Source organism: bacterium (genome assembly GCA_026708055.1).
Classification (GTDB): domain Bacteria; phylum Actinomycetota; class Acidimicrobiia; order Acidimicrobiales; family CATQHL01; genus VXNF01.
The window spans coordinates 1-165500 of record JAPOVS010000026.1; the positions used below are offsets into that span (position 1 = coordinate 1).

158 protein-coding genes, 2 tRNA genes, 2 pseudogenes and 1 CRISPR repeat array are annotated in these 165500 nt (G+C 70.4%); of the genes and pseudogenes, 42 read left to right on the plus strand and 120 right to left on the minus strand.

Annotated elements, in window-relative coordinates:
* The first annotated feature begins 63 nt into the window (after window positions 1-63).
* A CRISPR array of direct repeats spans window positions 64-458; the repeat unit is 28 nt; unit sequence GTGGTCCCCGCCCATGCGGGGGTGAGCC.
* Window positions 459-587: 129 nt separating this feature from the next.
* Window positions 588-1598 (plus strand): nucleotidyltransferase domain-containing protein, encoded by a 1011-nt coding sequence (locus OXG55_04530; GenBank protein MCY4102522.1) that lies wholly within the window; start codon window positions 588-590, stop codon window positions 1596-1598.
* Window positions 1599-1838: 240 nt separating this feature from the next.
* On the opposite strand, the gene OXG55_04535 is transcribed toward OXG55_04530, so the two are convergent.
* The 16 genes from OXG55_04535 to OXG55_04610 all read right to left on the minus strand — a co-directional run bounded on the left by OXG55_04535 (window position 1839) and on the right by OXG55_04610 (window position 15679).
* Window positions 1839-2099 carry a hypothetical protein gene (locus OXG55_04535; GenBank protein MCY4102523.1) on the minus strand — a complete coding sequence of 87 codons (261 nt, stop codon included), beginning with the start codon at window positions 2097-2099 and terminating at the stop codon, window positions 1839-1841.
* 295 nt (window positions 2100-2394) lie between these two features.
* Complete coding sequence (locus tag OXG55_04540) at window positions 2395-3189, minus strand: SDR family oxidoreductase (protein MCY4102524.1); 795 nt, start codon at window positions 3187-3189, stop codon at window positions 2395-2397.
* A gap of 228 nt (window positions 3190-3417) precedes the next feature.
* On the minus strand, window positions 3418-3816 hold the full coding sequence (gene atpC, locus OXG55_04545; protein MCY4102525.1) for an ATP synthase F1 subunit epsilon: 399 nt from the start codon (window positions 3814-3816) through the stop codon (window positions 3418-3420).
* A 1-nt stretch (window position 3817) separates the two neighbouring features.
* Entirely contained in the window at window positions 3818-5245 is a 1428-nt protein-coding gene (gene atpD / locus OXG55_04550; GenBank protein ID MCY4102526.1) for a F0F1 ATP synthase subunit beta, read from the minus strand.
* A gap of 60 nt (window positions 5246-5305) precedes the next feature.
* On the minus strand, window positions 5306-6205 hold the full coding sequence (locus OXG55_04555) for a F0F1 ATP synthase subunit gamma (protein ID MCY4102527.1): 900 nt from the start codon (window positions 6203-6205) through the stop codon (window positions 5306-5308).
* A 126-nt stretch (window positions 6206-6331) separates the two neighbouring features.
* Entirely contained in the window at window positions 6332-7963 is a 1632-nt protein-coding gene (atpA, locus tag OXG55_04560; protein ID MCY4102528.1) for a F0F1 ATP synthase subunit alpha, read from the minus strand.
* Between the two features lie 7 nt (window positions 7964-7970).
* Window positions 7971-8498, minus strand: coding sequence for an ATP synthase F1 subunit delta (gene atpH / locus OXG55_04565; protein ID MCY4102529.1), 528 nt, complete (start codon window positions 8496-8498; stop codon window positions 7971-7973).
* A gap of 34 nt (window positions 8499-8532) precedes the next feature.
* Window positions 8533-9327, minus strand: coding sequence for a F0F1 ATP synthase subunit B (atpF, locus tag OXG55_04570; GenBank protein MCY4102530.1), 795 nt, complete (start codon window positions 9325-9327; stop codon window positions 8533-8535).
* Window positions 9328-9344: 17 nt separating this feature from the next.
* Entirely contained in the window at window positions 9345-9554 is a 210-nt protein-coding gene (atpE, locus tag OXG55_04575) for an ATP synthase F0 subunit C (protein MCY4102531.1), read from the minus strand.
* Window positions 9555-9683: 129 nt separating this feature from the next.
* A complete protein-coding gene (gene atpB / locus OXG55_04580) occupies window positions 9684-10448 on the minus strand; it encodes a F0F1 ATP synthase subunit A (GenBank protein MCY4102532.1) in 765 nt (254 codons plus the stop codon).
* Window positions 10445-10984, minus strand: a complete 540-nt coding sequence (locus OXG55_04585) for an ATP synthase subunit I (protein MCY4102533.1) — start codon at window positions 10982-10984, stop codon at window positions 10445-10447. The genes atpB and OXG55_04585 overlap by 4 nt, the downstream gene beginning before the upstream one ends.
* Window positions 10977-11282, minus strand: coding sequence for an AtpZ/AtpI family protein (locus OXG55_04590; GenBank protein ID MCY4102534.1), 306 nt, complete (start codon window positions 11280-11282; stop codon window positions 10977-10979). The genes OXG55_04585 and OXG55_04590 overlap by 8 nt, the downstream gene beginning before the upstream one ends.
* 204 nt (window positions 11283-11486) lie before the next feature.
* The gene (locus OXG55_04595) at window positions 11487-12011 is read right to left on the minus strand and encodes an RCC1 domain-containing protein (protein MCY4102535.1); all 525 of its coding nucleotides are present in this window, start codon (window positions 12009-12011) and stop codon (window positions 11487-11489) included.
* Window positions 11996-13207 (minus strand): RCC1 domain-containing protein, encoded by a 1212-nt coding sequence (locus OXG55_04600; GenBank protein MCY4102536.1) that lies wholly within the window; start codon window positions 13205-13207, stop codon window positions 11996-11998. Before OXG55_04600 ends, OXG55_04595 begins: the two co-directional genes overlap by 16 nt.
* Before the next feature lie 395 nt (window positions 13208-13602).
* Window positions 13603-14841: a serine hydroxymethyltransferase gene (locus OXG55_04605; protein ID MCY4102537.1), complete on the minus strand. Its 1239-nt coding sequence runs from the start codon at window positions 14839-14841 to the stop codon at window positions 13603-13605.
* Between the two features lie 88 nt (window positions 14842-14929).
* Window positions 14930-15679, minus strand: a complete 750-nt coding sequence (locus OXG55_04610) for an SDR family oxidoreductase (protein ID MCY4102538.1) — start codon at window positions 15677-15679, stop codon at window positions 14930-14932.
* 274 nt (window positions 15680-15953) lie between these two features.
* On the opposite strand from OXG55_04610, the gene OXG55_04615 reads away from it, so the two are divergent.
* Window positions 15954-17414: an amidohydrolase family protein gene (locus OXG55_04615; GenBank protein ID MCY4102539.1), complete on the plus strand. Its 1461-nt coding sequence runs from the start codon at window positions 15954-15956 to the stop codon at window positions 17412-17414.
* A 177-nt stretch (window positions 17415-17591) separates the two neighbouring features.
* On the opposite strand, the gene OXG55_04620 is transcribed toward OXG55_04615, so the two are convergent.
* The 6 genes from OXG55_04620 to OXG55_04645 all read right to left on the minus strand — a co-directional run bounded on the left by OXG55_04620 (window position 17592) and on the right by OXG55_04645 (window position 23816).
* The gene (locus OXG55_04620) at window positions 17592-18560 is read right to left on the minus strand and encodes a DM13 domain-containing protein (GenBank protein MCY4102540.1); all 969 of its coding nucleotides are present in this window, start codon (window positions 18558-18560) and stop codon (window positions 17592-17594) included.
* 345 nt (window positions 18561-18905) lie between these two features.
* Complete coding sequence (locus OXG55_04625) at window positions 18906-20135, minus strand: pyridoxal-phosphate dependent enzyme (GenBank protein ID MCY4102541.1); 1230 nt, start codon at window positions 20133-20135, stop codon at window positions 18906-18908.
* A gap of 81 nt (window positions 20136-20216) precedes the next feature.
* Window positions 20217-21734, minus strand: coding sequence for a pyridoxal-phosphate dependent enzyme (locus OXG55_04630; protein MCY4102542.1), 1518 nt, complete (start codon window positions 21732-21734; stop codon window positions 20217-20219).
* A gap of 12 nt (window positions 21735-21746) precedes the next feature.
* On the minus strand, window positions 21747-22256 hold the full coding sequence (locus OXG55_04635) for a PQQ-binding-like beta-propeller repeat protein (GenBank protein ID MCY4102543.1): 510 nt from the start codon (window positions 22254-22256) through the stop codon (window positions 21747-21749).
* Window positions 22172-23392, minus strand: a complete 1221-nt coding sequence (locus OXG55_04640; GenBank protein ID MCY4102544.1) for a hypothetical protein — start codon at window positions 23390-23392, stop codon at window positions 22172-22174. Before OXG55_04640 ends, OXG55_04635 begins: the two co-directional genes overlap by 85 nt.
* Before the next feature lie 34 nt (window positions 23393-23426).
* Window positions 23427-23816, minus strand: a complete 390-nt coding sequence (locus OXG55_04645) for a hypothetical protein (GenBank protein MCY4102545.1) — start codon at window positions 23814-23816, stop codon at window positions 23427-23429.
* A gap of 151 nt (window positions 23817-23967) precedes the next feature.
* On the opposite strand from OXG55_04645, the gene OXG55_04650 reads away from it, so the two are divergent.
* From OXG55_04650 to OXG55_04665, 4 genes are all read left to right on the plus strand, one after another.
* Window positions 23968-24417: a LysM domain-containing protein gene (locus OXG55_04650; GenBank protein ID MCY4102546.1), complete on the plus strand. Its 450-nt coding sequence runs from the start codon at window positions 23968-23970 to the stop codon at window positions 24415-24417.
* Window positions 24418-24520: 103 nt separating this feature from the next.
* Window positions 24521-24943 carry a LysM domain-containing protein gene (locus OXG55_04655; GenBank protein ID MCY4102547.1) on the plus strand — a complete coding sequence of 141 codons (423 nt, stop codon included), beginning with the start codon at window positions 24521-24523 and terminating at the stop codon, window positions 24941-24943.
* A 79-nt stretch (window positions 24944-25022) separates the two neighbouring features.
* Window positions 25023-25214 carry a hypothetical protein gene (locus OXG55_04660; protein MCY4102548.1) on the plus strand — a complete coding sequence of 64 codons (192 nt, stop codon included), beginning with the start codon at window positions 25023-25025 and terminating at the stop codon, window positions 25212-25214.
* A gap of 62 nt (window positions 25215-25276) precedes the next feature.
* Window positions 25277-25789, plus strand: coding sequence for a hypothetical protein (locus tag OXG55_04665; protein MCY4102549.1), 513 nt, complete (start codon window positions 25277-25279; stop codon window positions 25787-25789).
* A gap of 9 nt (window positions 25790-25798) precedes the next feature.
* Here OXG55_04665 and OXG55_04670 read toward each other — a convergent pair whose 3' ends face one another.
* Window positions 25799-27046, minus strand: coding sequence for a GDSL-type esterase/lipase family protein (locus OXG55_04670; protein ID MCY4102550.1), 1248 nt, complete (start codon window positions 27044-27046; stop codon window positions 25799-25801).
* A 139-nt stretch (window positions 27047-27185) separates the two neighbouring features.
* Between OXG55_04670 and OXG55_04675 the strand changes: the two genes are divergently transcribed.
* The 7 genes from OXG55_04675 to OXG55_04705 all read left to right on the plus strand — a co-directional run bounded on the left by OXG55_04675 (window position 27186) and on the right by OXG55_04705 (window position 37638).
* Entirely contained in the window at window positions 27186-27821 is a 636-nt protein-coding gene (locus OXG55_04675; protein ID MCY4102551.1) for a peroxiredoxin, read from the plus strand.
* A 283-nt stretch (window positions 27822-28104) separates the two neighbouring features.
* Window positions 28105-28845: an ABC transporter ATP-binding protein gene (locus OXG55_04680; GenBank protein ID MCY4102552.1), complete on the plus strand. Its 741-nt coding sequence runs from the start codon at window positions 28105-28107 to the stop codon at window positions 28843-28845.
* Between the two features lie 60 nt (window positions 28846-28905).
* A complete protein-coding gene (locus tag OXG55_04685; GenBank protein MCY4102553.1) occupies window positions 28906-31623 on the plus strand; it encodes an FtsX-like permease family protein in 2718 nt (905 codons plus the stop codon).
* A 75-nt stretch (window positions 31624-31698) separates the two neighbouring features.
* On the plus strand, window positions 31699-32148 hold the full coding sequence (locus OXG55_04690) for a hypothetical protein (protein ID MCY4102554.1): 450 nt from the start codon (window positions 31699-31701) through the stop codon (window positions 32146-32148).
* A gap of 257 nt (window positions 32149-32405) precedes the next feature.
* Entirely contained in the window at window positions 32406-33092 is a 687-nt protein-coding gene (locus OXG55_04695) for a hypothetical protein (protein ID MCY4102555.1), read from the plus strand.
* Complete coding sequence (locus OXG55_04700; GenBank protein ID MCY4102556.1) at window positions 33089-36211, plus strand: DEAD/DEAH box helicase; 3123 nt, start codon at window positions 33089-33091, stop codon at window positions 36209-36211. Before OXG55_04695 ends, OXG55_04700 begins: the two co-directional genes overlap by 4 nt.
* A gap of 224 nt (window positions 36212-36435) precedes the next feature.
* Complete coding sequence (locus OXG55_04705) at window positions 36436-37638, plus strand: ATP-binding protein (protein MCY4102557.1); 1203 nt, start codon at window positions 36436-36438, stop codon at window positions 37636-37638.
* Window positions 37639-37795: 157 nt separating this feature from the next.
* Here the strand turns inward: OXG55_04705 and OXG55_04710 are convergent, their stop codons facing one another.
* The gene (locus tag OXG55_04710; GenBank protein MCY4102558.1) at window positions 37796-40072 is read right to left on the minus strand and encodes a UvrD-helicase domain-containing protein; all 2277 of its coding nucleotides are present in this window, start codon (window positions 40070-40072) and stop codon (window positions 37796-37798) included.
* A 57-nt stretch (window positions 40073-40129) separates the two neighbouring features.
* Here OXG55_04710 and OXG55_04715 point away from each other — a divergent pair, with 57 nt between their 5' ends.
* On the plus strand, window positions 40130-41845 hold the full coding sequence (locus OXG55_04715; GenBank protein ID MCY4102559.1) for a S1 RNA-binding domain-containing protein: 1716 nt from the start codon (window positions 40130-40132) through the stop codon (window positions 41843-41845).
* Between the two features lie 21 nt (window positions 41846-41866).
* Here OXG55_04715 and guaA read toward each other — a convergent pair whose 3' ends face one another.
* The 42 genes and pseudogenes from guaA to rplC all read right to left on the minus strand — a co-directional run bounded on the left by guaA (window position 41867) and on the right by rplC (window position 72035).
* Window positions 41867-43414 carry a glutamine-hydrolyzing GMP synthase gene (guaA, locus tag OXG55_04720; protein ID MCY4102560.1) on the minus strand — a complete coding sequence of 516 codons (1548 nt, stop codon included), beginning with the start codon at window positions 43412-43414 and terminating at the stop codon, window positions 41867-41869.
* Entirely contained in the window at window positions 43411-44574 is a 1164-nt protein-coding gene (locus OXG55_04725; GenBank protein ID MCY4102561.1) for a GuaB3 family IMP dehydrogenase-related protein, read from the minus strand. Before OXG55_04725 ends, guaA begins: the two co-directional genes overlap by 4 nt.
* A gap of 57 nt (window positions 44575-44631) precedes the next feature.
* Complete coding sequence (locus OXG55_04730) at window positions 44632-46092, minus strand: pyridoxal-dependent decarboxylase (protein ID MCY4102562.1); 1461 nt, start codon at window positions 46090-46092, stop codon at window positions 44632-44634.
* A complete protein-coding gene (locus OXG55_04735; GenBank protein ID MCY4102563.1) occupies window positions 46089-46682 on the minus strand; it encodes a CoA pyrophosphatase in 594 nt (197 codons plus the stop codon). Before OXG55_04735 ends, OXG55_04730 begins: the two co-directional genes overlap by 4 nt.
* Window positions 46683-46786: 104 nt before the next feature.
* Window positions 46787-47710 carry a P1 family peptidase gene (locus tag OXG55_04740; protein MCY4102564.1) on the minus strand — a complete coding sequence of 308 codons (924 nt, stop codon included), beginning with the start codon at window positions 47708-47710 and terminating at the stop codon, window positions 46787-46789.
* Window positions 47711-47722: 12 nt separating this feature from the next.
* The gene (gene alr, locus OXG55_04745) at window positions 47723-48883 is read right to left on the minus strand and encodes an alanine racemase (GenBank protein MCY4102565.1); all 1161 of its coding nucleotides are present in this window, start codon (window positions 48881-48883) and stop codon (window positions 47723-47725) included.
* On the minus strand, window positions 48883-50331 hold the full coding sequence (locus OXG55_04750; protein ID MCY4102566.1) for an NAD(P)H-hydrate dehydratase: 1449 nt from the start codon (window positions 50329-50331) through the stop codon (window positions 48883-48885). Before OXG55_04750 ends, alr begins: the two co-directional genes overlap by 1 nt.
* 67 nt (window positions 50332-50398) lie before the next feature.
* A complete protein-coding gene (locus OXG55_04755; protein MCY4102567.1) occupies window positions 50399-50809 on the minus strand; it encodes a holo-ACP synthase in 411 nt (136 codons plus the stop codon).
* Window positions 50806-54054, minus strand: coding sequence for an SIS domain-containing protein (locus OXG55_04760; protein MCY4102568.1), 3249 nt, complete (start codon window positions 54052-54054; stop codon window positions 50806-50808). Before OXG55_04760 ends, OXG55_04755 begins: the two co-directional genes overlap by 4 nt.
* Entirely contained in the window at window positions 54054-55340 is a 1287-nt protein-coding gene (locus OXG55_04765; protein ID MCY4102569.1) for a phosphoglucosamine mutase, read from the minus strand. Before OXG55_04765 ends, OXG55_04760 begins: the two co-directional genes overlap by 1 nt.
* Window positions 55341-55387: 47 nt before the next feature.
* Window positions 55388-55780, minus strand: a complete 393-nt coding sequence (gene rpsI, locus OXG55_04770) for a 30S ribosomal protein S9 (GenBank protein MCY4102570.1) — start codon at window positions 55778-55780, stop codon at window positions 55388-55390.
* Entirely contained in the window at window positions 55777-56220 is a 444-nt protein-coding gene (gene rplM / locus OXG55_04775; GenBank protein MCY4102571.1) for a 50S ribosomal protein L13, read from the minus strand. Before rplM ends, rpsI begins: the two co-directional genes overlap by 4 nt.
* Before the next feature lie 62 nt (window positions 56221-56282).
* A complete protein-coding gene (truA, locus tag OXG55_04780; GenBank protein ID MCY4102572.1) occupies window positions 56283-57056 on the minus strand; it encodes a tRNA pseudouridine(38-40) synthase TruA in 774 nt (257 codons plus the stop codon).
* 14 nt (window positions 57057-57070) lie between these two features.
* Window positions 57071-57424, minus strand: coding sequence for a 50S ribosomal protein L17 (gene rplQ, locus OXG55_04785; GenBank protein MCY4102573.1), 354 nt, complete (start codon window positions 57422-57424; stop codon window positions 57071-57073).
* Window positions 57425-57437: 13 nt separating this feature from the next.
* Complete coding sequence (locus OXG55_04790; protein MCY4102574.1) at window positions 57438-58367, minus strand: DNA-directed RNA polymerase subunit alpha; 930 nt, start codon at window positions 58365-58367, stop codon at window positions 57438-57440.
* Between the two features lie 16 nt (window positions 58368-58383).
* Complete coding sequence (gene rpsD, locus OXG55_04795) at window positions 58384-59001, minus strand: 30S ribosomal protein S4 (protein MCY4102575.1); 618 nt, start codon at window positions 58999-59001, stop codon at window positions 58384-58386.
* The gene (rpsK, locus tag OXG55_04800; protein MCY4102576.1) at window positions 59001-59393 is read right to left on the minus strand and encodes a 30S ribosomal protein S11; all 393 of its coding nucleotides are present in this window, start codon (window positions 59391-59393) and stop codon (window positions 59001-59003) included. Before rpsK ends, rpsD begins: the two co-directional genes overlap by 1 nt.
* Before the next feature lie 103 nt (window positions 59394-59496).
* A complete protein-coding gene (gene rpsM, locus OXG55_04805) occupies window positions 59497-59880 on the minus strand; it encodes a 30S ribosomal protein S13 (GenBank protein MCY4102577.1) in 384 nt (127 codons plus the stop codon).
* Between the two features lies 1 nt (window position 59881).
* Window positions 59882-59995 carry a 50S ribosomal protein L36 gene (gene rpmJ, locus OXG55_04810; GenBank protein MCY4102578.1) on the minus strand — a complete coding sequence of 38 codons (114 nt, stop codon included), beginning with the start codon at window positions 59993-59995 and terminating at the stop codon, window positions 59882-59884.
* Between the two features lie 74 nt (window positions 59996-60069).
* Entirely contained in the window at window positions 60070-60294 is a 225-nt protein-coding gene (infA, locus tag OXG55_04815) for a translation initiation factor IF-1 (GenBank protein MCY4102579.1), read from the minus strand.
* 34 nt (window positions 60295-60328) lie between these two features.
* Window positions 60329-60910, minus strand: a complete 582-nt coding sequence (locus OXG55_04820) for an adenylate kinase (protein MCY4102580.1) — start codon at window positions 60908-60910, stop codon at window positions 60329-60331.
* A 177-nt stretch (window positions 60911-61087) separates the two neighbouring features.
* Window positions 61088-62407: a preprotein translocase subunit SecY gene (gene secY, locus OXG55_04825; protein ID MCY4102581.1), complete on the minus strand. Its 1320-nt coding sequence runs from the start codon at window positions 62405-62407 to the stop codon at window positions 61088-61090.
* A 39-nt stretch (window positions 62408-62446) separates the two neighbouring features.
* On the minus strand, window positions 62447-62935 hold the full coding sequence (gene rplO / locus OXG55_04830) for a 50S ribosomal protein L15 (GenBank protein MCY4102582.1): 489 nt from the start codon (window positions 62933-62935) through the stop codon (window positions 62447-62449).
* Window positions 62932-63117, minus strand: a complete 186-nt coding sequence (rpmD, locus tag OXG55_04835) for a 50S ribosomal protein L30 (protein ID MCY4102583.1) — start codon at window positions 63115-63117, stop codon at window positions 62932-62934. Before rpmD ends, rplO begins: the two co-directional genes overlap by 4 nt.
* Window position 63118: 1 nt before the next feature.
* Window positions 63119-63697 carry a 30S ribosomal protein S5 gene (gene rpsE / locus OXG55_04840; protein ID MCY4102584.1) on the minus strand — a complete coding sequence of 193 codons (579 nt, stop codon included), beginning with the start codon at window positions 63695-63697 and terminating at the stop codon, window positions 63119-63121.
* Complete coding sequence (rplR, locus tag OXG55_04845; GenBank protein ID MCY4102585.1) at window positions 63697-64062, minus strand: 50S ribosomal protein L18; 366 nt, start codon at window positions 64060-64062, stop codon at window positions 63697-63699. Before rplR ends, rpsE begins: the two co-directional genes overlap by 1 nt.
* Before the next feature lie 28 nt (window positions 64063-64090).
* Window positions 64091-64630, minus strand: coding sequence for a 50S ribosomal protein L6 (gene rplF / locus OXG55_04850; GenBank protein ID MCY4102586.1), 540 nt, complete (start codon window positions 64628-64630; stop codon window positions 64091-64093).
* Between the two features lie 7 nt (window positions 64631-64637).
* The gene (rpsH, locus tag OXG55_04855; GenBank protein ID MCY4102587.1) at window positions 64638-65039 is read right to left on the minus strand and encodes a 30S ribosomal protein S8; all 402 of its coding nucleotides are present in this window, start codon (window positions 65037-65039) and stop codon (window positions 64638-64640) included.
* A gap of 14 nt (window positions 65040-65053) precedes the next feature.
* The gene (locus OXG55_04860) at window positions 65054-65239 is read right to left on the minus strand and encodes a type Z 30S ribosomal protein S14 (protein ID MCY4102588.1); all 186 of its coding nucleotides are present in this window, start codon (window positions 65237-65239) and stop codon (window positions 65054-65056) included.
* Window positions 65240-65292: 53 nt separating this feature from the next.
* Window positions 65293-65862: a 50S ribosomal protein L5 gene (rplE, locus tag OXG55_04865; protein ID MCY4102589.1), complete on the minus strand. Its 570-nt coding sequence runs from the start codon at window positions 65860-65862 to the stop codon at window positions 65293-65295.
* A complete protein-coding gene (gene rplX / locus OXG55_04870; protein ID MCY4102590.1) occupies window positions 65859-66176 on the minus strand; it encodes a 50S ribosomal protein L24 in 318 nt (105 codons plus the stop codon). Before rplX ends, rplE begins: the two co-directional genes overlap by 4 nt.
* Window positions 66176-66544 carry a 50S ribosomal protein L14 gene (gene rplN, locus OXG55_04875; protein MCY4102591.1) on the minus strand — a complete coding sequence of 123 codons (369 nt, stop codon included), beginning with the start codon at window positions 66542-66544 and terminating at the stop codon, window positions 66176-66178. Before rplN ends, rplX begins: the two co-directional genes overlap by 1 nt.
* Window positions 66545-66557: 13 nt before the next feature.
* Window positions 66558-66806 (minus strand): annotated as a pseudogene (rpsQ, locus tag OXG55_04880) (30S ribosomal protein S17).
* A gap of 73 nt (window positions 66807-66879) precedes the next feature.
* Window positions 66880-67188 carry a 50S ribosomal protein L29 gene (rpmC, locus tag OXG55_04885; protein ID MCY4102592.1) on the minus strand — a complete coding sequence of 103 codons (309 nt, stop codon included), beginning with the start codon at window positions 67186-67188 and terminating at the stop codon, window positions 66880-66882.
* Between the two features lie 2 nt (window positions 67189-67190).
* On the minus strand, window positions 67191-67607 hold the full coding sequence (gene rplP, locus OXG55_04890) for a 50S ribosomal protein L16 (protein ID MCY4102593.1): 417 nt from the start codon (window positions 67605-67607) through the stop codon (window positions 67191-67193).
* 206 nt (window positions 67608-67813) lie between these two features.
* Window positions 67814-68743: a 30S ribosomal protein S3 gene (gene rpsC / locus OXG55_04895; GenBank protein ID MCY4102594.1), complete on the minus strand. Its 930-nt coding sequence runs from the start codon at window positions 68741-68743 to the stop codon at window positions 67814-67816.
* Window positions 68743-69357: a 50S ribosomal protein L22 gene (rplV, locus tag OXG55_04900; GenBank protein MCY4102595.1), complete on the minus strand. Its 615-nt coding sequence runs from the start codon at window positions 69355-69357 to the stop codon at window positions 68743-68745. The genes rpsC and rplV overlap by 1 nt, the downstream gene beginning before the upstream one ends.
* Window positions 69357-69635, minus strand: coding sequence for a 30S ribosomal protein S19 (gene rpsS / locus OXG55_04905; protein MCY4102596.1), 279 nt, complete (start codon window positions 69633-69635; stop codon window positions 69357-69359). Before rpsS ends, rplV begins: the two co-directional genes overlap by 1 nt.
* Window positions 69636-69645: 10 nt before the next feature.
* On the minus strand, window positions 69646-70482 hold the full coding sequence (rplB, locus tag OXG55_04910; GenBank protein MCY4102597.1) for a 50S ribosomal protein L2: 837 nt from the start codon (window positions 70480-70482) through the stop codon (window positions 69646-69648).
* Window positions 70483-70485: 3 nt separating this feature from the next.
* Window positions 70486-70776 carry a 50S ribosomal protein L23 gene (gene rplW / locus OXG55_04915; protein ID MCY4102598.1) on the minus strand — a complete coding sequence of 97 codons (291 nt, stop codon included), beginning with the start codon at window positions 70774-70776 and terminating at the stop codon, window positions 70486-70488.
* Window positions 70773-71390: a 50S ribosomal protein L4 gene (gene rplD / locus OXG55_04920; protein MCY4102599.1), complete on the minus strand. Its 618-nt coding sequence runs from the start codon at window positions 71388-71390 to the stop codon at window positions 70773-70775. The genes rplW and rplD overlap by 4 nt, the downstream gene beginning before the upstream one ends.
* A 6-nt stretch (window positions 71391-71396) precedes the next feature.
* Window positions 71397-72035: a 50S ribosomal protein L3 gene (rplC, locus tag OXG55_04925; GenBank protein ID MCY4102600.1), complete on the minus strand. Its 639-nt coding sequence runs from the start codon at window positions 72033-72035 to the stop codon at window positions 71397-71399.
* Between the two features lie 551 nt (window positions 72036-72586).
* Here rplC and OXG55_04930 point away from each other — a divergent pair.
* On the plus strand, window positions 72587-72805 hold the full coding sequence (locus OXG55_04930; GenBank protein MCY4102601.1) for a hypothetical protein: 219 nt from the start codon (window positions 72587-72589) through the stop codon (window positions 72803-72805).
* Between the two features lie 430 nt (window positions 72806-73235).
* Here OXG55_04930 and OXG55_04935 read toward each other — a convergent pair whose 3' ends face one another.
* Both OXG55_04935 and OXG55_04940 read right to left on the minus strand, forming a co-directional pair.
* Complete coding sequence (locus tag OXG55_04935; protein ID MCY4102602.1) at window positions 73236-74438, minus strand: hypothetical protein; 1203 nt, start codon at window positions 74436-74438, stop codon at window positions 73236-73238.
* A gap of 489 nt (window positions 74439-74927) precedes the next feature.
* Window positions 74928-75998: a molybdopterin-dependent oxidoreductase gene (locus OXG55_04940; GenBank protein MCY4102603.1), complete on the minus strand. Its 1071-nt coding sequence runs from the start codon at window positions 75996-75998 to the stop codon at window positions 74928-74930.
* Between the two features lie 123 nt (window positions 75999-76121).
* On the opposite strand from OXG55_04940, the gene OXG55_04945 reads away from it, so the two are divergent.
* From OXG55_04945 to OXG55_04960, 4 genes are all read left to right on the plus strand, one after another.
* A complete protein-coding gene (locus tag OXG55_04945) occupies window positions 76122-77087 on the plus strand; it encodes a quinone oxidoreductase (GenBank protein ID MCY4102604.1) in 966 nt (321 codons plus the stop codon).
* 340 nt (window positions 77088-77427) lie between these two features.
* Window positions 77428-78741 (plus strand): ATP-binding protein, encoded by a 1314-nt coding sequence (locus OXG55_04950; GenBank protein ID MCY4102605.1) that lies wholly within the window; start codon window positions 77428-77430, stop codon window positions 78739-78741.
* 131 nt (window positions 78742-78872) lie between these two features.
* Window positions 78873-79904, plus strand: coding sequence for an HNH endonuclease family protein (locus tag OXG55_04955; GenBank protein MCY4102606.1), 1032 nt, complete (start codon window positions 78873-78875; stop codon window positions 79902-79904).
* A gap of 214 nt (window positions 79905-80118) precedes the next feature.
* Window positions 80119-81612 carry a Fic family protein gene (locus tag OXG55_04960; GenBank protein ID MCY4102607.1) on the plus strand — a complete coding sequence of 498 codons (1494 nt, stop codon included), beginning with the start codon at window positions 80119-80121 and terminating at the stop codon, window positions 81610-81612.
* 130 nt (window positions 81613-81742) lie between these two features.
* On the opposite strand, the gene OXG55_04965 is transcribed toward OXG55_04960, so the two are convergent.
* The 7 genes from OXG55_04965 to OXG55_04995 form a co-directional block, all read right to left on the minus strand.
* The gene (locus OXG55_04965) at window positions 81743-83314 is read right to left on the minus strand and encodes a S1C family serine protease (protein MCY4102608.1); all 1572 of its coding nucleotides are present in this window, start codon (window positions 83312-83314) and stop codon (window positions 81743-81745) included.
* Window positions 83315-83441: 127 nt separating this feature from the next.
* Complete coding sequence (locus OXG55_04970) at window positions 83442-84239, minus strand: creatininase family protein (protein ID MCY4102609.1); 798 nt, start codon at window positions 84237-84239, stop codon at window positions 83442-83444.
* Window positions 84240-84332: 93 nt separating this feature from the next.
* On the minus strand, window positions 84333-85880 hold the full coding sequence (locus tag OXG55_04975; protein ID MCY4102610.1) for an NAD(P)/FAD-dependent oxidoreductase: 1548 nt from the start codon (window positions 85878-85880) through the stop codon (window positions 84333-84335).
* A gap of 3 nt (window positions 85881-85883) precedes the next feature.
* Entirely contained in the window at window positions 85884-87209 is a 1326-nt protein-coding gene (locus tag OXG55_04980; protein MCY4102611.1) for an amidohydrolase family protein, read from the minus strand.
* A gap of 298 nt (window positions 87210-87507) precedes the next feature.
* Complete coding sequence (locus OXG55_04985; protein ID MCY4102612.1) at window positions 87508-88827, minus strand: amidohydrolase family protein; 1320 nt, start codon at window positions 88825-88827, stop codon at window positions 87508-87510.
* 84 nt (window positions 88828-88911) lie between these two features.
* A complete protein-coding gene (locus OXG55_04990; protein MCY4102613.1) occupies window positions 88912-89985 on the minus strand; it encodes an IMP dehydrogenase in 1074 nt (357 codons plus the stop codon).
* Window positions 89986-90067: 82 nt separating this feature from the next.
* A complete protein-coding gene (locus OXG55_04995) occupies window positions 90068-91087 on the minus strand; it encodes a polyprenyl synthetase family protein (GenBank protein MCY4102614.1) in 1020 nt (339 codons plus the stop codon).
* A gap of 126 nt (window positions 91088-91213) precedes the next feature.
* Between OXG55_04995 and OXG55_05000 the strand changes: the two genes are divergently transcribed.
* Complete coding sequence (locus tag OXG55_05000; protein MCY4102615.1) at window positions 91214-93754, plus strand: ATP-dependent Clp protease ATP-binding subunit; 2541 nt, start codon at window positions 91214-91216, stop codon at window positions 93752-93754.
* 2 nt (window positions 93755-93756) lie between these two features.
* A complete protein-coding gene (locus tag OXG55_05005) occupies window positions 93757-96000 on the plus strand; it encodes a hypothetical protein (GenBank protein MCY4102616.1) in 2244 nt (747 codons plus the stop codon).
* A gap of 78 nt (window positions 96001-96078) precedes the next feature.
* Here OXG55_05005 and OXG55_05010 read toward each other — a convergent pair whose 3' ends face one another.
* A complete protein-coding gene (locus tag OXG55_05010) occupies window positions 96079-96735 on the minus strand; it encodes an NUDIX hydrolase (GenBank protein ID MCY4102617.1) in 657 nt (218 codons plus the stop codon).
* A gap of 1025 nt (window positions 96736-97760) precedes the next feature.
* Between OXG55_05010 and OXG55_05015 the strand changes: the two are divergent.
* Window positions 97761-97940 (plus strand): annotated as a pseudogene (locus tag OXG55_05015) (SNF2-related protein).
* Between the two features lie 590 nt (window positions 97941-98530).
* A complete protein-coding gene (locus OXG55_05020; GenBank protein MCY4102618.1) occupies window positions 98531-99784 on the plus strand; it encodes an ATP-binding protein in 1254 nt (417 codons plus the stop codon).
* 244 nt (window positions 99785-100028) lie between these two features.
* Here OXG55_05020 and OXG55_05025 read toward each other — a convergent pair whose 3' ends face one another.
* Window positions 100029-100349 (minus strand): hypothetical protein, encoded by a 321-nt coding sequence (locus OXG55_05025; GenBank protein ID MCY4102619.1) that lies wholly within the window; start codon window positions 100347-100349, stop codon window positions 100029-100031.
* Here OXG55_05025 and OXG55_05030 point away from each other — a divergent pair.
* Window positions 100348-100716, plus strand: coding sequence for a hypothetical protein (locus OXG55_05030; protein ID MCY4102620.1), 369 nt, complete (start codon window positions 100348-100350; stop codon window positions 100714-100716). The two genes, OXG55_05025 and OXG55_05030, sit on opposite strands and share 2 nt — an antisense overlap.
* Window positions 100717-101002: 286 nt before the next feature.
* Here the strand turns inward: OXG55_05030 and OXG55_05035 are convergent, their stop codons facing one another.
* On the minus strand, window positions 101003-101752 hold the full coding sequence (locus OXG55_05035; protein MCY4102621.1) for a Uma2 family endonuclease: 750 nt from the start codon (window positions 101750-101752) through the stop codon (window positions 101003-101005).
* Window positions 101753-101963: 211 nt separating this feature from the next.
* On the opposite strand from OXG55_05035, the gene OXG55_05040 reads away from it, so the two are divergent.
* From OXG55_05040 to OXG55_05050, 3 genes are all read left to right on the plus strand, one after another.
* Window positions 101964-102704, plus strand: coding sequence for a phospholipase D-like domain-containing protein (locus OXG55_05040; GenBank protein ID MCY4102622.1), 741 nt, complete (start codon window positions 101964-101966; stop codon window positions 102702-102704).
* A 153-nt stretch (window positions 102705-102857) separates the two neighbouring features.
* Window positions 102858-103079: a hypothetical protein gene (locus OXG55_05045; protein ID MCY4102623.1), complete on the plus strand. Its 222-nt coding sequence runs from the start codon at window positions 102858-102860 to the stop codon at window positions 103077-103079.
* Window positions 103066-103380: a type II toxin-antitoxin system PemK/MazF family toxin gene (locus tag OXG55_05050; GenBank protein ID MCY4102624.1), complete on the plus strand. Its 315-nt coding sequence runs from the start codon at window positions 103066-103068 to the stop codon at window positions 103378-103380. Before OXG55_05045 ends, OXG55_05050 begins: the two co-directional genes overlap by 14 nt.
* A 120-nt stretch (window positions 103381-103500) precedes the next feature.
* On the opposite strand, the gene OXG55_05055 is transcribed toward OXG55_05050, so the two are convergent.
* On the minus strand, window positions 103501-104172 hold the full coding sequence (locus OXG55_05055) for a Crp/Fnr family transcriptional regulator (GenBank protein ID MCY4102625.1): 672 nt from the start codon (window positions 104170-104172) through the stop codon (window positions 103501-103503).
* A 10-nt stretch (window positions 104173-104182) separates the two neighbouring features.
* On the opposite strand from OXG55_05055, the gene ispF reads away from it, so the two are divergent.
* Together ispF and OXG55_05065 are read left to right on the plus strand one after the other, a co-directional pair.
* Window positions 104183-105448, plus strand: coding sequence for a 2-C-methyl-D-erythritol 2,4-cyclodiphosphate synthase (ispF, locus tag OXG55_05060; protein MCY4102626.1), 1266 nt, complete (start codon window positions 104183-104185; stop codon window positions 105446-105448).
* A gap of 747 nt (window positions 105449-106195) precedes the next feature.
* Window positions 106196-107128: a hypothetical protein gene (locus tag OXG55_05065; protein MCY4102627.1), complete on the plus strand. Its 933-nt coding sequence runs from the start codon at window positions 106196-106198 to the stop codon at window positions 107126-107128.
* 34 nt (window positions 107129-107162) lie between these two features.
* On the opposite strand, the gene OXG55_05070 is transcribed toward OXG55_05065, so the two are convergent.
* From OXG55_05070 to erpA, 19 genes are all read right to left on the minus strand, one after another.
* Window positions 107163-108317, minus strand: a complete 1155-nt coding sequence (locus tag OXG55_05070; protein MCY4102628.1) for a hypothetical protein — start codon at window positions 108315-108317, stop codon at window positions 107163-107165.
* On the minus strand, window positions 108308-108937 hold the full coding sequence (tmk, locus tag OXG55_05075; protein ID MCY4102629.1) for a dTMP kinase: 630 nt from the start codon (window positions 108935-108937) through the stop codon (window positions 108308-108310). The genes OXG55_05070 and tmk overlap by 10 nt, the downstream gene beginning before the upstream one ends.
* 92 nt (window positions 108938-109029) lie before the next feature.
* Window positions 109030-110487, minus strand: a complete 1458-nt coding sequence (locus tag OXG55_05080; GenBank protein ID MCY4102630.1) for an MFS transporter — start codon at window positions 110485-110487, stop codon at window positions 109030-109032.
* Window positions 110444-113116 (minus strand): type I DNA topoisomerase, encoded by a 2673-nt coding sequence (topA, locus tag OXG55_05085; protein MCY4102631.1) that lies wholly within the window; start codon window positions 113114-113116, stop codon window positions 110444-110446. The genes OXG55_05080 and topA overlap by 44 nt, the downstream gene beginning before the upstream one ends.
* A 17-nt stretch (window positions 113117-113133) precedes the next feature.
* Window positions 113134-114573, minus strand: coding sequence for a Na+/H+ antiporter NhaA (gene nhaA, locus OXG55_05090; GenBank protein ID MCY4102632.1), 1440 nt, complete (start codon window positions 114571-114573; stop codon window positions 113134-113136).
* A 175-nt stretch (window positions 114574-114748) separates the two neighbouring features.
* Window positions 114749-115198, minus strand: coding sequence for an ATP-binding protein (locus tag OXG55_05095; GenBank protein MCY4102633.1), 450 nt, complete (start codon window positions 115196-115198; stop codon window positions 114749-114751).
* Window positions 115199-115295: 97 nt separating this feature from the next.
* Window positions 115296-115634 carry a pilus assembly protein gene (locus tag OXG55_05100; protein ID MCY4102634.1) on the minus strand — a complete coding sequence of 113 codons (339 nt, stop codon included), beginning with the start codon at window positions 115632-115634 and terminating at the stop codon, window positions 115296-115298.
* 53 nt (window positions 115635-115687) lie between these two features.
* The gene (locus OXG55_05105) at window positions 115688-115909 is read right to left on the minus strand and encodes a hypothetical protein (GenBank protein MCY4102635.1); all 222 of its coding nucleotides are present in this window, start codon (window positions 115907-115909) and stop codon (window positions 115688-115690) included.
* A 54-nt stretch (window positions 115910-115963) separates the two neighbouring features.
* Window positions 115964-116740: a type II secretion system F family protein gene (locus OXG55_05110; GenBank protein ID MCY4102636.1), complete on the minus strand. Its 777-nt coding sequence runs from the start codon at window positions 116738-116740 to the stop codon at window positions 115964-115966.
* Window positions 116737-117690 (minus strand): type II secretion system F family protein, encoded by a 954-nt coding sequence (locus OXG55_05115; GenBank protein ID MCY4102637.1) that lies wholly within the window; start codon window positions 117688-117690, stop codon window positions 116737-116739. The genes OXG55_05110 and OXG55_05115 overlap by 4 nt, the downstream gene beginning before the upstream one ends.
* A gap of 13 nt (window positions 117691-117703) precedes the next feature.
* Window positions 117704-118885, minus strand: a complete 1182-nt coding sequence (locus OXG55_05120; protein ID MCY4102638.1) for a CpaF family protein — start codon at window positions 118883-118885, stop codon at window positions 117704-117706.
* Between the two features lie 32 nt (window positions 118886-118917).
* Complete coding sequence (locus OXG55_05125) at window positions 118918-119628, minus strand: hypothetical protein (GenBank protein ID MCY4102639.1); 711 nt, start codon at window positions 119626-119628, stop codon at window positions 118918-118920.
* Window positions 119629-120067: 439 nt separating this feature from the next.
* Window positions 120068-120161 (minus strand) — tRNA-Sec (locus tag OXG55_05130).
* A 65-nt stretch (window positions 120162-120226) separates the two neighbouring features.
* Window positions 120227-121162 carry a sigma-70 family RNA polymerase sigma factor gene (locus OXG55_05135; protein MCY4102640.1) on the minus strand — a complete coding sequence of 312 codons (936 nt, stop codon included), beginning with the start codon at window positions 121160-121162 and terminating at the stop codon, window positions 120227-120229.
* Between the two features lie 118 nt (window positions 121163-121280).
* Complete coding sequence (locus OXG55_05140) at window positions 121281-121790, minus strand: hypothetical protein (protein MCY4102641.1); 510 nt, start codon at window positions 121788-121790, stop codon at window positions 121281-121283.
* A gap of 73 nt (window positions 121791-121863) precedes the next feature.
* On the minus strand, window positions 121864-123567 hold the full coding sequence (locus OXG55_05145) for an NAD+ synthase (protein ID MCY4102642.1): 1704 nt from the start codon (window positions 123565-123567) through the stop codon (window positions 121864-121866).
* Window positions 123568-123617: 50 nt separating this feature from the next.
* Window positions 123618-125045 (minus strand): type I glutamate--ammonia ligase, encoded by a 1428-nt coding sequence (glnA, locus tag OXG55_05150; GenBank protein MCY4102643.1) that lies wholly within the window; start codon window positions 125043-125045, stop codon window positions 123618-123620.
* 132 nt (window positions 125046-125177) lie between these two features.
* Window positions 125178-126725: a 2Fe-2S iron-sulfur cluster-binding protein gene (locus OXG55_05155; protein ID MCY4102644.1), complete on the minus strand. Its 1548-nt coding sequence runs from the start codon at window positions 126723-126725 to the stop codon at window positions 125178-125180.
* Between the two features lie 5 nt (window positions 126726-126730).
* Window positions 126731-127051, minus strand: coding sequence for an iron-sulfur cluster insertion protein ErpA (gene erpA / locus OXG55_05160; GenBank protein ID MCY4102645.1), 321 nt, complete (start codon window positions 127049-127051; stop codon window positions 126731-126733).
* A gap of 152 nt (window positions 127052-127203) precedes the next feature.
* On the opposite strand from erpA, the gene OXG55_05165 reads away from it, so the two are divergent.
* From OXG55_05165 to selB, 4 genes are all read left to right on the plus strand, one after another.
* Complete coding sequence (locus OXG55_05165; protein ID MCY4102646.1) at window positions 127204-128385, plus strand: Mrp/NBP35 family ATP-binding protein; 1182 nt, start codon at window positions 127204-127206, stop codon at window positions 128383-128385.
* Window positions 128382-129545, plus strand: coding sequence for an acyl-CoA/acyl-ACP dehydrogenase (locus OXG55_05170; protein MCY4102647.1), 1164 nt, complete (start codon window positions 128382-128384; stop codon window positions 129543-129545). Before OXG55_05165 ends, OXG55_05170 begins: the two co-directional genes overlap by 4 nt.
* A 21-nt stretch (window positions 129546-129566) precedes the next feature.
* The gene (gene selA / locus OXG55_05175) at window positions 129567-130985 is read left to right on the plus strand and encodes an L-seryl-tRNA(Sec) selenium transferase (GenBank protein MCY4102648.1); all 1419 of its coding nucleotides are present in this window, start codon (window positions 129567-129569) and stop codon (window positions 130983-130985) included.
* A 233-nt stretch (window positions 130986-131218) separates the two neighbouring features.
* The gene (gene selB, locus OXG55_05180) at window positions 131219-132976 is read left to right on the plus strand and encodes a selenocysteine-specific translation elongation factor (GenBank protein MCY4102649.1); all 1758 of its coding nucleotides are present in this window, start codon (window positions 131219-131221) and stop codon (window positions 132974-132976) included.
* A 100-nt stretch (window positions 132977-133076) separates the two neighbouring features.
* Here the strand turns inward: selB and OXG55_05185 are convergent, their stop codons facing one another.
* The 3 genes from OXG55_05185 to OXG55_05195 form a co-directional block, all read right to left on the minus strand.
* Window positions 133077-133829: a hypothetical protein gene (locus tag OXG55_05185; GenBank protein ID MCY4102650.1), complete on the minus strand. Its 753-nt coding sequence runs from the start codon at window positions 133827-133829 to the stop codon at window positions 133077-133079.
* 13 nt (window positions 133830-133842) lie between these two features.
* Window positions 133843-135294, minus strand: coding sequence for a hypothetical protein (locus OXG55_05190; protein MCY4102651.1), 1452 nt, complete (start codon window positions 135292-135294; stop codon window positions 133843-133845).
* A 334-nt stretch (window positions 135295-135628) separates the two neighbouring features.
* Complete coding sequence (locus tag OXG55_05195) at window positions 135629-138703, minus strand: DEAD/DEAH box helicase family protein (GenBank protein ID MCY4102652.1); 3075 nt, start codon at window positions 138701-138703, stop codon at window positions 135629-135631.
* A 22-nt stretch (window positions 138704-138725) separates the two neighbouring features.
* On the opposite strand from OXG55_05195, the gene OXG55_05200 reads away from it, so the two are divergent.
* Window positions 138726-139136 (plus strand): type II toxin-antitoxin system RelE/ParE family toxin, encoded by a 411-nt coding sequence (locus tag OXG55_05200; GenBank protein MCY4102653.1) that lies wholly within the window; start codon window positions 138726-138728, stop codon window positions 139134-139136.
* Window positions 139136-139441: a helix-turn-helix transcriptional regulator gene (locus OXG55_05205; protein MCY4102654.1), complete on the plus strand. Its 306-nt coding sequence runs from the start codon at window positions 139136-139138 to the stop codon at window positions 139439-139441. The genes OXG55_05200 and OXG55_05205 overlap by 1 nt, the downstream gene beginning before the upstream one ends.
* A gap of 404 nt (window positions 139442-139845) precedes the next feature.
* On the opposite strand, the gene OXG55_05210 is transcribed toward OXG55_05205, so the two are convergent.
* The 4 genes from OXG55_05210 to OXG55_05225 form a co-directional block, all read right to left on the minus strand.
* A complete protein-coding gene (locus tag OXG55_05210; protein ID MCY4102655.1) occupies window positions 139846-140994 on the minus strand; it encodes a hypothetical protein in 1149 nt (382 codons plus the stop codon).
* Window positions 140995-141016: 22 nt separating this feature from the next.
* The gene (locus OXG55_05215; GenBank protein ID MCY4102656.1) at window positions 141017-141970 is read right to left on the minus strand and encodes a site-specific DNA-methyltransferase; all 954 of its coding nucleotides are present in this window, start codon (window positions 141968-141970) and stop codon (window positions 141017-141019) included.
* A gap of 358 nt (window positions 141971-142328) precedes the next feature.
* A complete protein-coding gene (locus OXG55_05220) occupies window positions 142329-142646 on the minus strand; it encodes a type II toxin-antitoxin system PemK/MazF family toxin (GenBank protein ID MCY4102657.1) in 318 nt (105 codons plus the stop codon).
* Complete coding sequence (locus OXG55_05225; GenBank protein ID MCY4102658.1) at window positions 142643-142906, minus strand: ribbon-helix-helix domain-containing protein; 264 nt, start codon at window positions 142904-142906, stop codon at window positions 142643-142645. The genes OXG55_05220 and OXG55_05225 overlap by 4 nt, the downstream gene beginning before the upstream one ends.
* A gap of 178 nt (window positions 142907-143084) precedes the next feature.
* On the opposite strand from OXG55_05225, the gene OXG55_05230 reads away from it, so the two are divergent.
* On the plus strand, window positions 143085-143384 hold the full coding sequence (locus OXG55_05230) for a type II toxin-antitoxin system Phd/YefM family antitoxin (GenBank protein ID MCY4102659.1): 300 nt from the start codon (window positions 143085-143087) through the stop codon (window positions 143382-143384).
* A gap of 29 nt (window positions 143385-143413) precedes the next feature.
* On the opposite strand, the gene OXG55_05235 is transcribed toward OXG55_05230, so the two are convergent.
* The 3 genes from OXG55_05235 to OXG55_05245 form a co-directional block, all read right to left on the minus strand.
* Window positions 143414-143629 (minus strand): WhiB family transcriptional regulator, encoded by a 216-nt coding sequence (locus tag OXG55_05235; GenBank protein MCY4102660.1) that lies wholly within the window; start codon window positions 143627-143629, stop codon window positions 143414-143416.
* 128 nt (window positions 143630-143757) lie between these two features.
* Window positions 143758-145203, minus strand: coding sequence for a hypothetical protein (locus tag OXG55_05240; protein MCY4102661.1), 1446 nt, complete (start codon window positions 145201-145203; stop codon window positions 143758-143760).
* A gap of 7 nt (window positions 145204-145210) precedes the next feature.
* A complete protein-coding gene (locus OXG55_05245) occupies window positions 145211-145558 on the minus strand; it encodes an STAS domain-containing protein (GenBank protein ID MCY4102662.1) in 348 nt (115 codons plus the stop codon).
* Between the two features lie 52 nt (window positions 145559-145610).
* On the opposite strand from OXG55_05245, the gene OXG55_05250 reads away from it, so the two are divergent.
* The 5 genes from OXG55_05250 to OXG55_05270 all read left to right on the plus strand — a co-directional run bounded on the left by OXG55_05250 (window position 145611) and on the right by OXG55_05270 (window position 149728).
* Window positions 145611-146003, plus strand: a complete 393-nt coding sequence (locus tag OXG55_05250; protein ID MCY4102663.1) for a response regulator — start codon at window positions 145611-145613, stop codon at window positions 146001-146003.
* A 44-nt stretch (window positions 146004-146047) separates the two neighbouring features.
* Window positions 146048-146124 (plus strand) — tRNA-Pro (locus OXG55_05255).
* Between the two features lie 72 nt (window positions 146125-146196).
* On the plus strand, window positions 146197-147138 hold the full coding sequence (locus OXG55_05260; protein ID MCY4102664.1) for an oxygenase MpaB family protein: 942 nt from the start codon (window positions 146197-146199) through the stop codon (window positions 147136-147138).
* 4 nt (window positions 147139-147142) lie between these two features.
* Entirely contained in the window at window positions 147143-148168 is a 1026-nt protein-coding gene (locus tag OXG55_05265; protein MCY4102665.1) for an aspartate-semialdehyde dehydrogenase, read from the plus strand.
* Window positions 148169-148528: 360 nt separating this feature from the next.
* Window positions 148529-149728 carry a DUF4143 domain-containing protein gene (locus OXG55_05270; GenBank protein MCY4102666.1) on the plus strand — a complete coding sequence of 400 codons (1200 nt, stop codon included), beginning with the start codon at window positions 148529-148531 and terminating at the stop codon, window positions 149726-149728.
* A 112-nt stretch (window positions 149729-149840) separates the two neighbouring features.
* Here OXG55_05270 and OXG55_05275 read toward each other — a convergent pair whose 3' ends face one another.
* The 10 genes from OXG55_05275 to OXG55_05320 all read right to left on the minus strand — a co-directional run bounded on the left by OXG55_05275 (window position 149841) and on the right by OXG55_05320 (window position 161853).
* Window positions 149841-150218: a RidA family protein gene (locus OXG55_05275; protein MCY4102667.1), complete on the minus strand. Its 378-nt coding sequence runs from the start codon at window positions 150216-150218 to the stop codon at window positions 149841-149843.
* 41 nt (window positions 150219-150259) lie between these two features.
* Window positions 150260-152608, minus strand: a complete 2349-nt coding sequence (locus OXG55_05280) for a hypothetical protein (protein MCY4102668.1) — start codon at window positions 152606-152608, stop codon at window positions 150260-150262.
* A 36-nt stretch (window positions 152609-152644) separates the two neighbouring features.
* Window positions 152645-153412 carry a glucose 1-dehydrogenase gene (locus tag OXG55_05285; protein MCY4102669.1) on the minus strand — a complete coding sequence of 256 codons (768 nt, stop codon included), beginning with the start codon at window positions 153410-153412 and terminating at the stop codon, window positions 152645-152647.
* Between the two features lie 105 nt (window positions 153413-153517).
* Window positions 153518-154666, minus strand: coding sequence for an alanine racemase (locus tag OXG55_05290; protein MCY4102670.1), 1149 nt, complete (start codon window positions 154664-154666; stop codon window positions 153518-153520).
* Window positions 154659-155135 (minus strand): RidA family protein, encoded by a 477-nt coding sequence (locus OXG55_05295; protein ID MCY4102671.1) that lies wholly within the window; start codon window positions 155133-155135, stop codon window positions 154659-154661. Before OXG55_05295 ends, OXG55_05290 begins: the two co-directional genes overlap by 8 nt.
* Window positions 155132-156730, minus strand: a complete 1599-nt coding sequence (locus OXG55_05300) for a D-aminoacylase (GenBank protein ID MCY4102672.1) — start codon at window positions 156728-156730, stop codon at window positions 155132-155134. Before OXG55_05300 ends, OXG55_05295 begins: the two co-directional genes overlap by 4 nt.
* 72 nt (window positions 156731-156802) lie before the next feature.
* Window positions 156803-157897, minus strand: coding sequence for an ABC transporter ATP-binding protein (locus tag OXG55_05305; protein ID MCY4102673.1), 1095 nt, complete (start codon window positions 157895-157897; stop codon window positions 156803-156805).
* Window positions 157898-157937: 40 nt separating this feature from the next.
* Entirely contained in the window at window positions 157938-158903 is a 966-nt protein-coding gene (locus tag OXG55_05310; protein MCY4102674.1) for a carbohydrate ABC transporter permease, read from the minus strand.
* Window position 158904: 1 nt separating this feature from the next.
* Window positions 158905-159882 carry a sugar ABC transporter permease gene (locus OXG55_05315; protein MCY4102675.1) on the minus strand — a complete coding sequence of 326 codons (978 nt, stop codon included), beginning with the start codon at window positions 159880-159882 and terminating at the stop codon, window positions 158905-158907.
* 189 nt (window positions 159883-160071) lie between these two features.
* Window positions 160072-161853 carry a sugar ABC transporter substrate-binding protein gene (locus OXG55_05320; protein MCY4102676.1) on the minus strand — a complete coding sequence of 594 codons (1782 nt, stop codon included), beginning with the start codon at window positions 161851-161853 and terminating at the stop codon, window positions 160072-160074.
* 235 nt (window positions 161854-162088) lie between these two features.
* On the opposite strand from OXG55_05320, the gene OXG55_05325 reads away from it, so the two are divergent.
* The gene (locus OXG55_05325; GenBank protein MCY4102677.1) at window positions 162089-162865 is read left to right on the plus strand and encodes an SDR family NAD(P)-dependent oxidoreductase; all 777 of its coding nucleotides are present in this window, start codon (window positions 162089-162091) and stop codon (window positions 162863-162865) included.
* A gap of 21 nt (window positions 162866-162886) precedes the next feature.
* Here the strand turns inward: OXG55_05325 and OXG55_05330 are convergent, their stop codons facing one another.
* Both OXG55_05330 and OXG55_05335 read right to left on the minus strand, forming a co-directional pair.
* The gene (locus tag OXG55_05330) at window positions 162887-164440 is read right to left on the minus strand and encodes an AMP-binding protein (GenBank protein ID MCY4102678.1); all 1554 of its coding nucleotides are present in this window, start codon (window positions 164438-164440) and stop codon (window positions 162887-162889) included.
* Window positions 164437-165348, minus strand: coding sequence for an acetamidase/formamidase family protein (locus OXG55_05335; protein ID MCY4102679.1), 912 nt, complete (start codon window positions 165346-165348; stop codon window positions 164437-164439). The genes OXG55_05330 and OXG55_05335 overlap by 4 nt, the downstream gene beginning before the upstream one ends.
* Window positions 165349-165500: the final 152 nt, after the last annotated feature.

Genomic DNA, 165500 nt, shown 5'->3' on the forward strand with positions numbered 1-165500 from the left:
CCGCCGGCGCCCCAAGCCCCGACACCGACCCCACTTGCTCAGCAGTCTCCTAGCCGAAGCAACGTGGTCCCCGCCCATGCGGGGGTGAGCCCCGGTAAAGGTTTCCGCGGTTGCCGGGAAACGAGTGGTCCCCGCCCATGCGGGGGTGAGCCACGGAAGGCGTAGGCGAAGCGTTGCGGCCGAAGCGTGGTCCCCGCCCATGCGGGGGTGAGCCCTGCCCCAATTGATTGCCGATGCCAAGATCAAGGTGATCCCCGCCCATGCGGGGGTGAGCCCATCTAGACGCCTGCCATCTGGCTGTAGGGACTGTGGTCCCCGCCCATGCGGGGGTGAGCCCCTGTCCAGTGACGCCCGCTGCCTCTGATCCTTGTGGTCCCCGCCCATGCGGGGGTGAGCCCCCGGGGCGCCTACTCGCGCAGCCGCGGCCGCGGTGGTCCCCGCCCATGCGGGTGCCGGCTCACCCGGTGGATGGCGACCCCAGCACCCGGCCCTCGGGCCGCGTGAGCATTGAACTCGCCCGCGATTGGCCCACAACAGCCCCGCTCCCGTCCCTCGCCGCCACGCCTGCCGGAACGTAGGCTGTGGACATGGCCGTTGTTGCGCCAGCGGGTGCGCCGAGTCTGGTTGACGCGGAGGCGGCGGCGGCGGCGCTGATCGAAGCCGGCGTTGCCGAGGTGTTGCTGTTCGGGTCGGTGGCCCGCGGCACCGCCACCGACGACAGCGACATCGACCTAGTGGCGATCTTCGCCGACCTGGATTATGCGGTCCGCGATGTGCGCCGCCGGGAGTTGGAGGCCGTCGCCACCGCCGCGGTGGCATGGCCGGTGCAGGTGCACGTGACGGATCGTCCGGAGTGGCGTGCCCGTATCAAGCGAGTGTCGTCCTCATTCGAGCGCCGCATCGCCGCCGACACGGTCCCCCTCGCCGCCGCGGCGAGCGAGAGTGCAGCGGATTGGGACAAGGAGATGGTGTTGCCGATGAGTAATCCCCAGGAGGCTCTGGGCCAGTTCCGTACGTGGGTGCTGCCCGCCCTGGAAGGCCTCGCCAACGACACCCGCCGGAGTATCACCGAAGAGGACCCCGACGCGACCCCAGAGGACCAGGAGACCGCCCGCCTGAACCGGCTGGTGCGCGTCTGCGCGGCCGCGGCGATGACCGTCGAGACCTCCCTGAAAGCCCTGGCGGTGTTGTACGCCGAGAAGTCCCCGACGAAGCAGGATCTGAAACGAAACGGCCACAAGATCCGGCGAGGCCTCGCCCGCCTCGAGCGGGACGTCCCCGAGCCCGCCCGCTCGGCGGTCAGGGAAGTCCTCGAGCGCTACGGCGTCGACATCGACGTCCTGTCGTCGTGGCGCGAGGAGGGGACCTACCCCGATGATGCGCCCCTGGTTTGGGCCAGGGCGGATCGTCTTGCCGGCTCCTACGCCGTGATGGCCCCGGATGTCGCCGCCGTGCTCGCCGAGCACCTACAGCGCAATATCGACCCAGGCGATCCCAAACTGGCCGCCGCTGCCGCCAGCCGAGATCGCCTGGCAGCCCTCATTGCGGCCCAGGATGTGCGCGCGGGCGTCCCTGCAGTTAGCGGCCTGGACGTCTAGCCGCTTCCCGCGGGCCTTCTCGCCCGCGATGGCCCAATAACACCCCGCAGCCCCTGGCCCTCGGGTCGGATGAGGCTTGGCCGGGAAGATCATGATGGCCAGAATCGCAGTGGCATCGCGCCGGACTGATCAACTGCACAGGTCAAATGAACTCGAACACACCTCGCCGTATCGCGAAGTCGTGGTCCGCCAGATAGTCCATCCCCAGCACTTGGCTAGTCGAGGAGTTGGCCACCTTGCTTACGCGGGCAGGAGTGACATGCCGAGGCAGCCGAGTCGTGTCGGGGGATGACCGATGGGGTGGGTGGAGAATCGGCCGGCGGGGAATCTGTTGAATCCTGCGCGCGAGGCGGTGTAGTCGTCGTCGAAGATGTCGACTACCTGCCCGTCGTGCATCAGCGCGACGCGACCGAGATCGGTGCACTCCAAGTCCCGGCGGTACTTCGCCTCGAAGATCTCCCGGTTGTCCGAGACCTGGCCGTAAATGCCGGACTCTTTCACGGGCCGCCCCCCCCCCGTGCCTTGCGCAACCAGCGACTCTTGAGCCACCGCCAAACGCGAGGGCGACGTGCCAATAGTGGGTTCACGATATATCAACCGCTACAGCGGATAGCGGTTGCGTGGCGGCAGGGTCCCGACAGCGGCACCGACCAGCGGAGACCGGCCCGGCGGTGGACCGACCGCCGGTTGCACGGCGAACGACAGTCTGCCCGGCGCTGCGAATTCCCGGCCGGGGCGGCAGCACCGAGCAGCGGTTGCCCAGCAGTCGGCGGTCGCCCCGACGGACAGGCGACGCTCAGGTCAGGTGGGCTCGGCCCCTGTTGATGATGGCGGCCATGCGGCGGTTGACGGTGCGGGGCATCACCTCGGCGAGGCTCGAGGCGATCCGGTAGCCCAGGCCGGGGACGTAGACGACCTTCCGGCGCGCCGCGGCCCGGAGCGCCAGGTGGGCGACCTGCTCGGCCTCCATCCACAGCCAGCCGGGGGCCTTGCTGATCTGGCGCTGCTGGCCGGCGCGGGCGTGCAGCTCGCTGCGGGTGAGGCCGGGTGCCACCGTAGTGACCGTCACACCGGTGTCGCGGAGTTCCTCGTGGAGTCCCTGCCCGAAATAGGTGACGAATACTTTCGAGGCGGCGTAGACGGCCTCGTAGGGCAGCGGCTGTGACCCGGCGATGGAGGAGACGTTGAGGATGGATCCGCGGCCCTTGGCGACCATCTGGCCGGCGGCGGCCCGGCTGAGCGACACCACGGCCGCCACGTTGAGCGCCACCATCTCCTCGGCCACATCGCCGGCAGGACCGGTGAGGGGGCCGAAACTCCAGATGCCCGCGTTGTTGACGAGCAGGTCGATGGGCTCATCGGCGGCAGCGCAGCGGCGAGCCACGGCATCGAGTTGCGCCGGATCGGTGAGGTCGGCCGGAAGCACCTCGGCCGGGACCTCCAGCGACGCGGCGAGCTTCCCGAGGCGCTCGGCGTTGCGCGCCACGAGGACCAGGTGGGTGCCTCGGCGCGCCAACTCCCCGACCATGGCCTTGCCGATGCCAGCCGATGCCCCCGTCACCAGCGCCCGGCTCCACATGATTCGCTTCATCGGGTGATCTCCTCTGAGGGCACACCGTCCGGAACGGCCGCCCTTGCAACCGTCCGCAGGCTACGCAGTACCGGTCAGAATGCCCCAGCCAGCCGCCCGGCAAGTGAGTTGCTCCCAGGCAGTGCCCCCTTGGACGTGCGCTGCGCGATCCACTGGAGACGCTGATCAGGCCGCTGGCGTGTGGATTCTGGGCTTCGCCGGAATGACGAATCGAGTACGCCGCAGCAGCTAGATCACCGTCCCGGCGGCCACGGCCAGGCGCACCTCGGCTCGCTTGAGAGCCGCCGCCGCCTCGGTGTCGTCGGGCTCCTCAACGAGCGCGGCCCTCGCCCGCTCGGCGGCCGCCGTCGCACGGTCCACATCGATCTCGGCCGCCAGCTCTGCCGCGTCGGACAGGATCGCCACCTTGTCCCCCGAGACCTCCACGAAGCCGCTGTGCACGGCGATCATCCGGGTCTCGCCGTCGGTGGTGTAGATCCGCACCCGCTCGGGCAGCAGCACCCCCACGAACGGAACGTGGCCGGGCTGGAAGGCGATGTCCCCGTCGGTGGTGCGGACCAGCACCATCGAGGCGGTCGCCTCCAGGACGACCTCCTCGGGGGAAACCAACTCGACCCGCAGGGACACGCTACGCCGCCTGCGCCTGCAACTCGGCCGCCTTGCGCTTGGCGTCCTCGGCGCCGCCGACCATGAAGAACGCCTGCTCGGGCAGGTCGTCCAGATCGCCGGAGACCAGCGCCTCGAAGCTCTCCACCGTCTCGGAGACCGACGTGAAAATGCCCGGCATGCCGGTGAAGACCTCGGCCACGAACATGGGCTGGGAGAGGAAGCGCTGCACCTTGCGGGCGCGCGACACGGTCACCTTGTCCTCCTCGGACAACTCGTCGAGACCCAGGATGGCGATGATGTCCTGCAGCTCCTTGTAGCGCTGCAGGATCTCCTGCACGCGCCGAGCCACCCCGTAGTGCCGATCTCCGACCACTTCGGGGGTGAGGATCGTGGAGGTGGAGGCAAGCGGATCCACAGCCGGGTAGATGCCCAGGGCGGCGATGTCGCGGGACAGCTCCGTCGTGCCGTCGAAGTGGGTGAACGACGTGAACGGCGCCGGGTCGGTGTAGTCGTCAGCCGGCACGTACACCGCCTGCAGCGAGGTGATCGAGCGGCCCCTCGTGGTCGTGATCCGCTCCTGCAACTCGCCCATCTCGTCGGCCAAGGTGGGCTGGTAACCCACCGCCGAGGGCATGCGGCCCAGCAGCGTGGACACCTCCGAGCCCGCCTGCACGAAGCGGAAGATGTTGTCGATGAACAGCAGCACGTCCTGATTCTGGACGTCCCGGAAGTACTCCGCCATGGTCACGCCGGCCAGGCCCACGCGCAGGCGCACGCCGGGGGGCTCGTCCATCTGGCCGAACACCAGGGCGGCCTTCTCCAGCACGCCGGACTCGCCCATCTCCAGGAACAGGTCGGTGCCCTCACGGGTGCGCTCTCCCACGCCGGCGAACACCGACACGCCGCCATGCTGCTCGGCCACCCGCCGGATCATCTCGGTGATGAGCACCGTCTTGCCGACGCCCGCCCCGCCGAACAGGCCGATCTTGCCGCCCTGCTTGTAAGGGGTCAGCAGGTCGATGACCTTGATGCCGGTCTCGAACATCTGCGTCGTGGGCTCCAGCTCGTCGAACGGCGGGGCCGGACGGTGGATCTCCCACTCCTCGCCGACGTCGAGGCTGTCGCGGTCGGTGTCCAGGCAGTCGCCGAGCACGTTCCACACGTGACCCAGGGTGACGTCGCCCACCGGCACCGCGATGCCCCGGCCCAGGTTGCGCACCGGCGTGCCGCGGGTCAGCCCGTCGGTGGGGCGAAGCGCGATGGCGCGGACCCGGCCCTCGCCGATCTGCTGGGCGACCTCGGCCAGCACCGTGACGGTCTCCCCGTCAACGGTCACGTCGAAGGACACCGCCGTGTTGATCTCCGGCAGGGCGTCGGGCGGGAACTCCGCGTCGATCACCGGGCCGGCGATGGCCACGACCCGGCCGGCGGGGGTGTTTTCGCTCATCTGTCTCTCCTCGTCACCTTCGTTCTGGTCGGGCGGTGCTCGGCGGCCCCGGCGCGGCGACTAGCCGGCGCTGCGCAGGGCCTCGGCCCCGCCCACGATCTCCATGATCTCGGTCGTGATGGCGTCCTGGCGGGCGCGGTTCATCATGCGGGTCAGCTTCACGATCAGTTCCTCGGCGTTGTCGGTGGCGGCCTTCATGGCCCGCTGCCGGTTGGCGTGCTCGGAGGCGGCGGCGTCCAGCAGGGCCGAGAAGAGCCGGCTCTCCACGTAGCGGGGCAACAGCACTTCCAGCACCCCCGAGGGCGAGGGCTCGAACTCGAAGGCGGCGCGCGCCTCGGCGCTGCCGCCGCCCAGTGCGGCGATCTCCTCGATGGTGGCGAGGGGCAGGAAGCGGCGCACGGCCACCTTCTGCGACCCCAGTGAGATGAACTCCATGTAGACCAGGATCACCTGGTCGACATCTCCTGAGACGAAGCGGCCGGACACCTCTTCGGACAGCCTCCGGGCGTCGGCGTAGCGCGGGGTGTCGCTCATGCCCTCGAACGAGGCGTCTATCCGGTAGTTGCGGAACCTGAAGTAGTCCCGCCCCTTCCGTCCGACCAGGAGCAGGGAGTAGTCCCGACCCTCGCGGGTGCCGGCCATGATCTCCCGCTCGGCGGCCCGGATCACTGAGGAGTTGTAGGGGCCGGCCAGGCCGCGGTCGGAGGTGATGATGACGTAGGCCACCCGGCGGATCTCGTCGCTCTGCCGCAGCAGGGCGTGCTCGGTGGCCGCCCCGGCGGCGGCGAGGTCCTCGATGACGCTCGTGATCCGGTTGGCGTAGGGGCGGGCGGCGTGGGCGCGCTGTTGGGCCTTGACGACCCGCGTGGCGGCGATCAACTCCATCGCCCGCGTGATCTTCTTCGTGGATTGGACCGAAGAGATCCGACGCCGGAGGATCCGTTCCTCGCCGCCCGGCACGACCCGACCCGCCTAGGAGGCCTTCGCAAGAACCGTCCGCAGCCCCAGCCGGGCCGCCGGGCGGTGGATACCGGCCTCCGCCGGAATGACAACAGGGGTGGTCCTCACCATGCCCGAGCCCCCCGCCTATGCGTCGTCGGTTTCGGGGCGGTCGATCTCCTCCTCGGGCAGCGTGCGGTCGGAGTCGACCATGCTGCTCGAGGCGTCGGCCTGCTCGGCGGCCTCCGGCTCGGTCCCGCCCTCGGCGACGCTCGCCTGGAACTGCTCGGCGAACGCCGTCACCACGGCCTCGACGGCAGAGGGGTCGGCGGCGCCCGTCTCGACGATGGTGCGCAGCAGATCGGCGTGCCTGCTGCGGGCGAACTCCAGGAGGCCCGCCTCGAAGCGCGGCACGTCGTCGGTGGGGACGGCGTCCAGGCGGCCGCTGGTGCCGGCGAAGATGGAGATCACCTGCTCCTCGACGGGCATGGGGCTGTTGATGCCCTGCTTCAGCAGTTCGGTCAGCCGGTAGCCGCGCTCCAGCTGGGCCTGCGACACGGCGTCGAGGTCGGAGCCGAAGGCGGCGAACGCCTCCAGTTCACGGAACTGCTGCAGGTCGGCCTTCAGCGTGCCCACGGCGGTCTTCATGGCCTTGATCTGCGCGGCCGAACCCACCCGGGAGACAGAGATGCCCACGTCCACAGCCGGGCGGATGCCCGACTTGAAGAGATCGTCCTGGAGGTAGATCTGACCGTCGGTGATGGAGATGACGTTGGTGGGGATGTAGGCCGACACGTCGCCGGCCTTGGTCTCGATGATCGGCAGCGCCGTCAGCGACCCGGCCCCGCGATCGTCGCTCAGCTTGGCGGCGCGCTCCAGCAGCCGGCTGTGCAGGTAGAAGACATCGCCCGGGTAGGCCTCGCGACCCGGGGGACGCCGCAGCAGCAGCGACATCTGGCGGTAGGCCTCGGCCTGCTTGGAGAGGTCGTCGTAGACCACGAGGGCGTGGCCGCCGTTGTCCATCCAGTGCTGGCCGAGGGCGCAGCCGGCGTAGGGCGCCAGGTACTTGAACGGCGCCGGGTCCGAGGCGGGCGCCACCACGACGACCGTGTATTCGAGAGCCCCGTGCTCGGCGAAGGTGGCCACGGTCTGGGCCACGGTGGAGGCCTTCTGGCCGATGGCCACGTAGATGCAGCGCACGTCCTGGCCGCGCTGGTTCAGGATCGTGTCCACTGCGATGGTGGTCTTGCCCGTCTTGCGGTCGCCGATGATGAGCTCGCGCTGGCCACGGCCGATCGGGATCAGCGAATCGATCGCCTTGATCCCCGTCTGCATCGGCTCGTGAACCGGCTTGCGGCCGGTGATCCCAGGGGCCTGCACCTCCATGCGGCGGGTCTCGACTGCACCGAGGGGGCCCTTGCCGTCGATGGGTTCGCCGAGGGCGTTCACCACCCTGCCCAGCAGCGCGTCGCCCACCGGGATCGAGAGGATGTCGCCGGTGGCCCGCACGGCCTGGCCCTCCTCGATGTCGTCGACTTCGCCGAGCACCACGGCACCGACGGTGTCCTCGTCCAGGTTCAGGGCCAGTCCGACGGTGCCGTCCTCGAACTCGAGCATCTCGTTGACCGCCGCGCCCGGCAGGCCGCTGATGCGGGCGATGCCGTCGCCCACTTCCACGATGCGACCGACCTGGGTCTGGCTGATCTCGGGGGAGAAGCCTTCGAGATTTCGACGGATCGCGGCGGTGATGTCGCCGGTGTCGAGTGTGAAGGTTGCCATGTCTCTCCTAGAACGCTTCACGCAGTTGGTTGATGCGGGTGCGGACGCTGCCGTCGATGACCTCGTCGCCGATGCGGGTGACGAGACCGCCCATGACGTTGGCATCCACGATCACCTTGACCGTGACGTCCTTGCCGGTGGCCCGCCGCAGCGCCTCGGCCAGGCGTTGCTGCTGATCGTCGCTGAGAGCGATCGCCGAGCGGACCTCCGCCACAGCCTTGTTGCGGAGGCCGGCGCTGCGCTCCACGGCCGCCTCGATGATCCGCACGAGGTCGCTGCCGCGCCCGGCACCCACCACCATCGACACGAGCGCCACGGTGGTCTCGGCGGCGTGGCCCCCGAGCAGATCCTCCACGATCTGCTGCCGGCGGGCGGCGGGGATGCGCCGGTCGGCAAGCACCTCTCGCAAATCGTCGGAGTCGGCCAGCGCCCGCGCCACGGCGAACAGTTCGTCCTCGGTGGCGGCCAGGTCTCCCTCGGCCTGCACCACGGCGACCAGCGCCTCGGCGTAGCTGCTGACCTTCTCGGCGGACATCGGGGCCTTCCTGGGTGGCGACCGTTGCGGCGGGCTAGTTACGCGACCCGACGTCGTCGATGTAGCTCTCGATGAGCTCCACCTGCGTGTCGTGGTCGAGGTTCCGTCCGATGACCGTCTCGGCGGCGCCGATGACGATTGCCGAGACCTCACTCTGCATGTCGCTGAGCGCCTGGCGCTTGGCCGCTTCGACGTCCTGGTCCGCGCGCTGCCGCAGTTCGGCGGCCTCCGCCTCGGCGCGGGCGATCAGATCGGCCCGCACACCCTCGGCGTCGCTCCGGGCCGCGTCGATGATGCGGCCGGCCTCGGCGCGAGCGTCGGCCAGTTCGGCCTCGTAGCCCGCCTTGACCTCGAGCGCCTCGGTCCGCGCCGTCTCGGCCGCGTCGAGGTCGTCGCGGATCTTCTCGGCGCGCCGGTCCATGCCCCGCTTGACGGCCGGGAACAGCTTCCACTGCATCAGCGCCAGCAGCACCACGAAGGCGATGCCGCCCCAGATGATCTCGGTCACCTCGGGAATAATCGGGTTCGGAGCGTCGAGGCAACTCTGCAGTTTCTTCTCGAAGGACTTGAACTTCTCCTCGGCGCCCTCGTCGACGCCCCTTGCGGCGGTCTCCTCGAGGAGCGCCAGCGCCTCGCCGCCGTGACGGCCGCCGAACTCGAGGGCTTCGACCTTCTCGACGACGCAGGCTCCGGGCGTCTCGCCCGCGGCGATCACCGGTGAGGTGCCGAGCCCGGTGGCTACGAGGAATATCAGCGCGCCGGCGATCGCTCGCCGTCGCAGCCGCGACGGGCGCCTCGCCCGTCCGCCGTCCTGGATGCGTGCTCTCATGGCGTGGCCCCCGCCGGCTACGGAAGCAGCAGGATGAAGACGACGAAACCGATGAGGGCCAAGGCCTCGGTGAAGGCGATGCCGAGGAACATGGTGGTTCGCACCATGCCGGCCGACTCGGGCTGGCGGGCCATCGCCGTGACGGCGTTGCCGACCACGAGGCCGATGCCGATGCCCGGACCGATGGCCGCCAGGCCGTAGCCGAGTCCGGCGCCGATGGCCTGCAGGCCGTCGAGGAACTCGCCTGCTTCTGTCTGGGCAAGGATGCCGATTGTGGCAAGGAGGTTCACGTTGCTTCTCCTCTTGGTGGGATGCGGTTCTTTCGATCGAGTCCGGTTGGCGGATGGGTTCGGCGGCTAGTGCTCCGGATGCAGGGAGCCGCCGATGTACACGGCGGTGAGGATCGTGAAGATGAAGGCCTGCAGGGCGCTCACGAAGATCTCGAAGGCGGTCAGCAGCACCAGCATGAAGAACGGCAGCAGCCCCGGCACGTAGCCGAAGCCCCAGAGCGCGGCCGACAGCACGGCGAAGGTGACCAGCAGCAGGTGCCCCGCCATCATGTTGGCCCAGAGCCGGATCGCCAGGCTGAGAGGCCGGATCAGGAAAGTCGAGAACAACTCGATGGGGGCCACGATGAGGTACAGCGCCTTGGGCACCCCCGGCGGGAACAGCGAGTTCTTGAGGTAGCCGCCCAGACCCTGGCTGCGGATCCCGATGTAGTTGTAGATCACCCAGACGACGAGGGCCAGCAGCAGCGGAACCGCCATCCGGGAATTGCCCGGGAACTGGATGAACGGGATGACCTCGAAGATGTTGATGAAGAAGATGAAGAAGAACAGCGACGTGAGGAACGGCATGAACCGCCGGCCGTCGGAACCGATGGTCTGCATCACGATGTTCTGCTCGACGAAGTTGATGCCGCCCTCGGCAACGTGTTGTACGCCGCTGGGCACGAGGGCACGCTTCCGGGCGGCCAAGCCGAAGGTGACCACGGTGAGGATCATCCCCGCGAGGTAGATCAGCGACGTCTTGTTGAGCGCCAGGTAGGTGTCGCTGAAGGCGATGTCGGGCCACTCGAAGAGATGGGTGACCGCCGGGAAGTCCAGGGCGAAGATGCTCATGCCGTCACGCTCGCGTCACTTGCCGGAGCGGTCTGGGTGCCCGGATCTGCGCCGCGCCCCCGGCGGGGACGCTTGCGTGCGCCGGTACGGAACAGGCCCGTACCAGGATGCAGGTCGGGGTGCGCCAGCGAGGCCGCCACATGGCGCAACTCCCAGATCAGCAGGCCGATGTGCAGCACCAGCAGCACGATGGCGAACGGCACCGCGTCGAACCACGCCTCATTGCGGATCGGCACGACCACCGCGGTGATGATCCCGAGGCGCAGGAAGTAGCCGACGAGCACGCCGGCCATCAGCACCGTCGGGGAGACGCGGGCGCACAGCCCGATGATGGCCGCCCCCGCCAGGAAGTTGAAAAGCACCAGGCCCAGCGCCAGCAGGGCCGACCAGAGCCCGTCCAGCCCCCAGCCGAGTGCGCAGAACAGCACCAGCGGCGGACCTGCCAGGAGGCCCCTGCGGGCGATGTCGCCGGCGACCCTCCGCTCGGGAGCGTCGGGCGCCGGACCCGCTGCGGGTGTGGGGATCCGCTCAGACATCGGAGCCTCGCCGTCCCGGCAGCCTGCTCTCGAAGGTCTGCATCCGCTGCTCGTAGCGCTTGAACGCCTTCCAGGTGGTGTAGGCCAGCACGATCGACATGAACAGCAGCGTGAAGAGCGGCGTCGTGCCGACGCCCCTGTCGAGCAGCAGACCGAAGAAGGCGAACAGTGCGGGCGTGGCGATCATCTCGAAGGCCGTGGACAGCGCGTCGCCGGCGCCGTGCGGCCTCACGTGCGCGCCGTGCTTGCGGAGGTCGCGCCGGCCCATGCCCGTCTCTTCGCCCAACCTGTCAGCCACCTGCGATGATCCCCACCTGCCGCGCACGGCCCGAGCAGCCGCTTGTGAAACCACGCGCAAGCTACCGGCGACCGGTTCGGCTCACAACCCCCGCCGCCCCGGCCGCTCGTGCCGATCCGCCCTTTGAGCGGTGCAGGCGACCCGCATCGCCCGAGCCCTTGGGAGTAGCGCCCAGGAGTACGCCGACGCCGGCCGTGGGTCATTTCAATAGCTGTACCAGCACTCGACGCGGCCGTCGGGGCGGAGGGCGCAGGTGTGCCATTGGCCGGCGGCGACCTGGGTGTAGGGCCCGGGGGGCGGCGCGGCGGGCGCGCCGGGGGGCGGGGCGTCGTAGAGGGTGTATTCGCCGGCGTAGTGGTCGCCCCAGCATTCCACGTCGCCGTCGGGGCGGAGGCCGCAGGTGTGCCACATCCCGGCGCTGAGCTGCGTGAACGGGCCTGGGGGCGGGTCGGTCTGGCCGTATGTCTTGTCGCCCCAGCAGAGCGCCTCGCCGCGGCGGTCCAGGGCGCAGGTGTGCTTGTATCCGGCGGCGACATCGCCGTAGGGGGCGGCGTCGAGCCACGGAGGCGGGGGCGTCGTCTGGCCGAGAGAGTTGTTTCCCCAGCAGGCGAGGCCGCCGGCGGCGTCGATGGCGCAGGCGTGCTGTCTGGTGGGGTTGCGGCTCCAGGCGTCGATGCTTCTGGGGTCCCGCCAGAGGCGCCCGTAGCCGACGCTCAGCTTCGTGTACACGCCGTCCTGGGGGCTGTCGGCCTCGCGGGGCGGTGTCTCGCCGACCCTGCCCCATCCTGTGTCGTGACCGCAGGCGACGCCGACCCGCTCACCGACACGAACGCGCCGGTCGCCCGGGCGAGCGGCGCCGTCGGCGGCTCGGGCTCCCCTTCCTGGCCGTAGTAATGAGCCTTGGAGTAATCGAAACCGGGGGGGCCGTCAGGGGGGGAATGGACGTAGTGGCGCCTGTGCACCTCCGGTGCCAGGCAAGCCAGCCGCCCGTCGGGGCGCAGCCCGCAGCCGTGCCCGTCGAGGCTCAACGACCCGAAGGCGCCCGTCAGGGCGTGGTCGGAGGCGCGCAGGCCCCAACACTCCGCCGCCCCGCCGGGGCGTATGCCGCAGGCGACCTTCCTCCCGGCGGCCACCGCGCTGAACCGCCCCGGCGGCGGGCTCGCCGCCCACCACGAGTTGTCGCCCCAGCATTCCGCCTCGCCGCCGGGGCGCAGCCCGCAACTCAAGTCCGACCCGGCCGAGACCGCCGCGAACGCCCCGCCGGGCGCCCGCGTCTCCCCCCAGTCGTCCCGCCCCCAACACTCCAGGCCGCCCCCCACGCGCAGCCCGCACGTGAACATCCCCGTGGCGTGGATCTCCGAGAACCGGCCCCCCGGCGGCGACGACTGGCCGAACCGGTCATCCCCCCAACACGCCACCTCCCCGCCTTCGCGCAGCGCGCAACCGTACCGATACCCCAGCACCACCGACACGAAACCCCCGCCGGGCGGCGGCGCGAAATCATGCCGCGGACTCGAATTGCACATCAGCCGGCCCGCGCCGGTGACGAGACACGACGCGAAGCTCTCCACCGCCAGCGCCACCGCAGGCACCCCCACGGTCCACCCGGGCACCCAGGGAGCGTAATCGTCGCGATAATCGCCCGAACACACCACGGTCCCGCCCGCCCGGCGGATACCGCAGACGACGTCCACACCGGCCTCGACCGCGGCCAGTTCCCCCTCCAACACAGCCGTGTACTCCTCGCCATGCCTGCCCCAACACTCCCCCCGGCCGTCGACGCGCAACCCGCACGCCGTGCCCAGAACATCGGTCACCACGTCGACGAACCGGCCCCGCGGCGCGTCGGTCTGGCCGAACTCGTTGTCGCCCCAACACACCACCGACCCATCGGAACGAACCGCACACCCGAACCTGTAACCCACCGCCACAGCCGAAAAACCCGACCCGCCCGAAACGGAACCGCCCATTCCGCCAGCGGGCCCCTCCGACACCGCGACCAAACCCTCAACCGCGACCGGACCCGAGCCCGCGGAGCCGTCCAACGATGTATCCGGCTCCGGTTCCAGGACCTCGGCCAACCCATCACCTGCAGCCACGCCCCCAGAACCACCGACACGCCCCTCAGGCCCTGGTGCCGCCGCGCCGGACAAGCTCTCGCTTCCGGTCACCGAGCCCGCTTGAGAGGTGCGACCAGAACCCGCACAAGACCCCGCCACCAACCACACCACCACCACGACACCGACCAAGCGCCGCCGCCTCACGGCTTCCGACCACAACCGCCCGACCATCCGACAGATGAGGGTCCCGGGCTGTGCCCCTACGGGTAGGGGGTGAAGCGGCCGCAGAGGTCGCGCACCTCGTCGCGCACAGTGGGCGGGACGGATTCGTCGTCGCGGTGGCGCAGGGTGTGGCCGATCAGCGCCGCTATCTGCTCCATCTCGTCGGGCCCCATGCCCTGGGTGGTGACCGCGGCGGTGCCGATGCGCAACCCGCTCGTGACGAACGGGGAACGCTCGTCGCCGGGAATGGTGTTCTTGTTGAGGGTGATCCCGGCCCGGTCCAGGGTGGTCTGCGCCTCGGCACCGGTGAGATCGGCATCGAAGCTGCGCAGATCCACCAGCATCAGGTGGTTGTCGGTCCCGCCGGAGACCAGCCGGAACCCCTCCTGCGCCAGCGCTGCGGCCAGGGCGCGGGCGTTGGCGACGACGCCGGCTGCGTAGGCGGCGAAGGCCGGGGTGGCGGCCTCGGCGAACGCCACCGCCTTGGCGGCGATCACGTGCTCCAGCGGTCCGCCCTGGCTGCCGGGGAACACCGCCCTGTCGACGGCGCGGGCATAGGGCTCCTTGCAGACGATGCAGCCGCCTCGGGGGCCGCGCAGGGTCTTGTGGGTGGTGAACGTGACCACGTCGGCGTGCGGCACTGGATCGGGGTGCGCACCGCCGACGATGAGACCGGCGATGTGCGCCGCATCGAACAGCAGCAGCGCACCCACCTCATCGGCTATGGCGCGCAGCGGCTCGGGGGGAATCAGCCGGGGATAGGCCGTTGCGCCGGCCACGATGAGCCGGGGCCTGTGCTCGAGCGCAACCTCGCGGACCTCGTCGAAGTCGATCCGCTCATCGGCCCCCACCCCGTAGGCCACGAAGCGGTACAGGATCCCGCTGGCGTTGACCGGCGAGCCGTGGGTGAGGTGGCCGCCCTGGTCCAGGGCCATGCCGAGCACCACGTCGCCGGGCTTCAGAAGGGCCTGGTAGACGGCCATGTTGGCGTTGGCGCCCGAGTGGGGCTGCACGTTGGCGTGCTCGGCGCCGAACAGGTCCCGGCAACGGACGCGGGCCAACTCCTCCACTTCGTCGATGACGTTGTTGCCGCCGTAGTAACGCCGGCCCGGATAGCCCTCGGCGTACTTGTTGGTCAGCACCGAGCCGGTGGCCGTCAGCACCGCCGGGGAGGCGAAGTTCTCCGAGGCGATGAGTTGCAGGGTGGTGTTCTGGCGCTCGACCTCGGCGGTGATGTGGCCGAAGAGCACGTCGTCATGGATGTCGGGCCACGGCATCGCCTGCTCCTTATGCATGCTCCGCGGATGTCGGGGGAAGTATGACGCCGGTGTGACCGCAGCGGGTGGCGGGCTTCGATCGAGAGCGCTACTGCAGACCCTGGGCGAGGCCGCCGTCGACGGGGACGGCCGCGCCGGTGACGTAGCCGGCCCACTCCGAGCACAGCAGGGCGGCGACACGCCCGAAGTCGCCAGCGTCGCCGAGCCGGCCGGCCGGCACCCTCCGGGCAACCACCGCCGGGAGATCCTCACCCCACACCGAGCGGAGCCTGGCCGTGTCGTGCAGGCCAGGTTGGATGGAGTTGACGGTGACGCCGTCGGCGGCGAGCTCGGTCGCCAGCGTCTTCAGGAACCCCGTGGCGCCGGCGCGCGCGGTGTTGGAGAGGATCAGGCCGGGCAGGGGGTGGCGCGCCGTGACCGAGGTGATCGCCAGGATCCGACCCCAGCGGCGCGCCCGCATCTCACCGGTGACGGCGTAGCACATGGCCACCACCGACATCAGGTTGAGGTGAACCGCCTCGAGGTAGTCCGTCGGCTCGCAGGACTCGTAGCCGCCGTCGGGCGGGCCGCCCGCGTTCGCCACGAGGATGTCGATCCCCCCGCCGAGAGCGTCGCGGGCGTCCCGCACGAACACCTCGGCCCCGGCTGCGTCGGACACGTCGGCCACGACCGGGACAGCATCGGGAATGCCCTCGACCGCGCGCGCCAAGCGCTCGGGATCCCGCCCGGAGACGACGACGCTGCAACCTTCACCGGCCAGCGCCTCCGCCACGGCCAAGCCCAGCCCGGCTGAGGAAGCGGCGACCGCGGCTCGTCGCCCTCGCAACCCCAGATCCATGCGCCGATAGTACCGAGGTGTGTGCTGAGCAATCCACAGGCAGCGCCAGTCGGGTAGCTGAAGGCTGGATTCCGGCCTGCGCCGGAATGACGCGCGGGTCGAGGCGTCCGCAGCATGGCTCAGCAGGCTCCGAAGGCGCCGGACCGCACAGATTCCCTCGGCACCCGGTCGGGGGGCGGGAGATCGAGGCGGCGCGGGCTGTGACAGGGCACCGGACCGCGCGGGCTCCCGCGGCATCCGGGGCTCGCCGCAGGCTCAACTACCCTGCCAGGGAATGGCGGGTACACCAGAGCCCGACTCCTCGGTGGGGACCGCCCGCACGGATACACCCGCCGAGCGCCCGAGCGGGGAGGCCCTCCCCGCCGCGCTGGCGATCAGCGGCGGTGACGTGGTGACGATGAACGCCCGCCGGGACGTGCTGGTGGGCGGCACCGTCGTGATCGCCGGCGACCGAATCGTGGCGGTCGGCTCAACGGCGGCGCTGCGGTCGGCCTACCCGGATGCTGCCGAGCTGGACGCATCCGGGTGCATCGTGACGCCAGGGCTGATCAACGCGCATCAGCACCTCACCGGCGACCCCCTCGTGCGCAGCTGCATCCCCGACCTGCTGGCACCCGGCGAGTCAATCTTCTCGTGGTCGGTGCCGCTGCATGCCGAGCACACGCCCGACGACGATGAACTGTCGGCCACGCTCACGGCCGCGCAGAGCGCGCTTTGCGGCGTCACCACTCTCGTGGAGGCGGGCACCGTGGCGAACCCCGACCGGGTGTCCGCGGGAATGGCGGCCGTGGGTGTGCGCGGCACCGTGGGCACTTGGGGGTGGGACATCGCCGACGCCCCGTTCGCAGCGCCCGCCGACGAGGTGCTGGACCGCCAGCGGCAGGTCCTGGCGGCGCACCCGGCGGGCGGGCTCGTGGAGGGCTGGGTCACGCTGGTCGGACACGATCTGGCGAGCGACGAACTGCTCGTCGGCGCTGCGGACCTAGCACGCGGCACCGGCTGCGGCATGACCATGCACATCTCGCCCACCTCCGCGGACCCCGAGAGCTACCTGCGCCAGCGCGGTGCCCGGCCCCTCGTGCACTTCGACCGGCTGGGGATCCTGGGCCGTCACCTGCTGCTGGCCCACGGCGTGTGGCTGGACGACGACGAAGTGGAGCTCGTGCTGACCACGGAGACCGCCGTCGCCTACTGCCCGTGGGCCTACCTGCGGTTGGGCCAGGGCGTCACGGTGGCCGGGCGACACCTCGAGTTGGCGCGCCGGGGCGGCCGTCTGGCGCTGGGATGCGATGCGGGCAACGCCGGCGACCTGCCCGATGTGCTGCGGGCCGCCGCGCTGGCGGCCGGACTGGCGCGGGACATGCCGGTGGATCCCGAAGGATTCGGAGCGCACCACGCATTCGAGTTGGCCACCATCCGGGGCGCCGAGGCTATCGGCAAGGGCGCCGAGATCGGTTCGCTGGAGGTGGGCAAGCTGGCCGACGTGGTGATCTTCGACTGCGAGGCGTCGGCCTTGACGCCCCGCGGTGACGTGGCTCTGCAGTTGGTGTGGGGCAGCGACGGGCGCGACGTACGCGACGTGTTCATCGGGGGACGGGCCGTGGTGCGCGACGGCCGCTGCAGCACCGTCGACGCGGCCGAACTCCGCAGCGCCGCTGCCGAGGCTCAGCGGGATCTCTTGCACCGCGCGGGCATCGAGGTGCCGCACACCTGGCCGCAGGTGCCCGCCGGCTGATTGCGGCCGGCCGCGGAGCCGGTGCCGGGGATGCAGCGACGATGAGGCGCCCTGCCGGCAACTGGATCCCGGCCTCCGCCGGGATGCCGAGCGAGAGACCGAGACGACGAGCGAGAGACCGAGACGACGAGCGAGAGACCGAGGCGACGACGGTGAGGCCGACAGGAGCGGAACGGGTCAGGCCAGGGGAGCCGTCCCGAAGGCCACGCTGAAGCGCACGCACCAGACGATCACGGTGGAGTAGTGATCGAGGTCGACGCTGGGTGGGATCTCGTAGTTCTGGGCACCGACGTTGCCCTTCAGGTCGCCGAGATCGACCCAGTCGTTCAGGAAGTCCCCGGCCGGGGCGTCGGGCGGTGCCGAGGACAGCCACACGTTGAGGTCCGGGCCGTTATCGGTGCGGAAGTTCTCGAAGCGCAGGAAACGCTGCTCGGAGCCGTCGTTCAGCACCAGCACCCGGCCCTCGGTGGGGTGGCTGCGGCTCATGAACTCGCCCGAGGCGAGCGTGACGATCTGCGGCGCCACCGGCATGGGCCGCTCCTCGTTCATGACCACCTCGCGGGGCATCGCTCCCGAGGCAATGGCCTCGTTCGTCTCATCGGCCATCTCCGGGGTGATCTCGTCGCCGGGCATTCCCGAGGCCCCCGGGCCGGCCACCAGCTCTCCCTCGGCGGGGGCCGGCGGCGCTGCCGGGGCGGGTTCGGCGGGAGCAGGAGCCGGCGTGGCGGCGGGTGCGTCGGCGGCCGTCTCGCCCGCAGGGGCAGGGGCGGGGACCTCGCCGGCCGGGGGCGCGGCGGCGGGCGCGGAGCCTTCGGCAGGGGCCGGCGCCGCAGACGCCGCCGTCTCCCCATCGGAGGTGGCCGCAGGCGCTTCGGCGGCCGCTGGGGCAGGCGCCGGAGCCGCCGGCTCGGCGGCGGGAGCCGGGGCCGGGGCCTCGGCCGGAGCCGCCGGGGCGCCGAAGGTCGGCAGCGCCTCGTCCACCTCCTCGTCGATGAAGAGCGTCTGCACAGCGAAGAAGAAGAAGATCAGCCAGATCCCCAGGCCGATGGCCGCGGCGAGGGCGATCGTGGTGATGACCCAATGGCGCCGGGCCCAGCCCCACAGGCGCCGGATGAGAGAGTTCGCTGCGTCGGGTGATGCGTCCATGCCTTCACCTCCCTGGTGCGGGATCCGCCCCGCCGGGCGGCCCCGCCAGGAGCGTCGTGCGCTGGCGGCGTTCCTGGCGGTTGCTTCTGCGGTCCAGTCTCACAGACCCGCGCCCCGACCTCCCGGCGCGGCGGGACGAAAGATCCGCTCGATGAATTAGAGCAGTAGCGGATAGGCTCTGACCAGGCGCTTTGCAGTCGACTACAGCGACGCGAATCGCGTCGCCGGAGCCTGGATTCCGGCCTTCGCCGAAATGACGAGAGTTCGCGGATTGGAATCCCAAGTCGGTGGCGGTCGCCTATCCGCTAACGCTCTTAGCCGCTCTCAATGAGTCTGCGGCACTCCTCAGGCGCTGCGGTCGGCCCCCGTGAACAGCACGCCGACGCGCGCTCCGTCGGCCACGAGTCCCGCGCCGCGAGCCGCCAGCAGCCCGGCCAGGCCGGCCGTGCCCGTCGGATCCACCGGCACGTCTGTCCAGCGCCGGGCCAGTGCGTGGGCCTCGGCCACCAGGCGCTCCGGCGCCACCACCACGTCGCCTCCCGTTGCCGCCACGCCCCAGGCGACCGGCAGCCAGTCGTAGGTGACGTCGTCCAGGATGCCCGTGGCGATGCTCTGGGGCGTATCGCCCTCCGGCGGCGCCCACGGCTGCATGAACCGCTCGGGCTGCGCCACGGCGGCCTCGAGGGCCGCTTCCATGCCCAGCTGCTCGCCCAACGACGAGAGCCGCTCCCAGGCCTGCCGCAGCGGCGCGCATCCCTCGGTCTGCACCATGTAGAACGCCGGTAGCCGGCCCACGACACCTGCGTCGGCGGCCTCGACGAAACCCTGCACCACACTGGACGCCAGCGCCCCGCCCCCCACCTGCACGAACAGCGCGTCCAGCTCCCCCGCTCCGGCGAGCGACTCGATCATCTCGAACGCCAGCGTGCGGCCGCCGTCGATGGTCCAGAGATTCTCGACGGCGACGGCGCAGAACGGCAGCGAGCCGGCCGCCGTGGCCTCGCGGAACCGGCTGAAGCAGGGATCGCCGAGCTCACCGGGCCGCCGGGGGCAGACCCCGATGTCGGCGCCCAGAGTCTCGAGGGCACCCACGATGTAGGCGTCGGCCCACGGCGGGATGAACACGTCCAGGGGACGGTCGGCGGCTCGGGCCACGGTGGCCGCCGCCAGGGCCGCATTCCCGCAGGAGGCGATGGCCAGCCGGTGCTGCGGGGCGTCGGCGTCGGCCTCGAGGTGCAGCGCCAGGCCCATGAGATGGCGCGCCTTGTGCGTGCCGGTGACGTTGCCCGTCTCGTCCTTCACCCAGAGCTCCACGCCGAGACGCCTGCTCAACTCCGGTGCGGGCGCGCTGGGCGTCACCCGGAACCCCCGCCCGTCGATCTCGGCGACCCGGCGGTCGAGCCGCTCCACGGCCGCCACGAAGTCGCCGTCGGAGCGGCCCGACTCGGCGAACCGCCGGTGTGCCCACAGCAGGCGTCGATACCGCAGGAAGGGATTGTCACTGCCGTCGTCCACGTCGAAGAATGAACCGGCCGGCGACCCCAACCAGCCGCTCTCAGCCGTGAGACGGTTCATCGGCCGATCCCGCCCCGGACGGACCGCTGAGCCGTGGTCTCGTCGATCAGCACAATGCCATCAACCGGCCGCCACGCGTGCTCAGAGCAGGGCCGCTGCTCCGCTGCGGGCGTTGAACTCGTCGATCATGGCGTCCCAGGCCGGGACCATGGCGTGCAGCCGATCCCAGAACGCCGCCTGCCGGCGCGCCTCGAAGTCCTCCACCGACACACCCTGCTGTTCCACCCAGGTGAAGTAGCCAAGATTGAAGATGCGGCTGCGGCCGACCTCGTCGAGCAGCAGAACGTGCGACGTGTCCGCACCGGCCAGGTGCGCCTCGATCTGCGCCGCTGCCGCGGCGTCGTCGAAGGAACCCCCGAAGCGTGTGCCGGTGAGGCGCGGCCGCTCGCTCTCGTAGAGGGCCGCACCGTCGGTGGCGACGGTCACGATCACGTCATCAGCGCCCAGAGGTGCCGTGCGGGCGTACTTGATGGCGGCGAGCACGTTGCAGATACTCGACAGACCGAAGTGGTCCAGCGACGCCAGCACCCCTGCCGGGATGCCGCGCCCGGCGAGGACCCGCCGCCCTCCCTCGTGGCCGAAGGCCATGAACAGGCCATCGGTGGCCGCGTCGGAGACCGCCACCGCGGCGTCGCTGTTCATGACGTTGTGGACCAGGGGGATGTGTTTGTCGCCGATGCCCTGGATGTTGTGCTCGCCGAACCCGTTGTAGAGCATGGTCGGGCACTCGAGGGCCTCGACCGCCACGATGCGGGTGCCGTGCCGCTCCTTGAGATAGTCGCCGGCGCCAAGCGTTCCCGACGAGCCGGAGGCCGCCACGAAGGCGGCGAGACGAAGGCCCGGCTGGGCCGCGGCGTGGTCGGCGAAGGCGTGCGCCAGGGCCGGCCCGGTCACGGCATAGTGGCCGGCATGGTTGGAGAACTCGGAGAACTGGTTGAAGATCACGTTGCGTTCCTCGACGGCCAGCTCGGCGCAGGCGTCGTAGATCTCCTTGACGTTGCTCTCCGAACCCGGTGTGGCCACGATGTCGCCGGGGTCGGTCACCCAGCGCTCGAGCCACTCGAAGCGCTCGCGGCTCATGTTCTCCGGCAGCACCGCCACCCCGCGGCAACCCATGATCCGGCTGATCGCCACGCCGCCGCGGGCGTAGTTCCCCGTCGACGGCCACACCGCGCGCTGGGCGGTGGGGTCGAAAACGCCGGTGACCAGGCGGGGCACCAGGCAGGCGTAGGCGGCCAGCACCTTGTGGGCGCCGATCATCGGGAACCTGTCCCCGAAGGCCACCAGGATCGGCGACGCCACGCCCGTGAACTCCGGCGGTAGCACCACGTAGGAAGGCACCTCCCGGAGACCCCCCGAAGCGGTGTCGTTGTACCAGTGGACCCGCCACAGGTTGCGGGCGTCGGCCTCGTTGCGACCCACACCGGCCAGACTCGCCAGGGCGGCGGCCGGAATCCGCTGAGGTTCGGCCAGCTGGGCGAAGGTGGGGAGCACGATTCCCTCCTCACCGAATCGCCGCGCCGCCCGCTGAAGCACCTCCACGGATGTGCCCGGTCCCATGCGGGCGTCGCGCGAATACTCGGCTACCGGGGCACTCATAGGCGTCACACGCTACCGGCCGGCGGCATCGCCGACCGCGTACATCGCGCCGCTGCGTCCCCCCAGGTAGATCACGCCGTCCCACATCACCGGCGAGGACTCGAAGCGCCACTCGTTGCCGACGTGCAACTGCCAGATGACCGGTGGCTCCACGGACGTGTCGCTGACGTCGTAGGCGGTGATCCGCCCCGCCCCGTCCGCCAGGATCAACGCCTCGTCGATCACGATCGGGCTGCTCCACAGCAGGTCGTTGAACCGCTTCTCCCAGCGGATCTCGCCCGTCCGGCGGTCGACGCCCCAGAACCTGCCGGTGTGGGTCGTAGCGAACACCATGTCGCGCCACACGACCGGCGTGCTCCACACGCCCCGCTGGGGAAACTCCGAAGGGTCGTGCACCGACCAGACGATGGGATCGTCGGGGAGGGACGGGTCGAGCTTCACGAGCTGGCCCACCTCCCGGGCGCGCGCCGTGTCGCGCTCCTCGTACTCCACGCCCAGGTACAGGTACCCCTCGGTGTCCACGACCGGTGTGGCGTCGATGTCGTCACCCGCCCAGAACCGGAAGACCTGCTCGGGCATGACCCCCCCCCGTCGAGACGCGAGATGTCCCAGCCGGTCACGAGACCACCCGAGTTGGCGAAGTAGAGCGTGTTCTCCCAGATCGCCGGAGAGGACTCGATGGCCACGTTGAAGTGGCCCTCATCGGGCTCGGCCAGATCCGCCAGCAGTTGGTCGTCCCAACCCGCCCAGTGGAACAGCAACTCGGGAGCCACCGTCACGAGACCGTCGGCGTCGTAGCCCCGGTTCAGGCGGACGACGAAGAACCGGCTGTTCTCGCCGCCCAGGAACAGGTGGTCGTCGATCACCAGCGGGCTGGAGTCCCAGTCGTCGTTCCACAGCGTGGGCGATACGTCGTAGGCACCCAGCCGCCACAGCTCCGTCGGCTCGGCCCTGTCGAAGGCCACGATCCGGAAGTAGTTGTCCCGGGACCCGAAGTACGCCAGCGGGAACTCATCGGGATCGATCGTCACCGAGGTCTTGATGAGGTCGCCGGTCTCGAACTGCGGGAGCAGCTGCTGCCCGGTGTCGGCGTCGAGGAAGTGCACGTTGTTGTCGAACGCCCCGAACACCAGCCAGGTGCGCCCGTTGCGTTCGAACACCGCCGTCTGACCGGTCCAACCCGTGCCACACCACCGCACGATCTCACCGTGATAGCTGGACTCGGCGCACATGTCGCTGTGCTGCGGATACCGCCAGAGCAACCGCGGGTCGCGCGGCACGGGGCCGGTCCCGTACCAGCTGCGAGTCGGCGAGCCGCGGAACGTGAGCACCCCCCGCGTCACATCGGCAGGGGGCTGGCCGAACGACGCGCCGTCCACCCAGGGCTCCGGCTCCTCAGCGGCGCCGGTGTCCGGCGGTAGCTCGGGAGACACCGGCGGGGGAGTAGCCGGCGCGGTGGTCGGCAGTTGCGGGGGCGGCACGGGCGGCGGTGCGGGATCCGGTGCCGGCCGCGGGTCGTGCGTCGAGTCGGTGGACACCTCGCCGGCACGCTCGGCGGTGCCGGCGAGCAGGACCGGCAGCACCAGGGCCAACAGCGCGGAGATCCCGAGCAACGTGACGCGCACCGGGACGGCGCGGGCGCGCGAAGAGGTGTTCACCGAGTCAGGAGTGTGCCGCACCTGGGCGGCGGCGTCAGATCGCGGAGTGAGCAGTCGTGCGGAACGCCCGGGTGAGCAGCGGCGTCGGCGCCGGCTCGCGGGCGGGCGCGGGTTCACCGGTTGTCGAATCGTCCTCGGATTCGACAACCGACGCCGCCGGCTCCGAAGCCGGCGAGACCTCGCTGCCGGACCGCTGCCGGCGGCTCGGGCTTCGCTGGTCGGACAGAATCCAGCCGACGGGCGGCCGGAACCGGTTGGCGTGCGCCGCGCACATGGGCAGGCCGCGCCAGGCCTTGCCCTCGAGGTCCACGAGCCAGGCCGCCGTCACGCGGGCGTCGAAGAGGAGCAGCGCCGTTGCGGGCTCAGGACACAGCATGTGGGCGCAGCCGACCGCTTCGGGGCCCCCGTTGCGCGGTGGCGTCACGACATTCCCGGTCGCGATCGCGGCCGCTCCACCTCCGGAGCGCATTCCGTCCATGCAACAAACGTAATGTCACGACACGCCCGACCGGGGGATTTGTCCACCCCTCATTGCATCCCTGAGTTGCCCCGGTGGCGGGTGTAGGCTTCACGCCATGTCTCATGCGCGTCCTCGCAGGCGAATCACACTGATCGCACTCACCGTTGTCATGGCGCTGGTCCTCACCTCATGCTTCGGCGACGATGACCCCGACGAGACGACAACGACGACGACCCAGCAGTCGTCAACTCCACCACCTCCCCCGGAGACGACGCCGACGACGCAGGCAGCCGTCGTTGAACCCCCGACGACCACGGCGGTGATCGTCGTCCCGCCGCCCGAGGAGCCGGAGGTGGTCCCACCGGAGCCGCCGCCAACTCCTCCGGAGGATCCGGTGGTGGATGAGAACGGAATCCTCCTCTACACGGTGCAGGCCGGTGACACCCTGTTCAGCATCGCCCAGCGGTTCGGCGTCAGCTTGGACGACGTCATCGAGGCCAACAACATCAGCAATCCCGACGTCATCTTCGAGGGCGACACGCTGACCATCCCGCCTGCCGGCTGACCGGCGGTCGGGACATGACGCATCGCGGGGACCGGCAGTCTTCGTAGTTGCAGCCGACAGAGTCGGTTCTTCACGTGAGCCCAGATCGACTAAGTTCACCCACATGGCACGCGCCACTCCTCTCGGGCGCATAACCCTGGTCGGCCTTTCGGCCGTGCTGGTCGTCACGCTCACCGCCTGCTTCGACACCAGTGACGACACCGAGGGTCCGACCACCGACACCGGTGGCGCTGGCAGCAACACCGTCGTCACGCTCGCCCCCCCGCCGCCGGTGACCCCGGCGACCGGCGTCGTCCAGCAGCCGCCCCCCGAGCTGCCCTCGCCCCCACCGGCAACGCCGGCGACCACCACGACGACACGGAACATCGGCGACCCGCTCATCTACACGATCAACCCCGGCGACACCCTTTTCGGCATCGCCAGGCAGTTCGGCGTCAGCCTCGACGACCTCGTGGCGTTGAACAACATCGAGAACCCCGACAACATCCGCGCCGGGGATCAACTGTTCATCCCGCCGCCGGAATGAGCGGGTTCCGGCCGTCCGCGCAGCCCGCCGGCCGGACATCCACCACCCCGACAAGGCGCCTGCGTACAATCCCGCGCCGGTGGGCAAAGCGGACGGAGCCGAGGCCGAGACGAGCACCGAGGTCGGGGAAGCCGTCGTCGGTGTCATGGCCTGTGGCGTCTGCGACGTCACGTGGCGCGGCCGGCCCGGCGACAGTTGCTGGGCGTGCGGACACTCGGCGCACACCGTGAAGGCGCCTCCGCTGCAGGTCAAGATCCCGGCGCCGGCCTAGCCGGATCGGGCACCACTCACGGCTCCGGCCCTTTGGCCTGCTCAGTACCCTGATCGGGCGAAGTGAGCAGCGTCTACGTCCGCTACCTCCTGCCAGCACTGGTCGTCGCCGCGTGCGCGGTGGCGGCCCTCGTCGGCCGCCGACGGCGCGGCCGCAATGACGCCGTCCTGGACAACTCCCGTCGCATCGTCGAGTCGAGCCACACGCCGGCGCCCACCGACCCCGCTGCCGAGCAGGCTTGGCACCGACTGCACGGAGGGGTGTTGGCTGGCTGGATGGCGACGCACGAGAACCTTCTGGACCGCGCCAGCGAGGACGATTTCAGCGGCGCCCGAGCCGCCCTCGACCTTGCCAACGAGTCGACCCTCGATCACCTCGACACCGCCGTGGCCGCCCATCCCAGCCCGCAGCGGCGCGCCGAACTCAGCGCCCTGCGGGCTGCCGCCCAGTCCACGCTGGTCGCGCTCGCGCAGGGCGACTACGCACGGGCACGGCAGCATCACCTCGTCTACTGCGACTACCGGGATCTTTGGAGGCGACAGGCCGCGGCCGGAGACGGCCCCCGCGACCCCTGAGCGGCACTCTCAACGCCGCGACGCGCTGAGGGCTGCCGCCACCTCCCCGGCGATGGCGGCCATGCCGTCATCGGTGGGGTGGATGCAGTCGAACGAACTGATCCAGGATCCGCGGGGATCCTCGGTGGAGCAATAGGCCCGGACCTGCACCCCCAGGACGGTCTCGATCGGCCCGCGCAGCCAGCCCGGGCCCAGGGCGTCGCCAGCCTCGTGGCCGTTGAACAGTGCAGCCACATCCACCAGTTGCACTCGCGGGCCGTGACGTGCCGCCGCCTGCGCCAGGACAGCGTTCAGAGCATCGTGCACGACCTCGCTGACCTCCGCGAAGCACGCGCCGCGGCAACCCGCCACTCCGGTGGGGCTCACCGCGGTGGGGTTGTAGTAGTTGGTCAGCGCGATGGCGGCATCGGTCCGATCCACGAGTTCGTCCAGCAGGTATCCCACGCCACCGGCAACCGCCTCCAGCCGGAGCCGGAGTTCAGCGCGATCCAGTTCACCGCGGGCCAGAATCGACAGATCCACGACCCCCACGTCGTTGGCCCCGACCGTGACGGTGACGTAGCCGGGATTCAGGTGGACCGCCCAGTCCAGCTGGCTCCAGCCGGGTTGGCCGAGGCCCGAGGGGGCGCCCGACGGCAACCAGGTCGGGGAATCCCAGACGTCGCGAGTGGAGGTTCCCGAGCAGGCTGCCAGCACGACGGCGGCCTGGCCCCCGGGCACCTCGCCGGCGTCGACGAGGCGATCCATGACGAGCCTCGGGTAGGCGGCTGCGGGCGCCCGCCAGCAGGGATCGCCCAGCAGGACGTCGGTCAGGTCGTGGCCGAAGCCCGCCGCCACCGAGTCGCCCAGACCCACGAGTGTGTGCCGGCGATGCGGGTGGCGGGACACGAACGTGGCCAGCGCGGTGGAGGTGGCGCCCGCGTCGTCGGTGGCGGTCACCTGGACCCGCCAGGTTCCCGGCACCGGCGGGATCCAGGAGAACGTCGGGTCGGCGCCGCCTGGTGAGGTGAATCCCGGCGGCGCGCGGTGCCAGGCGATGCGCGTCACCGTTCCGTCCGGATCGCCGACGGCCAGCCAGCCATCCAGCCGCTCGCCCACCTGCCGCACGAAGCCGTCCACGACGATCTCCGGTGGCCGGTTCGCGGGCTCGGTGGTCGAAGGCGGCGCAGCGGGGGAAATGACGTCCCCCAAGCCTGTGCCGCGATCCTCGGGACAGCCGGTCGCCGCCAGCGAGACCACCGCCAGAGCGACGGTCACCGGAAGCACCAAGCGGCCGCGCGCCGAGTGGGTCCGTGGCCCGGTTGTGTTCCTGCTGAGGGGCGCTAACCTGATTGCCGACAAAATCGGTCTGGAATTACCGGTCACGCGACCACCGACCAAGGGAGGACACAGCAGCATGACTGTGCAACTGGGGGACGTCGCCCCCGACTTTACGGCAGACACCACCGAGGGCACCATCAACTTCCACGAATGGAAGGACGGCAGTTGGGCGGTGCTGTTCTCGCATCCGAAGGACTTCACGCCCGTCTGCACGACCGAACTGGGCTACACCGCCAAGCTCCGTAGCGAGTTCGCGGCGCGCAACGTGAAGGTCATCGGGCTCTCGTGCGACTCGGTGGAGGATCACCGGGTGTGGTCGCAGGACATCCTGGACACCCAGGGCATCTCGCCCAACTTCCCGATGATCGGCGACCCCGACGCCTCGGTGGCCAACCTCTACGGCATGATCCACCCCAACGCCAGCGACACCATGACGGTCCGCTCGGTCTTCGTCATCGGCCCCGACAATCTGGTCAAGCTGATGATCACCTACCCGGCCAGCACCGGGCGCAACTTCGACGAGGTGCTGCGGGTCATCGACTCGCTGCAGCTCACCGCCCACCACAAGGTGGCCACGCCGGTGAACTGGCAGCACGGCGAGGACGTGATCATCGTGCCGGCGCTCAGCAACACCGAGGCCGCCGAGCGCTTCCCCGGCGGCTGGGACGAGCAGAAGCCCTACCTGCGGGTGGTCCCCCAGCCCACCGGCTGAGCCGGATACTCATCGCTCCAACCGTCGCGCCCCCGGGTTCGAGCCCGGGGGCGCGGCGCGTCCCGCGGCGCCGACGACCTCCAGCGCTCGCTGATGAGACAGCGCAGGCGGACCCGCGCGCATCTGAGCCCCCCGGACCGCCGGCGCGACGCGTGACTGAATCCGCGGGCCGACGGGCGGACGTAAGTAAGGCGTAGGTAATTCCCGCGATGGTCGGAAGGGGCCCGAACACCGCGCCGGTAGGATCGCCGGGTCCAGGACAGTCGAGCACGGAGGGCCGACGGTGGCAGGCAACGGACGGGTACCGGCGGCGCGTGCCGTCGGGGCCGTGAAGATCTACGGCCGCGGCGAGACCGAGGTTCGCGCCCTCGACGGTGTCGACGTCACCTTCGACACCGGCCAGTTGACCACGATCATGGGGCCGTCGGGGTCGGGCAAGTCGACGCTCATGCACTGCATGGCGGGCCTCGACGAACTCACCGACGGGCAGATCTTCATCGGCGACACCGAACTCGGCACCCTCAACGAGCGGGAACTGACGCTCCTGCGCCGCCGGCAGGTCGGCTTCATCTTCCAGGCCTACAACCTGCTCCCCACCCTCACCGCGCTGGAGAACATGACGCTGCCCATCGCCCTGGCCGGGGAGGACCCCGACAGCGCCTGGCTCACCGAGGTCGTCGATGCGGTCGGCCTGGGCGACCGTCTCACGCACCGGCCCAACGAACTCTCGGGCGGGCAGCAGCAGCGGGTGGCCGTGGCGCGGGCGCTCGTGAGCCGCCCGCGCATCATCTTCGCCGACGAGCCCACCGGGAATCTGGACTCTCGCACCGGGGCCGAGGTGCTGGAGTTCCTGAGGCGGGCGTCGGACCAACTCGGCCAGACGATCGTGATGGTGACCCACGACGCCGGGGCCGCCAGCTACAGCGACCGGATCGTGTTCCTCAACGACGGTCGGGTCGTGGACGAGATGCGAGATCCGACCGTTGACGGTGTGCTCGACAAGGTGAGGACCATCGGTGCCTGAGCCGGCGAGCCGGATTCGCCTGAACGCCGCCGCGGCACGCCCGAACGTTTGAGCATCGGCATGTTCCTGCTGCGACTCACCCTCAAGAACATCGCCAACAGGAAGTTCTTGTTCCTGGGCACGGCGTTGAGCGTGGTGCTGGGCGTCTCCTTCGTGGTGGGCGTCTTCATCGTCACCGACAGCCTGCGTGCCACATTCGACGACATCGCAGACGACATCGCCGGATCGATCGACCTCCGGGTGCGCAGCGAACTCGAGTTCGGCGACCGGCTGAACGCCCCCGAGGTGGACCCCGCGCTGGCCACCGAGATCGCCGGGGTCGACGGGGTAGCGGCGGTCACCGGCGGTGTGGCCGCCTGGAACGTGGTCATCATCGACCCCGACGGCGAGCCGCTGCAGTCATTGGGTCCGCCCCAGTTCGGGGTGAGTTGGTCCGACGAGGAGGCCCTGACCGAACTGTACCTGGCCGAGGGCAGGCCGCCGGAGGGCCCGAACGAGTTCGCCGCCAACGCCGGAACCGCCGAGTTCGCCGACCTCCGGATCGGCGAGACGTACCGCGTCAGCCTGCCCGAGGGCACGCGCCCCTTCGAGCTGGTGGGCACGGTGAACTGGGCCGACCCCGACGAGGACCAGTCACAGGGCGTTCAGTTCTCGGTCTTCGACCTGGCCACCGCCACCGAACTGCTGAACGGCGGAGGGGGCTGGGACGAGATCCTCGTGGATGTGGACCGGCAGGCCGACATCGCCACCGTCGCCGCCGCGATCAGGCAGGCATTGCCTCCGGACCGCGATCTCGAGGTGCTGACCGTCGAGGAGGTGGCCGAGGAGCAGAGCGCCGAATTCGACACGTTCATCACGATCTTCCAGAACATCCTGCTGGCATTCGCCATCATCACGCTCGTGGTCTCGGCGTTCCTGGTGAACAACGTGTTCTCCATCGTCATCGGCCAGCGCATCCGCGAGCTGGGCCTGCTGCGGGTCGTCGGCGCCACGGGGATCCAGATCCGGCGCTCGGTGCTGGGCGAGGCTGCCACTGTCGGCGTCATCGCCACGGTGCTGGGCGTCGGCGGCGGCATCGGTGTCGCGGCCGCGCTCAAAGCCATCTTCGGCGCGCGCGGCGGCGAACTGCCGATTGATCCGGTGCTGGTGACGGGGCGAACCGTTGGTGTGGCCATCGCCGTGGGGGTGGGCATAACCATGCTGGCCGCGCTCTCACCTGCGCTCAAGGCCCGACGGATCACGCCTGTCGAAGCTCTGCGGGAGGACGCCCGGCTCTCCACCCCGGTCGCCGCCCGGCGGCCCGTGGCGGGCGGCCTGGCCCTGATCGCAGGCCTGGTGCTGCTGGCACTGGGCCTCGCTGCCCCCGACTGGCCGGCGCTCATCCCGCTGGCGCTGCTGGCTGCGATCCTCGCCAACTGGGGGGGCAAGCGGATCGTCTGGTGGGCGGGGAGGCTGGCGGTGGCCGCCGTCGGCCTGGCGCTGCTGCTCACCACGGTGTTCGCGGATCTCGGCACGACGCACCTGCTGGTGACCCTCTCGATGGGCGTGCTGACGGTCTTCGTGGGCATCAACATGACCAGCCCGCTGTTCGCAAGACCGATGGCCCGCGCCCTCGGCGCCCCGCTGGCCCGCATAGACGGCATGCCCGGGCACTTGGCGCGCCAGAACGCGGCCCGCAGCCCGCGCCGCACGTCCTCCACGGCCGCGGCCCTCATGATCGGACTGGCGCTCGTGGTCACCGTGAGCGTCGTGGCCGACTCGTTGAAGAGCAGCTTCGCGAAGGTGCTCGACGAGCAGATCAACGCCGACTGGTTCGTGTGCATCGGCAACTGCGCCGACCAGTTCAGCGGGTTCAGCCCCCGCCTCGGCGAGGACCTCGAAGCGCTGCCGGAAGTGGGCTCGGTTGCGACGTACCGGTGGCTGACCGCAGCGTTCCGCACCCCCGGCGACGGCACCGTGCACGGCCTGATGTCGGTGAACACGCCCGAACTCGACGCCCACGTGGACGTGGATCCCATCGCCGGAGCGGTGAACGACCTGGCCCCCGGCGCCGTGCTCGCCCACGTCGATCAGGCCGCCGAGTACGGGCTCTCGGTCGGCGACAGCCTCGATGTCGAGGTCCTCGGCGGCGAGCGAGTCACCTGGAACGTGGCCGGCATCTACTCCGACGACGCCATCGTCGGCCCGTGGGTCGTGTCGCCGAGCACGTGGCACCGCTACTTCGACACCAACGTGGACCAGTTCCTGTCGGTCCTGAACGCCGACGGGGTGAGCGAGGAGGCGGCGCGGGCGGCCATCACCGCCTCAGCGGCCGATTACCCGCAGGTGACCGTTCGCTCCCGCGCCGAGTTCCGCGACACTGCCGACGATCAGATCGACCAGGCGCTGATCGTGGTGAACGTGTTCCTGGGGCTCTCGCTGGTGATCGCCGTGCTGGGAATCGTCGCGACCCTGGCGCTGTCGGTCGTGGAGCGCACCCGCGAGCTGGGCCTGCTGCGGGCGGTGGGCATGACGCGGGGCCAGATGCGCCGCATGGTCTGCTGGGAGGGCCTCGTCGTGGCTGTCTTCGGCGGGATCCTCGGCGTGGTGCTCGGCGTGGCCTTCGGCGTGCTGGCGGCCGACATCATCCCGGACTCGGTCGTGAGCACGCTGTCCATACCCGGCGGCCAAATCATCGTCTACCTCGTCATCGCGGCGCTCGCGGGGCTGGCCAGCGGGATCCTGCCGGCAATCTGGGCGGGCCGCCTGAAGGTGCTGGAGGCCATCGGCTACGAGTAGCCGGCCGGAGCCCCGGCCCGGAGCGCGCCGGCAGGCCCCATACTTGTCGGCATGCCGGTCGCCCCGAGACGGTCGATGAACCCGAAGCGGGCCATCGTGGTGGGCCTCGTGGGCGTCACCGCGGGGATCGCCCTGGTCTGGGGGATGAGCCGCCTGGCCAGCACCGGTGATGTGACGGTGCGGCTCGGCGACGACACTTTCGAAGCGGGCGACCCAACCGAGATGAGCCGCCTCATCGCCCACGACGGGCCGATCCTCTACGCCGACGCCGCCAGCGGCAACCGCGACATCTGGCTGCAGCACCTCGGCGGCGACCCGGCGGCCGGCTGGTACGCCTTCGACGCCCACCGCGCCGGCGCCGGACGCGACTGCACCCTCCAATGGCAACAAGCCGCCGCGGTCTTCACCGACCCCTGCGACGGCACGGTCGTCGAGGCGCACGGCGAGGGGCTGCCCGCCTACGACGTGCGCATCGAAGAGGGCGAGCTGATCGTCGACCTCAACGCCATCAGCGAGGGCGGCTAGGAGGTTCCGGCGGGAGACGCCCCGACAACAGCCGCGCTCTCCCAGCCGAGTGCTCCGAGCTTGCTCTGAAAACGACACTACTTTACATTTATTGGACTAACTTGATAATATGGCAAAATGTGGGAGAAACTCGGGCGGACTTGAAGGCTCAACAACTCATCGGACGCTGAGGGGCCATGCCAACTACGGTCTTCACGGGATCACAGGCCACCTGCCGATGGACGGGCAGGACGTGGACCGAGGACGAGGTCGTGGCTATGTCGGCTGGCATCACCGAGCGAGCGCTTGATGCAGGATTCGAGAGTGGCATTGCCGAGAGACTCCGGGATCTGGCTTCGACAGGCGCATCGGCCGAGTGGCTCACGCGCTTCCTCGAAGAAGCGGCCTCGCGCGAAATCCGCCCCTGGCAGGTCGGCGAGGCGATCGCCGAGGCAGTCCTCGAGAGCTCTCACGGCGTTGTCCTACCGTGGAACCCCAGGCGCGATGAACGCAATCCGCGGGCAAGCCTCCAAGGTGCCGATCTCGTCGGGATCAGCAACGAGGCCCGTGGGCACCGGCTTGTCTTCGGCGAGGTGAAGTCCTCCTCCGACGCGAATGCGCCGCCCAGCGTCCTTGCCGGGCGGACCGGGATGGTCCAGCAGCTCGAGCAGCTGATCGACGACGAGATGCTCCGGTTCACGCTGATCAAGTGGCTCTCGGCCCGAGTCGACGAGGGAGTGTCAGGGGATATGTTCGACAAAGCCCTCGCCGCGTTCGTCTCGACCTGCGGGGCTGCCGTGCGCTTCGTCGGGATGCTGGTACGCGATACCCCGGCCGACGAGAGGGATGTCAGCGGCCGGGGACGACAGCTCGGTGCGAGAGTCTCCGAACCTGGATCGGTCGAACTACACGTCTTGTACATGCCCAGGCCGATGGCTCGATGGATCGACTGGGTGGCCGCATGACCGACCTCCTTCTGAGCGCCATCGACGCGGAGTCCGTCCGGTCCGCATCGCGGGACGCGGACAGCTTGGCTGCGTTGGCCATTCTCGGCGAAGAGGGTGCGCTCCGCGATCCTGACGCCGTCACGTTCTCCGCGCACACAGTCGAGGTGGCCGCACTCCGCCTTGCGCTCGCCGGGGATGACGGAGCGACGAGGGCGTGCCGAGAGGCGTTCGAGTTACTGCGCGCGGTCCTTGAGGACGATGGATCGCGATCAAGACTCTCGGCACTGGAGGTCCAGCGGATCCGCACGAGGGCCGCGGCGTTCGGCGCACTAGGCGGACATCGCTCGCAGACAAGGCAGTTGCTCAACGGACTCCCAGGAGAGACCCTCGAGTCCACCAGATGGGACACCACAGCGGAACTGGCCGTGCTCGACGTGTGGCAGTTGCTCATCCGGAAGGACGGTTGGGGAGATCTTGACCGGCTGCACCGGATCATCGGGCAAGTCCGAGACCGGCAGGCGGCAAACGAGCCTCGGTATCTCGAGCGTGAAGCCGAGCCCCGTGACGCGTGGAAGCTCGTTGCCGGGTACCACCTGCTGAGGGCAGCCGAGATCGTGGCCGAGTACACCGAGCAGGGTTCGACCGATGGTCTATTCGACCCCGTCGAGCAAGCCGAACTTCACTTCGACCGGGCGCGTGACGCTGCACAAGAGGCCGGCGACGCCGAGATGTCGTTCCTCGTCAGCTTGCTGGACCTCGCCGCTCGATCACTGGTCGAGAGAAGCATCTGGAGAATCGCGCGCGGTGCCGGAACCAGAACGACCGACTTCGTCCGACAACTCGCGAGCCGCGAGAACGAGGAGCCGTTCCTCGAACTGCTGCCGCCGCAGAAGAAGGCGCTCGTGGATGAAGGGCTGATCGGGACCGGCAGACGATCGGTCGTCATCTCCCTGCCCACATCTGCCGGCAAGACGCTCGTCGCGGAGTTCCGGATCCTGCAGGCTCTCGACAGCTACGAGCCTCAACGGGGCTGGGTGGCCTATACCGCCCCGACCCGCGCGTTGGTCAACCAGCTGACGGCACGTCTGCGAAGGGACTTCGCTCCGCTCGGCATACGGGTCGAGCGCTTCTCAGCGGCCCTCGAGGTCGACTCCGTAGAGGCCGAGATTCTGGCGGCCGCGGACAAACCGTTCCGCGTCGTCGTTACCACTCCCGAAAAGCTGGATCTCCTGCTTCGAGGCGGCTGGGTGTCGGACCTGGGGAGACCTCTCAGCCTGGTCGTCGTCGACGAGGCCCACAACCTCGGCGCGAAGGGTCGAGGGCTCAAACTTGAACTGCTCCTCGCGACGATAAACCGTGAGGCGAGAGACGCCGGCTTTCTGCTGATGACACCGTTCATTCCGAACGCCTCTGAGATTGCCTCATGGCTTGATCCTTCGAATAACCAAGCAGTCGAGCTCGGCCTTGAGTGGCTACCCAACGACCGAGTGGTTGGGCTGGCGAAACTGGAGAGGACGGCCCAGCGAGGGAGTTCCCGCGTAGTCGCAGAGACCACCCTCGCTTCCGCCCCGTCGCTGCAGACCGAGCAGGCGGTCGCGTTGGCCGAAGGCCGGCCGCTAGGGCTCCCCTACTCGAGCCTCAAGGCCCCGACCGCGCTGGCGACCGCAGCAGCGCAAGCGCTGAGCCAACGCGGGCTGTCCGTCACGCTCGTCGGCCAACCCGGATATTCGTGGTCTGCGGCCGAGCGCCTCGCCGCCACTGGGGGCTCCGAGGTGCGAGACGACCTCGTCGAGTCGATCGGCGATCTGATCGAGGACGAATACGGGCAGGACTACCCGCTCGCACGACTTCTCAGACGAGGGATAGCGGTCCACCACGCTGGGCTCTCCGACGACGTCCGCCTGATGATCGAGGCGCTCGCCGAGCGCGGCAAGCTCCGCCACGTCGTCGCCACCACAACGTTGGCCCAAGGCATCAATTTCCCGATAAGCAACGTCGTGCTCGGCAGCTACCAGTACCCGTACGGCGCAACGATGCCGACCGAGGACTTCTGGAACATCGCGGGCCGGGCGGGTCGCGCCAACCATGGCAGGCCAGGCGTGGTTCTCTTGGCAGCGCACAACGCCGAGCGGGAAGCCGCGCTTCGGGAGTACCTCAACTCCGCCGCAGTGGAGTTGAGCTCAACCCTGATTGCCATGGTCGAGGAAGCTCTGACCAAGGCCGGTGACCTCGATCTGGCAAAGCTCAGCTTCATGGGCAGCTGGTCGAGCTTCGTCCAGTTCGTCACGCATACGTACCGGGTCGTGGGCGCCGAGGAGTTCGCGGTCCGTGTTGAGCAAGTCCTGCGCGGCACCCTCGGGTTCAGGGAGCTGCGTTCGCGTCGGCCAGAGTTGGCCGACACGCTCGTCCAGAGCGTTCAGGCCTACACGTCCCGACTCTCCGGGAAACCGATCTCGCTTGTTGACTCAACCGGTTTCTCGTGGGAGAGCGTGAACGCGACACTGGCCAGGATGACCGATCGCGGTCTCAACGATCGACTCCTCGGCGATGAGCTGTTCGCTGAGCGTTCGAGGGTTCTAAGCGACGCCATCGGAGTGCTCCTGCAAGTGCCCGAACTCCGCGAGCAGCTAGTCGAGCGGTTGGATCCTGCTGAATCCGAAGGCGACTTCCTGTCCCGGGTGGTCAAGGACTGGGTCGGAGGTATGTCGTTGGGCGACCTCGCAGACAACTACTTCGCGACAGCCTCCAACGGGGGGCCGCGCGACCTTACGAAGGCGCTCACGCACTGTTGTCAACGGCTGTTCGGCTCGATCTTGCCAACCGTCTCGTGGGGCCTGTCTGCGCTGCAAGCACTCGCGATGGCCGGACGAGCCGATGAGGAGACAGCAACGCCTCCACGGGATATGCCCTCATACGTCTACTACGGAGTCGACACGCGCGAGGCGGTCGCATTTCGCCTGTTCGGTGTTCCCAGAGCAGCTTCGCTCGCACTGGCTCGGACGGTGGGCGAGGGCCGAGGGATAGAAGAACTCAGACGCTTTCTTGCAAACAGCTCGCCAAGTGACTGGACCGGCGCCCTCGGGAAGATCGGAGCGTCCTACTACAAAGCCTGGCGGTTGGTTGAGCCTGTCGTGTGAGCGAGGTGGCGCGTCGATCGGTGCGGGGGTCACCCTGGTGTGAGGGATGAGCCGCCTGGCCAGCACCGGCGATGTGACGGTGCGCCTCGGCGAAGACACCGTTCGAGGAGGGTGACCCGAACGAAACCGCGGACCTGATGAGTGCGAGAGTCGGATCGCGCTGATTCAAGATGTGATTTTGAATTAGCGTGAATTCTGACGATGCCAAGGTTAGGATCGGCGCGATGATCGTTGAGCGGGACCTTGCTCCGAGGGTGCTGCAATCGGCGCGGGACATGCCGGTCGTGACCATCACCGGTCCGCGCCAGAGCGGCAAGACGACCCTTTGCAGGGCGACGTTCCCCGAGCACCCCTACGTCAGCCTCGAGACGCCCGATGTTCGCTCGTTCGCTCGGGAGGACCCCCGCACGTTCCTGGCGCGGTTCCCGAGCGGGGCCATCCTCGACGAGATCCAGCGCGTTCCCGACCTGCTCTCGTACCTGCAGGTCGCCGTCGATGAGAATCCCGAGCCCGGCCAGTGGATCCTCACCGGGTCGCACAACCTGTCGTTGCTCGAATCGGTCGGCCAGTCGCTGGCAGGACGGACCGCTGTGCTGCATCTGTTGCCGCTGGGCCGCGGCGAGGTGCTCCGATTCGACAACCCGCCGCGGCATCTCGACGAGACGCTACTGACCGGCGGCTACCCGCGAGTGCTCGACCGCGGTCTGGACCCGTCCGACTGGCACGGGTGGTACACGGCCACATACCTCGAGCGGGACGTGAGGACCATCGGCAATGTGGGCGACCTCGGCATGTTCCACAGGTTCATGCAGCTGTGCGCCGGGCGGACGGCCCAGCTGCTGAACTACTCCGCGCTGGCCGGCGACTGCGGCATCTCCCAACCCACGGCCAAGGCCTGGCTCAGCGTCCTCGAGACGGGATTCCTCACATTCCGGCTCCCGGCATTCCATTCGAACCTGCGCAAGCGGCTGGTGAAGATGCCCAAGCTCCACTTCTACGACACCGGCCTCGTCTGCCACCTGCTCGGCGTGACCGGCACCGACCAACTGGCGTCGCACCCGCTGCGCGGCCACATCTTCGAAACGTGGGTCGCCTCGGAGATCGTCAAGCGGCGCACGAACCGCCGCGCCGCCGGCGCGCTGTCGTTCTACCGGGATCGAGGCGGCGCCGAGGTGGACATCGTGATCGGCGGTCCCCACCGCCTGTCGCTCGTCGAGACGAAGGCAGCCGCAACCCCGTCAAGCGCACTTCTCCGGCCCGCCCGCAGGGTGCGCGACCAACTCGAAGGCGGCGACTGCACGGTGTACTGCGTCTACGGCGGCGACGATCTTCAGCAGCGTCACGGTGACACCCTCCTGCCGTGGGCCCGCCTTCACGAGACCGACCTCGAACCGACTCGAGAAGGGAGAGATCCGGCGGACGGGTGACGCCTGCGGCCGATCGCAACCCGGACCCGCACCTCCCTCCGGCTCGAAGCAGAGCTGCAGCCCGGCGATGACCGCCGTCAGGCGGGTGCCCTCCGCGGACCCGCCCCCCCGCCGGCAGCGGAGTCGCAGCCCGATCCGGGGAATACTCCGCGCCCTCTCAGGGCGCGGCCCGCTCCAGCGGCGCCCACGCGACCAGCAGACGCTTCTCCCCCACATCAGGGAAACGAACGGTCACTTCGGCGTCGTCGCCCGTGCCGGAGGCGTCGACGACCACGCCGGTTCCCCAGGCAGGATGCTTGACGTCGGCGCCCACCGGAAGCTCCGAGGCTCCTACACCGCGCGCCGGGTCCGGCGATTGCCCGGACCTGCCGCCCAGTGCCTGTTCGACCTGCGCCTCCCGCCTCGCTGCGCGGCGCTCGCCGAATCGGGCCGTGCTGTCGAACCGGTCCGAACCGCCGGACCGACCAGCGTGATCCTGGCGCGGGAGGCGCTCGCGGCGACCCGACACCTCGGTCAGCAACTCGGCAGGTATCTCCTTGAGGAACCGGCTCGGCCGTTGGTACTGCCCGATCCCCCAGATGGTGCGGCGCTCGGCGTCGCTGAGGTAGAGGCGCTCGCGGGCCCGGGTGATGCCGACGTAGGCCAGGCGGCGCTCCTCGGCCAACTCCTCGGGATCGTCCAGAGCCTGCGTCGGTGGGAACACCTCCTCCTCTAGGCCGGTGAGGAACACCACCGGGAACTCCAGACCCTTGGCAGTGTGTACTGTCAGCAACACCACCTTGGACTCATCGCTGTCCAGATCGTCGGTCGGTGACACCAGGGCGGTCTGTTCCAGGAACTCGCCCACCTGCTCATGCTCGGACGCGCCCTCGATCAGCGTCGACAGGTTCTCGAGGCGCCCCTCGGCCTCCACGCTGCCATCCTCAGACTCCTCGTAGAGTTCCTCCAGGTAGCCGCTGCGGGTCAGCAGGAACTCGAGCACCGCCTTCGGGCCCGCGACGAGCCGGCCGGCGGCCTCATCCAGCAGGGTCGTGAAGCTCTCGATGCCCGCCAACGCGGTGCCGGACACACCCGCCTCGGCCGGCTGGCGCAGCGCCTCGTTGAATGGCAGCCCGGTGCTCGCTGCCCAGGCGTCGAGGCGTTCGACGGAGCGGTCGCCGATGCCTCGGCGGGGCACGTTCAGCACCCGCTTGAGGCTCACCTCGTCGGCGGGGTTCACCACGGCGCGCAGGTAGGCCAAGGCGTCGCGCACCTCCCGCCGGTCGTAGAAGGCTGTGGCGCCGATGACCGCATAGGGCAGGTCCTCGGCGTTGAGCGCGGTCTCCAGCGCCCGGCTCTGGGCGTTGATCCGGTACATCACGGCGAAGTCGCTGAGCGCGTGGCCGTCGACCGCCAACCGCTGGATCTCCGCCACCACCCAGCGGGCCTCGTCGTCCTCGTCGGCGGCCCGGTACCAGATGATCCGCTCGCCCCGCTCGGCGTCGGTCCAGAGCCTCTTGGGGTGACGGCCGAGGTTGTTGGCGATCACGGCGTTGGCGGCGTCCAGCACGGTCTGCGTGGAGCGGTAGTTCTGCTCCAACAGGATCACCGCGGCGTCCTCGAAAGCGCTCTCGAACTCCACGATGTTGCGCACGGTGGCGCCGCGGAAGCGGTAGATGGACTGGTCGGCGTCGCCCACCACGAAGACGTTGCGGTGGCGGGCGCCGAGCATCAGCACGATCTCGTTCTGCGCCCGGTTGGTGTCCTGATACTCGTCCACGAGGACGTGCTGGAAGCGCTCCTGGTAGGAGGCCAGCACGTCGGGGTGCTCGCGGAACAGGCGCACCACCAGCGTGAGCAGGTCGTCGAAGTCCATGGCGCCGGCGCGCTGGAGGCGGCGCTGGTACTCGGCGTACACCTGCGCCGTGCGGCGTCGGATCGGATCCGAGCCCATCCCCGCATCCAGGTACGACTCGGGGCTGAGCAGGTCGCCTTTGGCGGCGCTGATGCGGCCGTGGACCGCTCCGGGCGTGCTGCGCCGGGTGTCCATGCCCAGGTCGACCATGACGTAGCGCGTCAGCCGCACCGAGTCGGACTGGTCGTAGATGCTGAAGCCCGCCGGATACCCCATCCGCTCGGCCTCGCGGCGCAGGATCCGGGCACAGGCCGAGTGGAAGGTGCGCACCCACATCCGCTCCGCCACCGGTCCGACGAGATCCACGACGCGGGCGCGCATCTCGTCGGCCGCCTTGTTGGTGAACGTGATGGCCAGGATGGCGAACGGCGAGACGACGCGGTCCGAAATGAGGTGGGCGATCCGGTGCGTGAGCACCCGCGTCTTGCCCGACCCGGCCCCTGCGCTGACCAGGAGCGGGCCCCGCTCGTGCAGAACCGCGTCGTACTGCGCTGGATTGAGTTGCACGGTGTCGTGCTGCGCAGGGTTGGGTTGCGCCATCGTCGGCACCCTACCGGTGGCGCGTGACAGCGCCCCGCCGCCGGATGGGACGGCGCGATGCAGGGAGCGCCAGAGGTCGGCGGTACCATCGGCGCCGTGACGGAACAAGCCGACCAGCCTGTAGCAGCGGACGAAACGGCCACCGAAGTTCCGGCACCGGAGGCTGCCGCTGAAGACGCGGCGACGCCGGATGACGGTGCGACCGCCTCCGAACAACCCGAGCCGGCCCCAACCGCAACCGACGAGCCGCCCGCCACGATCGATGAACAGCAGGCACCGCCGGCAGAGGACGAACCGGCCGTCACGGTCGACGAAGAGCCGGCACCGCCCCCAACCGACGAGCCGCCCGCCGCGATCGATGAACAGCAGGCACCGCTGGCAGAGGACGAACCGCCGGCCAGCGAGCAGCCCGAGGTGCCCGCAACTGAGGACGAGCCGCCGCCCGTGGAACAGTCCGCGGCGCAGGACGAACCGGCCGCGGAGGCCCAACCGACGAACACGGACGAACCGGCCGCGGATGAACCGAACACGGACGAACCGGCCGCGGATGAACCGGCCGCCGAGAGCCCGGCCGCCGAGAGCCCGGCCGCCGAGGAACCCGCCGTAGAGGAACCCGCCGCGGAGAGCCCGGCGGAGGTGATCGAAACGCAGCCGGCGGCCGAGGGCGCGCCGGGAGACGGTCAGACGGCGGTCCCGGCGACGGGCGGCGATGCCCGGGCGGCCGGAATCGGCACCCCGATCCGCTCGGTTGCAACCACTGGAGGCCTCAACAGCGGCGACATCGTCTCCGGCGTCGTCACTTCCGTCGAGCGCCGCGAGCTCGAGTTGGACATCGGGTCGGGGCGCATCGGCGTGATCGGGAGCCGGCATTGGGCGGCAGGCCTCGACGTCGATCTCACGGCCGAGGCGAAGACCGGTGACACCGTGGAGGCGGCGGTCCTCGTGCGCGAGGACCACAAGCAGCGCATCGTCCTTTCTCGCAGCTGGGGGCGCCAGCAGCGGGCCTGGGAGTCGGCCGAGAGCGCCCGCAAGACGGGCGAGATCGTCTCCGGGGTGGTCACCGATGCGGTTGCGGCGGGCCTCACGGTGGACATCGGTGTCCGGGCATTCGTCCCGGCCTCGATGGCGGGCGATGACGATCTCGAGTCTCTGGTCGGCAGCACGGTGGAGTGCAAGGTCACCGAGGTGAACCGGCTCAAGGGCCGCTGCATCCTGTCCCGCAAGGCCGCGCTGCGAACCCGCGGGCGGCAGGCCGCCCGCAAGCGACTCTCCGAGCTGTCCCCGGGTACGAAGCTGCGCGCCCGGGTCACGAAGGTCGAGGACTTCGGGGCTCTGGTGATGGCCGAGGGAGACCTCCGGGGCCGCATCCGCCGCAGCGAGCTGAGCTGGTTCCGGGTGCGCCGACCCAGCGACGTGGTGGCGGTCGGAGACGAGGTGGAGGCCGTTGTCCTGCACACCGCTCCGGCCAAGATGAACCTCGACCTGTCGCTGCGGATCGGCGACGATCCCCTCAAGGCGATTCGTCCCGGCGAGCGCCACGAGGCCACCGTCGTCTCGCTCGCCCCATTCGGAGCGTTCGTGACCGTCGGCGACGGGATCAAGGGTCTGGTGCCGACCGCAGAACTCGCCGAGCATCCCATCCGCCATCCCCGCGAGGTGGTGGTGCCCGGGGACAGCGTGCTGGCCGAGGTCACCAAAGTGGACCGACAGCGCCGCGATCTGGAGTTCTCGGTGAATCTGGCAGTGCTGGTGCGCCCCGCCGATCAGGAGTGACTCAAGCCACTCCGGGGCGACTCACTCCCACTCGATCGTGCCGGGGGGCTTCGACGTGATGTCGTAGGCGACCCTGTTGACCCCGGGAACCTCGGCCACGATCCGACTCGCCATGATCTCCAGCACGTCGTAGGGCAGGCGTGCAAAGTCGGCGGTCATGGCGTCCGCGCTGGTCACGGCCCGGATCACGATCGGGTGACCGTAGGTACGCTCGTCGCCCATGACACCCACCGAGCGCACCTCCAGCAGCACGGCCAGCACCTGCCACACCTCCCGGTCCAAACCGGCGCGGCGGATCTCGGCACGCACGATGGCGTCCGCGGCGCGCACCGTCTCGACCCGCTCGGGCGTGACCTCCCCGACGATGCGCACGGCCAACCCGGGACCGGGGAACGGATGACGCCAGACCACCTCGGGAGGCAGACCCAACTGCTCGCCGACCAGCCGCACCTCGTCCTTGAACAGGTCCCGCAGGGGCTCCACGAGCTCCAGCTGCATGTCGGCGGGGAGCCCGCCGACGTTGTGGTGGCTCTTGATACGGGCCGCCACGTCGCCGCCGGACTCGATGACGTCGGGGTACAGCGTCCCCTGCACAAGGAAGTCCGCGTCACCGAGGGCTCGGGCCTCCGCCTCGAAGATGCGCACGAACAACTCGCCGATGATGCGCCGCTTCGCCTCCGGGTCGGCGACGCCGGCGAGCGCCGCCAGGAACCGGTCGGCGGAATCCACGAACACGAACCCGTCGCCGCCGAACACGTCGCGCACCTGATCGCTCTCGCCGGCGCGCATGAGCCCCGTGTCGACGAACACGCAGGTGAGTCGGTCGCCGATGGCCCGGCGCACCAGTGCCGCGGCGACCGCCGAGTCGACGCCGCCGGAGAGTCCGCAGACCGCACGACCGGTGCCCACCTGAGCCCGGATCGCCGCGACGGAGGTCTCGACGATGCAGTCCGCCGTCCACGCCGGGGCGCAGCCGCACGCCTCGTACAGGAAGTTCTCCAGCATGCGCTGTCCATGGGGGGTGTGCGCCACCTCGGGATGGAACTGGACGCCGAAGAGGCCGGCGGGATGCTCGAATGCGGCAGCGGGCGAGTCGGCGGTGACGGCCGTCACCGCCGCGCCTTCGGGCGGCCGCACGACGGCGTCACGGTGGCTCATCCAGACCTGCTGGTCGGCGGGCAGATCGGCGGAGACGACCGTCCCCGGCCCGGTCACGTGGAGTTCCACCCTCCCGTACTCCGCCAAGCCGCTGCGGTCCACCTTGCCGCCCAGTTCGTGGGCCAGGAGTTGCGCCCCGTAACAGATGCCCAGCACCGGAATCCCCAACGACAGGATCTCGGGGTCGAGACGCGGGGCGCCGGCGGTGTGCACCGACTCCGGTCCGCCGCTGAGGATCAACCCGGCCGGTTGGCGCCGGCGGACCCCTGTCGCGCTGATGTCGTGCGGGACGATCTCGCTGTAGACGCTGGCCTCGCGCACCCGGCGGGCGATCAACTGGGCGTACTGGGCGCCGAAGTCCACCACCAGCACGCCGCCGCGCCTCACGGCGGCCTCCGCCGTGGCCGTCACAGCCCCATGCCGACGCCCTGGTGGCGCTGCAGAGCCTTCCCTTCGGTGGCGATCGACGGTGCCACCATCACGTCGGCCTTCTGCAGCTCCTTGAGCGTGGCGTAGCCGCTGGCCGCCATCGTGGTCGACAGGGCACCGAACAGGTTGCTGCGCCCGTCGGCCTCACGGGCCGGTCCCAAGAGGATCTCCTCCAGCGACCCCCGCCGGCCCACGTGCACACGGGCCCCGCGGGGCAACGCCGCATGCGGTGTGGCCATCCCCCAGTGGTAGCCGCCGCCGGGGGCTTCGACGGCCGCCGCCAGCGGCGATCCCAGCATCACCGCGTCGGCACCGCAGGCGACCGCCTTGGCGATGTCGCCGCCGGTGGCCATACCGCCGTCGGCGATGAGGTGCACGTAGACGCCGGTCTCGTCGAGATGGCGCATGCGGGCGGCCCGCACATCGGCGATGGCGGTGGCCTGCGGGACACCGATGCCCAGAACGCCGCGGGAGGTGCAGGCGGCGCCGGGTCCGACGCCGACCAGTACCCCGGAGGCTCCGGTGCGCATGAGGTGCAGCCCCGCCTCGTAGCTGGCACAACCGCCCACGACGACCGGCATGGGAAGCTCGCGCACGACCTTCTTGAGGTTCAGCGGCTTGCGGGCCTTGGACTTGTGCTCGGCTGTCACCACCGTGCCCTGGATCACCAGCAGGTCGACCTCGGCGGCGGCGAGGTGGTCCAGCAGCTTCCTCGCCCGCTGCGGCGTCACGGCAGCGCTGACGAGGGGGGCGTACTCCCTGATCCGGCGCACCCGCTCGCCGATCAGCTCCGGGATGAGCGGCGCCGCGTAGACCTCCTGCATGCGGGCCGTGGCCTCGTCAGCGGGCGCGTTCCGGATCGCCTCGAAGGCCGGGGCCGGATCCTCGTAGCGGGTCCAGAGGCCCTCGACGTTCAGCACGCCGATGCCCCCCAGCTTCCCGATGAGCCCCGCCGTCTCAGGCGAGGTCACGCTGTCCATGGCCGAGGCCAGCAGCGGCAGCGGCAGGCGGTAGGCGTCGATCTCCCAGGAGATGTCCACGTCGTCGGGGTCGCGGGTGCGCCGGGCGGGCACGATGGTGATCTCGTCGAGCCCGTAGGCCCGCCGACCGCTCTTCCCGAAACCGATCTCGATGTCCGCCACGCTCGCACCTCCCCTTGCAGGGAGCATAGGCAGCGCCGCCCCGACCGGCAGGAATTCTCAGAGCCGGGCGGCTGCTTCGGTGATGGCCTCCCAGGCGGCCTCGACGTGGTGGGCGCGGGTTGCGACGGTCCCCACCGAGAGGCGCAGCGTGTACTGGCCGTCGAGGACGGTGTGGGTGATGTAGAAGCGCCCCGCCTCGTTCACCGCGTCGAGGATGCGGCGGTTGGACTCGTCGCCGCCCCGGTGGCGGAAGCAGACCAGATTGAGCGGCGCCGGTGCGGCCAGGGAGAAGTCGGGATGCTCGCGTACCCAGCCGGCGAACTGCTGGGCCCAGGACACCCCTGACCGGATATGGGCCTGCAGGCCCTCCGCCCCGTACCAGCGCAGCACCAACCAGAGCTTCAGCGACCGGAAGCGGCGCCCCAACGGCACCTGCCAGTCGCGGTAGTCGATCACCGTCCCCTTCTCGCTCTCGGGGTTGCGCAGATACTCCGGCGTGACGCTGAGGGCGCCGGTGAGGGCCTCTCGGTCGGCAACCCACATGGCCGTGCAGTCCAGGTTGGTGAGCAGCCACTTGTGCGGGTTGAAGCAGTAGCTGTCGGTGGCGGCGAGGCCCCGGTTCACGAAGCGGAACTCGGGACAGACCGCGGCGGCGCCGGCCAGGGCGCCGTCGACGTGGGTCCACATGCCCTCGGACCCGGCGATGGCGGCCAGGCGCGCAACCGGGTCGAAGGCCAGTGAGGAGGTCGTCCCGACGGTCGCAACCACCGCGCACGGCACCAAGCCCGCATCGCGGTCGGCAATGACGGCAGCGGCAAGGGCCTCCGGGCTCATGGCGTGGGTGGGGTCGCCACCGACGTAGCGGACGCGGTCGGCGCCGAAACCGGCGATGCGGGCGCTCTTGTAGATGGAGGAGTGGGCGTGCTGCGACGTGTACACAACCAGGTCGTCGATGGTCGCGCCGGCTGCGGTGTTCAGCGCACGCTCCCTGGCGGCGACCAGGGCGCACAGTGCCGCGCTGGAGGCTGAGTCCTGGATCACCCCGCCGCCGGATCCGTCGCTTCGAAACCGCTGTGGGAGGCCGCACAACTCCACCAGCCAGTCCAACACCCGGCTTTCGAGCTCGGTGCAGGCCGGGCTGCTGGCCCACAGCATGCCCTGCACCCCCAACCCCGAGGACAGCAGGTCGCCCAGGATGGCGGGACCGGTGGCCGGCGTCGGGAAGAAGGCGAAGAACCCCGGAGACTGCCAGTGGGTGAGGCCCGGCACGATGACCCGTTCGAGGTCGTCGAGCACGGCGTCGAAGCCCTCCGGCTCGGCGGGCGGTGACTGCGGCAGCCCGTCCGCCACCTCACCGGGTCGCACCTGCGAGAGGACGGGGAAGCTCTCGATCCGCTCGTGGTAGCCGGCCACCCAGTCCAGGAACCGCTCACCCCACAGACGCAACTCGTCGGGCGTCATGTGCGGCGCCGCCGGAGTCGCCGCTCCTTGGTCGGCCTCGTGCTCCTGAGGGTTCATGGGGCCGATGTCCAGCGCGCCGCGAGGCCCACGGCGATCACGAGGAGTTGCCGGAGGATCGCCGCGGTGGCTCCCCAGATGGTGTCGCCGGGGATCTCGAAGAAGTTGATCGGCCGCATCGTCCCGTCCCGGGGCCAGAGTTCCTGGTGGTAGACGTCGGGTGCCAGGAGTTCGCTCAGCGGCACGTGGAGGATCTTCTCCACCTCGGAGGGATCGGGCCGCAACCCTGCGGGACGGCCGGCGGACAATTCGGCGACGTAGGAGTGCACGAGCGAGTCGCTGCCCACGGTGAAGAACGGATCCAGCTCGCCGATGCGGGTCGCGGTGGCCGGATCCAGTCCGATCTCCTCGTGGGTCTCCCGCAGGGCCGTCTCCCAGAGGTCCGCATCACCGGGTTCCTGGCCTCCGCCCGGAAACGCCACCTCCCGGCTGTGGGTGCGCAGGTGCGCCGCCCGGCGGGTGAGGATCACGTGCGGTTCGCCCCGGTGCACGTAGAGCGGGACGAGCACGGCCGAGAGCCGCTCGAAGGCGTCGCCGCCCGACTTCGGCCGACGCTCCCCGAGCACCTCCCGCAGAGCACCAAGATCCACCCGACGCGCCCGCAGCGGCAGGTCGGCCCACGGCGCCGCGGCGCCCGGCCGGAAACCTGCCGGTCGCGGGATGTGCTGAGGGCCTCCTCGGGCGCCGGGCGGCATCAGCCGGTGGCTTGCCGGCCCGATTCGACCGCGGCCCGCACCGCGTCGTCGACGGCGACGGTTGCGGCGACGCGCACAGCGTCGAGGGAGGCATCCAGGGTGCCGACGGAGGCGGCGATCAACGCGTCGCCGTCGAAGCGGGTGTGCGCCGGCATGAGCGCGCGCGCCAGACCGTCGTGGCCACTCTGGGCAACCAGCAGACACTGGGTCTTGCTGAGTCGCACGTTCGTACAGATCACGCCGATCGTCGTGCCGGTCCCCAGCGGGGGCTTGGCGGGCGGGCGGAAGTCGCCGCGGCGCAGGGCACCGGCCACCGAGCCGTCGTCGAGATCCCCGGCGGCGTTGACGGCCAGCAGCGCCACCACGACCGCCGCCTCGCCTCCTCCGGCGTCGAAGGACAGTTGCGCCGATCCCAACCCGGCGGGACTGCGGTCCGAACCCCAGGCGCCGACCGTGGCGCGCGCGCCCGCACCGATCCGACCTACCGGCCAGCCGCCGGCGGGACCGCAGCCATCGGGCGGGACCGCTGCCCGTGCCGCCTCGTAGCCGGCGTCGGCACCGGGCCAGAGCGGCGCCTCACCGGGGCGCAGGTCGTACAGCGACAGGCCGGCGACGACGGGAACCGGGCCGGCGGGCGTCGGGAAGCCTCGACCCGCCTCGCTGCAGAAGCGCACGACGCCGTCGGCGGACGCCAGGCCGAACGCCGAGCCGCCCGAGAGCACGACCGCGTCCGCACCTTCGACCAGCCGCTCCGGCGCCAGCAGATCCAACTCCCGGCTGGCCGGTGCGCCGCCGCGCACCTCCACCGACGCCACCGTCCCGGTGGGGAGCAGCACAACGGTGCAGCCGGTGCGGCCGCTGGGATGGGTCCAGTGGCCGACGCTGACTCCCGGCAGGGACGGCGCCTCGACGCCTGAGTTCACCGGGTGCCCATCTCAGCGGTAGTGGCGGCGCACTCGCCGGCCGATGTCACAGACCACCTCGTAGGGAATCGTGCCGAGACGATCCGCCACCTCTTCGGCAACGATGCTCTCGTCGCCCTGGCTGCCGATCAGGACGACCTCGTCGCCGGCCACCACCCCCTCCCCCGAGGCACCCTCGTCAGGACCGCAGTCGACCATGAGCTGATCCATCGTGACCGTCCCCACGACGGACCGGCGCCGCCCGCGGATGAGCACCTGCCCGCCGCGCAGGCCGTAGTCACGGCGCGCTCCGTCCGCGTAGCCGATGGGCACCGTCGCCACTTGGCGATCAGAGTCGAACCGGTGGGCGAGTCCGTAGGAGACCGCCTCGCCGGCTCGAACGGTCTTGACGTAGGCCACCTCGGTCCGGAGTCCCATCACCGGCCGCAGCCCGGCGATGTCCCCCACCAGATCGGCCCCGGGCGACAGGCCGTAGAGGGCGATGCCGGCCCGGACCATGTCGTAGCGCCCCCGGCGCCGGATCGGCGAGGCGTCCGGGCGGCACCCGGACAGCAGCAGTGCCGAATTGGCCGCGTGTCGCCGCAACGGACCCGGCACTCCGTCTCGGGCGGCCAGCAGTCCCAGTACGTGCTCGTAGCGCTCCAGCTGCGCCTCGGTGAACGGGTTGTCCAACTCGTCGGCGACCGCGCAGTGAGTCCACACGCCCTCCAGTTGCAGGTCGGACTTGGCGGCAATGGCACGCGCCAGCAGCGGGGCGTCGGCGGGACGGGCACCCACCCGGTTCATGCCCGTGTCGATCTTGAGGTGCACCGGCAGGTGACGGCCGGCGGTAGCGGCCGCCGCGGCCGCCGCGGCCAGACCCTCCGGGCTGTACACCGAGGGGCGCAGGTCATGCGCCACCACCTCCACCATCTCGTTGGGCCGCGGCTCGGACAGCAGCAGGACCGGCGCCGTCACGCCCGCCTGGCGCAACTCCACGCCCTCCTCCACGAGAGCCACCCCCAACCAGGTGGCGCCACCGGCCAGCGCGGCCCGGCCCACGGCCACGGAACCGTGCCCGTAGCCGTCGGCCTTGACCACCGCGCACAGCTCGGCGGGGGCTGCCCGGCGGACGAGCTCGGCGGCATTGGCGGTGACGGCCGCCAGGTCCACGACCGCCGAGGTGGGCCGCATCAACGGCTCCCGGCCCCGCCGCCGAACCCTTGGGGCGCCGGATCCAGCGCGCCGGCCAGCACGGCGGGGATGGCTCCGAGCAGGTCGCCGGCAATGAGGCCGACCGGCGGGCCCAGCGCTCCGGCCATCCCGTGCACCTGAGCCGCCAGTGCAGCCGCGTCGAGGGCTGTCAGACCCTGCGCCAGCAGGGCGCCGATCATCCCGGCCAGCACGTCACCCGTGCCGGCGGTGGCCAACCGAGCATCCCCGGAGGTCACGAATCGGGCGGCGCCGTCCGGTGCGGCGACGACGGTGGCGGATCCCTTGAGCAGCACGGTGGCGCCCGTCGCGGCCAGCGCCCGCGCCGCCGCCAGACGATCCGCACCAGGCCGCTGCCCCGCCAGCAACTCGTACTCCCCGTCGTGCGGTGTGAGCACCACCGGCGCGCGCGCCGCCGCCAGCGCAGTCGCCGCGTCGCCGCCGAGCGCCGCCAGGGCGTCGCCGTCCAGCACCAGGGGCACAGTCGCTCGCGTCACCAGCGCACGCACCGCGCTGGCGGTCTGCGGATCTCTTCCCAGGCCGGGACCGACCACCAGCGATGCGAACCGGGAGGTGTCCATCCGCTCGTGCCAGTCCGCGGCCGGCAGCCGGCCGAAGACCACCTCGGTCGGGACCGACGCGTCGGGCTCGCCGCCCGGCACCGAGAGGCGCACGTATCCCGCCCCCGACCGCAGCGCCGCCAGCGAGGCGAGCGACGCCGCCCCGCGCATCGGTGGCGAGCCGGCCACCACCCAGCAGGCGGAGCGCCACTTGTGGGCATCGACTTCTCGCCGGGGCCAGAGGTCGGCCACATCGGCCTCCGTGAGCAGCTGCACGGTCGCCGAGGCGACATCCAGACCGATGTCGGCGACGCTGACCGACCCGGCCAGCATGCGACCCGGCTGCAGCAGCAGACCCGGCTTGAGCGCGGCGAACGTCACGGTGCGCGCCGCCGCCGGGGCGCCGCCACGCACCTGCCCCGTGAGGCCGTCCACGCCGGAGGGGATGTCCACAGCCAGAACGCTGCCGGCGCCCTCGATGCCTGCAGGCGGGGTCCAGGACCGGTTCAGCCCGGTGCCGTAGGCCGCGTCGATCAGCAGGTCGCAGGGTGGGGCATCGGCGTCGTCGGGGGCGATGATCCGGCACTCGGCGCCGGCCCGCTGCAGGTGACGGGACGCGGCCCGGCCGTCGGCCCCGTTGTTTCCCCGACCGGCGATGACGACCACCCGGCGCCCCGCCAGCGCCTTGCGGCGAGCAGAGGAGGGTCGTCCCGCCTCGAGCACCGCCGCGGCGCCCTCGGTGGTCCCGGTCAGCATCTCCGCCGCCGCCACGGCCACCGCCGCGCCGGCCCGCTCCACCAGCACGTCGGCGCCCTCCGGTGCGGCCGCATCGACAGCCGCCATCTCGGCGGGGGTGACGACGGGGATCACGATGGGTCGCCCCAGGAAGCTAGATCCCGGCCTCCGCCGGGATGACGATTCGGGGTGACGACGGGGATCACGACACCTCCCCGCTCCCCGACTCGTGGTGCGGGGCGATCCCGCCGGTGCCCACGGCCACCGCCACCGCCACCGCGGAGGTGGCCGTGTGGGACAGGCTCAGGTGCCATCCCGTCACGCCGGCGCGCCGGGCGCGGTCCGCGGCACGGCCGTGCAGGACCACCTCGGGTCGGCCGCCGGGAGCGCGCACGACCTCCATCTCCCTGAACGCCACATCCCCGAAGCCCGCACCGAGCGCCTTCATCACGGCTTCCTTGGCGGCGAAACGCGCCGCCAGCCGCTCAGTGGGATCGGCGCGGGACTGGGCGTAGGCCCGCTCGGCGGGAGTGAAGAGTCGCTCGGCAACCCGCGGGCGGCGCGCCAGCAGGGCGCGAAACCGCGGCACGTCCACGATGTCGATGCCGATCACGGCGACGCCCCGCGCCAGCGTGCCGCCACGGCAGCAAGATCTCCGACCAATAGGTCCTCGGTCGGCACCTCGGCGAGAAGCGCCTCGTCGAAGGAGGCCTCGGTCTCGGTGACCGCGTAGCGCAGGCGGCTGAGACGATCGCGGTAGCGCCCCAGGACGTCGGCCGCCACGGCGGGCTCCAGCCGCTCGTGCAAATCGACGTGCAGTAGCACCAGGCCGACCGTGTCGCCGCCCTTGATCTCGGGGACGAGCAGGATGAGGCGCCCGTCGCGCAGTCCCCGTGTCAGCAGCAGCCGACGCTCGCGGCTGACCTGGCGCTTGGTGCCCCGCAAGGTGGGATCGCGGCCCACCCGCGACTCGAACCTCGCCGCCAGCCCTGAAAGATCGGCGATCTCGATCCGCTCACCGTGGATGGCATAGCGGATGTGGCCGGTGACTCGCGAGACCGCCCGATCCAACCCGGCCAGAGCCGAGAGCGTGTCGTAGCTGAGGCGTTCGGCCTCGGCGCCGGCGGCCTGGACAGCCTCGGTGAGCGGCACCCGCAGCAACGCCTCCTCGCTGCGGGAGATTCCCACGGTGACCGTCTTGGCCTGGTGGCGGATGGCGTCGACCGGCCGGGTCAACTCCTCGATGGCCTCGCTGAGCCCCGCCAGCAGCCGCTCCAGGACGCCCGCCGGCGTGCCCATCTCGCCGAAGTCGAGTTCGAACGCGGCCAGCGGCAGAACCCCGAGCGCGTAGCGGAACAGCGCGTCGAGCCGCAGGGCGGTCGCCGCGGGAAGGTGCCCGTCATAGCCACCGTCTCGCAAGCGGCGCCCGAATTGCTCGGCGCCGGCGGTGATCTCGGGCGCCAGGGAGGCGAGCGTCGCCTCGGCGTCGACGACGGCACCGTCGGGCTCGGCGTCCAGCGCCGCCTCGATCGCGCCCCGGGTGTGCCGCAGCGGCTCGGCGCAGGCGTCGATGGCGAGAGCCGCCTCGTAGCCGAAGAGGTGGCCGGCCATCGTCGCCAGCACGAAGGCGACGTCGGGGTGGACCGCCGGCAGCAGCACCGCCTCCCCGGCCCCGCGGGCCAGCTCGGCGTCATCGGTGAAGGTCACCGGCGCACCGCGGTGCGCCGCGTAGATCGCCACCTCCTTGGCGACGTCATCGGCGGTGGAGCGGTCCAGGCCCGCCGCGCAGACCAGGGTGAGAGGCTCCGCCGACAGGTCGACGTGCTTCTTGTCCTCGGTGATGTCACAGGCCACCGACCGGTAGCACAACTCCGAGAGCTTGATCCGCACCTCCTCGGCGGCCAGCCGGTTGCGGCCGTTTCCGACGGTGGCCCAGTGCCGCCGCGACGGGGCGAGCCGCTGCGCGATGTCGGCGATCCGGGGGCGAGCCGCCAGCACCTCGGCCATGGCCTCGGGCAACCGCTCGAGTGCCCCGAGGAACTCCGAGCGGCGCGCCGGATCCGCCGCCACGCCGTACAGGTCGGCAATGGCGCAGGCCAGCAGGAATCCCGCCGCCACCTGGGCATAGAAGGCCTTCGTGGAGGCGACGCTCATCTCCACGTCCCGCCCGTCGGAGGTGTACAGCACCCCGTCGGCACGGGCCGCCAGATCGCTCTCGCGGCGGTTCACGACTCCGGTCACCCAGGCGCCCCGTGCCTGGACCAACGAGACGGTGCGGTTGGTGTCGGTGGTGGTGCCGGACTGGCTGATCGCCACCACCAGGTGATCGGACATGTCGTCGCGCAGGTCGAAGCCCGACAGTTCGCTGGCGAGCCGGCTCACCACCTCCACGCCGGTGCCGGCCAACTCGGCGCCGATGATCTCGGCGACGGCCCGCGCCGCCACCGCCGCGGTGCCCTGGCCGATGACCACGATCCGGCGCGGCAGCTCCCGGCCGGTCGGCAGGACGCCGTCCAGGACGACGCTGCGGTTGCCCGGGTCCCCGGCGAGCCGACCCGCCAGCGTCTTGGCGAACGATTCGGGCGATTCGCTGATCTCCTTCAGAAGGAAATGGGGGTAGCCCCTGCGATCGATGTCGCGTGTGGTGATCTCCGCCCGCGTCGCCGCCGGCAGTGGCAGTTCGGCGCCGTCGTAGGACCAGCGTGCGACTCCGGACCTCTCGCCGGCCGCGGCGGCCTCCAACCGGACGATCTCGCCGTTGCTGCTGCCTGCGGCGTCGGCGCCGTCGAAGCGCAGGTAGTCGCCAGTCTGCTCCACGAGCCCGTACGGCTCCGATGCCACCACGAAGGCATCGGGAGCGAGTCCCACGTAGAGCGCCTGGCCGCTGCCCCTGCGGGCCAGCAGCAGGTTGCCGGGGTTGTCGCTGCTGAGCGAGACGATGGCATGGGATCCTTCGAAGCTCGCCACGGCCTCGGCGAACGCCGCCCGATCGGATCGCCCCGAGAACCTCAACCGGCGCGCCAGACCCGGCGCCACCCTGGCGTCGGTCGTGACAGCCGCGGGGTAGCTCAGGTCGAAGCGACCCACGATCGCGCCGTAGTTGTCGATGTCGCCGTTCACAGCCGCCAGGACCCAGGGTTCCCCGTCAGCCGACAGCGAGGCCACGGGGTGGGCGTTGGGCTCGGTGATGAGGCCCACGCTGGCCCAGCGGGTGTGCGCCAGGACCGCACAGCGCGCTCCCGGACGCGCCAGCGTCGCCCGCAGGGCGTCGTCGCCGGCCAGCGCCGCCCGCAGCACCCGCGTGTTGTCGCCCAGTTCGCCGACCTCCACCGCCGTCTTGTGGAGGTGCACCGTCGCCCCGGCGTCTCGCCAGCGGCTGCCGGAGCGGCCCAGCGGGTCGCTGGCTCCACGGGGCCCGTCCGGCGGGTCCGTCGATGTCACCATCACGGCGACTCCCGCCGAGTCCCGCCCGCGCACCTCGAGGCGGTCCAGCGCCGAGAGCGCCACCTGGATCGCCCACCACCCCGCCACGACCTCCTCGGTTGCCTCCGGTGCGTCGGCACCGAGGAGCTCCGCCACCGCTGCGGCGGTGGCCAGCCGATCCTCGCGGATGCTCCAGATCGCGTCGGTGAGAGCGGCGTCGCCGGCGCCGAGCCGCCCGGCGGCCGCCACAACCTCGGCCCGCAGCCCCGCGTCCCGTACCAGGCTGGTCAGGCCGGCCGGGCCGGCGAGCCGGCTCACCACCTGCCGGGCGGCGTCAGCCCCTGCAGCGTCGCCGGCGAGCAGCCCCAGGATCTCGGAGGGCGACGGGGCCCGCCGGCTGGGCGGGCGGCTCAGCACCGCCACGATGCCGCACATCAGCCGGACCTGCGGGCCACTTCGGCCGCCAGGCTCTCGGCCACTGCGCCGGCCTCCGCCTCCTCGGTGGCCTCGACCATCACCCGGATCAGCGGCTCGGTGCCCGAGCAGCGGACCAGGACACGACCTGTCTCTCCCAACGCCTGCCGCGCCCGCGCCACGGCAGGCTCGATCGCCGCCAGCACGTCGGCGGCAACGCCGGACACCCTCACGTTCCGCAGCACCTGGGGGTGGCGGGTCATGGCCGCCGCCGCCAGGTCGCCGAGGGGGGCGCCGCGCCGGACCGCCGCGTCGAGCAACTGCACGGCTGTCAGCAGACCGTCACCGGTGGTAGCCAGATCCCGGAACACCACATGCCCGGACTGCTCACCGCCCAACTCCCAGCCGCCGGCCTCGAGCGCTTCGAGCACATGCCGGTCCCCCACCGGCACCGTCACGACATCGATCCCCGCTGCTGCCATGGCGCGGTGCAGTCCGATGTTGCTCATGACCGTCACCACGACCGTCGAACCCGCCAAGCGGCCACGCTCGTGGCGGTCGATCCCGCACAGGGCGATGATGCGGTCACCGTCGATCAGCCCCCGATCGTAGGCCACGACCCGGTCCCCATCGCCATCGAACGCCAGGCCGACCTCTCCGGGGCGTGTCCGGGCGGCGATCAGCGCCGGCGCGGCGGCCCCGCAGCCGTCATTGATGTTCCGCCCGTTCGGCTCGCAGGCCACGGTTCGCACCGCGGCCCCCAGGCGCCGGAGCAGCGCCGGCGCCAGCGCCGAAGTCGCCCCGTTGGCGCCGTCCACCAGGACGTGCAGCCCGTCGAAGGCGTCCGGCCGGACGGTGGACGCCACGGCGTCGAGATAGGACTCCAACCGGTCGGAGGCGTCGCCGGCGGAGGCGAGGGCTCCTGTCGCCTCGCCGCCGGACCGCAGGGCGGCGGCCACGCACTCCTGCTCGTCGTCGCTGAGCTTGCGTCCCCCCGGGCCGAAGATCTTCACACCGTTGTCCTGGTACGGGTTGTGCGAGGCCGACACGACGATCCCCGGCACCCCGTCAGCGGCGCTGCAGAACGCCACCGCAGGCGTCGGAGCCACACCGAGCAGGTCCACCTCGATGCCGCCCAAACCCCGCAGCAGGCCCTGAACCAAGTCGCCCGCGGAGGATCGCGGATCGTGTCCCAGGACAACTCGCGCGCAGTCGAACATCTCGACGACTGCCGCGCCGATGCGGGCGGCGACCTCCGGGGTCACGTCCCGGTAGGCCCGCCCTCGGATCCCGTCGGTGCCGAACACGATCGAGCCGCGGCGACGGCCGGCGGCGCCGCGAGGTGCAGGCGCTGCTACCTCTTGGAGTACTGCGGAGCCTTCCGAGCCTTCTTCAACCCGTACTTCTTGGACTCCTTCTTGCGCGGATCCCGGGTCAGCAGGCCGGCACGCTTGAGTTTCTCGCGGGAATCGGCGTCGAGACTCTCCAGCGACCGGGCAATGCCCAGACGCAGGGCTCCCGCCTGCCCGGTGAGGCCCCCGCCGGAGATCGTGGCATCCACGTCGTAGACCGATCCGGTGTCGGTCACGCTGAGGGCCTCGGTGGCGTGGGAGCGATGCGCGGGCGACGGGAAGTAGTCCTCGATCTCTCGCCCGTTGATGGTGACGCGCCCCTGGCCCGGCCGGACGCGGACGCGGGCGACGGCGCGCTTGCGACGACCGGTGGCCTGCACGAGCGGCGGTGTCATGGTGCTCTCCTGGGAAGCGGCAGTGGCTGTGGCCTCTGGGCCTCGTGGGGATGGACGGGTCCGGCGTAGACCTTCAGCTTCCGCAGCATCTGCCGGCCCAACCGGGTGTGCGGCAGCATCCCGCGCACGCTGCGCCGTACGACCTCGGCGGGGCGCCGCCGCATCGCTTCGCCGAGGGTCTCCGAGCGAAGGCCCCCGGGATAGCCGGAGTGCCTGTAGAGGATCTTCCGGTCGGACTTGTTGGCGGTCGTGACGACCTTGTCGGCGTTCACGATGATGACGTGGTCGCCGCAGTCCAGGTGCGGCGTGTAGGTCGGCTTGTGCTTGCCGCGCAGGACGGTTGCCACCTCGCTCGCAAGGCGCCCGAGCACCTGGCCGTCGGCATCGACGACCCACCAGGCGCGGTCGGTCTCTGAAGCCTTCGGGCTGTAGGTGCGCACGGCACAAGGATACGGGCTCGCCGCCGAAATCGGCCCCCCGCCGGTGGTCGGCAACGGGCACCTCAGAGGTAGGCCACCGACTCCAGGCACAGGCCGTGCGGCGGCGCCACGCCGCCGGCGGCCGCCCTGTCGCGAGTCTCCAGGACGCGGGGGATGTCGCCGGCGGGACGGCGGCCCCGCCCGACCTCGGTGAGCGTGCCGACGATCGAACGCACCATCTGCCGGCAGAACGAGTTCGCCTCGATGTCGAACAGCAGCAGCCCCGGCTGGGGTCGACTCCAGCCGGCGCGCAGCACCCGCCTCACCGTCGGCGCCACGCGCACCTCACCATCGACGACCTGCTCGGACCGGGAGCAGAAGGAGGCGAAGTCGTGCTCGCCGACCAGCAAGTCGGCGGCGTCGCCCATGGCAGCCATGTCGAGGCGCTCGGGCACGTGCCAGGCGTAGGAGCGGCGGAACACGTCGGGCTCGGCGGCGTTCCAGATCGTGTAGCGGTACGCCCGGGCCAGCGCCGAGAAACGGGCGTCGAAGTCCGCCGGCGCCGGGGTGGCCGCCAGGACCGCCACGTCGGGCCCGCACATGCGGTTGAGGCCGCTGCGCAGGGACTCGAGCCGCTCAGTGGAGGCGTCCTCGTCGGCCACGTCCAGGCTCACGACCTGGCCGCGGGCATGCACCCCCGCATCGGTGCGGCCGGCACAGGTCAACTGCACCGGGTAGCCGAGGCGCCGCTCGAGGGCATCGGCGAGCACGCCGGCCACGGTGCGCACGCCGGGGTTGGGGGCGAAGCCGCGGAACTCCCCGCCGTCGTAGGCAACCAGGAGGCGCAGGCGGGCCACGCCGCGGCGCGCCGCTAGACGAGTTCGATGCGGACCATGGGGGCGTTGTCGCCGTAGCGAGGACCGACCCGCAGGATCCGCGTGCAACCGCCGGCGCGGTTGGCGTAGCGAGGGCCGATGTCGGAGATCAGCTTGTCGGCGATCTCCCGATCGTTGAGGAACGCCACGATCTGCCGGTGGTTGTGCAGACCGCCCTTGCGCGCCTTGGTGATCAGCTTCTCGGCGACGGGCTGCATCGCCTTGGCCTTGGCCTCGGTCGTGACGATCGACTCCGCCGCCACGAGGGACGCCACGAGGTTGGCCAGCATCGAGCGCTGGTGTGCGGCGCTGCCGCCGAGGCGGCGGCTCTTGGCGGGTCGGCCGGGCATGGCTGCGGCTCCCTCAGTCCTCGGAGGCCAGGGCGAGTCCCAACTCGTCGAGACGGGCCGTCACCTCGTCCAGGGACTTCTCACCGAAATTGGGGATCGCCAGCAGTTCCAGCGCCGTCCGCTCCAGGAGCGCGCCGACGGTCGTGACCTGGGCCCTCTTCAGGCAGTTCCGGGGCCGCTCCGACAACCCCAGCTCGTCGATGGGGCGGAGCAGGTCCGACGATGTCTCCGTGGCCGCCGCGGGGTCCAGACTGTCGGGCAACGACACCTCGGCGAGGTTCTCCACGAGTTGCGTCAGCCGCCGCAGGATGCCACCGGCAGTGGCCATCGCCTCCGACGGCGTGACCGTGCCGTCGGTCAGCACGTCCACGATGAGTTCGTCGGCTGCCACGTCCTCTCCGGTGGTCGCCTCCACCTCGTAGGAGACGCGCCGCACCGGCGAGAAGAGGGCGTCCACCGGGACGTCGCCGATCGTGCCGCTCGACGGTCGGCTCTCCGCCCCGCTGTAGCCGATGCCCTGCTCGACGGTGACGTCGGCGGCGAACCGCGCCTGACCGTTGAGCGAGGCGACGTGCAGGTCGGGGTTAAGCACCTCCACGTCGGGGTTGACATCGAAGTGTGCGCCCGTCACCTCGCCCGGCCCGAGGACGTCGATGCGCAGCTGCACCGGCTCGGGGCTGTGGCTCCGCAGCACCAGGTCCTTGAGGTTCAGGATGACGTCGGAGATGTCCTCGACCACGCCTTGCAGGGTGTCGAACTCGTGCAGCGCCTCGTCGAACCGGACGTGGGTCACCGCCGCGCCCGGGATGGACGACAGCAGCGTGCGCCGGAGCGCGTTGCCGATCGTGTGGCCGAATCCCGGGTCGAGCGGTCCGATGACGAACTTCTGACGGTTGACCTCGGCGACGGCCGCGGAGACCGCGGGGTGTTTGATCTCAAGCATGTGCAACCTCGCTCCGCTACTTGCTGTAGAGCTCGACAATCAACTGCTCACGAATCGGCACGTCGATCTGGTCGCGGGTGGGAGCCGACAGCACGTTCGCCGCCAACCCCTCCTCGACGACCTCGAGCCAGACGGGCGGCACCCGGTCGAGCACATCCACGTTCCACTGCAGCGGCGCCATCGCCCGGGACTTCTCCCTCACGGCGACCTCGTCACCTGCCGAGACGCGGTAGCTGGGGATGCTGACACGCCGGCCGTTCACCGACATATGGCCGTGCAGCACGAACTGCCGGGCCTGCGGGCGGGTCGCCGCCCAACCGGCGCGGTAAACCACGTTGTCGAGCCGCAGTTCGAGGTAGGTGAGCATGTTCTCACCGGTGACTCCGGTGCGGCGGCCGGCCTCGGCGTACAGATTGCGGAACTGCCGCTCCGTGAGCCCGTAGGTGAAGCGGGCCTTCTGCTTCTCCTGGAGCTGGAGCAGATACTCCGAGGCCGTGGTGCGTCGCCGCGAGCGGCCGTGCTCGCCGGGCGGGTAGGGACGCTTGTCGAGCGCCACCGTCTCGCCCTTGGTGCCGAAGATGTTCGTCCCCAGCCGGCGCGACACCCGCGCCTTCGGTCCGGTGTAGCGGGACATCAGACGCGCCGCCTCTTGGGCGGCCGGCACCCGTTGTGGGGCACCGGGGTCACGTCCTTGATGCCGGTGACCTCCAGCCCCAGGTTCTGCAGCGAGCGGATCGCCGTCTCGCGCCCCGAACCCGGGCCGCGCACCTGCACGTCGACCTTGCGAACGCCGAACTCCATGGCCCGGCGCGCCACCTCTTCCGCCGCCATCTGCGCGGCGTACGGGGTCGACTTGCGCGAACCCTTGAACCCCACGTTCCCCGCCGACGCCCAAGCGACGACGTTGCCCCGCAGATCGGTGACCGTGATGATGGTGTTGTTGAAGGAACTCTTGATGTGCACGACGCCGTGCGCGATGTTCCTGCGTTCGCGCCGACGTGGTCGCCGTGCCTGTCTCTCTGCCATAACCCCTCGGTGCGTCTCGTGAGCGGTGCGATGCTGCGCCACCGGGCGCGGCTACCGGTCGTGGTGGCGGGGCGCCCCGATCGGCGCCCGGGCCACCGCTGCCTTACTTCCTCTTCATGACGGTCTTCTTGCCCGCCACCGTTTTGCGCGGACCCTTGCGCGTCCGTGCGTTCGTGTGGGTGCGCTGGCCCCGGACCGGCAGGCCTCTGCGATGCCGGATCCCCTGGTAGCACCCGATCTCCAGCTTGCGACTGATGTTCTGACTGATCTGGCGGCGGAGGTCGCCCTCGACCTTCAGGTTGCGCTCGACATGGGCCCGCAGCCGGGCCACCTCCTGGTCGGTCAGATCCTTGATCCGCACGTCGGGGCCGATGCCGACCGCCTCGCAGGTCTGCGCCGCGATCGTGGGACCGATGCCGAAGATGTAGGTGAGCGACACCACGGCGCGCTTGTTGCGCGGGATGTCCACACCGGCGATGCGTGCCATGTCAGCCCTGCCGCTGGCGGTGACGCGGGTTGTCGCAGATCACCCGCACGCGACCATGGCGCCGGATGACCCGGCACCGCTCACACATGGCCTTCACGCTGGGGCGCACTTTCATGTCCGCATCCGCCTCGTCTCGTCGTCTGCTCATCCGCCGGGCAGGCCAAGGGCTCCCACTCGGTCCGGACGCTGCTATTTGTACCGGTACGTGATCCGCCCGCGCTGCAGGTCGTAGGGCGTGAACTCCACCTGCACGCGATCGCCGGGAAGGATGCGGATGTAGTGCATCCTCATCTTCCCCGAGATGTGCGCCAGCACCTGGTGGCCGTTCTCGAACTCGACCCTGAACATGGCATTGGGGAGGGACTCCAGGACCTTCCCCTCCATGAGGATCGCATCTTGCTTCGATTTCGCCAGAGTCCTACTCCCGCCTCGAACGCGACCCACCAGCCTACCGAGACAACCTCAGTGGCACCAACCCGCCGATAGCGGCGGTGAGCCGGTCGAACACCTCCGCCGGCGTCCCGGTCCCGTCGATCCTCCAGAGCATTCCCCGCTCGGTGAACCAGTCCACCAGGGGAGCCGTCTGCGTCTCGTAGAGCTCGAGGCGCCGGGCGATGCCCGCGGCGGTGTCGTCGTGGCGACCGCGGGCCAGCATCCGTTCGGAGACCTCCTGCACGTCGACCTCCAGGAGCAGGGCGCCGAGGAGTCCGTCGGGAACGGTCATCTTCGCAAGGGACGCGGCCTGCGCCGGGGTCCGCGGGAAGCCGTCGAGCAGCACCGTGACCCCCGAATCGAGGAGCGGGCCCGTTCTCTCGGCGACGACGTCGCACATCACGTCGTCGGGCACCAAGTCCCCGGCGGCCATGATGACTTCGGCCCGCCTGCCTAGCGCGGTGCCCGAGGCCGCCGCGTCGCGCAGCATGTCACCGGTGGAGACGTGGGCGACCCCGTCGTAGTGCTGCTGCAGCAGAGCGCACTGCGTCCCCTTGCCCGAACCCTGGCGTCCGAGAACGACGATCACGCCGCTCATGGGTGGAACGCCTCAACGCAGGCGCGGAACACCGGAACGATCGCGCTCGGGGCGGCGCTCGCCGCGGGAACACGAACTCGCACGCACTTCAGGAAGCCCCCGGTGGATTCGGCGCAGCATCGACTGGCCCTTACTTCAGGAATCCCCCGGCGGTTGGGGCGGAGCATCAACTGGCCCTTACTTCAGGAATCCCTCGTAATTGCGGAGCATCAACTGGCTGTCGATCTGCTTCATGGTCTCGAGGGCGACGCCCACGGCGATCAGGATCGAGATCCCGGTGAAGCTGAAGATGCCCTGGGTACTGGTGGGCACGATGTTCCCGATCACGACCGCGGGCGTCAGGGCGATGAGGGCCAGGAAGAGCGATCCCGGCAGGGTGATGCGCGACAGGATGTGCGCCAGGTAGCGCTCGGTGGGCCGACCCGGCCGGATGCCGGGCACGAAGCCGCCCTGCTTGCGGATGTTGTCGGCCTGCTTGACCGGATCGAAGCTGATGGCCGTGTAGAAGTAGGCGAAGCCGATTATCAGCAGACCGAAGAAGACCAGGTAGAACGGGTCGTCGTAGCGCAGCAAGTGGTCGTTCACCCAGGTGCGGGTCGCCTCACCCCAGCCGCCGGAGGGCAGCACCACGACGATCAGCTGCGGCAGGTACAGCACCGAACTTGCGAAGATGATGGGGATCACGCCCGACTGGTTCACCTTCAGCGGGATGTAGGTGCTCCCTCCGGTTGTCATCCGGCGACCGACGACGCGCTTGGCGAATTGCACCGGGATGCGGCGCTGGCCCTGCTCCACGAACACGATGACCACGAGCAGCACCAGGTACATCGCCAGAACCTCGAACACCCCCGGCCAGCCCGAGTTCCCCTTCACCAACGAGAACTGGTTGGGCAGCGAGCTGACCACCGCCGCGAAGATGATGATGGACATGCCGTTGCCGATGCCCTTCTGGGTGATCAACTCACCCATCCACATCAGCAGGGCCGTCCCGGCGGTGAGCGTCAGCACGACCAGGCCCACCCGCGGGGCGGTGAACTCCGGTAGCAGGTCGGGGATGCCGGTGCTGCCGGCCAGGCCGCCGCCCTGGTTGTGGAACAGGAAGGCGAACCCCGTGGACTGGATGAGGGCAATGCCGATCGTCAGGTAGCGCGTCCACTGGTTGATCTTGCGCTGGCCGACCGCCCCCTGCTGCTGCCACTGCTCGATACGCGGCACCACCACGCCCATCACCTGCATGATGATCGACGCCGTGATGTAGGGGAATATCCCCAGCGAGAAGATGGCGAACTGCGTGAGCGCTCCGCCGGAGAAGAGCTGCAGGAAGTTGAGGATGCCGCCGTCCTCGGCCGCCTCCTGGAGCGGGCGGATGGCCTCGAGATTGATGCCGGGTGCGGGGATGAACGCTCCCAGCCGGTACACCACCAGCATGCCCAGGGTGAAGAGGATCTTGCTGCGCAGATCCTCGATGCGGAAGATGTTGGCGATGTTCTGCAGGATCCGGCCCACTGGAGTTCTCCCTCCGGCGTCGGCTGCGGTCTAGCGGTTCGTCAGGGCGTTGCCCCGTGCCGGTGGCCGGCGGTCGCCCCACGGCTTGGGCAGGACTTCGATTGTGGCGCCGGCGGCCTCCAGAGCGGCGCGGGCCGCCTCGGAGAAGGCGTGCGCCCGCACGGTGACCGAGCGGGTCACCTCGCCGCGGGCGAGCACCTTGACCAGAGCGCCCTTGCTCACCAGGCCGCCGGCGTAGAGCGTCTCGGGGGTGATCTCGTCGAGCCCTGAGGCTTCGATCACATCCAGGTTGACCGGCTGGTAGCTCACCCGGAAGGGATTGTTGAAGCCGCGCAGCTTGGGGATCCGGCGCTGGAGGGGCATCTGGCCTCCCTCGAAACCGACCGGCACGGTGCCCCGCGCCCTCTGCCCCTTGGTGCCGCGGCCTGCGGTCTTCCCACCCTTGCCTCCGATTCCCCGGCCGACGCGCGTGCGCGGCGTCCGGCTTCCCGGAGCACCCTTGAGGTCGTGGACTTTCACGATTCCGGCACCTCCTCCACTTCCACTAGGTGCGAGACAGCCGCCAGCATGCCGCGCACGTCGGGGCGATCGCTCAGGATCCGGGACTTGCCGATGCGCCCCAGACCGAGGGCGCGCAGCGTGCCCCGCTGGGGAGGCTTGCGCCCGATGCCGGACCGGACCTGCGTCACACGCAACGCCACGTCATTCCTCCTCGCCGCGTAGCGCCAACCGCCGGCTCCGCTCCGTCTCGTTGTAGGCCGCCAGCAGACCCGGGGGAACGAACTCGCTGGGGTCGAGACCGCGCAGGCGCGCCACGTGGTCGGGGCGCATGAGCGATTGCAGGCCGGCAATCGTGGCCCGGGCCACGTTGATGTGGTTGGCGGACCCCAGCGACTTGCAGAGCACGTCGCCGATGCCCGCCTCCTCGAGGATGGCGCGGGCCGCGCCGCCGGCGATGACGCCGGTTCCGGGGGCGGCGGGCTTCAGCAGCACCCTGCCTGCGCCCCATTCCCCGAGCACCGGATGCACGATGGTGGTCCCTGCCAGAGGGACGGCGAAAAGCGAGTTTCGGGCCTCCTCGGTGCCTTTCTGGATGGCCAGCGGCACCTCCTTGGCCTTGCCGTAGCCGAGCCCGACGTGACCGGCACCGTCGCCGACCACCACGAGCGCCGAGAACGAGAAGCGCCGCCCGCCCTTGACCACCTTGGCCACCCGGTTGATGTGGATCACGCGGGAGTCGCGCAGTTGCAGGCGCGACGCCAGCGCTCCGGTGGCCGCCATCAGAGTCTCATCCCGGCTTCGCGGGCGGCGTCCGCGACCGCAGCCACGCGCCCGTGGTAGCGGTAACCGCCCCGATCGAACACAACTGTCGTGATGCCGCTGCCGGCGGCACGCTCGGCAACCAGGCGCCCCACCGCGGCGGCGGCGCTGACACCGGTGGTCTCACTGCTGCGCAAGTCGGGCTCCAGCGTGGAGGCGGCGACCAGGGTGCGCCCGCTGGTGTCGTCGATGATCTGCACCGCCGTGTGGCGGTTGGAACGGTAGACGGCCAGGCGCGGTCGCTCGGCCGTGCCGACGATCTTCTTGCGCACCCTGCGGTGGCGCCGGAGCCGGCTCCGGCGGCGTTCCGCTGAGGTGTTCGTCATAGGTCTGCTCCCTGCTTCGGTGCCGGACTCACTTGGCGGCCTTGCCCGCCTTGCGGCGGACGTACTCACCGGCGTAGCGGATTCCCTTGCCCTTGTACGGTTCGGGCTTGCGCAGCGCCCGGATCCGGGCGGCCACCTGCCCCACGGCCTGCTTGTCGATTCCGAGCACCCGGATGGCAGTCTGCGACGGCACCTCGAAGGTGACTCCCTCCGGCGCCTGCACCGACACCGGATGGCTGAAGCCAAGCTGCAGTTCGAGGCTGGCGGGCCCCTTGGCGGTGGCCCGGTAGCCGACGCCCACGATCTCCAGGTCCTTGCGGTAGCCCTCGTGGACGCCGATGACCATGTTGTTGAGGAGCGCCCGGGTCAACCCGTGCAACGCCCGCGACTCTCGCTCGTCGTCGGCCCGGGTGACCACCAGCGCGTCGCCCTCCTGCCGCACGGCGATCACCTGCGGCAGGCGATGCTGCAGCGAGCCCCGGGGGCCCGACACGGTGACCTCGCCGCACGCCACGCTGACCGAGACGCCCGCCGGCAGCGGGATGGGCGACTTACCGACGCGAGACACGGCGCACCTACCAGACGTAACAGAGGATCTCGCCGCCGAGACGCCGCCGGCGAGCCTCCTGATCGGTCATGAGACCCTTGCTGGTGGACAGCACCGCCATGCCGAGACCGCCCTGCACCCGCGGCACGCCGTCGGCCTTGGTATACACCCGCAGGCCCGCCTTTGAGACCCGCCGGAGGCCGCGGATGACCCGCTCGCGATCAGGCGAGTACTTCATGTCGATGGCCAGGATGCGCCCCGGACCGTCATGGTCGACCACCTCGTAGCCACCGATGTAGCCCTCGCGCCGCAGCACCTCCGCCAGGGCCTCCTTGAGCTTCGAGGAGGGCATGCGCACCTCCTCGTGCATGGCCACGTTGGCGTTGCGGATGCGGGTGAGCATGTCGGCGATGGGATCGGTCATGGTCATGCTGCGACAACCCCCTACCAGCTGGCCTTGGTCAGACCGGGGATCTCCCCGGCATGGGCGAGTTCACGTAGACAGATGCGGCACAGTCCGAACCGCCGGTACACCGAGCGCGGCCGGCCGCACCGTTGGCAGCGGGTATAGGCGCGCACACGGTATTTCGGCGTTCGCTTCTGCTTGTTGATCAGTGCCGTCTTTGCCATGTCGTCACTTTCGCCGGTTCGTGTGTTGGATTCTCGGAGTGCGCACGGATCGCTCAGCCCTGGTCCCGCCGGAGCGGGAAACCGAACGCCTCCAGCAACGCCCGCGCCGTCTCATCGTCGGGCGCCGTCGTGACAAGGGTGATGTCCATGCCGCGGATGGTGTCGATCTTGTCGTAGTCGATCTCGGGGAAGATCAACTGCTCGGAAACGCCGAAGGAGTAGTTGCCGTTGCCGTCGAAGGAGTTGATGGACAGCCCGCGGAAGTCACGAATGCGCGGGATGGCCAGGTTGATCAGCCGGTCGAAGAACTCCCACATGCGGTCTCCCCGCAGTGTGACCTTCACTCCCACGGCGTTCCCCTCGCGCAGCCGGAAGCCGGCGATGGAGCGCTTCGCCCGGGTGGTCACCGGCCGCTGCCCGGCGATGGTCGTCATGTCGGCGATGGCCCCCTCGAGCAGGCGAGCCTGACGCGACGCCTCACCGACGCCCATGTTCAGGACGATCTTCTCCAGGCGGGGCACCTGCATCACGTTGTCGAGGCCGAGCGATTCCCGAAGCCGGTCGCGCAGTTCGTCGCGGTACAGCTGCTTGAGGCGCGGCGCGGCGACCGCCGTGGCACTCACGGGATGTCCGCCCCGGTGCGGCGGCAGATGCGCACCTTCTCACCGTCGGGCGTTGTCCGGTAGCCCACCCGAGTGGGCTTGCCGTCCTCGGGGCTGATGATCGCGATCCGGGAGATGGGGATGGGCATGTCCTTGTCGATGATCCCGCCCTGCATGACGCCCGCCTGGTTCGGCTTGCGGTGCTTGCGGACGACGTTCACACCGTCCACCAGCAGGGTGCCCTTGGTAGGGAAGACGGCCGAGACGACTCCCTCCCGGCCCCGGTCCTTGCCCGACAGCACGACGACGCGATCACCCTTGCGGATCTTGGCCATCACAACACCTCCGGTGCGAGTGACACGATCCGCATGAATCGCTTCTCGCGCAGTTCCCGGCCCACAGGACCGAAGATCCGTGTCCCCCGGGGCTGGTTGTTCTCGTCGAGCACCACCGCGGCGTTCTCGTCGAAACGGATGTAGCTGCCGTCGGGACGGCGCTTCTCCTTGCGAGTACGCACCACGACACAGCGCACCACGTCACCCTTGCGGACCTTGGCGCCGGGGATGGCGTCCTTGACCGTCGCCACGAACACGTCGCCGATCGAGGCGTAACGGCGCCGGGAGCCGCCGAGCACCTTGATGCAGAGAACCTCGCGGGCGCCGGAGTTGTCCGCCACCCGGAGGCGCGTCTCCTGCTGGATCACCGCTGCACCTCCCTCAGCGCGCCCGCTCGAGGACCTTCACGAGCCGCCAGCGCTTCAGCTTGGACAGCGGGCGGGTCTCGGCGATCCGGACACGGTCCCCGACGCGTAGATCGTTGTCCTCGTCGTGAACGTAGAGGCGCTTGTGGCGCCGAACGGTCTTGTTGTAGCGACGGTGACGCACCTGCTCGGTGATCACGACGACGGCGGTCCGGTCCATGGACGCCGACGCCACAATCCCCTCACGCGTCTTGCGACGGTTGCGCCCGGAGGCCTGGGCCGCCGCGGCAGTGCTCGCCGGCGTCGGCTCCGGCGCCTGGTCGGTCGTCGGTGCTTGCTCAGCCATCGCGGCGGCGCCTCCTCTTGAACACCCGTGCGGGCTCCTCCGGGGAGGCCTCGCCATCGGTGAGCTCCTCGACCTCGTCGACCTGGCGCGCCATGGCCACCTCGGCGGCGTCGATCTCCCGGGCGCGCAGCTCGGTGAGTAGGCGCGCCACCTGCCTGCGGGAGTGTGCCAGCAGGTTCATGTTGTCGAGCTGCCCGGTGACGTGCTGGAAGCGCAGGTTCGTGGCCTCGTCCTTCGCCTCGTCCAGCATGCCCAGCAGTTCGACGTCGCTCAGTCCTGTCAGCGAGCCGGATCGGGCCATGGCTACACCGCCTGGTGACGGGTCACGAAGCGCGCCCGCACGGGCAGCTTCTGGATGGCACGCTCGATCGCCTCGCGCGCCACGACGGGGTCGGCGTAGGAGAGCTCGAACAGCACCCGGCCGGGACGCACCACCGCCACCCAGCGCTCGGGGTTGCCCTTGCCGGAACCCATCCTGGTCTCCGCCGGCTTCTGCGTCACGGGCTTGTCCGGGAACACGTTGATCCACACTTTGCCACCGCGCCGGACGTGGCGGGTCATGGCCACACGAGCGGCCTCGATCTGCGGCGCGGTGATCCATCCAGGCTCGAGCGCCTGGATGCCGTAGTCGCCGAAGCTGACCGTGGTCCCGCCCTTGGCGACCCCCTTGGTGCGGCCGCGATGGTGCTTGCGGTGTCGGACCTTCTTGGGCATCAACATGACTCACCGCACCCTTCGCTCGGCCGCGATGGTGCTTGCGGTGTCGCAGCTCCCTCGGGCATCAACATGACTCACCGCACCCTTCGCTCGGCCGCGATGGTGCTTGCGGTGTCGCAGCTCCCTCGGGCATCAACATGACTCACCGCACCCTTCGCTCGGCCGCGATGGTGCTTGCGGTGTCGCAGCTCCCTCGGGCATCAACATGATCAGTCGGCATCCCCCGGTCGGAAGTGGGGCGTCTCGTGTTGCTCGCGGGAGGCGCGCTCAATCTCCTCCTCCTGCTCGAGGAGGCGCTCGAACTCGGCGTCGGCCTCGGCCACCAGCGGCTGCAATTCCTCCAACTCGGTGGGGAACTCCTGCTCGTCGGTGTCGGTGGCAGGGGTCGGAGTGGCCCCTCGCCGGCGTGCCGCCGAGGACACCACCTTGCGCGAGCGGGCGGGGCCGGCGGTCTCGCCGACCGCCATCGCCGCCTCGCGATTGATCCGCTCGTCGGTGTCGAGGCGGTACGGGAGGATGTCACCCTTGTAGGTCCACACCTTCACGCCGATACGGCCGTAGGTGGTGTGCGCCTCCCGGAACCCGTAGTCGATGTCGGCACGCAGCGTGTGCAGGGGGACGCGGCCCTCGCGGTACCACTCGGTACGCGCCATCTCCGAGCCGCCGAGCCGGCCCGAGCACTGCACGCGGATTCCCTGGGCGCCCGCTTTCTGCGCGTTCTGGACGGCACGCTTCATGGCCCGGCGGAAAGCCACCCGCCCGGTCAGCTGGTCGGCAATCCCCTGGGCGATCAGCGCCGCGTCCAGTTCGGGCTGCTTGATCTCCTGCACGTTGAGCTGCACCCGGTTGTTGCCGGTGATCTTGGCGAGGCCCGCCCGCAGCCGGTCGGCCTCGGAGCCCTTGCGCCCGATCACGATGCCGGGGCGGGCGGTGTGCACGTCGATGCGAAGCCGGTCCCTCGTGCGCTCCACCTCGATGCGGCTGATGGCGGCATGCGGCAACTGCTCCATCAGGTAGTCGCGGATTTCCGAGTCCTCGATGACGAACTTCCGGTAGTCCTCGCGCGTGGCGAACCACCGCGACTTCCAGTCGGTCGTGATCCCGAGACGGAACCCGTACGGATTGACCTTCTGACCCATCAGATCTCCTTGTCGCCGTCGGCGGGCTCCGCGGCGGCGTCCTGCTCGGCGCCGTCGCCGGCGTCACTGTCATCGGCGGCGGCGTCCTGCTCGACGGCGGCTTCGGCGTCGACGAGCTCGTCCGCCTCGTCGACGTCGCTGGGCGCCTCCTCCTCGTCCTGGGTGGCGGCGGCCCGGCTGGCCTCCACGCGACGGCGCCGGACCTCGGCCGCGGCGCCACCGGCGAGGCCGCGCTCGGCGCGTGCTTCGCGCTCGGCGAGCGAGTAGCGCGCCAGCACGATCGTGATGTGGCAGGTCCGCTTCATGATCGGCGTGGCCCGCCCCCGCGCCCGCGGCCGCCAGCGCTTCAGCGTCGGTCCCTCATCGGCGTAGCAGGCCACCACATAGAGCTCGGTGACCGGCAGGTTGGCGTTGTGCTCCGCGTTGGCGATGGCGGAGTCCATGCAGCGGGCGACCGTCCTGGCGATCCGGCGTTCGGAGAACTGCAGGATCTCGTCAGCGCGCTCGCAGGACTCGCCCCTGATCAGATCCAGGACGGGGCGCACCTTGGAGGCGGAACTGCGCACGTAGCGCGCCGAGGCGCGGGCCGCAGGTGTCGCCACAGCGGTTGCCATCAGCGCCTGCCTCCTCGCTCCTGACCGGCGTGGAACCGGAATGTGCGCGTGGGGGCGAACTCGCCGAGCTTGTGGCCCACCATGGACTCGGTGATGTACACCGGCACGTGCTTGCGCCCGTCGTGCACCGCGATCGTGTGGCCGACCATGTCGGGGATGATCGTGGAACGGCGCGACCAGGTGCGGATGACCCGCCGCTCACCGGAGTCGTTCAGCTCGTCCACCTTGGCGAGGAGATGATGATCAACGAACGGGCCCTTCTTCAGGCTTCTGGGCATGGTGGGCCTCCTAGCGCCGGCGCCCGCGCGTGCGCCTGCGGCGCACGATCATCTGCGACGACTGCTTCTTCGGGTTGCGCGTGCGACCCTCGGGCTTCCCCCACGGCGAGACCGGGTGGCGGCCGCCGGAACTCTTGCCCTCGCCGCCGCCGAGCGGGTGGTCCACCGGGTTCATGGCCACGCCGCGAGTCTGCGGGCGCACACCCTTGTGACGGTTGCGCCCGGCCTTCCCGATCTGCACCAACTCGTGCTCGGCGTTGCCGACGGCGCCGACGGTGGCGCGGCAGTCGATGGGAACCCGGCGCATCTCGGTGCTGGGCAAGCGCACCGTGGCGTGGGGGCCCTCCTTGGCCACGAGTTGGATGCGAGCGCCCGCTGCCCGCCCCATGCGCCCGCCCGCACCCGGCTTGAGTTCCACGTTGTGCACGACGGTCCCCACCGGGATGTACCGCAACGGCAGGGCGTTGCCCGGGCGGATCTCCACGCCGGTCCCCGATTCCAGCACGTCCCCGACCGCGATGCCGTCGGGCGCCAGGATGTAGGTCTTCGCGCCGTCGTAGTAGTGCAGCAGCGCGATCCGGCAGGTCCGGTTCGGGTCGTACTCGATGGTGGCCACCTTCGCCGGGACGCCGTCCTTGTTGCGCTGGAAGTCGATGATCCGGTAACGGCGCTTGTGACCGCCGCCGCGATGGCGCGCCGTCTTGCGGCCGGCGTTGTTGCGGCCGCCCGTGGAGGGGCGCGGGGCCAGGAGGGCCTTCTCCGGCGTGCTGCGGGTGATCTCGGAGAAGTCGTGCGCGGTCTGGAAGCGGCGACCGGGGCTGGTGGGTTTGCGGCGCCGGATGCTCATGCTCTACACCTCGAAGAGTTCGATCGAGTCGCCCTCGGCCAGGGTGACCATGGCTCGCTTGGTGTCGGGCCGGCGACCGTAGGTGAGCCGGCGCCGGTTGCGGATGCGCTTTCCCTTGCGCCGCAGCGTGTTCACGTTCAGCACCTGCACGTCGAAGATCTCCTCGACGGCCTTGGCGATCTCGGGCTTGCTGCTCGAGGGGTGCACCTTGAAGGTGTAGACGTTCTGCTCCAGCAGCGAGAAGGCCTTCTCGCTGATCACCGGCTCGAGGATCACGTCACGGACGTCCTTCATGACCGGTTCACCTCCGCCAGCGCCGCAGCGGTGAAGACGATCACGTCGCTCACCAGCACGTCGTAGGTATTGAGTTGGTCGGCCGGCAGGGTGTGCACGCGAGGCAGGTTGCGGAAGCTCTTCAGCGCCGTCACGTCTTCGCGCTCCAGCACCGCCAGCACGCGCCCGCCGGCACCGAGCGCCTCCAGCTTCGCCACGGCGGACTTCGTCGACGGAGCGTCGAAGCCCCAGTCGTCCACGATGATGATCCTGCCTTCGGCGGCGCGGTCCGACAGCGCCGACCGCAGCGCCAGGCGCTTCATCTTCTTGGGGGTGGACTGCGCGTAGTTGCGGGGCTGGGGTCCGTGCGCGATGCCTCCGCCTCGCCAAAGCGGCGAGCGGATGGAGCCGTGCCGGGCACGCCCGGTGCCCTTCTGGCGCCACGGCTTGCCGCCGCCGCCACGCACCTCCGAGCGGGTCTTGGTCTTGTGCGTGCCACTGCGGCGGGCCGCCAGTTGCGCCGTCACGACCTGATGCATCACCGCCACGTTGGGGTCGATGCCGAAGACGTCCGCGGTGAGCTCGACCGTGCCACACTCGGCGCCGCTGGTGTCTCGGACGGGGACGGAGACCATGATCGACTACGCCTTCTTGACGGCGTTGCGGATGACGACCTGCCCGCCCCGGGGGCCGGGCACCGAGCCCTTCACCAGCAGCAGGTTGCGTTCGCTGTCGGCCTTGACAACCCTGAGGTTCAGCGTGGTGGTCCTGCGGGCGCCGTGATGGCCGGGCATCTTGCGCCCCCTGAAGATGCGCGACGGGGTGGCGCACTGACCGACCGCGCCGGGTGCCCGGTGGATCTTGTGGGCACCGTGGCTGGCCTTCTGGCCACTGAAGCCGTGACGCTTCATCACACCCGTGAAGCCCTTCCCCTTGCTGACGGCGGTCACGTCCACCAACTCGCCGTCGGCGAGAATGTCCACGGTGATCTCCTGACCGACGGCGTAGTCGCTCACGTCGTCGAGACGGAGTTCCACCAGCGTCCGGCCCGGTTCGCCGCCGTGGCGCTCGAAGTGGCCCCGCTCGGGGCTGTTCAGCTTGGCTGCGTCCGTGAAACCGCTGGTGACCTGCAGCGCCGAATAGCCGTCGGCCTCCGGCGTCTTGAGTTGCACGACCCGGCACGGCTCGACGCGCAGCACCGTCACCGGGACGACGCGGTCGCCGTCGTCCCAGACCTGGGTCATGCCCACTTTCTCGCCGATGATCGCCTTGGTCGCCATGTCCGGGTGTTGCCGCTCCACAGATTCGTGCCCGGGCGTGCCGGCGCCCTGACGCGAACGCTCCGCACGGGCCGGCCCGGCGGAGCGATTCTCGGTTTGCTGCGTGGTTCCTGCGGCCGGCGCCCGTGGCGCGTGACAGGCCTTCGCAGACGTCGATTGGTCCCCGGAGGTCGTTTCCGGGAAGCGACGCACTATACCGGCCAGGGCCGCGGATCCCCACGCACGGCCACTTGGCCCGGCGGCAACGACCTCGGCCTGCTCGGGTCAACCCCGAACGGACCGGCACCCGGACCGGCCAAGGCCGGGCATTCGACTCAGGGATGGCAGCTCGTGGGTTGGCAAGCGGTGTTGGGTGTGGTGGTGCAGGTGGTGGGGTCGGGGTCGGTGGGCTGACTCCCGGCGGTGGCCCTTTGGGGGGTGTGGTGGGCTGCGGGGCGAAGAACCGATTGACGGCGACGTGGTCGGGGATGTTGTCGGCGTCGAAGGTGAAGCCACCGACGACGTGGCATTCGTAGCGGTCCACGTTGTAGAAGTGGGTCGCGCAGCCGCTGATGCCGACGGTGACGGCGCCGTGGGTGATGCGCAGCGGTTTGAACGCTGCGGCGGCGAAGGGACTGTCGGCGAATCCGTTGGGCCCCCACGGTCGGGCGTGGCTGACGACGATGTCACCGGGGCGCAGCGTGACCGGCCCGCCGTGGCTGACGCGCAGCCCGGTGATGGTTCTGCCCCAGAACGCGAACCGCCAGTCGCCGCCGGCGGTGCCGCCGTAGTTGACCCAGCCGAACATGTCGGGTTCCACCGGGTGGGCGCCCGCCAGTGGTGAGGCCACGGCGGTGGATTCCGAGCCCAGCCCCCACGGCCGCCGGGGGTCGCGGGGCAGAGTCAGCGAACTGTGTTCGACGCCGAGGCCCACGCCGGGTGTTCCCCGGAGACGCAGGTGGTCGCCGCGGGTCATGCCCGCCACGGTGAACTCGACTCCGGCCACGTCCGCGATGGGCGGCATCACATGGCGTCGCAGGTTCGGGGCTCGGTGGTTGAGGTAATGCCAAGACGCTGGCGGCGCTGTGAGCGCCCCGGTCGCCGGGTCCCTTGTGAACGTGGAACGTACGAGCACTGCCATCCAGGTGCTGTTGTATGAGACGGGAAACGCGGCGGAGTCGTCCCAGCGCAACTGCCAGCGACCCAGGGCATCGTCGAGGGTCAGATTCTGCACCGCCGGCGGGTGATAGAGAGAACGGTCAATACGTTCCCGGTCACGCGAGGGGGCTCTCCAATGACGTTGGGGAGAGCGGTACCGGTCCATCCCGCGGATGCCGCGCATTTCGCGGCGTTGTTGGCGTGGCAGGCGCGAGTATCGAAGACCCGGACGTAGCTGGTGTCGGTGTCCTCGAGTCCCGCCGGGCCGGCGGGACTCGCCGTGTCGAACGCGAACGGGGCGTAGCCGAGGCCCTTCCGCTCCGACGGGTCGGGATCGGCGTGGTCGGGCGCGAGCAGGTCATTCCAATCGCCGGCCGCGGTCATTATCGCCGGCACGAGCAGGCCGTCGCGGGCGCCGCCCTCGACACACACCGAGATCGCGTCGCCGACCAGCAGCGACGGATGCACCCCCACAGGTGTGTCGCAGGGGATCCCGTGCAGGTTCAAAGGGTTCGGGGCGTGCAGGTTCAGAGGATTCGCGGGAACATCGCCGTAGGGAAGCCAACGGCCGGGTTCGATGGCCATGAGCACACGGCCCCTGCTGAGGCACATCGGCGGCGACCCCGAGAATTGGCCCCCCTCGGGGTTAGGGGGTAAAGGGGCCGGGGGCTCGTTCCGGGGGTCGCCTTCGGGGAACGGGGTGGTGCGGATGTTGGCCAGGAACCGGTCCCACATCTCGTTCTCGGCGTCGGTCAGCGGTGCCCGGAAATCGCAGCTCGTAATGCCCCCGCCCTCGTTGACGCGGCAAACCCGACGGCCGAGCGGGGAAGGTGCCTCCTCGCCGGTCCCAGACACGATGAGCAGGATCGTGGCTCGGGATGGATCGCGGAACGCGTAGAAGCTCTGAAGTTGGGTCGGCAGGTCTTGAGGCGCTCCCGGCTCCGGGGTTACCGACACACTGCCGCCGTAGCTGATGCGGGCTCCTTCGGGGATCTCGACGAAGAGCGGCCAATGCCTGTAGATGTGTCCGGGCCGGAGAGTGTCACCCTTGTGCCAGCTGCCGGCGCTGTCGGTGTCTTCGATGATCTCGATGCTGACGGTGCGGGTGGCGGTGTTGCCGGCGGCGTCGCTGGCGGAGACGATGAAGGTCTTGGGGCCCGACTCGACGACGTTGGCGTCGGGGTCGGAGAGGTCGGCGCCCTCGGTGGCGCACGAGACGTCGGCCACGCCCGCGGCGCCCTGGTACGTGCCGCCGAGGAAGCCCACGGTGTACGGACCGGCGCCAACGAATCCCCCCAGCGCACCGCCAGTGAATCCAACGACGCCGACACCAACACCAGCCCACCGGCGGCCGCCTCCGCCGCGCCCGCCGCCACCATCTCCCCCACCGGCACATCCCCCACCGCCACCACCTCAAAAACAGGCACCATCTGCTCGCCCGCCGAGCCGTCCACCGCAACCGAACCCGACCCACCAGCAGGCGCGCACGCCCCCACAATCACCGACAAACCCACGAACACGCCACAAACCCTGCGCCGCACCCCGATCTCCCCCTGGGCAACTCCCAGCACCCAAGCTAATCATCTCGGGGTTCATTCTGAGGTCGGCCTTCCAACAGTTCAGCGCTTACTCGCTGAGCGTTGTCCCAATGCCGCGCAACTCCCGTCGTGGGAGAGCAAGCCGGCGCCACCGGGTCAGCCTGGGGGACCGAAGGCGATCCTCGTTCACTCCCTCCCCGGATGGTCGATAAGCCGGTCAGGTGAACGGGATCGGCGTCTGGACCCACCAGGGCCGGTCGCTGGTGCGGATCTCCGTCACCCACTTCACCCACCACAGCCCACGGCGCCCGGGCGCCACGAGGCGGGCCGGGAAGCCGTGGCCCCGTGACAGGGGCTCGCCGCCGACGGAGTGGGCGAGGATCATGTGGCGTGCGTCGCTGAGCGGGAAGCGCCGTGCGTAGCCCGTGGCCGAGCGGACCTCGAGGCTGCGGCCCGACGTCTCCGGACCGAGCAGGGCGGTCAGCGGAACGCCCGTCCACGTCTGGGTGCTGTACCAGCCGCTGGTGCAGTCCAGCGTGGCCTCGGTCGTGCGGCTGTGGGCGACCAGCTCCCGGTAGCCCACGTCCCGGTTCACCGAGCCCCGCAGGCGCAGCACCCAGTCCTCGGGGCCGATCGTCGGCGGGGAGTCGTCGAGCCACTGCACCACGGGCATCCGCCGCGGGTCGCCCGAGCCCACCTCGTGGCTGCCGGTGAAGCGTCGCTCGGCGGCGAAGAACCGCTCGAAGCCCCCTCGCGCCAGCAGCGCCACGCCCGCCACGGCCAGCGCCTGCAGCGCGGTGCGCCGGGACAGGTCCACCGGGCGGACCCGCTGGGGCCGGCCCACGACGTGCCACACCGCCAGCGGCACCGCCGCGAAGGCGAAGATCAGGTGCAGGCCGATCGCCGACCACACGCCGATCGCCTGCCAGAACCCGAGCGCGTGCACGACCCCGGTGGCGAACGCCCCGGTGACGCAGACACCCAGCGCCATCGAGGCGTAGCGGCTGGGGCGCCGCCGGCGCAGGCCCCGGCGCACGACGGGGATCTTCGGGCGGGCCAGCACCAGCACCGTGAAGCCCACGACGCCGTGCATGACCACGATCCAGGCGGTCGAGGTGCCTCCCAGCAGGAACGAACTGCCACCGGTCACCCACGCCAGCACCAGCATCACCAGCAGCGCCAGATTGGTCTTGCGGCTGCGCGTCCCGGCCCGTTCGGGGCCGGGCAGCCGGAGGCGGGACCATCGGCGAACCGGCAGTTCAGAGGTGGGCCGATCGGCTGCGTGCACTCGCCGTCGAGACTACCGACCGGTCCCGCAGCGCGGGTGGCGACGAACGGGCGACCCCGGCCCGCAGCGCCTACGGTGGGCGGACCAGACGAGACCATGCACCGAAGCACCCAAGGAGGCACCGTGCGCGCCATCCGAATCTCAGAACACGGCGGCCCCGAGGTCCTCTCCCTCGCCGAGCTGCCCGAACCCGCCCCGGGCGCCGATCAGGTGGTCGTCGAGGTCGCCGCGGCGGGGGTGAACTTCGTGGACACCTACCAGCGCAGTGGACTGTATCCCATCGACCCGCCTTTCACTGCCGGCCTCGAGGGGGCCGGGGCGGTGACCGCCGTCGGCGAGGGTGTCTCCGACGTGGCGGTGGGCGACCGTGTGGCGTGGTGCGGCGGCCAGGGCTCCTACGCCGAGAGCTGCGCGCTGGACGCCGCCGGGGTGGTGCCGGTCCCCGAGGACGTCTCAGCTGACACCGCGGCGGCGACGATGCTGCAGGGCCTGACAGCGCACTACCTGGCGGTCGACACGTTCCCGCTGGCGGCCGGGCACCGCTGCCTCATCCACGCCGGCGCAGGCGGGACGGGCCTGCTGCTGATCCAGATGGCCAAGCGCCTCGGCGCCGAGGTGTTCACGACCGTCGGCACGCCGGCCAAAGGCGAGTTGGCCACCGCAGCGGGCGCCGACCATGTGATCCTCTACAACGACGTGGACTTCGCCGAGGCGATCGTCGACATCGCCGGGCCGCGGCCGCTCGACGTGGTCTACGACGGGGTCGGGGCGGCCGTGTTCGACGCCAGCCTGGGTCTGCTGCGGCGCCGCGGCACGATGGCCACCTTCGGCAACGCCTCCGGGCCGGTGCCGCCGATCGCCCCGCTGCGGCTCTCCCAGGAGGGATCGCTCTTCCTCACCCGCCCCACCCTGTGGGACCACGTCGCCGAGCGCGCCGACCTGCTCGCCCGCTCCGGGGACCTGTTCGACTGGATCCGCGACGGAATGGACGTCCGCATCGGCCTGGAACTCCCCCTCGCCGACGCCGCCGAGGCCCACCGCCGCCTCGAAGGCCGCGCCACCACCGGAAAGATCCTGCTGAGGCCGTAGCGCCGCAATACGAGAGACAACAACGGCCCCGTCCGTCTCGCCGGGTGCTTCCGGGCCGCGTGCCTCGTCGGTGATCCGGTCGAGTTCTCGGCGCGTCCGGCGAGGACGCCGTGCGGACCCTCGTTCGACAGCCACACCAGCCCCGACAGCGCAGTCCTGGCTCTGTTCGACGAATGGAACAGGCGCCGCGTAGCGGGCACCGACCTGATCGCACACGACTGACCCTCCAAGTCGCTCTAGTTACGTGTGACAGATCGCGCAACTAATCCTCTCCAGAACGCGCAGGAAGTAGGCTCTGAACTGTGCAGGCGGCGTTCCTCAGCCCCGGTGGCCGGTGGATGTGAGCGATCCGGCACTGGGGCCGGACAGCAGCCTCAGGCTCTCCGACGAGTTGCCGGTGCTCACCTCGGCGGCGCCGGGCGGGACCGACGCGTACATCCCGCGGTTCGTAGATGCCCGCATGCGGCGGGCTCTGGCGCGGTCGGGCGCGGTCGAGCTGCGCGGCCCGCGCGGCGTCGGCAAGACCACCACCGCCCTGCAGGTGGCGCGCACGGTGTTCGCCTGCCAGAACCCCGACACCGCGGCCGCCGTGCGCGGCGACCCGCGCTCGGCTCTGCTGGGGCAGCGGGCGCCTGTACTGATCGACGAGTGGCAAGAGGTTCCCGAGGTGCTCTGGGCGGTGAAGGAGCACCTCGACACGTCGAACGTTCCGGGGCGGTTCATCATCACGGGGTCAGTCCGCGGCCACGAAGGGGAACAGTCACCGCTGACGGGACGGGCCGAGGCCATCGACCTGTTCCCGTTATGCGTGGCGGAACGGCGCGGACTCGCCACCGTGCCGCTCGTCGAGAGATTGTTCGCCGGCCGCGACATCGAGGCCGCCGACACCGACCTCGGCGTCAACGACTACATAGACATCGCCTTGGAGAGCGGCTACCCCAACACGATGAGCGAGTCCGACGCGGCGGCGCGGGCCGCCCGGCTGCGCAACCGGATCGACGGCACCGTCAACGTGAACGGACTCGTCGGGCGGCACGACCGCTCCAAGTTGGCGGACTTCGTCGCCGCCTACGCAATGCACTCCGGCGGGGTCGTGCCCCTGCAGAGGCTCTGCGACGACGTGGGCATCTCGTCCAACACCGGTCGGGCGTACCTGGGTCTTCTGTCGCGGACCTACCTCGTGGCAGACGCCCCGTCGTTCCACCACAATCGCATCAGCCACCTGCGGCGGTCGCCCAAACGCCTGATGGTCGACGCCGGACTGCTGGCGGCGGCCTGGGGCACCGGCGCCGAGGTCATAGCCCGCAGCGCCGACCTGCGCGGGCGGCTGCTCGAGACGTTCGTCGCGGCGCAGCTGCGTGCCGGGATGCTCGCCTCCGCTGTGCCCTACAAGCTCCGACACCTGCGCCGGAATGACCGGGAAGTGGGCTTCGTCCTAGACGGGGGCATCCATGGAGCGGTCGCGCTGGAGGTCAAGGCGGGCGTGTACGGCGGGCGCCCCGAGGCGCGGCATCTCTTCTGGCTCCGGGAGCAACTCGGGGAGTCCTTCACCGCCGGCGCGGTGCTGCACACCGGCCGCCGGCCGCCGCAACCGCTCGACGACGCACCGAGGGGCCGCATCTGGTCTGCGCCGATCTCGGCACTCTGGAGCTGAACCTCTGCCGGTGGCCGCCCCACGGCTAGCCCGTCGCAATTACCGGGGGAGTCAGCCGCCGGAATACTCTGGATCTCGTGGTGGCAAGATTGCCGCGCGGCCTTTGGCCGCGGCGGCCTCTATTGCGCGTCGTGCTGCTTCTGGCAGTGGCGTTCGTGGCAATCGTTGTGGCCGCGGTCGTGTTCGCAGGACCGCGCGCGGGCACCGAACCAGCGGCCGTTGCCGCCGGCGTCTCCGACACACCCACAACCGAGGCCGACGACGCGACCCCTCCGCAGCCCGCCCCCGCGGCGGCGCAGAACACAGCCCCGCCGGCCGCGGCCGCAACGCCGCCTCCTGCCGCCGCTACGAGCGCCGCCGGCGTCTCGTCGGATCCGGGCGGCGTCAACGAGCTCATCGCGCAGCTGCGGCCGCTGGTGGCCGAGCCCGCTGCGGCGATCCCTGACTACGACCGCGACCATTTCGCCGGCTGGCTGGACCGCGACGGCGACTGCGTGAACACGCGCCACGAGGTGCTGCAATCCGAGGCCGCGAGGTTCTCCATGGCACCGTCGGGCTGCTCGGTGGCCTCCGGGCAGTGGTTCGATCCTTACACCGACCGCACCTACACGAATCCCCGCGACCTCGACGTGGACCACGTCGTGGCTCTCGCCGACGCCTGGGTCTCGGGCGCCTGGGCGTGGGCCGACGAGCTGTTGGACCGGTTCAGCAACGACCTCGGCAACCTCAACGCCATCGCCGCCGGCGAGAACCGCTCCAAGTCCGCCCGCGGGCCCGCCGACTACAGCCCCAGCGCCGCGGGCGCACGCTGCGAATACCTGGTGCAGTACGCCACGGTGAAGATCCGCTGGCAGCTCTCGATCACTCCCGCGGATTTCGCGGCGACCGAACGAGGACTCGCCGGCTGCGACCTGGAGGCGGGCGCGGCGGGCGGCATCGACCCGGTGGCCCCCAAGACCGCGGCCGCCCCGAGAGCGACGACGACCACCACGGCGCTGCCCGGCTGCCACCCGGACTACGAGCCGTGCCTGCCGAACCTCCCCGGCGACGCCCTGAACTGCGGCGACCTGACCCGCGAGCAGAGGCCCGTCACGGTCCTGGTGCCCGGCGAAGATCCCTACCGGCTGGACCGCGACGGCGACGGCAGGGGCTGTACGAGCTGACCCGACATCCCAGCGGACGGGTCTTCAAGAGCCGGCTGCGCAACGCACTCGATGACCACCTCTGCATTCCCCGAAGCCCGAATCCAGTGCGCAGCGGCCCGCTTGCCCCCGCCGACGGACCACTCAGCACTCTCCTGGTCAGGAACTCGCCGTGCGGGGCGAAGCGCCACCCCCCATGAACCGACCCGACTAGCGCCGGAGGTAGCGTCAGAGCATGGCCGAGCAGCCGGTTCACCACATGTGGTCGCCGATCACCGACCTCAGCGACGACGACCTCGCGAGAGTAAGCGGCGAACTCCCGGCCCTCATGGCGGTGTGGGCCGAGGCACGTGGGGAACTCGACGAACGCCAGGTGGAGGAGTTCAACGACCGTCTCAACCGGGAGTGGGCGATCGAGACCGGCATCATCGAGCGCATCTACACCCTGGACGAGGGAACGACGCGCCTGCTCATCGAACAGGGCATCGACGCGTCGTTCATCGCCCACGACGACAGCAACGGAGGCTCCCCCGAACTCATCGCCGGGATCATTCGCGACCACCAGGAGGCGGTCGAGTGGTTGTTCGAGATCGTCCGCCAGAAGCGGCCCCTCACCACCTCGTTCACCAAGGAACTCCACCACCTGATGACCCGCAAGCAGACGCCCGCCGACGGTGTCGACATGTTCGGGCGCGCCACCAGGATCGAGCTGCGCCACGGCGAATACAAGAAGCGACCCAACAACCCGACCCGCTCCGACGGGGCGACGCACGAGTACTGCCCCCCCGAACACGTCGCTGCCGAGATGGATCGGCTGATCAAGATCCACAACGAGCACATCGTCCTGGAGGTGCCGCCCGACCTCGCGGCGGCGTGGCTGCACCACCGGTTCATCCAGATACACCCGTTCCAGGACGGCAACGGCCGCGTGGCCCGCGCGATCGCGTCCCTTGTCCTGCTCCGCGCCGGCTGGTTCCCGCTGGTTGTCCGCGCCAAGGAGCGAAGCAGCTACATCAACACCCTCGAAGCCGCCGACACCGGCGACATCGGCCCGCTCACCGAACTCGTCGGAACCATTCAGAAGCGGGCCTGCCGGGCCGCCCTGAGCATCCTGGGCGAGGTTGAACGAGAGGAGGCCCGTCTCGAACAGATGATCGACGCCATCGGAGAATCATTCGACTCCCGCGACCGGGGACTCAGGGCTGAGACGGCACAGGCCAAGGAGACCGCCGGCCACCTCCACGAGATCGCAATCGCCAAGTTCGAAGATGTCTGCGACGGGCTCGCGTCTCGAATCGGCCGGGAGGCAGCCGACCGTGACTTCTTCGTGATCGACGGACGGGACGAGGATCCCGAGCGGCGCACCTGGTTTCGCCACCAGGTCGTCGACACAGCTCGACAACTCGATTATTTCGCGAACCTTCGCGACTACCACGCCTGGGCGCGGCTCACATTCAAGACCGAGTCCGGGCATTCGGACATCCTGCTCTCGTTCCACACCGTCGGACGGGACTTCCGAGGCGTGGTCGGCGCCTCGATGTGCTTCTACCGCCGTCAGGCCTCCGGCGGCGAGGAAGCCGCCCGGCAGGTGGTCGAACTGCCGACTGTCTCCGAAGACCTCTTCCAGATCAACTACAAGGAAGACCTCGACGAGGCAGAACGGCGGTTCGGCCCCTGGCTGGAGCGCGCCCTCGTCAAGGGTCTCGACCAGTGGCGCCGCGGCGAATAGGACCTCTCCGTACTCACCGGCCCGTGGCAACTCGACCGGCGGGCGACCTCGGGCAGCGACTCCCGGCGAGGGCCTTCGCCGACACCACGGCCGCCGCCGAGCGGAGTCACTCGACCGATCGGGGGACTCGTCAGTAGCAGGGGACCCCTCGCAGTCCGGCTTCGAGTCCGGCGAGTTGGAACACGGCGCCTCCGACGGACTCGCCGTCGAAGTTCTCGACCCGGATCGTCAACTCGTCGGCGCGAAGGGCCGATCCCACGAACGACCGCGGCGAGCGCGCGAACGCCGCTGCGAACGAGACGGACCCGTACCAGCCTTCGCTGACCCAGCCTCCGTCGTCGAACCGGTACGCGGCGGCGATCTCACCGGTGCGGAGGTTCGCGGCGAGGAAGGAGTCCCACCACACGAAGACCGCCAACTCACCGGCGCGACAGGTGATCACCAGAGCAGGCGGAGCCTCGGCCCCCGAAGCGTCCTCGTACTCGTAGTGCTCGGAGGCGTTGATCAGATGCGGCTCACTCCGGCCGGCCCCTGCGTCGAGTCGCCAGGCCCCAAGCTCTGCGGGAGTCGCCGCCCGGAGACCTTGACGGCGGGCACGGGGCATGACCTCTTGAACCGTGGCCTCCGTGACGGCGAAGACCACTCCCTCCACGTCGACCCTCGCCACCTTCCACGAGACAAGGCCGATCACCTCGCCGCAGGTGCTGATGAGCGGGCCGCCGCTGTTGCCGGGATTCGCGGCCGCGTCGGTCTGCAGGTACGTGATGTGCTCGTGGTCGTTGTCGCGCCACTTCGCGGACAGGAGGCCGCTGACGATCGACGCTGCGCCGTCGGTCTCGAACAGCGGATAGCCGACGACGGCGACAGTGGCACCGCGCCCGAGCAACGACACGTCGCCGAAGCGCATGGCCGGGACGCCGGCGCCGTCGGCACGCAGGATCGCCAGGTCGCTGGGCGTGTCGACTCCCGCGACCTGCACCTGCTGGAAGGTCCGTTCGTGGTTCTGCAGACGGATCGTCCGGGCGCCCGCGACCACGTGCGCGGCGGTCAGGAACTCGTCGTCGCCGACGTAGAAGGCCGTGCCGGCACCGGTGCCGCTCCTCGTCGTCACGACGACCTGGAACACCGACGGGAGGATCTGCGACATGGTGCGTTCGAACGTGCAGGACGAGGCGTCCGGCGGTGCGGTCGTGCCGGTTGCCGGTGGTGAGGCGGCATCGAGCGGTGTCGTCGAGTCGCCGACGGTGTAGGTGGATGCGTACAGCCAGCGGCCGACGGTGGCGGTGTCGTACGGGAAGTTGCGCGCAGCGGGCAGCCACTGCCGGTCGGCACCGACCTGCAGGGCGAACTCCACCTTGCCGTTGGCGAGTTTGCGGGCCCTGACACGCACGTCGTTGCCGTCGCTCATGCCGTACGGCGAGGCCCGGAGCCAGCGGCCGACGTCGACGGTGGCGTAGGCGAAGAACCGGGCCGGCGGCAGCCAGATTTCGCCGCCGGCCACCTGGAGTCCGAACTCGATGTTCCCGTTGTCGAGCTTGCGGGCCGCGATGCGCACGCTCGAGGCCGCGTCCGCGCTGTCGCTGACGGTCTGAGCGTCGGCGGAGCCCAGGCCGACGGCCACCAGCACAGCGCCCAGCAGGCAGACCAGCAGCACGGCGGCGACGAGTCGCCGGCTGGTGACCCGTCTCGTGGCCTTCCTCATCGCGGGCTCCAGCGGTCGATGCTCCGGGACAGATCATCGCACATCGCAGTGACAGCCCCCCGAACGCGCCCGCCGCGCCGCGACAGCCGCGAGCCGCACTCGGGGCCGCAAGGCCCGCCTGCGGCGATCAGCGCCCGAAGTCGAAGGTGCTGATCTCGACGAGTTGGTCAGCGACGAGGCCGACGGCTGCTTCGAACAGGTCCTTGCCCGCCTCGGCGGTCGCGCCGGTGGGGTCGCCGATGTGGCCGTCGGGGCCGAAGTCGTCGGACAGCCAGCCGAACGTCGCGAGGCCGCCGAAGCGCACGTGCGTCTGGTCGGCCAGCGCCTCGGGCACCCGCCGGACGGCGCGGTCCATGTGCACGAGTTCGGGGTGCAGGTGCAGCATCACCGAGGTCTCGTCGTGGCCGCCGTGGATGCCCATTCCCAGCTCGTTCGCAGAGCTGGGGCGCCCCCCGTGGTCGGGCGGCACGAATGGATGCACCAGGAACGTACGGAGACCGAAGCGACGGCGCAGTTCCCGGCAGGCCACGGCCAGCAGTGCCGTGTTGCCGCCGTGGGCGTTCAGGAACACGAGCCGCTCGGCTCGCGTCGCCGCGACCGACCGTCCCACGTCGGCGGCAACCGCCAGCAGCGTCTCGGCGGACAGCCACAACGAGCCCGGCGACCAGGCGTGCTCGTCGGACTTGGAGACGGACAGCGTCGGCAGCAACCAGGCATCGGCCTCCTCACCGCAGCGGGCGACCGCGGCGCGCCCCGCCTCGTCGGCGACCACATGGTCGACCGACAGCGGAAGGTGCGGCCCGTGCTGCTCGACGGCGCCGATCGGCCACACCAGCACGGAGCCGGCACCGATGCGCTCGGCGATCTCGGGTGCGGTGAGGTTCTCCAGCCGACGCGGCGCGCTCGGGTCCGTGCCGGTGCCCATCGCGGTCACGCTACCGGCAGCGCGCGGGGCTGCCCTCGGTCGGCTCCCCTGCCAGGCCGACTCGATGTCTGCGGGGTGGGATCCCCGCACCCGTCACAGCGACCGGGTGACGACCGAGGCGACGTTGCGGCCCGAGGCGCCCCAGACGCCCGCGCCGGGGAAGGTGGCCGCGCCGGCGCAGAACAGGCCGCGGATCGGCGTGGTGTAGCGGGTGAGGTGCCGGGGACGGCCGAGCAGCGCCGACAGGGGCGAACCCGTGAACGACGCGGCGTGGCCCCGCGGCATGCCGAACTGCTGCTCGTAGCTCAGCGGCGTCATCACCCGACGGTCGAGGATGGACTCGACGAACCCCGGCTGCACCCACTCGCCGAACCGCTCCAGCCAGCGTTCGGGCTCGGCGCTGTCACTCCAGCCGCCGGCTAGTTCGTACGGCGTGTAGAGAATCTCGAGGCTGAACACCTCTCCGCCCCCGGGCGGGCGCATTTCGGCGTCGAGCACCGACGGGACGTTGGCGAGGAACACCGGATCCGTCGCCACACGCCCCGCCGCCGATGAGTTCAGTGCCGCTCGCAGACCGGCCAGGCCCGGCATGACGAAGGTCGTGGGTATCAGCGCCGCGTCGGCGTCGAGCCCGTCGACCGGCGCCCGGTAGACCGGGGTCCTCGCCAGCGTGGCGTCCACCTTCGACTCGTAGCCGTCCTTGCCGGCCGGTCCCCAGATCTGCTCGAAGCGCTCCGGGAGTCCGGCGCCTTCCAGCGCCACCGCCGCGGGGTCGCAGGCGACCACCACCGATGCAGACTCGATCACCTCGCCGTCGGCCAGACGCACCCCCGCCACCCGGGCGCGCCTGCCCGCGTCGGCGGTCACGAGCACGCTTCGCACCGGCGCTCCGCAGCGGACCTGCCCGCCCGCCGCACCGAAGCAGCGGTTGACGGAATCGGTGAGTCCGCCGCTGCCACCGACCGGACGCCCCATGGCCACCAGGTGGCGGACCGCGCAGCCCATGACCCCCAGCCCGGTCCCAGGCGTGGAGCCGTCGAGGCCCCATACGACGGGGCCGGTCGCCAGCACCGGGAGCATCAGCGCTTCGTGGCCGAAGAAGTCGGCCAACAGGGACTGCGCCGAGCGTTTCGACCATGCCCACAGCCGGGACGCGGCGACCGCGTGCCGGCTCAGCACGTCGACCAGGGTGGACCGACCCGGCGTCTGCTGGGCGAGTTCGATGAGCAATTCGGCCACCGGGCGGGCGGCCCGGAAGAAACGGCGGTAGCCGTCGACTTCATCCGGGTAGATGCGACGCAGCCCCTCGAGGGTGGCCTCCAGGTCATGCCAGGTCACCCAGGGCGTGTGCCCGTCCCAGAAGCGGTACGCACCGACAGGGTCGACATCCAGGTAGCGCAGGCCGAAGCTCGCGAGATCCAGTTCCTCCGCGATGGGCATCGCCCGTACGAGGACGTGGTCACAGTTGCAGATGTTCACCCGGGCGCCCACCGCCTCCACGGTGGATGCGCACCCGCCCACAGTGGACCGGGCCTCCAAGAGCAGCGTCCGCAGGCCCGAGCGGGCCATGTAGGCGGCGGCAATGAGCCCGTTGTGACCCCCGCCGACCACGGTGACATCGACGGATCCGTTGAGGGACATTGCTCAGCAGTCTTCCAGGCGCCGCCGCATCATGCTGCCGAGTCGCTCGGCGAGCAGCGGCACCTCGGCGGTCTGCAGTTCGCCGTCCCGGACCACGACTTTGCCCGCGACGACGACATGACGGGGTCGCCGGCCCGGGTTGGCCCAGAGCAGGCCCGCCAACCGATCGCCGACGCCGGCGTCGGCCACGCCGGTCACGTCGAAGCAGCACAGGTCGGCGGCGGCGCCCTCCTCCAGATGGCCGAGTTCGGGCCGGCCGAGTCCGGCCGCCGATCCGGCGGTGGCCATGGCGAGGATTTCCCGTGCCGTGGGTGGCCGCGAGGTCAACCCCCCCACCTGCAGAGCCAGGCGGGCGTCGGCCAGCAGGTGGCCGGCGTCGTTGCTTCCGCCACCACTGGTGCCCAGACCCACCGCCACGCCGGCGTCCAGCAGGGATCCCACCTCCGCCACGCCCCAGCCCATCGGCACGTCGCAGCCGGGGGCGTGCGTGGCACGGGCGCCGGAGGCGGCGAATCGAGCCCGCTCGGCCGCGGTGATCTCGCAGAGGTGTGCCACGGTCACGTCGTCGGCCAGCCAACCCCACTCGTCAAGGAGGTCGAGCGGGCGCCGCCCCCAGCGCGCCGCGGCGCGCTCGGTGTCCACCTGCTCGTTGGCCTGCGTGCGGCGGCGGAGACGGTGCCGCGCCGCCACGCCGGCCAGCGCGGCGAACGTCTCCGGGCCATCGGAGTGCACGCCCGCGGGGCCGCAGGCGATCTGCAGCATCCCGTAGGGCTCGCCGGCACCGTAGCGATCGACGAGCGCCTCGACCGAGGTCGCCGCCACCTCGGGGTCGTCACCCGCCGTGCCCCGGACGAACACGAGGCGGGAACCCAACCTCTCGGCGGCGTCGATGGTGGCTGCGGCCAACTCGGTGGGATCCCGATCGGCGGGCCACGTGAGGTGATGATCGGCCACCGTCGTGACCCCGGCGAGCAGCCCCTCGGCGATGCCCACCGTGGCCGCGGCCGCGGCCAGATCCGGGTCGACGCCGGCGCGCCGGTAGTAGCCGCCCATCGTGGCCAACCAGCGGTCCATGCGCACGTGCCGGGTGCCCTCCAGCGTGCGGAAGGCGGACTGCAGCAGGTGGTGGTGGGCGTTGACGAGACCCGGGATGACAACGCACCCGGAGGCGTCGAGCGTCTCGCGCCCCGCCGGATCGCCGGGCGAGGACCGGCTCGCAGCACCGCTCCCGACACCGGCGACCACGCCGTCCTGGCAGACCACCTCCGCCCCGGCCAGCTCGCGGCGCCCCGTCCACACCAGTTCGGCACCGCACACCACCAACTCCATGCGGCGATGGTACGGCGCTCGGCGGCGCCGTGCCCGAATCAGGGTGCAGCCCTCGAGCGGACGCTCGGGAGGTTGCGCCATGAGAGTACTTGGCAGTAACGTGACAGTTGTCGGTCGTGAACGATCGAAGTTGAGAAGGGCCGAGACCAGGCCGGTTGAAGGACTTCATAACTGGTCTCGGCCCTTCCCTATTCGGAGGCGCGCCTCCAGGTGCCGAGTGTAACGAGTCTCTGAACTATCTGATATATCAATATGTTTCGTTCGCTCAGCGCCGGCCCTTGGGCGGGCGGCGCGAGTCTCAGGCGGCGTCGTGCAGGCGGGCGGCTCGGCGGGCCAGTTCCCGGTGCGCCGCCGCCAGGTCCACGCCCAGAAGTTCGCCGTCGGCGACCGTGTGCCGGCCCCCGACGAAGAGGTGCCGCACCCGCCGGTCGGGACCCAGCACCAGCGCCGTGACCGGGTCGGCGATGTCGGCCAGGTCGTCGGCCGGCCACACGGCGATGTCGGCGGCCATGCCCACCTCGAGCCGTCCCAGTTCGGCGCCGCGGCCCAGGCAGGCGGCCCCACCGGCGGCGGCCATCTCCAGCACGTCGGGGGGCATGAGCGCATCGGCCCGCGCCTCGCGCTGGCGGGCCGTGTAGAGAGCCTGGCGCAATTCCGGGAACAGGCCGCCCACCTCGTTGGAAGCCACCCCGTCCACGCCGAGGCCCACCGGCGATCCGGCGGTGCGCAGCCCCACGACCGGGCACATCCCGGCCGCCAGGCGGGCATTGGAGGAGGGGCAGTGGGCCACACCCACGCCCGCCGCGCCGAGGCGGCTGATCTCGGAGTCGTCGAGGTGGATGCCGTGCGCCAGCCACACGTCCTCGCCCATCCAGCCCCAACCCTCCAGCACCTCCACCGGCCGGCGCCCGAAACGCGCAAGGCAGTGCTGCTGCTCCTCCAGGGTCTCGACGAGGTGGGTGTGCAGGCGCAGTCCCAGGCGGCGGGCCAGTTCGGCGGCCTCGACCATCAACTCGGTGCTGACCGAGAAGGGGCTGCAAGGGGCGACGGTGATCGAGATCCACTCGCCGTCGTGGTACTGCGCCGCGAGGCGTTCGGTGGAGGTCCCGATGTCGTCGCGGTTCTCCACAAGATGATCCGGCGGCAGCCCACCGTGGCTCTCACCCAGGTCCATGGACCCGCGGGACAGCGCCAGGCGCACGCCCACCTCTCCCGCAGCCTCCACGATGGCGTCGAACACGGAGTCGTCGCCGCGGGGGACCACGTAGTGGTGGTCGAAGACCGTGGTGGCGCCGCTGAGGGCCAACTCGGCCAGGCCCACCCGTGCAGCAGCCCCCACGTCGGCGGCATCCAACTGCCCCCAGATGGGGTACAGCGTCACCAGCCAGCTGAACAGATCGCAGCCGTCGGCACGACCACGCGTCATCCACTGGTAGAGGTGGTGGTGGGTGTTCACGAAGCCCGCGGTGATGATGTCGCCGTCGCAGCGGATCACCACCTCGCCCGCCTCGGGGGCCACGTCCCCGACCGCCACGATGCGACCGGCCTCGATGGCCAGGTCGCCGGGCCAGCGCCCGCCCCGCAGCACGAGCCGTCCAGGGTTCTGCGTGCCGTTCATCGGTCCATCATGGCACCGCCGGCGCGGTGGAGACGCCGCGACGGACTAGGGCCGGAGCCGCAGAGCGGCCGGTCCCCGGGGTGCTCAGAAGGTGCCGCCTCCCGTGGCGGCGTGGGGATGGTTCTCGGTGAGGCCCGCAGAGGTCACCCGCACGAAGGCGGCATTGCGCCGGAACTCCTCGAGATCGGTGGCGTCGAGGTAGCTCATCGCGCTCTTCACGCCCCCGAGCAACTGGTGCAGCACCTTGGCGACCTCGCCCTGGTAGGGCACGAGACCCTCGACGCCCTCCGGGGCGCGGTGCTCGAAGTACTCGTCGTCCAGTTCGTCGCCGTGCCGCTCGGCCCGACTCTCCACGGCCTCCCGCGAGGCCATCCCCCTGATTCGCTTGACGAGGCCCTTCGCGGAGTGCTCCACCTCGCCGGGGCTCTCCTTGGTGCCGGCGAAGAGGCTGCCGATCATCACGGTGTCGGCACCGGCGGCCAAGGCCTTGGCGATGTCCCCGGAGGTCCTGATTCCGCCGTCGGCGATGACCGGGACGCCGCCGGCGCCCTCGACCGCGTCACCCAGGGCGGTCAGCTGCGGCACCCCCACCCCGGCGACCAGACGTGTCGTGCACACACCGCCCGGACCGACACCCACCTTGATGGCGTCGGCGCCGGCGCCGGCCAGGTCGGCGGCCCCGGCCGCCGTGGCCACGTTGCCGGCCACGAGGTCGACGTCTGCGAAGGTCTCCTTCAGCCGCTTGACGCCCTCGATGGCGTGGGTGGCGTGACCGTGGGCGATGTCCAGCACCAGCACGTCGGCGCCGGCGGCGACGCAACTCTTGGCTCGCTCCATCATGTCGTGGTCGGTGCCCACGGCCACCCCGACCAGCAGATCCTCCCCCGTCGCCTTGACCTTCTCGACCTCGAGGGCGTGGGCGTACGTGGGCAGGAACCGGTGGATGATCCCGATCCCGCCGAGGCGCGCCAAGGCGATCGCCATCTCCGACTCGCAGACGGTGTCCATGTTCGCCGCGATGATGGGCAGGCGCAGGTCGATGTGCCGGGACAGCCGGGTGTTGAGGTTCACCTGGCGCCGCGAGCGCACCCGTGAGCGGCGGGGCACCAGCAGCACGTCGTCATAGGTGAGCCCGATACGCACATCGTCCAGCGGCATGCGGGCACCTCCGAGACTACGGTCGGCAGACATTCAGCGGCGTGACCGGCACGCTCCCGATCGCACCGGCGAGAGGACGCCCTCAGTCTGCCACAGCACCGGTGCGGTCCGAGACGTCCGGCGAGCCGACGCGGGCCAAGAGGTGCTCGGCGGCCGCCCGCAGCGCGCCGGCGGCGGGCGTGTCGGGGAGCTCGGTCAGCGCCGCGGCCGCCCGGTCCGCCCACACCGAGGCCGCGGCGAACGCCTCCGGCACTCCCGACCCGGCGCGAATGATCCGGCGCGCCAGAGCGCTCCCCTCGGCGCTCAAGCCGGGCCCCAGGATCGAGCGCAGCTGCTGACCTGCTGGAGATTGGACGGCAAGCAGCACCGGCAGCGTGTAGTTCCCCTCGCGGAGGTCGTGGCCCGCCGGCTTGCCGAGCTCGTCGTCGCTGGAGATCACGTCGAGGATGTCATCGACGATCTGGAACGCCATCCCGTAGCTGTGCCCGAATTCCGAGAGCGCCTCGGTGAGCGGGGCCGGCAGCTCCGCCACGATCGCCCCCACCCGGCACGAGGCTGCGAGCAGCGACGCCGTCTTGCCGCCGATCGACAGCTCGTAGTCCTGCACCGTCCGGTCGCAGTTGTAGGCGTCCTGGTACTCGCGAATCTGCCCCTCGCAGAGCTTCCCGATCGTGGCCGCCAGCAGTTCGGCAACCTCGGTCCCGAGCGAGGCGGCGATCTGGCTGGCGCGGGCCAGCAGGAAATCTCCCACCAGGATCGCCGTGGCGTTGCCCCAGGTGGCGTTGACGCTCGCCACGTTGCGCCGCGTGATGGCACCGTCGATCACGTCGTCGTGATACAGCGACCCCATGTGCACCAGCTCGACCGCGACCGCTCCGGCGATGACACCGTCGCTACAGCTGCGGCCCTGCGGATCGGTTGTCCCGGCCGAAGCGATCGCCAGGCCCGGCCGGATGCGCTTGCCGCCGGCGCCGATGAGGTGGCGCGCCACCGTGGACAGGAAATCCAGGTCGGAGCGCACCTCGGCTCGGAGATGCAGCTCCGCCCGCGCCAGATCCTTGCCCAGGCTGGGAAGCACGAGGACAGGGTCGATCGCCGTCACGCTGCGAGGATAAGGCTGGATACCCCGCGAGAGACCTCACCTGTACACTTGGAATGCCCGCGGCAGCCGCGTTGTTGTAGTCAGGCAAGCGGCGCGGCGCGGACGTTTTGACAGTTGGAGGAGCCGATGTTCGAGAGATTCACAGATCGTGCTCGCCGGGTGGTCGTGCTGGCCCAGGAGGAAGCGCGGCTGCTGAACCACAACTACATCGGCACCGAACACATCCTGCTGGGCCTGATCCACGAGGGTGAGGGCGTGGCGGCGCGGGCGCTGGAGTCCCTCGGCATCTCCCTCGAGCGGGTCCGTGAACAGGTCGAAGAGATCATCGGCAAGGGCGGCACGCTGCCCAGCGGCCACATCCCGTTCACGCCCCGCGCCAAGAAGGTCCTGGAACTGTCGCTCCGCGAGGCCCTGCAGTTGGGCCACAACTACATCGGCACCGAACACATCCTGCTGGGGCTGATCCGCGAGGGCGAAGGGGTTGCCGCCCAGGTGCTCTCCAAGCTGGGTGCCGACCTGGCCAAGGTCCGCCAGCACGTGATCCAGTTGCTGTCGGGTTACGGCAGCAGCGGCGGGCGCGGCGAGAAGACCCCCGCGGGCGGCGGGCGCGGCAAATCCTCGGGAACCTCCCACGTGCTGGACCAGTTCGGCCGCAACCTCACCCAGTTGGCGAAGGACAACAAGCTCGACCCGGTGGTCGGGCGCATGCGCGAGACCGAACGGGTGATGCAGGTGCTGTCGCGGCGCACCAAGAACAACCCGGTGCTGGTCGGCGAGCCGGGTGTCGGCAAGACCGCCATCGTGGAGGGCCTCGCCCAGCGCATCGCGGCCGACAACGTGCCCGGCACCATCGAGAACAAGCAGCTCTACACGCTGGACCTCGGCGCCCTCGTGGCGGGGAGCCGCTACCGCGGCGACTTCGAGGAGCGCCTCAAGAAGGTCCTCAAGGAGATCAAGGGCCGCGGCGACATCATCCTGTTCATCGACGAACTGCACACCCTGGTGGGTGCGGGGGCGGCCGAGGGCGCCATCGACGCGGCCTCGATCCTCAAGCCCATGCTGGCGCGCGGCGAGTTGCAGACCATCGGGGCCACCACCCTCGACGAGTACCGCAAGCACCTCGAGAAGGACTCGGCCCTCGAGCGCCGCTTCCAGCCCATCAAGGTCGCCGAACCCAGTGTCGGCGACACCATCGAGATCCTCAAGGGGCTGCGCGATCGCTACGAGGCCCACCACCGGGTCACGATCACCGATCAGGCCCTGGTGGCCGCGGCGAACCTGGCCGACCGGTACATCTCGGACCGGCACCTGCCGGACAAAGCCATCGACCTGATCGACGAGGCCGGCTCGCGCCTGCACCTCAAGCGCATGGACATCCCCACGAACCTGCTGGAGATCGACGCCGAGATCGGTGTCGTGGCGACCCGCAAGCAGCAAGCCGTCGAGGAGCAGGACTTCGAGGAGGCCAGCCGCCTGCGCGACCGGGAGAAGGAACTGCTGACCCAGCGCGAGACGGCCGAGGCCGAGACGCGCAGCTCCGGCGTGGACCTGTTCGACGAGGTCGACGAGGAGGGCATCGCCGAAGTGCTGTCGGTGTGGACCGGCATCCCGGTCTACAAGCTCACCGAGGAGGAGACCGTCAAGCTGCTCCGCATGGAGGAGGAACTGCACAAGCGGGTCGTCGGCCAGAACAACGCCATCGGATCGGTCAGCCAGGCGATCCGCCGCACGCGTGCCGGGCTGAAGGATCCCAAGCGGCCCTCCGGCTCGTTCATCTTCCTGGGGCCGTCGGGCGTGGGCAAGACCGAGTTGGCCAAGACCCTCGCCGAGTTCCTCTTCGGCGACGACAACGCGCTCATCAGCCTCGACATGTCGGAGTACATGGAGAAGCACGCCGTCAGCAGGCTGATAGGGGCTCCCCCCGGCTACGTGGGCTACGACGAGGGCGGGCAACTCACCGAGGCGGTGCGCCGCAAGCCCTTCTCGGTGGTGCTGTTCGACGAGATCGAGAAGGCCCACCCGGACGTGTTCAACTCACTCCTGCAGATCCTGGAGGAGGGGCGACTCACCGACAGCCAGGGGCGCTCGGTGGACTTCAAGAACACCGTTCTGATCATGACCTCGAACCTGGGCACGCAGGACCTGCGCAAGGCCACGCTGGGTTTCGCCCGCGCCGACAAGACGGTGTCCTACGAGGCCATGAAGGAGAAGGTCACCGACGCCCTGAAGAAGCACTTCCGGCCCGAGTTCCTGAACCGCGTGGACGAGGTCATCGTGTTCCACGAGCTGAGCCCCGAGGAGGTCACCCGGATCGTGGACCTCATGGTGCGGCGAGTAGCCGACCAGTTGGCAGGCCAGGGCATGGGCCTCGAGATCACCCCGGAGGCCAAGGTGCTGCTCGCCGAGGAGGGCTACGACCCCACGCTCGGCGCGCGACCGCTGCGCCGGGCCATCCAGCGGCTCGTGGAGGATCCACTCTCGGAACAGCTGCTGCACCGTGAGTTCCGGGCCGGGCAGATCGTCATCGTGGACGCCACCGACGAGCCTCCCGAAGAGGACACCGGGGATGCCACGAACCCCGACGGCTCACCGAAGCGACGCATCGTCTTCAAGGCCGTCGAAGGCTTCGAACCCCCGCCCGCCGTCGAGGAGATGGTCGCCCACTGACCGTGCGACGCCGGCACGGGCCGGCCGGCGACGCCGGCGGCCTGCACGCTCGCCCGCCAGCCCGCGGTGCCCGCGGGGGAGACCGCGGCGCACGGCGGCTGCTGCTCGGGGTCACCCTGGCGGGGGCCCTGCTGGCGGCGTCCGCCTGCGAGGTGGGCGTGGGAGTGGACGTCGACGTGGCCGAGAACGGCTCGGGCACCGTGGCGGTGGGGGTGAGCCTCGACCGAGCCGCTTCCGACGCGCTCGGCGATCTCGCTTCCCAGCTGGACCTGCAGGATCTGGCGCTCGCCGGCTGGGACGTCGCCGGACCGGCCCGGGAGGCCGACAACCTGCTGTGGGTTCGGGCCACGAAGCGCTTCGGGAGCGCCGAGGAACTCCCGTCGGTGCTGGCCGAGATCGCCGGACCGGACGTCTTCGAGGGCTTCCAGCTGCGTCGCCGGACCGAGTTCGCCGAGCAGACCTGGGAGGTGGCCGGCCAGGTGGATCCCTACGCGGCGCTGCCGGAGCTGTTCGACACTCTGGCGTTCAACGAGGGATTGCGGGAACGGATTCGCGGGGCCACCGGTGACTTCGGCGACGACGTGCCGCTGTACGGGCTGACCATCAGCCTGAACATCGATCTGCCGGGCGACCTGCGCAGTGGCGGCGGCGACTTCACCTGGACCGCTCTCACCGCGGACTCATCGGCGGAGACGGCGACCGCGGTGCGCATGACCGCCCACCAGGAGAACACGACTGCCAAGACGCTGCGGCTCGTGGGGCTAGCGGCGGCGGCGCTGTTCGTGCTGGCACTGCTCCTGAACGTGCTGGGATGGTGGTACATCAGGCGCTACCGCAAGCGCCGGGCGAGCGCCCTCATGGCCAAGGCCGACAGCGAGCAGATTCCAGCCGTAGTTGCCGGGGCCGTCGGTGCCCCGCCCGGCGACGCGGCCGGGACGGGAGTCGGCGCAGTCTCGAGCGCCGGAGGCCCGCTCGAGGCGGAGATCCAATGGGGACCGGCCGAGAGTGACGCGACCGAGACCGTCGGTGACGATATCGACTGGGACGAATTGGCCGATGCGGAGTTCGAGGACCTGGCGGGCGACATCGAGGATCTGACCACTGACGGGACCGCCGCGGGTGACTGGACCGCCGCGGGTGACTGGACCGCATCGCGCGAGGAGAGCCCCGGCGTCCGGGCGGAGACCGGTGCCATGACCGCCGACCCGGAGGAGTTCGAGGCGACGATCTCGGTGCCGGACGAACCGTCCGAGGGGTCCGAGCCGATCGCCGGTTGGGTGTCCGCAGAGCGGCCGCTGGCGTTCGACCAGCCAGCGGAAACGACCGAACCCGAAAGCGACGAGCCGGAGGAGCCCGCCGAAGCCGACGAGCCAGCCGAGGTCGAGAGCGACGAACCCGAGGAGGCCGACGAACCCGAGGAGGCCGACGAGCCGGCAGAGCCCGACGAGGCCGAACAGCCTGACGAGGCCGAGAGCGACGAACCGGACGCGGCGGACCAGACCGAAACCGAGAGCGAACCGGACGCCGAGGACGAACCGGGCACCGACAACGAACCCCACGAGGACGGCGAACCGGACGTGGCGGTCGCGCTGGAAGCCACAGAGGCGGCGACCCCCGCCCCGCCGTCCCGCACGCTCAGGCTTGTGGTGATCGGGGGCTGGGGCGTGCTGTTCCAGCCGGCCGACCCCGCCGGCGAGTTGCTGGTTCCGTATCTACAGCAGGCAGGTGCCACCGCCTCTCCCGCGGAGATCCGTGAGTCGTACCGTCTGGCCACTCTCGGTCGCCTCACCCCTGACGAGTTGTGGGAGTCCTGTGGTCTGATCGGCGAGCCGACCTGGACCCATGGCCCGTACACCGGCCGCATGTCTGTGAGTGCCGGCGCGGCCGAGTTCGTCCGCTCGCTCCTGCGGCGGCGCATCGGGGTGGCCTGTGTCACCAACGACGTGTCCGACTGGTCGTGGCGGCTGCGGGCGTGGACGGGTTTCGAGGCGCTGTCGCCGTGGGTCGTGAGCAGCGACATCGGCATCCGCAAGCCGGACCCGGGAGTGTTCGAGATGCTTCGCAGGGTTGCGGAGATCCCCTTCGCCAGCTGCCTGGTCATCGACAACGATGTCCGCACGCTCGATGCGGCGCGCTCGCTGGGCGCCTCGACCGGCCTGTTCGGCGCACCGCCGACGGGAGCCTCCCCCGCCGGGAGCACTCACCCCGCCGTCGGCGACTTCACGGACCTCCTGCGCCGGACCTGACCGCGCCGCGGCCGCCCTCTCCAGTCATCCCGGCGAAGGCCGGGATCCACAGCCCGGCGCTCACCTGGCCGGATCGGGTCAGTCCCCGGCGGGCGGCTGGCTGCAGTCGGGGTCGGACCACAGCCTCGACACGGCGTCCTCCACGATTTGCCGGTGATCGAACGCCAGCGTCACCCGGCCGCTCCGCACCTCCGCCATCGGCACCAACCCGGCGTGGGCGGCATCGTCGCCACCTTGGGGCGTCTGAGCGAGTTGCGCCACGACCGCCCGGTAGGCCACGGTCACCACCCGCATCCGCGGGTCTCGGTCCGGATGCCCGTAGGCGCCGACCTGCTGCAAGCTGTCGGCCGCCACGCCGATGCCCGTCTCCTCGAGCAACTCGCGGGCAGCCGCCTCGGGCAGATCCTCATCAGGTTCGACGAACCCTCCCGGCAGGGCCCACGCCCCCTCGTAGGGCGGCTTCCCCCGCCGGACCAGCAGCACCTCGAGCGACCGCTTCACCACAGTCAGCAACACGATGTCGACGGTCACGGCGAAATCGCGGCGACGTCCTCTGCGCAGCGCCTCAGGACTGATGAGATCGCCGTAGATCAGCCAATCGTCCCGGCAGTCGCCATCGATCAAGGTGCCGGCCCGTCCTTCGGCCACGAACTCCTCCAAGGTCAGCCCTGCCCGCCGCGCGGTCTCAGTGACTCTCGCAACGACTTCTTCCTCGGTGATGACCTTGAAGTCCATTTCGAAACCCTCCCGCGCCAGGTCCGCTCCGGGTGCGTGCGATCGGCGAAGCCTCGTTCCGCTGTACGACTCGACAGTACCGCCGGCCCCCTCAGGTCGCCCGGACATCACGCGGAATCGCACACGCCCGCTGAGTGTCTTCCGCAGCCGCGGCCTCGAGCCGGCCCGGCCGTGCTCACGGTGCCGCGCGCGCGGCTCAACCCTCGCGGCGACAGAATGCTGTCGTGAATTCAAGCGAACACGGATTCGAGTACCACCCGGTGCTGGCGGACGCCTCGGCGTTCCTGGGCCGCGCCGGAGCCGCTCGATTCCTGCTGGTGGGCAGACCGCTCGACAACGGCGACGGTCTGCCTGAAGGCTTCGAGACGGTACCCGACTGCCGCCACGCCAGCCCCGAGGCCGCCGCGGTCCTGCCGCGAGGGAATTACAGGTTCGAGAGCCCCGAGGGCGGCGCCGTGATGCTCGTCACCGACGGTGCCGCCCCCTGCGGTCCCGAGAGCGGCCAGTTCGACCCGGTTGATGACTCGTTCCGCGGCGGCACCTTCGCCTGGTTCCAGCACTACTGGGGCACCGCCGACCTGATCCCCAAGCCCCGATTCGCACTGCACAACGACGTTGTGACCGTCCCCGGCGGCCGCGAGACGACGGTCAGGGGTCGCGGCTACGTCGGCGCCGAGTGGCGTTACCGAATCCGCCTCGACGGTGTCCAGCAGTGGGTGTGGGAGGGCGGCATCGCCCACGCGGAACTCGACGAAGGCTCCGAGGGCTGGGTGCAGAAGCCGCCGGGCGACCTCCGGCAGGTGGCAGCCACGCTCACGCGGGCCAAGCTGCGCGAGAACCTCACCGACACCGTCTACTCCTTCGGTGCCACCCGCACCATGTTCCGCGCCTACCAGTTCATCCCTGTGATGAGACTGCTGCAGACCGCGGGGCACAGCCTGACGGTGCGGCGGGCGGAAACGGGCACCGCCGGAACCGGGCGGACGGCGGGTCGAGGCACCCGCCCGTTCGCCGAACGCTCGGCGATGCTCATCGCCGACGAGGTGGGCCTCGGCAAGACCATCGAGGCTGGCCTCGTCTGGACCGAACTGGACGCCCGCGGCGCGGCCGACCGGGTGCTCGTGGTGTGTCCGTCCTCGCTGGTGAGCAAGTGGCGCGACGAGATGCGCCAGCGGTTCGGCTATGAGACCGAAGAGTTGGACGCCGCCCGACTGAAAGAGTTACAGGAGCGGCTCGAGAGGGGTGATGTGCCGGCCCGCTGGCGGCGCCCCGGCGGCGCTGGGCGCGCAGCTCGATCACCCTGGCGCGCACCCCCGGGGGTGTGCGCGCCGGGCTGGTGTGGGGCCGGCTGGAGCGATCCGCCAGACCGTCGGCGCCTTCAGCGAGGTAGCGGTCCCGCCACTTGCGCGCCGTCTTGGCGTCCACCTGGAACCGCTCGGCGGCCGCCGCGACGCTCCAGTCCTCCTCGAGCATCAACCTGGCCATCGCCCGCCGCGCCGCCAGCGTCAGCTTGGCGTTGCGGTGCTGTGTGATCTGTGCCATGAGCCCTCCTTGGGAGCCGTGGACTGTTACAGACCCACAGCATCGCCCGGAGGGCTCACCCCAACGGGGACCCCTCGATCCCCTCAACCCAGGGACCACCTCTCAGGTTGTCACACCTAACTGACCGCCGAGTTCAGCCGGAGGCACCCGCGGCGGGGCGGGGCGGGGTGTCGGACAGATATGTGGCAAGGAGGACGTAAAAACTATGGTTAGCGGGGCGTAAAAACTGCGGTTTGCCTGTAGGGTCTCGCCGGTGCCCTACGTTCGACGCCACCTCGAGGCAGCGCTGGACCGCTCGCTCGACGCCGCTCGAGTGGTCGTGCTGCACGGCGCGCGGCAGTCAGGCAAGACGACGTTGGCGCGCCGGATCGCGCGTCAGCGGGGTGGCTCGTACGTGACGCTCGACGACGACGCCTCGCGGCGGGCCGCGCTCGACGACCCGATGGCGTACCTGTCCGCGCTGAGGAAGCCTGCGGTGATCGACGAAGTGCAGCTTGGCGGCGACCGGGTTGTGCGGGCCGTGAAGCGCATCGTGGACGAGTCCGAGGCGCGGGGCGGGTTCCTGCTGACCGGTTCCACGGATTTCCTGTCGGTGCCGACGATCAGCGAGTCGCTCGCGGGCCGGGCGCGGATACTGCGGCTGCACCCGTTCTCGGAGGCCGAGCTTGCGGGACGCCGACAGCTCGATCTCGACGAGTGGCTCGATGCCTGCTCGGTCGAGCCGCCCCCGCAGGCCGCTGATCGTGCTGGCTACATGGGCCGCGTGTGCCGCGGCGGCTTCCCCGAAGCCGTCGCTCAAGCGCCGTCCGAGCGCCCCCTATGGCATCGCAGCTACCTCGAGACCGTCGTGCAGCGCGACATCACCGAACTCGGCGACATCCGGCGAGGCGAAGCGCTCATCGAACTGGTCCGCTGGCTGGCGGCGAACTCGGCCGGCGAGCTCAACGTCCAAGCGGTGTGCCAACAACTCGGCGTCGACCGGTCCACCTTCAACCGCTATCTGGCGTGGCTCCGCACCGTGTTCATGATCCGCACCGTGCCTGCATGGTCCCGCAAGCACGCCGCCCGCATCACCAGGCGACCCAAGCTGTATTTCGCCGACACCGGCATGGCCGCCGCGCTGCTGGGAATCGACGCCGATGCGCTGGCGTCGCCGACGTCGACTGTCAGCGGACCGCTGCTGGAGACCTTCGTGCTCAATGAACTGGCGCGGCAGGCGATCGAGACCGTTGACGTTCGCCTTCACCATTTGCGCCACTACGACGGCCACGAGGTGGACATTGTGGCCGAACGCGCCGACGGGGCCGTCGCCGCCATCGAGGTCAAGGCCACGGGAAGTCCTGGCGACAGCCACCTGAAGCCGCTGCGAACGCTGCGGGACCGCCTCGACCGGTCAGCTCCGGGCACCTTCCGCATCGGCGTGCTGCTGCACACCGGCCCGTACTGCCACCGCATCGGCGACCGCCTCTGGCTGGCCCCCATCAACGTACTTTGGTCCGCCGACTGAACAGCGAGCCATCGACGAAGTCGATCGAGTTTCGTCTTGGAGCTCGCGAAAATCAGTGGCCATTCGTTCAGCGATGATTCAGATCGGGGGACCTCTGCCCTCGCTCTACTAGCACGAACGGATGCGCCAGCAGAACAGCAAACCTTTCTTCGGCGCAAATCACGGCTGGCCGTACTTTGTTGTACCTGCATTTGGGATCAGCGACGAAACCGAAGAGCCGGACGCCGCGCATTGAGCGCCGAGTTCAGCCAGAGTCGCCCCCGGTCGGCTCCGTCACGCTGTAGCCGAGCGCTTCGAGCGCGCCGACGGCTTCCTCGGGAAACTGCCGCACCGTCGCTCGGGCTTGCAGGCGCTCCCACGCCTCAAGCGACCGGATCAACTTCGGTTTCCAGCCGTCCTTCCAATCGTTGAAGAGGTTCTCCCGATCCAGGAACAGCAGAAACTCCTCCAGCGTCGGCCGGAAGCGCCGCCCGCCGGCGGGGAAGTGAAGCGCGTGGAACGAGCCGAACCGGCATGCCGCCACCCGGTTGGTGCTGGCCGCCCTACCGGAACTCGACTCCGACATGCCGGGGCTGCGCAACGTGGGACTGCTGGCGACACAGGAACTGCGGGCCGGCGTGCCCGAGCTGCCTGCCTGGGAGGCAGCGGTCCGTCGGGCCAGGCCGCTGCTGGGGCTTCGAGGGCGGCCCCTCGTGGAGCGGCTCGGGTTCGGCGTTCAGGTGCTGTCCACCAACACGTCGCTGCTCACCGTCGACGGGCGCAACCGGGCCATCGCCGTGTTCTGCGACGAGGACGAGCCGTTCGACGCCCCGGCGCGACGCTTCGACGGGACCTCGCCGGTGTCTCGCGGTCAGACGAGGCGTACGTGCTGGGAGTGCTTTGCTCCATGCCGCTGGACTGGCAGGCCAGACGGACCGTCGAGTTGCACATGACCTTCGAACAACTCAATCAGCTCACCATCCCGGACCCCGGCGAAGGGCACGCGATACGAGACAGGGTGGTGGAGATCGCGGGCCGGCTGGCGGCGGGCGACGAACGGTACGCCGAGTGGGCGGCAGAGGTAGGAGTGCCGGTGGGGTCGGTGCGCGACGAGGCCACCAAGCAGGACCTCATCTGCGAGTTGGACGCCTGCGTGGCGCATCTGCACGGCCTCGACGATGGCGACCTGGCCGTCGTCTACGAGACCTTCCACGAATCCGCCGACGACCTTCCGGGCGCTTACTGCGGGCGCAGCCTCCGCATGGCGTCCAGTTCCGCCTCGAGGGCGCGCCGGGCGGATTCGGCTTGCTCGGCACGGGCCTCGGCGTCGAGAGCGCGGCCCTCGGCGTCGAGAGCGCGGCCTTCGGCTTCTACGCGAGCGAGGTTCTGATCGTCGTAGTCGCGCAGCCAGCGCCCGGTCGCGACGTCGAACAGGCGCAGCTTCGGCGGCTGCCAGCAGAGGTCCAGCCCGAGCGCCTCCGAACGGCCCCGCAGCCCGCCGTCGCCCTCCTCGCTGACCTCGATCGACCGCCACCGGCCCGACCTGCGAGCGTCGCCCTGCAACGGCGGCCGGAAATAATCCCCGCCGGTGGGATCCAGCCGCCAGTACTCCTCCACGCCCAACGCCGCAGGCTTGGCCCGGAGATCACGCTTGAAGGTGGTATGGGAGGCGATCTCCAGAGCGAACACCGGCACCGCTCCAGCCTCCCAGACCTTGTAGGTGCTGCGGTTCTCCACCGCTTCGACGTCCACCCCGAACGCCACCGCCACGTCCGGTGCCACGACGACCCTCGGATCTCCCTCCTCGAAGTAGATGTTGATGTCGGTGCACACCCACGCCGACTCCCCGCCGGGACGACCCGCCAACCAGTCGCGCAACGCCGACACCAACTCCATGCGCCTGCGCGTCTGCAGGTCCCCCTCCGGCACTCGCGGCCCCTCCGGGTACTCGACCGCCGCTCCGGGCGGGACGACGCTCACCGAACTCACCGGAGCACACCCCCGATCACGCCGGCCACTCTAGCGACCCCAAACCAGCGGCACAACTCCAACTATCACGAAATTACATATGATAACTAATCTGAGTAAGGTCGCAGAGCCGAAGCCGGAGTTGGCCACCAACCGGGCCGGGCGGACGGTGGCGGAGGCGCTGAGCGGGTACATCACGCATGCAGCTACGGCGTTTGTGGGTGGGGCTCGCTTGGACATCGCGAGCGCCTATTTCAACGTCGGCGGGTACTCGCTGCTGGCCGACTCGCTGGATCACCTGACCGGGGCTCGGCTGTTGCTGGGGGCGGAACCGACGCCGCCGGAGAACCGGCCGCGGACGTTGGGCGACGAGTCGGCGCGGCCGGAGCGGGCAGCGGCCGCCCGTTTGCGGCGGGCGCTGGAGGGGCATGAACGCAACCTGACAACCGACCGGAATCTGCTCGGGTTCTCGGCGGAGATCGACACGGCTGTGAAGCGTCTCGTGGGCTGGCTGCACTCGGGCAAGGTGCAGGTGCGGCGGTTGGAGGGGCGTTTCCTGCATGGCAAGGCATTCGTGGTGGCTGATCGGTCGCATGGCGTGGTGGCCGGGTCGTCGAACTTCACCCACGCCGGGCTGGCCACCAACCTGGAACTCAACCTCGGCAACTATTCGCCACACGTCGTCGGGCAGGTGCAGGAGTGGTTCGAGGAGCTGTGGGCCGAGGCCGTCGAATACGACTTGGCTGCTCTGTTCGAGGGTCGTTTCGAGCCGCATCCGCCGCAGATCATCTACCTGCGGATGCTCCGGCAACTGTACGGCGACGACATCGACACAGCCGCCGACGGCAAACGCACCCTCCGCCACGCCGCCCGCCACCGCCCCCCGAACACCGGCCACCGCCACCGCGACGACACCATGCACAGCCGCCGCGGCAGCGCGGACTCCACCGACAACCAGCCACTCCGGCTCTGACGCCAGCACAGACCCCCAGTGAATGACGGCCCGCCACGGCGTTCCATCGAGGCGTCGGTGGGTCGTGGGCCGGCGACGGGCTTGCGGTGCCCGACCCGCGATCAGGGTTCGGAGAATCTCGGCGTCGATTTTCCCTCGGGTATACTGTCAGATATGCCTGATTCGACTACCATCAAGGTCTCGGTCCGGACGCGGGATGCCTTGCGGCAGCTTGCCGATCGTGAGGGGCTCACGTTCGACGCGCAGCTGGAGAAGCTGATCCGGCGGGAACGTCGACGCATCATCGGGGCTCAGATCGCGAGCGCCCCACTCGAGGCCGACGAGCAGGCCGTGCTGGATGCGTCAGCAGGCGACGTGGCCGATGCGAGCGGGTGACGTCGTCCGCTGCGATTTCGGGACGCCGACGCGGGGCGAGCCGGGGTTCGTCCGACCGGCGATCGTCGTCACCTCCGACGACGTGCTCGAATTCCGGCAGCACGCAGTCCTGGTCGTACCCTGCACCACGACGCGGCGTGGATGGTTGAGCGAGGTCGACATCGGTGAGTTCGGCGTCGCCGCGGCCCATCTGCCGACGACCGTCAGCGTCGACCGCATCGTCGAGACGGCCGGCGCGAACGTCGGGCCCGTCGCGCTGGGTCAGATTCGAGAACTCATCGCCGATCTGCTCGGGCTCTGAGCCGAATCCGCTCACCGCCGCCGACATCAGAGTTCTACTTCCCCGAGCGCATACTTCTATCCGGTCGGGAGTCTCCGCGCCGGTGGCCGACGGGGCGCCTGCTCGCACCGCCGGGCAGATCTAGCGGCTGCGCAGGTTCAACTGTGCTCGGTCGAGAATGATGTAGTGGTTCCCCGAGCGGCCCAGCCAGCCGAGACGCACGAACTGCGATATGGCCTTGTTGACCCGCTCCCGCGACGCCCCGACCATAGCCGCCAACTCCTCCTGCGTGACCGGCAGGGTGAAGTTGTCCTCGTCACCCGCGAAGTTCAGCAACCGCTTTGCGGTGCGACCCACCACGTCCAGGAACACCGCATCGGTCAGGGCCGTGCCGGCGGCCCGCAGGCGTCGCACAAGCATGGACACGACCCGCCACAGATGGTCGGGGTTGTCGTGGTACAGGCGACCCACCGGGCCGTACGGCACCGCCAGCACTTCGCTGGCCTCGAGGGCGCGGGCGCTGGCCGAGCGGCCGCGGCCGTCGAACAGGCCCATCTCGCCGAACAGGTCGCCCTCCTCCATCAGCGAGATCACCGAGTCCCGGCCGTCTGGTGCCGTGGTGACGATGGCGATCCGTCCCGAGAGCACGACGTACATCGCGTCGGGGCGGTCGGCCGTCGCAAAAAGGGTGTCCCCACGCTCCAGCGTGCGGCACACCGAGTAGTCCGCAATGGAGGCCAGCAGCCCCTCGTCGAGGCCCTCGAAGATCTCCGTCTGCGAGAGCAACTTGGCGTCAACCATGACGAGCGCCATGCTAATGAGCGTGACTGAGGTCGTGGTTCGCGACAGCACCGTCGTCTGGACCGTGCTCGTTGCCGCCGGGGAGGGCCGGCGCTTCGGAGCACCCAAGCAGCTGCAGCCCCTCGCCCGGCGCAGGGTGATCGACTGGGCCTTCGAGGCCGCCGCCGCGGCGAGCCACGGCGTCGTCGTCGTGGCCGCGCCCGAACACGTTCAACTCCTACGTGGCGGTCCGGGTGCACTGGCGGAATCGCGGTCGGACGGCGCGCTCGCGGACCCCGAGGGCGGCGCCGGCCGCACTGTGGATTCCGGCCTCCGCCGGAATGACGAAGTCCGCGGCTCGGCATCGGGCGAACCTCCCCGGGTCGTCGTGACCGCGGGCGGCGCCACCCGGTCGGAGTCGGTGCGTGCCGGCATCGCCGAGGTGCCGGAAGGCGCGGAGGTCATCGTGGTCCACGACGCGGCCCGACCGCTGGCCGGCGGCGCACTCTTCACGGCGGTCACGTCCGCGGTCGTCTCGGGCGCCGACGGGGCGGTGCCGGCCGTCCCCGTCACCGACACCATCCGCCACACCGGCAACGGCCCGCTGGACCGCTCGCGGCTGCGGGCCGTGCAGACCCCGCAGGCCTTCCGGGCCGACGTGCTGCGTCGTGCCCATGCCGCCGGCGGCGAAGCCACCGACGACGCCACGCTCGTCGAGGCAGCCGGTGGGAAGGTCCGTCTCGTCGATGGCGAGCCCGACAATCTCAAGATCACCACGCCCGGGGACCTGCACGTGGCCGAGGCACTCCTGGCGGCCCGGTCGCCGGGTCGACCCGCCGGGGTACCGCTGGTCGGCATCGGATTCGACGTGCACCGGTTCAGTGACGACCCGCAACGGCCACTTGTGCTCGGCGGCGTGCGCTTCGAGGGCGAGCGGGGCCTGGACGGCCACAGCGACGCCGACGCCGTCGCCCACGCCTGCTGCGATGCCATCCTGGGCGTCGCCGGTCTGGGCGACATCGGCACCCTCTTCCCCGACGACGACGAGCGCTGGCACGGCGCCGACAGTCTTGCCCTGCTGGCCGAGGCGGCCGCCCAGGTACGAGGGACCGGGAGACGGATCGGCAACATCGACTGCAGCGTCGTGGCCGAGCGCCCCAAGCTGGCCCCGCGCCGGGCCGAGATGCAGGCCCGGCTCAGCGAAGCCGCGGGTGCGCCGGTGACCGTCCGGGGCAAACGCGCCGAGTCGCTCGGCGCGCTGGGTCGCGGCGAGGGCATCGCCTGCTGGGCAGTCGCCGTGCTGTTCTGACAGCTCCGACCTCGTAGCCCCGACCTGACGGCTACGCGGCCCTCACAGCCTGCACCCTTGTCGGCCGCACCCTCGCCGGCCGCGACACTGGTGGCGCCGATGCCGGCGGCTGCAACCCACCGAAAGCGGCGACTGGCTCGTAGGGTTGCGCAGATGGACGACGACGCGCCCTCACGCCCGGGGGGCCAAGGCCCGGCGGGCGGACCCCGCTCGGGAGGCGGCGGGCGCGGCGGACCCGGGGGACGCGGCGGCGGACCCGGGGGACGCGGCGGCGGACCCGGGGGACGCGGCGGCGGATCCGGCGGACCCAGCAAGGGACGCGGCGGCGGGCCTAACGGACGCGGCGGACGCGGCGGCGGCGACCGCGACGACTACGGCAGAGGGCGCGGCGGACCCCGCGGACCCGGCAGTGGAGCACGAGGACGCGGCGGCGGGCCCGGCGGACGCGGCGGCGGAGGGCGAGGACGCGGCGGACGCGACGGCGGCGACCGCGACGACTACGGCAGAGGGCGCGGCGGACCCCGCGGACCCGGCAGTGGAGCACGAGGACGCGGCGGAGGACGCGGCGGCGGCGACCGCGACGACTACGGCAGAGGGAGCGGCGGCGGATCCGGGGGACGCGACGGCGGATACAGCGGCGGGCCCCGGGGGCGCGGCGGGCCCCGGGGGCGCGGCGGCGGATCCGGCGGGCCGAGGGGTCGTGGCGGGCCGCCCGGCAGGGGTCCCGGACAGAGGGGGAGCACACCGGTGCGCCGGCGAGACCAGGACCGCGGCGAGACCCGCGGCCTCGGCGGCGACCGCGTCGAAGGACGGCACGCCGTCAAGGAACTCCTCTTGGCGGGCACCCGACCCGTTCGACAAGTGGTCCTTGCCGCCGATCAGGATGAGTCCTCGATCCTTGACGACATCATCGATCTCGCCGACGAGGCCGGCGTGGACATCCGTGAGCTGCCCCGGGGGCGCTTCGACCAGATGGCCGCCACCGAGTCGCCGCAGGGAGTGGTGGCGTTCGCCGCCCCGCTGCGAGAGTTCGCCGTCGAGGAGCTCGTGGGAGACCCGCACACGGGCGGGGACGCCAACCGCCTGTACCTGTCGGCGGGCGCCGAGCACGCCGAACACCGCACGCCGGCACCGGACGAAGCCGCCGCCGGGGACGCCGACCCCGATCCCGCCGCCGGGGACGCCGATCACGACGGGGCGGCTCCCCCGGCGGCGGGACCGACCCTGTTGCTGGTGGTGGACGGCGTCAACGATCCGGGAAACCTCGGAGCGATTCTCCGCACCGCCGAGTGCGCCGGCGTCTCGGGCGTTGTGCTCCCGCGCCACCGAGCCGCCCGGATCACCCCGACGGTCGCCAAACGGGCTGCCGGCGCGATCGAGCACCTTCGGTTCGCTCCCGTCAGCGGCATTCCCACGGCGCTGGCAACGCTCGCCGAGCTGGGCGTCTGGACAGTGGGTCTCGAAGTCGCCGCCACCCAAACCGTCTGGGAACTCGACATCGCCGACGCGCCGCTGGCGCTGGTGCTGGGTGCCGAGGGGCGCGGACTGTCGCGCCTGGTCCGCAGGCGCTGTGACGTGACCGCGCGTATTCCGGTCACGGGGAGACTCGATGCTCTCAACGTGTCCGCGGCCGCCGCGGTGGCGCTCTTCGAGGTGCTCCGGCGCCGCAGCGCTGCCTGAGCGCCGCGTCCCACCGGTCCGATCGGGCGCAGCTTCAGCGGGCTTCGGCGTCCTCGAACAGGGGCAAGTGAAGTAGAAGGTTCTGCAACAGCAGCTTCTCGTCGGGATTGCGCACCAGCGCAGCAGTCGCCTCCCTGAGCAACTCGAGCGCTCCGGCGGCCGGCCCTCCCGGTTGGGCTGGTTGGGCGGGGGCTGAGGCTCGGGAACCGGCCGAACCGCCGGTCGCGGCCTCCAACATTTCCCGGTAGCGCTCGGCCAGCACGGCGAACCCGAACCGCAACTCGGCGTCACGAACCCGACGCTGGCGCCGATCGCTCCGTTGACGCTCGACCCTGGCGGACGAGGTGGTCGGACCAGCCTCCCGACCACCCGGGTCCGCGTGAGCCGGACCTGGCGCAACCTGCCCCGCCGGGTCGGGGGTCGCCCCGGGAGCCTCCTCGGCGGCCGCGTCGATCAGCGCCCGCAACCCGTCCGCCATGGCCGCTGCTCGGGCCCCCGTGCCGTCCAGGCGTTCGGGAATCGACCACCAGGCGTCGAGCCGCTCGGCCAGATTGCCCCCGCCGACCAGGTCGCCGGCGCGCCCCGGATCGCCCCCCACGGCGCGTGCCGCCCGCCGGGCCACCGCAGGTGACACTCCGGACCCGACGAGCCATTCGTGCACCTCCTCGGACGACGGAGCCGGGAACCGCACCGTCACGCAGCGGGAGGCCACCGTGACATGTCCGGGGGGCACATCATCGGCGAGCAACACGATGGTGGTGCCCGGCGGCGGCTCCTCGACGGTCTTCAGCAGGCTCGCCGCCACTGCAGGCGTGGCGGTGTGGAACCGGTCGCAAATGATCACCTTGCCGGCGCCCTCCAGCGGGCGGCGGGCCGCCTCGGTGATGATCGCCGTCGCCTCGGCCGCCAGCAGTGCCCGCCCCTCCGGCTCGACGAGCACCACGTCCGGATGCGTCGCCTGCCGGGCCCGGCGGCGATGCCGCTCGGCAACCTCCGGATCCGCCCGGGCCGAGCCCGCGCGCGCGGCGACCGCCAGCAGTTCGCCGGCGAAGGTGCGGGCCACGGCGCGCTTGTCGCCAGCCACGGTGCCGACGAGCAGGTAGGCGTGGACCGGCGCCGCCAGCGCCCCTTCGAGCTGGCGCAGACCGGCCCCGCCGCCGACGAGCGGCGGCCAGTCGGTCACGCCCATCCCAGCCGCTCGGCCACCAGAGCAGCGATGCCGTCGCGCACCTCGGCAGGGGGGCGATCGGCGTCGACCACCGTCCAGCGGGCGGGGTCGGCCGAGGCGAGCTCGAGGTAGCCGGCCCGCACCCGGCGGTGGAAGTCCACCCCCATCGCCTCGAACCGGTCGGAGCCTCCGGCGCCCCGGATCCGTGCCCGCTGGGGATCCATGTCCAGCAGGATGATCAGATCGGGCCACAGGCCACCGGTGGCAACCTCTGACAGCAACTGGACCGTGGGGACGTCCAGCCCGCGCCCGTACCCCTGGTAGGCCAGCGACGAGCCGATGTACCGGTCGCACACCACGTCCCGACCCGCCTCGAGGGCGGGGCGAACCGTCTCAGCGACGTGCTGTGCCCGGTCGGCGGCCATCAGCAGAGCCTCGCTGAGGATGTCCAGGCGCGCACCGGGCCCGTCCAGCAGCAGCCGGCGCAACTCCTGGCCCAGCCGGGTGCCGCCGGGCTCGAAGGTGAGTTCGGCGCCTTGGCGCGTCGCCAGCCAGGCGGCCTGGGTGGACTTGCCGACCGACTCGCCGCCTTCGAAGACCACGAAGGCACCTCGCGCCGGACGAGCGTGCTCGCCGCTCATGTCGATCCCCGGCGGCTCGACACGGCAGCCATTGGATTCCGGCCTGCGCCGGAATGACCGGAGCGCAGCACTCCCCCTGTCGGCACCACTGCTCAGCAGTCTTCCAGAGACTCGTCGCCGGTGGGAGCACCGGCCGGACCGTCGGATCCGGTGGCGGCCACCGCTCGCTGCGTGCGGCGGGCGAGCAGCCCGGCGACGATCACGGTCAGCCCGGCGAGCCACAGCGTCAGGCGCACGCCCGGTAGCTCCACGACCACGATGCCGATGTCGATCGAGCGGTCCCAGAGCACCTCGGACACTCGGTCGAAGAGGGCCGCCAGCAGGGGACCTACCACCAGCGCCAACACGACGCAGAGTCGCACGATCGAGTAGAGCCCGGCGAAGACGCGTCCCCGCACCTCATCCGCGGTGTGCTCGTGCAGCAGGGTGAAGCCCAGGACGTACATGCCCCCGGCGCACGCGCCGACCGCGCCGGCCACCAGCATCACCCACGGCAGCGATCCCAGCGACGAGGCCACCAGCAGACACACACCGGCCCCCGTGAGCGAACGGGCGAACACGCGGTGCTTGTGGACGCGCCGCTGCAACAGCGACAGCACCACCACGCCGACGCCGACGCCGGCGCTCAGCCCGGTGACGATGTCGGCGAACCCCCCCTCGCCGACCCGGAGCACCTCGATGGCGTACACCAGCGCCAGCGGGATCAGCATGCCGCCACCGATGAGGGCCGTCGCCAGGCCGATGTTGACCGAGCGCACCGTGGGGTTCACCACCACGTAGCGCCAACCCTCGCGATACTCCCGGAAGACCCCCTCCCACCGCACGGTGGGACGCTCCGCACGGGCCGCGTCGCGGGGGTGGCGGAGCGGCAACGAGAACACGAGCGCCGCCGAGACCACGAAGGTCAGCGCGTCGAGGTAGAAGATGGGCCCCTGCTTGTCCGGATAGAGCAGCCCGAGCCACCCCTCCGGGTCGGCGCTCTCCAGGGCGCCCGCGACCCTGGCGAAGATGAGTGAGGCGATGGGGAACGTGGCGTAGGTGGCGAACATGGACAGCGAGTTGGCCGTGGTCAGGTGCGTTGCCGGGAGCAGGTTCGGGACCGAGGCCTCCTTGGCTGGGATCCACAGCAGCGTGAACGCCTCCAGCGCCAGCGACACCAGGACGAGTTGCCAAACGCTGTTGACCAGCGGCACGACCAGCAGGATCCCCGCCCTTGCCAGGTCGCAGGTGACCATGAGCCGTCGGCGGTCGAAACGGTCGGCGAGCACGCCGGCCACCTGCGAGAAGAAGACGCCCGGCACCAGGCGGGCGGCGATCACCACGCCGATGGCGGCCTCGGGGGTGCCCGCGCCGAGGCGCGCCGCCACCACGGCGATGGCCAGGAAGCCCAGCCAGTCGCCCGTGGAGGTGACGACCTGTGCCGACCAGAGCCGGAAGAACTGGGGAGTGGCGAAGACCCGCCGCTGGAAGGCCGCCCACCTGCGGCGCTGCCCGGCAGCCGCTCCCTCAGCCGTCACGGGCAGGAGGTCCCTTCCGGCGCCGGGATCCACCGGAACCTCCCTTGCGGGCCTGGCGCGGCGGAGCGTCGCGGCGGGCCGCCAGCAGGTCGGAGGCACGCTGGGGCGTCAGCGCCTCGGGCATGTCCCCGGAGCGCAGCGACGCATTCGTCTCCCCGTCGGTGACGTACGGGCCGTAGCGACCGTCACGGATCACGAGGGGGCGGCCGGTGACCGGATCGTCCCCGAGGTCCCGCAGCGGCGGCTTGGGCTCCCGACCGCGCCCGCGGCGCGGCTGCGCCAGCAGCGTGAGGCACTCCTCGAGGCCGATCTCGAAGATCTGCTCCTCGGTCTCCAGCGAACGGGTCTCGGACCCCTTCTTCACGTAGGGCCCGAACCGCCCTGCCTGCGTCGTGATCTCGACGCCGTCGGCGGGGTCCGCCCCGACGGTCCGCGGCAGGCTGAGGAGCCGCAGCGCATCGGACAGCGTGACGTCCTCGAGAGTCATCGAACTGAACAGGGAGGCGAACTTCTCCGCCTTGGCGTCGGGCGTCTCGGGCGGCGGGCCGAGTTGCACGTAGGGCCCGTAGCGACCATCGCGAGCGGTGACCGGCAGGCCCGAAGCGGGATCGGTCCCCAGCGAGCGGCCGGTCGCCGGTCGGCTGAGCAGCTCCAGCACCAGATCCACCGTCACCTCGTCCGGTGAGGTGTCCTCGGGGAGCTGCGCGCGCTCGTCACCGCATGTGACGTACGGACCGAACCGCCCGAGCCGTGCTTCGATGGGCCGCCCGTCGGGGTGGGTGCCGATCGCCACGGCGTTGACCGCCCGCACATCGATCTCATCGAGATTGTCCGAGACCCGGCTCTTGAGGCCAGGATCACCGTCGGCGCCGAAGTAGAACACCGAGAGCCAGGGAAGGTACTCCTGGCGGCCGCGGGCGATGTCGTCGAGGTCGTCCTCCATGCGGGCCGTGAAGGCGTAGTCCACGAAGTCACCGAAATGGCCCTCGAGGAGGCTCACCACGCTGAAGGCGGTGAACGTGGGGATCAGCGCTGTCCCCTTCTTGCGGACGTACCCGCGGTCGGTGATCGTCGTGATGATCGTGGCGTACGTGGAGGGCCGGCCCACCCCCAACTCCTCGAGCCGGCGCACGAGCGTGGCCTCGGTGAATCGCGCCGGCGGCTGGGTCTCGTGACTGGACACCTCCGGGGCCGCGAGCGCCAGTACGTCGCCGGCCGCGACCTGTGGCAGGCGGCGCTGCGCCTCCTCCGCGCCCGCTCCGCCGTTCGCCCCGCCCGCGGCACCGGCCGGCTGGGGGTCCCAGACGCGCCTGAACCCCTCGTGGGCGATCACCGTGCCCGAGGTGGCGAGTCTGACCTCGGACCCGCTCGCGAGCTGCGCCGCAGCCTCGATCGTGACGGTCTCACCGGTGACGTCGGTCATCTGCGAGGCGAGCGTGCGGCGCCAGATGAGCTCGTAGACGTCCGCCTCCACCGGGGACAGCCGCCCGCGCAACGACTCGGGGGAGGCGAATTCCTCGCCGGCGGGCCGGATCGCCTCGTGCGCCTCCTGGGCGTTGCGGACCTTGCTGCGGTACTGGCGCGGCTTCGACGGCAGGAACTCCGTGCCGTGGCGCGCGGCGACCTCGGCACGGGCGGCCTTCAGGGCCACCTCCGCGAGGGTGACCGAATCGGTCCGCATGTAGGTGATGAACCCCTGCTCGTAGAGCGATTGGGCCACGCGCATGACCGCGGAGGCCGACAGGCGCAGCCGTCGCCCTGCCTCCTGCTGCAGCGTGGAGGTGATGAACGGCGGCGCCGGTCGGCGACGGTAGGGCTTGGCCGTCACCGACGCCACCTCCGCGGTCCCGCCGTCCAATTCCTCGGCCAGCCGGCGCGCCGCCGGCCCGTCGAGGGTGACGACATTCTCGGCGCGCGGCTTCCCGTCGGCGCCGAAGTCCCGCCCGGTCGCGATCCGGGCACCGTCGACGGCGGTCGCGGCCATACCGAACTGCTCACCGCCCCTCGTTGCCGCGGTGACGTCGAGCGTCCAGTAGCCGGCCGGCACGAACGCCATGCGCTCGCGCTCGCGCTCGACGACGATCCTGGTCGCCACGCTCTGAACACGCCCGGCCGACAGTCGAGGGGCCACCTTCTTCCACAGCACCGGCGAGACCTCGTAGCCGTAGAGCCGGTCGAGCAGCCGGCGGGCCTCCTGCGCGTCCACGAGCCGCCGGTCGATCTCCCGGGGGCTCGCCAACGCGGAGCGGATGGCATCGGGAGTGATCTCGTGGAACACCAGCCGGCGCACCGTCACCCGTTGCGGGGGCGAGAGGACCTGCAGCAGGTGCCAGGCGATGGCCTCGCCCTCGCGATCCTCGTCGGTGGCCAGATAGAGCTCGTCGGCCGTGGCGACGAGCTTCTTGAGCGACGCCACCGTCTTCTTCTTGTCGCTGTTCAGCACGTAGAGCGGCTTGAAGTCGTTCTCCACATCGATTCCCAGGCGCGCCCACGGCTCGGCCTGGTAGGCCTTGGGGATCTCCGAGGCCTTGGTCGGGAGATCGCGGATGTGGCCGCGGGACGACTCCACGGTGTAGCTGTCGTCCAGGAAGCGGGCGATCGTCGTGGCCTTGGTGGGCGATTCGACGATGACGACCCGCTTCGGCGAGGTGGCTGAGGCCATGGACAGCAAGATACGGGCTAGCGGTGACCGGACGCCGCCAGCGTGCCGACAACGCGGCGACCGGCCAGCCGCAGCACCATCAGTCCGAGCACCGCAGCCACCAGGGACGCCACCAGGACGCCGATCTTCGCCTCGTCGCCCGCCGCGGAACCGTTGAACGCCAGCGCCGTCACGAACAGTGCCACGGTGAATCCGATGCCCGCAACGATCGACACTCCGACGACGTGCAGTCTGGTGACGCCGGCCGGCAACGAACTGAGACCGAGTCGCGTGGCCAGCAGTGTGAATCCGGACACGCCGACGGTCTTGCCGACCAGCAGCCCCAGGGCCACGCCGATGGTGACCGACGAGGTCGCCGCGCCGCGCAGCGAGTCAGCGCTGAGCGTCACACCGGCGTTCGCCAGGGCGAAGACCGGCACGATGAGATAGCTGACGTACGGATGCAGTGCCACCTCGAGGCGCTCGGCCACCGAGCGCGACTCGGCGATGCCAAAGTTGGCTCGGCGGATGTCGGTGACCGAGATGGCCGACTTGTCCTGCAGCCAGCGGGCCACCGAACGGGCGTCGGTCTCCCGCTGCAGCGGCTTGGCCGGTGTCAGCAGGCCGAGTACGACGCCGGCGATCGTGGCGTGGACGCCGGAGTTCAGGGTGGCCCACCACACGAAGACGCCGATGAGCATGTACACCGGCCACTGCCAGACGCGGATCCGCGTCAGGGTGGCGATCAGAACGCACAGCAGCCCCGCCAGCCCGAGCCATCCCAGCGATATGTCGGAGCTGTAGAAGATCGCGATCACGAGGATCGCGCCGATGTCGTCGACGATCGCCAGCGTCAGCAGGAACAGGCGCAGCCAGCCCGGAACCCACTTACCGACGAGGGACACGACCCCGACCGCGAAGGCGATGTCGGTGGCCATCGGCACACCCCAGCCGTTGAGGTTGTCACCCCCCAGGTTGAAGGCCACATAGACCAGGGCCGGCACCACCATGCCCCCGAGCGCGGCGACGGCCGGAAGCAGCGCGTCGCGCGGCCGCCGCAACCGCCCGGTGACCAACTCACGCTTGATCTCCAGACCCACCACGAAGAAGAACAGCGCCATGAGCGCGTCGTTCACGAAGCCGTGCAGATCCTCGTCGAAGACCACGAAATCGCTCACCGAGATCTCGATGGGGGTGTGCCAGAACTCCTCGTAGCTGTGCCCGACCGGGGAGTTCACCCAGATGAGGGCGGCGACGGTGGCGAGCAGGAGGAGGATTCCCCCTGAGGTCTCGATGTGCAGGAAGTGCAACAGCGGGCGGCCCACCGTGCGGGCCAGAGCGCTGTCGCGGCCGATGAACGTCAGGCTGCTGTCGGGCGGTGAGCCCGTCTCGCGGTGCTCGCCGTCCCCTTGGGGATTCCTGTCGAGAACCGGCGGTTCCGGGTCCTCGCCGCCCTCGATGTGCCCGTGATTCGACATGACCGTCCCCGACAGACTCTCCCGACGACTCTGGCACGCTAGCGGCTCGCCCGCCCCTCCAGCCTCGCAACCGCCGGACCGGACGGCGTCGCGTTCGGGCGCCGGAGGTGACAATCAGGTGCCGAGCGGGCAGCCGCGGCGCCGGGCGAACCGGGCGATCGGCCCCGCCCGCCGGCTAGCCCGAGGAGGTGTGGACCACCAGCCGGACTTCGGTCCCGCGACGGCTCGTGGCGATCGAATGGTCGTCGGACATGATCCGCATCAGCCACAGGCCCATGCCCTTCTCGGTCTCCAACCGGTGGGGATCGGTCGGTTCTGGAGGCTCGGGCACGCTCGCCGGGTCGAACCCACCACCCCGGTCGTAGACGCCGATCTCGACGCGTCCCGGACTGGGAACGCAGCAGATCCTGATCGGCGCGCCGGTCCGGCGTGCGGCGTGAGCGGCGATGGCGTTGGTGACAGCTTCGGAGACGGCGACCCGGAGGTCCTCGAGGCGCCGCGCATCCACCCCCGCCTGTCTGGCGACCGCCTCGGCGACGAAGTTCCGCACCATCGCCACGTACTCGGTTCGAGGCGGGATACTGATCTCCACCGCGTCGCCGCGGTCGTGCGCTGCTGCCGCCATCGGCAATGGTCCCGGGTCGGAATGGGGCGAATTCCTGCGGGGTTCACAGTATCGGGACGGGGTACTCCCGCCGCGGCGCGTGCGGTCCGTGTCCCGGTCAGCGTTCGCTCCGCATGACCGCCTCCCCCGACAGCACCAGGTCGTCCAGCACAACCCCGAACGGGGCGACGCGCACCGGGGAGCGGTAATTCAGCCGGACCGAGACGTTGCCGGTGCCGGGACGTTCTTCGACGCGTACCCGCAGACGTTGCGGATCCAGGCGCGAAGCCGCCAGCGCGGCAGGCCGCGCCGCACTGGACTCGCCGCTGACAGCCACGGCACGAGCAGCCTCGCGGGCGCTGTGGATCACCATGATCTGGTCACGCGCGGTCAGCGCCAGTTGCACCAGCAACAGGGCCATCAACATCAGGAGCGGCGTCAGCAGCGCCAGCTCCACGGTCGCCTGACCCTGTTGCGAGGGACACCGGCGACCACCTGGCTCGCCCGCTCTCACGTGATGAGTTTGCTGATCGACCGGAACACGGCGTTCAACAGCCGGCTCACCATGTTCGTGTTCCGCGCCCAGTCCAGGACGAGCACCGCCACGAGGGCCACGCCGAGCAGCACGAGGGCGTACTCCGCGGTGGCCTGGCCGGCCTGGGTGGCACGCCGGCGCAGCCGGCGGCCGGACGAGAGTCTTCTCGGCTGAGCGATTGCTGATCCTGGGGTCATGGTGTGTCCTCCTGGTTGTATGTCGAACGGCGAACGAGTGAGTCGGCGGTGGCGTCAGAACCGCAGCAGTTCCAGCGACTGCGCCACCGTCGGCAGGATCGTCAGCAGGACGAATGCCGGAAGGACGCACAGGGTCAGCGGGAACAGCAGCCGCAGCGGGATCCGCCGGGCCACCGCCTCGGCCTGCCGCCGCCGCTCGGAGCGGGCCACGGCCGCGGCCCGCTCGAGCGCGGGTCCGAGAGCAGAGCCGTAGCGCAGGGAATCGGTCAGCGGGCGCACGAGCAGCCGCAGGGGCTCGCCCGCCGGCGTGCGGGTGAGTGCTTCGAGGGCCTCCGCCGTCTCGACCCCGAGCCGCATCTGCCGGACGGCCCGGTCGAGCGCGCTCCCGACAGGCCCGTCGAGACGGGGCGCCACCGCCTCGGCGGCGAGTCGCACGCTCAGTCCCGCGCTGGCGGCGAGAGCGAAGAGGTCCACCGCCTCGGGCAGTTCTGCCAGCAGCGTCGCCGCTTCCCGCTGTCGCTGGCGCGCGGCCCGGCGGCGGAGCACGAACCAACTCAGCGCGGCGACCGCCAGTCCCAGCGTGAGGTCGACGGTCGCCCCGGCGAGCAGCGCGAGCGCCACCGACCCCGCCCGCCGGTCGGCAGCGGCATCGGGCCGGCGCCCCACCGTCGACCGCAGGATCCGCCCCAGCGATGCCACGGGCCGGGTCCGGCGACCGCGGCTCGCGACCGGCAGAGCACCGAGGCGCGCCCGGACTGCCGCCGAAGGGGTATGGAGCAGCAGCGCGCCCCACAGCACCGCAAGTGCCCAGCCCGCTGCCAGCACGGTCATGGCAGCCGCGTGATCCGGTGCATCCAGGCGAACGCCACGAGGTTCAGGACGACGCCGGCGACGAGGCAGATCATTCCCAGGGGCGTCCCGTAGAGCGCCAGTACCGAGCCGCTGTCGAGCATCGCCGACATCCCCAGGAAGCAGAGCGGCAGCAGTGCGATCAGCAGCCCCGACAGGCGCCCCTGCTGGGCCAGCGAGGCGACCTCGCGTTGGGTTGCCCGCATGCCGCGCAACGTCGCCGCCACACCGTCCACCGCCGGAGCACGCCGGCCACCGGTGCTGGCGCCGATGGAGAGCGCCGCGGCCGCCAGGTTCACCTCGGGAAGGGGGCAGCCGGAGCGCCAGTGGTCCAGCGCTGCCGGCAGCGGGCTGCCCGCCCGAACATCCTCCAACACTCTGCGGAGCTCCGCGCCGAGCGGGCCGCTTGCGGGGAGGACCTCCTCCAGAGCGGTGACGGTGGACACGCCGGCCCGCAGCGAGCGGGCCACCCGCTCCAGGAAGTCCGGCAGCGCCCCGACGATGAGACGCGCCCTGCGGTGGCGCGACGCCCACAGTGCCGCGGGCGGTCCGAGCAGGCCGGCCCCGGCCCCTGTGGCGGCTCCGGGCACTCCCGCCAGAACCAGACCGCCCAGGGTCCCCACCCCCAGGGCCGCGCCCCAGACGGCGACGGCCTGGGACTCGCCGGACGGAACGGCGGCGTCATCCATGGCGCGCCGCAACCTTCGCCGCGCCCGGCCGAGGGCGCGCCCGGCGAGCGACCCGCTGGGGGTGTCAGGCGGTCCGCCTTTGGATGGCACCGCCGGTGCGCCAGGTGCCCCCGCTGCGGCGGACCGCTCGGCGAGCAGCCGGCTGCGCCGCCGCACCCGCCAGCGCGCAACCTCCACCGGCACGCGCCGCAGAGCCAACGCCGCCACGACGATCGCCACCGTGTATCCGAAGGCGCCTGTCACGACCCGCACCCCCTTACAGGTCAAGCCATGCCGGATCGGCCGGCGGTGCATCGAAGGCCCGTGGAGGTGCCTCCGGCAGGGCCCGTAGCGCCACGGCGTCCGCCAGCGTCGCCAACCGCTCCGGACCGCCGCGCACCTCGGCCACCGCCACGACGCGCCGGGAGCCCGCCGGACCTCGGGCCAGATGCACGACGAAGTCCACCGCGGCGCTGATCTGATCGCGTACGGCCTGCAGCGGCAGCCCGGCGCCGGCCATGAGGACCATTGTCTCCAGACGCCCGAGCGCATCGGGCGGGCTGTTCGCGTGACAGGTGGACAGGCAACCGTCGTGACCGGTGTTCATCGCCTGCAACATGTCGAAGGCCTCCGATCCCCGGACCTCGCCGACGAGGATCCGGTCGGGCCGCATGCGCAACGCGTTGCGCACCAGGTCGCGCACGGTGACCGCCGCCAGACCCTCGATGCTGGGTGGGCGCGCCTCCAGACGGACGACGTGTGCGGCCTGCAGGTCCAGTTCGGCGGCGTCCTCGACGGTGACGATGCGCTGATCCGCCGGGATGTGCGCCGCCATGGTGTTCAAGAAGGTGGTCTTGCCGGCACCGGTTCCGCCGCTCACGACGATGTTCGCCCGGGCCGTCACCAGCCAGCGCAGCAAGGCCGCGACCGGCGGCGAGGCAAAGTCCTCCAGCCGCAAGGCGCATGCCCGGAAGCGGCGGATGATCAGATAGGGACCGTCGACGGCCACGGGTGGCATGACGACGTTGACCCGCGAGCCGTCCGGAAGCCGGGCGTCGGTCAGCGGCGACGTGCGATCGGCTCGCAGACCCAGCGGCGCCACCACCCGCTCGATGAGCTGGTGCAGCGTTGCCTCGCCGACCGTGACCGCAGTGCGACGCAGCGTCCCGCCCTCCTCCACCCAGACGGCGCCGGGACCGTTGACCATCACGTCGCTCACCGCTTCGAGCGCTACCAACGCCTCCAGCGGGCCCAGACCGGCGAGGCGGGCCTCCACTCGTTGCGCCAGAGCGTCCTGGAGCTCGGGGCTCAGCAGCGGCGCGCGCTGGCGCACCAACTCCCTGATCTGCTCGATGCCCACCGGCTCGCCGGCGAGGCAGGCCTCCACGACGAGACCGTGCAGATCGCGCTCGACGGTCGCGAGCGGCTCGGAGCTCGCGACCGCGGCGGACTCAGTCATCTCCCCTGCCGGGTGCGGTCCCGCGGGCGGGCTCACGCCGGGCAGACCTGCGCCAAGGCCCGGTCCAGCGCCGCAGGGACACGACTGGCCAGCAGCCCGGCGTCCACTGCCCGCGCCACGGACGGGTCGACCTCGAGGCGGAGCACCACCGGGGCACCCACCACGTCCTCCACGTCGCCGGCGGTCAGCGGGCGGCCCGGCTCAACCAGCAACACGACACCGGTCGGCTGCAGAGGCGCCCGCGCCGCCCTGCGCAACGCCAGGAAGCAGGCCCGAGTCACCAGCCAGGACCTGTCGGCTCCGGCCACGATCCGGCGCCGCACGTCGATGTCGTCGGGAGCCGCCCCGGCCGCGACGCCCCCGGCTTCCTCGCCACCGGCTCGCCACAGGCAGCCGCCGTCGATGATCGCCACGCGGTGGTCGGCGACCAGCTCGCGCGCCATCAACTCGGCCCGGTCGGTCCGGGACAGCGGCCCGGCGCCGCGGTGCAGCAGCGAGAGCCCCGAGGCGACTTCACGCTCCAGGCGACGCAGTGCATCGATCTGCACCTCGTCGCCCACGTTCAACCAGTCGGCAACACCGGGCGTGGCGGGCTCGGGCACACCCAGCAGCCCGGCCGAGTCGCCACAGAGGTCGACGAGCAGGGATCCGGCGTCGGTGGTGGCCGCCCACCGCCGAGCCGCCAGGGCCGCAACGACCGACGTCCCCGATCCTCCCTTGACCGACCAGCACGCAACGTACATCTCTGCCTCCTCCTGTTGGCGCGCCCGCCAAGGCGCGCTTCGTGGCTTTCAGGGGGAAGCCGGGAACGTTTCACGACTGGATTCCGGCCTGCGCCGGAATGACGATGGCGACACATCAGCAGGTCGCCGGTCGGCGCTGGAGTTGACGGGCACCTGCGGCGCCGAGTTGGGATCCGGGCCCGGCCGAGCCGGGTGCCGGGAAATCAGTGGGTCAGACTTCGCGGACCTTCTTGGCCACCCAGGCCACGAGTACCGCCACCAAGACGAAGAGGAAGAACTTCTTCATTGCACCGAAGTATACGACCGCGATCTCAAGTCGCAAGCTCGCGCGATAGCGGAGGTGGACGGGAATCGCGGAGGTGGACGGGAATCCCGCGTCATCGGGCAGCCACCGCACGACGGCGGCCGCTGCCGGACGGCGACCGCACATGGGAGAACAGCGGAGGTGGACGGGAATCGAACCCGCCGGACGGGGATCGCCCGTCCCGCCCGCTTTGAAGGCGGGGGAGCCCACCAGGCGCTCGGACACCTCCGCCTGCGACCCTAGCGGGCGGCGGCCGCCGCACCGCAGGCGATCAGACTCGGACGGACAGAGCGCTCAGACGGCCAGCAGGTCCCGGGCGCCGGTGTCCGACGAGGGATGCCGCAGCTTCGACATGGCCCGAGCCTCGATCTGGCGGATCCGCTCGCGGGTCAGGTTGAAGTGCTCCCCGACCTCTTCGAGGGTGCGCGGCTCGCCGCGGTCCAGCCCGTAGCGGAGCGTGAGGATCTCGCGCTCACGCTCGTCCAGCGGCGACAGCAGGCGCTTGATCTCCTCGGGCAGCAGCGCGGTGGCGGCGACCTCGAACGGCGATTCGGCCGAGCGGTCCTCCACGACGTCGCCCAGTTCGGCATCGCCGTCCTCGCGCAGCGGCTCCGAGAGCGAGAGCGGCTCGGCGGCGAAGCGCAGCGCCTCGGTCACCTTCTGCTCGGGCATCTCCACCTCTTCGGCCAGCTCGCTGAGCGTGGCCGGCCGGCCGTAGCGCAGTTCGAGACGGGCGCGGGCCTTCTGGAGGCGGGTGAGCGTGTCGCCGGCGTGCACGGGAAGGCGAATGGTGCGACCGGTGTTGGCGATGCCGCGGGTGATGGCCTGGCGGATCCACCACGTGGCGTAGGTGGAGAACTTGAACCCCTTGCGCCAGTCGAACTTCTCCACGGCGTGCATGAGGCCCAGGTTCCCCTCCTGCACGAGGTCCAGCAGCGGCAACCCCGAGGCCTGGTACTTCTTGGCGATCGACACCACCAGGCGCAGGTTCGACTGCACGAACTGCCGCTCGGCCGCCTCGCCCTCCCCCACCAGCCGGCGCAACTCGACACGGCGGCGCGAAGACAGCGACTTGCCCGCCGCCAATTCCTCGCGTGCTTCGATCCCGACCTCGATCTTCTGGGCCAGGTCGACCTCGTCGTCCTTCGTGAGCAGGGTGTATTGGCCGATGTCGGTCAGATAGAGCCGGACGAGATCTTCTTCGTCCCTCTCAACCCGCTCTCTCGCCACTGACGATGTCTCCCCGAAAATCAACAGGCGGCCGAGTGCCGGCCGCCCGAGCCTCCCCTGAACGAGAGCCGCGAACTCACACTACAGAGCGAGCCGGCTCGTTCAACCGCGCGGCCTGTCAGCACGACAGGTCGGCGAGGCGCCGACCGAGCCTCGCCGCCATCCGGCGCTGGCTCGGCGCCGTGGCCCGCTCGTCGAGCAATGCCAGTCCTCGCGCCTCGATCCCCTGAAGGTCCCCCGCCACGATGGCGCAGAAGCGACCCTCGGCGGCCTCGGCCACGTCGCCGAGTTGGGCGGCGAAACGTTCCAGCGAGGAGCGCAGCCGCGGCAGCACCACGTGCAGGAGCACGACGAGGCGGTCGGAGGTGCCCGTGGCGGCCCCCCGGAACAGTTCCTCCCAGCCCGGCGACGGCGCACGGACCCGCTCGGTGGCCCCCAGAGCCGGAGAGTCCGCCAGTAGCGCCTCCCAGTCGGTACCGTGCTCAGCGAAACGGCGCGCCGTCTGGTGCAGGTACACAGCCACGGCGCCATCCTTCTCGCCGACGCCCCAGAGCCTCAACGACTCCGCCAGGTGCCGCTGCAGCCAGACGTAGCGCCCGACCGAGTCGGTGAGATCTTCGATCATCATGGCACTGGCTCCAGACGACTCGGTCCGCCGGTGAGCCAGATCCTGCACCTGCTGTGCTTTCCCGGCATGCCGCTCAGTCTCGGGCCTCGCCCCGGTAACGGTTCGTGATTGGCATGCGGCGATCCTTGCCGAAGGCCTTGGGCGTCACCCGCACCCCCGGCGGCCCCTGGCGGCGCTTGTACTCCGCCACGTCGACGAGCCTGCCGACCCGCCGCACCAGTTCGGGGTCCGCACCGGCCGCAATGAGCTCGCCGACGGTCTTGTCCCCCTCCACGAAGGCACGGGCAACGGGGTCCAGCGACTCGTACGGCGGCAGGCTGTCCGAGTCGCGCTGGTCGGGCCGCAGTTCGGCCGACGGCGCCTTGGCAAGCACCCGCTCGGGGATGAGCGCCCGGCCGGCGGTGGCGTTGCGACGACGGGCCAGTTCGTAGACCTGCATCTTCCAGATGTCCGCGATCGGCGCGAAGGCGCCGGCCGAGTCGCCGTAGAGCGTGGAGTAACCCACCGCGGCCTCGGACTTGTTGCCGGTGGTGAGAACCAGCCAGCCGAACTTGTTGGCCAGCGCCATCAGAACGATTGCGCGGATGCGCGACTGCACGTTCTCCTCGGCCAAGCCGGGCGGAAGGTCCGCGAACTCCGGTGCCAGCATGGCCTCGAAGGCGCTGTGCGCCGCCTCGATCTCGATGATCCGCCCCTCGATCCCCAGATTGGCACAGAGCGCTTCGGCGTCGGTGACGGAGTGGGCCGAGGAGTAGCGCGACGGCATGAGCACACCGTGCACCCGATCGGCACCGAGGGCGTCGGTGGCCACGGCGGCGACGAGGGAGGAGTCCACGCCGCCGGAGAGACCCAGGCACACATCGGTGAACCCGCTCTTCCGCACGTAGTCGCCGGTGGCGAGGACGAGGGCGGCATAGATCTCATCCAGTGGATCCAGTGGCGACGGCGGCGGAGCCGGCGGCAGTCCGTGCGGGGCAACGGCCGGCGGGGCGCTCACGACGATCGTCGCCAGCGGGCCGACATCGCCCGCGTCCGTCGGCACCTGCCGGGGGACGACGTCGACGAGGAGGATCTCCTCCTCGAACGCCTTCGCCTGCGCCACGACCTGCCCGGCGGTATCGAGGACAACGGATCTGCCGTCGAACACCAGCTCGTCCTGCCCCCCGACCAGGTTGACATACGCCACCGGGCAGTCGATCCGGCCGATGCGCCTCCTGAGAACGCCGAGCCGCTCATCGAGCTTGCCGACGCTGTACGGCGAGGCGTTGATGTTGACGATGACCTCGGCGCCCCCTGCCGCCAACTGCTCGACGGCGCCACCGTCGATCCAGACGTCCTCGCAGACGGAGACCCCCACGGCCACCCCGGCGATCTCGAAGAGCGCTTCCGGCGTGCCCGGCGTGAAGTGGCGGTGCTCGTCGAAGACCCCGTAGTTGGGCAGGTGTGCCTTGCGCGCCATGCCGGCGATGGCGCCGTTGGCACAGACCGCGGCCGCATTGAACAGTGCTCCGTCACAGCCGGCCACGGGCAGCCCCACGACCGCCGCGCAGCGACCGGTCGCGGCGGCGATCTTCTCGAGGGCCGCCTGGCAGTCCGTGGCGAAACGCGGCTTCGCGAGGAGATCCTCCGGCGGGTAGCCGCAGACGGCCAACTCGGGGAAGACGGCCAGATCGCCGCCGCTATCGGACACGTCCGCCAGCGCCGCGAGCATGCGCTCGACGTTGCCGTCGAGGTCGCCGACGGTGAGGTTCAGCTGGCAGATGCCGACGCGGAGCATCCCGTCAGGCTACCGAGACCGCCCTCCGGTCGATCCGGGGGATGTTCGGGTCAGATCGAGTAGTACAGCTCGAACTCCATGGGATGCGGGCGCAGGCCGACCGTGTCGATCTCCTCCCGCTTGGCCTCGATGTAGGACTCCAGGAGCGACTCGCCGAAGACCCCGCCCACTCGCAGGAAGTCGTGATCCTCCTCGAGCGCGTCGAGCGCCCGGCCGAGCGAGCCGGGAACCGTCGCCACACCCGCCAACTCCTCCGGCGACAGCGAGTAGATGTCCTTGTCGAGAGGATCCGGCGGCTCGATGCCGTTGAGCACGCCGTCGAGACCGGCGAGCAGGATGGCGGCGAAAGCCAGATAGGGGTTGGCGGAGGGGTCGGGGCACCGGAACTCGATGCGCTTGGCGGCGGGACTCTCCGAGACCAGCGGCACACGGATGGCCGCGGAACGGTTCCGCTCGGAGTACACCAGGTTCACCGGCGCCTCGTATCCCGGGACGAGTCGCTTGTAGGAGTTGACGGTCGGGGCCGCGAACACCAGGATCGCCGGGGCGTGGGCCAGCACGCCCCCGGTGAAGTGGCGCGCCAACTCCGAGAGGCCGGCGTAGTTGTCGCGGTCGTAGAACAGCGTCTCGCCGTCCTTCCACAGCGACATGTGCACGTGCATGCCCGACCCGTTGTCGCCGTAGATGGGTTTCGGCATGAACGTGACGGTTTTCTGCGCCCGCGCCGCCACGTTCTTGCACACGTACTTGTAGAGCTGCACCTTGTCGGCCATCGCCAGCAGGTGGTCGAAGCGCATGTCGATCTCGGCCTGCCCGGCCGTGCCGACCTCGTGGTGGTGCAACTCCACCTCCACCCCGCACGCCTCGAGGGTGGCGACCATCTCGGCCCGAAGATCCTGGTGGCGATCCAGGGGCGGCAGGGGGAAGTAGCCCGACTTGTAGCGGATCCTGTGGCCGAGGTTCGGATCGTCACGGGCATCGAGCGTGTCGCCACTGGTCCAGATGCCCTCCACCGAACGCACCTCGTACGCCGATCCGTAGGGCTCGTTGTGGTAGTTCACCCCGTCGAAGATGAAGAACTCGGCCTCGGGCCCCACGTAGCAGGTGTCGGCGATACCGGTGCCGTGCAGGTAGCGCATCGCCCGCTTGGCCACGACGCGGGGGTCCTTGAAGTACTCGAAACCGGTCACCGGGTCGTAGACGGTGCACAGCAGGGCCAGGGTCCTGTGCTTGTAGAACGGGTCGATGAAACCGGTGTCGGGATCGGGGATCAGGAGCATGTCCGACCGGTCGATGGTCTGGAAGCCGGTGATCGAGGAGCCGTCGAAGCCCAGCCCCTCGGCGAAGACGTCCCCGGTCAGTTCGTGCGCCGGCAGCGTGTAGTGATGCTGCGTGCCGGGAACGTCCGTGAACCTCATGTCCACGAACTGAATGTCCTCGACTGCCAGGCGCGAAACAACTTCAGCGGGAGTTGTCATTGTGACCCTCCAGTCGGTCCGGTGCCGCTCGTGCGCGTCCCCCGGCGACATTGGCTGGAGACTGCCGGAAGTCTAGGAGTATGTTGCCCGGAGCGGGTACCGGTCGTCCCGGATCGCGCAATCCGGCGGCATTCAGGATCGCCGGTCGGTGGGCCAGGTCGGCGGGCAGCCCCTCGCCAACCAGGTGGCGGCGGCGACCGCCACGAACACCGCGTCCGAACCGTTCACCGGCTCGTCATCGCTGCCGACGATCCGCACGTCCACCGCAGGCATCCGCGACGCCGGAACCACGCCGAAGGATCGCACCGTGAGATCCGCCACCGCGCCGGACTCGTCGGTTGCGATGGCCTCGGCGGTCACGAGGCTGTAGGCCATGTGGGCGGCGCCGATGCAGTAGGACCGCAGCACGACCTCGTCCAGCGGCTGCCCGCAGTCGACCTCCACGGCGATGACCTCGCCGACGTGCGCGGTGGCCACCCCTCCTCCGGGCAACCGGACCGCATCCGCCGTCCCGCGGGCGCCGGCCAGCAGGGCCAGCGCCTCGAGCACACCGGCGGCGCGCAGGTCCGCCGACGTGGGCGGTCCGGCGATATCCACCTCGGTGACCTCCAGGCCGGGTGCGACCGCGGCGACGGCCTCGACGATTCCCGGTGTCCGCGCCACGGCCAGCCGACCGGTGCCGTCGGCGTTGGCCCCACCGGCAACCGGCGGGCGCTTGGGCCCCAGGCGGGTGGCGTCGGGACGGGAGTACAGGACTCGCACCGGCCGGCCCGTCTCCCCCGCGAGCCGCCGAGCCGCCGCCGGGGCCTCCGACCGAGCCTTGGCACCGAAGGCTCCGCCGTTGGCAAGTGGGTCGGCCGGTGTGCCGCCGGGGACGCACCACGAGGCATCGAGCTCCAGGTAGGCCGGCTCGCTCCAGCAGGTCTGCAGGGTGCGGTCCCAGGTGCCCGGCGGCAGCTCCAGCGGCGGGGTGGGGCGCAGCGTGCTGCGCCGTCCCTCGGCTGCCCCCGCCGCCTGGCGTGCCTCAGCCAGCGTCTCCCCCAACACCCAGTCACCATCCGGCGCCGGGACCGCCACCAGGGCGTCGGGTGGGGCCGAGTCGTCGGCGAACCCTCCCTCGCCGCACGCCACATGCGGGCCGGCGACCTGCGATCTCCCACCCTCGATGACCGCTCTGCGGGCGGCGGCAACCAGGTCGCGCGATCCGCCGGGCACCTGTGCCCCCTCTTCGACTGCCCGGGCGGCCTCCAGGATCGTCTGCCAGCCGGTGCAGCGGCACAGGTGGGCGGCCAGAGCCCTGCTGGGATCAGCACCCGGCGAGCGCCGTGTGTGGCTCTCGAGCCTCAGGATGATGCCCGGTGTGCAGAACCCGCACTGGCTGGCGCCGGTGGCGCAGAAGGCATCCGCCCAGACCTCCCTCCGGGCGGGATCCAGGCCCGCCAGCGTCGTGACCCGGCGACCCGCCACGCGCCGGGCCGGTGTGACGCAGGCCACCCGGGCGGCGCCGTCCACCAGCACCGTGCAGGCGCCGCACTGCCCTTGCGGGCTGCAGCCGTCCTTGACCTCGCGGATACCGAGGTGCTCGCGCAGCAGCGTCAGCAGCGAGAAGTCACCGGCGGGCGCGCTGACGGGGCGACCGTCGACAGTAAGGCTGATGTGGTCGCCGGCGGACGCCGGCAAGGAGGTCAGCTGAAGGACTGCCCGCAGCCGCAGGTGCGCTGGGCGTTGGGGTTGTCGATGGAGAAGCCGGCGTTCTGCAGGCTGTCGCTGTAATCCAGGGTGGCGCCCTGCAGCAGCATGGCGCTGGATTGATCCACAATGACGTCAACACCCTCGAACTTGGCGCTCTGGTCGTTGTCGTTGACCTCGGTGTCGAAGTACATCTCGTAGCTGAACCCCGAACAGCCACCCGGGCGGACGGCCACTCGCAGTGCCAGACCTTCTTCGCCCTCCTGGGAGAGCAACTCGCCGACCTTGCTCGCCGCCTCGGAAGTGAGCGTGATCATGAAACACTCCTTGGTCGATTGCCTCGCCTCATCGTTGCCTCCGGAGGGGCTCCGATCCGCAGATCCGTGCATGGACCGGCCCAGTCAGCCTACCCGAGGCGGCTCGTGGCCGGCACGGCCCCGGCCGCGGACCGCCCCGTAGACTTCGCGGCGTGACGGTCGCCCCGACACACGACCCGCAACCGCCGACGACCGAGGCTGTCATGGCGTTGCTGAGCGACGTCATCGACCCCGAACTCGGCAGCAACATCGTCGAGTTGGGGATGGTGGCCGGAACCGAGGTCGACCCGAACGGCCAGGTCACCGTGACCGTCGCCCTCACCACGATGGGTTGCCCGCTGCGGGCGCAGATCCAGCGCGACGTGCGCAATCGGGTGGCATCCCTGCCGGGCGTTTCCGGCGTGGACATCTCCTGGACCGAGCTCTCCTCCGCGGGCAAGGCCAAGGCCATGGCCATCGCCCGGCGCAACGTCGCAGAGAACGCGCCCGACACCGAGATCCCGATCACCACCAAGGTGCTGCTGATCGCCTCGGGCAAGGGCGGCGTCGGCAAGTCCTCGATCTCGGTGAACCTCGCCATGGCGCTGGCCACCGAGGGGATGACCGTCGGGCTGCTCGACGCCGACATCTGGGGCTACTCGGTGCCTCGCATGCTGGATCTGACCGGCCGCCTGGAGGGAGCCGAGACCGAACGCAAGATCCTGCCGCAGACCCGGGAGGTCGGCGAGGGCACGCTGAAAGTCGTCTCGATGGGCCTGCTGGTGGACGACGAGCAGACGGCGCTGATGTGGCGCGGCCTCATCCTGAACCGGGCGGTGCGTCACTTCCTGGAGGACGTGCTGTGGGGACCCATGGACTTCCTGGTGGTGGACATGCCGCCGGGCACCGGCGACGTGCAGATGGGGATCGCCAAGCTGCTGCCCCGGTCAGAGATGATCATCGTCACGACGCCGTCGCGCAGCGTTCAGAACGTCGCGGCGCGCGCCGCCAACATGGGCCGCAACAACTACCTGCGCATCGCCGGCGTCATCGAGAACATGACCGCCTACGAGAATCCCGACGGCACGCGGCATGCGCTCTTCGGCGAGGGCGGCGGCGAGGCGCTGGCCACCGAGATCGGGGCACCCCTGCTGGGCAAGGTTCCGATCGACCCGGTCGTGTCGCCTTCCAGCGACGCCGGCGAGCCGTTCGTGCTCGGCGATGGTCCCGCCGCCGAGGCCATTCGCGGCATCGCCAAGAAGCTCGTGGAGGAGTTGGTACCGGCCGGCGCGCTCGCCGGCTGCAGCGCGCACGTGGCCGGGACTCCCGTCAGCCTGCAACGACGCACTTCGTGAACTTCCGCTTCAGCGAGGAGCAACTCGCCTTCCGCCGGATGCTGCGTGACTGGGTGGAGCGGGAGTGCCCCAAGTCGGTCGCCCGCGACCTCGAGGCCGCCGAGGGACAGTACCCGTTCGAACTCTGGGACAGGATGACGACGGCCGGACTGCATGCCATCGGCATCGATCCCGCCTACGGCGGCCAAGGGGGGACGGCGGTGGATCAGGCGCTGCTGTGCCAGGAACTCGGACGGTCGCTCGCCGGGCTGACTTGGATCTGGGGCATCTCCTCATTCGCCGGGGCGAAGTCGCTCAGCACCTTCGGATCCGACGAGCAGAAGGAGCGCTTCCTCCCCGACCTGGCCGCGGGCAGGCTGCGCTTCGCCATCTCGGTGACCGAACCCGGCGGCGGCACCGACCTGCTGGGCGCACTGCGCACCACCGCCGAGCGCTGCGACGGCGGCTGGCGCATCTCCGGACGCAAGATCTGGTGCACGGCGGCGGCGCAGTCCGACTACCTGCTGCTGCTGGCCCGCTCGGACCCCGACCCGCCGCGCCCGAGTATGGGTACCACGGTGTTCCTGGTCCCCCAGCCCACGAGCGGTCTCGAACTCACGTCGATCCCCAAGCTGGGCATGCGGGCCGTGCCCTCCTACGAGGTCTATCTCGACGAGGTCTTCGTGCCCGACGAGTTGGTGCTGGGCGAGGCCGGGCGCGGCTGGCACCAGCTGCTGGCCTCGCTGAACAACGAGCGGATCCTGGTGGCGGCACTGTGCTGTGGCGTGCTGGAAGGCGTGCTGGAGGAGGCGGTGGCCCACCTCACCGAGCGGGAGGCGTTCGGCCGCCGGCTCGGCGAGTTCCAGGCTCTGCAGCACTACGTTGCCGACATCAGGATGTGGCAGCGGCAAGCGGAACTGGTCACCTACGAGGCCGCCTGGCTGCAGTCGATCGGCGAGCCCTGCGGGACCGAGGCCACGATGGCCAAGGTGCTGGCCTCGGAGTACGCCGTCGGCGCCGCTGACCTGGGCATCCAGATGCTCGGCGGCATGGGCTACGCCGCCGAGACGCACATGCAGCGCTACTGGCGCGACACCCGCATCTACCGCATCGCCCCCATCAACAACGAGATGGCCCGCAGCCTCATCGCCGAGTCCTGCGGCCTGCCGAGAGGTCTGTGAGGGGGACATAGCGTGGGCGCGGTGAGCGACAGCCGGAGCACGGCGCCGCAATCGGTGACCGGGGACGGGGCCCGGCCTCCCAGCGTCGACTCGCTGGCGCAGTCCCTGGCCCCCAGCGGCCTGCCCCACGGGTTGCTGGTTGACGCCGCCCGTGCCGCCATCGCCGCCGGCGACCCGGGCAGCGCCGCCGAGCGCGCCGAGGCCATCGGGCGATCGCTGCTGCGCCCCGTCATCAATGCGACGGGAGTTCTGCTGCACACCAACCTGGGTCGGGCGCCGCTGGGCGCTGCCCCGGGCGGGGCTGTCGGGCCGGTCGGGGCGCCAGTCCCCCCGACCCGCTACAGCAACCTGGAGTCCGACGGCGAGGACCGGCAGGCGACCACCGCGGTCAAGCACCCGCCCCCGATCCGCTACAGCAACCTTGAGTTCGACACCGAGCGCGGCGCCCGCGGCGACCGTCACAGCCATGCCGGGGGCCTGCTGGCGCGGCTCTGCGGGGCCGAGGCCGCCCTGGTGGTGAACAACTGCGCCGCCGCGGTCACCTTGGTGCTGGGTGCGCTCGCAGCAGGGCGCGGCGTGGCGGTCAGCCGCGGCGAACTGGTGGAGATCGGCGGCGGCTTCCGGGTGCCGGAGATCGTGGCGCAGTCCGGGGCGCGGCTGGTGGAGGTCGGCACCACGAACCGCACCCGGCGTCGGGACTACACGGCCGCCACCGAGGCCGGCGAGGTGGCGCTGTGCCTAAGGGTGCACCAGTCCAACTACCGCATCGTGGGCTTCACCGAGGCGCCCAACGTCGCCGAGCTGGCCGACCTGGGCGTGCCGCTGGTGGTCGACATCGGCTCGGGTCTGCTGGACGAGGCCTGCCAGTGGCTGGCGGGAGGGCCGCCGGCGTGGCTGCGCGGCGAGCCCGCTGCCCGCCAGACCCTCGCCGCCGGGGCCGACCTGGTGACCTTCTCGGGCGACAAGCTGCTCGGCGGTCCGCAGGCGGGCATCATCGCCGGCAGCGCCGAGTCGGTGGCGCGCTGCGCCCGCCATCCCCTCGCCCGGGCCTTCCGGGCCGGCGGCCTGGTGCTGGCCGAGTTGCAGACCCTGGCCCTCACCTACCTGCACCGGCGCGGCCAGGACATCCCTTTCTGGAATATGGCCACACGCCCGGTGGCGGAGCTGCGGGCCCGCGCCGAGGCGCTCGGCGTCGGCGAGGTGTGCGACATGGCGGCCACCACCGGCGGCGGCACCCTGCCGGGCACCGAGATCCCCTCGGCGGGCATCGTGCTGGACGGCGACCGGGCCGCGGCCCTGCGCGACAACGAGGTTCCGGTCATCGCCCGCGTCGCCGGGCAGCGCACCTACCTGGACCTGCGCACCGTCGACCCCGCCGACGACGCCATCGTGGCCGCCGCCGCCCGCCGAGTCTGCGCCACCGTGGAGACTCCCGCGTGAGTGAGGCAGCAAGCTCTCTCATCATTCCGACGAAAGCCGGAATCCAGGACTCTCGCCACCCAGCCGGCGCTGCCCGTGGATCACGCAGCACGCTCCTGGGAGACTGCTGAACAATGCGGCATTTCCAGTATCCGTCATTCCGGCGCAGGCCGGAATCCAGGACTCTCGCCACCCGGCCGGCGCTGCCCGTGGATTACGCAGCACGCTCCTAGTCCTCCCGAGTCGAGGCCACCGTGCACGTCGTCGCCACCGCCGGCCATGTGGACCACGGCAAGTCCACGCTGGTCAAGGCCCTGACCGGCACCGACCCCGACCGCTTCGAGGAGGAACGCCGCCGCGGGCTGACGATCGACCTGGGTTTCGCCGCCGCCGAACTGCCCAGCGGGCGACGCTGCGCCATCGTGGATGTGCCGGGTCACATCAGGTTCATCAGGAACATGCTTGCGGGCGTGGGCGCGGTGGACGCCTGCATCTTCGTCGTCGCCGCCACCGAGGGCTGGAAGCCGCAGTCGGAGGAGCACCTGCGCATCCTCGAGTTGCTGGGCATCGCCAGCGGACTGGCAGTGCTCACCAAAGTGGACCTCGTCGACGAGGAACTCGTCGAGATCGCCCGCCTCGACGTCTCCGACCACTTGGCAGGCACGTTCCTGGAGGGCGCCGAGACCGTGGCGACCGACAGCGTCTCGGGGACCGGCATGGACGGCTTCGCCGCGGCTCTGGACCGCTTGCTGGCGCGCACGCCTACGGCTGCCGACACCGGCCGTCCGCGCTTGTGGGTGGACCGCTCGTTCGTTGCGCCAGGGGCGGGCACCGTGGTCACCGGCACCCTCACGGGCGGAACCGTCGCCACCGGCGACGAGTTGGTCGTCCGGCCGGGACGTCGGCGCGTGCGGGTGCGCGCCATCCAGAGCCTCTACGCCACCCAACCCAGCGTGGGTCCCGGCCGTCGGGCCGCCCTGAACCTCGTCGGCGTCAGCCACGGCGACCTGGGGCGCGGCCATGTGGTCGTCCGGGAGGATCAGTGGCACCTGACCCGCACCGTGGACGCCTCCCTGGCCGTGCTCGAATCGCTGGACCACGAGGTGAGCCGGCGAGGCGCCTACGTGGCCTACCTGGGCGCGGGCGAGTTCAGCGTGCGCATGCGCATCCTGGGAGGCGAGTCGCTGCGGCCGGGCAGCCAGGGCGCAGTGCGCCTGCACCTTCCCTGCCGGCTGCCGCTGCGGCCCGGTGACCGCTTCGTGCTGCGCGAGAGCGGGCGGGCCGAGACGGTCGGCGGCGGTGAGATCCTCGACGTGGACCCGCGCCTTCCCGCCGCGGTCGCTCGGCCCGATCGCTCGGTGGACCGGGTCATCGCCGAGCGCGGCTGGGTGCGCCCCGACGACCTGTGGCGCCTGACCGGCGAGCGGCGGGCACCGAACCTCGCGGGCTGGGTGGTCGACCCTGTGACGCTGCAGGAAACGCAGGACGAGATCCGGGCGCGGATCGCCGACGCGGCGGGCCTGGGGCTCGACTTGGCCGGCCTCAGCGAGCAGGAGCGCGCCGTGGCCGAGCACCTCGACGACGTCGTCGTCGAAGCCGGACGGGCGCACCCCGCCCGTCGGACCGACACGCTGGCCGAGCACCCGTTCCTGGCCGCGCTGGCTCAGCAGCCCTTCTCGCCCCCCGAACCGGCCGCGCCGGGCGTCCCCGCGGTGGCCCCGGAGGAGTTGCGGGAGATGCTGCGACGGGGGCTGGTGGTGTCACTGGACGGTGTGATCTTCCCGGCGGTCGCCCTCGACCGGGCCACCGAGGAGGTCACCCGGCTGCTCGAGACGTGTCCTGAGGGTTTCACCGTGGCCGAGTTCCGCGACGCCGTCGGGACGACCCGGAAGTACGCCCTGCCGCTGCTGGCGGCTCTGGACGCCGGCGGCATGACCCGCCGCCGCGGCGACCTCCGCATAGCCGGCCGCCGCCTCCCCGGCCGGCAAGCGCCACATGGGGGCATCGACTGACAGACGCTCCCCGCCGCTACGCCAAGTGGAAAACGAATCCACTCCGCGGCTCGCTCCGCTCGTTGCCGTTAGGTGTGTGCGCGGCCGCGCGGAGTTCGCCTCATCGGATGTCGGCGCTCGGCGGGGAGGGACCGTCGCCGCCGCTCGGTAAGTCTGGTTGGGCATCAGGAGCCGCCAGCGCCGGGGGCAGGGATCTCACGATGTTCGTGGTCTCCACTGCGACGGTGATCAGGCGCCGCAGGTGGCGGATCAGGTTGAACGGCTCGTCGGCCCAGACGTGCCAGCCGTTGGGATCGTCGCTGATGCCCGACGGCTTGTCGTGCTTCCGGCGGAGACTGTCGATGGCCCAGGCGAGCGGCGAGCGGCCCGACACGGTGTAGATGTGCGCGTCCGGAGGAATCTCGACCAGACGGCACCGTCCGTTGACCTCCAGGGTGCTGCGGTCCTCGGTTCTGCCTTCGCCCCGGCCCCAGCGCATCCGACCGTCGATGCGGTAGGCGTCGGGGTCGGCGCCACCCTCGTCCGGCTTTCCGTCCACGAGACAGGCCACCGGCCATTCCGGCACGGTCTCGTAGCCGATGTGCAGGTCCATCAGGGCGCGGCCGGCGGCCCGGAACGCCTCGAAGTCGGGGGCGAACGGCACCCGCGGCAGGTTGCGCTGCAGGTCGTGGCGGTACCGCTCCCGCCAGTCGGGGGCGTGCATCACGCCGTACAGGTACTCCCAGATGTCGTCCTTGCTGATGGAGTCGTCGCCGTAGTGGGATCGGAACCGTTCGAGGCACCAGTCGGTGATGTTGTCCTCGTCGGGCTGCGGTTCGTCGAGATCGAACCCCAGAGCAAGCGTGTCGGCCACCGCCCTGCTCCCCTCAGACCGGTCCACGACGGCCCGAGCGGGGCGACGCTCGCCCGCCGCCGTCGAGCACGTTCAGATCGGGCAGGTTCGCCGTCGCGAGGACTGCGAACCTGGTCCGGTTCGCCGGGCTGCTCACGAGGATCGCCTCCGGCGGGGGACGGCCCTGGTCTGCTGCGATCCCTTGATCGAAGCCAGGTCCGGCAGCGTCACGGTCGCCAGCGCCTGGAAGGTCATGTTCGACGTCCCCGAGATGAGGATCGCCTCCGTCTCGGTAGGCCGCGGGTCTGCCGCCCGGTGGCGCAGAGATCGAAGAGCCGGTCGGCGGCGACGATCCCGAACGGGAGCTGCTGCGTGAGATTGATGAGCACTGACGGCCCCCCCCCCCGGTCAGGTTGGGCGCACCGCTTGACGCGGGATCGATCGGCAGGCCGGATCGATCGCGTGGAGGTCCGGGAGGCTCATCGCCGCGAGAATCGCGAACCTTGTTCGATTCGAGGGGCTGCTCATCAGGATCGCCGTGACCGGGGGACGAGCCGGGTCGGCTGGTTCGTCCCGGCTGCGCTGAGATCGGAGGGGATAGCTGTGGCGATCGTGCCGAAGATGGCTCGATTGTTCGGTGACGCCACGCAGAGGAACTCGTTCCGGGATCGGCGCGGGGGAATAGACTCCCGGACTGTTCGTTCGTTCGTTCGTTCGTTCGTTCGTTCGTTCGTTCGTTCGTTCGTTCGTTCGGTCGGTCGGTCGGTCGGTCGGTCGGTCGTTCGTTCGGTCGGTCGGTCGGTGCCTCTCTGTCTCGTGGGAACATCGCTGAGACGGTCCTGACCGACGACAGGATGCGATCGTCCTCGTAGAGCCAGAGCTTGGTGAACGGTCGGTAAAGCACTTCCCGGATGCGGGATTCATCGAACTCGATGCGGTGGCCGCGCTTCAGGGATTGCTTGAGGGTGCCGGTCCACTTGATCCTGTCGAGTTGATAGTTCTCTGTCGCCTCATCAATCGGTACACCCAGCTGCACGAACTCTCGGGCCTCCTCGTAGGCATCGATGAACTCATTGATGCGGGCAACGAGGTCGGTCCGGCTGAAGGAGTAGACGTACACGTCGCAGTTGGTAGCGAGGCCGAGTGCATGGACGTCTACTGCGGTGTCGCCCCTCTGATCTCGCGATCCAAGGGCGCAGACCGGCAGCAGTTGCTCGAACGTGCCGTCGGTCAGATTGACCCAGTGGTGCTCGTCGTTGAGGGGCACCGTCTGGAACTCGTCGCCGGTCACGTCGCCGAGTTGATCCAGCCACGCCAGCTTGGAATCGAGATTGGAGTACTCGGGCACCTCGGCGTAGTGGAGGGTCGCCAGCTGCGACAGGTCCCTCTCCGGGTTGCGGACCAGCACTGTGATCTGCACACCGTTGCGGGAGCCGGCACCGAAGATCTTGTCGCCCTCCCGGCGGAACTCGTCGCCGGACTTCATGGCGTCACCGCGGAGGTTGACGACGTAGATGTCGCTGAACTCGTCCCGGAGGGCGGCTCGAATCCCCGCCAGGGACGTGCCGTTGCACAGCGAATTGGGGTGGACGAACGCCACGACACCCGGCCGAGCGGACTCGTCACCGACACCGTTCAAGCGGTCGGACGCCCAGCGGATGGCCTGGACGTAGAGGTTGCCGGCGCTCTTGCCCGCGCCACGCCCCGTGACCGCCCTGTGACGCTGCCCGTATGTCTCACGCACCCGGGCAGCCAAGGCCGGGTAGTCGATGTTGGGGTTGTCGTCGCCGGCTGACTTCTGGCCCGCCGACCACGGCGGGTTACCGACGATTACCTCGATGGGCAGGTCGTTCTGGCGCTTGACCCGCGTGGAGTTTCGGCCCATCGGCCCGAAGGTGGGCAGACGGGTGTTGTCGTTCATCAGGAACGTGTCGGTGAGGACGATCCCCTCGAACGGCTCGTAGTCGCCGGTGCGCTCCCTGTAGCCCTCCTCGATCTTGAGGGCCGCGAGGTAGTAGGCGAGCAGCACAATCTCGTTGGCATGGATCTCCGGTGCCTCGCCGGCCGCACCGATGAACTTGCGGGCGAGGTCCTCGTGGCGCACGAGGAAGTCTTCCACGCCCCCCCCCCCGCGAACTCTTCTGCGTCAGGAGACGGTTGACGAACGTACCGGTTCCGGTGAACGGGTCGAGCACGTGTACGCCCCGGTCGGTGAGGCCGCGCCCGAACTCCTTGCGCAGCACAGCGTCGGCCGAGCGGAGCACGAAATCCACGAGCGGCGGCGGGGTGTAGACGATGCCGAGGCGCTTGACCTCCGCGGGCATGGCCTCGGCGAAGAACGTCTCGTAGACCTCCAGCATCACATCGAGGCGGGCGTCGGAGTCGGTGGCGCCGGCCAGCCGGTTCGCGACGCTGCTGTAGAAGCGGTCGAGGTCGCGGGTCTCGTCGCGCAGGCGGACGTCCTGGCTCTTGAACTCGTCGAGCAACTCGTTCAGGGCCTTGGAGATGGGATTTCGGTCGGCGAACCCGCTGCCGGAGAACAGGGCGTCGAACACCGGCATCGTCACCACATGCTGCGCCAGCATCGTGACCAGCGCCGGCTGCGTCAGGTGCGCGCCGACCGTGGCGCGCATGGCGTCACCGAACCGACCGAACGCCTCGGCGAGCATCTCGTCGGAGTCGAGCACGATGCGGACCCGCGTGATGATCCGTCCGGTGATCGCGGCGACCTCGCGGCCCCAGCGGTCCCAGTACTGGCGGTCGCCGCACACCTCCACCAGCTTCGAGGCGATGGCGTTCTCGAACGGGAGCCGGCCCTGCACCGCGTCGCGCCCCGAGGTCCGGGCCGCGCATGCCTCGCCGCCGTCGCAGTCCGCCCGTGCGCACTGGTCGCAGAGACCGGCTGTGATGATCCTCAGCGGCACGGTGCCGCCGAGGTCCGCCGTGTTGATCGCCACGTCAAGGCGCTCGTCGTGGGACCGGAGCGCCTTCAGGACGTCCCAGACCTGTTTGAAGTCGGATCCCGACAGCACCCTGTCGTCGGCCAGGCTCGCCCCCGACGGCACCACGACCGGGAGCACGACGTAGCCGTACTTCTTGGCCTCCGAGCGGCGCATGACCCTGCCGACCGCCTGCACCACATCGATCTGCGACCGCTTCGGTTCGATGAACAGGACCGCGTCGAGCGCCGGGACGTCCACACCCTCGGTCAGGCACTTGGCGTTGGTGACGACCCGGCAGCCGTCGCCGTGGGCGGTGCCCTGCAGCCAGTCGATGGTCGTCTTGCGCTTGAAGGCATTGTCGCGGCCGTCCACATGGCGGACCGCGCAGTCCAGCAGTTCGGCCCCGGCGGTATTCCGAGCGGCCATGCTGTCGATCACCGGCTCCCAATACCTCTCGAGCCGCTGCGAGTTCCTGATGGTGTTGGTGAAGGCGATCGCCCGCCGCGCCGCGAACTCCGGGTTGACCGCCCCGGTGACGCGCCCGGCGGCGCACCGGGTGGTTGGGTCCGCCAGGGCGTCCCAGCATCCGGCCAGCCGGACGGCCTCCCCCGCGTTGATCGGATCCCGGTCGTCACCGGCCTCTATGTAGTCGAACTGCTCGATCACGGGGTCCTCGGCCACGGCGATGACCAGTACCTGGTAGTCGGTGAGGTAGCCGCCCTCCACGGCGTCGCCGAAACCCATCCGGGAGAACTCCGGGCCGTAGACGTCCTCGTCGTCCATCGAGTAGACGTCGAAGTCCCGGACGTGCTCGTCGGCCTTGGCTTTCAGCCGGCTGGTGTACAGGCGCGGCGTGGCGGTCATGTAGAGCCGCTTATCGGCGCGGATCTCGTCGGGGTCGTGCACGAGCGTGAACGCCGTCGCACGGCTGACCTCCTGGACGCCCGTCGTGCGGTGCGCCTCGTCGCAGATCACCAGGTCGAAGCCGGGCGCGCCGGCGCGCTGAGCCGCGGCCACCAACTCCAGCGACTGGTAGGTGCAGAAGACCGTTGTCATCTCATCCTCGGCGGGCACCGAGAGCTGCTCGGTGATCCGCACAGGGTCGGTCGTGACCGGCATGGCCAGTTCGACCATGTCGGCATCCTCGTCGGCGCGCCCGGCCCGTGTGTCCGAGCAGACGCCGACGTAGCGATGCGGGATGTCGGGGCTGCGACGGCGGGCCCATTCCCGCATGATCTGGCCCATCAGGGCGATGGACGGCACCAGCAGCATCACCCGCCCGCCCCGGCCGGCGAGGCGCTCGGCGATCCACAGGGCCACCACCGACTTGCCCGTCCCGCAGGGAAGGATCAGCTTGCCCCGATCAGACTCGACGAAGCCCGCGATCACCTTCTCGACGGCGGTGGCCTGGAACGGGTACGGCACGCAGCGCGCCGAGTCGAAGGACAGCCTGTCGGGCGCCTCGAAGAAATCCGACCACGAGACCGGCCAACCCTCGAGGTCGGGGCGCTGCACCACCTCGCAACGGGGCGACGCGTTGAGCACCATCGTCTCGGCGTTCGACGTGAGCGGCACCGTCACCACCAGGATGCGATGCGTGAACCACGGGGCGCTCGACGCCGAGAGGAACGAGTCCACGTCGGACTTGGCGATCCGAGAAGTCTCACCGTAGAACTTGGTCTGGATTGCGCACAGGCCGCCGCCCCATTGCTCGGTCTGCTCGGCCACGAGATCGATCCCGACGTCGGGGCCGTAGCCGTGCGCGGTCCGGCCCGGCCACTCCACCCAGCGCCAGACGTTGCGGAACCGCTGCGGACCGTACTCGCCCGGATGCCGCTCGAAGGCGTACCGCACGAGCCTCTCGAACACCCGGCCCCGCACACCGTCGTCGGAGTAGCGCTCCCGCAGGCTGTCGAACAGACCGTCGCCCGACTCGCCGGGGCGCGGGCGCAAATCACCATTCATCGGCACGGGCGTGAACAGTACGCGACCGCGGCCGCCGAGGCGAGCAACGATCCGTCAAGCGTGTGATATCATTTTTGATGTCATGTGGTCGGTGGAGGTCGAACCGGAAGTCGAGCAATGGATCGAATCGCTCGCCGTGAGGGAGTTTGCACTAGTGCTGGCGGCCGTCGAGCGACTCGCCGAGGGCGGCAGCCGGCTTCGGTTCCCGGCTTCGCGTCCGCTGGGCGACGGCCTCTTCGAGTTGCGGATCGATCTCGCCCGTACAGCGCGACGGATCACGTTCTACTTTGCGGACGACAGGCGGATCGTGCTCTTGACAACGTTCCGCAAGCAGAAGCAGAACGAGCGCACCGAAGTCCGGCGCGCTCGGAGGGCGATGCGCCGATGCGTCGCTGAAGGACACGCAGTCGAGGAGGAATGATGGCGCGCCCAACGATTGAAGAGATTCGAGATATGCGACTCGACGCGATGAGCGATGACGAGCGCGCCGAGTTCGACGCGGCGCTCGCGGCGGCCCGACTGGCTCTGGAGGTCGGGGAGCAGGTCCGCGATGCGCGAGAAGCTGCGGGCCTGACTCAGCGACAACTGGCGACTCGCATGGCCACGAGCCAGGCGGCGGTAGCCCGCCTCGAGGCCGGCGGCACGAGCGCAACGCTCGCCACGCTTCAAAAAGTCGCCGCAGCGCTCGACATGACGATCACGGTCAACCTGGCTCCGGCGCACTGACAGCAACGCCTCGCCGCGCAGGCCGATTCGCCGCGGAGTCAACCTGTGTGAGCTCGGTGGTGATCTTCCGAAAGTTCACGGCGCGTGCGCAGCGTCTCAGCATCGTTCAGCAGGACCCAGTAGTCCCAGCCGTCGGAGCGCCTGTCGCCGTCGGCACGGGCCGCTCGCAGCGGCGAGTCATAGACATGCTCGTCCAGCGCTATGAGGGCGTCGTCTGTGATCTCGGCGATTGTGTCGTATCGCCGACCGGGTAGCCGCGGTAGATCGAGTCCACCAAGTCGCGGACCTTGACCTTCTCCCACACGAACGGACGCTAGATATCCGGAAGACGCAACGCTCCGGATTGCACCGCCGCGACGAGGTTCTGGGCAGTCCACGGCACAGGCTTGAACATGTCGCTCACTTCAGAGCCCTCTCATCCCTCGCGCCGCCCGCCGATTGCCTGGATCCGCTGCTTCAGCACGTTGAAGCTCGGGCCACCAGCCGAGCATCTTGCTGCATATGTCCGCGTACAGGCGGGCGGTCGCGCCGCCTCCGAACGCCGCCTCCGGCGCGACGTCGAACGCGTGGTGCAGCAGTGTGGGCGTGTCAGTCTCAATCACCATGTCGACGACCAACGGATTGGGCGAGACGCCCGAGGTCTGATCGGTGTCGAACACGAGAATCCATGCCGTCGCCTCCTCAGTCAGCCCGACGCCTTCCGGTCGAGGCAATGATCGGAGCGTCCGATCACGAGGATCGATCAGCAGTTCAGGTCCGCCGAGGTGTGGCTGCCAGGAGTTCCACACCGCACGCGGAAGCGCCAGCACGGTTCCTGCGCAACTCGCGTGGAGACCCAACTGGAACTTGAAGATCATCTGGTAGAAGGTCCGCTTGAACGTGTCGGCGATGCTTGGCCCCTGGATCGCCCTCCCCGCCCACTCGGGGTTCTCGCGGACTTGATCGGCGAAACTCGACTGATGCAGGTCGAGCGCGTTTCTCAGCGCCGTCGTGGCCTGGCCGTACGATCCGTGGAACTCCATCGTCTGCACTTCCACGATTGCGTACCGGCCGATCTCGGGATCGCCCGAACCGCCCAGGAGTTCGACCATGGCGATGTCGAATGAGAGTTCCGGCGATCGATCAGTCGGTCTCAGCGAGATTTCCCCGCCAAGGCGGGCACGAAAGTAGACGATCACCGGTTCGTCGACAGCGAGCGCGGCTCGGATACGCAACCGCGACCTCGGATCGTCAAGCGTCACAGCGGCGACGATCAGCGCATCGGCATCGCCAGCGACATCGAACAGGCGACGCGCAACCTCGTTGAGCAGTCCACCGTCGAGCGTGCGATACGGGCAAACCAGCCAGTCGATCGAGCCGTCGTCGACGCCATACCGGCGCGCGTTCCGGCTGGTGATCGTGCACACGCCCTGGGAAGGCGTCGCCTTGATGCATTCCTGGGCTTCACCGACCGCTTCGGTCAAGAACGGGCACAGATGTGCCCGCATCGCATCCAGCGAAGCGGCGCCGAGTTGAACTTCGGGGTAGATTCGCTGTCCGAACCACTCTCCCACGTAGTGATTCGGCTGACGTGAGCTACGCCGAGCCACGAAGTCGAGTGCTGATCACGCTTGCCAGATCCCGCGCGGCAACTTCCGCGAACGATTCGGCCGACTCGAAGCCGATCGCGGTTCGCCCATGCGCGGCTGCGATCGTGAGCGCACGTCCGGTGCCGCAGAACGGGTCGAGGACCACACCGCCGACCGGCGACGACGACAGGACGCGGGGGCGAATCACCTCCGGCGGGAACGTCGCCGAGTGTCCGTGCGCCCCCGAGCGAGCGTTGACGGTCACCACGTCACGGGCGCCGGGCTCGACTTCGTCCAGGTCATAGAAGTAAGCGGCCCGACCCTCGCTCGGCCGGCGAACGAAGTGAAACAGGTGCTCGTGGGTCAGCCGGAGGCGATCCCTCTCGGGCCGGGGCGGAACATTCGGCTTCGACCAGATGAGATCGTTCCGCAGAATCCAGCGACGACCCTGCATCAAGATCGCGAACCGCGCCGGCACCATCAGCAACTGCTTCTCCTGCCGGTAGTCCCCCATCGGCGTGCGCCGTCTGACCCGGCGCGTGCCGCCGAGGCCTTGCCGGCCCCCGGGGCGGATGCTCGCCCAACGCGCGAAGTAGGTGTCGCCGATGTTGACCCAGACGTTCCCGTCGGCCTTTAGGACAGGGCGTGCCCGGTCGAACCACTCGGCCAGGTGAGCCACGTACCAGTCAGGCGTCGGTTCAAGACCCAACATGCCGCCGTTAGCGCGGTACCAGTCATACGGAGGGGCAACATCAAGCGACTCGCCCTCGCGCCGCCACGCATCCTGAACCGCCCAGTTGTGATCCTCCTGCCCCTCGTACACGCGCTGACACCAATACGGCGGGCTCGTCACGATCAAGTCCACCGACGACTCGGGCAGCTTCCCAATCAGATCGAATGCATCGCCGCAGTAGATCTCCGACTCTCGGGGCACCGAGGTTTTCGCGGGCCGGCCACTCATGCGACCAACAATAGGGTCGGGGTGTGACATCGCAGCGGACCGGAGTCGGCTGGCGACGCGGACGAGGCTCGTCTGGGAACCGGCGGAAGGCACCATCAGGATCACCAACCATCACGGCTACTGCGCATCGACGGTCGCCGCCGCGAGTGTCGAGGCGGCCGCCAACGTCGTCAGTCGCGGTAAGCGAGCGCCGGGGGCAGGGGCCTCACGATGTTCGTGGTCTCGACTGCGACGGCAACCAGGCGCCGTAGGTGGCGGATCAGAGGGAACGGATGCCACCGGAGCGGCTCGCGGGCAGGCTCTCCGGTCGGAGACGTGTCTTGCGCGCCGGAAGCGAGGACCGCCGGAGTTCCGACGTTCAGCAGTCCACTGCGACACGCAACGCCGCACACGCCTCGTCGGTACGCAGAGCACCCAACTCACAGATTCGCTCGGTGAGGAACGCCTTCGGAACCACGCGAAGGTTGTCGAAGCCAGCGGCGCACTCGGTCCGCAGGCCGTCTTCGGGCCCCAGTCGCACCTCGGTCGGGATGTTCCTGACCGTGCGGGTGACCGGTGCCGCCAGAACGCCGTTCAGCACCGGGATCGCCGACGACCGACTCATCACCAGGAACGGGCGCCTTCCGACGTCCTCCATCTCACCCCACCAGATCTCGCCACGGCGCGGCTCACTCACCACGGTTCCTCCAGGATCGCATCGCGCAGCGATGCCGCCGCTGCGCGCTTGTCGCCGTCGGTCTGGGGAAACCGTCGGTAGCCCTCGGCGATCTCGGCGTCCAGCATCCGGGCCCGCTCCTTCGCAGCCAGCTCCTCGATTCCGGCTCGAACGAGCGCCGCGCGGCTGGGGTAGACGCCGACGCTCACCAAGTCGTCGACAGTCGACAGCAGCGAGGTCGGCAATCTGACCGCGACCTGCTCGGTCCGTTCGGATCCCACGGACTCATCCTACAGGAGAAACATCGATCGGATACCGTTCTCGACCATCGAACTGGTATGCGAGATCAATGTCGCTGTGCATGGCGACGCGATTGGCACCCAACGGCGCCGGCGATGCGCCCAGGGTGGCCGCCCGTCATGGTCACGAGTATGGTCACGAACTGCTCGCATGGCCGGCATGACAAGCGGACCTGCGTTGACGAGGACCATACCGGCCGGGGAGTTCAAGGCGAAGTGCCTCAAGCTCATGGACGAGGTGAACGAGACGGGCGCGACCATCGTCATCACCAAGCGGGGCCGACCGGTATCCCGGCTCGTACCCGTCGAGCGCGAGGGGAGAGGGATCAGCGGGATCCTCCCGGAGTTCGGTGACTTCGTGGACGATCCCTCCGAGACCGTCATCGGCCCCGAGGACGTGCGGGCGCTGGAAGCGGGCTGGGATGCCGGCCGGTCGCCCTCCGCGCGTCTTGGCGCATGATCCTGCGACAGCGCCCGTGCCGGGTCCGCTCAGAGGAGCCGGCGGCGCTCCTGCTCGTTGAGGCCGCCCCAGATGCCGTGGGGCTCGCGGATCCGCAGGGCGTACTCCAGACACTCGGTGATCACCGTGCACTGGGCACAGATGGCCTTGGCGCGGCGCTCGCGCTCGGATCTCTCTTCTTTCGCCTCCGCCACCGTCGGCGGGAAGAACACCGCCGACTGGGGGCCTCTGCAGGCCGCCCGCATCTGCCATTCGACACCGTCGGTGATCGCGCTCACGCGGCCTCCCCTGTCACGGGGGCGACCATAGGACGGCATTCGATCCAGCACAAGACGGGGTTCGGGATTCGTCGCAGGCGAGCCCGCCGACGCTGCTAGCCGGCCTCCTCGTCGGCCCCCGACGGCGCCGGCGCGCCATCCTCGCCGTCTCCGGCCTGCTCGTCGGCGGTGCTCTCGGACTCGTCGAGGACCTCCGCCGGCGACACCTCCAGCAGCAACCCGTCGATGCCGGTGACCTCCACCGGCCCCCCCGGCGGGATCGGCGAGGCCCGGAAAGTGCGCGCCCGCCAGAGGCTATCGGCGATGCGCACCACCCCGAACGGGTGCAGAGACTCGACGGCCTCGCCGCGCATCCCGATCATCCATTCGCGGCCGATGGTGGGCGTGGAGAAGCGGCTGCGTATGAGCGGCGGCATGCCACCCAGGATGCCGAGCATCAGCCCGACGAGCCCTCCCAGCATGGGCACCCACGACATGGAGACGCCGTCGTACAGCGTCAGCGTCCCGGCGACGACGGCGGCGGTCCCGATGGCGGTCCAGAGGCGCGGCACGCCGGTCTGGACGTCGATGGCGAAGGCGAAGAAGGCGAAGACGATGAGGGCGATGGCGAAGCCGTTGGTCGGCAGCACCGCCAGCCCGTACAGCGCCAGGATGCCACTGGCCGCGCCGGTGACGCCGGCGATGCCGACACCGGCGGTGTACAGCTCGAGCAGGATCAGTGCCAGCGATACGAGCAGCAGCAGGTATGCCAGCGGCGGGCTCGCCACGGTGTGCATGATCCCGCCGACGAACGGAAGGCTCACGAACTGCACCGAGGATCGTGGTTCGAGGCGGGTCTCGCCGGTCTCGGCGTCGGTGACCTCGACGGTCTCGAAGCCCAGGTCCTCGAGCGTGAACAGGAACTCACCGAGCGTCGGCGCGGCCGCGGGCGTAACGCCGGCGGTGGTGGCTTCGCTGTGGTTCACCGTGCGGTCGGCCAGGAGCGCCGCGTTCGATCCCCAGAGCCGGCCGAAGCGGTCACAGTCGAGCGCCTGGTCACCGGTGTCCCCCAAGCGCGCTCCCGGTGCCACGCCCACCCGGTCGGCAAGCGCCAGGAGTTGTGCGACTTCGCCGGTGGCGCGGGCTCCCGAGGGGCCGACCCAGGCAGTCACCGGCACCCGCGAGTCCACGATGGCATCGGCGATCGCCGCCAACTCCGCTTCGTCCACCACGGCGCGGCGGCTGTCTATCCGCAGGACGATGAACAGCACGCCGCTGTCGGGCTGGGAGGCGCGGCTGATGCGATCGATCACGAAGTCGCTGAGCACCGGATCCATCAGGCCGACCACCTCGACGACCTGCACCAGGTCCGCACCGGGCTCCGGTGCCCGGGACACCGCGGGGGCGGCGGCGCTCTCGGGGCAGGCCTCAGCCTGTGCGGTGACCGGGCCCGAGGGTGCCAGGAGCCAGCCCGCCGTGGCGACGACCAACCCCAGCAGCACTCGGCGCGCCGTGGGAGCGCCACGGCGCGCGCCGGACGGCAGGGGAGAGCTCCGGCTCATAGAGTGGTCAGGAATCGTCGACGGGACCGAGCGCCTCGAGGGCCGCCTGCATGGTCTCCACCATCGGAACGATCCGGTCGAAGCCGGTCGTGTGCAGCAGTCGGGTGATCGCAGGTCGATCGCAGAGCACCGAGATCGTGCCTCCGCCGTCGCGCACCCGCCGGATGCCCCCGATGAGAGCCCCGAGACCGGCAGAGTCCATGAACGGGACGCCGCTCAGATCCACCACCAGGCGAGCCGTCTCGTCGACGCCGTTGAGGGCCTCGCGGAAGTCGCCGACGGTGTAGGCGTCCAGTTCGCCGATCGGCCGGCAGACGGTGTGGTCCTCCGCGACTTCCACCTGAACCTCGAACACCCGGCAACCTCCCGTCTCGCCGGGGATGCTACCGCCCCGGTAGCCTCACGGTATGGCCGACGTGCTGCTGGCAACCGACGCCGATTGGACGTTCGACGAGGTTGCCGGCGCTCTCGCCGACGATGACACCCGCGTCAGCCGGGTTCGCTCGGGACGGGACTTGCTGGCCGTCACCGAGGAGTTGCAGCCCGAGTTGGTGATCGTGGACCTGCAGATCGGCAGCATGGGCGGAATGGCGTCGTGCCTGGAACTGCGGGCCGAGAGTGATGCCGGTCGGCTGCGGTACCAGAAGGTGTTGATGCTGCTGGACCGGTCCGCGGACGTGTTCCTGGCCCGGCGGGCGCGCGCCGACGGTTGGTTGATCAAACCCCTCAACGCCTTCCGCCTGCGCCGGGGGCGAGCCGCCCTCGCCGAGGGTGGGACCTTCTACGAGAGCGCCAGCTGAGCCGCCCGGCGCGGCGGGCCGGCCTTGGTATCCTCGGCCCGCAACGGGCAGTGGCGCAGCTTGGTAGCGCGCTTCGTTCGGGACGAAGAGGTCGTGGGTTCAAATCCCGCCTGCCCGACCATCGCCGAGCATCCCGGCGGGTGCTGGCGCGCCCGGATTCGAGGAACATGCCGCCCGCGATGAACCCCTCACAATGAACCTCCTCGCCACTTTGCGGAACCGCTTGGCGTGGTCGATCCGCACGGTGCTGTCCGGCAGCGGATCCCGCAAGTTCGCCCCCACCCCCGGGGCGCCGACGCTGCTGCCGGTCGGCGGGGCGGCGTGGCTGGTGCACGCCGAGGCCTCGATGATGGTGGGCGGCATCCGGGCGCTGCTGCTGCAGTCACTGCACCCCGTTGCCATGCAGGGCGTCGGCGAGCACTCGGACTTCCGCGCCGACCCGCTGGGACGGCTGCGGCGCACCGTGTTCTTCCTGGGCACCACCACGTACTGCGCTCTCCCGGAGGCCGAGGCGGCCATCGAGGCGGTCCGGCGGGTGCACCTGAGCGTGTCGGGGGTGACGCCCGACGGTCGTGACTACCGGGCCGACGACCCCGACCTGCTGGCCTGGGTGCACGCCACCGAGGTGGACAGCTTCCTGGAGGCGTTCCTGCGGTTCGGCCGCCCGCGGCGCCGCCGCCGGATGCTGGCCCCCAACCTGCCGGAGCGAACCGCCGTCGCGGCCGCCGTCGGGCCGATCCCGATGGCCGATCTGGCAGACCGCTACGTGGCGGAGATGGCCACGGTGGCCGAACGCCTGGGGATCACCGAGCCGCCTCGCAGCCGGGCCGAGCTGGCGGCGGTGATCGACGGTTTCGGGCCGGTGGTGGCGGCCACCGACCTGAGCACCGAGGCCGTCTACTTCCTGCGCCGGTTCCCGCTGCCGCCGCTGGCGCGGCTGGCCTACGCGGTGCTGTTCTGGGCGGCGGCCGGCAGCCTGCCCCGCTGGGCCCAGGAGCTGCACGGCCTGCGCTGCGGGCCGCTGCGCCGCGGCCTGGCGCGACCGGCGGCCCGCGCCATGCTGGGTGTCATGGGCTGGGCTCTGCGCAACGCCCCCGATCCGGAGGAGTCGCCGCAACAGCCGCCGGTAACCTGACGGCATGGAGATTGCCGTCGTCGGTGCCACTGGCCAGGTGGGGGGCGTGATGCGCGCCCTGCTGGCCGAGCGCGCCTTCCCGCTGCAACGGGTGCGGTTCATGGCGTCGGCCCGCTCAGCCGGGCGCCACCTGGCGTTCAACGGTTCAGAGGTTGCCGTGGAGGACGCCGAGGCCGCCGACTACTCCACGACCGACATCGCCCTCTTCTCGGCCGGCAAGACCACCTCGCGGGCCCTGGCGCCGCGGGTGGCGCAGGCCGGGGCCACCGTCATCGACAACTCCTCGGCCTGGCGGATGGACCCCGACGTGCCGCTGGTGGTGCCGGAGGTGAACGCCGCCGCCCTGGCGCACCGCCCGAAGGGCATCATCGCCAACCCCAACTGCACGACCATGGTGGCGATGCCGGTCCTGCGGCCCCTGCACGAGGCCGCCGGTCTGCGGCGCCTAGTGATCAGCAGTTACCAGGCCGCCTCTGGTGCCGGGCGGGCCGGCGTCAGCGCCCTAGCGGCCCAGATCGCCGCGCCCGGTGAGGCTGCGGCGGGGCTGGCCTTCGACCCGCAGGCCGCCGAGGTGCCCGGCGACGGACCGTTCGGGGCGTCGCTGGCCTACAACGTGCTGCCGGTCTGCGGCGGGGCCGTCGACGACGGCAGCGGCGAGACCGACGAGGAGCAGAAGCTGCGCAACGAGAGCCGCAAGATCCTGGGTATTCCCGACTTGGCCGTCTCGGCAACCTGCGTGCGGGTGCCGACCTTCACCGGCCACGCCCTGTCCGTCAACGCCGAGTTCGAGCAACCGCTCGACCCCACCCAGGCCGGCGAGCTGCTGGCCGCCGCACCCGGCGTGGTACTGGACGACCTTCCCACGCCATTGGGGGCCACCGGCATCGACGAGACCCTCGTGGGACGCATCCGGCGCGATCCCACCGTGCCGAACGGGCTGGCGCTGTTCGTGGTGGGCGACAACCTCCGCAAGGGTGCGGCGCTGAACGCCGTGCAGATCGCCGAGGAACTGCTGACCGAGTCCAGCTGACAGCCCAGTCCACACCCGCCGCACCCAAGTAGGCTGCTGAGCAACCCCCGAATCAACCCCATGTCGGCTTCAAAGCCGCAGTTCAGGGGCCTGCGGTCTCGGCCGAACAGCCATTGCTCAGCACATCCGAGGCTCTCGACCGCACCTCCGCCCAGCCTGCCGCCAGCGACCTGCAGATTCGCCCGAGCCGTGAATCTGTACACTAATTGCCCAGTGATTTTAGACATCCATTACCGCGTGAATCTCTACACCAATCGGTCGTGAATCTGTACATATTAGTGCGGGGTCGGCTACGATCCGTCCATCGACGGCCACGACGACTACATCGCGCGAATCTCCGACAGCACCCTGGCCCGCCACATGGAGGCATGGCCGGCGGAGTTCATCACGGGGCCGCGCGCGGTCGGCAAGACGACCACAGCGATGCGACACGCTCGGTCGGTGCTACGCCTAGACGTCGAGGCGGAGCGGGGAATCGTCCTCGACGATCCCGACGCGGCCATCCGTGACGGCCCGTTCCCGCTGCTGATCGACGAGTGGCAGCACGCCCCCGGCGTGCTCGGGGCCGTGAAGAGGGCGGTCGACGCCGCGCCGAGGCCGCCGGGGCGGTACCTGCTCACCGGATCGGCCCGCAACGACCTCCATGTGGGCCAGTGGCCGCTGACAGGTCGTGTCCTGACCACGCAGCTGTGGCCGCTGACGGGCCGTGAGCGCTTCGGCGACGCTACCGCTCCATCACTGTTCGAGCGCTGGGACAGCGACCTGCGCTTCGCCCTGCCGCCCGAGCGCCCCGATGTGCTCGGCTACGTCGACATCGCCCTCGACGGCGGATTCCCCGGTGCGCTGGCGGCCGCCCGAGCCGGTGCCCGCGACGACTGGATGCGAACCTACGTCGACGTGGCAGTGACCCGCGACCTCGGCGAGTTCGCAGCCGGCAACGGCAGGCGACGCAGCCCCGAGCCCCTGCGACGCTGCCTCACCGCGTTCGCGTTGCATACGTCCGGGGTCGTTCCGGACACCGCGCTGGCACAGGCCGCCGGCCTGGATCGCCGCACGACACTCAGCTACCACGAGATGCTGACCGTGCTGCGCCTCACAGCCGACGTGCCCGCGTGGCACTCGAACCGGCTCAAGCGGCTCACCTCGATGCCGAAGCGATACATGACCGATACCGGGCTGGCAGCCTGGCTGATGGGAGTCGACCGCGAGAGCCTTCGGCGCGACAGCGACGCCAGAGGGCGGATCATCGACACCTACGTGGCCGCACAGCTTCGCGCCGAGGTGTCAGCGGCCGCCGGCCGCGCCCAGATGTTCCATCTCCGCACCCAGAGCGGCGAGCACGAGATCGACCTGGTCGTGGAGTTCGGGCGCCGGCTGGCCGCGTTCGAGATCAAGACGGCGAGCGCGCCGAGCGCCCGCGACGCCCGCCACATCGCCTGGCTGCGCGACCGGATCCCGCCCGAGCGGTTCGCCGGCGGGGTCGTCTTCCACACCGGCCCGCACCGCTACAGCCTGGGAGACCGGATCGAAGCCGTGCCGATCGCCGGACTCTGGGGTTGACGCCGAACTCAGCGGCTTGGCCCTGCCTCCGCGAGGGCCGGGACTCCACGAAACCTCCGTCGCCGGCGGCACCGGGCTGACGCCGCTCCGGCGATCCGCGGCGCTCGGGGGCTCAGTCGCCGAGGTGCAGGACGACGTCCACCTCGATGCCGAATCCCGGCAGCGGCGTCTGGATAGTGGTGCGCGCCGGCAGCGGCTCGGGGAACGCCTCGCGGTAGATGGCGTTCATCTCGGCGAAATCCGCCATGTCGTCCAGGTAGACGCCCACCCGCACGGCATCGGCCAGCGAACCCCCGGCCGCCTCGGCCACCGCCGCCAGGTTGGCGAAGACCTGCCGCGCCTGGGCGCCGAAGCCGCCCTCGGGCACCTCGCCGTCGGGCGTGAACGGCCCCTGCCCCGACAGGAACACGAACCCGCCGGCGGCGATGCCCTGCGAGTAGGCCCCCGAAGGCTGGGGCGCGGACGCACTGGTGATCGGCTGCTTCGCCATGATGACTCCTCCCTTGGATGGGCCTCTGACGGCGGCTCAGGCTACGCCAGGAAGTTGTTGAGCACGTTGGACGTGATGCGTGAGACGTTGTTGTCGTAGTCGTTGTGCGACAGGCCCGAGAACCAGTTGATGGAACTCACGGAGAACACGGCGCCGCCGTTGGCGGTCTCGAAGTACACCATGTCGGCGCGGGCGTCGTCGTTGCGGGTCGCGTCGATTCTGGAGTGCATCACGTAGATGTCCTCGTGGCAGATCAGGTAGTAGGCCGAGTGCTGACCCGCCGAGGTTGCCAGGACCAGGGTGTGGGACGGCGTGCCGAGCGTGTGGTCCACCCGGTCCAGCTCGTCGCCGGCGCAGCCGTTCATCACCAGGCCGAAGTCGCCGATGATCTCGTCGTCGCCGACGCCCTCGAAGATGAACGCGGCCCGCGGGTCGAAGCTGCCGGGCAGGCGCCGGTAGCCGGGCGTGTGGGCATCCCATCCCTGGCAGGAGAATCCGGTGCCGACGATGGCGTTGGGCGGGCGGCCCAGGTGCCGCCAGATGCCGCACTGCTCGCCGGTTGAGGCGAACTGCGTCTCGCCGGGGTGTGACTCCCAGGCCCGGCTGCCGGCGAAGCCGCGCCGGATCTCGACGACGTGGCGACGCCCCGGGTCATATGTGGTGGCCCAGTAGAAGCCGTTGCCGCCCAGGTACATGAACCGCCCGCCGCCGTCCAGGTACGCCTCGAGGGCGTCCAGCATGGGGCCGGTCCAGTACTCGGGATGGCAGCCGGTCATGACGACCTTGTACTCCGAGAGGCAGTCGAGGCCCTCGAAATGCAGGTCCTCGTCGGTGATGACGTCGTAGTCGGCGCCCTGGGTCTCCAGCCAGTCCACCAGGTACAGGTCGAAGGCGTAGCCCCGGGGGGCACCGGTCACCCAGTGGCGGGCGGTGGCGCGCATCGACAGGAGCGGGCGGCGGGTGGTGGAGTGGCACACCCCGCTGCCGTCGGTGTGCACGTCGTAGACCGAGCCGCCGAGTTCCACCCGGGCGCCCAGGTAGTCGTCGTAGGGGTCCACGACGATGGGGATGTTGGTGAGGTCGCTGAAGTCGTGGCCCCCGCTGAACAGCACCCGCTCGTTGGCGTAGGCCAGGTAGCTGCAGGTTGGCGCCAGGTACGCCGCCTTCGCCCGGCGGGCGCCCGGGGCCGGCGTCACGAAGAACGGGATGTTGTCCTCCTCGCCGCCGGCCTCGTCGGAGGCCTGCAGGTGCACGGCGTAGTAGCCGCTGCGGGCGTCGTCGGGGACTGTGAACCTGAAGTCCTCCTCCCAGCGGCTGTCGTCGAAGTCGTCGTCGTGGAAATGGATGGCCCCGTACTGTTCCGGCGCCTCCTCGCGCGTGAAGGCCGTGGCGTCCCAGCTGTGGCCGGTGAGGCCGCGCATGGCGTAGTTGACGACGGTGCCGTCGTGGCCCGAGCCACCGACGTCGGCGATGTCGACACCCGAGGCGTCCGTGGCGGCGAAGTCCCACACCGCCGCCACGCCGTCCATCGCCAGCGGGTCGGCGCCGTCGGCCAGGGCTTCGAGTTCCTCGGCGCTGAGCGCCCGGTCGAACAGGCAGGGCCGCTCGATCTTGCCGTTGAAGCAGTGGTAGGCACCCACCTCGGTGCCGTCGATGCGCGAGCCGGCCGCCAGCAGCAGCGGTGCGTCGGGTTCTTCGGGAACGGGATCAACCTCGTCGCCGTCCGCTGTGCCGAGATTCGTCGCGGCCGTCAGCGAGGGCTCGGGGCCGCGCTCGCAGATCCTCTGCAGCAGGTGGGCCTCACCGGTGGCGGCGTCCCAGGAGCCGGCCACGAAGTGCCAGCGCTTCGCGACGGGCCAGGCGCCCAGGGAGAAGTGCCGGTTGTCGACTCTCAACGTGAGCCCGTCCTCCTCGTTCCCAGGAGGTATCACGCATCCGGCGCTGTCCACGTCCGGTCCTGTCGGCATGCCCCTCGGCAGGCCGAGTCCGAGGCTGTAGCCACCGAAGCTGCCGCGGCGGGCGACGATGGTCTGCGGTCCCACCTCTGGCACCGTCGGCCAGATCCACGCTGCGATCGTCAAGCTGCCGGAGATCTCGGGTGGGTCGGGCACCTCGACGTACGACCCGGCGTGAGTCTCCTGGCGCTGGCCGGGGTGCGTACCGTCGGCCGACGTCGCCACCGGCTCGGCCTTGAAGCCGGGGCTCTCCGGCGAGGTGTCCCCGTGGATGAGCCGCACCACCTGCGACTCGTAGGAGTCGAACTCGGAGCTGACCATGACCCGCACCTCGTCGCCCGGGTGGACGACCAGCGGGTCGGTGTAGCCCAGCAGCTCCCGGCGCCGGCGCTCCGACCTGTAGGGACTCTTCTCGTACCCTTCCGCTAACCGCATCTTCCCTCCCGAATCCTTTCGCTGTACCCCTGTATGTCAGACGTAGTTGATCATCGCGCCGCCGTCTATCACCATCACCGCGCCGTTGGTCCAGCGCGACTCATCGGAGGCCAGGTAGAGCGCCAGGTCGGCGATCTCCTCGGGCTGGCCGAAGCGGCCGACCGGATAGCGGGCGAGTCGCATCCGGCTGCCCGCGTCGCCGTGGGCGTCGTGCACCAGGGCCATGGGCGTGCGGATCGTGCCGGGGGCGATGACGTTGGCGCGGATCCCCTGCGGCCCGTACACCACCGCAAGCGAACGGGTCAGCGAAATCAGCGCACCCTTGCTGGCCGTGTAGGCGTCGATCGGCTGGCTGCCGCCCACGAAGGCCCGGATCGAGGAGGTGTTGATGATCGATCCGCCGCCGCGGCGCAGCATCTCTGGGATGGCGTGGCGGCAACCCAGCATCGGACCGGTGAGGTTCACCGCCAGGATGCGGTCCCAGGTGCCCAGCGGGACGTCGATCACCGAGCCGTCTTCGACGGGGGCGACGGCGGCGTTGTTGTAGAGCACGTCCACGCCCCCGAAGCGCTCCTCCGCGGCGGCCACGACCCGCTCCCAGTCGGACTCCAGGCTCACATCGATCTCGACGGCGACCGCCTCTCCCCCGGCCGCGCTGATCTTCTCGGCCACGGCGGCGCCGGCGGCCGTGTCGATCTCGGCGATCACGACGCGGGCACCCTCTTCGGCGAAGCGCAGTGCCGCCGCCCTGCCCTGGCCGGAGCCCGCCCCGGTGATGATGCAGACCTTGCCTTCGAGCCTCATGGCGTCAGTACCAAGGGCCGCGGGGAGACTGGATTCCGGCCTACGCCGGAATGACGACATGGGGCGGATCGCACGGCATGACGAGGTGGGGCGGGGGGCATGGCCTCAGCGGCTCTCGCCGCGGCCGGTGGCGATCCAGGTGGCGACGTGCTCGCCGGCGTCGATGATCTCCGATTGGCCCAGCATGTGAAACGCCGAGCAGATGTGGTTGGGCAGGATCTGCACGCGCTGCCCGATCGTCAGCTCGCCGGGCGGACCGTCGCCCGTCCAGCGCAGCCAGCCGTGCTCCTCGGAGAGCTGGTACAGCTCCCAGCCCGGCAGGTCCACGACAAGGCCGTAGCCGCCGGGCGCGCCCGGCACGTGGATGCCGAGGCGGTCGTGGCTGACCGACTTGGAGCCGGCGTCCAGGATGGCCCGGTCCGGCTCGACGTGGCTGACCACCGTGGCCACCACCCGCGCCGCGCAGCGGTCGAAGCCCACCACGCCGCGCAGCACCTGCCCGTAGTCGTTGAAGGCGTAGATTCCGGGACGGACCTGCGTGATCCCGTCCACCGCGGTGGTGTGGCGGGCGGTAGCGCTGGAGCCCACCGACACCACGTCGATGTCGAGTCCCCTGGCCCGCACCTCGTCGGCGGCGGCGACCATCAACTCCCCGGCGTCGACCGAGGCGTTGTGCAGGCCGTCGGTGCCGGGCTTGGAATAGGCGTGGCCCTCATGGGTGATCAGCCCCCGCAGGCGCAGCCCCGGGAGGGGCGCGATGGCGGCCCCGAAGTCGGCGGCCTCGCCGGCCGGCACGCCGCAGCGGTGATAGCCCGTGTCGGTGATCACCAGCACCTCCGCGGTCATGCCTTCGGCGGCCATGCCCGCCCCGAGCGCCTCGGCAGCGCCGAAGGAGTCCACCGACAGCAGGATGTTGGCCCTGTGCATGAGCCGCCGGGCGCGGGCGATCTTGGCGTCCCCCACGATCGGGTACGCCATGACGAAGCTGTCCAGACCTGCGTCGGCAAGGGCCTCCGCCTCGCCCAGCTTGGCGATGCAGAGCATCTCCGCCCCGGCCGCCATCTGCAGGCGGGCAATCTCGGGCGTGCGATGCGTCTTGGCGTGAGGCGCCAGGCCGATGCCTCTGCCGGCCGCATAAGCCGCCATGTCGGCGATGTTGTGCTCCATGCGGGCGCGGTCCACCACCAGGGAGGGCGTCTCGATGCTGGCGGGGATGTCCAGGAGGCCGCCGGCGGGGATCGTCCGATCAGCCATCGTCTGCTCCTATCACGAACGTCGCCTCGGTGACGATCGGGAGATCGAAGGGGAGGCTCGCCACGCCCACGACCGAGCGGGCGGGCCGGGCGTCGGGCCCGAACGCCGCCTCCAGCACCTCGCTCGCCCCGTCCAGGACCCGGGCGTGATCTTCGAAGCCTGCCGCGGCGTTGACGTACCCGGTCATCCGCAGCACGCCGCTGATCGCCGACAGGTCGCCGAGCGCACCGGCCGCCGACGCAAGCAGGCTGAGGGCGGTGGCGGCGGCGGCCGCGCGCCCCTCGCTGAGAGTGAGCGCGTCCCCCACGACGCCGCGGTGCGTGAACCCGCCGTCGGGACCGAGGGGTCCGTGGGCGCTCAGATGCAGAAGATCCCCGTGACGGCGGGCAGGCACGTACATGCCCTTCGGTTGGGGCGGGGGCGGCAGTTCCCAGCCGGCTGCCCGCAGCCGCTCGACGGGCGTGCTCATGCCGCCGTCCGCAGTTGGCTGCGCAGCACCCGGCCCGGCCGGGCACCGGTGTGGACGTCGTCGTCCTTCACCAGCTCGCCGTTCACCAGCACCCAGGGCATGCCCTCGGGATGTTGCCGGGGATTCTGGAAGGTGGCGGTGTCGCGTACCGCGTCGGGGTCGAACACCACGATGTCGGCCCAGTAACCCGGCCGCAGCAGTCCCCGGTCGAATTGCCGCAACCGCAGGTTCGGCAGCGCCGCCAGCTTGCGGACGATCTCCGGCCAGCCGAACATGCCCTCGTCGCGGGCGTAGTGGGCCAGGTAGCGGGCGAAGGTGCCCCAGGCCCGGGGGTGCGGGCGGGCGCCGGTCATGATGCCGTCGCTGCCGCCCATGTGGAACGGCAACTGCATGATGGTGCGCACGTTGTCCTCGTGGCCGACGTGGGTGAGGATGTTGACGTTCAGCCGCTCGTCGAGCATGAGGCGACGGACCGCCTCCCAGGGCGACACCGCCAGCTCGGCGGCGATCTCGGACACGCGCCGGCCGATCCAGCGCCTTCCTTCCTCGCTGCCCACCGAGGAGACCTCGATGGCTGACCAGTCCATCAGCGCACCGTGGAAGCCGTCGGTGCCGACGTCCTCGAGTTCGTGGCGGATCCGCTCGGCCGCGCCGGGATCGGCCAGGTGCGCCAGCACACCCTCGGGACCCTCGGTCCACGCCCAGTTCGGCAGGAATGCGGCCATGTAGGTGGAGCCGGGCACGTAGCAGTAGCTGTCGGCGCTGATCTCCAGCCGGCGTGGGTCGATGGCGGCCAAGCGATCGACCAGCTCGCCGGCGCGGCCCCCGTTGCCGGGGAAGCTGACCTGGCAGTGCGTGAGGTGCAGCGGCGCGCCCGAGCGCAGGCACACGTCGACCATCTCGTCGTAGGCCTCCATCACGCCGCGCCCGTAGCTGCGGGTGTGGGGCGAGAAGTAACCGCCGAAGGGCACGATCTCCGAACACAGCTCCACCAGCTCGTCGGTCCCGGCGTACATGGCCGGCGTGTAAGTGAGGCCGGTGGACAGGCCCAGTGCCCCCTCGGCCATGCCCTGGCGGACCAGGGAGCGCATCTCGGCCAGTTCAGCCCCGGTCGCAGGCCGGTCGTCGGTGCCCACGGTCATCATGCGCAGGTTCCCGTGGGGCACCAGGAACGCCACGTTCAGCGACGGCGGCGACGCCTCGAAGCGCTCCAGGTACTCCGCCACGGTGCGCCAGCCGTAGTCCAGACCGGGCGGATCCCCCACCCAGCCGGCGGTCTGGGTGCGCACCGCCGCCAGGGTGAAGTCGTCGAAGGGCGCGTAGGCCAGCCCGTCCTGGCCGATCACCTCGCCGGTCACGCCCTGCATCACCTTGGCCTCGGCGTCCGGTTCGGCCAGCAACGCCAGATCGGAGTGGGAATGCATGTCCACGAAACCCGGCGCCACCAGGTGGCCCGACACGTCGATGACCCGCCGGGCCGATCCGGCCGGGCCGAGCGAGGCGATGCGCCCGTCGCTGACGGCGACGTCGGCGCGCAGCGGCGGCCCGCCCGTGCCGTCCACCACGTGGCCGCCAGACAGCACCAGGTCATGCATCGGCCGGGTTCACCTCCGCCTTTCCTGCCGCACGGCGGACCGACGACTCGCCGCCCGCGGTTGCCGGAGGACTCAACTCCGCAGGTTCTGGGAGTCGGCGCCAAAGATGTGGCTGCGAGCGGGGTCGAACGCCAGCCGAACGTTCGACCCGGTGTTCACCTGGGTGTCGGGGGGCATCCGCACCTGCACCGCATGTCCGGCCACCATCACGCTCACGAACAGGTCCGAACCGACCGGTTCCAGGAAACGGACCACGCCGGGGAGACCTTCGGCGTCGGGCGAGGCGAGCGTGAGATGTTCGGGACGGACCCCCAGTTGGGCGTCGCCGGCGGCTTCGGTCAGCACATCGGGCGCGATCCCCGACACTGCCGGATCCACCGCGAGTTCGTAGCCCTCCACCCGGAAGTACGTCTGCCCGTTGTCCCGCTCGAGCGCACCGCTGATGAGGTTCATGGGCGGGGCGCCCAGGAAGGTGGCCACGAACGTGTTGGCGGGTACGTCGTACACGCCGGTGGGGTCGCCCATCTGCTGAATGCGGCCGTCCTTCATCACGGCGATCCGCTGGCCCATCGTCATCGCCTCCACCTGATCGTGGGTGACGTAGATGGTGGTGATGCCGAGCCGTTCGTGCAGGCCCATCAACTCCAGGCGCGTCTGCAGGCGCAGCTGGGCGTCGAGGTTGGAGAGCGGCTCGTCCATCAGGAATACCAGCGGTTGCCGCACGATGGCCCGGGCGAGGGCCACCCGCTGGCGCTGACCACCGGAGAGCTGCTCCGGCAGGCGCTTCAGCAGCGCCTCGATCTCCAGCATCTCCGCTGCCCGCTGGACCGCCTCGGCAACCTCGTCGCGGGCCATGCGGGCCGTCTCCAGCGGGAACGCCACGTTCTTGTACACCGTCATGTGCGGGTACAGGGCGTAGTTCTGGAACACCATCGCCACATTGCGCTTGGTGGGGTCCTTGAAATTGATGAGTTCGCCGTCGACCAGGATCTCGCCGCGGGTGGCGTCCTCGAGGCCCGCGATCAGGCGCAGGATGGTGCTCTTACCGCACCCCGACGGGCCGAGCAGCACCAGGAACTCGCCGTCGGGGATGCGCAGGGTCACGTCCTCGACCGCCTCCACGCTGCCGAAGTGCTTGGTCAACTGGCGCAGGATCACCTCAGCCATGGCGCCTCCGATTTCGTCTCTGCGTCATTGCTTCTCCGGGTCATTGCTTCAGGGCACCGGCCATCGACGCCTGCACGAACCACTTCTGGAAGAACAGGAAGACGATGGTCACCGGCACGATCGTCAGGAGCGACGCCGCCGCCAGGATGCCCCAGTCGGTCACGAATTGCCCCTTCAGGGAGGCGATGCCCACCGTCAGGACCCGGAACTCGTTGTCGGTTGCCGCCACGAGCGGCCACAGGTAGCTGGCCCACGTGAGCATGAACACGAAGATGCCCAGCACCACGAGGGCCGGTTTGATGAGCGGCAGCACGATCCTGGTGAAGATGCGCCACTCGCCGGCGCCGTCGAGGCGTGCCGCCTCGTAGAGACCGTCGGGGAGGGTCTCGATGAACTGGCGCATCATGAACACCCCCAGGGGGGACACGGCGCTCGGCAGGATCAGGCCCAGGTAGGTGTCGATGTCGATCCAGTTGCCGATGATGGGCCAATCCCCGATGGTGTTCACCGTCAGGTAGGTGGGCGCCAGCACCGCCGCCACCGGCACCATGAGCGTCGCCAGGACCACGAAGAACAGCACGTTGCGCCCCGGGAAGCGCAGGCGGGCGAAGGCGTAGCCGGCCATGGAGTTGGTGACGAGCGTGAGGAGGGTGGTGCTGCCGGCGAAGATCAGCGTGTTGATCGCCCAGCGCACGTAGCTGGTGCTGGAGAACAGGAAGCGGTAGTTCTCGAGCGTGGGCTCGCTGGGAATCCACTCCGGCGGGTAGGTGAACAGCGAGACGCTGTCGCGGAACGCCGGCGAGATGAGGTAGAAGGCCGGACCGATGGCGATCACCACGAAGAGCGAGAGCACCACGTAGGCCAGGATCTTCCGGGTCCGGTCACTGGCGCGCTTGGCGCGGCCCGCCTCGGCGAGTCGCTCCGCCATGGCGTCGGCGTCGCTGATCTCGTCCGTCGCAGGGACCTCCTCGAGGGCCGGGGGATCGGGGGTCACGTCGCCGGCCACGTCATGCCTCGCGCTGTCGTCGCTTGCCCAGCAGCCAGAACGACAGCGCGGTCAGGATCAGCACCACGACCAGCAGCCCGATGCTGGAGGCGTACGCCAGGCCGGTGTCCTGGAACTTGAACAATCGCTTGTGGATGAACCACACCACCGTGGCGGTGCCGAGTCTCGGGCCGCCGTCGGTGAGCACTTGCACCGAGTCGAAGAGCTGGAAGTTGAAGATGACGGCGATCACCAGGGCGAACAGCAGCAGCGGGCGCAGTGTCGGCACGGTTATGCGCCGGAACCGGCGCCACTTGCCCGCACCGTCGATGCGGGCGGCGGCCTGCAGCTCCTCGGGCACGCTCTGCAGGCCCGCCAGGTAGAACAGCACCCAGAAGCCCAGGCCGCGCCAGACCTCCACCGCCACGATGGTCAGCAGCGCGTGGGGGTTGTCCCCCAGGAATCTGATGCCCTCGCCCCCGAGGACCGACCGCTTCAGCAGGTTCAGGATCCCGAAGTCGAAGTTGACCATGAAGAACCACATGATCGCCCCGAGGATCGGCGGCGCCAGCAGCGGGAAGTACAGCGCGACCTTGTAGAAGTTGCTGCCCTTCTTGTAGTTGTTCAGCAGCGAGGCCAGGAAGATGGCCAGAGTGAACACCACCGCGATGGCGATGAGCACGTAGATGCTGGTGTTCTTGACCGCGGTACGGAGTTCGGAGTCGCTGACGGTGCGGGTCCAGTTCTCGAAGCCCACGAAGACCCGCGGGTCACCCCTGATCAAGCCACCCTGATTGAAGCTGAGGAAGATGCCCCAGACGGCCGGGATGGCCAGGAAGACGCCCCAGACGATGAGGTACGGCGACAGGAAGCCTGCGGCGCGCCTGACGGTGCGGAAGCGGTAACGGCGGGCACGCCAGCGGTACTCGGAGTCGCTGAGACTGGGCGCCGCCCACTCGTCGGGCACCACCTCCGGCACCGGTGCATCGACCGCGGTCATGAAGTCCTCGCGGTGGTGTGTAACCCGGGAGGTCGCACCTTCACGTGCCTGCCTCGATGTCGAGATGTGCGAACAGATCGGTGTGCCCCGGGGGCCGGCAGCCCCTCACCGGTAGCTGCCGGCCCCCGGACCATCAGTGTCAGCGGCCGGCCCCGTGGCTCTCACCGTCGGGGCCGGCCGCGGCGTTGGTTACCCGCGCTCGAGGATCTCCGCGGCGCGTTGCTGCGCTCCGGACAGGGCGTCGTCGACCGACACCTCGCAGGAGGCCGCCGCCTCGAGTGCCTGGCCGTACTCGTCCAGGATCTGGGCGATGTTCGGGTGCGTGACCAGGCCGTCCCAGGAGGCCAGGACCCACTCGAGGTTCCTCTGCAGCTTCTCGTTGCCGAGGAACGTCGTGATGTCGTCCCGCGGCGAGATCCAGCCGTAGACCTCGTTGTAGGCGGTCATGAACTCGGCCGAGCTCAGGAACTTGGCCAGCTCCCAGGCGGCGTCGGGGTTGGAGCTTCCCGCGGCGACCGACCAGTGGCCCGTCGTGGAGAACATCGTCTGGGTGCCGTCGGGCGCCCCCACCGGGGGTGCGATGTCCCAGTTGAAGGGCAGGCCCTCGTCCTCGAAGGCGGTGACACGCAGTGGCTCGTCCAGCAGCATGGCCAGCTGGCCGCCCTTGAACAGCGAGATGCCCTCCTCACGGTTGTACTGGCCGATCGGCGGCTGCACCCCGTGGGTGCAGATGAGATCGGCGCCGAACTGCGTCGCCTGCCGCACCGCGTCGGAGTCGAGGGTCGCCGACGTGTAGTCGTCGGAGACGATGTCGCCGCCGAAGTTGTGGACGTTCTGCAGGTTGAAGTACCAGTTGAAGTCCACGGTCGTCATCGGCACATGGAAGCCGATGGCGTCGGTGTTCGCCTCCACGGCCTGGGCCGCGGCGATGAGCTCGTCGGTGGTGCTCGGGACCTCGCTGACGCCGGCCTGCTCGAGCAGGTCCAGGTTCACGAACATCACGGTGCTGCCGATGATGATCGGGACGCCGTACAGCTTGCCCTGGTAGAGGCTGGCATCGATGGCGCTGTCGATGAAGTGGGCGCGCTCGGAGGCGTACTCCGGGGCGCTCATCAGCGGCAGCACGTCCATGAAGGCGCCGCGATCACCGAACAGCGTGAGGTGCGTGCTCACCTGGTAGGTCACGTCGAACGGGTCGTCGCCGGCGAAGCTGGCGGTGTACGTCGACTCGACGTCCTGCCACGGAACCACCGTGTGCTCGACGGTGATGCCGGTCCGCTCCTCGAAGGGCGCGAACCACGTCTCGAACAGTGCGATCTCGTCCGGGCCGTGCGGCGCCTTGCCGAACTTCAGCGTGACGCCTTCGAAGGGACGCGCGGTCGCCTCGAGCGCCGCCTCTGCCTCGGCCTGCGCAGCCTCCGCCTCGGCCTGCGCAGCCGCAGCCTCGGCCTGCGCAGCCTCCGCCTCGGCCTGCGCAGCCTCCGCGTCGGCGCGAGCCGCGTCGGCCTCGGCCTGCGCAGCGGCTGCCTCCTCGCGTGCCGCCGACGCTTCGGCCGCGGCCGCATCGGCCGCAGCCTGCGCTGCAGCCAGTGCCGCCTCTGCCTCGGCGGCGGCCGCCTCATTGCCCTCGGCCGTGGCCTGGGCAAGATCGGCCGCTGCCTGAGCCGCGTCCGCAGCGGCAAGCGCTGCCGCGGCATCTGCCGCCGCTGCCGCCGCGTCCGCAGCGGCTGACTGCGCCTCGGCACCAGCAGCAGCCGCGTCCGCGGACGCAGCCGAGGCCTCCGCAGACGCTGCTCCGGCGTCTGCGATCGCCACACCGGCGTCAGTTGCCGCCCCCTGGGCCGCACTCATCGCCGCGTCGGCCGACGCTTCGATGTCGCTCGTGTCAGCCGCGCAGGAGGCCGCTATGAGCCCCAGCACCGCCAACAGCACCAGCCCAAGAGCCGATCCCCGTCTCCTAAACAGTTTCATCCGTCTTTCCCCTCTCGGTGTGACGATGTCGTTCCCGCCAGTGGCCCTCCCCGCAGAACCGGCGAACCCCGACCGAGCGGGGGACGAACCCCCGCCGGGCCGGAACCCCCGGCGCTGTAGCATCGTTCGACGATCTCCACAGGAAGACCCACAGGCGAATGCCGACTATAGATCAATACCCGCGGGCGCATCCAAGGCGGATCCGAGTGCCCCCCAGGCCGGGGCTCCGCCCGTCGTGACCACGCCGGAACACCAGCCGAAAGTACTGCTCACCGGCGCGGCAGGGCACCTTGGGCGGCGGATCGCGACCCATCTGGCGTCGAGCGCCTGCCGTCTGGCTCTTTGCGATGTCGACGCGGCGCGGCTGGCGGTTCTGGCCGCCGAACTCACCGGTGGAGCAACGGCGGAGGACGGACGGGTGGTGTCGATTCCGGTCGACGTGACCAACGAAACCGACGCACGGGCCGCCGTCGGTAATGCGCAGGAGTCGCTGCGCGGCCTCGACGTGCTGGTCAACGCCCACGGGATCGAGGGCCCCACGGCCCCGGTGGAGGCGCTCGACCCCGACGAGGTGCGCCGGACGTTCGATGTGAACGTGATGAGCCTGTTCTGGCTCTGCGGTGCGGCTGCTGAGATCTTCAAGACCGCCGGCGGGGGTCGCATCGTGAACTTGGCCTCGGGCGCCGGGCTGGCCGGCGGTGCCTTCACCGGCGTCTACCACGCCTCCAAGCACGCCGTCGTGGGGCTGACGCGCTCGCTTGCCCGGGAGCTGGCGCCGGCTGGCATCCTCGTGAACGCTGTCTGCCCCGGCTTCGTGGAGTCGCCGATGGTCGACCGCATCGTCTCGTCCCTCGGTGATCTGGACCTGCCCACGGACTACCGGAGCGTCGTACCGCTGGGCCGCTACGCCGACCCCGACGAGGTAGCCGAGACGGTCCGCTACCTGGCCTGCGAGGCCCCCGAGTACATGACCGGCGCCTGCCTCGTGCTTGACGGGGGCCTCCGCGCCTGAGACGCCGGGCTCAGCCGGCTCTCACTCGAGGAGGCTGAGCAGATCCTGCCTGCGGATCTTTCCGGTGGCGGTGCGCGGGAAGTCCTCGACGAAGACCACCTGGCGGGGTCGGCTGCGGCGGTCGAGTCGCTTCGCCACGAGATCGGCCACGCCGCCGGGCCGGAGCGCGCTGCCGGCGGCGGCTCTGACAGCCGCCACGGGCACCTCTCCCCACTCGGGGTCGGGCACACCGAACACGGCCACCTCCTCCACGTCGGGATGCGCCGCGATGGCCCGCTCGACCTGTGCCGCGTGGACATTGACCCCGCCCGAGATGATGATCTCCTTCGAGCGGCCGACGATCGTGATGTAGCCGTCACCGTCGACGGTCGCCAGATCTCCGGTCAGCAGCCAGCCGTCGCTGAACGCCGCTTCGGTGGCGGCTCGGTCACCCCAGTAGCCGGACATGGTTTTGGGAGTGCGGACGGTGATCTCACCGATCTCGCCGGGCGTCGTCGCGCTGCCGCCGGAGCGCCGCACGACCACTTCGGCGCCGGCGATGGCACGGCCGATCGAACCCAGCCGGGGATCGTCGGGCCCCGCCAGAGCAGCGTGGTCGGTGGCGGTGAGCGCGGTCACGACCCCCAGCGTCTCGCTCAGGCCGTATCCGTGGTAGAGGCCGCAACCCAGTGCCTGCCGCATCCGCCAGACCTGCTCCCGGGCGCTCGGCGCGGTCCCGTAGACGAGCAGGCGCAGCGAGACGAGTCGCTGGGGCGAGAATGCCTCGTGGTCCAGGATCCGCTGGATCTGCGTAGGCACGATGATGGCGCTCGTCACCCGGTTGGACTCCACGGCTTCGATCCAGGCGCCCGCTTCGAACTGCGGCATGACCACGTGGGTGTGCGCCCCGTCGAGCATCGTGAACACCCGCGCCGCCGCCGACGTGTGGTGCAGCGGGGTCGACGTGAGGTACACCTCGTGCGCGCCGAACTCCTGCGACCTGGCGTTCATCGCCGCGTTGGCGGTCACCGCCGCATGGCTCAGGCACACACCCTTGGGCTCGCCGGTGGTACCGCTCGTGTAGACGATCAGGACGACATCCGAGGACTCGGGCAGGGATGGCAGCCCGGCGGCAGCTGTCGCCAGGGCGGCGCCGTGGCGCCCGCTGCCGTCCACGACAACGTCGAGGCCGGCCGCGCGCAGCGCCCCGGCGCCGGCGGCGTCGGCGAACGCCAGGGCGGGGCGCGCGTCGGACACCAGCCGGGCGACCTCCGCGTCCGCCAGTTCCGGCGCCAGCGGCACGCACGCCGCGCCGATTCGGGCTGCAGCCAAGTAGACGTCGATGTGCAGCCTGCTGTTGGCGGCGCGGAGGGCGACCCGATCGCCGCGGCCTACACCCGCCGCCGCGAGCCACGACGCAAGCCGGTCGACCCGGTCGGCCAGTTCGGCATAGGTGACCGTCTCGCCGGCGGCGAGGACGGCATGCCGGCGGGGGGCGGACCGCACCGCGGTCGCGAGCAGGTCCGGGACGAGATCGACGGAGCGTCGTGGAACTGCGGCCGCGCCGGGGCCCGGCAGTTCCCCGGCGGTGCTCACAAAGCCTGTACCGGCCAGGGGAGTTCGGCCCGGTCCACGACACAACGCGCCGTGGGCAGCGAGTTCGCCACCTGGCAGATGCCCACGTCGGCGATCATGCCCAGAACCAGCGCGGTGTCGGCACGCGACAACCCCGAGGTGGACTCGCACCACGCCAGCATCTCGGCGAACGCCAGCTTGGATCCGTCGTCGATGCTTCGGGCCGACACCACCGTGACCAGTTGGGTGGCACTCAGGATGCGCGGCCAGCCCATCCCCGGCGGCCGTGGCCCCACCGCCACCGACACCTCCAGCCGGGTCCCCACCTCCGGCGACTGGACCACCTCGCCGTCGCCCATCCGGGCTTTGCTGTCGCCGAAGTAGAGGTAGGCGCCGTCCACCTCGACGGGCAGCACGACGGTCGCACCCTCGCGCACCTCGTTGCAGTCCATGTTCCCGCCGTAGCGGCCCTGCATCTTGGAGAAGACGGTCTCACGATCGGGCGCCGTGGCGATGCAGCCCACCAGCGGGCGGGCCGCGATGCGCAGCTCGCCGACATGCACGTGGCCGTCACGCACCTCGAGGCCGTCGCAGGCGTACCACTCGCCCCACCAGTCCACCGGCGAGTCGGCCCCGCAGGTGCTCCAGGCGACGCTCCCGGGCGTCGTGACCTCCACGCGGTGCAACGTCACCGCCACGGCGTCGCCGCGCTGCGCACCCGCCACCGCGATGGGGCCGGTGACCCCGTCGAGGTTCGACAGCACCCACGCCAGATTCTCCGGCGTGAAGCCGTCGGGATGCCGGAAGCGGCCTGTGAAGCAGTCCTCGGTCTCGACGACGAAGACTTCGCCGGCCTCGACGGTGCCGATGGGGGCGTGGTCGCCGCTGTAGGTGAACTTGAGGTTGTCAGCTTCGAAGGTCTGCACCATGGGACTCCCTAGTCCCTGCGCAGGGCCTTGCAGTTCTCGCGCACCATCCGGAGTTGCTCGGTGATGCCCAGATCGGCGTCCGGACGGCGAGTCGTGGGGTCGCCGCGCAGGCGGGTCCGCAGGTGGATGTCGGCGACTTCAGGGGCACAGAA

Bases quoted from the DNA above. Each gene is read 5' to 3' on its own strand.
- OXG55_04530 (MCY4102522.1), top strand. From the start codon at position 588: ATGGCCGTTGTTGCGCCAGCGGGTGCGCCGAGTCTGGTTGACGCGGAG.
- OXG55_04540 (MCY4102524.1), bottom strand. From the start codon at position 3,189: ATGAAGCGAATCATGTGGAGCCGGGCGCTGGTGACGGGGGCATCGGCT.
- atpD (MCY4102526.1), bottom strand. From the start codon at position 5,245: ATGAGCGAAAACACCCCCGCCGGCCGGGTCGTGGCCATCGCCGGCCCG.
- atpA (MCY4102528.1), bottom strand. From the start codon at position 7,963: ATGGCAACCTTCACACTCGACACCGGCGACATCACCGCCGCGATCCGT.
- atpH (MCY4102529.1), bottom strand. From the start codon at position 8,498: ATGTCCGCCGAGAAGGTCAGCAGCTACGCCGAGGCGCTGGTCGCCGTG.
- atpF (MCY4102530.1), bottom strand. From the start codon at position 9,327: ATGAGAGCACGCATCCAGGACGGCGGACGGGCGAGGCGCCCGTCGCGG.
- atpB (MCY4102532.1), bottom strand. From the start codon at position 10,448: ATGAGCATCTTCGCCCTGGACTTCCCGGCGGTCACCCATCTCTTCGAG.
- OXG55_04585 (MCY4102533.1), bottom strand. From the start codon at position 10,984: ATGTCTGAGCGGATCCCCACACCCGCAGCGGGTCCGGCGCCCGACGCT.
- OXG55_04605 (MCY4102537.1), bottom strand. From the start codon at position 14,841: ATGCCGTGGCCCGACATCCATGACGACGTGCTCTTCGGCCACATCACC.
- OXG55_04610 (MCY4102538.1), bottom strand. From the start codon at position 15,679: ATGGATCTGGGGTTGCGAGGGCGACGAGCCGCGGTCGCCGCTTCCTCA.
- OXG55_04615 (MCY4102539.1), top strand. From the start codon at position 15,954: ATGGCGGGTACACCAGAGCCCGACTCCTCGGTGGGGACCGCCCGCACG.
- OXG55_04620 (MCY4102540.1), bottom strand. From the start codon at position 18,560: ATGGACGCATCACCCGACGCAGCGAACTCTCTCATCCGGCGCCTGTGG.
- OXG55_04625 (MCY4102541.1), bottom strand. From the start codon at position 20,135: ATGAACCGTCTCACGGCTGAGAGCGGCTGGTTGGGGTCGCCGGCCGGT.
- OXG55_04630 (MCY4102542.1), bottom strand. From the start codon at position 21,734: ATGAGTGCCCCGGTAGCCGAGTATTCGCGCGACGCCCGCATGGGACCG.
- OXG55_04650 (MCY4102546.1), top strand. From the start codon at position 23,968: ATGTCTCATGCGCGTCCTCGCAGGCGAATCACACTGATCGCACTCACC.
- OXG55_04655 (MCY4102547.1), top strand. From the start codon at position 24,521: ATGGCACGCGCCACTCCTCTCGGGCGCATAACCCTGGTCGGCCTTTCG.
- OXG55_04675 (MCY4102551.1), top strand. From the start codon at position 27,186: ATGACTGTGCAACTGGGGGACGTCGCCCCCGACTTTACGGCAGACACC.
- OXG55_04685 (MCY4102553.1), top strand. From the start codon at position 28,906: ATGTTCCTGCTGCGACTCACCCTCAAGAACATCGCCAACAGGAAGTTC.
- OXG55_04690 (MCY4102554.1), top strand. From the start codon at position 31,699: ATGAACCCGAAGCGGGCCATCGTGGTGGGCCTCGTGGGCGTCACCGCG.
- OXG55_04695 (MCY4102555.1), top strand. From the start codon at position 32,406: ATGTCGGCTGGCATCACCGAGCGAGCGCTTGATGCAGGATTCGAGAGT.
- OXG55_04700 (MCY4102556.1), top strand. From the start codon at position 33,089: ATGACCGACCTCCTTCTGAGCGCCATCGACGCGGAGTCCGTCCGGTCC.
- OXG55_04705 (MCY4102557.1), top strand. From the start codon at position 36,436: ATGATCGTTGAGCGGGACCTTGCTCCGAGGGTGCTGCAATCGGCGCGG.
- OXG55_04710 (MCY4102558.1), bottom strand. From the start codon at position 40,072: ATGGCGCAACCCAACCCTGCGCAGCACGACACCGTGCAACTCAATCCA.
- OXG55_04715 (MCY4102559.1), top strand. From the start codon at position 40,130: ATGCAGGGAGCGCCAGAGGTCGGCGGTACCATCGGCGCCGTGACGGAA.
- OXG55_04730 (MCY4102562.1), bottom strand. From the start codon at position 46,092: ATGAACCCTCAGGAGCACGAGGCCGACCAAGGAGCGGCGACTCCGGCG.
- alr (MCY4102565.1), bottom strand. From the start codon at position 48,883: ATGCGGCCCACCTCGGCGGTCGTGGACCTGGCGGCCGTCACCGCCAAT.
- OXG55_04760 (MCY4102568.1), bottom strand. From the start codon at position 54,054: ATGTGCGGCATCGTGGCGGTGCTGAGCCGCCCGCCCAGCCGGCGGGCC.
- rpsI (MCY4102570.1), bottom strand. From the start codon at position 55,780: ATGACACCGCCGCTCGTGCAGGCCACCGGTCGTCGCAAGCGCGCCGTC.
- rplQ (MCY4102573.1), bottom strand. From the start codon at position 57,424: ATGCCCGGCCGACCCGCCAAGAGCCGCCGCCTCGGCGGCAGCGCCGCA.
- OXG55_04790 (MCY4102574.1), bottom strand. From the start codon at position 58,367: ATGCTTGAGATCAAACACCCCGCGGTCTCCGCGGCCGTCGCCGAGGTC.
- rpsD (MCY4102575.1), bottom strand. From the start codon at position 59,001: ATGTCCCGCTACACCGGACCGAAGGCGCGGGTGTCGCGCCGGCTGGGG.
- rpsK (MCY4102576.1), bottom strand. From the start codon at position 59,393: ATGGCAGAGAGACAGGCACGGCGACCACGTCGGCGCGAACGCAGGAAC.
- rpsM (MCY4102577.1), bottom strand. From the start codon at position 59,880: ATGGCACGCATCGCCGGTGTGGACATCCCGCGCAACAAGCGCGCCGTG.
- rpmJ (MCY4102578.1), bottom strand. From the start codon at position 59,995: ATGAAAGTGCGCCCCAGCGTGAAGGCCATGTGTGAGCGGTGCCGGGTC.
- OXG55_04820 (MCY4102580.1), bottom strand. From the start codon at position 60,910: ATGAGCGGCGTGATCGTCGTTCTCGGACGCCAGGGTTCGGGCAAGGGG.
- rpsE (MCY4102584.1), bottom strand. From the start codon at position 63,697: ATGGCGGCCACCGGAGCGCTGGCGTCGCGCCTGCAACTGCGCGACTCC.
- rplR (MCY4102585.1), bottom strand. From the start codon at position 64,062: ATGACGAACACCTCAGCGGAACGCCGCCGGAGCCGGCTCCGGCGCCAC.
- rpsH (MCY4102587.1), bottom strand. From the start codon at position 65,039: ATGACCATGACCGATCCCATCGCCGACATGCTCACCCGCATCCGCAAC.
- OXG55_04860 (MCY4102588.1), bottom strand. From the start codon at position 65,239: ATGGCAAAGACGGCACTGATCAACAAGCAGAAGCGAACGCCGAAATAC.
- rplX (MCY4102590.1), bottom strand. From the start codon at position 66,176: ATGGCCAAGATCCGCAAGGGTGATCGCGTCGTCGTGCTGTCGGGCAAG.
- rpmC (MCY4102592.1), bottom strand. From the start codon at position 67,188: ATGGCCCGATCCGGCTCGCTGACAGGACTGAGCGACGTCGAACTGCTG.
- rplP (MCY4102593.1), bottom strand. From the start codon at position 67,607: ATGTTGATGCCCAAGAAGGTCCGACACCGCAAGCACCATCGCGGCCGC.
- rpsC (MCY4102594.1), bottom strand. From the start codon at position 68,743: ATGGGTCAGAAGGTCAATCCGTACGGGTTCCGTCTCGGGATCACGACC.
- rplV (MCY4102595.1), bottom strand. From the start codon at position 69,357: ATGGCAACCGCTGTGGCGACACCTGCGGCCCGCGCCTCGGCGCGCTAC.
- rpsS (MCY4102596.1), bottom strand. From the start codon at position 69,635: ATGCCCAGAAGCCTGAAGAAGGGCCCGTTCGTTGATCATCATCTCCTC.
- rplB (MCY4102597.1), bottom strand. From the start codon at position 70,482: ATGAGCATCCGGCGCCGCAAACCCACCAGCCCCGGTCGCCGCTTCCAG.
- rplW (MCY4102598.1), bottom strand. From the start codon at position 70,776: ATGAAGGACGTCCGTGACGTGATCCTCGAGCCGGTGATCAGCGAGAAG.
- rplD (MCY4102599.1), bottom strand. From the start codon at position 71,390: ATGGTCTCCGTCCCCGTCCGAGACACCAGCGGCGCCGAGTGTGGCACG.
- rplC (MCY4102600.1), bottom strand. From the start codon at position 72,035: ATGGCGACCAAGGCGATCATCGGCGAGAAAGTGGGCATGACCCAGGTC.
- OXG55_04930 (MCY4102601.1), top strand. From the start codon at position 72,587: ATGCCGACGGTGACGGCGCCGTGGGTGATGCGCAGCGGTTTGAACGCT.
- OXG55_04960 (MCY4102607.1), top strand. From the start codon at position 80,119: ATGGCCGAGCAGCCGGTTCACCACATGTGGTCGCCGATCACCGACCTC.
- OXG55_04965 (MCY4102608.1), bottom strand. From the start codon at position 83,314: ATGAGGAAGGCCACGAGACGGGTCACCAGCCGGCGACTCGTCGCCGCC.
- OXG55_04970 (MCY4102609.1), bottom strand. From the start codon at position 84,239: ATGGGCACCGGCACGGACCCGAGCGCGCCGCGTCGGCTGGAGAACCTC.
- OXG55_04975 (MCY4102610.1), bottom strand. From the start codon at position 85,880: ATGTCCCTCAACGGATCCGTCGATGTCACCGTGGTCGGCGGGGGTCAC.
- OXG55_04980 (MCY4102611.1), bottom strand. From the start codon at position 87,209: ATGGAGTTGGTGGTGTGCGGTGCCGAACTGGTGTGGACGGGGCGCCGC.
- OXG55_04985 (MCY4102612.1), bottom strand. From the start codon at position 88,827: ATGAACGGCACGCAGAACCCTGGACGGCTCGTGCTGCGGGGCGGGCGC.
- OXG55_04990 (MCY4102613.1), bottom strand. From the start codon at position 89,985: ATGCCGCTGGACGATGTGCGTATCGGGCTCACCTATGACGACGTGCTG.
- OXG55_05000 (MCY4102615.1), top strand. From the start codon at position 91,214: ATGTTCGAGAGATTCACAGATCGTGCTCGCCGGGTGGTCGTGCTGGCC.
- OXG55_05010 (MCY4102617.1), bottom strand. From the start codon at position 96,735: ATGGACTTCAAGGTCATCACCGAGGAAGAAGTCGTTGCGAGAGTCACT.
- OXG55_05030 (MCY4102620.1), top strand. From the start codon at position 100,348: ATGCCGGGGCTGCGCAACGTGGGACTGCTGGCGACACAGGAACTGCGG.
- OXG55_05025 (MCY4102619.1), bottom strand. From the start codon at position 100,349: ATGTCGGAGTCGAGTTCCGGTAGGGCGGCCAGCACCAACCGGGTGGCG.
- OXG55_05045 (MCY4102623.1), top strand. From the start codon at position 102,858: ATGCCTGATTCGACTACCATCAAGGTCTCGGTCCGGACGCGGGATGCC.
- OXG55_05050 (MCY4102624.1), top strand. From the start codon at position 103,066: ATGCGAGCGGGTGACGTCGTCCGCTGCGATTTCGGGACGCCGACGCGG.
- OXG55_05055 (MCY4102625.1), bottom strand. From the start codon at position 104,172: ATGGCGCTCGTCATGGTTGACGCCAAGTTGCTCTCGCAGACGGAGATC.
- OXG55_05070 (MCY4102628.1), bottom strand. From the start codon at position 108,317: ATGGGCGTGACCGACTGGCCGCCGCTCGTCGGCGGCGGGGCCGGTCTG.
- tmk (MCY4102629.1), bottom strand. From the start codon at position 108,937: ATGAGCGGCGAGCACGCTCGTCCGGCGCGAGGTGCCTTCGTGGTCTTC.
- topA (MCY4102631.1), bottom strand. From the start codon at position 113,116: ATGGCCTCAGCCACCTCGCCGAAGCGGGTCGTCATCGTCGAATCGCCC.
- nhaA (MCY4102632.1), bottom strand. From the start codon at position 114,573: ATGTCGAATCACGGGCACATCGAGGGCGGCGAGGACCCGGAACCGCCG.
- OXG55_05095 (MCY4102633.1), bottom strand. From the start codon at position 115,198: ATGGCGGCAGCAGCGCACGACCGCGGCGACGCGGTGGAGATCAGTATC.
- OXG55_05105 (MCY4102635.1), bottom strand. From the start codon at position 115,909: ATGACCCCAGGATCAGCAATCGCTCAGCCGAGAAGACTCTCGTCCGGC.
- OXG55_05110 (MCY4102636.1), bottom strand. From the start codon at position 116,740: ATGACCGTGCTGGCAGCGGGCTGGGCACTTGCGGTGCTGTGGGGCGCG.
- OXG55_05120 (MCY4102638.1), bottom strand. From the start codon at position 118,885: ATGACTGAGTCCGCCGCGGTCGCGAGCTCCGAGCCGCTCGCGACCGTC.
- OXG55_05125 (MCY4102639.1), bottom strand. From the start codon at position 119,628: ATGTACGTTGCGTGCTGGTCGGTCAAGGGAGGATCGGGGACGTCGGTC.
- OXG55_05140 (MCY4102641.1), bottom strand. From the start codon at position 121,790: ATGATGATCGAAGATCTCACCGACTCGGTCGGGCGCTACGTCTGGCTG.
- OXG55_05145 (MCY4102642.1), bottom strand. From the start codon at position 123,567: ATGCTCCGCGTCGGCATCTGCCAGCTGAACCTCACCGTCGGCGACCTC.
- glnA (MCY4102643.1), bottom strand. From the start codon at position 125,045: ATGACAACTCCCGCTGAAGTTGTTTCGCGCCTGGCAGTCGAGGACATT.
- erpA (MCY4102645.1), bottom strand. From the start codon at position 127,051: ATGATCACGCTCACTTCCGAGGCGGCGAGCAAGGTCGGCGAGTTGCTC.
- OXG55_05190 (MCY4102651.1), bottom strand. From the start codon at position 135,294: ATGAAGTCCGGCGACGAGTTCCGCCGGGAGGGCGACAAGATCTTCGGT.
- OXG55_05205 (MCY4102654.1), top strand. From the start codon at position 139,136: ATGGCGCGCCCAACGATTGAAGAGATTCGAGATATGCGACTCGACGCG.
- OXG55_05215 (MCY4102656.1), bottom strand. From the start codon at position 141,970: ATGAGTGGCCGGCCCGCGAAAACCTCGGTGCCCCGAGAGTCGGAGATC.
- OXG55_05230 (MCY4102659.1), top strand. From the start codon at position 143,085: ATGACAAGCGGACCTGCGTTGACGAGGACCATACCGGCCGGGGAGTTC.
- OXG55_05235 (MCY4102660.1), bottom strand. From the start codon at position 143,629: ATGCGGGCGGCCTGCAGAGGCCCCCAGTCGGCGGTGTTCTTCCCGCCG.
- OXG55_05240 (MCY4102661.1), bottom strand. From the start codon at position 145,203: ATGAGCCGGAGCTCTCCCCTGCCGTCCGGCGCGCGCCGTGGCGCTCCC.
- OXG55_05250 (MCY4102663.1), top strand. From the start codon at position 145,611: ATGGCCGACGTGCTGCTGGCAACCGACGCCGATTGGACGTTCGACGAG.
- OXG55_05260 (MCY4102664.1), top strand. From the start codon at position 146,197: ATGAACCTCCTCGCCACTTTGCGGAACCGCTTGGCGTGGTCGATCCGC.
- OXG55_05265 (MCY4102665.1), top strand. From the start codon at position 147,143: ATGGAGATTGCCGTCGTCGGTGCCACTGGCCAGGTGGGGGGCGTGATG.
- OXG55_05270 (MCY4102666.1), top strand. From the start codon at position 148,529: ATGGAGGCATGGCCGGCGGAGTTCATCACGGGGCCGCGCGCGGTCGGC.
- OXG55_05275 (MCY4102667.1), bottom strand. From the start codon at position 150,218: ATGGCGAAGCAGCCGATCACCAGTGCGTCCGCGCCCCAGCCTTCGGGG.
- OXG55_05280 (MCY4102668.1), bottom strand. From the start codon at position 152,608: ATGCGGTTAGCGGAAGGGTACGAGAAGAGTCCCTACAGGTCGGAGCGC.
- OXG55_05285 (MCY4102669.1), bottom strand. From the start codon at position 153,412: ATGAGGCTCGAAGGCAAGGTCTGCATCATCACCGGGGCGGGCTCCGGC.
- OXG55_05290 (MCY4102670.1), bottom strand. From the start codon at position 154,666: ATGGCTGATCGGACGATCCCCGCCGGCGGCCTCCTGGACATCCCCGCC.
- OXG55_05295 (MCY4102671.1), bottom strand. From the start codon at position 155,135: ATGAGCACGCCCGTCGAGCGGCTGCGGGCAGCCGGCTGGGAACTGCCG.
- OXG55_05300 (MCY4102672.1), bottom strand. From the start codon at position 156,730: ATGCATGACCTGGTGCTGTCTGGCGGCCACGTGGTGGACGGCACGGGC.
- OXG55_05305 (MCY4102673.1), bottom strand. From the start codon at position 157,897: ATGGCTGAGGTGATCCTGCGCCAGTTGACCAAGCACTTCGGCAGCGTG.
- OXG55_05315 (MCY4102675.1), bottom strand. From the start codon at position 159,882: ATGACCGCGGTCGATGCACCGGTGCCGGAGGTGGTGCCCGACGAGTGG.
- OXG55_05320 (MCY4102676.1), bottom strand. From the start codon at position 161,853: ATGAAACTGTTTAGGAGACGGGGATCGGCTCTTGGGCTGGTGCTGTTG.
- OXG55_05335 (MCY4102679.1), bottom strand. From the start codon at position 165,348: ATGGTGCAGACCTTCGAAGCTGACAACCTCAAGTTCACCTACAGCGGC.